Below are 222661 nucleotides of genomic sequence, written 5' to 3'. Positions count from 1 at the left end.
GGGCTCGATCTGCTCCGCGAGGGGCACGACGCCGAGGAGGTCGTCGATCGGCTCACCGCCCCCGACGACGAGGCGCCCTCCAGACAGGTCGGCGCGGTGGGCCTCGAGGGCGAGCCGGCCGCATTCACCGGCGCCGACTGTCACGACTACGCGGGCGACCTGCAGGGCGACGACTACACGGTCCAGGGTAACATCCTGGAGAACGCCGAGACGCTGACCGCGATGGCGGAGGCGTTCGAGGAGACGGCGGGCGGCCTCCCCGAGCGGCTGATCGCCTCGCTCCACGCCGGCAACGAGGCGGGCGGCGACAGGCGCGGCGAGCAGTCGGCCGCGCTGTACGTCGCCAAGCCGGAGGGCGGCTACGACGGCCGCAACGACCGCTGGATCGACGTGCGCGTCGACGATCACGACAGCCCGATCGACGAGCTCGAACGAGTGTTCAAGCTGTACGACGTCACCCTGCTGGAGCGCGAGGCGCCGGACGAGACCCGGGATCTGACCGGCGAGGCGGCCGCGGCGGTCGCGGAAGTCCTCGCCGACCTCGGCTTCCTCGACGAGAGCGACGCGGGCGACGTCGACGCGACCGGGAGCGGGGCGGCCGAGGCCGACGCATTCGGCGAGCCCCACCGCGAGGCGCTGGAGACGTTCCGCGGGATGAACAACTTCGAGAACCACCCCGTTCCGGTGCTGGAGGACGCTATCGCCCGCGGCTGGGACGACGCCGACGGCGAGGGAGAGGACCGCCTCGTCGACGCGGTGTGGCACGGGCTCTCGCGGCTCGACCGGGTATAAGAACGCCGCGGAGCCCGACGGCGCCGCCGACCCGCGGGAGTATTTAAATATCGACCCCCAAGCGGTGGCAATGACCGCGCCGAACCGGAACACGCTGTGGGCGGGGGCGCTCGTTGACGAGCTCGTCGCCGCCGGCGTCGACAGCGTCGTCGTCTCGCCGGGCAGCCGCTCCACGCCGTTGACGATGGCCGCCGCCCGTCACGACGACCTCCGCGTCTTCTCCCAGTTAGACGAGCGCTCCGCCGCCTACTTCGCGCTGGGCCGCGCCCGGCGGACGGGGAGCGTCGCTCCGCTGATCTGCACCTCCGGCACCGCCGCCGCCAACTACCACCCGGCCGTGATGGAGGCGGACCAGGCCCGCGTCCCCCTGCTCGCGCTCACGGCCGACCGCCCGCCGGAGCTGCGCGACTCGGGCGCCAACCAGACCGCCGACCAGGAGAAGCTGTACGGCGACACCGTCCGATTCTACAAGGACCTCCCCGAGCCGGCGCCGAACGACCGCGCGCTCCGGTCGCTGCGGACCACCGTGGGCCGGGCGGTCGCGGCCGCCGAGGGAGCCGATCCCGGTCCGGTTCACCTCAACGTTCCCTTTAAGAAGCCGCTGGAGCCGACGCGGGTGCCCGGCGACGTGCCCGCCGACCTCGACCCGGTCGCCGCGGCCGGCCGCGACGGACCCTACGTCGACGTGACGCCGGGGTCGCCCGAGCCGGGCGACGACGGGCTCCGCGCGCTCGCGAACGAGCTGTCCAGCGCCGACCGCGGGCTGATCGTCGCCGGCCCCGCGGACCCGCCCGGAATCGACGCCGAGTCGGTGACGGCGCTGTCGCACGCGACCGGATTTCCGGTGCTCGCCGATCCGCTCTCGAACGTCCGGTACGGCGGCCACACCCGCGTCGCGCCCGTGATCGGCGCGTACGACGCCTACCTCTCGGCTGGTGTCGCCAGGGACGGTGACATCGGGGAGTCCGATTCGGAAACCGAGTGGACCGACCCCGAGGTCGTCCTCCGGCTCGGCGCGTCGCCCACCTCCAAGAACCTCCGGAAGTACCTCGCCGGGACCGGCGCCGACCAGTACCAGGTCGACCCCGCGGGCCGGTGGCGCGAGGCGGAGTTCGCCGCGACCGACCTCGTCGTCGCCGAGCCGAGCCGCCTCTGCGCGCGCCTCTCGCGGCTCGTCGCCGGCGGCGGTGGAGACCCGGACTGGCGCGCGCAGTGGGAGGAGGCCGACCGCGTCGCCCGGGAGATACACGAGCGAGAGCGGGGCGGAACCGGAGGGGAGGGCGGGGACGCGCTCTCGGCGGACGGCGATCCGGCGGGCTTCCACGAGGGTGACGCGCTCCGCGCCGTGGCCGACTCGCTCCCGGATCCGGCGACGCTGTTCGTCTCCAACTCGATGCCAGTCCGCGACCTCGACCGGTTCGTCGGGCCGACGACGGCGAGCGTCACCGCGCTCGGCAACCGCGGGGTCAGCGGGATCGACGGGATCGTCTCCAGCGCGCTCGGCGCCGGCTCGGCGACGACGGACGACCTCACCCTCGTCGTCGGCGATCTCGCGCTGTACCACGACGCGAACGGCCTGCTCGCGCTCGACCGGTGCGACGTCGACGCGACGGTGGTCCTGATCAACAACGACGGCGGCGGGATCTTCCACGCGCTCCCGATCGAGTCGTTCGAGCCCGAGTTCACGGAGTCGTTCAAGACCCCGCACGGCATCGAGTTCGAGCCGATGGCCGACCTCCACGGGCTGGCGTACGCGCGGGTCGACGCGCGGCCCGAGGCGGTCGGGGACCCGGTCGACGTCGCCGAGGAACTCGAAGCGGCGTGCGCGAAAGCGCGCGACGCCGACGGCTCCCACCTGATCGAGGTGCGGACCGACGCCGAGTCGAGCCACCGGACGCGCGAGCGGCTCGCGGCGGCGGTCGACGAGGCGGTCCACGGCGGCGGCCCGGACTGAGCCCGCGGTGGCGGCTCGAACCGAATCCGCGGGGGCTCACCCGATCGCGACCGTGGCGGTCGCCTCCGCGTCGTGCTCCTCGGCGGTCAGCGTCCCGACGATCAGGTAGACGCCCGGCGGCGGGGTCGGCCACGTCCCCTCGTACGTCGCCGACTCGCCCGGCGCCAGCGTCTCGGTGCCGAGCGCCTGCGTGAACATGCGCCCCTCGCCGTGTCGCCAGACGGGCCCGGCGGTGCTTCGACGGGGGTCGCCCGCCGCGTCGGCGGCGGCGGATTCGAAGGCCGCGAAGTCGGCGCGCTGGCCGGTCCGGAACCGGAGCGTGAGCGGGTCGTCGTCCTCGTTCGTCACGGTGAGGGCGAGGTCGACCCCCTCGTCGCCCTCGTCGGTCGCGAGCGCGGCGTCGAGCATGGGAATGAATCGCACGCGATATTATTTAAAAAATCCGCCCGATCTCTGCGGTCCGTGTGGTTCTACCGAAATCCTCTCTCTCTCGGCAAGCCCCGCCGTCGGGAATCTGAGTCGTGTAAACGCGTGCGCTCCGGGTTCGGGGTCACGGACGCGTCGCGGTACGCCCGACGGCGCTTCGTTCGAACGGACGGAACGCCGCGGGGAATCAGCGGTTCTCGCGGACCCGTCGTGAGAGTTCGTCGGCGGTTAAAAGCGCGTCGCGGACCATCGGTGGAGAGACCGCGAACGGCTGGTTGTGGATCGTCTCCTCGTCGACGCAGGCCGCCTCGGCGACGACGGTGAGGTCGCCGTCCGACGGGTCGTCGAGACCGATATCCGAGAGCGTGACCGGAAGTCCGAGGTCCAGCGAGAACTCGACGTACTCCTCGATGAAGGCGTCGTCACGGCCTTCCAACACGAGCTGTGATATCGTCCCGATGTTGACTTTCTCTCCGTGGGTCGCGCCGTGCGTCGCCTCCAGCTGCGTCAGCCCGTTGTGTATCGAGTGGGCCGCCGCGAGGCCACCGCTCTCGAAACCCAGTCCGCTGAGAAGGGTGTTCGCCTCGGTGACGGCTTCGACGCTCTCGGTGACAGCGCCCCGCTCGACCGCATCGACCGCGGCGAGCCCGTGGTCGCGCAGCGTGTCGTAACAGAGGCGCGCCAGCTGGTGCCCGGCCCGCGTGGGTTTCCCGCCGACGACGTTGTCGCCGTCCGACTGGGAGGCCGCGTCGGCTTCGAACCACGTCGCGAGGCCGTCGGCGATCCCCGACCGGAAGAAGCGGGTCGGCGCGCCGGCGATAACGGCCGTATCCACTAGCACGAGATCTGGGTGGTCCTCGTAGAACCAGTACTCTTGGAACTCGCCGTGTTCGCTGTAGATGACCGAGAGCGCGCTCGTTGGAGCGTCCGTCGAGGCGACCGTCGGCATCGAAACCATCGATTCGTTCAGGTTCGTTCGGACGGCTTTTGCGGTGTCGAGCGCCTTGCCCCCGCCCGCACCGACGACGAGGTCGACCCCCCGATCTTCCGCCAGGTCGGTGATACGTTCGATCTCCGTCTCGGACGCCTCGCCGTTGAACTCCACCGACGTCGCGCCCAGTCCCGCGTCTTCGAGACTCGCCAGTACGCGGTCTTCGAGAATGTCGAGGACTATCTCGTCGGCGATTAGCATCGCCTCCTCGCCCAACTCTGCAGCGTGTGTTCCGATCTCCCCGGCGACACCCCGACCCTGTACGTACGCCGCCGGAGATTTGAATATCTGCGTCATTGTGTGACACTGTCATGATCTTTCAACACGGTAATAACAGTTGCGCCGGGTGATTCCGTTGAGATACCGTTTATTAATAGGGCCGTCCGCGGGCGATTCCGACGCCCGGTCGTTCGGTGCCGGTTCGGTCGGACGACGAGCCGGTACCCGATCGCTTTCCCGACGACGACGCGCATAAGTCGCGGCCCCCCGTACGGGGGCGCGTGCAGGTCGTGGGTTACGAGTCGGGCGAGGGGCTCTACGTCGCCAGCGGCGGCGCGGTCGAGTTCGTCGAGGCGGACGCCGGCACGGAGCTCGCCTACGGGCTCGGCGAGCGGCGCTGCGCGGGAACCGTCCACGACGGCGAGCACGTCGTCTGCGACGCCCCCGAGGCCCCTTACTGCGACGCCCACGGGAGCGTCTGGGTGTGCGCGCGGTGCACGGGGACGTGCCTGAAAGACGAGATGGACTGCCACGAGGAGCACGCGCTGTACCTCGCCGCGTTCGCCCCCGACGTGCTGAAGGTCGGGGTGACGCGCCTGTGGCGGCTGGAGACCCGGCTCCGCGAGCAGGGCGCGGACCGAGCCGCCCACGTTCGGACCTTCCCGGACGGTCGCGTCGCTCGGCGGATCGAGGCCGAACTGGCCGACGCCGACGACCTCGTCGACCGGGTCCGCGTGCCGACGAAGCTCGACGGATTCGGCCGCGAGGTCGACGAATCGGCGTGGGAAGCGCTCCTCGACCGGTTCGACCCGATCGAGCGCTTCGATTTCGACTACGGGCTCGACCTCGCGGAGCGCCCCGTGGCGGAGACGATGGCGGCCGGCACGGTGCGCGGCTGGAAGGGCCGAGTGCTGGTGCTCGACCGCGGCGGTTCGACGTACGCGGTCGACGCCCGCGAGCTGGCCGGCTACGAGCTCACGGACGAGGTTCCCGATCGCGAACTGCAGTCGAGCTTGGGGGCGTTCGGGGAGTGACGGGCGGGCTCGCGGCGACCCTGTTCGGCGACCCGTTCGCCGTCATGAACACGGTCGGACTGGTCGCGTTCGCCCTCGTGGGCTCGACGAAGGCGATCCGCGAGGAGTTCGACCTGTTCGGCGTCGCGGTCGTCGGGCTGGCGATGGCCTTCGCCGGCGGCGTGACCCGCGACCTCCTCGTGAATCGGGTCCCGCTCGCCCTCCAGTCCCCGGTGGAGATCGCGCTCGGACTGGTCGGCGTCGGGCTGGCCGTCGGTCTGAGCGTCGTGCTCGCCGACCCCGACACGCACCCGGTCACGCTCGTCGCGGACGCGATCGGCCTCGCCGCCTTCGCGACGACCGGCGCGATCGTCGCGACCGACGCGGGCGTCTCCGCGTTCGGCGTCGTCGCGGTCGCGACGATCAACGCGGTCGGCGGCGGCGCGGTCGCGGACGTCCTCCTCGACCGCGCGCCGTTCATCCTCTTCGACGACTTCTACGCGAGCTGCGCGGTGTTGGGCGGGACCGCGTACTGGGCCGTCGGCGCGCTCGGTGGGCCGGGCGCGGCGGGCGGGCTCAGCGGAATCGCCGCCGGCTCCTGCGCGGCGGTGACCGCCGGCTCTCGCTTGGTCGCGGTCGCGTACGGCTGGCGGCTTCCGACCGCCGGGTGGGTCGAGCGCCTCGTCGAGCGCGTCACCGGTGAGCGGTGAGGCCGGTTTTTGAAGATTTCAGCCTTCGAACCCGCTCTCGGCGACGATCCGCCGCACGCCGACGTACGCGACCGCCGCGATGCCGGCGTAGGCGACGACGAGGGCGGTCGTCGCCGCGTCCGCGCTGTCGATCGCGAGCCGCGCGACCGCGTTCGCCGGGCCGCCGGCCATCGCCGTGGCGCCGCCGAACAGGACGAGGACGCCGACCGAGTAGAGGAATTGGGCGGCCCGGCGGTCAGGCGCGAGCGCCGAGATCCCGACGGCGAGCGCGACGACGAGCGTCGTCAGCGCGGTCATCAGCGCGAGGATCGACGGGACGTTGGCGACGGGCGTCCCGTTCGCGCGGAGCAGGAGCAGCCATAACAGCGCCTGCCCGGGGGCGATCGCGACCGCCGCCAGCGCCTTGCCGTCGACGATCTCCCCCAACGTGACCGGGGCGACCCGGAGCAGTTCCAGCGTTCCCTCGTCGATCTCCTCGGTGATCGAGTCGACGGCGAGCGACCCGGAGATGAAGACGGGGAGGAAGACGAGCACCGGGATCAACACCGTGTACGTGAACGTGAAGTACGGGCTGGAGCCGGTCCGCTCGGGCAGGGGGAGGGGCGGCTCGCTCAGGTACGCCGCCCGGTCCGCGCGCTCGTTCAGCTCGTACGTCCGGAGCAGCTCCCGGAGCTGGACGACGATCACGGTCGTCTCAACGGTCGCGTCCGGCGCCGTGACGCGCGCGACGATCCGCCCGTCGTCGTTCCGGTCCGCGATCACCACCGCGTCTGCGGCGTTGCGCTCGAAGGCGAGCCGCGCGGCGCCCGCGTCCTCGTAGCGCGTGACGGCGGCCCCGTCGACCTCGCTCGCGGCGCGCTCGAGGTCGCTCACGGCGTCGCCCGCGCCGGCCACCTCGACCTCCGCGCCGCCGAGCGCGCCGGGGTCGTACATCGAGACGAGCCCGACCACGAGGAACGACGAGAACGCGGCGATGAACAGCTGGATCGCGACCGCCAGCAGGATCGTCTTCTCGGCGCGCAGGCCCGCCAGCTCCCGGCCCGCGATCGTCAGCCGCCCGCTCTTTCCGGCGGTCGCTCCCCCGCTCTCCGCGTCACCCATGGACGCTCACCACCCCGAAGTTGTACGCGGCGTGGAGCAGCGTCGCCAGCGCCAGCGTGAGCGCGTAGTACGTCCGGTCCCGGCTCGCGCCGACCGCGGCGACGGTCGTGGCGAAGCCGTGGAGCAGGAGCGGGGCGAACAGCAGCGCCGCGAGGGCGAGTGGGGAGAGCCCCTCGACCCCGGCGACGCTCCCGAACGCGGCCCGGCCGACGTACAGCTCGGTGAGCCCGACCGCCTGCACGACCGCCGTGGCCTTCTCAGCGAGGAAGAAGCCGACCGCGGAGGCGAGACCGACCGCGACGGCGACCCGGTCGGTCCGGGCGAAGACGCCGCGCTCGAAGCCGGCGTAGAGATGGACGCTCTTGGCGACCTCCTCGATGAACGCGATCGTCACGAGGAGGACGGGGATCGACACCGTCACCGGGAGCGCGAACAGCGTCGCGACCGCTAAAAGCTCCGCGACGAAGACGAACGGGATCGCGCAGGCGGTGAGGAACGCGACCGAGCCGAGCGCGCGGAGCCGCCGGCGGTCGACGAGGTCCCCGAACCCGACGTCATCGACCGCCGAGAGCCGGACCGCGAGCGCGTCGAGGAGCTTCCGCGTCACCGGCTTCTGGGTGAACATGTCCTCCTCGCGGTACACCCCGAGCCCGAGCCCGAACAGGAGCGCGGCGCCGAGCGCCATCGGCGCGGTCGAGAACAGCGCCTCGCCGGCCGAGACGGCCTCGCCCTGCAGGTCGAAGACGACGAGCGTCAGCGGCGACACCAGCGCGACCGGCGTCACGTTGGTGAAGACGGCGGGGACGAACGCGTACGTCGTGAGGAGCACGCTGACGCCGACCGTGACGAAGGTGAGCTCCTTGAACGACCGCGCGAACATCGCGCCGACGAACGTGGCCGCGAGGAACGTCAGGGCGACGGGGAGCACGGCGACCACCGAGAGGGCGCCGCCGCCCACGGCGACCGCGATGAGCGTCGTGACGAGGAGCGCGGCCGCGACGTACGGGAGCGTCTTCCCGGCGACGATGTCGGCCGGCGAGAGCGGCGTGACGAGCAGCGGCTCCCCCCGTCGGTTCGTGCGCTCGTCGAGGACCGACGAGCCGTACGCCTGGATGAGGAAGTTCATCGGGACGAGGAAGGCGAAGGCCAAGAGCAGGGAGACGAAGGGGAACGGCGGCGAGATCGACCCCGGCGAGCCGACGGTGTCGGCGCCGAACGTCCCGCCGCCGACCGAGGGGACCGCGAAGCCGTCGCCCGCGGTTCCGCCGTCGGGAGCGGCGTCACCGGTACCACCGTCGCCGGTCCCCCCGCCCACGTCGGCGCGGTCGCCGTCACCGTCGCCCCCGCCCGCACCGCCGCTCCCGTCGCTCGACCCGTCTTCGCCGTCCGAGTCGCCCCCGCCGTCGGACCCCTCCTCCCCGAGCGTAGAGCCGTCGTCGAGCGCGCTCGTCCGCCCGACGTACCGGAGGGTGACGGTGACCGGGAAGGCGGCGGTCGCGTTCTCCTCGGCGGCCATCAGCCGCTCGTTGTGCGCCTCGACGGCCTCGCGGAACTCGGCGGCCGCGGCCTCGCCCTTCCGCGTGTCGCTGGCGCGGACGGCGACGGTCTCGACCGCGCCGGACTCGCTCTTCACGTCGAACACGACGAGGTCGGCCGTGTCGCCGAGTTCGGCCCCCTCGACGGGCACGGGCGTCAGCGCCGGCGCCCCCTCGACCGCGTCCGCGTACGGGGAGTCGCCGTCGACGGCGACGCGGTAGACGTCGCGGTCGACGTCGAGCCCGACCGCGCCGACCGCGAGCCCCCCGCCGAGGACGGCGCCGGCGACGAGCAGGAGCGCGAGCGCCACGGCGAGGGTGCGGCGGTCGACGCCGCCGCCGGCGCGGGCGACCTCCCAGCGCGCGACCCGGAGGACCCTCCGGAGCCGGTCGATCACTCGGCCCCCTCCTCGACGTCTTCGACCCCTCTGCTCCCGCCGCCGTATCGACCGGGCATCGGCCGCCCGACGATGTCGAGGAACACGTCCTCCAGGCTCGGCTCGCGGGTGCGGATGTCGACGACCTCGCCGCCGGCGTCGGCGGCGGCCGCCCGGACCGCCTCGACCGCGTCCATGTCCGGCACCGCGGTGCGGAACCGGTCGCCGACCTCCTCGGTCGCCGCGTCGGGGTCGGCACCGTCGAGGGCCGGCGACAGGCGCTCCGGCGCGGGCGCGACGTCGGTGAACACGTGGTACGTCGTCTCGCCGTGTCGCTCGCGGATCCCGTCGACGCTCCCGCGGGCGACGATGCGGCCCTCGTTCATCACCACGACGCGGTCGCAGACGGACTCGACGTGGTAGAGGTTGTGCGCCGAGAAGACGACGGTCTTCCCGGCCGCGCGCAGTTCCCGAGTGAACTCCAGCACGGAGTTCGTCGTCACCGGGTCGAGCCCGGACGCCGGCTCGTCGTACACGAGCACGTCCGGGTCGTTGACGAGCGACCGCGCGATGGCGACCTTGCGTTTCATCCCCTTCGACATGTCGCCGAGCCGGCGCTCGCGGTGGTCGAGTTCGAGCCGGTCGAGCGCGGCCGCGATGCGCTCGTCGGCGACGTCGCGCGGCACGTCGTACAGGTCGGCGAAGAAGCGGAGGTACGACAGCGGCGTCATCTCCTCGTATAAGGGCGACTCCTCGGGGAGGAAGCCGAGCCGCCGCCGCATCTCGGGGTCGTCCGAGGGGAAGCCGGCGACCTCGACGTCGCCCTCCGTGGGGTCGACGAGCCCGGCGAGCACCTTCAGCGTCGTCGTCTTGCCGGCGCCGTTCGGGCCGACGATCCCGAACACCTCCCCCTCCTCGACGGAGAAGTCGCTGTCGACGACGGCCGCGAAGTCGCCGTACGTCTTCCGCAACCCCGCCACCTCGATCATGGGTTGCGGTCGACCGCGGGCCGGGTTAAACCCACCTCCGCGGCTATCAGCCGCGAGAACGCTGGCGGCAGCCGGTTACCGTGGCGCCACTTCAGTCGTCGGCCCACGCGTCGCCGTGGGCCCGGTAGCCGTCGAAGTCGCCGGCCCGGATCTCGCGTTCGATCTCCGCGCGCGTCTCGCCGTCGAGCCGGACGACGTGACAGAGCGGGTGCCCCGGCGCGGCGACCGGGTTCTCCAGCGAGCCGAGGATCAGCCCGTCGAAGGGGGCCTCGACCGCGTGCTCCTCCGTCTTGAAGTGGTTCGTGATCGTGCAGATCGTCTCGCCCTCGTAGACGAGCGGGTACGGCCCCCACTCCATCTCCACGAGGCCGCCGGTGTCGGCGCGCAGCCAGCGTTTCGTGCTGTCGACCGAGGTGGACTGGAACCAGCCCGGCCAGTGGACCGGCTCGTTCGGGAGGAGCTCGTACTCGGCCATGACGCTCTCGACGCCCTCCAGCGCCTTCTCGACGAGCACGGGCTGGAAGCGGTGGGCGCGCCCCATCTCGACGGTCACCGTCGGGATCCCGTCGGCGGTCGCCGTCGAGCGCAGCGACCCCTGATCGCCGCTGCCGTACAGCACCACGTTCGTCGCGAACGCCCGCGCGAGACGCCTGACGTCGGGATTTTCGAGGTCGGCCCGGGCGTGGTAGATGGTCGTGCGGTTGCGGGTGGAGGTGTGGAAGTCGAGCCCGAGGTCGCACTGGGAGACGAACCGCCGGTAGATCCGGTTCGCCATGCGCTCGGTGGTGTTCGAGCGCTCGTTCCCCGGGAACGAGCGATTCATGTCCTGGTCGTAGATCGGGGTGTCGCGCCGCTGCGCCTCGTAGGCGGGGACGTTGCACACGTGGAGGCAGACGAGCGTGCCGTGGAGGTCGGCGGGCTCGTAGCGGTCGGCGACCTCCTGGACCACCTTGACGCCGTTGAGCTCGTCGCCGTGGATCCCCGCGCTCAGGAAGAGGGCCGGCCCGCCGCCCTCGCCGTTGATTATCGTCACCGGCATCTCGATCGGGTCGCCGAGGTACGTCTCGCCCACCTCGTACCGGACGCGGCGCTTCTCGCCCGGATCGACGACGGCGTCGTACCGGAACGGCTCCGGCTCCGGACTCGGTTCGGATTGCGGCTCGGTCATACCTCGGAGTCCCGGCATCGGACCATAATCCCCCCGGCCGTCGGTAGCCTTACGGCGCCGCTTCGAGAATCACGTCGCATGACCGACCGAGGGGACGCGACCGATCCCCAGAGCAGTCCCGCCGACGTCGACGCCCCCGACGCGGCGGCCCGCGAGCCCGCCGTCGATCCGGCGATCGCGGCGGCGACCCGGGAGGAGCTGCGGACGACGTTCGACTACCAAGTCGAACGCCTCCGCGAGATCGACAACAAGGCGATCGAGATCCTGAAGGCGAACCTGCTGCTCATCGGGATTGTCGTCACCGGCGGCTCCATCGTCGTCCAGACGACGGTCGACCTGGCCGTCTTCCTGAACCCGTTCACAGTGGTCGGCGGCCTCCTCCTGCTCGCGTCGACCGGGCTGGCGGCGGTCACCTACACCGCTTCGGACCTCCGCGGCGGACTGGACCTCAAGGCGGTCGACGCCGTGATAGCGAGCGAGAAGGGCGAGTCGTCGTCGCCGGACGACGTCGAGTTCGACGAGCGACTGCTCCGGAGCTACGCCGAGTGGATCGACTACAACGCCCGCGTCACCGCCGTCAACGACCTGCTGGCGACGGTGACGGTGCTCCTGATCTTCGTCGCCTTCGTCTACGTGATCGCCGGCGTCGTCGTCGGGGCGGCCGCCCTTTCGCCCGCCGAGTCGTGGACCTCCTTCGCAGTGCTCACTCTCCTCTCGGCCGCGTTCACCTGGGTCTCCGCCCACATGGACCACCTCGGTGCCGAGACGACCCACCCGGCGGCGTCGTTCGCCGGGATCCCGCTCTCGAAGGGCGGAGACAGGCGACAGGCGTGGTCGTCGCTCCGCGCCATGCTCGGGCGAGCGCCCACGGAGGAGGAAGAGCTCGGGGTCGAGCCGACCGAGATCGACCTCGAAGAGGCGGAAGCGGAGGTGGACGGGACGGAGAGTTCGGAGCGATAAGAGCGCGAGCCCGTCGGACCGATCGGTACGCGAGCGGGAAAACGGAGAGAAAGCCGCGGTTCGACCGGCGTTACTCCTCTTCTTCCTCTTCCTCGACGGGTCCTCGGCCCCGTTTCCAGACTCCCTTCGCCGAGGTGTCGTGCGGTGCTGTATGCGAGACGTCCTTCATGGTGTCGCGGTCGTCGGCCATGTTGGAATCGAGTTGCGCGGATCTCCGTATTAACCCTTCGTGGAAAGAGATAATGAGACCTGATACCATTTAAGGTATTAATATGCGTCGGCTTAACTGCGACGAGACCGTTGGACGGATCGTGAATTACCGGTCTCGTTCGGGCGACGAATCGAACGTTCGTTGCGATTTCGACGGGTGCGGCGACGCGTCCGCGTCGACGGTCGTCCGGGAGGGGGCGACGCTCGCCGTCGGTCGCGACGTCGCGGTCGCCCCGTCGATCGCCGCCGAGGCCCTCCGCGACACCCGCGCCTGGCCGGACTGGGGGCCGGCGATCGACGCCGTGGAGAGCGACGACCGCTACGTGACTCGCGGGACGACGGGACGGGTCCTGGTGGGCGGCGCGTGGCTCCCGTTCCGCGTGACCGCGTGCAACGGGCGACGCTGGGAGTGGCGTGTCGCCGGGATCCCGGCGACCGGCCACCGCGTCGACAGCTACGCCGGGGAGTCCGACCGAAGCCGGGTCGTCGTCGAGGTACCGATCGTCGCGGCCTGGTACGTCCCCGTCTGCCGGCGGGCGCTCGACCGGTTCGCGGTGCTGGTGGAGAGCGACGGCGAGAGCTAGCGGGAAGCGGCGGGAGTCAGTGGAAGGCGACGCGAGCTACGGCGGGCGCTCCAGCTCGAACCGGTCGTCGGTGCTCGCGTACCAGCCGCCGGCGAGCCGGCCGACCGTGTCGAGTCGGTCCATGTCTATCTCCCCGTCCAGCAGCGCGTCTTCGGCGACGTGGGCGTACACGACCTCGCCGAGCACCAGCGTCGAGGTGCCGATCTCGACCGCGTCGTACAGCTCGCACTCGAGGCTCACGGCCGCCGCGGCCACCCGCGGCGCGTCGACCCGCGCCGACGGCGCGCGGTCGATCCCGACGTGGTCGAACTCGCTCTCGCCCGCGTCGAGCGTCGCGCTCGACGCGTTCATCGCCTCGACGACGTCCTCGGTGACGACGTTGACGACGAACGCCTCCGTCTCGAGAGCGTTCGCGAGCGTGTCCTTCGGGTCCGCCGCGGTCGCCACCGGCGAGAAGGCGACGACCGGCGGGTCGATCGCGACGGTGTTGAAGAAGCTGTACGGCGCGAGGTTCTCGCCGGCCGAGCCCCGCGAAGAGACCCACGCGATGGGGCGCGGTGTCACCGCGGTCGAGAGCAGGCGGTACGGCGACCCGAAGGCGTCCGGTTCGCCGTGTCGGTGAGCCGTCTCGGCTTCGGGTAGGTCGTCGCCGGCGGCGCGCTCGTCCGCCATTCAGTTCTCGTACCCCTCCGCGAACGGGTCGATCTCCTCGCTGCCGGGCTCGTCCTCGTCGCGGGTGAACCCCGGCCCCTCCGTTGCCAGCTCGAAGACGAGCCCGTCGGGGTCGCTGAAGTAGATGCTCTTGAAGTAGGTGCGGTCCTTCACCTCAGAGACCCGGACCCCCTGCTCGCGGAGGTGCGCCTGCCACTCGCGGAGCGTCTCCTCGTCTTCGACGCCGAACGCGAAGTGGTGGCTCGCGCCCGGCCCGGGCGCGCCCTGCGAGTTCGGGTACTCGAAGTAGGTGACGTTAGTCCCCGGCTCCCCCTCCGGCGTGGACGAGAAGTAGTAGTGCGGCGTCCCCGGGTCGTCGTAGTTCTGGGTCCGCTTGACCGTGTACCAGCCGAGCGCGTCCTCGTAGAACGCGACCGTCTCGTCCATGTCGGTGCAGATGTTCGTCACGTGGTGCAGTCCGGTGGTGGGTGGGGCGTCGGTCATAGTCGTGTGTCGGGTGGTCGCGGAGTCAGTTAGTGGTACTGGCGGCTCGGAAAAAGCGGTCTGAAAGCGATGCGATCGGTTCGGAGCGTCGCGTTCAGTTCGGAACGCTCGCGTCCGGCTCAGAACAGGCCGAGGCCCAGCGCGTAGGGCCACGCGGTGCCGCCGACGGCGAGCAGCGCGACCGCGGCACCGGCGCCGTAGACGTTCTTGAGGAAGCTCGTCATCTCGCTCTGCTGCTCCTCGGGATCGTCGACCGACCAGAAGTCGTGCATCGTCACGGCGGAGACGAGCAGGAAGACGGCGAGGCCGCCGGCCGCTATCACGGGGAACGCGCCGACGACGACGCCGAGCCCGCCCAGCACGAGCAGGAGGCCGGAGGCGACCACGGAGAAGCGCGGCGCCGGGAGCCCCTTGAACTCGGCGTAGCCGGCCATGGTGTCGACGTCCATGAAGTGGTTCAGGCCCATGAACGCGAGCGTGGCGCCGAACAGGATCCGGCCGAGCAGGAACAGTTCGCCCGCGAAGGGGGAGTCGAGCTGCAGCGGTAGCGTCGTGAATTCAGCTAACATCGTGTAACTACGTATACGGACGTAACCTATTTATCGCTTCCCGGACAATAGGGTAAGCAGGTAACACCGATGTCATCGCAGGAACTCGCCGGCTCCGACCCGGCGGAAACGACCGATGCGGAGCCCGAAACGGATACGTCCTCGAACCCGGCCTCCGCGTGCCCCGTCGTCGACTCGCTGGAACAGATCGGCTCGCGCTGGCGGCTCGTCGTCCTCCACGAGCTGTTGAACGGCGAGTCGCGGTTTAACGAGCTTAAGCGCGAGACGGACGCGAACGCCCGCACCCTCTCGCGCGTGCTCGACGACCTGCAGGAGACGGGCTTCGTCGACCGGCGGTTAGAGGAGGAGTCGCCGGTGGCGACGTACTACAGCCTCACTGATAAGGGCGAGTCGCTCGCGCCCGTCTTCGAGGAGATCGACGAGTGGGCCCACGAGTGGCTCGCCGAGTGCAGCGGGTAGGAACGCGTCGGCGGGATCGTTGATTTCTCATAACCAAAAGCGGTTCACGGTCATTTAGTTGTAAATCGTTGACGCATCGAACGGTTTCAAAGCCCTAAGTCGCCGCCGGCGCACCCGCCGGCCGCCAGAGGCGCTTCGCGCCTCGCTGCCGCCCGGCTGTACGTTATTGACTCTGTTGAACTCCTCGAAGGATGATAGGTTTCTACAGTTGTGCTGAACACGGCGGGCGTATCTGGCACAGGGTTGAGTTCGAATTGGAGGTGCCGGCTCACTCAATCGGGGAGATACGAATTTTTCAAAAATGGATCGCTGATGAGTTACTTCGGTCGGACCTGTCGCTTCCGGCGGTTTGTCCTGGCCTCACGGTGAAGGGACTCTCGGTGGTCGTCCCAAGTTGCGTACTTCGATTTAGGCGTCGCTCCCACGGGAACTTTGCGTCTGGTAGACATGACATTTACCCACATGCTATAGTACCTGCAAGATGATGAATGTTATTCACAGTACCAATCATATATTTAATCAATAGCGACAGATTAGCGCTGACATTGAACGACTGATACTGAGTGAAAGAAACGATAACGTCGTGTTGGCTTCTCGCTCTGTATTCGGCAGTCAGTTTCTGACACAGGTCAAACGGGGTCACATCAACCGCACCTCACGCCTCTCCAGCCTCGTCGCACGCGCTCTCGCCGGCGGCTTTGCCGCCGGCTGTCAGAGGGACCTCCGGTCCCTCACTACTCGCGGGCCGAAGGCCCGCTCGGCGGCGCGCGCCACCGCCCACGTTTATTCATAAACAATTGTCGCTCCCGCTCGCGCCGATTTATATACTGCGGCGCCAGCGGTCGGCTCCCGCCGCCGAAACGCACACCACCCCTCAGCCCGTACAGACTCGCGTGTACGCCGGACTGAAGAACACCTCCTGTTGCCTCTGCGGTCGCGACGAGACCCACACCCGGATCGCGGTGCCGCCGCGGGCGCTCGGGCTGATGGAGAACGGCGACCCGATTTCGTGGCGCGACGTGGTCGGGGCGGTGACGCTCCGCTTCTGCGCCGACGACTGGGAACTCGTGAGCGACCTCGCCATCGAGATGGACGCCCACCCGCTCTCGCGGTGCAACGCGGCGCACGTCTCGCTCGACCTCCGCGAGGACCACGAGGCGCTGTTGTCGGCGGTGAAGGGCGAAACCGACCAGACGGAGCTTGAATCCCGCCTCGCCGCGGAGGCCGAAGCGACGCTCGACGCGGTCGACGACCCCTATACCGAGGAGCGCGACGTGGTCGAGGCGGTCGTGGTGCTGCGCGCGCTGGAGGCGCTCGGCGTCCGCGACCGGCCGAGCGACCCGGTGGCGCCGTAGCCCGGCGCGCGCCTATCCGTCGGCGGTCACCACCTGACCTCGAACCCGTCTATCCCCTTCGCCTCCTCGTACGTCGCGTCGACGTCGTCGACGTCGGCGGCGCGGCTCCCCGTCTCGCACCACGCGACCATCTCGCGGAGCGCCTCCTCCGGCCCCTCGAAGACGGCCTCGACGCGCCCGTCGTCGAGGTTGCGGACCCAGCCGTCGACCCCCTTCTCGCGGGCGGCGTCGCGGGTCGACGCCCGGTAGTAGACGCCCTGCACTCGCCCCGAGACGTACACGTGCGCTCGCGTGCGGTCGGTCATGGGCGGTGCGTGCGCCCGCCGCGGGCTTAAACGCGACGCCGGGCGGTTGATTGATTAAAAACACCGGCCGGCGACCGCCGACCGGCAACCGACGACTTCTAACGAACGGCCGCCGACACGCCGGGTATGGACTTGTTCGGAACCGCGGGGATCCGCGGGAGCGCGACGGAGCGGGTCACCCCCGAGCTCGCGCTCGCGGTGGGACGCGCCGTCGCGGCGGAGATACGGGAGGACGCCGAGGGCGACGGAGACGGGTCGAGCGCGGGCGACGAGCGCCCCGCCGAGATCGTGCTCGCCCGCGACGGGCGCGTCACCGGGCCCGCGCTCGCGTCGGCGATGGAGTCCGGGCTCGCGTCGGGCGGCGTCCGGGTGCTGCGCGCGGGTCGGCTCCCGACGCCGGCGCTCGCGCACGCCTCTCGGGGTCGGTACGGTGTCATGCTCACGGCCTCGCACAACCCCCCGACCGACAACGGGATCAAGCTGTTCCGCGACGGCAGCGAGTTCGACCGCGACGCCGAGCGCGCCGTCGAGGAGCGCGTGGCGGGCGAGGAGCCGCCGGCGGCGTGGGACGCGTGGACCGAGACGGAACGCGTCGACCCGCTCGCCGGCTACCTCGCCGACGTCCGCGCGTACGCGGAGCGGTTCGGTGCGCCGCTCGACGGGCTTCGGGTCGCGGTCGACTGCGGGAACGGGATGGCCGGCCCCGCGACGCCGACCGTGCTCCGCGAGCTCGGCGCCGCCGTCGTCACGCTCAACGGGAACGTCGACGGCCACTTCCCGGGCCGCGGGAGCAAGCCGACCCCGGAGACGCTCCGCGACCTCCGGGCGTTCGTGGCCGACGCGAACGAGGGCGTCGCGGAGCCGGGCCGACCGAGCGCAAACGGCGAGGGCGACGGGACCGACGGCGACGCCGAGGGGTTCGCCTTCGGGATCGGACACGACGGCGACGCCGACCGGATCGTGATCGTCGACGCCGACGGCGAGGTGGTCCACGAGGACACCGTCCTCGCGATGCTCGCGGAGCGGTACACGCGCGAGAGCGACGCCGCCGACCCCGTGGTCGTCACGACCCCGAACGCCTCCGGACGGATCGACGAGCGCGTCCGCGAGGCGGGCGGGCGCGTCGAGCGCGTGCGGCTCGGCGCGCTCCACGAGGGCATCGCCGCGGTCCGGGAGGACGCCACCGAGGCCGGCGCCCTCGGCGAGGCGGGCGCGGTCGGGGAGGCGGGCACCGCCGGAGAGGTGGGTACCGACACCCGCGTCGTCTTCGCCGCGGAGCCGTGGAAGCACATCCACGTCGCCCACGGCGAGTGGATCGACGGCGTCGCCTCGGCGGCCGTGATCGCCCGGCTCGTCGCCGACGAGGGGCTCGACGGCCTCCGCGAGCCGATCACGGAGCGCCCGTACCGCAAGGTAAGCGTCGGCTGCCCGGACGACGTCAAGGCCGACGCGATGGAGCGGCTGGAGACCGCGCTGCCGGCGGCGTTCCCCGACGCGACGGTGAACACCGACCACGGCGTGCGCCTGGAGTTCCCGGACGCGTCGTGGACCCTCGTCCGCCCCTCCGGCACGGAGCCGTACGTCAGGGTGTACGCCGAGAGCGACGGCGTCGACGACCTGATCGCCGACGTCGAGGACGTCGTCGCCGAGGCGGTGAGCGCGGCCGACGACGCGTAACCCCGACGATCGTTCCTTACATACCGCGGATCTGCACAAAAACGGCTCAGACCGGCCCGAGTGGGCGACGTTTCCTCCGCAGCGTTCCGAAAACGTACACTCTCTGGCGCCGAGAGCGACGAATTTATGCCGCGCTCCCACTCCCTTGTACCTGACATGGTATCCGACCTCGATCGGCGGCGGTTCGTCAAGGCGGCAAGCGCAGCGGGCCTCATCGGCCTCGCGGGCTGTAGCGGCGGCCCGAGCGGCGACGGTTCGGACGGGTCCGACGACGGCTCGGACGGCTCCGACGGCGACGACGGGATGGACGGATCCGACGACGGCTCGGACGGCTCCGACGGCGACGACGGCGGAAACGGTCCGGCGGCGAACGTCGGGATGGTGTACGCGACCGGCGGCCTCGGCGACGGGTCGTTCAACGACCAGGCGCAGGAGGGGGCGATACAGGCGGAAGAGGAACTGAACATCTCCTTCCAGGAGGCCCAGCCCGACGAGGTGTCGCAGTTCAGCACGTTCCAGCAGCAGTTCGCGGAGTCGACCGACCCGAACTACGACCTAGTGTGCTGTATCGGCTTCCTCCAGGCCGACTCCCTCGCGGAGACGTCCGAGTCGTACCCCGACCAGGACTTCATGATCGTCGACTCGCTCGTCGAGGGAGACAACGTCGCGAGCTACACGTTCCGGGAGCACGAGGGGTCGTACCTCGCGGGCCTGATGTCGAGCCTGCTCACCACCCGCGACTTCTCGGCGGGCGCGGGCTCGACCGCGGGCGACTCCACGAACGTCGGGTTCGTCGGCGGCGTCGAGTCCGACCTGATCCAGAAGTTCCAGGCCGGCTTCGAGGCGGGCGTCGCCGCCGGCAGCGACGACGTCGACGTCAGCGTCAACTACACCGGGAGCTTCAATGACCCCGCGGCGGGTCGCGAGGCGGCGACCGCGATGTACAACAGCGGCGCCGACATCGTCTACCACGCGGCTGGCAACACCGGCACCGGCGTCTTCCAGGCCGCGCAGGAGCAGGAGAAGTTCGCGATCGGCGTCGACCGCGACCAGTCGATCACGCGCCCCGACTACGCCGACGTCATCCTCGGGAGCATGGTCAAGCGGGTCGACACCGCGGTCTACAACGCGATCGAGGCGACCGTCGACGAGGAGTTCCCCGGCGGCTCGAACGTCGCGCTCGGCCTCGACAACGAGGGCGTCGCGCTCGTCTACGGCGACCAGCTCGGCTCGGAGATCCCCAGCGACGTCCAAGACGAGGTTGCCACCGCGCGCGAGGACATCATCGCCGGCGACATCGACGTCCCGTCGGAAGTCTGAGGTAGCGGTCCGGCGGACCGACTGAACGGAAAGCTGCACGGACCGACGTCGACGACCGGTTCGCGCGCCGACGATTCGCTCACCGACGCTTCGCCCTCCGGTCGAAGTATCGGCCGTTCGGCGTCCCGCTCGGGCCGAATCATATCCAAACATATTCAGCCGCCCTCAAACCAGTGAGTACCAGACCAATGGCCACAGCCGTCCACCTCGACGGGATCACGAAGCGGTTTCCCGGGGTCGTGGCGAACGACGACGTCGACCTCGAAGTCGAGCGCGGCACCGTCCACGCCCTCCTCGGCGAGAACGGGGCCGGCAAGACGACGCTGATGAACGTGCTCTACGGCCTCTACGAACCGACGTCGGGGGAGGTTCGGCTCGACGGGGAGCCGCACGCGTTCGACTCGCCGCGAGACGCGATCGACGCCGGGATCGGGATGATCCACCAGCACTTCATGCTCGTGGACCCGATGACCGTCACCGAGAACATCACCCTCGGCAACGAGCCGCGGAAGTGGGGCGGGCTCGCCGTCGACCGGGCGGGGTCGCGGGAGGCCGTCGTCGACCTCGCGGACCGCTACGGGTTCGACGTCGACCCGGACGCGCGTATCGAGGACGTCTCCGTCGGCGAGCAACAGCGCGTCGAGATCCTGAAGGCGCTGTACCGCGGCGCCGACACGCTGATCTTAGACGAGCCGACCGCCGTGCTGACGCCCCAGGAGGTCGACGAGCTGTTCGACGTGCTCGACGAGCTCACCGCCCAGGGGAAGACGATCATCTTCATCACCCACAAGCTCGGCGAGGCGATGCGCGCGGCCGACGAGATCTCCGTCCTCCGGGACGGGAAGAAGGTGGGGACCGTCGACGCGGAGACGACCAGCCAGGAGGAGCTCGCGGAGCTGATGGTGGGCCGCGAGGTCCTCTTAGACGTCGACCACGGGACCGCGGAGACGGGCGATGTCGTCGCCTCGGCCTCGGACGTCGTCGTCGAGGACGACCGCGGAGTCCGGGCGGTCGACGGCGTCTCCTTCGAGGTCCGGGCCGGCGAGGTGTTCGGGATCGCGGGCGTGGACGGCAACGGCCAGTCCGAGCTCGTTGAGGCGGTGACCGGTCTCCGGACCCCCGACGCGGGCGAGATCCGGTTCCGCGGCGAGGACGTCACGACCGCCTCGCGGCGCCGGCGGATCGAGGCCGGGATGGCGTACATTCCCGAGGACCGCCAGGACCGCGGCCTGGTGATGGAGTTCGACCTCGTCGAGAACGGCCTCCTCGGCAGCCAACACGGCGACGACCTCGCCGCCAACGGCCGGATCGACTGGTCGAAGACGCGGGGACACGCCGAGGCGATCATCGACGAGTACGACGTCAGACCCCCGGACGCCGACGCCGACGCGGAGTCGCTCTCCGGCGGCAACCAGCAGAAGTTCATCGTCGGCCGCGAGTTCGAGCGCGACCCCGAGCTGGTCGTCGCCTCGCACCCGACCCGGGGCGTCGACGTCGGCTCGATCGAGTTCATCCACGAGCGACTCTTAGAGCTCCGTCGCCAAGGCGTGGCGATCCTCCTCGTCTCCTCGAAGCTGGAGGAGGTACAGGGGCTCTCGGACCGCCTCGCTGTCGCCTACGAGGGCGAGTTCGTCGACGTGGTCGACCCGGACGAGACGACCGAGGAGGAGCTCGGCCTGCTGATGGCCGGCGAGCGCCCGGGAGACGACGACGGGGGCGGAGGGGGACCGGCGGCGTCGGAGAGCGGAGACGCAGACGAGACGGGACGGGACGAACCGGCGGATCCCACGGGCCCCACGGACGCCGCGGACGGTGAGCGCGCGTGAGCGCCGCCGACCGCGCGCGGGACGCGCTCTCCCGGCTCGTCGACGCCTCCGCGACCGAGCGGATCCTGATCAGCACGGCGGCGCTCGTCCTCTCCGTGCTCATCGGTGCGGTTCTGGTGCTCGTGGCCGGGCGGATGACGACGTGTACCGCCGGCGAGGCGGTGTACTACTTCGGCACCGGCTTCTGTTACGACCCAGTCGTCGTCTTCGACCGGCTCTTCCTCGGGGCGCTCGGCGACCCGTTCAGCGGCAGTTGGTCGCCGAACGGCCAGTTCGCGGTCACGCTCCGGGAGTCGACGCTGCTGCTGTTCACCGGGCTCTCGGTCGCGCTGGCGTTCCGCGCCGGGATCTTCAACATCGGGACGCAGGGGCAGATGGTCGTCGGCGCGCTGGCGACCGCGCTCGGCGTCCTCTGGGCGTCGTCGCTCGTGTCGGGCGTCGTCGGGACCGTCGTGCTGATCCCGTTCGGGCTCCTCGTCGGCGCGGTAGGCGGCGGGCTGTACGGCGCGGTGCCGGGCCTGCTGAAGGCGTACGCAGACGCCAACGAGGTGATCACGACGATCATGCTCAACTTCATCGCCACCGGCGTCGCGCTGTACCTGGTCAGCGGGATCTTCAAGGACCCCGACAGCGCCGCCAACCAGACCGTGCCGCTCCCCGACTTCGCGCAGTTCCCGGCGCTGTTCTTCGGCGGCCGGCAGGACTTCTCGATCGTCGCGCTCCTGTTCGGGCTCCTCGCGGTCGGCGCGCTGTACTACGTCCTCGAGCACACCGCCTTCGGGTACGACGTCCGGACGAGCGGCGTCCAGCCCGAGGCGGCCGAGTACGGCGGCGTCGACGCCAAGCGCACCGTCGTCGCGAGCCTGACGCTCTCGGGCGCGCTCGGCGGTATCGCCGGCGCGATGTACGTGATGATGGTGCTCGGGACGTTCCAGACGGGGATCCCCGCCTACGGCTTCGACGGGATCACCGTCTCGATCCTCGCCGGCAACAACCCGCTCGGCGTCGGAATCGCCGCCCTCCTGTTCGGCGTTCTGAAGAGCGGGACCACGGTCGTCCAGTTCGCGACCGACGTCCCGCCCCAGCTCGTCGGCGTCCTCCGCGGGCTCATCATCCTGTTCGTGGCGATGCCGGAGTTCTTCCGCCTGATGGCCCGCGGGCTGCCGGGCGCCGGAACGGAACGGAAGGAGGTCGCGACCGACGGCGGGACCGCTGCCGATCGCGGAGGTGAGACCGATGAGTGACGCGGCCGCGGACGGCACCGGCGGCGCCGACGCCTCGGCCGAGCGCGCCGAGGGAGAGGGATTCCTCGAGCGCTACACGACCCGCGCGCTCGTCGCCGGCGCGACGGTCGCCGCCGTCGTCGCGCTGCTCCTCGCCGGGCTGCTGTTCCCGGACTCGCTCGCCGGGACGCTCGCGGACGCGCTCACGAGCCGGAACACGCTCGCGGCGACGCTGCGCCTCTCCGTCCCGATCGCGTTCGCCGCCCTCGGCGGGATCTTCGCCGAGAAGTCGGGCGTGATAAACATCGGCCTGGAGGGGCTCCTGATCATCTCCGCGTTCAGCGCCATCTACGTCGCCGACCTCACCGGCGGGGTGTGGGTCGGCTTCGCCGGCGGCGTCGTCGCGAGCACGCTGCTCGCGGCGCTGTTCGCCGTCGTGACGATCGGGTTCCGCGCGGACCAGATCATCGCCGGGCTCGCGGTGTGGCTCATCGCGCTCGGGCTCGCGCCGTTCGCCTCACAGGTGATCTACGGCAGCCCGAACACGCCGACCGTCGCGACGTCGCCGTCGATCAACGTACCGGTGCTCGCCGACCTCCCGTTCTTCGGCGCGCTCTTCTCCGCGTCGCCGTCGGTGTACCTGCTGTTCGCCGCCGTCTTCGGCTCGTGGTACGTCTTCGAGCGGACGGCGTTCGGCCGGTGGATCCGCGCCAGCGGCGAGAACCCAAAGGCGCTCGACACCGCCGGCGTGAGCGTCACTCGGGTCCGGTACGCGGCGGTGCTGATCTCGGGCGTGCTCGCGGGGATGGGCGGCGCGGCGCTGTCGCTCGACCTCGGCCAGTTCACCGGCAACGGCCCGACGATGGTCAACGGGAAGGGGTTCATCGCCATCGTGGCGTACCTGTTCGGCAACTACAACCCGGTCGGGGCGTTCCTCTCGACGATGCTGTTCGCGGGGCTGGACGCGGTCCAGACCGTGCTCCAGCTCCAGGGGATCGGGATCCCCCGTCAGCTCATCCGGATCACGCCGTTCGTGGTGGTCATCCTCGTCCTCGCGCTGGTGGGCCGGACGCGGCTTCCGGAGGCGGCCGGGGAGCACTACGAGACCGAGGAGTGACCTCGGAGCCGGCGACGGGGGGCAGCGGTCAGCGGCTCACTCGCCATCCGCGTGGTCGCGGACCACGCTCGCCGCCTCGCTGACGGGCCGCTCCGCGAGCTCGGCGAACGAGACGTCGACCGCGTCGAGGTCGACTCCTTCGAGGCGGGCGATCTCGGCGACGTAGTCGGGGGAGTCGAGCGCCGCAATCGTCTCCTCGACCGATTCGGTCGACCGACCGTACCACGAGGCGAGTTCGCCCGCGCCGATCCCCTTGTCGTACGCGACGGCGAGCATCAGCGCGGCGGTCGTCTCCGCCCCGCGGACCTCCGAGAGCCACTCCCGGAGCCGGTCCGTGTCGACGTGGTCGAGTCCGGCCATGGCCGCACGCACGGCCGCGACTCCGTTAAAAACGGCGCCCGGACGGTGGGGGGTGACCGTTGCCAGCGGTCGTCGATCCGTCGCCGCCCGCTGTCGTCGACACATCGGCGGCGGGCGACGATGACCCGTCGCAGTCGGGCGATCCCCTCTCCTCGTGTCGGTCTACAGGGGACCGAATCGGGAACAAAGAGTTTTGCCACCGGGGGAACGACCCACGTGTCATGAGCATCGACGAGTACGACGTCGTCGTGGCCGGCGCCGGGACCGCCGGCTGTTACGCCGCCGCGACGATCGCGAACGAGGGGCTCGACGTCGTCATCGTCGAGCGGAAAGACGAGACGGAGGCGGGCCACATCGCCTGCGGCGACGCGCTGAAGGGCGCCGACGCATTCCCGGAAGCCATCCCGAAGGAGCGGCTCGAGCCGGCGTTCACGAACACCGGCGTCGACCACGGCCGGTTCGAGATCCCGCAGGAGGACACGGTCCTCGAGATCCCCGTCCCGGGGGAGCTCGCGGTCATCGACCGCTGGGAGTACGGCCGCCGGATCATCGCGGGCGCCGAGGACGCCGGCGTCGACTTCCACTACGACACCGTCATCAACGACGTGATCCAGACCGACGGCGGGCGGGTCACGGGCCTGCGCGCGAAGCGGAAGGGCGACCAGGTCACCTACGAGTCCGACCTCGTCATCGACGGCGCCGGGGCGCTCTCGCTGCTGCAGGACAAGGCGGACTTCGAGGGGACGACGTTCGACACCAACGTGCGCTACTCTCAGTTCTGCTCGGCGTACCGCGAGATCGTCGAGGTCCCGGAGCCGGTCGAGTGGGACGACGCCCTGGTGTTCAAGGCGACCGACCGCGCCGCCGGCTACCTCTGGTACTTCCCGCGGACGAGCACCGAGATCAACGCGGGGCTCGGCTTCCAGATGAACGAGGAGCCGATGCAGCTCGTCGAGGCGCTGAAACGCGATCTGCGGAACCGCCCCGAGTTCGAGGGCGCCGAGGTCCGCGACAAGCTCGGCGCCGCGCTCCCCACCCGCCGGCCGTACGACTCGGCGGTCGCGCCGGGGTACATGGCGGTCGGCGACGCGGCGGGCCACGTCAACCCGACGACCGGCGGCGGCATCGCCGGGGCCGCGTACGCCGGCAAGTACGCGGGCGAGCAGGCGGTGAAGGCGGTCTCCGACGGCGACGTGAGCGAGGAGAACCTCTGGCGGTACAACACCCGCGTGATGGACCACTTCGGCGGGCGCTACGCCGGCCTCGACGTGTACAACGTGCTCTCGACCGCGGTCGACGTGGACGACCTGATGGGGCTGCTCGCCGCGCTTCCCGGCGAGAAGCTCGCGGAGGCCCTGTACGAGGGGTCGACGTCGATGTCGTTCGGGCTGAAGCTGAAGGCGGCGGTCAAGAGCTTCGGCTACTGGGGGACGATCCGCAACTTCTACCAGACGAAGTCGCTCGCCGACGAGCTGCTCACGCACTACGAGTCGTACCCGACCAGCCCGGCCGCGATGGCGAACTGGACCGGCGAGCGCGACGCGATCATGGACCGGATCTACGAGACGACGGGCGCCGACGCGAAGTACTGAGGGGCGGTTTCGACTGTTCGGACGGTGTCAGTCCCACGTCACCCACAGCAGGAACCCGAGCGCGACCGTCTGGAACGCGTGGACGACGACGTTCGCCCGCCACGCCAACGGGGTCATGTCGGTCGCGAACCAGCCGGCCAGCACGGGGTGGTACAGGTAGAAGTACAGCGAGAGCGTGTTCTGCGCTAAGAGTACGGCGCCGAACGCCGCCAGCCCCATCGAGTGTTTCGACCGAAAAGCCAGGTAGTTCCGGGCCCAGACCCACGTGAGCGCGGACAGTATCGCGACGTTCGCGGCGACGCTGACGCGGGCGACGTCTATCCACTCCATCGCTCACACCCCGCGGGCGTCGCCGCAGTCGTACCGAGGGATCGTCGCGGTCACAGCGCCAGCCCCTCGGCGATCTCCTCGACGAGGTCCCAGTGGCGCCGCGTCCCGTCCGTCGGGTAGTACACCGTGCCGTAGCCGTCTCCGGTGCGCTCGACGACGCCGTGGTCGCGGAGCACGTCGAGGTGGTGGCGCACCGTCGTGTAGTCCAGGTCGAGGTGCTCGGCCAGCCGGTTCGCGTTCCGCGGGCGGTCGTCGAGCGCCCTGAGGATCCGGACCCTGTTCGGGCCGCCGCGGGTGCCGGTGAGAACGTACCTGAGGGCGGCCTTCATACCCGAACGGAGGGGTTCGCGGCGCCTAAACCTACCGCCGGGAGAAGCGTTCACACCGTCCGTAGGCGCCTCACCACGAGGGTTCCGGGCGGCTGGATCCCGGCCGACCTGATCGCGGTCGGCGAAAGGCCCTCACGGCCGGCTCTCGGCCGCCCGCAGGATCGCGCCAGAGAGCACGTCGATGCCGACCGCGATGTCGCCCTCGACCACGTCGAAGGTGCTCGTGTGGTGGCCGCCCGGGTGGTCGGTGCCGACGCCTACGTAGCAGGCGAGCCCGCCGTTCTCCTGGACCCGCCGCATCAGGAACGTGGCGTCCTCGGAGCCGCCGAGGTCGGCGCTGTCGACGACGTTCGTGACGCCCGCGACGTCGCCCGCGACCGCGCCGACGATCCCGGCGAGCGCATCGTCGCTGGTGGCGCTCGGGGCCTCGCCCTTCGTCGCCACGTCGACCTCGCAGTCGTGCATCGCGGCGGCCGACTCTAAGATTCGGTCGGCGTGCTCGGACATGTACGCGGCCAGCTCCGTCGTCGCGCCCCGGAGCTCGCCCTCGATGAACGACTCCTCGGGGACGATGTTCGTCGCCGTGCCGCCGCCGACGAGCCCGGCGTTCACCCGCGTCGGGCCGTCGGCGTGGCGCGGGATCGCGTAGAGGTTCTGGACCGCCGCCGCCATCGCCTGCACCGCGTTGCGCCCCTGCTCGGGCCGCGCGCCGGCGTGGGAGGGCTCGCCCGTGAACTCCGCCAGGATGTGCCGGACCGCGAGGAACCCGTCGACCCCGCAGACGACCTCGCCGGAGGGGTGGTCGAGGCCGACGTGGACCGCGTAGAGGTAGTCGACGTCGTCGAGGTGGCCGGACTCGGCCATCGGCTTCCCGCCGGCCACCTGCTCCTCGCCCGGCTGGAAGAACACTTTCAGCGTGCCCGCGAAGTCGGAGTCGAGCACGGCGTCGAGGGTCCCGAGCCCCATCGTCGCGTGGGCGTCGTGGCCGCAGGCGTGCATGAACCCCTCGTGTTCCGAACGGAACCCCTCGGTGACGGGGGCGTGGTCGCCGTCCTCGGATTCGCGGATCGGTAAGGCGTCGATGTCGACGCGGAGTCCGATCACGGGACCGTCGCCGCGCTCAACGACGGCGACGCAGCCGGTGTAGCCGCCGGAGAGCTCGTCGACGACCTCGGGGTCGGCGCCCGCGTCGCGGGCCCGCTGCTCCCACTCGGCGAGCTCTGCGTCGTCGGGGACGTTCATCCGGTCGTCGGTCGCGAGGGCGTCGCGGCCGACGTGGAGCGCGGTGAGATCGCGTTTCCGGAGCTCCTCGACGATCCGGGCGGTGGTGTAGAACTCGCGCCACGCGGGCTCGGGGTGGCGGTGGAGGTCGCGGCGGAACTCGCGGTACGCGTCGGATTCGAGCGCGCTCATAGGCGTGGGTGGCCTCGGGCGGGCTTAAAAGGTCGCGTGGCGGAAGCGGTCGCCTTCGGCCGTCGCGGCCGCGGTCGAGTCCCGCCCTCCGGGGCGTCAGTCAGCCGTCGCCCTCGCCCTCGATCCGGTCGGCCTCACGGACCAGTTCGCTTGCGACCGCGCGGGCCTGTTCCGGCGTGAGGTCCACGCGGTTGGCGTGGAGCGGGAGCCGGTCGAGGTCGACGCCGTCCAGCTCGAACTGCAGCTCGACGCGGTCGGGGTCGTCCGCGTCGCTCTCCCGTCCGCGTCCGGTCCCCGGTCCGTCCTCGTCGCTCGATTCCGGTCCCCGTCCGTCGAGCAGCTCGACGGGTGCGATCGGGGCGTAGCGTCGGATCCGCTCGACGGCGTCGCGGACTCCACGCCGCGTCGCGTACCCCTGGCCGGAATCGAGCAGGATGTTGCCGTTGCGGTGTCGAAGCCGGAACCGGTGTTTCCCGGCTCGGTCCGCGTACAGCTCGAACGCCGCGCGGCCGATGTCGAGGAGGTCGGCGCCCGGGGCGTACTCCCGAGCGCGGTCGAGCGAGTCGCGGGCCGCTCGCTCCCCGCCGAACGACCGAGCGCTCCGCGCGACGGGGCGACCGTTTCCCGCGCGGAGCCGCCACCGGTACGATTCCTCGCCGTCCCACGTCACCTCCGGTTCCGTTTCGTCGTCTGCGAGGCCGTCTCGCGCGCGCTCGGCCCCCTTCGTCGCCCCCGAACGGCCGGAGTACCCCGTCGGCGACTCGGCGAGCGCACGGCCGTTCGGTCCCACTAGCCGCCACCGCCAGGCCTCTCCCTCGTCGCGGTACACCTCGAAACCGGCCGGGTCACACCGGAGGTACACCGCGGGGCCGACCAGCTCCCGGAGCGCGGTTATCGCCCGCCGGACGCCCCGGCGGGAGGCGTATCCCTCCCCGCCGTCGGCGAGGACGTTGCCGTTCTCGTGTCGGAGCCGGAAGCGAGCCTCGCCCGCCCGGTCGGTGTACACCTCGAACCGAGCCCGGGTCCACGGCTCCTCGTCGGACTCGCCCTCACGCAGGGTGGTCGCGCCCGCCGGCGATCGGGGGCCACGCACCGCCGGTCGCCGTATCGCCGCGCTGTCGCCTCGCTTCGGCGTCACGTGCCAGACTCCCGGGGCACCGGCGAGTTGGAGGTACAGCGCGTGTATCTGGATCACCCAGCCGACCGGGATCCAGAGGTACGCGTGACCGAGCATCCGCACCCGCCGGCCGATCCCCCCGGGGAGTTCGACGTCGGGGTCCCGCGTCGTCGCGTAGCCGATGGCGATCCCCCGTGCGGGTAACAGCAGCAACGCCAGCCCGATCGCCACCGCGCCCGGTATCGGCCCCGCGAAGCCGACGAGCGACAGGAGCAACAGCGCCGGGAACACCGTGTAGAAGGGCGCGCTGACCGAGGCGAACAGCAGCCAGCAGATGCCGACCGTGCGCTTGATCCCGAGCGAGCGCCACGACCGCACCACGCTGCCACCGTGGTTCGCCGTCACCTGCGCCCACCCCCGCGCCCAGCGAACGCGCTGGCGGATCAGCGCGGAGACGGTGGCCGGGTTGAACTCGCGTGCGATCATCTCCGGATCGTAGGCCACCCGCCAGTCGGTCTCGACGAGCAGCCGGAGCGTCAGGTCGATGTCCTCCGTGAGTCGGTACGGCGACCAGCCGCCGACCGCCGGCGGCACCTCGCGCCTGAAGATCGCGGCCGATCCGGCGAAGTGGGCGGCGCCGAACACCTCGTCCATGAAGGCGTGTTCGATCCACGTGCTGTGTTGCCGGTCCGCGCTGACGAATCGCGACAGCGCGCTCTGTTCCGGGTATTTCGCGGCCTTCCGGCCCTGAACCACGCCGACCTCCGGGTTCGCCTCCAGCCGCGCCAGCCCCCGGGAGACGAAGTCGGCGTCGACGGTCTCGTCTGCGTCGAGCAGCAGGGCGAACGGCGTCTCGACGAGCTCCCACGCGGCGTTGAGGTCGCCCGCCTTCGAGCCCGTGACGCCCTCCATCACTCGGACCCGATCGGGGTACATCTCTCGGAACTCGAGGGCGACCGCCACGGTGTCGTCTGACGACTTCGCCGCCGGCAACAGCAGAAACCGGAGCCCTGGGAGGGCATCCAGATTATGCGAGAGGCTCTCGGGCAACACCGACCCCTCGTTGGCCGCGGACACCACGACGGTTACGGGGGCGTCCGGGCCGAGCGGATCCAGGTCGATCCGGTCGCGACGGAGCCGCTGTCGGGCCTTGAGGACCATCACGTACTCGAAGGCGACGCCGACGGTCAGCAGCGCGAGGTACCCGCCGAGAAGCGGCAGAAACGTTCGGAGGTCGGCCAGAAGCAGCGCGAGGACCAACGTGTTAAACGCCACGACCGTTGCGAACGCGTGTTGGATCGCGGTCGCGCTCACGCCGATCAGCGCCGCCGGCAGTTCGGGGAGGCGGGGCGCGGGCGCCTGCGCCGCGAGCCCGACCACGAGCCCGATGCCGGCGACGACCGCCGCCGGACGCGCCGCCCACGGCGCGGACACTATCGGGTCGGGTTCCGCGGTAAACGCGACGACCACCGCCGCGAGCGCGCCGCCGCCGATCGCCGTTAGTAGCGCGGTCTCCCAGTATCGCGGATGGCTGTGTGGCCGCGGCGGGGCCACGCCGAGCGCCCGTTGGCGCATCCAGAACACGTGTATCGCCAGCGCACCGAAACCGCTGGCGTACGCCAGCAGCGCCGCCCGCGGAGCGAAAAGTCCGGACTCCAACACCAGCGCCGACCCGAGCAACACCGCGAGGTGGCCGCTGAACGGGACGGCGACCCGTTCGCTACGGGAGGCCCCCGATATACGAACGTCGATCGCGACGAAGAACGCCTGTACGCCGGCCGTCAGCGAGACGACGCGAACCGACGTCGGGAGGTCGACGACGACCTCGCCGGCCAACAGAAGCGCGACGACGAGCGCGGCGGTTCCGAACAGGATCGCCGCTGCGCCGCCGACGGGGCGGGCGGCGCGGGAGCGCGTCAACCGCCACGCGTCCGCGAGCGCGGCGACGGTCAGCACGGTCACGCCGCCCGAGAGGAGCGCCCAGCCGATCGGATGTCGCCAGAGCCCCACAGCGACGACCCCGACGAGCGCGGCTACCACCGAAACGAACCAGAGATATTCATATTTCCGAGAAAGTATCATTGACAGTAATATGCCAGATACGTATATATAGATATCTACAGTTATGTCGAGAGGCGTCGCGTCGCGAACGGCCCTCCCGTTTCAGATCGGTCGACGCCGCGAAAAGTCAGTCCCGGCGGTGGCCGAGCGGCTTCTTCTGGTCGACCTCGACCTCGACGTGGATCGAGTCGGGGAAGTCGCGGCCGACGACCTCGCGAGCGATGTCGTCGGCGCCGTGGATCTCCATCGAGCGCTTGTAGACGGAGTAGCTCCACGGCGAGAACTCGTCGCCCGCGCGGAGCTGTTTATAAAGGGGTACGCGGACGGTCTCGGCGGGCGCGGCGTGCGGGCCCTTACACTCCGCGCCCTTTCGTTCGAGCGTCGACTTGAGCTCCTGGACCGTCTCGGCGAGGACGTCGCGGTCGCCGGAGGCGAAGGAGAGTTTCGTGACGAAGGTCATGGCTGGGGGTCGTCCGCCCATCGTCGGCCGAGGGGTAAAAACGCATCTACCCGCGAGGCCCGCCCGATCGGCGGTCCCACCGCCCGCTACACCGTTCCGAAGTCCGACACGCTCTTTAAGGGTGCTCGCTTACCTAACGACAATGACGGTCGAAGCGACCAGTGCCGGAGCCATCCTCTTCCGCGACACCCGCGGCGAACGGGAGTACCTGCTCCTGAAGAGCCGACCGGGGGACTGGGAGTTCCCCAAAGGCGGGGTCGAGGGGGACGAGGAGCTCCAGCAAACGGCGATCAGGGAGGTGTCGGAGGAGGCCGGAATCGAGGATTTCCGGCTGATCGACGGCTTCCGCAAGGAGTACGACTACGTGTTCGAGGCGAACGGCGACACCATCCACAAGACGGTGCACCTGTTCATCGCGCGCTCGTTCGAGGCGAGCGCCGAGATCTCGAACGAGCACCGCGACCTGCAGTGGCGCGACTACGACCAGGCGCTCAACACGATCACCCAGAACGGGCCCCGCGATATCCTCGAGGACGCCCACGACTACCTCGACGAGCGGAAGGACGAGGAGAGCGGCGACTACGTTTAAAACGTCGCCCGGCGGTTCGTTTTTAACCGGTCCCGCGCTATCGCAGCCGTGACTCCGGACACCGAATTCGGCTACGAGCTCCTCGTCTGTCGGTACGCCGAGCTGGCGTGGCATCCGAGCGACGGCCCGCGCCCCGCGCTCGTCGCCCGCCAGCTCGGCACGCAGGAGCGCCGCTGGGACACGGTCGTGATCGAGGTCGACCCCGCGGCGTTCGCGGCTCGGCGCGCCTTCGGCGAACGGGCCATCGACTCCGACCTCCTCCACGTCGTTCGGCACGCGCCCGCGGAGTGGTCGTGGTACCGCGACGCGCTCCCCCATCCCGGCTACCCGTGGCGCTACGTCCGGCAGGCCGTCCACCGCGCCGCGGGTCGGGACCTGATCGAGAAGCGCCGACGGAACAACCGGATCCAGCTCCGCCGAGTGCGACCGTACCCGGACTGGGTCGAGCGGGTCGTCGCGGTCGAGAACAAGCCGGACCTGGACCGCTCCGCGGCCGACCGGCTCGCCGAGCAGCTGTCCCACGACGTCGAGACCGGCCTCGCCGACGAGGCGTGGCTCGCGACCGAGACGACGGGCGAGCGCGTCGAGCCCGCGCTCCTCCGCGAGATGCCGGTCGAGGCCGGGATCCTCGCGACCGACTTCTCCGAGGGCGTCCGCGCCGACGCGGCGAGCGTGGCGTGGCACCCGAGCGACCTCTCGCCCGGCGGGTCTCCCGGCGGCGACGACCCGGCCGGGCGCGCCGAGTCGCGCGACCCCGAAACGGAGACGCTCCGCTTGGAGATCGCCGAGCGCGCCTACGGGAAGGGGTGGCGCTCCTTCCGCGACACGATGCGACCCGACTGTCGCCACTTCGAACTGCGTCGCGAGGGGTGCGCGCTCGTCCCGTACTGCGTGGCCAAGGAAAAGGTCCCCACCGCGCGGGAGTGTTCCGGCTCCTGCCCATCTTTTTCGCCCGAACCGCCGCAGTGGCGCACGAAGGGCTGGCCGATCGAGGGCGGTCCCGGAAAGGGGGTCGGGCGGGTGTTAGAGCGGCGGCGGGACCGCGAGCGCGATCGGGTCGAGTCGGGTCGCGACGACTGACGGTCCCCCCCGCGCGACCGACCGCTTACGCCAGCGCGGCAGCGAGCTTCTCCACCGGGTGCGGCGGCTCCGACGCGTCGCCGTCGCGGTCCTTCAGCTGCGTCCGGCAGGAGGCGCCCGGGGCGACGACCGCGTCGCCGTCGCTCTCCTCGACCTGATCGAAGAGGATCCGGCCGATCGCCTTGCTCATCGAGTAGTGCTCGGCCTCGTAGCCGAACGAGCCCGCCATCCCGCAACAGGAGGAGTCGAGCGGGTCGACGCCGTAGCCGGCGCGGCGGAGCACCCCGACCGCGTGGTGGTCCTTCTTCGTCGCCTTCTGGTGGCAGTGACCGTGGTAGGTGAGCGACTCCGTGGGGGCGTCGAGGGCGAGCGTCTCGTCGAGCCGGTGGGCGTCGACGTACTCCATGATCCCGTAGGTGTTCCCGGAGACCGCCGCGACGTCGTCGTCGGGCACGTCGCTGGCGTCGCCGTCGAGCAGGTCGTGGTAGTCGCTCTGGAGCATCACGGCGTCGGTCGGCTCGACGACGACCACGTCGCGGCCGTCTCGGACGTCGGGCGCGAGCGTTTCCACGGCGTCTCTCGCCGCCGCGCGCGACTCGTCGAGCATCCCCTTCGAGTGGGGCGGGCGGCCGCTCCCGTCGACGTCGGGGATCTCGACGTGGCAGTTCGCGGCCTCTAACACCCGGACCGCGGCCTTCCCGGCGCCGGGGTTCGTGTAGGTGGTGTACACGTCGGGGAACAGGAGGACCTCGCGGTCGGCCTCGGCGCGGGGGACGCCGGCGCCGCCGCGGGCCTCGAACCAGTCGGTCAGGCTCTCCGAGCGGAAGGTCGGGAGGTCGCGCTCGCTCGCGATTCCGAGCGCCTTCTCCATGACGAGACCGGCGCCGGGGAGCTTCCCCGGGAGGTTCGAGAGCGGCGCGAGCTTCGAGCCGAGCGGCGCGAGCGACTCGAAGTTCCCGAGCAGACGGGTCCGGAGGTCGACCCCGTGCTCCTCGTGATGGGCGTGTTCGACCTCGGCCTTCAGCTTCGCCATGTCGACGCCGCTCGGGCAGTCCACCTTACAGCCCTTACAGCCGACACAGAGGTCCATCACCTCCGTGACGAACTCGTCGTCGGTTGGGTCGTCGGGAAGCTCCCCCGAGATGGCGCCGCGGAGCATGTTCGCCCGGCCGCGGGTCGCCTGGATCTCCTCCTCGGAGGCGCGGTAGGTCGGACACATCACGCTGCCGGTGGTCTCCTGCGGCCCCCGGCAGCCGCCGCAGCCGTGACAGAGCTCGACCATCCCCTGCATCCCGTTGTCGATCGCCCACTCCATCGCGGGGTCGAAGCCGGCGTCGTACTCGTACTCCGAGTCGAACCGGAGGTGCTCGCTCATGTCGTGGTCGCCGCAGACGTTGCCGGGGTTGAGCAGCCAGTCGGGGTCGAACGCGGTCTTCAGGTCCCGGAAGGAGTCCCAGAGCTCGTCGCCGTACAGCTTCCGGTTCCACTGGGTCCGGGCGTGGCCGTCCCCGTGCTCGCCCGACACCGACCCGCCGAGCCGGACCACGGCGTCGGTGACGCGGTCGGCGATGTCGACCATCGCCTCGACGTCGTCGACCTCTTTCGTGTTGATCAGCGGCCGGATGTGGAGCACGCCGGGACCGGCGTGCGCGTAGAACGTCGCGAACGTGCCGTTGTCTTCGAGGATCTGCTGGAACTCGCGGGTGTACTCGGGGAGGTGCTCCGGCGGGATCGCGCAGTCCTCGATGAAGGAGATGTGCTTCTCGTCGGTGGTCCGCGAAAGCAGGATCGGGAGCCCGGCCTTGCGCATCTTCCAGAACCGGTCGCGCTTCTCGGGGTCGTGCGCCTCCATCGCGTGGACGGCGCGGCGCGGCTGGCTCGTCACGTCGGCGGCGCCCTCGCTCGGGTCCGCCTCCGTCTCGGGGCGAGACCGGTCGTCTGTCGCGCCCACCCGGTCGGCGACGAGGTCGGCGACCTTCTGTCGCCCGTCCGCGTCGCCCTCGGCGTAGAACTCGACGAGGAGGACGGAGTTCGTCCCCTCGGGCAGCATGCCGACGACGTCCGCGAACTCCGGCGTGTCGGCGGCGAGCCCGAGGAGGACGTCGTCCATCACCTCGACGGCGGCGGGGTCGTGCTCTAAGATCGGCGCCACGTCCTCCATCGCGTCGAGGAGGTCGTCGTACGTCAGCAGCGCGACCGCCTTCGTGTGCGGGATCTCGACGAGCGAGACGGTCGCCTCGGTGACCGTCGCGAGCGTCCCCTCGCTGCCGGCCATGAGCCGGGCGAGGTTCACCACCCCTTCCTCGCCGTACTCGCCGCGGTGCTCGGCGAGCAGCCGGTCGAGGTTGTAGCCGGAGACGTTCCGCTTCATCTCCGGGTAGCGCTCGTCGATCTCGTCGGCCTCCTCGTCGAGGATCCGGACGACCTCGGCGTGGATCCGCGGGAGCAACTCGTCGGCGTCGGGGTCGGCCGACTCGCGGAGCTCGTCGACGGCGACCTCGCCGAACGTCGTCACCGTCCCGTCCGCGAGCACGACCTCCGCCTCCTCGACGTAGTGGTCCGTCTTCCCGTACTTCAGCGAGTGCGAGCCGGTGGAGTTGTTGCCGATGGCGCCGCCGACCGCGGACTTGTCGCGCCACGCCGGGTCGGGGGCGAACTTCAGTCCGTGGGGCTCGACCGCCGCGTTGAGGTCGCCGACGTAGGCGCCGGCCTCGACCCGAGCAGTCGCCGCGTCCGGGTCGGTCGAGACGATCCCGTCCATCGAGTCGGTCAGATCGAGGACGACCGCCTCGTTCACCGTCTGCCCGGCGAGAGACGTACCGCCGCCCCGCGGCAGCACGGGGATCCCCTCCTCGAAGCAGTACTCTTGGACCGCGGCCACGTCCGCGGTCGACTCCGGCATCACGACGCCGATGGGCGTCACCTCGTACGCCGAGGCGTCGGTCGCGTAGAGTCGCTTCGAGTAGTCGTCGAACCGCACGTCGCCGTCGACGCGGCGCTCGAGCGCGGCCACGAGCTCCGGCCGCTCGGTGTCGCCCCCGGTGTAGTCGAAGTCCCCCCCGTCCCGCGGGTCCGGGTCCGGCGTGTTAGTTGCCATGGCATTCCCTCACGGTCGAACTATGAAAAATCCCCTGACCCCGCCGAGCACTCGGGAATCCGAACCGGTCGAGAGCGCGAACGCCGACCGCGGAGGGCGACGGGGCGAGGGGCGGCGTCGCCGACGCGCGGGAGCCGGCACAACACCCATATATGTCCCCTTGAATGGTGACGTATGTCAGTCGCCGACCGCTCGACGTTCAAGCGTCGCCTCGACTCCCTCGGCGTGACCGTGACCGAGGGGCCCGAGAGCGAGTGCGCGGAACTGATCGACGAGGCCGCCGGCGACCCGGCGGTCGGCGTCGCGCTCGACGCCGGCTCCCTTCCGGACCGCATCGAGACGGACCCGACCACGGCCGAGCTCCGCGCGGCCCACACCGGCGTCACGGACGCGGAGCTCGGCGTCGCCGAGTACGGGAGCGTCGCGATCGAGGCTGACGGCGCCGGCACGGAGCCGGTGAGCCTCTTCGTCGACCGCCACGTCGTCGTCCTCCGCGAGGCCGACCTCGTCCCGGACATGCCCGACGCGTTCGAGTGGCTGGGCCCGAGGGCGCGCGACGAGTCGACCGACGTGGTGTTCGCGACCGGGCCGAGCGCGACCGCCGACATGGGCGGGCTCGTCCACGGTGCGCACGGCCCGAAGGAGGTGCACGTGGTGCTGTTGCGGGAGCCAGGTGAGGACGGGAGCGGCGAAAGCGACGCCACAGACCCGGAGGTGAGCGCCGATGAGTAGCGACGCGACGAAGGGAGACCGGATCCGCGAGCTGATGGCGACCGAGGGCGACGCGGTCGCCGAGAACACGCGTGGGTTCAATCAGGGGCGGTACGAGTCGACGGGGCGGCTCGACGACTACGAGGAGCTGAAGGCGGAGGCCCGCGGGATCAAGGAGGACGCGATCGCTCGGCTCCCGGAGCTGATCGAGGAGGTGAGGAGGACGGTCGAGGCGAACGGCGGCACCGTCTACGTCGCGGACGACGCGGCCGACGCGAACCGGTACATCACCGAGCTGACCGCCGAGGAACGCGACGCCGACCGCCTCGTAAAATCGAAGTCGATGACGAGCGAGGAGATCGAGGTGAACGAGGCGCTGGAGGCCGAGGGCGTGGAGGTGGTCGAGACGGACCTCGGCGAGTGGGTGCTCCAGGTCGCCGACGAGGCGCCCTCGCACATCGTCGCGCCGGCGATCCACAAGTCCCGCGAGGGGATCGCGGAGCTGTTCGCGGAGCGGTTCGACCCCGACGACCCGCCGGAGACCGCCGAGGAGCTCACGATGTTCGCCCGCGAGCGGCTCGGGGAGCTGATCGAGGACGCCGACGTGGGGATGACGGGGGCGAACTTCGTCGCGGCCGACTCCGGCACCATGCTGCTCGTCACCAGCGAGGGCAACGCCCGGAAGACGGTGACCGCGACGGACACCCACGTCGCGGTCGCGGGCGTCGAGAAGCTCGTCCCGACCGTCGAGGACTTTTCCCCCTTCGTCGAGCTGATCGGGCGCTCCGGGACGGGACAGGACGTGACCTCGTACATCTCAACGCTGACCCCGCCCGTCGGCTCGCCGGTACCCGACTTCGAGCACGACGACGGGCCCCTCGCCGACGGCTCGGGCGACGACCGCGACTTCCACCTCGTGCTCATCGACAACGGCCGGATGGAGATGCGCGAGGACGAGCAGCTGAAGGAGACGCTGTACTGCATCCGGTGTTCCGCCTGCTCGAACGCCTGCGGCAACTTCCAGAGCGTCGGCGGCCACGCGTTCGGCGGCGAGACGTACTCCGGCGGCATCGCGACCGGCTGGGAGGCGGGCATCGAGGGGCTCGACGTCGCCGCCGAGTTCAACGACCTCTGTACCGGCTGCTCGCGGTGCGTCCCGGCGTGTCCGGTCGGGATCGACATCCCGTGGATCAACACGGTGGTCCGCGACCGGATCAACCGCGGCGAGGCCGACCCCGGCCAGACGGACTGGATGTTCGAGGAGCTCGTCCCGGACGAGGAGCCCGGCGGGCTCGATCTGTCCACCCGCATCGTCGGCAACTACGAGACGCTGGCGAAGTGGGGGAGCCGGACCGCGCCGATAGCGAACCGGCTCTCGGACGCGGGCCCGGTCCGCGCGCTCGCCGAGCGGGTCGCCGGGATCGACCGCCGTCGCGACCTGCCCGAGTTCGCTGGCGAGCCGCTCGTGGACTGGTTCGAGGCCCGCGGCGGCTCCCGGGTGTCCGCCGACGAGGCCGAGCGCGAGGCCGTGCTCTACGCCGACACGGCGACGAACTACGTCGACGTCGATCGCGGGAAGGCCGCCGTCCGCGCGCTGGAGGCGCTCGACGTTCACGTGCGGGTGCCGGACCTGCCGGGGAGCGGCCGCCCGCCACTCTCGCAGGGGATGATCGCGACGGCGGAGTCGGCCGCCGAGGACGTGTACGCCGGGCTCGCGACCCACGTCGACGCCGGCCGCGACGTGGTCGTGATCGAACCGAGCGACCTCGCGATGTTCCGGAGCGAGTACGAGAAGTTCCTCCCGGAGGCCTCCCACGAGCGCCTCGCCGCGGCCAGCTACGACGTGATGGAGTACGTCTTCGGCCTGCTGGAGAACGGCGCCGACCCGAGCGATCTGCGCGCGCCGGCCGAGGGCACCGGCCCGGTGGCCGCCGGGAAGCGCGTCGCTTACCACCCGCACTGCCAGGCGCGGACGATCGGCGTCGGCGAGCACGCGACCGCCGTGATGGAGGCGCTCGGCTACGACGTGCGCGTCTCCGACACCGAGTGCTGCGGGATGGCCGGCTCGTTCGGCTACAAGCACGACTACTACGAGCTGAGCATGGACGTGGGCGAGCCGATACGGGAGCAGTTCGGCGACACCGACCGCACCGTCGTCGCCGCCGGCACCTCCTGCACCGAGCAGATCGACGCGCTCCTCGGCGACACGCCGATGCATCCCGTCGAGCTGGTCGCGCCGCGGGAGTGAGGCGTGACGGGGAGGGTGGCCTCGGCGATGGGGAGGGTGACCTCGCGAACGCCCGACCCGCGTCTGACGGGCGTCGTTCGACAACGAACGCTTAATAGGCGCGCTCGTGACCGTATCTCATATGAACGCGGCTCCACAGGAGATCACGTCGCTCGTCGGTCGTGAGGTGTACTCGAACAACGGCGTCTTCGTCGGGGAGATCGAGGACGTGCGCCTCGATCTGGACGCGCGGTCGGTGACCGGGCTCGCGCTCGCGGAGCTCAATCACGAGCTGTTCGCCGGGCGCGTCGACGGGAACACGGGCGTCATCGTCCCCTACCGATGGGTCCGCGCCGTCGGCGACGTCGTGCTGATCAACGACGTCATCGAACGGCTCGACACCGGGAGCGAGGAGGACGAGGAAGTCGAGATCGGCCAGTCCGCGTAGCTATTCAAAAGGGGAGCGCGTCGCGGAGGCTGGTGAGGAAGCCGCCGCCCTCCCGGCGCTTGCGGTCGAACACCGGGTAGAGGGCGTCGAGGAATTCGGTCTCGTTCTTGAACTCGGTCTGGGGTACCTGTTCCAGCGCCTCGGAGAGGCGGATCGTCCGTCCCTTGGCGTCGTACGGGATCGCGCCGTCGTCGAGCGCGTCGACGATCTCCTCGCCGGTCGCGGGAAACGAGACGCCGGCCTCCTCGACCCGCTCGTCGAGCACGGCGATGCCGAACTCGATCGCGTCGGGCTCGGAGGAACCGCCGCCGCCGGGTGGGCGTGCTGCCATCGGCGGTGAGTACTCGCTCGGTCCTTTTTAAACCCATGCTCGCGCCGCGTCCGCTCGTCGACCCGCTCCGGAAGCCGCTCCCGGGCGGCTCACTCCGGGATCGACTCCTCGGGCGGCGCCGCGTCGACCACGGCGAGCCCCATCCCGTCGCCCGAGCGGTCGAACGCGGCGACGCTCTCGTCGTCGTACGGGGGGACGGCGACGAGCACGACGGCGGCGAGGTCGTCCGTCTTCGACACGCCGAGGAACCCGTCCGGGTGCGAGAGGAACCGCGCTCCGCCGTGACCCGCCGGGGTGCCGAGGTCGACGCCGAACACCGCGTTCACCGACCCGCCGACGTCCGGCGTGAAATGCGTCAACACGGGCGTCTCCGGGTCGAGACCGGTGTCGGTCTCGAAGTCGCCGGCGCGCGTGGCCGACAGCCTGAGGTTCGTCTCGCCCGGGTCGCGCTCGGCGGCGCGTTCGAGGAGCACCGTCAACAGGTCGCGCGTGACGTGGATCACGCTCAGATCCCGATCGCCGACCGGAGCGTCTTCGCGTAGAGCCCCGGCGCCTTCCCCCGCGAGTTCGAGAGCGCGTCCTCGACCGCGATCGCCGCGCCGTCGAGCACGCCGACGCCGTGCCCGACCAGCACGCGGTCCGGGTCACGGCCCGAGAGCGCAGCCGTCGGCGGCGTCAGCCGGAGCATCGGGTGGACGCCGATCCGCTCGCGGTCGCCGCGGAAGTACGACGAGGTGCCGAGCGACTCCGGGACGATCAGGGTCTCGCCGTCGAAGAACCCGGCCTCCTGCCACGGCGGCAGCGAGGAGTCGCGGACCCGGAACGCCTCGAAGCCGGTGTCGGCCAGCCGATCGCCGAACCGCTCGACCGGCGCGTCGAGGTCGCTCGCGACGCCCGTCATCCACTCGGGGACCCACACCGAGACGCCGTGGCGGGTCGCGATCGCGGCGCTGTCCCGCTTGTGGCGGTCGAGCCCGACGACGACGCCGGCCACATCGCCGAGCTCCGCGAGCAGGTCGTCGAGCTCGGGGGCGTCGACCGGGTCGAACACCCAGACGTCGTCGGCGTCGCTCTCCTCGTTCGGCACCGCGACCGCGTGGCTCGCGCGCTCCATCGCCTCCTCGGGATACGCGATCCAGCCGACGCCGCCGTCGAACCGGTCGATCTCGTGAAGCTCCGCCTCGCCGTCGCCTTTCATTCCCATACGAATCCATTCGGCCCGGATCCCTTTCAACCCCTCTCCGGCGGCGATGCCCTCGGACGCGCTCCCGGCGCGGTCGACGGCGAGCGCTCGGCTTCGGGCGTATAGCGCCGCGCGACCGGCTCCGGGCGGTGCCGACCGAGTCACCGTCGCCCGAACGCCGTCGCGAGCGCGTGCGCCGCGCCGATCGCGGCCAGCCAACAGGCCGCGAACGCGACCGCGGCGGCGACGAGGGGTGCCCAGTTCGGCAGCGCGACCGCGCCGGGCGGGAGCGGATCCGTCCCGGCGGCCGGCGCGACCGGCGCGACCAGCCCGGCAACCGCGGCGAGGACCGCCATCGCCTCGCCGAACGCGGAGACGACCCCGACGATCCCGCCCGCGGCGGGTCGCGGGCCGGACGCGCTCGGTCCGGCGCGTCGTCCCGAGCGCGCCGGCGTTCCGCCACCGCCGCGTTTCGGGCGGTCTTCCGATCCCTCCGGATCGCGGTCGCGGCGGCGCGCCCTCGGCGGTTCCCGCGGTCGTCGCTCGCGAAGTCGCACGGGTGCGCTGGCCGCGTAACCTCGCTTAAACCTCCGGACCGACCGCGGACTGCCGACGACTCAGGGCTTTTGCCCCGAGCCCGCGTAGGAGGGGTATGTCCACCCGCGAGCCGAGCTACCGAACGCTCCGCCTGTTGTGCGCGAACGGCGCCGGCATGGTCGGGTTCCTGCTGGCGTACGCGGTGGGTCGGGAGTTCGCGCTCGCGCTCGTCGCGGGGCTCGTCGTCGCCGCCATCGGCTACGTCGCGTCGAGCGCGGTCGCCGAGTACGCGGGGGCGTGACGGGCCGAAGACGGAACGGTTAACATGTCGGATCAGGTGTACACTTACGAATGACAGGTGGGGACCCGGACGGATCGACGTCGGTCGCGGCCGCGGGAAGCTCTCCGGACCGGATCCGAGTCCTCCTCGTCGACGACGAGCCGGGGTTCGCGGACACCGCGGCGTCGCTCGTCGAGGCGCGCGACGACCGGTTCGACGTGACGCCCGAGACCGATCCGACCGAGGCGCTGACCGCGGTCGAGTCGGGGACGTTCGACTGCGTCGTCAGCGACTACGAGATGTCCGGGGGCGACGGGATCGAACTCCTCAGAACCGTTCGCGAGCGCTGCGGAGACCTCCCGTTCGTGCTGTTCACCGGTCGCGGGTCCGAGCGGGTGGCGAGCGAGGCGGTCGCCGCGGGCGCCGACGCGTACCTCCCGAAGAACGGCGTCGACGAACCCTACGCGACGCTCGCGTCGCGGATCGCGGGCGCCGTGTCGGAGGCGCGAACCGACCGACGGCTCGCGGAGCACCTCGACCGGATGACGGACGCGTTCTGCGGGATCGACGGCGAGTGGCGTCTCACGTACCTCAACGAGCGGGCCAAGGAGATGCTCGAGCGCGACGCCGCCGACCTCCTCGGCGACCCGATCTGGGAGCGGTTCCCCGGCGTCCGCGGGACGGTCCTCGAGGAGGAGCTCCGGACGGCGATGGCGGAGGGTGAGCCCCGCGAGTTCGAGTACCGCTTCGACGCGCTCGGCGCCGACCTCGCTATCAGCGTCTACCCCTCGGCGACGGGACTCTCCGTCTACTTCCGCGACGTGACCGAGGAGAAGGAGCGCGAGCGCGAGCTCCGCGAGCTCTCCGAGCGGCTCCGGCTCGCGGTCGAGGGAGCCGACGTCGGCGTCTGGGACTGGGACCTCCGCACCGACGAGGTCCGGTTCGACGAGCGGTGGGCCGCGATGCTGGGCTACGACCGCTCCGAGATCTCCTTCGAGCTCTCGGAGTGGGAGGACCGCGTCCACCCGGACGACATCGACGGGGCGTGGTCGGCGCTGGAGGCGCACTTCGCCGGCGAGACCGAGCACTACCAGTGCGACCACCGGATGCGATCGAAGTCCGGCGAGTGGCGGTGGATCCGGGACCGGGGCCGCGTCGTCGAGCGCGACGAGGACGGGGAGCCGGTGCGCGCCGTGGGGATCCACATCGACGTGACGGCGGAGAAGGAGCGCGAGCGCGACCTCGAACGCTACCGGCGGCTGGTCGACGACCTCCCCGACTCGGTGGCCGTCTACGACGCCGACGGGCGCTTCGAGCTCGTCAACGACCGCATCGCCGACGTGTACGAGACGTCCCGCGAGGAGTTGGTCGGTCGGCGGAGCCGGCTGATCGACCGGATCCGCGAGACCCGCGACGGCGACCCGTTCGCGGCGCTCGTCGACGGCGACCTCGCGACGCTCACGGGGACGACCGACCTCGACTTCCCCGGTCGACCGGAGACGATCGTCGACTTCGGACTGCGCCGCCTCGTCATCGACGGCGAGTTCGACGGCGTCCTGGGGATCTCGCGGGACGTGACCGAGCAGCGGCGTCGCCAGCGCCGCCTCGAACGCACCTCGGCGCGGCTGGAGGCGCTCTACGACGGCTCCCCCGACATGATCGACATCCACGACGAAACGGGGGAGATACTCGACGTGAACCGAGCGATGACGACGGAGCTCGGCTACGACCGCGAGGCGCTGTCCGGGATGAAGGTGTGGGACGTCGACCGGGAGATGGACCCCGACGAGGCCGTCGAGATGTGGAAGGAGATCGAGATGGACGAGACCATCCGCCTGGAGACGACGTTCGCGCGGGCCGACGGAACGACGTTCCCCGCCGAGGTCCACGTGCGCCGGATAGACGTCCACGGCGAGGATCGGTTCCTCGCCACGAGCCGTGATATCTCGGAACGGAAGGCGTACGAGCGCAGGATCGAGCGCGAGAACGAGCGGCTCGACGAGTTCGCCTCCATCGTCTCGCACGACCTCCGGAACCCCCTCAACGTGCTCTCCGGCTACCTCCGGCTCGCCAGGGAGACGGGCGAGGAGTCCTACTTCGATCGCTGTGATCGGGCGCTCGACGAGATGGAGCGGCTGATCGAGGACGTCCTCACGCTCGCCAGACAGGGCGACGCCGTGGGGCCGGTCGAGCCGGTCGCCGTCGACGAGCTGGCGGACCGGTACGACGCGGGCGAGTTCGAGCCGCTCGGGGGCGCCGCGTCCGGCGGGGACGGGGGCCACGCGAACGCTCTCGACGTCTCCTTCGAGGTTACCGGAGCGGTGCTCGCGGACCGCGACCGCCTGAAGCGACTCCTGGAGAACCTCTTTCGGAACAGCGCGGAACACGGCGGGGGGCGGGTCGTCGTCGGAGACCTCGACGACGGCTTCTACGTCGCCGACGACGGGCCGGGGATCCCCGAGGAGCGCCGCGAGGAGGTGTTCGAGAACGGGCGCACGACCTCCGAGACCGGTACCGGGTTCGGGCTCGCGATCGTGGAGCGCATCGCCGGGGCCCACGGCTGGACGGTCACGCTGACCGAGAGCGAGTCGGGCGGGGCGCGCTTCGAGTTCCGCGGGGTCGATCTCGTCGACGGCGCCGACGAGGTCGGCTCGCCGTAGGCGTTCCTACGAGTGCGGCGAGAAGCGAAAACGGGTCGCGGTCGGCGGTTCCTCAGAACGCGCCGGGGTAGACGCTGATGTCGGCGTGGAGCCCCTCGCGCAGCGCGCTGTGGACGTGACAGATCCCCTCGGCGCGCTCGGCGATCTCGGACGCGGTCTCGTCGTCGAGGTCGGCCTCGACGTGGACGTCGAAGGCGATGGCCTCCAGGTCGTCGTCGTCGTCGAGATCGGCGCTCGCGTCGATCTGGATCTTCCCGAGGTCCTCCTCGCCGCGCTGGCTCCCGCCCACGCGGAATGCGGGGAGGTAACAGGAGGCGTACGTCGCGACGAGCGCGGCGTTCGGGTTCGGTCCCGTCTCGTCGGTCGCGTCGATCTGCAGGTCGAAGTCGCCGACCTGACTCGTGCAGGCGTACCCTTCCTCGGAGACGGTCGACGTCTGGATGTCAGACATACGCGTCGACAGAGGGCTCGCCGCGGCCTAAAGGTTGCCATCAATCACGTTCGCACCGGCGGAATCCTCGAAAAAACGGAACGCGGCCGATCGACCGGCTACGACTCCAGCACGTACGTCTCGTCGCCCTCGAGGACGACGGGCTCGGCGGCGGCGCCCGCGGCCTTCACCTCGTTGACGAACTCCCGCGTCTCGATCTCGATCGGTCCGAACGTGTCGTAATGCATCGGGAACACCACGTCGGCGCCCACCCAGTCGGCGGCGATGCCGGCGCCCGCTGGCCCCATCGTGAAGTGGTCGCCGGCGGGGAGCGCGGCGGCGTCCGGCTCCAGGTACGGGGCGATCACGTCGACCATCTCGGACATCAGCGCGGTGTCGCCCGCGTGGTAGAACGTCGTGCAGTCGGGGTCGGACTCCTGGGTCGGCTTCTTGTCCCCGATGACGAAGCCGGTCGGCATCCCGCCGGAGGTGCCGTACCCGGTGTCGATCCCGTTCGAGTGGTCCGCGCGGACCATCGTCACCCACGCGTCGCCGCACTCGACGGTGCCGCCGATGTTCATCCCGCCGGCGGGGAGCGTGTGCTCGTGGCCGAACGTGTCCTGGACGTAGCCGGTGAGCTCCGGGGTGGCGACGACGGTCGCGCCCTCGAAGCGGTCGGCGTCGGCGATGTGGTCCGTGTGTCCGTGGGTCAAGAGGAGGTAGTCGGGGTCGAGCTCCTCCGGGTCGACGTCGGTCTTCGGGTTGTCGAAGTACGGATCGATCAGGAGCTCCGTGTCGTCGACGACGACGTGCCACGTCGAGTGACCGTGCCAGGTGAGTTCCATGGTTCGTCTGGATCCTCTCGGCGAACAGTAATAAAAGCCGACGCCGCGGAAGACGGGCCTGCGGTCGTGGCGACGCGACGGCGGGCCACCGGCGACGAGACGCGATCGCGGCCCGGGCGAGCGAGACGGCGGCGAAAGCGATTAACCGTCCCGGGCGTCTACGGGATGGAGATGCCCTCCACGACCAGCGGCCCCGCCGACCCGCCGTCGGTCTGTCCGTCGTGCGACGCGTCGCTCCCGTCCGACGCGAGCTTCTGTCCGGACTGCGGCGCCGACGTCGGCGGCCGATCCGCGCACTGCCCGGACTGCGGCGACCGGTTCGAACCGGACGACCGGTTCTGCTCGAACTGCGGCGCGTCCCGCCCCGACGCCGACGGCGAGAGCGAGCGGGCGTTCCGTCGCCGCGTCCGGGACCACCTCGACGCCGGGTGGGAGATCGAGCGCGACGACGGCGACCGCGTCACCGTCGTCGACAGGGAGATCGGCTCGGTGGGCGTCCACGTCCTCCTTTTGCTGTTCACGGGCGGCGTCGGGAACCTGCTGTACGGCTGGTGGCACTACTCGAAGCTGGCCGAGCGGCGCCGGCTGGTTCGGGGCGACTCGACGCGGGTCCGCGCCCCCTCGCGCTCCGAGCGCAGTCGGCGGCTCGGAACGGTCTCCGCGTACCTCCTGAGCGGGCTGCTGCTGGCCGTCGGCGGCTGGATCGGCTTTTTCGCCTTCGAGGTCGCCTCCCTGCCCGTCGCGCTCGTCGGACTGGCGTTCGCCCTCCTCGGCGCGGGCGCGGCGCCGCCGGCCCAAGAGCGCCTACAGCGTCGCCACCGGGTCACCGCGTTCGGCCGACTGAAGACGGTCGACCACCGAGTGGTCCGCCCGCCGGAGTCCGTCGACGACCCGTGCGTCGTCTGCGGCGAGCCCTTCGAGCGCGGAGTCGTCAGTCGACGGCGCGACGAGACGGTCGTGGCGGGCGTGCCGGTCCGTACACACGCGGTCCGTCACAACCACTACTGCGCGGACTGCGCCCGCGAGGAGCTGTTCGGCGGATCCGCCGGGGAGGGGCCCGACCTCGATGCGGTCGGACCGGGCCTCGATGCACCCGACACCGGCTCCGGCGACCGGGAGCACCCCACCGAGCTCTCGGAGTCGGCGGACCGCGAAGGGGAGTGACGCGGCCGGCGCCGTCCGGCAACCCTTTTTAAGACCCCGCCCGATCGCTCGCACATGCACCACGCACGGTTCCGCGATCCGGCCGGCTCGATCCGCGAAGGCACGTACGACCCCGCGACCGACACCGTCGCCTTCGGCGGCGACGAGTACGCGCTCGACGACTCCGCGATCGACGTGCTCCCGCCGACGGACCCCACGAAGATCGTCTGTATCGGACGCAACTACGCCGACCACGCGGCCGAGCTCGGCAACGACGTGCCGGACCGCCCGCTCCTCTTCCTGAAGCCGCCGAACGCGCTGGCGAGCCACGGCGACACGGTCACCGTCCCCGAGGGGAAAGACCGGATCGACTGGGAGGCGGAGCTGGCGGTCGTGATCGGCGAGCAGTGCAAGGCCGTCGACGCCGACGACGCGATGGACGTCGTCGCCGGCTTCACCTGCATGAACGACGTCTCGAACCGCGACGACCAGAACCGCGAGCAGAACTGGGTGCGCGGGAAGGCGTTCGACAACGCCGCGCCGCTCGGGCCCGTGATGGCGACCCCGGACGAGGTCCCCGCGGACGCGAGCGTCGAGCTCCGGGTGAACGGCGAGACGAAGCAGTCGAGCGACCGCGAACACCTCATCTTCGACGTGCCGACCCTGATCGAGGAGATCACGACGTACCTCACGCTGGAGGCCGGCGACGTGATCGCGACCGGGACGCCGGAGGGCGTGGGCGCGCTCTCCGACGGCGACACGGTCGAGGTCGAGATCGAAGGCGTCGGGACCCTCGAACACGACGTGCGCGTCCCCTGACCGGCGGACGGAACTCGCACCGTCCGGCGCTCCCTGCGGCCCGGTCGCACACCGGGTTTCCGGTGAACGCGCGGGCGACGCATCCGGTGAACGCGCGGGCTACGTGCTCGCGGAATCGGTGGCGCGGGGCCGCCGTCGACGCCGTCCCGTTCAACCACCCTTAAGAGCGCCCGTCCCGGACGAACGGGCATGCAACCACGCGATCTCTCGGACCACTCGCCGTACGTCCCGGGCCGGGGCGTCGAGGAGGTCGCCCGCGAGCGCGGGATCGACCCCGACGACCTGATCAAGCTCTCCTCGAACGAGAACCCGCACGGCCCGAGCCCGGCGGCGGTCGAGGCGATCCGCGAGCACGCCGACCGCGTCCACCAGTACCCGAAGTCCTCGCACACCGACCTCACCGCGAAGATCGCCGAGAAGTGGGGCGTGACGACCGAGCAGGTGTGGGTCTCGCCCGGCGCCGACGGCTCGATCGACTACCTCGCGCGGGCCGCGCTGGAACCGGGCGACGAGGTCCTCGTCCCGGCGCCCGGCTTCGCCTACTACGGGATGTCGGCCCGGTACCACCACGGCGAGGTGACGGAGTACGACCTCTCCCCGGCCGACGGCTTCGCGCAGGACGCCGAGACGGTCCTGAGCGCGTACGGCGGCGAACGGATCGTCTACGTCACCTCCCCGCACAACCCCTCGGGGTCGACGATGCCGCTGGACGAGGTCGAGGCGATCGCGGACGCGACCGCCGAGGAGACGCTCGTCGTCGTGGACGAGGCGTACGGCGAGTTCGCCGACGTCGACAGCGCGATCCCCCTCGTCGACGAGCGCGACGACGTAGCGGTGCTCCGGACGTTCTCGAAGGCGTACGGGCTCGCGGGGCTCCGGATCGGGTACAGCGTCGTCCCCGAGGCGTGGGGCGAGGCGTACGCCCGGGTGAACACCCCGTTCGCCGCGAACGAGCTCGCCTGCCGGGCCGCGCTCGCCGCCCTCGACGACGAGGGACACGTCGAGGAGTCGATCGAGACGGCCCGCTGGGCCCGCGAGTACATCGTGGACGAGCTCGACGCACCGACCGTCGAGTCGGCCGGCAACTTCGTGCTCGCCGAGGTCGGCGACGCGGAGCGGGTCGCCGACGCGGCCCAGGAGCGCGGCGTGATCATCCGCGACTGCACCTCGTTCGGGCTGCCGAACCACGTCCGGATCTCGACCGGGACCCGCGAGGAGACCCGAGAGGCGATCGACCGGCTCAACGAGACGCTCGCCGACCTCGGGCTCGGTGTTCGGGCGTGAGCGGGGAGTCGTCGACGGAGGGCGGAGACGCCGCCGCCCACCGGGACGCCGATTCGGACCCCGACCCGACCCGCGTCGCCGTCACCGGCACCCCCGGAACCGGTAAGTCGACCGCGACCGCCTTGCTCGAAGACGAATACGACGTGATCCACCTCAACGACCTGATAAAGGACGACGACGCGCTCTGGACCGAGCGCGACGCCGACCGCGACACCCTCGTCGCCGACCTCGACGCGGTGCGGGAACACCTCGGCGACTGGACCGGCGTCCTCGACTCCCACCTCGCGCACCGGTTCGACGTCGACCGCGTCGTCGTCTTGCGCTGTCACCCGGAGACGGTCGAGACGCGGCTCCGCGAGCGCGGGGAGCCGGACGCGACGGCAGAGGAAAACGCGGAGAGCGAGGCGCTCGACGTGATCCTCTCGGAGGCCGTCGCGGAACACGGGACGGAGAACGTGTACGAGATCGACACGACGGACCGCGACCCTCAAGCCGTGGCCGACGAGATCCGCGCCGCGATCGAGGGCGAGCGCGGCCCGAGCGCCGGCACCGTCGACTTCATCGAATATATATGACCCGCGACGGTCGGGACGGTAGATGACCCTCGACCAGTACCGCTCGGTGGCGGACCGGCTGCTCGGCCCGTGGGTGCGCGCCGCGGCCCGGCTCGGGCTCTCGCCAGACCAGGTGAGCGTCCTCGCGTTCGGCGTGGCGGTCGCGGCCGCGGGCGCGTTCGCGGTCGGCGAGCCGCTGTTTTACGCCGTCGGCGCGGTCTGCGTCCTGCTCAACGGCTGGCTCGACCTCGTCGACGGCGCGCTCGCCCGTCACCTGGCGGTCTCCTCGGACGGCGGCGACCTCCTCGACCACGTGCTCGACCGGTACGCCGACATCGCGATCATCGCGGGGTTCACGGTCGGGATCGAGGCGTACGCCCTCGGCTTCCTCGCCGTCACCGGCGTCCTGATGACTTCGTACATGGGCACCCAGATCCAGGCGGTCGGCATCGGCCGCGAGTACGGGGGACTCCTGGGCCGGGCGGATCGGCTCGCGCTGATGGGAGCCGTCGGCCTCGTCGCCGCCGTCTACGCGGCGCCGGTCGTCGCCGGGCTCAACGTCGTCGGCCTCCTGCTCGCGCTGTTCGCCGCGGTCGGCCACCTCACCGCGGTCCAGCGGTTCCTCGGCGCGTGGTCCGATTTATAAGTCGGATCACGGTGTTGCTGTCAGTGATTTATAAGTCGCCGGCGACGCTGCGGTGAACACGTCCAAAGCCCCAGTCGCGCTCGGCTCCCACAGCTCGCTGCGGTCCTCAGTCGGTCGCTCACGCTCCCTCCTTGCGGTCCTTGCGTCGCTGGGGTTCGCCGAGCGCGACTGCCCCTTTGAGTCCCGCCCCGCACAGCACCGCAACCGAACCCCACGCCTCCCCAGCCTCGTCGCTGGCGGCGACAGCCGCCAGCGACTCCCTCGCACCGTCGGCTCGCGGCCCTCTGGGCCGCTCACCGGGGCGCGCCACCGCAGTGTCATTTATATACGACCACCGCCGTGCCCGTGCCGATCGAGACCAGAAGAGAACGTCTCACCTACGGACACGTACGACAGAAACGAGAAGGGCGATTACGGCCGCGTCGCCTTCGCGAACCACGTCTCCGGGTTCTGTCGCTTGACGCGGAAGCTCGGGAGCGCGTCGGCGTCGACCAGGTCGAGCAGGAATTCCCGGACGGGCGCCGGGTCGCGGTCGCTCACGACGAGACACTCCTCGCCGGCGTCGAGTTCGCGGAACCGCTCTGCGACGCGCTCCTTTCGGGTCCCCGGATCGAGGCCCCGGAGATCGACGGCGTCCTCGGGCGGGTCGACGGTCCAGACCTCTTCGTACCGCTCGTCAACCGCGCCCGCGAGCGCGTCGGCGCCCTCGGGGAGCGCGTCGGTCGACGGAGCCGGCGTCGACTGCATCTCCGGATCGAACGGGAGCTCGGCGAGCACCGGCAGACCGAGCGCCTCGATCGGGTCGTCGCCGCCGAACAGGTCGTGGGGAGTGCCGCACTCGTCGCAGACGAACTCCCCCATGTTCGAGACGACGCCGAGGACGGGCACCTCGTTCTCCTCGAACAGCTCCAGCGCGCGGGCGGTGTCGGAGACCGCCGCGTGGAACGGCGTCGTGACGAGGACGACGCCGTCGACGGGCACCTCCTGGAGGGTGGTCAGCGCCACGTCGCCGGTCCCCGGCGGCATGTCGACGACGACGGTGTCGGGGTCGCTCCAGGCGACCGTCTCGAACAGGTCCGAGAGCGCGTCGTGGGCCATCGCGCCCCGCCACGCGAGCGGGCCGTCGCCGGAGAGCAGCCCCACGCTCATCACTTCCAGCCCGCCGACGTCGATCGGAACGGGGTTCCCGTCGTCGTCGCTGTAGACGGGGCCGCCCGCGTCGACCACTTCGGGGACGTTGGGGCCGTAGATGTCGGCGTCGAACAGCCCGACGGCGGGGTCGACACCTCCCCCGGCGTCGCCGTCTCCGGCCGCCAACGCGCACGCCAGCGTCGTCGCCACCGTCGTCTTGCCGACGCCGCCCTTCGTGCTCGCGACCGCGATCACCCTGTCTGCGGCCCCGATCCCCGACTCCCGGCCGTCGAGGTCCGGGCTCGGATCGACCTGCTCGACCCGAACGTCGGAGACGCCGGAGACGTCGGCGGCGGCCCGCACCATGGCCGCCGACACCCGCTCGGCCGCGTCGGGGGGAAACTCGCGCAGGTCGGCCTCGATCGCGACCGTGCCGTCGTCGATCGAGAGGTCCTCGACGACGCCGGCCTCGAACGCGCTCACCTCCGCGTCGGGGTCGCGGACCTTTCGGAGCGCGGCCTCGACGTCGTCGGTCGAGAGGCCCGAACCGTCGGCGTCCGTACTCTCTCCGTCTTCCGGTCGGTTCTCGGGGGTCGATTCGTCCGCGGTCGGTCGGTCGGTGGTGGAATCGGTCATCTGAGATTTCCTCGGGTATCGGCGCGGGGATGGGGGGTGATCACAGGTCTGGCCGCCGGTTGAGCGTGCTCTCGCCCGGGAGGGCGGCGCTGTCGTTCTCGGTGCCGCCGCTGAACTGGCGCCTGAACTTCCCCGGGTCGGCGTCGAGCGCCCGCGCGGCGGTGCTGCGAACGACCCGTGGCTCCGACTCGTCGGCGGCGACCGTCTCGAGCCGCTCGGTCGCGCGCTCGTCGTCGACGCCGGCGAGCAGGTGGACGGCCCACTCTCGGAGCCGCTCGCTCTCCGCTCGCGAGCGGTCGAGCAACACAGGGAGCAGGGCCTCGCCGCGGAGCTTGAACAGCGACACCATCGCGTTCCTGACGACCGCGTGGTGGCCGTCGTCGAGCGCGGCCTCGATCGCGTCGGCGTTGGCGGCCCGGTCGATCCGGTCGAGCGCGACGACGGCCTCGGCGCGGACCCACGGATCGTCGTCCGCGAGCGTCTCGGTCGCGGCCGCGCTCGCCCGGTCTCCGCCGAGCTGACCGAGCGCCTCGACCGCGAACTGGCGCACGTCGGCGTCCTCGTCCGCGAGACCCCGCTCGACGAGCGCGTCGACGACGGCGTCGCTCCGACGCCCCTCACCGAGCGCCAGCGCCGCCCGGCGCCGCTCGACCGGGTCGCCGTCCGCGAGCGTCGCGATCTTCTCCGCGGCCTCGGTCCCGCGGAGCGGCGCGGTGTCCGTCGCCTGAAGCTCGCGCTGTGAGGCCTCGCCGACGGTGACGTCGCGGTCCACCTCGATGTCCTCGAGCCCGTCCGGGTTGTCGCCGAACCCCGGGCTCTCCTCGGGATGCACGCGGGGGTCGGTGGGGCCGTCGGTCGCCTCGTCCGGGTCTCTCATCGGGAGCTCACCTCCGCGGTCGCGAGCAGGTCAGCCGGGTCGACCGCGACGAGCACGGCGCCGAGAGACGCCGCGAGCGCGGCGGTCGGCGCGGCCGGGACGCCGGCGACGAGCAGCACTCCCGCCCCCAGCGCGAGCGACCGGTCGCCGTCCCGGAGGCCGGCGACCAGGGCCGCGACGCCGCCGAACGCCGCCGTCGCGGCGAGCAGGTGGGGGCTCCCCACGACGCCGAACCCGGCGAGCAGCGCGCTCCCGGTCACGTACGGCGCGGCGGCGCTCGCGGCGGCGACGCAGAGGAAGCCGCCCGCTCCCGCGAGCAGCGCGAGGCGGTCCGTCTCCGCGAGGGCGGCGAGAAGCGTCGCCGCGAGGAGGAACGCGACGGAGCCGGCCTCGCGGACGCCGGCTCCGAGCCCCCACGCCGTTCCGACGAGCGAGAGCCCGATCGCGGCCGGAAACGCCGCGGCGACGACGCGTCGCCGGAGCTCCACGTAGGTCGTCGGCCGCCACAGGGCGTGCGCGAGGGCGACGGCGGCGCCGGCGGGAACCGCGACCGCCGCCGCGACGGCCGCGGCGTCGGAGGCAGTCGCGAGCGCCCCGAACACCGCCGCGAAGAGGAGCCCGACGCGGACGCCGGAGCGGCGCGACGCGAGCGCGAGCGTCCCGAGCGCCGCCCCGACGCCGAGCAGGGCGACCGCGTTCGCGGCCGGTATCGCGCGGGTCGGGACCTCGACCGGAGCGAACGGCGCGTTGTACGCGATCCGGATCGCGGTCGACGCGGCGACGGCGGCCGCCGCCGTCACGAGGACGACGAGGAGTCGCCCGTCGAGCGGGGCGTCCCGCGCTCGGCGCTCGGCCGTCGCGTCCTCGGTCGCGTTCGAGGACGGACCGCTCACGGCCTCGGCGTCGTCGCGGTCGGACTCGACGGCCACGGTCGACGCAGTCACGCGCCCTCACCCCCGTCGCCGTCGGACTCCGCGCCGCTTCCCGCGCCGACGTCGAGCCGGGCCGCAAGGTCCGAGACGTCGGCCGCGACGAACTCCGCGAGGAACGCGGCGAGCCGACCGTACACGCCGGTCCCCGGCTCGGAATCGAGCGCGTCGTCGAGCCCGCCGGCGAGCACCGAGAGGTGGCGGTCGTGGAAGTCGAGCCGCGCGCGGTCGTAGCCGTCCCCGTCGCCTTCGGTCGCCGCGGCGAGCCGGCAGAGGTACCCCGCGAACTCCAGCTCCAGCCGGAGGTTGTCGTGGTGGCGGCGCTCGTCGCCGCCGATCTCGCAGCCGAAGTGCTCGTACGCCCGCGCCAGGTCGAGGTTCACGTCGTTCCACGAGGCGTCGGACCGGTAGGTCGACTCGTACAGCGACGCCGGCGGGCCCTGGTTCTCGACCGTCCCGTCCGTCCCGTCGATCACCTCGGAGTAGCCGACGACGAACAGGTCGTTGTACCGGGCCGCGAGGGTCTCGCGGTCGTCGTCGACCGTCAGGTCCGGGGGGTCGACGTCGAGCCCCGACCGCTCGACGAGCGTCGCCATCGCGCGGTCGACGGAGCCGTCGGCGAACTCCTCGTGCGGCTCCGGCGTCGGCTCGTCGAAGGCGCTCGCGAGGAGCCCGTAGACCGCCCCGCGGGCGCCCGTCTCGGCGTCGACGGCCTCGTCCGGGGCGCGACGGTCGGGGTTCTCCGACCCCTCGAACTCGCCGTCGCGTTCGGCGGTCGATTCGGACACGGTCACTCACCCCTCGTCCGGCGGATCCCCTCGACGGTCACGAGCGTGGTGAACACGACGGCGACCCCCGCGACGGTCCAGAGGAGTATCTCGTAGGGGGCACCGGTGTCGTCGGTGAACGAGAGGTAGAACCACTCGCTCGCGGCCTTCCGCCCGGACCGCTCGCCGTTCGAGCCCTCCCAGACCGCGAACGCCACGTTCGTGTCCGCCTCGGTGGTGAGGTCGGTGACGTTCGCGCGGTCGCTCGGGAGCGGCCGGGAGAACACCACCGTCCACCGACCGTCCTCGTGGGTCGCCGCCGTCCGGACCGCCGACCCGTTCATCTCTGTCGTGCTCCCCGGGCCGCCGGCGAGCAGGGACTCCGACGCGCCGGCGCCGTTCCAGTACCAGACGTTCACCGGGTTCTCCGTCGACCCCATCGCGAGCGGCGGTCGATCCGTCGGCGCAGCCGGGAACTGGACCGCGGCGGCGTCGGCGAACTCACGGATCCCGTCGGTCGAGGCGTTGGCGGTCGGGTCCGACCACGACACCCGGAGGAACAGCCGTTCGTCGGTCCGAACGGCCTTCACGCGAGCGGCCTCGACCGCCGTCTCCGAGCCCTGCGGGACCGCCGCGCCCGCGCTGGTCATCGGCATCTCCACGGTCTCCGCCGATCCCCACGCGGATCCGGTCGGTTCGGCCAGATCGGCCGGGTCTCCCCGCCGGTCGACCGGTATCTCGTAGGCACCCTGCGCGTCGGCGAGCGCCGGGAACGCCGCGGTCGCGGCCACGAGGGCGACCGCGATCGCTGCCGCGAGCGCGAGGTCTCGGGACGTGACGCCTCGGAACACGAGGCGTCGATCACCGGTCCCGTCGGCGTCGTCCTCACGCCGCATCGTCGAACACCTCCAGCCGGTACTGGTCGTCGTTGTTCACGGTCGAGAGGATCTCCATGAGCTCGCTCTCCACGCCGCGCTCCGCCCGCTCCCGCTCGCGGGTGATCGTGTTGAGCGCCTCCTCCACCTGCGGGCCGAACAGCTCCTCGAGGTAGTTCAGCGGGATGCGATCGGCGTCGACCGTCTCGCCGTCATCGCCGGTCTGCGGCGGCGCGTACGGCGGGATGTAGTAAACGTTCGGCTCGGTCCGGTACTCGGGGTGGAGCCGGAGCGCGACCTCGTACTCGTTCACGAGCTTGTGGATCGGCCCGCCCTCGTCGTCGAGGAACCCGACGTGCCGGAGCTGCGGCGGGCAGTCCTCGGCGCAGGACGGGGGACGGACCTCGCCTTCCGGCCCCTCTCCCTCGATCCGGGGGTAACAGAAGATGCACTTCTCGCTCGTCTTCGTCTGCGCGTTGTAGAACACCTTCTTGTAGGGACACCCCTCGACGCAGTAGCGGTAGCCGCGACAGCGGTCCTGGTCGATCAAGACGATCCCGTCCTCCTCGCGCTTGTATATCGCGGAGCGCGGACAGGCCTCGACGCAGGAGGGGTGCGTGCAGTGGTTGCAGATTCGGGGGAGGTAGAAGTAGTAGGAGTTCGGGTACTCGCCGGCCCCCTCGTCCTCGTCCCAGTTCGGCCCCCAGTCGGCGTTCTCCATGGGGCGGAGGGGCTCGTCGCTGCCCTCGTACATGATCGCCTCGTGGTTGAACTCCCACGGGCGGCCGTACGCCTCTTCGTCGGGGAGCTCGCCCGGCGTCCGCTCCTGCCCCTCGTCGTCCCAGCCGCCGCCGAGCTCCTCCCAGTCGCGCGGGTAGCCCGCGCCGGGCTTCGTCTCGACGTTGTTCCAGTACATGTACTCGCGGCCGCCCGACTCGGTCCAGTTGGTCTTGCAGGCGATCGTGCACGTCTGACAGCCGATACACTTGTTCAGGTCCATCACCATCGCGACCTGGTGGTCGACGCCCTCGGCGATCGGGACGTTCCCGTCGTCGGTCTGGGCCGCTCGTCCCTCGTCGCCGACTCGCCCCGTCCCGTCGTCGTCGGTCTTGCTCATCGGTCACCACCCCCGAGCAGGTCGGTCACGCGATCGAGCGGTCCGCGAGCGGTCTCGTCCGCGTCGCCGTCGGAACGCTCGCCGCCGTCGACCGCGCCGCCCGCGACCGATTCGGCTCCTCCCTCGACGGGCTCCACCTCGACGCGCACGTCGCTGTTCACGCCGGTCGGGCCCCAGTAATTCGGGAAGAAGTGGAGGTGCTCGCCCGAGTCCTCCGGGTACTGGACGAGCTGCGTCGGCTTCATGTACATCGGCACGAGCGAGTTGAAGTTGTTCCGGTCGGGGTACTGGAACCGCTCCCAGCTGAAGAAGTGCCTGGCGGTGCCGGGCTCCCCGCTCGGGTAGATCTTCGCCTGCACCTCGACCGAGTCCAGGTCGTTGTACACCCGCACGGTGTCGCCGTCCTCGATGCCGCGCTCCTCGGCGTCGTCGGGGTTGAGGTAGACGGTCGGCTCGCCGCGCTGGAGCCGGAGCATCTTCGTGTCGTCGCGCCACGTCGAGTGGATCGACCACCGGCTGTGCGGCGTGTTGTAGCTGAGCGGGTACTCCGACTTCTCCTGGAGGACCGGCGACTCCTTGTGCGTCGGGAGCTCCTCGCCCAGCTCTAAGAACCAGTCGTGGTCGATGTAGTACTGCTGGCGACCCGTGAACGTCGGCCACGGCTGCTTGTCCTGGACGTAGTCCTTCCACGGCGTGTACGCCTCCCCGTCCTCGATGTCGGAGGTCCAGTGGTCGCCGGCCGCGAGGAGTCGTCGCGGCTGTTCGTCGATGTCGTCGAACTCGATCCGCTCGGTCGTGTCGGACGGATTCGTCTCCTCGGAGTTCTCCAAGATGAACTCCGCGGCCGCCCGGTCCTCGGCGAGCGCGTCCGCCTCGCCGGTCTCCCAGTCGCGGACGTAGTCGTCGTGGACCGACTGGAGGTCGATCCGCCGGTCGAACTTCCGATCGTCGACCGGGCCGGCGTCGCGCGCTTCGGCGACCTCTTGGATCTTCTCGGCGAGCGCCCGGAATATCTCCCAGTCCGTCTTGGCCTCGCCGAGGGGTTCGACGGCCGGCGTGAACGGGTGCACGTACGTGTGCATGTCCGTCTCCGAGAGGTCGTGCTTCTCGTAGTGGCTCGCCGTCGGCAGGACGATGTCGCTGTTGAGCGCGGTCGAGTCCATCCGGAAGTTGACGTCGACGACCAGATCGAGCTTGGGCCACAGCTCCTCTTCGACCGCGACGTTGCCCTTGGCCTGGTTGAAGTAGTTCCCGCGCCAGACGAACATCACCCGCGGGTCCGGTCGCGAGCCGTCGTCGCGCTCGCTGGGGTACAGCGGCATCCACCCCTTCTCGACCGACTCGCGGATCCGCGCGGCGGTGTCCGGGTCCGTGTTCTCCATGATGCCGGCGTGGTAGTACGTCCACAGCGTCGTCGGCACCCCGCGCACGCTTCCGGTCGGGAACGAGAGGGTCTGCCAGCCGTTGTACGTCCAGATCTTCTCCTGGCCGACGTAGTGGTCGAGCCCGGTCCCCTGGCGGCCGAGGTTCCCGGTGAGCGTGACGAGGAGCTGGATCGCGCGGTTCCCGAGGTCGTTGTGGTACCAGTCGTTGACCCCCTTCCCGTGGATGATCTTCGCGCGGTCCGCGTCGGCGAACTCGCGGGCGATCTTCCGGTGAGTGAACTCTCCGACGCCGGTCAGCTCGTGCACCCGTTCGGGAGTGTACGCCGACAGCTCGTCGCGGAGGTTCAGCCAGACCGACCGCGTCTCGACGCTCCCGTCGTCGGTGTCGACCGTTCGTTCGGCAGCCAGCTCCGGATCGAAGTCGAGCGCGATGCTCGCGGACGCGTCGTGCTGGCCGTCGCGCCCGCCGAGCGAGCCGGGCGCCGCCCTGAGCCCGCCGTCGGCGTCCTGCATGACGAACACCTTCTCGGGGCGGTCGGCGTCGACGGAGAGCCCGGCGACCTCGCTCGCGCGGAGGAACTTCCCGGTGTCCTCGCGGACGAGCAGCGGCATGTCGGTCTGCTCTTTCAAGTGTCCCTCGTCGTACAGCCCCTCGTCGACGATGGTCCGAGCCATCCCGAGCGCGAGGGCCGTATCGGAGCCGGGGTCGGGGCCGATCCACTCGTCGCAGTGGATCGCCGTCTGGCTGTAGTCGGTGAAGATCCCGACCCGCTTCGCGCCGTCGTAGCCCGCCTCGAGGAAGTACTTCGCGTCGGGGATCCGCGTGACGTTGATGTTCGAGCCCCACGCGATGATGTAGTCGGCGTTGTACCAGTCCGCGCTCTCAGCGTTCTCAGTCTGGGTCCCCCACGTGATCGGCTGGCCCGGCGGGAGGTCGGAGTACCAGTCGTAAAACGAGTGGCTGACGCCGCCGAGCAGGTTGATAAGGCGGCTCCCGGAGGCGAACGAGACGGGGCTCATCGCGGGGATCGGCGTGAAGCCGCTTATCGCGTCGTACTCTTCGTCTTCGACCGCGTCGACGACCTCTTCGGCGATCTCGGTGAGCGCCTCGTCCCACGAGACCCGCTCCCACTTCCCCTCGCCCCGTTCCCCGGTCCGCCGGAGGGGATGGGTGACGCGGTGGTCAGCGTTCACGTAGTCGGTGAAGCAGGCCCCCTTCTGACACCCGCGGGGGTTCGGGTCGGGCAGCGACTCGTCGAACCGGGGGTAGTCGCCGGCCTGCTCCTCGCGCCACACCTGCCCGTTGCGGGTGTACACCTGCCAGGAGCAGCTCCCCGTGCAGTTCACGCTGTGGGTGGAGCGGGCCGTGTCGTCCCAGTCCCACTCCTCGCGGTAGAGGTCCTCCCAGTCTCGGTACGGGTAGTCGCCGATCGGGTCGTCGACGACCTCCAGCGCGTTCATCTCCGTGAGGTCCTGTGCGCTCCCCAGTCCGGTCGCGCCGACGGCGGCGGCCGCCCCGACTCCCTTCAGGAAGTCGCGACGGGCCGCGGCGACGTCGTCTCGCGTCTGTTCGTCCGTGGCGTCTGTCGTGTCAGTCATTGTTTGTCGATGAGTACGGTCGCGAGCCCGAACGCGGCGCCGAGGGCCGCGAGTGCCAGGCCCGTCGAGGTGCCGCCGCCCGCGTCGAGACCGGCGGCGATCAGCCCGACGCCGGCCAGTTTCGTCAGTCGGTCCGCCCACCGGTACCGGCGAGACGACAGCGAGAGCCTCGCGATGGGGGTCGAGTCAGTCATCGGCGACCCCCTCCGTGTCGCCGGGCGCGTCGCCGGATCCCGTCCCGCCGGAGCCGTCGTCGAACCCGCCGAGGGTCCAGTACGTGACGGTCCCGGCGGCGGCGGGGACGAGGACGAGGGCCGCGGTCAGGTAAGGCCGCAGCACGGCGGTCGACGTCCCGAGGATCTCCGCGAGGATGACGTCCATCCCCGCGACGGAGGCGACCATCACGAGCGTGACGCCGACGATTCCGACCGCGGTCGGGAACGGTCGGTCGAGGTAGTTCCGCGTGAAGTGCTCCGGCTCCTCGGCGCGGTCGACGAACGGCCAGACCACGACGGCGAGGAACACCAGGCTCGGCAGCAGCACGCCGCCCACGAACTCGGAGCTGACGTGGACGCCGAGGACGTCGAAGCTCAGCCACGAGGGGGTGAGCTTCAGGAATCCGTACCCCCACATCAGGAACCAGTCCGGCATGATGAGCGAGGGGGTCGACGCCGGGTCGTTCGGGCCGTACGCGGCGATGTTGTGGACGGGGAGGAACCCCGCGAGCAGCGAGAGCACGGCCATGGTGAGGAAGAAGACCATCGCGCTCACCGCTGTCTGGTTCGGGAACGCGGGGAGCCCGATCACGACGCTGTCGTCGTCGCGGTCGAGCACCGGTCGCCCCCCGTCAGCCGTGCCGGTCGCGTCGCTCGCCGATCCGGCGCCCGCCGGTCCGTCGCCTGCCGGACCGGCGTCCTGCGCCGGACGGGCGCTCTCGGCGGTTTCCCGACTCGCCGGCGCGACGTCGCCGTCGCGCTGGCCCTCGGTGTGTTTCTGCCGGAGCAGGATCGCCATGTGGACGGCGATGAGCCCGGCGATCGCGGCCGGGATGAGGAACACGTGGAGGAAGAACAGCCGGGGGATCGTCGCGCTCGTCGGAAACTGGCCGCCGAACACGATGCTCGCGACCGGGTCGCCCACGACGGGGATCGAGCTGGCGACGTTGTAGCCGATCCCGACCGCCGTGCTCGCGAACTCGTCGTACGGGAGCGAGTACCCCGTGTACGCGGCGAACATCGCCAGTCCGGCGAGCCCCGTCCCGACGACCCAGTTCGGCTCGCGGGGGTTGCGGTACGCGCCGGTGAAGAACACGCGGAGCATGTGGAGCGCGATGGCGGCGACGAACAGGTGCGCCGCCCAGTGGTGCATACGTCGCAGGAACATCCCGAACGGGACGTCGTAGGTGATGTTGAGCACGCTCTTGAACGCGGCCGGGACCTCCTCGCCCTGATAGCGGACGACGCTGCCGGCGTACTCGACGGGCGCCGTGCTCGGCTCGTAGAAGAACGCGAGGAAGGTGCCCGTCGACACGAGGATGACGAAACAGAACAGCGCCACCTCGCCGAGGAGGAACGAGTCCTCCGCCGGGAACGCTTTCCCGAGGAAGTCGCTCGCGTCGTCTACGTCGAGCCGGGAGTCGACCCAGTCGTAGACGTCTCGGGCCCGGTCGGACGCGGCGTCGGTCCGAGACATCACTCACCCCCCGCGCCGACGGGCCCCTGGAAGTCGCCGGTCGCGACGAGGTACCCGTCGCTCGACACCGTGATCGGGAGCTGCGGGAGCGACCGCGGCGGCGGTCCGCCGACGACCCGCGCCCCGGTCGTCGGATCGAAGCGGCCGGAGTGACACGGACAGACGAGCACGGTGCCGTCGCGGCCGTCGACCATGCAGCCGGCGTGGGTGCAGACCTTCGAGAAGGCGGCGTAGCCGCTGACGACGTACTCGTCGCGCACCTCGCTCGCGTACGCTGACTCCTCGAACCGGACCAGGAGGGTCGGCGCGTCCTCGATCCCCGGCCGCGGCTCCGGGAACACGGTGAGCAGTTCGCCCGGGGAGAGGCGGTCCTCTCCGACCCGCTCGCCCGCAGCGTCGACGAGCGGGACCCCGTCGGTGTACACCGGGCCCTGGTACTTGCGGTCGAAGACGCGCGTCAGCCCGGCGACCGGCGCGGCGAGACTGCCGACCGCGGTGATCCCGCCCACGGTCGCGAGCAGCTTCGCGTAGTCGCGCCGCTCGAGCTCGGCCCGCGCGTCCCGCCAGAACGACTCGTAGATGGTGGGGTCGACCGCGATCCCGTCGTCTCCCTCGGGACAGGCGTCACAGCGGTCGCCGCTCTCGGGGAGGGCGCGTCCGTCGGAACCGTCGGAGTCGCCGCCCTCGTGCCCCTCTCGCCCGTCGCGGTCGGGGGCGGTCGCGTCACCGGTCATCCGTGATCCCTCCGCTCGGCGACCTCGACGTGGGGCATGAACCAGGCGTAGTAGGAGACGGTCGAACCGAGGAGGGACATGAACAGCCCGAACGCGTAGAGGCCGAAGTACTGGGTGCGCGCCAGCGTCAGGTACTCGGCGGTGAACAGCGCGGCGAAGACGATGGCGAGGACGGTGAGCCCGCCCATCGCCACGAGCCCCTCGATTGCGTCGCTGGCGTCCTTGTACTCCACGACCCACCGGTCGTCCGTCTCCAGCCACGGGAAGGTGAGCCCGTCCGACCGCTCGGAGGGCCGGGCGCGGGCCGCGCCCCCGTCGGTGGCGGCCGAGTCGGGGGCGCCGCCTCCCTGCTCGTCGGGACGCGCCGCGCGGTTCATGAAGCGGTGGAAGAAGGCCACGGCGCCGAGCAGCGCCAGCAGCGCGACCCAGACGATGACGCCGACTTGGCTCGGCGAGAGCTTCGTCGGCGCGTCGACGATGCCCTCGAGTGGTTGCATCTCGCTGACGCTCTGATCGATCCTGATATCCTCCGACGACGGCTCCCCGTGCATCCCGACGTACCAGGTCGGGAGCAGCACGGCGAGCACGACGAGGAGAACGACGGCCGTTCGTCGGTCCATGGTGTGAAGTGTGGGTGAATCAGTCTCTTGGCGGTCCGGGGAGATCCCGGCGACCGCGACGCCGGTTCTCCCGTGACGGTACCTCGCGGCCGGTCGGGGTCGAGACTCGCGCCCGCCGTTCCGCGCCCGGGGGAGTCCGGGCGGTGTCGCTTCGGCGCGGTTCGAGCGAGGCGACCCCGCCCGTGAAAGAGTCCCGCCCTGGTCGGGGTGTGCGTGTCGGTAATATGTACATATCTCTACGCCGGAAACGGGGAAACGGCTACTCCCGAACTGTTCGGCGGTTTAAATACGGTCGTCGGAGAACACCGCCGGAGCACCGTCTCGGTCGCGACCCGCATCGGCGGCTCGCACGACGAGGTGGCAAAAAGCGTGGACACGGTCGCCGGACCGAACGGTCGGCCCGGCCGAGGGATCAACTTAAAAGCGTCCGGCCGGAACGAGGGGGTATGCCGACCTTCGAACTGAACCTCTCGGACGACGTCTACGCGGAGTTCCAGCAGCTCGCCGACCAGGAGTTCGTCTCCGAGGAACAGGCCGCCGAGGACCTGATCGCCTCCGGCATCGAGGCGTACAACGTGAGCGTCGTCGACGACGAACCGCGCGACGAGATGCTCGACGGCGCGGAGAACAACATGTTCGACACCGCCGAGGACCCCGGTAGCCTCGAAGACGACCGACTGTAGGCGGGCCCGCTTTTCCGCCGCTCACCGCTCCCGTCAGTAGCCTAGTCTCAGCGCCCGGTTCGCGAGCAGCGTGACCAGCCCGAGCGCCATCACGCCCGCGAGCAGGCCGAAGGCTGCCTCCCAGCCCGCGACGTCGGAGACGGTCCCGACGACGACGCTGCCGGACGCCCCGAGCACCATGTACGCGGTCCGGACGAGCCCGAAGCCGGCGCCGCGCTCGGCGTCGGAGAGCAGGTCCATGAACCGCGACTGGACGGGCGCGCCCCACGACATCGCGACGCCGACGAAACAGACGGCGGCGACCGTCGGGGCGAGCCCGAGGCCGAACCGCGCCGTCGCGACGAGGAGCCCGTAGCCGACGATCCCCGCGCTCATCGTTCCCATGGCCGTCACGTCGCGGCCGAACCGATCGGAGAGCGAGCCCGTGACCGGTTGGGTCCCGCCGTGGACGAGGAAGTACAGCGAGAACAGCAGCGCCGACAGCGCCGTCGAGAGGCCGCTCCCGACGTCGAGGAACGTCGGGAGGAACGACGCGGTCGCCTGCCACGTGAACGCTCCCATCGTCGCCAGCGCGGTCGTGTAGAGGATCGGCGGCCGCGAGAGCAGTTCGACGAGAGCCGCGAGCTCGAACCGCTCGCGGATCGCCTGGTCGGGCCGGACCGGCTCCGTGGGCCGCACCCGCCACGCGAACAGGGCGAACACGGGCACCGCGACCGCGGCGCCGAGGAGGATCCCGGCCCGCCAGCCGTACCGGGACCCGACGAGCGCGGCGAGCGGCGGCGCGGCGAGCCCGGCGATCGGCCCGCCGGCGACGTGGACGCCGATGGCGCGACCGATGTCGTCGAACTGCTTGGCGAGGAACGTCGTCGCCACCGAGTAGTGGAGCCCGGCGCCCGCGCCGAGGATCACCGTGAACAGCATGAAGACGGCGATCGACGGGGAGACGGCGATCAGCAGGGAGGCGACCGCGGTGGCCCCGACCGCGGTCAGGATGACGGCGCGCTCCCCGTACCGGTCGCCGAGCACGCCGGAGGGGAACTGTGCGAGCGCGTACGCCAGCCACATCCCCGAGAGCGCGAGGCCGACCGTCGCGTTCGTGACGCCGAACCGCGTCGTGATCTGCGGGACCAGCGGGCTGATGACCAGCCGCGCGACCATCGTCGCGGTGAACGCGAGCGTGCAGAGGGCGAGCGCCGTGTGCCGGTACCGCCAGTTCACGGGCGCCGTTCTCGACCCGGGTCAAAGCGGGTTCCGGTCGCGGCCAGTCGGGCCGAGTGTGGTGTGGCACCGGTCGGCGGGGGCGCCGGCGACCGCGTCGCTCGCGCCCTCGCCGACCGCGACGGCCGAGCCCCGTCAGACCTCGAACGCGATCGGGTACTCGGTGAGGTTCTCGTACCCGTCCTCGGTGACCACCACGAGGTCCTCGATCCGGACGCCGCCGACGTCGGGGTCGTACAGCCCCGGCTCGACGGTGACCACGTGGCCGGGCTCCAGCTCGCCGCCGCCGCTCGCGAGGCGCGGGGACTCGTGGACGTCGAGCCCGATCCCGTGGCCGGTCGAGTGGATGAACCCCGTCTCCGTCTCGGGGTCGGTGCGGAACGTCGGCTCGCCGGCCTCCTCGTACACCTCGCAGGCCGCGGCGTGGACGTCCTCGCCGGTCGCGCCCGGCTCGACCGCGTCGAGCGCGGCCGCCAGCGCGCGTTCGGTGAGGTCGTACCACTCGCGGAGGGCGGCCGGCGGCTCGCCGACGCAGAACGTCCGGGTCATGTCGGCGTTGTACTTCGTCGCCTTCGACCGGGGGAAAATATCGATAATGATCGCCTCGTTCGCCCGGAGCGGGCCGGAGCCGCGGTCGTGGGGGTCGGCCGCCTGCGCGCCGCCGGCCACGATCGTCTCGTCGAGCGCGCAGCCGTGGCGGAGCAGGGTCACCTCGATCTCCTCGGCGACGCGCTCGCTGGTGAGCGGCTCGCCGTCCGCGAGCAGGAGCGTCCCGGGCTCGGCGTCGCCGTCGGCGCCGTCCCCCTCTCCCGCCACGTCCGCGCTCGCGAGCAGCTCCTCGGCGGCGCGCATCGCGGCCTCGTTCGCCCGCTGCGCGTCGCGGATCGCCTCGACCTCCTCGTCGGTCTTCACCGCGCGGACCTCGCGGAGGAGGTCGTCGCCGTCGACCGCGACGTCGACCCCGCGCTCGCGCATCGCGTCGGCGGTGCCCACCGGGCCGCGGGGCGGCATCGACACCGACTCGACGCCCTTGTCGCGGACGAAGTCGGCGTACATGTCGTACCGCTCCTCGCGGCCGCCGTACTCGTAGTCGTAGTCGGCGTGCCGCTCGACGGTGTCGGCGGCGGCCTCCGCCTTCGCTCGCCCGTACTCCAGCCCGGAGACGAGCACGTGGACCTCGCCGTCGGCGTACAGCGTCAGGAACGGGTCCGGGCCGGTGAACCCGGAGAGGTACAGCTGGTTCGCGTCCTCCTGTGACGCGTCGAGCAGGTATCCGTCCGTGTCGACCGCGGAGAGCGTCTCTTCGAGGCGTGTCCGGTTCATACGCGAGGTGCTCGGGCGAGGCCCAAATCGGTTGCCCTCGCGGAACCGTCGCCGGCCCGGCGAGCCGCAGTCTGTCACGAAATATCTATATAGTAGCGATCGCCGACTCGGCGAGCCGAGATCGGCGTCGACGAACGGAGCAGAGATACCGGCTGTTAGCGGCGTAACGACGTTCGTGATCGCCTCTCCCGTTGATTTTCAGAACCGAAACCAACGCGAACATTTAAATTCGTTCGGTCCTTATCCGTTAGTGAGGAAAGCAACCGAGACGCGTCTCTCGGTCCCCTCGTTCCCTCCATTTGAACCAACCAATGAGCGAAAACGTTCGAACGTACACGGCGGAGCACGTCGACGACGAGGAGGAGACCGAGTCGTCCGACGAGGAACTGCGATGTCCCGAATGCGGCGGCCAGCTCGCGACCGACACGGAGCACGGCGAGACGGTCTGTGTCGACTGCGGGCTCGTCGTCGAGGAGGACGAGATCGACCGCGGGCCGGAGTGGCGCGCGTTCGACTCCAAGGAGAAGGACAGCAAGTCCCGGGTGGGCGCCCCGACGACGAACATGATGCACGACAAGGGGCTCTCGACGAACATCGGCTGGCAGGACAAAGACGCCTACGGGAAGTCCCTCTCCAGCCGCCAGCGCGAGAAGATGCAGCGGCTCCGCACCTGGAACGAGCGGTTCCGCACCCGCGACTCCAAGGAGCGCAATCTCAAGCAGGCGCTCGGCGAGATCGACCGGATGGCCTCGGCGCTCGGCCTCCCGGACAACGTCCGCGAGACCGCCTCCGTCATCTACCGCCGCGCGCTCGACGAGGACCTCCTCCCCGGCCGCTCCATCGAGGGCGTCTCGACCGCCTCGCTGTACGCGGCCGCCCGGCAGGCGGGCACGCCGCGCTCGCTCGACGAGATCGCGGCCGTCTCCCGCGTCGAGAAGGACGAGATCGCCCGGACGTATCGCTACGTCGTCCGCGAGCTCAAGCTGGAGATCCAGCCCGCGGACCCCGAGAGCTACGTCCCGCGGTTCGCCTCCGATCTCGGCCTCTCCGACGAGGCCGAGCGCCGCGCCCGGTCGCTGCTCGACACCGCGAAGTCGCAGGGGATCCACTCCGGCAAGTCGCCGGTCGGCCTCGCCGCCGCGGCGGTGTACGCCGCCTCCCTGCTGGTCAACGAGAAGGTGACGCAGAGCGAGGTCAGCGACGTGGCGAACATCAGCGAGGTCACCATCCGGAACCGCTACCACGAGCTGTTGGAGGCCGAGGACGGCGTCGCGCTGAACTGAACCGACCCGTCGACTCCCGCCGTTTTTTCCGAACGCACAAACCCCCGCGGGCCGAGCGGCGCGTATGGAGACCACCCGTCACTTCACCGCGACGACGTACGTCGTCAACGACGGCGCGACCGCGCTCCACGCCCACGATCGGCTCGGGATCCGGCTCCCGCCGGGCGGCCACGTCGACCGCGACGAGCTGCCCCACGAGGCGGCGCTCCGCGAGGTCCGCGAGGAGACCGGCCTGACCGCCGAGCTGGTCGCGACCGAGTCGTCGATCGAGGGGCCGAACACGCGCGGCCTGCCGGAGCCGGCTCACCTCATGCTCCACGACATCAACGTCCACGAGGACGGGTCGGTGGGCCACCAGCACGTCGATCACCTCTACTTCGCCCGCGTCGACTCCCGCGAGATCGCGCCGGGCGGCGACGACGAGGCCGACCCGGACGCGTGGCGCTGGTACACACCGACCGAGCTGGCCGCGAGCGACCTGCAGCCGGACGTGATCGAGCTCGGTCGCGAAGCGATCGCGGCCGTCGACGACGCGTAGTCGGGCGACGGCTCGACGAGCCGCGAGGCCCGACGGGCCCGAGAGACCGCCGGTCCGCGCGGGGGTCGACCGCCGCGGATCCCCGTTCGATCGGCGTCAGACGGTCGTCTCACGGTCCGGAAGGTATTTGGGTCGTTGCAGGCGACATGGACCAAGATGGACGCAGAGCGACGATCGGAGATCACCGGGTGGGACGCCCGCGAGTTCTCGGGCGGGTTCGCCGAGCTCGGGCGCCTCGTCGACCGCGGGTTCTCCGGCGCGGTGACGGACGGCACGGCGTGGCTGTTCGTGTTCGAGGGGCGCGTCGTCGGGGTGGCCGACGGCGACCTGGACGACTTCGCGGAGGCCTCGGGCACCCTGTACGAGGCCCCCGAGGGGGTCCTTCCGGTCCTGTTCGCCATGCAGGAGCGTGGCGGCGAGCCGCGGGCGCAGTACTACACGAACGACACCCCGCTCTCGGAAGCGGACCGCAAGCTCTCGCAGGGCGGGTTCACCGGCTACGTCGAGCTGTCGGAGAACGTGCTCTCGGGCGACTACTACGTCACGTACACGGCGGGCGAGTCGATGGCCGCCGCCTACGTCGGCAACTCCCGGCGGCTGGAGACGGGCGAGAAGGCGTTCTCGCTGGCCGACGACGAGGTCGGCATCTACACCGTCTACGAGGTCGACCTGGACGTCCGCGAGATCCCCACCGACGGCGACGCGGGAGACGCCGCGTCCGAGGGCGCTCCCGCGGGCGGCGCGGCGCCCGGAGCCGTTCCCGCGGACGACGCGGCGCCCGACGCGACGACGACCGAGGACCCGTCGGAGCCGAACGCCGCGGCCCTGGAAGACGAACCGGATCGAGACGGCGTCGCCGCGTCCGAGGAGCCCGCTGACGCCGAAGCGGACGGCCCCGACGGCGGTCCTTCGCCGCCCGATGTCGCCGGAAGCGGGGCGGCGGACGAGAGCCGCGAGAGCCGCGAGAGCCACGACGGCGACCGGCGGGGCCCGAGCGGCGACGCTCGCGCAGAGGAGACGTCGACAGAGAGCGCGGACGAGGCGTCGATCGACGGCGACGACCGCGGGGGCGAGGCGGCGAGCGACTCCGAGGGTACCGGCCCGACGGACGCGTCCGACGACCGCGAGTCCCCCTCCGCGGCCGTCGTCTCGGCCGACTCCGATCGGTCCGAGGACGATCCGCGCCCGAGCGACGACGTGTTCTCCGAGGAGGAGCAGTGGCGCGAACAGAAGTCGATCCCCGCCTTGGACCCGTCGGAGGCCAGCGACCCGCCGGAGGGTCGCAACGGGACCGGAGCAGAGTCCGCTCGCGGCTCCCAGCAGCCCCGCGGATCGAACGGCGCCGCACGCCGGGAGGAACCCGAGCGGGCCGGCCGAACCGCGGACGAGGACTCCCCGGAGCCGCGGTCGACCGGCGAGGCCGGCTCGAACCGGTCCGCCGTGTCGCAGCGCTCGGGGAATTCCGGTGCATCGCGCGGCGACGGACAGCGTCGAGAGCGGCTCCGACAGCTCGAGAGCGCGCTGGAGGAGTCCGAGCGGGAGCGCGAATCGCTGGCGGCGGAGTTGGAGGAGGCCGCCGCGGAGCGGGACGAGTTGGAGGGCGAGCGCGACGAGCTGTCCGCCGAGGTCGACCGCCTGAAGTCGGAGCTCTCGACGCTCCGCGAGGAGCGCGACCGGCTGGCCGACGAGCTCGCCGCGGCGCGCGACCGACTCCCCGAGAGCGACCGGTCGCTCTCGCCCGCGGAGGCGCGGAGCGGGACGAACCTCTTCGTGCGGTACGACTCGAAGGGCGGCGCGACGCTGGAGGACGCCCACGACGGGGCGGTCGACCGCGAGGCGCTCCGCGAGAACCTGCGGATCGAGCACCACACGAGCTTCGAGACGGACGGGCTCGCGGTCGACGGGCGGCCGTACGAGGAGTTCCTGCGAGACACGATCGAGTACGGGTTCACCCGGTGGCTCGTCGAGGACCTCCCGTTCGAGGTGAGCGGGACCGGCAACCAGAGCGTCCTCCGGGACCTGTACGACGCGATCCCCGAGATCGATCGCGCGGAGATCGGCGGGTCGGTGTCGATAGCGATCCGGGAGAACGGCGAGGAGACGCGCGAGCAGCGCACGTTCGACCTCGTGTTGCGCGACCGGATGGGGAACCCCCTGTTCGTCGCCGACCTCAACGACAGTCGCGACCCGACCGCCGAGGGGACGCTGGAGTCGCTCGTGGGCAACGGCCGCGACATCGCCGAGTCGAACGACTCGTTCGCGGCGGCGTTCGCGGTGACGGAGAGCTTCTTCGAGCCGGGCGCGTTAGAGACCGCGAGCGACGCGGTCGGCGGCGGACTGTTCAGCCGGTCGAAGCGCGCCAGCTTCGTGAAGCTCTCGCGCAAGCAGGGGTACCACCTCTGTCTGGTCGAGGCCCGCGACGGCGGCTTCCACATGACCGTCCCCGACCTGTAGCGGAGCGCTGTTCGCGGTCGGAAAACGGTGTCCGGTGGGGCTAGTCAGGTATCGAGAGGAACGGAGAGCGAGAAAGGCGATCGCGGGTGACCGATGGCGGGCGATCGTACTCGCGGCGCGCTACGGTAGTAGCTGCGGTGACCCGAGATCAAAACGCAGACTCGCGGCCGGCGGTGCGTACGAACGGAGGCGCTCAGTTCTCGAGTTCGGCGGCGTCGTCGATCCGCATGGAGCCGAGCTTCTCGACCGTCTCGTCGAGCTTCTCGTCGAGTTCGTCGACGAACTCGTGGGTCCGTTCGGTGGTGATGGCGCCTTGGCTGGACGGCTCGATGAGGTTCTCCTCCTCGAGCACGCGCAGCGAGTAGCGGACCTTGTGGTGGGGGTAGCCGGTCTCGTTCGACATCTTCACGATACCGATCGGCTCGTTCTCGATGACCATCCGCAGGACCTGGAGGTGTCGTTCCAGCATGTCTACCTCCTTCTCTAGTCGATCTATCATGGCACATGTTAACTCGTCATGCCCCGGTTTAAAAGTTGCTGTCGGCGGCCGCCCCCGGGTCGCTCGATCCCACGCTTTGACGTGGGAGTAGTTAACGTGTTCGATCGCTTCGACCCCCGACGACGTCCGCGAATCGGCCGCACACCGCCGTCGGGGCGTCGGTCGCGATCGAGTGACTCGGGTCGCGATCGGGTGAGTTCGGAGATCGACCGCACGAACGGGCATATCTCGCTCGACCGCGATGTCAAGTGATCCACGCCCGTGGGGTGATCGCGTCCACGGACCGTAATCGGTTTTACCCCCCGGCCGGAACCCTCGGGCCGTATGACACTCACCATCGTCGGCTCCCAGCTGGGAGACGAGGGCAAGGGCGCGCTCGTCGACCGGTGGGGAGGGGACGCGGACGTCGTAGTCCGTTATCAGGGCGGCGACAACGCCGGCCACACCGTCGTCGAAGGGGGCGCGGAGTACAAGCTCTCGCTGGTACCGAGCGGGGCCGTCCGGGGCACGGTCGGGATCCTCGGCAACGGCTGCGTCGTCAACCCGCGCACGCTGTTCACCGAGATCGACGACCTGCGCGAGCGAGGGCTCGACCCCGACGTGCGGGTCGCCCGCCGGGCGCACGTGATCATGCCGTATCACCGCGTCCTGGACGGTATCGAGGAGGAAGTCAAGGCCGACGACGACGCCGGCGACGAGGTCGGCACGACCGGTCGCGGCATCGGCCCGACGTACGAGGACAAGGCGGGACGGCGGGGGATCCGGGTCGCCGACCTGCTCGACCCCGACGCGCTCCGCGAGAAGCTCGAGTACGCCGTCCCACAGAAGCGGGCGCTCGTCGAGGACGTGTACGGTCTCGAGATCGACGACGACCGCGCCGAGGCGTTCGACGTCGACGCCCTCCACGAGGAGTTCGCCGCGATCGGCGAGCGCCTCGCCGACGAGGGGATGACCGTCAACTGCTCCGATTACCTCCACCGCCGCCACGAGGCCGGCGACGAGATCCTCTTCGAGGGCGCGCAGGGCACGCACATCGACGTCGACCACGGCAACTACCCGTTCGTCACCTCCTCGAATCCGACCGCAGGCGCCGCCGCGGTGGGGTCGGGGCTCGGCGTCACGAAAGTCGGCTCCGGCGAGGTCGTCGGTATCGTGAAGGCGTACCTCTCGCGCGTCGGCGAGGGGCCGATGCCGACCGAGCTCGACGGCGACGCCGACGAGGAGGCCCTCGCCGACGACATCCGCGAGAAGGGCGGCGAGTTCGGCACGGTGACGGGTCGCCCGCGCCGGATCGGCTGGCTCGACCTCCCGATGCTGCGCCACGCCGCGCGCGTCTCCGGCTTCACGGGGCTCGCGGTCAACCACGTCGACGTGCTCGCCGGGCTCGACGAGCTGAAGGTGTGTACCGGCTACGAACTGGACAGCGAGGCGCAAGGCGCCTCTGGCAGCCGGACGCAGTCCGGCGACGGCGAGGAGATCGACACCGTTCCCACGACGGCCGACCGCTGGGAGCGCTGCGAGCCGGTGTACGAGACGCTCGACACCTGGGACGAGTTCGATTCGTCCGCCGTCGCCGCGGAAGGGTACGACGCGCTGCCCGAGGCCGCGCGCGAGTACCTGGAGCTCGTCGCCGACGAGACCGACACGCCCGTCTACGCGGTCGGCGTCGGTCCCGACCGCGAGGAGACGGTCGAGCTGACGAACCCGTTCGAGGAGTAGGTCTTCGAACGCCCCCGGAGCGTTACTCCTGCAGGTCGATCCCGTTCAGCGCGGCCATGTCCTCGTCGGTGAGCGACAGCTCCGCGGCAGCGACGTTCGACTCCAGGTGCTCGACGCTCGACGTGCCCGGGATCGGGAGCGTCACGTCGGAGTGTTCCAGCAGCCACGCGAGCGCGACCTGTCGGCGGGTGGCGTCGCGCCGGTCGGCCACCTCGCCGAGCACCTCCGCGACGCCCGCCTCGTCGACCGTGTACATCGGCCCCCACGGGATGAACCCGACGCCGTGGTCCTCGCAGGCGCGGAGCACGTCCTCGTCGTCGCGGTGGCCGACGTTGTACCGGTTCTGGACGGTGGCGACGTCGACGATCTCCGTCGAGGTCTCCAGCTGCTCGACGGTGACGTTCGAGAGGCCGACGTGCGATATCTGGCCGGCGTCCTTCATCTCCGCGAACGCGTGGACGGACGCCTCGAAGTCGGTGTTAGGGTCGGGACGATGGTACTGGTAGAGGTCGATCGTGTCGGTCCCGAGCCGGTCGAGGCTACACAGCACCTGGTTCTTCAGGAAGTCGGGGTCGCCGTGGGGGAGCCAGTCGCCCTCGCGGTTGCGGAGCAGCCCCGCCTTCGAGGCGACGACGACATCGTCGGGGTCGCCGAGCGCCTCGCCGATGAGCCGCTCCGAGACGCCCGGCCCGTAGGAGTCGGCGGTGTCGACGAAGTCGACGCCGAGGTCGACAGCGTGCCGGAGCACGTCCTTCGCCGCGTCCTCGTCGTCGGGGCGGCCGATGATGTCCTCGCCCGTGATCCGCATCGCGCCGAAGCCGAGGCGGTTGACGGTCAGTTCGCCGCCGATGTCGAACGTGTCGCTCCCGCTGGTGGTGTTCGAAGCCATGGGCGAACTATCTCGGGCCACCCGGAAAGCCGTGGGGATGCCGGAAGGGGACGTGGAGGCGCGGGAGGAAAAACGCTCAGGGCGGGAGGTGTCGATCGTACACGTTCCTGCGGTGACCGACGGCCTCGACACGAACGATGTCGGCGGCCCGATTCCAGGTGACGATGGCCCGGTAGTCGCCGGCTCGCAGTTTGTGGTACGGGTAGCCGGAGAGCGGTTCCAATCTGTGTTCGGTCCACTCCGTCGCTTCGTCGACCTTGTTCATGACCCGATCGGCGACCTGCGGATCGAGGGATTCGAGATGAGAAAGCGCCTGCTCGGTGTACTCGACCTCAGTCATCCAGACCCAGTCGCTCGCGGGCCTCCTCGGCCGACACCGTCTCGTCGCGTTTCGCCTGCTCCCGGCTTTCCGACAGGTCTGACAGCGTCTCCTCGGACAGCGTCACCGACGGGTCAACCCAGTCACGTAGGGCGTCGCGGATCGCCTCGGACTTGCTCGCGTACCCTCGCCGCTCCCACTCCTCGTCGATCCGGTCTAGGAGGGACTTCGGAACGCGCACGTTGATCTTCTCCATCCGATCGTCGCCGGCGTTCGCGTCGGCGCTCATATAGTGTGATACAGCGGTATCACTGAAAAGGGTTCGGGGCACTCGGCCCTCGCCACGTCGGGTCGTCGTTCGACCGCTCGCCCGTCTTGCGCGCGTCGCTACTCATAAACCGCCCCCGCGTAATCTTACCCTATGGACGCCGAGCGCGAGGTACTCGACGTGTTGGCGCGGAACGCCCGCGAGGACATCGACGACATCGCGGCCCAGACGGGCCTCGACGCGGAAGCGGTAGCGGAGGCCATCGCGGCGCTGGAGGCGGACAACGTGGTTCACGGCTACCAGGCGGTGATCGACTGGGACCGCGTCGACGAGGGGAAGATCCGCGCGGTCGTCGAGATCAACGTCGAACTCGACCGTGAGACGGGCTACGAGGAGGTCGCCGACCGGATCGCGAAGTTCCCGGCCGTCGACGCCCTCCACCTCGTCTCCGGCGACTACGACTTCGCCGTCGAGGTGCTCGGCGAGACGATGCAGGACGTCTCGCGGTTCATCTCCGAGCAGGTCGCGCCCATGCCGGAGGTCACCCAGACGGTGACCCACTACATCATGGAGACGTACAAGGACGGTGGCGTGCGGTTCGAGGACGGCGACGACGACGACCGCCTCTCCGTCTCGCCATGAGGCTCTCGGACCGCGCCAGCGACCTCCCGGAGTCGGGGATCCGGAAGTTCTTCGAGCTCGCGGAGGCGCGCGACGACGTGATCTCCCTCGGGGTCGGCGAGCCGGACTTCTCGGCGCCGTGGGCGGCCCGAACCGCCGCGATCGACTCGCTCGAACGCGGGAAGACCTCCTACACGTCGAACCGCGGGATGGCCGCGCTCCGCGAGCGGATCGCGGCCCACCACGAGCGCTACAACCAGTCGTACGACCCGGCCGAGGAGGTGCTCGTGACCACCGGCGCGAGCGAGGCGGTCGATCTGGCCTTCCGCGCGCTCGTCGACCCCGGCGACACGGTCGCCGTCCACGAGCCGACGTACATCTCGTACGGCCCCGGGATCGAGCTGGCGGGCGGCGAGCGGCTCACGGTCCCCACGCGGGCCGAGGACGACTTCGCGCTCACGCGGAGCGCGCTGGAGGCGTCGGGCGCGGCCGCCGCCGACCTCCTCGTCCTCTGTTACCCGAACAACCCGACGGGCGCGACGATGACCGACGAGGAGTACGCCGAGGTCGCCGCCTTCTGCCGCGAGAACGACCTCCGGGTGATCGCCGACGAGATTTACGCCGCGCTCACCTTCGGGACCAACCACGCCTCGATCGCCACGCGGCCGGGGATGCGCGAGCGGACCGTCGTCGTCAACGGCTTCTCGAAGGCGTACGCCATGACCGGGCTCCGGCTCGGGTACGCCCTGGGACCGAGCGATGCGATCGACGCGATGAACCGGATCCACCAGTACACGATGCTGTCGGCGCCGACGACGCCGCAGTACGCGGCGATCGAAGCGCTCGACCGCTGCGACGACGAGGTCACGGAGATGGTGAACGAGTACAACCGCCGTCGGCGGCTCGTCGTCTCCCGGTTCAACGAGATGGGCCTCGACACGTTCGAGCCCGGCGGCGCGTTCTACGCGTTCCCCGACTGCGGCGGCGACGACGAGGCGTTCGCGGAGGAGCTGCTGGAGGCGCAGGGCGTCGCGGTCGTCCCCGGCTCCGTCTTCGGGGCGGGCGGCGAGGGCCACCTCCGGGTGTCGTACGCGACCTCGATGCACGAGCTGAAGGAGGCGACCGACCGGATCGCGACGTTCGTCGAGAACCGCTGAGGCCGACGTCGACGGGGCGCGCCCGGCGGCCGCCGTCGACGACGGACCGGTAAACGAACAACTCCTCTCGAATTTCTCAACGTTCGCTAACGGTTATCACGGTTTGTTCGGATCTTCCGATATGGATTTCCAGCTAACGGACGAGCAGAAACAGCTGCGCGAGGAGGTACGGAAGTTCGCGGACGAGGAGATTCGACCGGTCGCGACCGAGTACGACGTCGACGAGGCGTACCCGCACGAGGTGATGGAGAAGGCCGCCGAGATGGGGCTGCTCGCGCCGCACGTCCCCGTCGAGTACGGCGGCGTCGGCTACTCCTCGCTGGAGAACGCGATCCTCACCGAGGAGCTGTTCGCGGCCGACCCCGGGATCGGCCTCTGCGTCTCCAGCGCCGGGTTCGGCGCCGAGGCGCTGATGGAGTTCGGCACGGACGAACAGAAGGAGCGCGTGCTCCCCGAGGTGACCGCCGGCGACGCGGTGATGGGGTCGGCGATCTCGGAGCCGCAGGCGGGCTCGGACGTGACGTCGGTCGCGACTAGCGCGGAGAAGGACGGCGACGAGTGGGTGATCAACGGCTCGAAGATGTGGATCACGAACGGCACCGTCGCCGACTACTTCGTCGTCGTCTGCGAGACGGACCCCGAGATCGACGACCGCTACTCGGGCTACTCGCAGATCCTCGTCGAGGGCGACCGCGACGGGCTCACCCGCGACAAGATCACCGGGAAGCTCGGCATCCGCGCGAGCGACACCGCCGAGCTCCGCTTCGACGACGTGCGGGTACCCGAGGAGAACCTCATCGGCCAGCGCGGGATGGGCTTTTTACAGCTCATGCAGTTCTTCGACGAGACCCGGACCGCGGTCGCCGCGCAGGGCGTCGGGATCGCCCGCGGCGCGGCCGAGCGCGCGCTGGAGTACGCGCAGGAGCGCGAGCAGTTCGACCGCCCGATCAGCGACTTCCAGGCGATCAAACACAAGCTCGCGGAGATGCACACGAACACGGAGGCCGCCCGCTGGCTCACCTACCGCTCCGCGTGGGCGGTCGACAACGAGGCCGGAGACCTGACCGCTCTCGCGTCGATGGCCAAGGAGTTCGCGTCGCGGGTCGCCGTCGACGTCGCCGACGAGGCGGTCCAGGTCCACGGCGGCGCCGGCTTCGTCAACGACCACGACGTCGAGCGGCTCTACCGCGACGCGAAGATCACCCAGATCTACGAGGGAACCACCGAGATCCAGAAGAACATCGTCGCCCGCGAGCTGCTCGACGAGGGGTTCTGAGCGCCGGCTCGCCGTCGGCCTACTCCCCGCCGTACTCCATCGCGACCGAGTTGATACAGAACCGCTTGCCAGTCGGCTCGGGGCCGTCGTCGAACACGTGGCCGAGGTGGGAGTCGCAGTTCGCACACCGGACCTCGGTGCGGCGCATCCCGTGGCTCGTGTCGACCGTCGTCGTCACCGACTCCTCCTCCGCGGCGTAGAAGGCGGGCCAGCCGCAGCCGGACTCGTACTTCGTCTCGGCGTCGAAGAGGACGGTCCCGCAGGCCCGACAGCGGTACTCCCCGTCGTCGGGGTGGTGGTCGACGTACTCGCCCGAGAACTTCGCCTCCGTGCCGCTCTCGCGGAGCACGCGGTACTCCTCCTCGGAGAGCCGCTCGCGCCACTCCTCGTCGGTCAGCTCCCGCGGGTCGGGGTCGTCGGTCTCGCTCATACTCCCGGTAGGCGCCCCACGGGCAAGGGGGTTGCGGCGGATCCCGCGTCCGGACGGAGTCAATCGAGCGGAGGCGGGCGGCCACAAGCCGTATCCCGCCGCCATTCCATCCCCGCATATGACGCGCGAAGTGACCCACGAGGAGCGGGGGCCGGCGATACTCGACGAGTCCGACATGGGCGACGACGACCTGATCTACGTCTGTCGGTGCGGCCTCTCCGACTCGAAACCGCTGTGCGACGGCTCTCACAGGGCGACCGAGGACGAGACGGAGGGAGTCGTCTACAAGTACGCGAACGACGACGCCGACGGCGAGCGCCGCGAGATCGACGAGATCGTCTACGCGGAGCGCGCGGAGGAGTGACCGGCGGGGCTCAGATAACGCCCATCGCTCCGAGCCGCTCGGGGAGGTAGGTGTCGGTGACGAAGTCGAGCCCGCGGCTCGCGAGCGACTGCTGTTCGGACTTCTTCCCGATGTCGAGCTGGAGCTCGATCTGTTCTTCCCAGTAGTCCGTCTGGAAGCGCGGGTCTTCCAGCTCGGATTCGAGGGCGTTCACGTCCGAGTCGGAGAGCGGGTCGGCCGGGAGGTCGTACTCGACGATGTCCTCGGGCTGGATCCCGACGAACTGCGCCTCCGGGGTCGCGAGGTACTTCGAGAGGTGCGCGGACTTGATCGAGCCGTACGCCACGGAGCCGTAGATCCGGTAGGACCACGGGTCGCCGTCGGCGAAGACGGCGATGGGGACGTCCAGTTCGTCGTGGACGCGCTTCGTGATCCGGCGGGTCGCCCGCGCTGGCTGGCCCTTCAGGTGGATGACGAGGCAGTCGTACTCCTCGTCGAACCCGTTCTCGACGAGGCGGTCGCGCATCCCGCCGGTCTCCACCGCGAGCGCGAAGTCGATGTCGTCGTCGAGGAACTCGATCATATCCGGGTTGTTCGGGATCTGGTAGCCGCCCTCGCCGACGTCCTCCTGACAGTGGATCTCGCGCTCGCCGCGCCGGGTCTGCTCGCGGATCTCCAGCGGCCCCATCAGGGTGGCACCCGACTCCTCCGGGCGCATGTGGAAGTCTTCGCGGGTGACGCCCGTGACGATCTCTAAGTCCTCCACGAGGTCGTTGGACTCGTCCTGCGACTTGAACTGGGCCTCGTCGTTGTCCCACGACTCGGAGAGGTAGTACAGCTCCCGCAGCGTCGAGGAGCGACCCTCGTCGAGCTGGTTCGCGAGGAACTCGATCGTGTACGCCGCCTTCAGCAGCTTGCGGGCGCCGCGCACTGAGTTGGCGCTCCGGGTCGACGTGCGGTCGCCGTACGTCCACACGCCGCTCTCCGTGTCGTACTCGATGTTGCTCTTCGTCCGCGTCGGCAGCTGAAGCTCCGGGATCTTGCCGCCCGCGAACTGGTCGTAGAAGTCGGCGGCCAGGTCGATCAGCTCGTCTCGTGCGTCTGTGTCTGTCGTCATTTACGCGTTCACCGTGAGTTTCTCCGTCTCGACGCCGCCGACGCTGACCTCGAACTCGGCGTCCTCGTCGACCGCGTACGTCAGTTCCCGCTCGTCGCCCGAGGGGACCTCGGGCTTCCACTGCACGAACCACTCGCCGTCCATGTCGACGACCGTCCCGTCCGAGGGGTCGGTCGGCTCGGTCGAGACGATGTCGGTGATCTCCAGCCGCTCGTTCACGTCGGAGTGGTTCTCGACGACCAGCGTCACGGTGCCGTCGGACACCTCGCGCTCGACGCTAACGTTGTTCATGATCCGCGCCAGCGCGCCGTCGATGTCGGGGCGCGGCCGGCCCGTCACCTCAGAGACCTTGTCGGCCATCTCCGGGAGGATCTTCCCGAGCACGTCCTGCTTCTCGCGGCGCTGCTGCATCGAGCGCCGCTTGTTGAGGAACGACTTCAGCTCCCGGGCGGCCTCGCGCACGGCGAGCTCGATCTCGTCTTCGATCGCGGGGACGTTCGCGAGCGCGTCCTTCGACTCGCTCGTGAACGGGACGTTCGTGGAGGCGACGTGAATGCTGATGACGGCCGGCCCGTTCGGCATCCCCGACCCGCCGGGCTGGTCGAGCCCGTAGTTGCGCCAGCCGATCGACTTGATCACGTCCGTCGTCGCGCAGGCGCCGCGCTGGTAGACGAGCGGGACGCGGTTCGCGAACCGGAGGAGCTCCACCGACCCCTCCGCCGGGATCTCCCCGCCGTAGGCGATGCCGGCCTCGACGATGAACGGGTCGCCGCCGTGGACCTCGGCGTCGCGGGTCGCCGCCGCGTAGAAGTCGGCGTCGTACTCCTTGCGGAGCCCCGCCTCGACCAGCTCGGCCGTGATCGGCGCGAGGCAGTCCGTCGGCGGCGCGAGGATGTCCGTCGTCCGCATCGCCTCGAGCAGGTCGGCCGCGGCGTCGCGGTCGGCGGCGATCGACTTCACCTTCGGCGGGTCGTCGGGCACGGTTCGCGCTCGGGACCAGAACGCCTCGACGACGTTCTCCCGGGCGGTCTCGCCGAACGTGGCGTCGTGCTGCTCGGCGACGAAGTTCGCCGCGTCGGCGACGAGCCGCTCCAAGTCGTCGCGGGCGATCCGGAAGGCGTCGGCGTCGAGGTTCAGGAACCGGCGCGTCAGCGCGTCGGCCATCGCCCGCACCGCGGCGTCGTCCTTCCGCGTCGAGGTCGCCTCGTCGACGAGCGCGTACGCGTCGGCGACGAGGGGGGAGTCGGCCTCTCCCCCGTCGTCCTCGTCGTCGCCGGCCGCGTCTCCCGCGGCGGCCCCGACCGGCTCGCCGTCGGAGTCGACGCCGGTGATCGCCCGCCACGCCGCGTCGACGGCGTTCTCGCGGACGGTCCCGCCGAACGTCTTTCCGGTGTCGTCCTCGACACTGTCGGCGATGTTCCCGACGATCGTCGCGAGCTCGGAGCGCGAGAGGCGGTCGTTGCCCGATACCGTCTCGGCGACGCCCTCGGCGAAGGCGGTCGTCGCCGCCTTCCCCTTGTTGGCGACCGCCTCGCTGACCGCGGTCGCGACGTCGCGGTCAGAGTGCGCGCGCGGCGGCGTCCACGAGAGCTCGCGCCCGAAGTAGACGTCACGGAAGTTGTCGATGACGCTGTCCGCGGTCTTCTTGCCGACCCGCGTGAACTCCTCCTGGAGGAACCCGGAGACGGAGTACGACTCGGTCGCCTCCAGCATCTTGATCAGCGCGCCGAGCTCGACCCCGTGCGGGTGCGGGCGGATCTCCTTCGTCTCCGCCGGCAGCTCGTCGGTCGCGCGCTCGAACTTCATCGGCTCGTCGAGCCCCGGCTCTCGCAGCTCGATCCGGGCGTGGGGGTTGACGACCGCGGTGTGTTTCACGTAGTCGTGGAGCTGGTTGCGCGCGCGCATGTTCGCTTCCATCTCCAACTCGATGCGAGTACCGTGGGGGCGGTCCCACGTCGTCTCCTCGTCCGCCTTGATCTCCGGCTCGTTCGTGTCCGTGTCGATGATGAGCTCGAAGTACTGCGCCCGCGACTGCCCCTTCGGACGCGAGGTGATCTTCGCGGGCTGGCCCGATGTCAGCTGCGAGTACAGCACCGCCGCGGAGATCCCGATCCCCTGCTGTCCCCGATTCTGCTCGCGCTTGTGAAACCGCGACCCGTACAGCAGCTTCCCGAACACCTTCGGGAGCTGCTCTTTCGTGATGCCCGGCCCGTTGTCCTCGATGACGAGCCGGTAGTAGTCGCCCACCTCCTCGATCTCGATGTAGATGTCGGGGAGGACGCCGGCCTCCTCGGTCGCGTCGAGGGCGTTGTCGACCGCCTCCTTGACGGCGGTGACGAGCCCGCGGGCGCCCGAGTCGAACCCGAGCATGTGCTTGTTCTTCTCGAAGAACTCGGCGATGGAGATCTCGCGCTGGCCCTCGGCCAGCTCCTCCGCGATCCCCTCCTCGTCGCCGATCGTCGACTGGAAGGACGTCATTCGGTACCCCTCCCTTCCACCGAGGCACCTAAAAACGCACCGCCGGCGCGGTGAAAGTGGATCCCGGCGTCAGACGCCGTCTCGATGCGGGTTCGGGAGCGTGCGGACCGGCGTGGTGACGGGTCTCCCCGTCAACAGGTTTCTCCCCGTGAGGCCCCTTCCACCGAGCATGTCAGGCTGGACGACCGACGAGATGCCGCGACTGGACGGAAAGAGGGTCGTCGTCACCGGGGCGAACAGCGGGCTCGGCTACGAGGGGACCCGCGCGTTCGCGGAGCGGGGCGCGACCGTCGTGATGGCGTGCCGGAGCGTGGATCGGGGCGAGCGCGCGGCCGCCGAGATCCGCCGCGAGAGCGCCCTCGACCGCGAGGAACTCGACCTCGACGTCCGCGAGTGCGACCTCGCGTCGCTCGACTCGGTGGCGGCCTTCGCCGACGGGCTCGCCGCCGACTACGACGCGGTCGACGCCCTCTGTAACAACGCCGGGGTGATGGCGATCCCCCGCAGCGAGACGGAGGACGGCTTCGAGACGCAGTTCGGCGTCAACCACCTCGGCCACTTCGCGCTCACGGGACGCCTGTTCCCGCTCCTGGAGGCCGCCGAGGGGATCGACGGGGCGGCCCGCGTCGTCACGCAATCGTCGGGCGCCCACGAGCAGGGCGAGATGGACTTCTCGGACCTCAACTGGGAGCGCTCGTACGGGAAGTGGAAGGCGTACGGTCGGAGCAAGCTCGCGAACCTGCTGTTCGCCTACGAGCTCCAGCGGCGCCTCGCCGCGGCCGACGTCTCCGGCGTCCGGAGCGTCGCCTGCCATCCGGGCTACGCGGCGACGAACCTCCAGCACCGCACCGCGGAGGAGAGCGGGAACCCCCTGATGAAGGTCGGGATGAAGGCCGCGAACGCGGTCCTCGGGCAGGACGCCGCGACGGGCGCGCTGCCGATGCTGTACGCCGCGACCGCCGACGTCGACGGCGGCGCCTACGTCGAGCCGGGCGGCCTCATGAACATGCGGGGGACGCCGACCGTGGGACGGTCGAACGACGCCTCCTACGACCGCGCGGACGCGCGCCGCCTCTGGGAGTACTCCGAGGAGGCGACGAGCGTGCAGTTCCCGCTGTAGCCTCGGCCGAAAACCCCCGCCGCTCCGGGCGAATTGAAACCCCGGAGACGCCGCTCGCGGTGTGATATACGCGGAACGCGTTTCGAGAGCTGTCCGCCGTCGCCGGTCGCGGGTACGGCCGAGCGAGCTACAGCCGAGTGAGGTTCGTCGCGCGCGGACCCTTGTCCGCCTCCTCGATCTCGAACTCTACCTCCTGGCCTTCCTCGAGGTCCGGGCCGCCGACGTCTTCCATGTGGAAGAACACGTCTTCGTCAGCGTCGTCAGTCTCGATGAATCCGTAGCCGCCGGTGTCGTTGAAGAAGTCGACCTTGCCTGTCGCCATCGCACCCGAGACCACTCCCGACTCCGTGATAAGTGTTGTGTGCGCGCCGATCCACTCCCATTCGCCGGTCTCCGGGCCGGAAAGCCGCTGATTCCGCTTTTCCGGGTCGGATCTCCGTCGTCTCGCCCGAGAGATGCCGGACCGCTCGAATCGACCTCGGTCACGCGCGGTAATCGACTGTCGCACCGGACCGCGAGCCGCACCGCGGACCGGTTCCCGAAACGTTAGGGCGCGAGCGACCGTTCGATCGGACAGTTCGTGGGAAACGACGACGCTCGGGTCGACATGACGGCGGGAGCGATCTCGCCGAAGCTGTTCGACCTCGCGTGGCCGCTGGTGCTCGGGAACCTCCTCCAGACCCTGTACAACCTCGCGGACATGTTCTGGGTCGGACGGGTGAGCACCGAGGCCGTCGCCGCCGTCTCGCTCATGTTCCCGCTCTCGTGGCTGTTCGTCTCGACCGCGATGGGGCTCACGGCCGCGACGATCGCCTTGGTCTCCCAGCACGTCGGCGCCGGCAACGACCGGCGCGCCGACGAGGTCGTGGGACAGACGGTCCTGCTCGCGGTCGCGGTCTCCGTCGCCCTCGCGGTCGTCGGCTTCGCGGCCCGTCACCGGCTGCTCTACTGGATCGGCGCGCGAGACGCGGTGTTCGTCGAGTCGCTCGCGTACATCGAAGTGATCCTCCTCACGCTCCCGCTCACGTTCCTCTTCTTCGCGTTCCGCGCCTCGCTGCAGGGCGCGGGCGACACGACGACCGCGATGTGGCTGGTCGGGATCTCGGCCGGGATCAACATCGTCATCGACCCCGTCTTCATCCTCGGGTGGGGGCCGGTCCCGGCGCTCGGGACGCGCGGGGCCGCGATCGCGACGCTGATCGCGCGCCTGTTCGCGACCGCGGCGGGCGTCTGGATCCTGCTGCGCGGCGACTGGGGGGTGAAGCTGTACGTCCGCGACCTCGTCCCGAACCCGGAGATCCTCCGGAAGCTGATCGACGTGGGGTATCCGGCGACGCTCGACGGGTGGGCGCGGTCGTTCGCCTCCGTCTTCATGGCGGCGCTCGTCGCGCGGTTCGGCCCGGCCGCGACCGCGGCGTACGGGATCGGCGTCAGGCTCATGTCCGTCTCCTGGTCGGTCGCGGGCGCGGTCGGGCAGGCGACCGCGACCGGCGTCGGACAGAACCTCGGCGCCGACACGCCCGACCGCGCCGTCGCCGTCACCCGCGTCGCCACCCTGGGGACCATGGCCCTCCTCGGCGCCGCCGGCGGCGCCGTCTGGCTGTTCCCGGCGGTCGCGATGCGCGTCTTCATCGACGACCCGGCGACGGTCGCGGAGGGGGTCGTCTTCCTCCGGGTCATCGCGCTGTCGTGGGCCTTCTTCGGCGGGCTCATGGTGATACAGGGGGCGTTCCGCGGGGCGGGACACACCAAGGCCGCGCTGGCGCTCTCTCTCCTCTCCCGGTGGGCCGTCCGGATCCCGCTGGCCGCCCTGCTCGCGTTCGGGGCGGTCGGCGTCACGCTCGGCGGGGTCGCGGTCGGTCCCGTCGACGTCCCCGCGGTCGAGGTCGGCTACGTCGGACTCGACTGGGGCGTCGTCGGGCTGTGGTGGGCGTACGCGACGGCCGCCGTGGCCTCCTTCGCGGTCGGCGCGGCGTGGTTCCTGCGCGGGACGTGGACGGAGGGGGTCGTCGACGACAGCCCGGAGGCGTCCGTCGAGACCGTCGACGATTGAGAAAGCGAGAGACGCGTCTACCGCTGCTCTCTCGCCATCTGCAGTGAGATGAAAAAGCCGAAGTACGCCGGGATGCCGGCGAGCATGAACAGGTACAACACCCACTGCGGGGCGCTCGCGAACGCGAAGTCGTAGAGGAGGGACACGAGCGTCACCCACGCGACCGCGAACACGAGGTCCTGTAGCATACCGGTCCGGTTCTCGCTGACCTGCGACCGGACGCGCTCCGCGAGGCTCTTCTCATTCGGGTCGTCGGTCGCGTCCGTCTCTGGCATAGGTGAGGGTGTCGGTCGGGGTACGTCGGTGTTCCGGAAGCGAGGCGGTTCGGCGGCGAAGCGAGTCGACGCCCCGGGCGGCAGGACCGAGCCCGGAGTCGGGACCGCGACTCAGTCCTCTTCGAGGAAGTCGACGACGAGGACGGGCACGTGCGTCGAGCGCAGCGTGCGCTCGGTGACGCTTCCGAGGAGCGCGCGCCGGACCCCGGCGCGACCGTGGCTCCCCATCACGATCAGGTCCACGTCGTGGTCCTCGGCGTAGTCGGCGATCACCTTGTGCGGGCGGCCGCCGGAGACGTGTTCGACGACGTCGATGTCGCGCTCCGCACCGCGTTCGGCGACGGTGCCGGTCGCCTCGTCGGCCTTCGATTTCAGCTCCTCCATCTCGCCGAACCGGCCCTGCTTGAGCCGGTCGACCTGTTCGGTTCCGAGGCCGAGGTTGACCGAGTCGATGTCGACCACGTATAGCGCGTGGACGTCGGCGTCGTACTTCTCGGCGAGGTCGAGCGCGTGCTCGACTGCGGACTCCGCCACGTCGCTTCCGTCGGTCGGGATCAGGATTCGTTCGTACATGGATCACTCCTCCGTGGCCGCGTCGTCAACTGCGCGCCCACCGTCGGTCGTCGCGTCGTCAACTGCGCGCCCACCGTCGGTCGCCACGTCCTCGCCGCCGTCGGCGACGACGTCCTCGGCGGTCTCCTGCTGCCCCATCGGTTCGGGGCTGTGACACTGCCGGACGATCCGCTTCGTTTCGAGCGACGGCTCGTCGGTGGCCATCGAGACGACGATGGTGACGACGAACACGACCGGGAGCGTGATGAGCGCCGAGCCGATGGCGGGCATCCACTGCGCCAGTCCCGCCGACAGCGGCGCGTCGAGCGAGCCGATGTACGTCGGGACGATCTGGTTGAACATCGGAATGGACCAGAGGGTCAGTCCGGTCGTCATGCCGGCGAGCGCCCCCGGCCGGTTGGCGTTCTCCCACCACATGCCGAGGAAGAACATCGGGAACAGGACGGAGCCGGCGAGCGAGAACGCGTAGCCCACGAGCGCGGCGATCGACGACGCGGGGTTGAGCGCGGCCAGCGTGGTCAGCGCGCCGAGCGCGACGATCGAGAGGCGGCCGACGAGGATCTGCTGGCGCTGCGTCGCGTCCTCGTTGATGATGTTCGTGTAGATGTCGTGGCTGATCGCCGACGAGCCGGCGATGAACAGCCCGGCGACCGTCGCGATGGCCGCGGCGATACCGCCCGCCGCGACGATCCCGACGAACCAGTCCGGGAGCCCGGACAGCTGCGCCGCCAGCACGACGATGACCTCGCTGGCCGCGCCCGTCATCCCGGGGTCACCGTACGTCGCGCCGACGTTCTGCGAGTAGAGATCGGTGCCGAACGCGGCGAACGCCGGGGCGCTCCAGTAGAGGATACAGATGAAGAACAGCCCCCAGACCGTCGACCAGCGGGCCGTCCGCTCGCTCTCGACCGTGTAGAACCGGACGAGCACGTGCGGGAGCCCGCAGGTGCCGACGATCAGCGAGAACGTCGTGGCGACCCAGAGGTAGTAGCTCGACGAGGCGAACGGCTCGGAGAACTCGCTGCCGAGCTCGCTGATCAGCATCCCGTACTCGAGCTGCGGCAACACCGTGGAGTAGCCGTTGGTGTAGCCGACGACGAACAGCCCGACGACGAACGCGAGGATGAGGATGACGTACTGGACCGCCTGGTTCTTCGTGGCGCCCAGCATGCCGGACAGCGTCAGGTAGCCGACGGTGACGACCATCATGGCGACGACCATCACCTGGTACCCGTCGAGGCCGGGGATGAGTCCCCCGTAGTTACCGAAGATGTACAGGCCGACCAGCGCCATCCCCTTCGCCTGTCCGATGGCGTAGACGAAGCCGATGAGGAACGTGGTCACCGCCGCGATGGCGCGCGCGGTGTCGGAGTTGAACCGGTCGCCGACGAAGTCCGGCGCCGTGTACTTCCCGAACCGGCGCAGCTGCGCGGCGAGGAAGATGAGCAGGATGAAGTATCCCGTCGTCCAGCCGACGACGAACACGAGCCCGTAGAAGCCGGCCAGCGCGATGGACGCCGCATCCCGAGATAGGACGCCGCCGACATCCAGTTCGCCCCGATCGCCATCCCGTTCTCGACGTTCCCGATGGACCGGCCGGCGACCCACATGTCGTCGGTGTCGGCCACGCGGAAGACGAAGCCGATCGTGAGGAACAGCCCCAGCATCCCGATCACGAGGATCGCCGGCGCCAGCTTGAACGAGATGTCGAGGGCCTCCGGAAGGAGGTCGCTCTGCAGCAGGACCGATCCCGCCGTCATTCCTCGGCCCCCCCGTCGGCCGCCGCGACATCAGCGCCGCTTCCGGTCTCCGTGACGGTGGCGTGATCGATACCGTACTTGTCGTCGAGCGCGTCACGCTTACGAGAGTACCAGAACGCGAGGATCAGCGCGCTGGTCGGCGCCCCGAAGGCGACGAGGAAGTAGTGGAGAGGGAAGCCTAAGATCGGCATCTGACTCGTCATCGGGCCGGGCGCGAGCCGCGTCAGCGTCACCGGCCCCCATACCGCCAGGACCCAGACGGTGAACCCGGTCCAGACGATGCGGAGGTGGTCCCGCATGTACGGCGTGCTCGGGTTCAGGATGTTCACCTCCGCTCCGAGATAGTCGGTGTCGTTGTGCGTCTGTGCCGCGCCCGTGGCGACGCCGCCGTCGGTGGCCGCGTCGTCAGTTGCGCGTCCACCATCCGTGGCCGCGTCGTTCGGTGCGCGGCCCCCGTCAGTGACCGCGTCGTCAACCGCGGACCCACTATCGGCGGACGCGTCGCCTGAGTCGTGTGTGCTATTATCTGTCATGTATCGCTGTGTGTCGTTGTGGTGTGTCGTCGTGCGTCGTTTATTCGATTCGATCGTGATATTCGTTCGCGCGTCGGCGTCGTCGGATCGTGTGGTCGCGTCGAAAACGGAGCCGCCGTTCGGCTACTCGCGTTTCGCCTTCTGCTGGATCTCCTCGACGATCTCCGGGTTCCGGAGCGTGCTCGTGTTACCGAGCTCCTTGCCGTCGGCGATGTTCTCCAACAGGCGCCGCATGATCTTCCCCGAGCGCGTCTTCGGCAGGTCGGGGGTGAACACGACCTGCTCCGGCCGGGCGATCGGACCGATGGCGTCCTCGACGCCGGCGACGATCGCGTCGCGGAGCTCGTCGGTGCCCTCGTACCCGTCCTCGGTCGTCACGTACGCGTAGACGGCCTCGCCCTTGATCTCGTGGTCGCCGCCGACGACGGCGGCCTCCGCGACCCCCTCGACGCCGACGATCGCGGACTCGATCTCCATCGTCCCCAGCCGGTGGCCGGAGACGTTGAGCACGTCGTCGACGCGACCGAGAACGGTGATGTAGCCGTCCTCGTCGATCTTCGCGCCGTCCTCCGGGAAGTAGACCCAGTCCTCGGGGTCGTCGCTGTCGGTGTCCGAGTACTCGGCCCAGTACTCCTCGATGTAGCGCTCGTCGTTTTTGTACAGGGTCCGAAGCATGCCGGGCCACGGCTTCTGGACCGTGAGGTAGCCGGCCTTTCCGGGCTCGACCTCGTCGCCGAGCGTGTCGAGGATCTGGATGTCGAGCCCCGGGAGCGGCGGCCCCGCGGCGCCCGGCTTCATGTCCTTGGTCCCGGGCAGCGTCGTGATCATCATCCCGCCGGTCTCGGTCTGCCACCACGTGTCGACGATGGGGCACTCCTCGTCGCCGATGTGCTGGTAGTACCACTTCCACGCCCGCGGGTTGATCGGCTCGCCGACCGTGCCGAGCAGCCGCAGGCTGGAGAGGTCGTGGCGGTCGGGGTACTCCGCGCCCCACTTCATGAACGCGCGGATCGCCGTGGGCGCCGTGTACAGCTGGGTCGCCTCGTACTCCTCGACGATCTCCCACAGGCGGTCCTGTTCGGGGTGATCCGGCGTCCCCTCGTACATCATCGTCGTCGTCCCGAGCGCGAGCGGCCCGTAGACGATGTAGGAGTGACCCGTGATCCACCCGATGTCGGCCGAACAGAAGTACGTGTCATCCGGCTTGATGTCGAGGACGGACTGCGAGGTCCACGACACCCACGAGAGGTAGCCGCCGGTCGTGTGTTTCACCCCCTTCGGCTTCCCCGTCGTCCCCGAGGTGTACATTAAGAACAGCATGTCCTCGGCGTCGCGGGTGACCGGCTCGACCTCCGCGCCCTCGTGCTCCGCGACGAGGTCGCCGTAGTCGAGCTGGTCGTCGCCGAGCTCGTGGCCGAAGTCGTCGCCGTTCGGTCCGAGTCGGTCGACGACGACCGTGGTCGTGTCGTGGTCGACCCCGGAGAGCCCCTCGTTCGCCTTGTCGAGGTGGTCGAGGGGGTCGCCGCGCCGGTAGTAGCCGTCGCAGGTGACGAGGTACTCCGACTCCGCGGAGTTCATCCGCGTCGCGAGCGCGTCCGCCGAGAACCCGGCGAAGACGACGCTGTGGGGCGCGCCGATCCGGGCGCACGCCAGCATCGCGATCGGCAGCTCCGGGATCATCGGCATGTACATCGTCACGACGTCGTCCTCCTCGACGCCCTGGGCGCGGAGCGCGGCCGCGAACTCGTTCACCTCGCGGTGGAGCTCGGCGTACGTGTACGTGCGGTCGTCCTCGTCGACCGGCTCGCCGACCCACTCGATCGCGGCCTCGTCGCCGCGCTCGTCGAGGTGTCGGTCGAGGCAGTTCGCCGACGCGTTCAGTTCGCCGCCGGTGAACCACTCGTAGAAGGGCGGGTCGCTGTCGTCCAGCACCTGGTCGTAGTCGGACTCCCAGTCGAGGAGGTCGGCCGCGGCCTGCCAGCACTGCGGCCAGTTCTCCTCGAACTTCTCGTAGATCTCGGGGTCGGAGACGTTCGCCTGCGCCGCGAACGACTCGGGCGGCTCGAACACCTCCTGCTCTTCCAGTCTCGCTTCCAGTTGACCGTCACCCTCTGTCATGGTACGATCGTATCCAACCGATCTCGGCATATAAACGCTGACGCTAAATACGAAAAATCATGAGGAATTCGCGGGTCTCTGCCCGGTCCCTCCCACCCGAGTCGCGCTCCCGGTGCCCGCGAGCGCTCCGCGAGCTCCGTCTCAACGGCGCTCTCGGTGCTCCTCCTCGAAGAGGCCGTCGAGAAGCGCGCGCTGGGCCTTCCGCAGGTGGTTGTGGAACGTCGGCGAGGAGACGTCCATCGCGTCGGCGACCTCCTCGGCGGTGCTCTCCCGCGGCCAGTCGAAGTAGCCGCCGTGGTACGCGGCCGACAGCGCGGCCCACTGCCGATCGGTGAATCGGTCGGCGACGTCCTCGCGGAACGCCGACTCCGAGCGCGACGCGCGGACCGCGGACTCCTTGCTCGCGAGCCGGGCGTCGTCGAATTCGGTGCGGAGCCCGTCGGCCACCGGCCTGACGTCTGCGCCCCCGGGGAGGTCGGCGACGACGCGCACGCGCCCGTCCTCCGCGGTCGCCTCGCGGACCGTCGCGCCGTGCTCGGTGAGCGTCCGAACGGCCGACCCCCCCTCGACGCGCACCGAGGCCGAGCAGCCGTCCTCCCGCGTCTCGGTCACCCGGAGGTCCGTGACGCCGTCTGCGCCGTCGACGACGTCGGCGACGTCTTGGGGCCTCGCGCCCGCGACGGAGAGGTACAGCCGAGAGGCGTCGTCGGTGACGCCGACGGTGGAGTCGAGATCGATCGCACAGCCGAGGGCGGCGCTCGCGCGGGCGAGGAACGCCCCGCCGTCGGCGACGTGGAACTCCACCTCCGTGACCGCGTCCGAGTGGAGGAGGTCGCGCCACCGACCGGCCGTCACCGCCCACCCGAGACAGCGCCCGAGCGCCACCAGCTCCCGCCGTTCGGTCTCCGAGACCGGCGTCCCGTCCCCGGCGACGACGCAGAGCGCTCCGTGCGTCACGCCCCGGTAGCTCGCGGGGACGGCAATCCCGGGGCGCCCGTCGGCGGTCGGTTCGCCGCCGGTCGGCACGGGCTCGCCGTCCTCGACCGCGTCAAGCCACGGCCCCTCCCGCGTGACGCCGCGGTCGACGAGGACCTCCCGGTCGACGCCCGCGGCGCCCACGACCTCCGTCCGGCCGCCGTCGACCGACCCGCGGACCACCCACGCCTCGGTCCACCGTCCGGAGTCGACCAGCCGCTCCGGAACGGTCGCGAGGGGAGACTTCTCCCCCTCACCGTCGGCGAGGGCCTCGAAGCCGCCGAGCGCGGACGGTTCTCGTCCGCCGGCGTCGCCCTCGGTGTCGGCGCCCTCGGCGTCCGCGGCGGCTCCGGCGACCGCGAACGCCTCGGCCACCTCGCGCCCGTCGAGCGGGCCGAGGAACTCGTCGAGCGTCCCCAGCGTCTCCCAGCCGCCGGCCTCCCGCACGGCGTGGGGGTCGACGCCCCGGTCGACGAGGTGCCGGCGCGCGAACGCGTCCCGGAGGTCGCGAGGCGTGACGTCGGCGGGCACCGCGCCGTCGGTCCGCGCCGCCGCCCGCTCGGCGGTCTCGCTCACGATCATCTGGACGCGACGGGGGGAGACGCCGACGAACGGCTCCGCGTCGCCGAGCCCCTCACTCTCGGCGTACCGCCGGAGCTCGGACGCCAGCGAGGCTGGGACGACGGTCTCGCGGTCGATCGGTTCCACCGCGGCGTCGCCGCTCGACGGTTCCTCCTCGCCCTTACCCCGCGCTTCCGCGCCGTCGTCGGGGACGGCGAGGAGGGACGCGCCGGAACCGACGCCCGGATCCCGGAGGTGCCGCGGCGCGACGCGCGTGATCTCGCCGGTCCGGAGCCCGGCCTCACCGGCGAGCCGAACCACGACCGCGGCGCGGTACGTCTCCGCGGCGGTCAGGAGCGCGTCGTACGCCTCGCCGTCGAGCCCGTCGACCATCTGTTTCGTGAATACACAGAAACCCGAATCAAAAATCTTCCCCCGATGGCCGTCTGTCGCGGTTCGCGAGCCGAGTCGCGTCCGACGCGTTCGGCAGACGGGTCCAGTTGCGAAATATCGATGGTCAAAGTTTCGGATGTCAGATCAAACCCGAAACAACGGTCGGTCGCCGGATCGAAGACGGGCCGCTCCGACCGAGCGGTCGGTTCAGGCGGCCTCGGCCCAGACACCGTCAACTCAGGCCCCGTCGGCGACGCCCCACGCGATGTGGTCCCACAGGCGCTCGTAGGCGTAGTAGGTCGCGGTCTTGACGACGTTGGTCACCAGCCCGATGTTCACGGCGTCGCTGACGTCGCCGACGATCGCCCACGCCACGATCACGGTGATCGTGACCATGACCGCGCGGTAACAGAGCGTCTTGGCGACAGCGCGCTTCCGGGCGTGGAGCGCGGACCGAGAGACGAACGTGCCCATACCGGTACGTCGGAGTCCACCTATATGAAACTTTGAGAGATTTCTATCCTCGCTAAAAGTAACTATATATAGTTACTCCTTTCGGACGGAAGACTCGATCTCGCCGACGACCTCCGGGTTCCGGAGCGCGCTGACGTCGCCGAACTCCTCGCCGCGCGCGATGTCTTCCAGCAGGCGGCGCATGATCTTCCCCGAGCGCGTCTTCGGGAGCTCCGGGGTGAACACGATCCGGTCCGCCCGGGCGAGATCGCCAACCTCGCGGGCCAGCTCCTCGCCGATCGCCGTCGTGAGCGACTCGTCGGGCTCGACGTCGCTCCGGGTGGTCACGTAGGCGACGACGTCGCCGTCGCCGTCGCCGACGACCGCGGCCTCGGTGACCCCCTCGACGCCGACGATCGCCGACTCCAGCTCCGCGGTGTTGAACCGCTGCGCCCGCACGTTGATCACGTCGTCGACTCGACCGAGAATGGTTACGTAGCCGTCCTCGTCGACCGTCGCGCCGTCGCCGGTGCGGTACCGCCAGCCGTCCTCGGTCTCGACCCAGTACTCCCGGCGGTAGCGCTCGTCGCCCTCGCGGAGCCCGCGGAGCATGCCGGGCCACGGCGAGGCGACCGTGAGGTACCCCGGCTCGCCCGGGTCCACCGGCTCGCCGTCCTCGTCGACGACGCGCGCGTCGATCCCGGGCAGGGGCGGCCCGACTTTCCCGGGCTTCATGGGCGTGATCCCGGGCAGCGTCGCGAGCGCGATGGCGCCCGTCTCCGTCTGCCACCAGGTGTCGACGACCGGCGCCTCGCCGCCGCCGACGTGCTCGCGGTACCAGTGCCACGCCTTCGGCGTGATCGACTCGCCGACGGTGCCCAGCAGGCGGATCGACGAGAGGTCGTGCCCCTCGGGGTACTCCGCGCCCCACTTCATGAACGACCGGATCGCGGTGGGCGAGGTGTAGAAGACGCTGACCGCGTTGCGCTCGATCAGGTCCCAGACGCGGTCGCGGTCCGGGTAGTCGGGCGACCCCTCGTAGAGGACGGTCGTGGTCCCGACCGAGAGGGGGCCGTACACGCCGTACGAGTGGCCCGTGATCCAGCCGATGTCGGCCGCGCACCAGTAGGTGTCCGACGGGCGGACGTCGAGCACGTTCCGGGTGGTCCAGGCGACGTGCGCGAGGTACCCGCCGGTCGCGTGTTCGACGCCCTTCGGGCGACCGGTCGTCCCGGAGGTGTACATCACGAACAGCAGGTCGGTGGCGTCGCGCGCGACCGGTTCGACCATCTCACCGTCGTGCGCGTCCACGAGCGACTCGTACGCGTGCTCGTCTGCGCCGAGCGACACGTCAAGCGCGTCGCCGAGCCGGTCGACGACGACCGTCGCCGCGAGGTCGCCGTCGGCCCGGAGCCGGGCGTTGTCCGCCTTCGACTTCTGGTTGAACGCGTCCTCCCGCCGGTAGTAGCCGTCGCAGGTGATCAGGTACGAGGAGTCGGCCGCGTCGAGGCGGGTGGCCAGCGCCTCCGCCGAGAGCCCCGCGAAGACGACGTTGTGGGGCGCGCCGATCCGGGCGCACGCCAACATCGCGATCGGCAGCTCCGGGACCATCGGGAGGTAGAGGGTGACGACGTCGTCCTCCTCGACGCCGAGCTCCCGCAGGCCGGCCGCGAGCGCGTTCACCTCGCGGTGGAGGTCGAGGTAGGTGTACGACCGCCGCTCGCCTCGCTTGCCGAACCACCGGATCGCGAGCTGGTTGCGCCGCTCGTCGAGGTGGCGGTCGACGCAGTTGGCGGCGGCGTTGAGCCGCCCGTCCGGGAACCACTCGTAAAACGGCGGATCGCCGTCGTCGAGCACCGTCTCGTACGGCCGATCCCAGTCGAGGAGGTCCGCGGCCCGCCGCCAGGCGTCGGGCCCCTCGGCCGCGAACGCGTCGTACACCCCCGCGTCGCTCGCGACGGCCCGATCGCGGAACCCGGTCGGCGGCTCGATGTCGTCGTCGGCGGCAACGGACCGGTCCCGTTGTCGGCCGTCGACTCCGGCGTCGTCCATGATACCCGTTCGCAAGTGGAGGAATGTATACTTTGTCCGCGGTCCCGGCGGGTGGCGGTGTCCCCCGACGGGGTCGTCGTCGGCGTCGCCTACGTCGACTCCGCCGGCGCGAGCGCGGCCGCCTTCGACCGCGCGCGCGCTACGACCGAGGGCTTGGCCTCGAAGTCGACGGTCACCTGGTCGCTCGCGTACGACTCCTCGTCGACGTGGCCGTGGTCGTGGATCCACGAGACGAGGCTCATCGCCGCGTCGGAGACGGGGAGGACGAGCCGCTCGCGCTCCCAGTCGGGGAGCTCGTCTTCGACGCGGTCGCGGAGCTCCGCGACGCCCGCGCCCGTCTTCGCCGAGACGGCGACCGGGTCGGGCGCGACGCCGGAGAGCGCGCCGCGCTTGTCGGCCAGCTCGCCGGGGGCGAGCCGATCGACCTTGTTGAACACGGTGACCACGGGCGCCTCGTTGCGCTCGTAGAGGGTGTCGTGGCTCGTGACGAGCTTCTCGCGCATCTCCTCGACCGGCTCGCTCGCGTCGACGACGAGCAGGACGAGGTCGGCGCGGTAGACGGAGTCGAGCGTCGACTCGAACGACTCCACGAGCCAGTGCGGGAGGTCCGCGATGAACCCGACCGTGTCCGTGAGGAGCACGTCGCGCTTCTCCATCTCGGCCCGGCGGGTCGTCGTGCCGAGCGTGGTGAACAGCATGTCCTGTGACTCCGCGGTGGTGTCGAGGTCGGGGTGGCGGTCGGCGTTCTCGTCGACGTCGATCTCGGCCGCGAGCCGGCGCATCAGCGTCGACTTGCCGGCGTTCGTGTACCCCGCGAGCGCCACGAGATCGAAGCCGGAGTCGCGGCGCTGCTCGCGCCGGGCCTCCTCCTTCTCCGCGATCGACTCCAGCTCGTCTTGAATCTCGGAGATCTGGCGTTTGATGTCGCGCTCGACGCTCTCGTCGTACTCGCCGAGCCCCATGAAGCCGGGGCGCTCGTCGCGCTTCGCGAGGCTCGCCTTCGCCTCGGCGCGGGGGAGCTCGTACCGGAGCTCCGCGAGCTCGACCTGGAGCTGCGCCTTCCGGGTGTTCGCCCGCTGGCCGAAGATCTCGAGGATGAGCGTGAACCGGTCGATCACCTCGACGCCCTCGGGGAGCTCCCCGCCGATGTTGAACGTCTGGTACGGACCGACGTCGTTGTCGACGATGACCGCCCCGGCGTCGGTCCGGCGGACCAGGTCGCGCAGCTCCGCGACCTTCCCCTCGCCGAACATGAAGGCGGCGTCCTCGGTGCGGGTCTGCGTGAGCTCCCCGACGACCTCGTACCCCGCGGCCGCGGCGAGCTGGCGGATCTCGGTCAGGTCGGCGTCGCCTGAGTCGACCCGCTTGGCGACGACCGCCCGCCGCTCACGGGGGACCGACTCGGCGTCTCTCCCGGCGCTGCCGTCGGCGTCCGCGCCCTCGACGCTCCCGGTCATAAGAGGAGGTCTCGGGCCGCGTACGCGGCGTGGTGTGCTGCCTGCACTGTTTCGCGCTCCCCTACGCTCTCGACGTATTTAAACTCGGGTCGGAAGCTCAGCCCGACCCGCTCCGCGGGCTCCTCGTAGAACTCGCCGTGCTCCGCGACGATCGGTCCGTCCGGCGGCGCTGGCAGATTCCCGACCGCGGTCGCCACGAGCCCGAGCGTCGCGTCGAGCGTGGGGCCCTCGCGCGCGTCGGCGAAGCCCACTCCCTCCACCGACCGAATTCGGGTCGAGTCGATCCGGGCGTGGACCGCGGCCGCCACCATCAGGTACTCGCCCGCCTCCTCGTGGCGGCCGCTGATGTCGACGCCGACGACTTCAGGGACGGGCGCCGGCCACCTCGGTTCGCCCGGGTCGCGAGCGCTTATCGACTGGTGTCAGTTCCATAACTACTCGTTGGTCGCCGGCCGAATTGAAGGTTTCCGTGGTGAGCACCGGATATTCGAACGCGCCGTCTCAGGCCGACAGCGCCGCGACCGCATCGCCGATCCGGTCGACCGCGTCGTCGACGTCGTCCGCGTCGACGTCGAGGTGCGTGGTGAACCGCGTCGTGTACTCGTCGAACTCGACGCAGCCGACGCCCGCCGCCTTGCAGGCCTCCACGAGGTCGGCCGCCGAGATCTCGGCTTCCTCGGTGTGCGCGACGACGATGTTGGTGTCCGGCGCGGGCGCGTCGACCCCGTCCAGCGCGTCGACCCCGTCGGCGAGCCGTGCGGCGTTGGCGTGGTCGTCGGCGAGCCGGTCGACGTTCTCCAAGGCGAGCAGGCCCGGCGCGGCGATCATCCCGGCCTGTCGCATCCCGCCGCCGAACAGCTTCCGGACGCGGCGGGCCTTGTCGATAAAGGCCTCGTCGCCGGCGAGGATCGAGCCGACGGGCGCGCCGAGCCCCTTCGAGAGACAGAACGTGACGCTGTCGACCGGGTCGACGATCTCGCTCGCGTCGACCCCGAGCGCGACGGCGGCGTTGAACACGCGGGCGCCGTCGAGGTGGACCGGCACGCCGGCGTCGCGGGCGACCTCTGCGGCCGCGGCGATCCCCTCGACCGGGACCGCGACCCCGCCGCGGTAGTTGTGGGTGTTCTCCAGCGAGAGGAGGCCGGTTCCGGGGCGGTGGAGGTCCTCGCGCACGAGCCCCTCGCGCACCGCGTCGGGGGTCGGGACGCAGCGCTCGCCGGCGTCGATCGTCCGAGTCTGGACCCCCGAGAGCTTCGACGCGCCCGCGAGCTCCCACCGGTAGACGTGGGACTCGCGCTCCAAGAGGAGCTCCTGTCCGGGCTCCGTGTGGACGTGGACGGCGATCTGGTTGGCCATCGTCCCGGAGGGGACGTAGATCGCCGCTTCGGTGCCGACCGCCTCCGCGGCGCGGCGCTCTAACTCGTTGACGGTCGGGTCGTCGCGGTACACGTCGTCGCCGACCTCGGCGGTCGCGGCCGCCTCGCGCATCTCGGCCGAGGGCCTCGTGACGGTGTCGGACCGCAGGTCGATGGTGTCCTCGTCTGTCTCCATTCGTTGTCGGCGGTTCGACGGCCGACCTGAAATAGGTCGCGCTCGGGGCCGGCTCGTCCGGCTCTCCCGGACGTTCCGCGTTCGGTCCCTTCTTAACCGCCGCGACCGATCCGTGACGTATGGCAACGGAAGCCGCGGCCGACGACGCGAGCGACGCCCCCGAGGCGTACGAGGCCCTCCTTGACCGCGTTCGACGCTGGAACACGGTCGGGAGCGCCGCCGGCGTGCTCGGCTGGGACCAGCAGGTGATGATGCCCCAGGGCGGCACGCCCGCCCGGTCGAAGCAGCTCTCGACGCTCTCGTCGATCAAACACGACATGATCACGGACGACGAGACCGGCGAGCTGCTCGCCGAGCTCGACGACGCCGACCTCACCGACGAACAGCGGGCGGTCGTTCGCGAGGTCCGCCGCGAGTACGAGCGCGCCGACGCCGTCCCCGTCGAGCTCGTCGAGGAGATCTCCGAGACCGGCTCCGAGGCGCTGGGGGCGTGGGAGGAGGCGAAAGCGGAGGACGACTTCGAGGCGTTCGCCCCGTACCTGGAGAAGCACGTCGAGCTCAAGCGGGAGTACGCCGAGCACATCGACCCCGACCGCGACCCTTACGAGGTCCTCTTCGAGGACTACGAGCCGTGCCTCTCGATCGACCGCGCCGAGTCGATCCTCGACGAGCTCCGCGAGACGCTCGTCCCCATGATCGACGCGATCCGCGACTCCGACGCGGACCTCGCCGTCGACACCTTCGAGGGCACCTTCCCCGAGGACGAGCAGGAGGAGCTCGCCCGGGAGGCGCTCGAGCTCGTCGGCTACGACTTCGACCGCGGCCGCCTCGACGTCTCCTCGCACCCGTTCACCTCGGGCAACCAGTTCGACTGCCGCGTGACCACCCGGTTCGACGAGTCCGACCCGCTCGGCGCGATCGGCTCGACGATCCACGAGTACGGCCACGCGCAGTACAACCTCGGGCTCCCGCGGGAGGAGTGGGCCACCCCGCTCGGCGAGTCGCGCGACCTCTCCGTCCACGAGTCGCAGTCGCGGCTCTGGGAGAACCACGTCGGGCGGAGCCGGGCGTTCTGGGAGCTGTTCCTCCCCCGGTTCGAAGCGCAGTTCCCCCAGACCGAGGCGGCCACGGTCGAGGACGCCTACGAGGCGGTCAACCAGGTGCACGAGGACAACCTCATCCGCGTCGAGGCGGACGAGCTCACCTACCACCTCCACATCGTCGTCCGGTTCGAGATCGAGCGCGACCTGATCCGCGGCGACCTCGCGGTCGAGGACGTGCCGGAGGTCTGGAACGACAAGTACGAGGAGTACCTCGGGATCCGCCCGGAGACCGACAGCGAGGGCTGCCTCCAGGACATCCACTGGAGCCACGGCAACTTCGGCTACTTCCCCACCTACTCGCTCGGCTCCGTGATGGCCGCGCAGCTGTTCGCGGCCGCCGAAGAGGAGATCGACGACCTCGACGCGAAGATCGCCGACGGCGACTTCGACGAGCTGCAGTCGTGGCTCGGCGAGAACGTCCACCGACACGGATCGCGATACGAGACGAACGAGCTGGTGAAGCGCGCGACCGGCGACGACTTCTCCGCCGACGCGTTCACCGACTACGTCGAGGAGAAGTACGGCGAGCTGTACGGGATCTAGCTCGCGTACCCGGCAATCGGGATTTTTACCGGTACGCCTCTATTTTCGGCGCATGAACGGCCAGGTTTCTTCCCCGGAATGGGCGGGGGACATCTTCTCGGTGTACGATCAGGTGTTGTCCGAACTGTTCTGGTTTCTCGCGGGGTTCGGAGTTATCTACCTCATCGGCCAGGCGTTCCTCGTTCCCCTCATCACCCATGTCGTCAGATCGCGCAACCGCAACAATCCCACGATCGAGACCGCAGTGAAGACGTATCTCCGGGTGCTCCTGATCGGATTCGCGACCCTCACGGGTATCATCGCCGCCGGCTACGGGCGGGTGCTCTCCGAGTCGGCGGTCATTATCGCGGCGCTCACGTTCGCGTTCGGTATCGCGGGTCAGCAGGTGTTCGGATCGCTTATCAGCGGGATGTTCCTCGTCGCCGACCCGGATTTCAACGTCGGCGACTGGATCGAGTGGCCGGGCGGGAGCGGCACCGTCGAAGCGGTCGACTTCCGCGTCACTCGGGTCCGGACGCCGGACAACGAGACCGTCTCGATCCCCAACACCGAACTCACATCCAACGCCATCACCCGACCCTACGGCCGGAACACGTATCGAATCACGGAACAGGTGTACGTCGCCTACTACGAGGACGCCGAGCGAGCTCTACTGGAGTTACAACAGACCGCCGCGACTCTCGAGTCGGCCCTCGGCGATCCGGCGCCGAACGCGCGCCTCGTCGAACTCGGCGAGAACGCGGTCACGATACAGGCGGAGTTCTGGATCGACGATCCGAGAGACAGGGACATGGTGACGATTCGCTCCGACTTCCGCCGAGCGGTGAAGCGGCGCTTCGACGAGGAGGGGATCACGCTCGCACCCCCGTCCGCGCAGTTGCTCTCGGGTGAACTGACCGTGACCGAACGCCGGACCGAGTCGTCCGCCCCGAGCGGGTGAAACTGATCGCAGGAAAGTGCGAGGGACGTTCCCGTGGACTTCCGTGATCCGGGACGTCGACGGAGCCGTTACGCGCCCAGCCGGAACCCGGTCATCAGGACGACGATCCCGAGCATCACCGCGGCCTCGAACAGGCCGACCACGAGGTTCTTCTTCTCGATCGATTCGAGCCGCGAGGCGTCCGGCTCCGGCGAGAGCGTCTCGTAGTAGGCGCTGAGCTGGAGCCGGTGCGGGACCGCGAGCCCGAACGCGAACAATCCCCAGCCGAGCCCGAGCGCGGCCGACGACCACGTCCCGGCGAACCCGTACCCCAGCCCGAGGCCGGGCGTCAGCAGGACGGTCCCCGAGAGCACGGTCGTGAGCGAGAAGCCGACGAGGAAGAAGACGGCCTTCGGGACGAGCGTCGTCGTCACCGCCGCCGACGCCTCCGCCCCGAGCCCGCCGAGCGTCGGCCCGATGATCGACGGGAAGATGAGCGCGAACCCGAACCAGACCGCGCCCGCGGCGACGTGCGTGTAGAAGAGCAGTTCCGTGCTCGAAAGGAGGAGACTCGCGCCGAAGAAGGCCAGCGGGACGAGGAGGCTCCCGGCCGCGAACGCCGGGTTCGCCGCCGCCGCGAGGTGCTGAACGCGCTCCACTACGCTACCGTCCGCCACGTGACCGTGCTCGTGACTCACAGCCATGAACCGATGAACGTTAATATGTCTGATAATAGTAACGATCGAGGCAGTCCTCTGACAGGAACGCGCCGGCGAGACCTCGCTCCGGTCGGTCCCGTCACTCGCCGGCCGGGGGACCGCTCGTTTTAGTGGCCTCGCACTCGCTCGGCCACTCGGCTCGCGGCTGCACCGCTCGCCTACGGGGCCTCCCCTCGGTCGACCCCGCTACTTCTCGATGATGCTCTCCTCGACCGCCTCGCCGAAGTGCCGCGCCACGTCCTCGTAGTAGACCAGCGCCTCGTCGCCCTCCTCTAAGTCCGTGACCGCCTTCTTGCCGTCCGCGGTCGCGACCTTCACCGTCTCGGCGTTCTGGATCAGCGTCTCGACGCGGTCGACGCCCTCCTCCGTCTCGACTTCCGCCTGAATCCGGAACATCGGGCGCTTCTCGATCTTCACGCGCCCGACGATCGCCTCCCGGGTGTGGCCCGCGGTGTCGACGATCTGCACCTCGTCGCCGCTGGACAGCTCCGCGAGGTAGTTCGTGCCGCCCTCGGCGTTGCGGACGTAGGCGTGGACGGCCCCGGCGTTCACGCGGAACGGGCGCGACTCGACGTACGGCGACTCCGCGGTCTCGGCGTGGACGAAGAACAGCCCGCGCGACATCGACCCCACGAGCATCCCCTCGTCCTCGTCCATCAGCGACCCGGTGTCGATGCAGACGCGGTCGGCCATCCCGGTGCGCTCGACCGCGGTCACCTCGGCGTGCCGGAGGTCCAGCGTCTCGCGGTCGGCGGCGTCGCGGGCGTCGACCGCGCCCCGGATCTCGTCCGGCGAGTCGCTGTCGAGGAGCACGCCGTCGGCGCCGATCTCCAGCGTCTCGAATGCGGTCTGCGCCTCCGCGGCGGTCGTCGCGCCGGCGACGAGGTGCGTCTCCTCGCCGACCCGCGCGATCAGGTTCTCCAGCGGGATGATCGACCAGTCCTCGCCGACGACGATCGTGTACTCGGCGTCCGCGGCCGCCTCCTCGGCGAAGCGCTCGTACTCGGTGCCGAGCACGCGGACGTAGACGCCCTGCGCGCGGTCGTCGCCCCGGCGGACCGTTGTGAGGTCCGCGGAGCCGGAGAAGTCGTTCGGGAGGTCGATCGTCCCGTCGCCCTCGCCGCCCTTGCCGACGAAGTAGGCGTCGGCCTCGGCGGCGCTCTCGGCGTCGTCGATGACGTCCGCCTCCGAGCGGAACGCCGCGACCTTGACGTCGCCGAGTTCGCGGACGCGCCCCACGTCGGCCTCGTCGACGAGCACCCAGTCCGCGCCGGCCTCGATGGCGGCCGTGATCCGTCGCTTCCGCGCCTCCCAGTCGCCGACGCTCCCGTCGGCTTTCACCCAGACCGTGCGTGTCATTGTCGGAACCTCACGGCGGGCGGGCTTGAAAACTGCGGAAGGGTCGTGCGTTGCGGGCGACGGGTCGACCGCCAGCGACGGATCGAACGCCAATTGGTATTAGTCGCCTCGGCCTGTCGGTGGCGGTATGTCCGATCCGCCGCTGGTCGTCGGTATCCCGGGAAGCCTGCGCGAGACGAGCTACACGCGTCTGGGGATCGAGCGCGCGCTCGACGGCGCTCGCAGGGCCGGCGGGCGCGCCGAACTGGTCGACCTCCGCGAGTACGACCTCCCGACGTACGACGCCGACCGCGACGAGGCGGGGGACGCCGACGCGTTCAAAACGCGGCTCCGCGAGGCCGACGCCGTCCTCCTCGGGACGCCGATGTACCACGGCTCGTACTCGTCCACGCTGAAGACGGCGCTCGACTACTGCGGCTTCGAGGAGTTCGAGGACGAGACCGTCGGGCTCCTCGCGGTCGCGGGCGGCGGCTTTCCGGTGACGGCGTTAGAGCACCTCCGCTCCGTCTGCCGGGCGCTGAACGCGTGGGTGATCCCGCATCAGGTGGCGATCCCTCGCGCTCACGCCCAGTTCGAGGACGGCGACCTCGTCGACGAGGGCCTCGACGAGCGGACGCTCACGCTGGGCCGCCGCGCCGTGCAGTACGCCGACATCGAACCCGACCCGGACTCGTTCGAGGGAGACCAGAACGTCGGCGCGAGGTGACCGCGGGTCTCGACCGCGGCCGTGATTCGCCCGCGACCGTGATTCCTCGGCGGTCGTGAACCGACGCTCACCGTGAGCCGACGCCGACGGCCGCGCGCCGCGAAGACGACAAAGCACTTACCACTGAGATCGGTATCGTTCCACGTATACTTCGAATGACGACACTACGCCGGCGGCTCTCGAAGGCGGGTTCCCGATACGCCGCTGCGCGCGAGTCCCTCCGCGGACGCGCAGCCCCGCACCTCGGGATCGATCCGCGAGCGCTCGGCGCGTTCCGGATCGCGCTGGCCCTCCTGCTCCTCGGTGACCTCCTCGTCTATCGGCTTCCGGAAGTGGGCGCGTTCTACGCCGACGACGGCGTCCTGCCGCGCTCGACGCTCGCCGAGGTCTACCCGGCGTTGGAGTCCGTTTCGATCCACGCGGTCTCCGGGTCGGCGCGGGTACAGGCGCTGCTGCTCGCGGCCGCCGCGGTCGCCGCAGTCGCCCTCCTCGTCGGCTACCGGACGCGGGCGTCGACGGGGGTCTCCCTCCTCCTGCTCGCGTCGCTGTACGCCCGGAACCCGTACGTGATCAACGGCGGGAACACGATCCTGGTGGTGTTCCTGTTCCTGGCCCTCTTCCTCCCGTTGGACGCCCGGTGGTCGACGGGCACGGACGGGCGGGTCGGCCGCGCCGACCGCGCCGACCGCGCCGACCGCGCCGACCGCGCCGACCGGAGAAATGTCGTCGAACGAGCGGACGACGAAGGGGCGGAGTCGGCCGACCGCCGGATCTGTTCGCTCGGGACGGCCGTCACCCTCCTGACGCTCCTGTCGATCTACGCGGCGAACGTGGTCTCCAAGTACCGGAGCGACGCGTGGATGTCCGGGACCGCGGTCCCCCGTATCTTCCAGATCGAGGAGTTCGTCGTGGGACTGGGTCCGCTCGTCTCCGAACGCGCCGCGCTCCTCGCGGCGATGAACTGGCTGTGGGTCGCGCTCCTCTCGGCGTCGGTGCTCCTGATCGTCGCGACCGGGCGGCTCCGGGTCGCGGTCGCCCTCGCGTTCGTCTCCGCGCACCTCGGCATGGCCGCGACGATGCGGCTCGGCGTGTTCCCGTTCGTGATGGTCGGCGTGCTGCTCCTCTTCCTCCCGCCGAGGGCGTGGGACGTCATCGAGTCGGTCGCGTCGAAATTTCCCGGGCCCTCTCGGGTGACGGGGCGCGCGTACCGGAGCGACGGCGGATGCACAGAGGAACCCGCGTCCCCGGTCCCGTACGGGGTTCGTCGGGGGATCCGAGTCGGAGCCGCCGTGCTGCTCGTAGGCTTTTTCCTCGCGCTCGTGTGGTGGCAGGCCGCGGGAGTGGGGCTCGTCGACCTCCCGGCGTCGGAGTCGGCCGGTGAGCTCTCCGAGGTCAGCTGGTCGTTCTTCGCGCCGAACCCGCCGGACACCTCCAGCTGGTACGTCGTCCGCGCGACGCTCGAATCCGGCGAGTCGGTCGGCGTCCGGGACGGGGGCGCGGTCTCGTTCGATCGGCCGCCGGACGCGGCGGACACGTACCCGTCGACCCTCTGGCACCAGTTCGGGCACCGGATGCGGTACGCCGGAGAGACGCGGTACCGACCGGTAGCGGAGTACGTCTGTGAGCACGCGGACCCCAGTGTGGAGTCGGTGACCGTCTTCCACGTCGAGCAGGAGGTCGGTCCGAGCGGCCCGGTGGGCGAGCCGGAGCCGCAAGAGCGGATCAGCGTGGCCTGTTGAGTTCCCTGAGATCCCTTCGCGTCGACGACTGAGTCGGCGTCGGCGCGGGGCGAACGGTGCGCCTCGATCGGGTCGTTACGCCTCGACGAACCCGCCCGCGCGGAGCGCCTCGTCGACGCTCGCGTCGTCGTGGACGATCGCCGAGACCGCGCGGGCGATCCCCTCCGGATCCTCGTGCTGGAAGATCGACCGCCCCATCGACACGCCGGCCGCGTCGCCGTCCATCGCGCCGCGCACCATCTCGACGGTCTCGCGGTCGGTCCCCTTCGACCCGCCGGCGATGACGACCGGGAGCCGGGTCGACTCCGTGACGCGGGCGAACGAGTCGCCGTCGCCGGAGTACCCCGTTTTCACCACGTCGGCGCCGAGCTCCTCGGCGAGCCGGACCGCGTGTCCGAGCGACTCGGGGTCGGTCTCGTCGACGCCCTCGCCGCGCGCGTACGCCATCGCGAGCACCGGCAGGCCGAGGCGCTCGGCGTTCGCGGTCAATTCCGCGAGCTCCTCGATCTGGTCCGGCTCGTGCTCCGAGCCGACGTTGATGTGGAAGGAGACGGCGTCGGCGCCCGCGCGCACCGCGTCCTCGGCGGTGGCGGTGACGCGCTTGTCGCTCTCGTCGGGGCCGATCGTCGTCGACCCGTTGACGTGGACGATGTAGCCCGCGTCGTTCTTGTTCGGGTGGACGCGCGGCGCGACGCCGCGCTGGGTGAGGACCGCGTCCGCCCCGCCGCGCGTGACGCCGTCGATCGTCGACTCGATGTCGACGAGGCCATCGACGGCGCCCATCGTGATCCCGTGGTCCATCGGGACGATGAGGTAGCGGTCGTTCGTGGAGATGCGTTCGAGTCGTGCCGAGAGTCCTGCTGTCATGGTGGGTTCGGTCGTTGTGTGAGAGTGTGGCAATCGCAGGTAAGTGGGTTTCGTTCGGGGTCGTATTGGCTCGAATCCGCGGTCACCGCGACTCCGCGGTCCCGACTCGGGCGGCGTAGCCGCGCTCGGCGCCCGCCTTCAGCTCTCGCGAGAGCGCCTCCAGCCGGTCCGCGACCTCGTCGGTCGACAGGTCGTTCTCGACGCCCTCGGCGACGATGTCGACGAGCGCCGAGCCGACGATGATCCCGTCGGCGCCGCCGGCGACGATACGCTCGGCGTGCCCGCCGGCCGAGATACCGAACCCGACGGCCTTCGGCACGTCGTACTCGGCGAGCCGGTCGAGGCTCTCGGTCGTCTGGTCGGAGACGTCGTCGCGCGCGCCGGTCGTCCCGAGCCGCGCCTGCACGTAGACGTACCCCGACACGCGGCTCATGATCCGGTCGAGCCGGTCGCCGACCGTGGTCGGCGCGACGATGAAGACCAGATCGAGCCCGAACTCGTCGCACGCCTCCCGCAGCGGGTCGGCCTCCTCGGCCGGGAGGTCGGGGACGACGAGCCCCTCGATGCCGGCCGCGGCGGCGCGCTCGACGAAGGGACGGGGGCCGGTTTCAGCCCCGTATTGGTAGATCAAATTGTAGTACGTCATGCAGACGAGCGGCGCGTCGACGTCCAGCTCCTCGGCGAACGCGAAGAACCGGTCCGGCGTCATCCCGTCGTCGAGCGAGCGCACGAGGGCGCCCTGGATCGTCGGCCCCTCTGCGATCGGCTCCGAGAACGGGAGCCCGAGTTCGATGACGTCGGCGCCGCCGCGGTCGAGCGCGCGGACGTACTCCAGCGACGCCTCGTAGGAGGGGTCGCCGACGGCGAGGTAAGGGACGTAGGCGGGGCCGTCCGCGAACGCCTCGGCTATCGCGGCCGAGTTGCCCGTCTCCGGCTTCGCCGCCGACTCCGTGTTCCGATCCGCCATTCAGATCCCCCCCGTGAACATCGACATGTCCGGCGCCTCGTCGATGTCGCGCTTGTCCGTCTCCTCGATGGCGGCGTCGAGGTCCTTGTCGCCGCGCCCGGAGACGTTCACCACGACCCGCTCGCCGAGATCCTCGTGATGCTCCTCTAAGAATCCGAACGCGTGGGCCGTCTCCAGCGCGGGGATGATCCCCTCCGTGCGCGAGAGCCGGTGGAACCCCTCAAGGGCGTCGTCGTCGTCGACGGCGACGGGGTTCACGCGCCCCTCGTCGACGAGGTACGCGAGCTCCGGGCCGACGCCGGCGTAGTCGAGCCCGGAGGAGATCGAGTGGCTCTCCATGATCTGTCCGTCGGAGTCCTGCAGGAGCTTGGTGCGCGCGCCGTGGAGCACGCCCTCCTCGCCGGTGTACAGCGACGCGGAGTTCGGGGCGACGCCCGCCTCTTCGTCGACCTCCAGCGTCGAGCCGCCGGCCTCGACCGCGTGGAGCGCGACCTCCTCGTCGTCGACGAACGCCGCGAACGCGCCCATCGTGTTCGACCCGCCGCCCGCGCAGGCGACCACGTCGGTCGGGAGCTCGCCCGTCTTCTCGATCGACTGCGCGCGCGCCTCCTCGGAGATGACCGCCTGGAAGTCGCGGACCATCACGGGGAACGGGTGCGGGCCGACGATCGACCCGATGACGTAGTGGGTGTTCTCGACGGTGGTCGCCCAGTCGCGCATCGTCTCCGAGATGGCCTCCTTCAGGGTGCCCCGGCCCGCGGTCACCGGATTCACCTCGGCGCCGTTGAGCTTCATCCGGAAGACGTTCGGGCGCTGGCGGTTGATGTCGCGCTCGCCCATGTATATCTCGCAGGGCATGTCGAGGTGCGCGGCCGCCATCGCGGTCGCGGTGCCGTGCTGGCCGGCGCCCGTCTCCGCGATGATCCGCTCTTTCCCCATGTACTTCGCCAGCAGGACCTGCCCGAGCGCGTTGTTCAGCTTGTGCGCGCCGCCGTGGAGCAGGTCCTCGCGCTTGAGGAATATCTCCCGGTCGTAGCGCTCGGAGAGCCGGTCGGCGCGCTGGAGGGGAATCGGGCGCCCGCCGAAGTCGGCGAGCCGCTCGCGGAACTCGTCCATGAACCCGTCCTCGTTCTCGAGGACGTACCGCTCGTAGGCGTCGGTCAGCTCCTCGATCGCCGGCATCAGCGCCTCGGGGACGTACTGGCCGCCGTAGCGGCCGAACTTTCCATCCTCGCGGCCGCGCTCGCGGCCCGGGCGTCGCGACAGCTCCGCCCGCGTTGCTCCCGCGCCGGTCGTCTCGCTCGTGGTGGATCCGGTTTCGCTCATGTGGGTGTCTCCGTGGTGTCTGTGGTCTCGTCGTCCGCGGCCGCCTCCTCGTCGTCAGCGCGCCCGCCGCCGTCCGCCTCCGCCCGCGTCAGCGCCCGCGTGTTCGCCTCGACGTCGCCGTCCATGATCGCGCTCCCGACGAGCAGCGCGTCGGCGCCCGCCGCCCGCATCCGGCGGGCGTCCGACGGCGATCCGATCCCGCTCTCGGCGATCAGCGTCGCGTCGTCGGGGACGTGGGGCGCCACGGACTCGAAGGTTCCGAGATCGACGACCAGCTCCGCGAGGTCGCGGTTGTTCACGCCGATCGTCGTCGCGCCCGCGTCGAGCGCGGCGTCCAGCTCCTCGCGGTCGTGGACCTCGACGAGGACTTGGAAGCCGCGCTCGCGGGCGGCGGCGAGCAGGTCCGGGAGGTCGTCGCCGACGAACCGCGCGATCAGCAGGACGACGTCGCTCTCGACGGCGTCGAGCTGCGACTCGGCGACGACGAAGTCCTTGCGGAGGACCGGCACGTCGACCGCCCCTCGCACGCGTTCGAGGACCTCGACGCTCCCGCCGAAGTGCTCCGGCTCCGTGAGCACCGAGAGCGCCGCGGCGCCGCCGGCGACCATCCCCTCGGCGAGCGCGACGGGGTCGCCGTCGCGGGTCCCGTCGGTGGTCGGGCTCGTCGGCTTGACCTCGGCGACGACGGGCACGCGCCCGTCGGCCTCGGCACGGTCGAACGCGGCGCGCAGATCGCGCGGATCGACGTCGACGCGGTCGGTTCGGCCCTCCGCCGCCCGGTCGCGCGCGGCCGAGAGTATCGACCTGACCGCGGGGGCCAGCTCGGTTGGATCCTCCATTAGTGTACACTAATGCACGTATCTGTTCATAAGGCTTGCGGGCGGGATCGCTCGGTGCGGTGTGGAGTTCCCCGGGGGCCCGACCGCCGGCGTCGCCCCCCTCGTTTTAACCGTCGGGGCCGTCGTGTGACGGGTATGAATACGACGGGAACGTCGGGCGTCTTCGCCCGCGAGTTCGAGTCCCTCGACCGCGCCGTGGAGGTCGGGTTCGCCGACGGGCGGGTCATCTCGGTGTCGTTCCCGGCAGAGGTACCGACCGACGCGGAGGCGGACCACGAGCTGCTCGACCGGATCGGCGCGTACGTCCGCGGGGAGCGCGACGAGTTCGCCGAAGTCCCCGTCGGGCTCACGGTGCCGACGGACCGCCGCGACGTCCTCGAGGCGCTCCGGACGGTCCCCTACGGCGAGGAGGTGTCTGTGAGCCGGCTCACGCGGCTGGCCGCGCTCGACGCGGACGACCCCGACGACCTCGGGCTCGTGAAGAGCGCGCTCGACGAGAATCCGATCCCGGTCCTCTTTCCGGACCACCGGGTACAGGGCGGCCCGTACGCCACACCGGCAGACGTGCGGAACGCGCTGCGGCGCGTCGAGGGACTGTAGCCGGGACTGTCCGGGTCGGGATTCGCGACCTACTCGGACGGCCGCTCCCGGCCGTGCTCCTCGATGTTCTCCCAGACGACCGTCATCAGCTCCCCGGTCTTCTCGACGAGGTCCTCGACCGCGCCGCCGGCGTCGGCGGGCGCGCAGCCGAGATCGCGGATCGCCTTCGTCGCCGAGGTGTGGTGGACGTGCACGAGGTCGTCGCCCTCGCGCTCGTACACGATGGTCGTACACGGGAGCATCCCGGCGAGCGTGGGGTCGATCTCGATCGCGTCGAACGCGATCTCGGGGTGACAGACGACGATGAGCGCGGTCCGCTCGACGTCGTCGTGGCCTAACATTCCCTCGATCATCCGATCGAGCCGCGTGACCTGCACCGTCTCGAAGTCGGCGAGCTCGTGTTCGATCTGCACGAAGGGGACCGCGTCGTCGAACGGCATGTCGAGGGTCGTGTGGAGCGCCTCGTCGGCGGTCGGCGCCGGCGACCCGCTCTCGGCGTCGCTCATGGGTGCGACTCCGACCGCGGCGGCAAAACCGTCACCCGGTCCGTCAACGACTGCCGCTACCTGTGACGGAGCGCGGCCCTTGCCGGTCGGGACGGACTTATCGGTCGGAGTCGCCTTCCACCGCCCATGATCGAGCTCTCACGAGCGGTCTACGACGACATCGTGTACCACGCGTACGGCGGCGGCGAAGCGGAGATCTGCGGCGTCCTCGCGGGCGACCACGGCACCGACGGGGAGCCGAGCGTCGTCACCGAGACGTATCAGGCCGAGAACGTCGCCGACACGCCCCAGATCCGCTACCTCATCGACCCCGAGGAGCAGTTCGAGCTCATCGAGACGATCGAGGACGACGGGCTCGACGTGGTCGGGTTCTATCACTCGCACCCCACCGGCCCGACCAACCCGAGCGAGACGGACGCCGCGCGGGCGACCTGGCCCGACCACTCGTACGTGATCTGCGCGCTGGACGGCTACCCGTTCGTCGGCTCGTGGCGCTGGCGGGACGACGAGGACGGATTCGAACAGGAGACGGTCTCGGTGCGGAGCGAGCGCTAGGCCTCTTTTTCGGCATCCCGCCGGTCCCGAACCACGAGGACCGGGCCGACCGAGGCGGCCGCGATCCGCCCGCTCTCGTCGCCGAACACGAGCGACCGAAACGAAGGCGCGCGCTCGCCCATCACGACCGCGTCGTGGCCGGGCACCGCGTCGATCAGCGCGTCGAACGGAGACCCCTCCGTCGCCAGCGTCGTGTCCGCGTCGATGCCCGCCTCGGAAAGCCGATCGGCAGCGGCCGCCAGCCGGGCTGCGTCGTCGTCGCCGGCGTCAGCCGTGGCGCCGTCACCGGCGTCCGCCGCCGCGCCGTCGCTCGGTGCGGTGGGAGGCGCATCCCCGCCCGCGAGGAACAGCGTGACGCCGATGTCCCGACCTCCGACGAGCGCTTCGACGAACGAGAGGAGGCTGTCGACGTCGACGTCGCCGGAGAGCGACACGAGGACCCGGTCGACGTCGCCGGTCGTCCCGGGAACGGCGAACGCGTCCGCCTCGGCCTCGTCGGCGACGCGGTCGAACGTCTGCTCGCGGTCGTGCGTGAACACGAGCCGGTGGTCGGCCGCGCCGCCGGCGGCCCGAAACTCCTGGCTGAGGTCCTCCAGCGCCGACGTCGCGCGCTCCTCGAACTGGAGCCGGGCCTGGTCCGGCGGCGTCTGCTCCGGGAGGACGTGATAGCCGAGCACCGTCACGTCGACGCCCCCGAGCAGCGACATCAGGCCGGGCGAGACGCTCTCTCCCTCCAGCACCGCGACGGGAACGAGTACGCGTGTCATTACAGGGCCCCCTTGAGTTCCACGTCGCGGGCGTAGTAGAAATACCACCCGGCCGTGACGGCGATGACGGCGGTCCCGACCGCGATCGAGAGCCGATTCATGAACGCGATCAGTCCGAAGCTGGCGAGCGCGCCGAGGACGGGAACGACGGGGCCGCCCGGCACCACGAACTCCGGGTCGTACCACTCGGGACGGTCGCGGCGGATGGCAACGAGCGCGACACACATCAGCCCGTACATGACCAGGTGGAGGAAGGACGCGACCTCGGCGAGGAGTTGGACCTGCCTGGTCGCCGCGAGGACGATCACCGGGCCGCCGGCCATGCCGAGCGCGACGTGCGGCGTGCCGTATCGCAGGTTGATCCGACTCGCCCGCCGCGGGAGTAGCGCGTCCTTCGAGACCCCGTAGATCGCCCGCGAGGTGCTGAGTATCGACGCGTTCGCCGACGACATCGTCGCGAGCAGCCCGCCGGCGATTATCACGAGCGCCCCGGCCGGACCGAGGAGCGCCCGGCCCACCTCGACCATCGCGGTCTCGCCGGCCGCCAGCAGCGCGTTTCGCTGGAATACGCTCGTCGCGACGAAGATGGTCAGGACGTACAGCACCGTGACGATCAGAACGGAGCCCACCATCGCCAGCGGGAGGTTCCGGCCCGGGTCCTTCATCTCGCCGGCCACCGTCGCGACCTGCGCGAAGCCGAGGTAGGAGGTGAACACGAGCGCGGCGACCGAGAGTATCGGGACGGCCTCCCAGACGTCGGCCGCTTCCCCGGGCGGGGTGTCGACGGCGACGACCCCGAACGCCTCCAACAGGCCGAACCCGAGGAAGGCGACTAGCATCGAGAGCAGCAGCGCGACGATGCCGTTTTGGAGCTTCGCGGCGTTCTCGGTGCCGGTGACGTTTAACACGGTGAACGCGACTCCGGCGAGGACGGCGATGGCCGAGACGATCCCGCCCGGTTCGGCGCCGACCGTGAGCCCGATCTGCGCGAGCGCGTCGAGCGCGTAGAACCCGAGTCCGACGAGGTAGAACGCGGTCGCGAACACGAGCCCGAGCCACAGCGAGAGCCCGATGACCGTGCCCGCGAGCGTCCCGAGCCCGCGCGAGACGAAGTAGTAGCCGCCGCCGCTCCGCGGCATCGCCGTCGCCAGCTCCGAGGTCGGGAGCGCGACGAGGAGGGCGATCACGCCGCCGACCGCAAAGGAGGCGGCCGCCGCCGTTCCGATCTCCCCGCCGGCGAGTCCCGGGAACACGAAGATTCCGGCGCCGATCATCGTTCCGATACCGATCGCGAGGCCGCCGCTCAGCCCGATGGTGCGCTCCAGTTCCGCGCCCTCCGTGATCGTCGCCTCCTCGGTCTCGACGACGCGTTCGGCGACCGGTGCGTCGCCGTCGAGGTTGCGGCCGCGCGGCTCGTCGGTCATACGTTCTCGAATACGGACAGTCGCCGGATAAGTGTGGAGGCGGGACCGCGGATCGGCCGCGCCGGATCGACCGATTAGTCGTCCGCTTCGATCTCGGGCTCGTCGCCGCCGACGTCGATGGCGCAGGAGGCGTTGTACTCGACGTCCTGCACCGACTCGATGGCGGGGTCGTCGCCGCACACCGGGCAGTCGTCCTGCTTGGGGATCTCGACCTTGTCGAACTCCATCTCGAGCGCGTCGAAGAACAGCATCGAGCCGTCGAGCGACTCGCCCTCGCCGATGACGTGTTTCACCGTCTCGGTCGCCTGCAGGCAGCCGACGGTGCCCGGGAGGACGCCGAGGACGCCCGCGGTCGCGCAGTTCGGGACCATCCCGGCCGGCGGCGCCTCGGGGAACAGACAGCGGTAACACGGCGAGTCGTCGTCGCCCGCGAACGTCGTCACCTGGCCCTCGAACTTGAAGATGGAGCCGTGCGAGAAGGGGATCCCGGCGAGCGTGCAGGCGTCGTTGACGAGGTATCGCGTCGCGAAGTTGTCCGTGCCGTCGACGACGAAGTCGTAGCCGGAGATGAGCTCCTCGATGTTGTCGGGGGTCACCCGAAGCTCGTGTTTCCGGACGTCGATGTCGGGGTTGAGCTGCTCGACGAAGTCGGCGGCGGAGTCGACCTTCTTGCGCCCGACGTCGTCGTTCCCGTGGATCACCTGTCGCTGGAGGTTCGACAGCTCGACCTCGTCGTCGTCGGCGACGCCGAGCGTGCCCACGCCGGCGGCCGCGAGGTACTGGATGATCGGCGCGCCGAGCCCCCCGGCGCCGAGCACGAGCACCTCGGCGTCGAGCAGGGCCTTCTGGCCCTCGGGGCCCACGTCGTCCATGATGATGTGTCTGGAGTAGCGGTCGAGCTGCGTCGGATCGAGGTCGAGGTCACTCATTCGTCGGTCCTTGTCGCTACAAACGCATAAGCCGGCCGCCCACCGGCGCGTGCTGCCGCCATCTCGGAGGTGTGTTCCTCCCGCACGACCGACAGCGAACCCGGAGGCGACCGACGTCGCGCCGGACGACGTCGACCCTCGCACCGACTCGCTCGCGGGACCGACCGCCGAGGGTCGCCGCGAGCGCGCGGACCCGGATCGCCGGTCGTGTTAGACCGTGGCCGACGTTGCCGTCGGCGGGCCCCTTTTTGGACTGGGACGCGAACCTCGGATATGGCCACGATTAAACTGCCGGCCGTCCTCGTCGGCGGGTCCGCGACCTCGGAGGTCGAGGTCGAGGGCGACACCGTCCGCGAACTGTTCGACAACCACGCCGACGAGCACGGCCCGGAGCTCCGGGACAGCGTGCTCGAGGACGGCGAGATCAAGGAGTTCATCAACGTCTACGTCGAGGGGACGCCCGTCGACGGCGTCGACGCCGAGGTCCCGGCCGACGCGCAGGTCCGCGTCATCCCCGCCGCGTCCGGCGGTCGGTAACCGGTCCGCTTCTCGGTTCGAGACGGTGTTCTCGTTATAAGTAGTCCTCCCAGAGCGGGATGTCCGCGTACTTGTCGCCGCGGTCGCACAGCATGAAGACGACCACGTCGTCGTCGTCGAGTTCGCCCGCCGCGTCGAGGTTCGCCACCACGGCCGCGCCGCCGCCCGCGGAGGTGCCCACGACGAACTGGTCGTCGACGCGGAGGTGCTCGCGGACCGTCGCCTCGTCGTGCTGGCCGGGGTCGGCGATCGGGACAGGGTCGTCGAGGTAGCGGTCGCGGAGCGCCCGCGCCCGGTCGTACGCGTCCGAAGTGGTGACGTACTCCGTCCGGTCGAGCACCGACTCGTCGTACGTCTCGGGGTGGTAGTGGTCGCCCGTCTTGAGGTATTTCAGGCCGTCGATGGCGTGGAGCCGCTCGTCGGGCTCGAAGCCGACGACCTCCACCGCGCCGTCGCTCAGGTCGGTCAGGCCGCGGCCGGTCCCCGTGATCGTCCCGCCCGTGCCCACGCCCGCGACGAAGTGCGTCACGTCGCCGTCGGTCGCCTCGTAGATCTCCCGAGCGGTCGTCCGCTCGTGGGTGCCGGGGTTGTCGGGGTTCTCGTACTGGTTCGGGCGGAAGTACGCGTCGGGGTCCGCGGCGATGATCTCCTCGCAGCGCTCGATGACGGCGTCGTAGCCGAGGTTGGCGTCGACGAAGTGGATCTCCGCGCCCGCGTCGCGGACGGCAGCCACCTTCCCGCCGGCCGCGTTGTCGGGCATGACGATCTCCACGTCGTAGCCGCGGGCGGCCGCGAGCCGCGCCACCTCGCTGCCGGTGTTGCCCGATGTCGGCTCGATCACGGTGACGCCGGGCTCGAGCTCGCCGCGCTCCTCGGCGCCGTCTAACATCCCCTTCGCGATCCGGGACTTGATCGACCCGCCGCCGTGCGGGGCCTCGTAGAGGTTGAACCACTCCGCCTTCGCGTACACGTCCGCGTCGGCCTCGAGGTCGAGGTCCAGCTCCACGAGGGGCGTCTCGAAGATCGTCGACTCGTCGACGACGTACTCGCTCATGGGTCCCGTAGATCGCACCCTAATAAGAGTCCGACGGAAACGGTTGTCTCGACGCCTATCGCGGTCGTGCACCGCGATCGCCCGTCCGAGATACGGGAGAAGCCTGCCGCACACGAAAGGGGTTACCGGGGCAGACGCGTACGTCTCCGCATGAGCCAACCATCGTGGGACGACGTCGTCGAGATGCCCGACGAGCTCGACGACGAGACCGCCGAAGCGCTCTTGGAGGACGCGACCGAGGTACAGGACATGACCGGCGAGGTCTGCCCGTACCCGCAGGTCGAGGCGAAGAAGGCCATCGCGGGGCTCGCCCCCGGCGACGTGCTCGTCCAGGAGACCGATCACGTTCCGAGCACGGAGAACGTGCCGAAGGCGGTCGGCGACGACGCGACCGCCAAAGTCTGGAAGTCCGGCGACGGCCGCTACCGCATCTTCATGCGGAAGGAGTAATCATGGTCGAGGAACTCACCCCCGAGGAAGTCAACGAGCGCGTTCGGAAGGGCGACATCCGCGTCATCGACACGCGACCGCCGGCGCAGTACGAGCAAGGTCACATCCCCGGCGCGATCAACGTGCCCCTGGGCGACCTCCCCGCCCGAGTCCCCGACATCGAGTGGGACGACACCGACGTCGTCTGCGCGTGTCCGGTCGGCCAGTCCTCGAAGCAGGCCGCGATGCTGATCAGCAGCTACGAGGGCGTCGAGGAGGACGTCGTCGTCGCCAGCATGTCCGGCGGCTACGAGGAGTGGGACTTCGAGCTGGAGACCGGTTCGCCCGCGGACGCCTAGGCGGCTCCGACCGGTTCCGCCGATTTTGGGGACGCCGACTCGGAGAGCGCCGGCGACGCTCCGTTCGGTTGTCACTGAAGCCGGATGTCACACCGAGTGTCACGTAGGCGTACCTCTTTGTATCGCAGGCCGATTGGCTTCGGGTATGGACGCCGGGACGGCACGCCGGGAGCTCTACGAGGTGATGAACGAGCCTCGCGAGTTCGACGCGAAGGCCGAGCGGGCGCTCGCGCTCGGCAAACGGTACCTCGACGTCGAGAACGCGCACCTGACGGAGATCCATCCCGACACCGATTACTGGGAGACGGTCGCCAGCACTGACCCGCCGGACGGGGCGTTCCCGTCCGGACTCGTTCTCGACCTCGGGACCACGTACTGTCGGCGCGCCGTCGCCGACGGCGGAACGGTCGCGCTCCACGATGCCCCCGAACAGGGGTGGGCCGACGACCCCGCCTTCGAGGCGCACGGGCTCCGGTGTTATCACGGGAGCCCCATCGTCGTCGGCGACGAGCTGTACGGAACGGTCTGTTTCGTCTCCGAGGACGCCCGGTCCCGACCCTTCAGCGACGAGGAGACCCTGTTCGCGGAGCTGATCGCCCGGATGCTCGAACACGAGCTGCAGCGCCGGCGCACCGCGGCCGAGATCGAGCGGTTAGACCAGTTCGCGAGCGTGCTCGCTCACGACCTGCGAAACCCGCTGGGAGTGGCGCAGGGGTACGTCGATCTCGCTCGGAAGTCGACCGGGAATCGGCACCTCGACACCGCGGCGAACGCGCTCGACCGGATGGAGGAGCTCATCGAGGACGTCCTGACGATGGTCCGACAGGGCCGGACCGTCGAGTCGGCCGAAGAGGTCCGACTGGCGTCGGTGGCCGACGGGTGCTGGGAGTCCGTCGTGACCGGGGAGTCGGAGCTCCGCGTCGAGACGGACCTCGCGATCCGGGCGGCGACCGACCGCCTCCGGCGGCTGTTCGAGAACCTCTTTCGGAACAGCGTGGAGCACGGTTCCGCGAGTAGCCGGGCGAAGCCCGGCGACGCGATCGAGCACGGGGGCGGCGGGGTGACCGTCCGCGTCGGCGCGCTCCCCGACGGAGCGGGCTTCTACGTCGAGGACGACGGGCCGGGCATCCCGGCGAGCGAGCGGGACTCCGTCTTCGAGCGGGGGTACTCGTCGGAGTCGCAGGGCAGCGGTCTGGGGCTGGCGATCGTCGCGAGCGTCGTGCAGGCCCACGACTGGCGAATCGAGGTGACCGACTCCCCGACGGGCGGGACCCGATTCGAGATCAGCGACGTCGTCGTCCTCGATCCCGGTTCGGGCTGACTGAGACCGACGGCGCGTCGGTTCCCCCGCCTAAATCGCGCAGCCGACCTCGCGGTACATGTAGTGGGTCATCACGTAGACGCCGAGGATGATCCCCGCGCCGGCCAGGAAGGAGTGGACCGACAGCAGCGCGACCCCCGAGAAGAGGTTCGCGATGTTGCAGCCGGCCGCGAGCCGCGAGCCGACGCCCATCAGGAGGCCCCCCGCGGCGTAGTTGGGGACGCGGTTCAGCTTCGGCTTGCGGATCCGGAAGTCGCCGGAGGCGTACGCGGCGATAAAGGAGCCGACGACGAGCGACGCGATCATCACCATGTCGATGGTCAGCGAGATGTTCCCGTCGCGGAAGAGGATCGAGCCCCAGTACTCGACGCTCGCGACGTCGTACCCCGCCTGCCCGAGCAGGTAGCCGGCCCAGCGCGCCTCGCTGCCGGTGATCGCCCAGTGGCCGTGCACGTAGAACCAGAGGCTCGCGACGAGCGCCATCGCGACGCCGGCGGTCCGCGCGTCCCACGAGTCGCGGAGGCGGACCTTCAGCGGTCGGTCGTCGTCGCGGAGCCCGCGGGCGTATTCCACGGTCCCATCGGCGATGCCGCGCAGGCCGACCGAGACGGCCGAGAACGTCCGGGAGCCGCCGAGCGCGGCCTGCGCGCGGGTGTCGGCCCCCACGCCGGTCCCGCCGGAGGGGTCGTCGGGGAGCCGGCTCTTCCCCTTCACGAACGCGTACGCGAGGGTGCCGAGCGCGACGGCGCCGGCTCCCGTCACGGCCGGCGAGAACGGCAGCGAGAGGTACAGCGTCCGCCCGTCGAACGGGTTCAGCGTCTGGAAGTAGTACGTCTCCGCGACGGGGAACGCGAACGCGAAGAGGACGTAGCCGACGAACATGAAGAGGAGGACGAGCCAGAACTGGAGGTACCCCTGTCCGGCGCGGTAGAGGGTGCCGGACGCGCAGCCGCCGGCGAGCGTCATCCCGAGCCCGAAGACGAAGCCGCCGAACAGCGACCCGAGCCCCCAGGCGGGCGTCCAGAAGCCGCGGAAGTAGCCGAACGTGGCCTGGACGCTCCAGAACACGGTCATCACCGCGATCCCGGCGAGTAACCCCTTCAGCACGCGGGTGTCCTTGAACGCGACGAAGTCCCGGAACGCGCTGACGAAGCAGAACCGCGCCTTCTGTAACAGCACCCCGAACGAGAGCCCGACCGCGATGGATATCCCGACGTAAGCGACGGGCGATAGCATCATTAGCGGAGCCGAGTGCTCCCCGCCCTAAAACGTCGCTGAAGACGGTAACGGTGCGCGCCGGTCAGAGGAACGAACAACATTTGCCGCTATTTGGCACACGGGGCAACGAAGCGCGCCTCCGGGAGCCCTTTAGGCGCGAGACGCGTCGTGAAGGTATGAGCGACGACTGCGGATGTGGAACGAACGACGCGGCGTCGTGCGCCTCGGGCGACGAGACGCCCGGCGCGTCCGACGGCGCGGCAGCCCGCCCCGCGAAGGGGAGCGTGCTGGCGAACGACGACCGCCGCAACCCGTTCGCCGACGGGATCGACCGGCGACGCCTCCTGCAGGCGTCGGGCGCCGTCGGCGCGACGACGGCGCTGGCCGGCTGTTCGGGCGGCGGCGGTGGGGGCGGCGACGAGCCCGCGCCGACGATGTTCGTCTTCAACAACGGCGACCGGACGCTGAGCGTCGTCGACACGGAGAGCGACGAGCTGCTCACCACCGCGTTCCTCGGCACGACCGCCTCCTTCCCGGCCAACCAGTACGCCACGGGGATCGACGACGAACACGACGTGCTCTGGCTGAACGTCTCCGGCGGCGTCCGCGCGCTCGACCAGCGCACCCTCGAGGAGCTCGCCTTCGTCGAGACTGGATACGGTCCGAACTACCCGAACGTGACGCCCGACGGCGAGCACCTCCTGATCGCCTCCGGCGGGACGACCGGCATGGAGCCCGAGGGCGACGCGAACCACGCCATCTTCCGCGTCGACGCGAACCGCGACAGCGACACCTTCGGCGAGGTGACCGCCGAGATCGAGACCGGCTACGTCGGCCCCTGCGACATGACGCTGGGCCCGGACGGCGACTACGCCTTCGTCGTCGACGTCGCCGACGAGGCGATCCGCGTGCTGAGCGTCGACCCGTTCGAGACGGTGAACCGGGTCGACGCCGGCGAGCCGGTCACCGAGGGCAACGTCCTCCCGTTCATGTGTACCGCCTCCTTCGACGGGGAGCTCCTCCTCGTCGAGAACGGCGAGGGGACGCTCGGCGGCGACCCCGAGGTGCCCCGCGAGGGCTCCGAGAGCGTCTGGGACGTCTCCGACCCGGAGAACCCGGAGGAGATCGCGAAGATCACCCGCGACGACGGGCTCCCGGGCGCGCCGATCACGAGCGAGGTCGCCCCCGACAACACCGCCGCGTACCTCTTCATCCCCGGCGAGGGCGTCGGCGTGATCGACCTCGAGGCGAACGAGTACGCGACGACGCTCGACGTCGGCGGCAGCAGCATCGCCGGCGCGTGGGGGCCGAACCGCGAGAAGCTGTACGTCCCGGTGCAGGACGCGAACCAGGTCGCCGTGATCGAACACGCGAGCCGCGAGGTCGTCGCGACGGTCGAGGCCGGCGAGGCGCCCACCGGCGCGGTCGCCGGCACGGTCCGCCCGGAGGGGGACGCGGTGTCGAGCATCCAGGCGTCGCTCGCCTCCCTCGGCGTCACCTTCGGCGAGATGGAGGCGTCGTGGTGCATGGACGACCACTGCTACTGCGGGTAGATGGTCTCCCATAACACGCCGGACGACGGCGCGGTCGACGGGGGCGAGGGAGACGCGACCGGAGCCGACGGGGCGGACGAGTCCGACCCGGCGTCGACCCGCCGCGGGCTCCTCCGGGCCGCGGCCGGGGCGACCGTCGCCGGTGCGGCCGGCACCGCCGGCTGTCTCGGGGTCACCACCCCGGCCGACACCGCCGCGCAGTACGAGCTGACCGGGAACGTCGACCACTTCGTCGGGCCGCGCTGGCTCGCCGACAACCGCGAGGACGTCGTCGTCCTCGACGCCCGGGACTCGGAGAACTTCCGCAAAGAGCGAATCTACGGCGCCAGGCGCGTCCCGTTCGACGCGATCACGAGCCGGGCGTCGACCGACGCCGGCCTGGTCCCGGACGTCGCGGCGATCGCGACCGCGTTCGGCGAGGTCGGCGTGTCGCCCGACGACGACGTGCTCGTCTACGGCGCGAGCGTCGGGTCTCGGGTGACGCGGACCGCGTTCGCGCTCGCGGCGCTGGGCCACGCCGGCTCGGTCCGCGTCCTCAACGGCGGCATCTCCGGCTGGAACGGCCGGCTCGGGACGGGCTCTCGCGATCGGATCGAACCGACCGAGTACGATCCCGACCCCGCCGAGTCGGCGTGGGTCACCCGCGAGTGGCTCGCCGACCGCGTCGGGACGTTCAACGGCGACGGCCCCGGCCTCGTCGACGTGCGCGTCCCCGAGGCGTACCTCGGCGCGCCCGCCGCCGACGCGCTGGACCCCGACAACGACCGCCACGGCCACCTCCCCGGCGCGATCGGCGTCCACTGGGTCGGGAACGTCTCCGGCCGGCGGATGACCGACCCCGGACGACTCGTGCAGCTGTACGAGGGCGAGGCGGAGCTGGACCGCGCGGGCACCGTCGTCGTGTACGGCGACGACAACGTCGACCCCACGTCGACGTGGCTGACGCTGCGGGCGATCGGCTTCGAGGACGTGCGCGTGTACGACGGCGGCTTCGGCGAGTGGGCGAACGTCGAGGGCGACCGCGGGCGGTACCCCGTCGAGACCGCGACGAGCGTCGTGATCGAGACGGAGGGAAGCGTCGGCGGCGGCGACGGCGGCGGCGATTTCTCCTGTACGGGATGACGGGTGGCGGAGCGGCCCACCGCGGCGACGCGGGCGACTCCGATCGCCCGGCCGACCGCCTCGTCGCGGTCCCCTGCGAGGGCGACGACGCCCTCGCGCTGTTCGCGCTTTCCGACGGGGAGCCGCTCGGCGAGGTCCCGGTCGGGAGCCATCCGGTTCACGCGACGACCCACCGAGGGCGTACGTTCGTCGCGACCATGGGCGAGCGGGCGATAACCGCGGTCGACCCGAACGGAGCTGTCTCGCGGATCGAAACCGGCGTGCTCGGCCCCTCTCACTTCGCGGCCGCGAACGGCGAGCTGTTCGTCTCCTGTAGCGCCGGCGACGCGCTCGCCGTCGTCGACCCCGAGTCGCTGACGCTCGTCGCCCGGATCGCGGTCGGCGCCGAGCCCCACGAGGTCGCCGTCTCTCCGGACGAGAGCCGGCTCTACGTCGGGAGCCGCCGGGAGGGCGTCGTCGACGTCGTCGACCCCGCGGCCCGCGAGCGGCTCGGCGCCGTCGACGTCGGCGATGACGCCCGCGTGCAGGGCGTCGCGGTCGGCCCCGAGGGCGACCGCGGCTACGCCGTCGATCAGGCGGGCGCCCGCGTCGTCGCCTTCGATCCTGGGGCGGTCGGCGGGGCGGAGGGGACCGACGAGCCGGGCGACCCCTCCGACGCTCCCGTCCTCGGCGCGGCCGCCGTCGGCGCGGACCCGTACGACCTCGTCGTCACGGACGACCGCGTCTTCGTCCCCGGCCGCGGCGACGGGGTCGTCCACGAGTTCGACCGCGACCTCGGCCTCGCGACGGTCCACGAGGGGTTCGACCGCCCAGTCGACCTGTTCCGGATCGAGGGCGAGTGGTGGGTGCTCGACGCGGCCGCGGACCGGCTCCGGTCGCTCTCGGGAGCGGTCGTCGAAACGCCGGCGCCGGGCCTCGTCGCGACCCGCGTCGGCGACCGGCTGGTCGTCTCGCACTACGACGACGACCGGGTCTCGCTCGTCGACGTCGCGGAGGGCACGATATGGACGGCGGAGACGGGGGCGTACCCCTTCGGCTCCGTCGTGGTCTGAGTTCGGATCCGTTGCTGTCGCAGAGAGCGCCTCCGTCAGAGACAGCGGGGAACGCTGCCGCTGCCCGCGGGCCCATCTCCTGTCCGGTCTACTCCGCGGTATGAAGGTCGCCTACGTCTTCGCGACGGCCGGACAGACCATCGACTACGTGCTCGGGGACATGATCCTCCCGCAGCTGGAGGCCGGAGCGCACGGCGCCGACGTGGTCGGGATGTTCTTTTTCCACGACAACACCTACGCGCTCCGCGAGGACGACCCGCTGGGGCAGCGGCTCGCCGACGTGGCGGCCGAGCGGGAGATCCTCCTCATGCTGTGCGACCAGTGCGCCACCCGCCGCGGGCTCGCCGAGTTCGATCGGACCGACGAGCACGGCCGCGACCGCTACGAACCGACGAACACGGTCGAGGGCGCCGCGGTCGGCTGCTTCCCCGACCTCTACGAGGCGCTCGGCGAGGTCGGCGTCGACCACGTGATCACGCTGTAGCCGGCGGGACCGCGGTTCGCGAAGGCCCTCTAAATCTCGAAATCCGGGGTGTCGAACGCGCCCTCGTCCGCCTCGACGTCGTACCCCTCGATCGCGGTGAGCGCGACGTCGAGCGTCGTCTCCGGGTCCCACCGGCCCGTGTTGATCGCGAGGTCGTAGATGGAGCGGTCGGAGAGGTCGATCCCGTAGTACGACTTGTACCGCTTCTCCTCTATCACCTCGCGGACCTGCATCTCGGAGGTCATCTCCTCGCGGTCGAGCGTCCGGTCGGCGCGCACCTCGTCGGGCGCGTCGAGCCAGATCCGGACGTCGGCGCGGTTCCCGGCGATCCACCCGGCGAGGCGCGACTCCAGCACGAACGCCTTGTTCGCGGTCCCCCACTTCTCGGCGATCCGGCGGAGCCGCCGGTCGAGCGCGCGGTCGATCTCCTCCGACTCGCCGGTCTTCGCGATCAGTTGCGAGAGGCTCATGTCGCGTTCGGCGGCGATCTCGCGGAACAGCTCGCCGCCGGAGACGTAGCCGCAGTCGAGCGCCTCCGCCAGCCCCTCGACCAGCGTCGTCGCCCCGCACCCCGGCGGGCCGGAGACGGTGACGAACAGGTTGCGGTCGATCTCCCGTTCCGCCGCCGGCGAGGTTCCACTCATACGTGCGGCGCCACGGTCGGACTCCGGATAAACGGGCCGGTTCGCGCACCGCGGAGGAGGGGCCGCGGCCCGCCGACGATCTGTCGCCCCACCGACACAACGGATATCCCTCCGCGCGCCCACCTATGTGACAGTGAGCGAACTCACGGAACGCGGCGCGGAGCGCCCCCCTGCGCGGGCGCTCCTCCGCGAGGCCCTCGCCGACGATGATGCCCCCTCCGTCGAGTTCGACCCGGAGACGGTGCCGCTCCCGGACGCCGACGTGCTAGGCCGGCTCTCGCCGCCGGTCCGCCGCTGGTGGGTCTCGGAGTTCGGCGCGTACGTCGGCGAGAACGGCGGCCTCTTCACTCCGCCGCAGCGCGAGGCGATCCCCCACGTCGACGACGGGCGGAACTGCCTCGTCGCCGCGCCGACCGGCAGCGGGAAGACGCTCGCCTCCTTCACCGCCGTGCTCGACGACCTCTTCGCCCGCGAGCGGGCGGGGGAGCTGGACAACTCCGTCTACTGCCTCTACGTCTCCCCGCTGAAGTCGCTCGCGAACGACATCAAGCGGAACCTGGAGGTCCCGATCGAGGGGATCGCGGCGGAGCTGGCGGGGGCGGGGAGCGATGCGGAGGCCGGAAACGACGCGGGAGCCGATGCGGGCGACGACGCGGCCCCCGGCGTCCGCCAGGCGATCCGCCACGGCGACACGAGCGAGGCGGACCGACGGGCGATGCTGGAGGAGACGCCGCACGTGCTCAACACCACGCCGGAGACGCTGGCGATCCTGCTCAACTCGCCGAAGTTCAAGGAGAAGCTCCGGACCGTCGAGTACGTCATCGTCGACGAGATCCACTCGCTGGCGGCGAACAAGCGCGGCACGCACCTCGCCGTCTCGCTGGAGCGCCTCACGGACCTGGCCGACGGCTCCCCGACCCGGATCGGCTGCTCGGCGACGGTCGAGCCGCTGAACGAGGTCGCCGAGTTCCTCGTCGGCCGCGAGCGCGTCGCCGGCGAGGTCGGCGACGAGTCGGGGCTCGAACCGCGCCCGTACGAGCTGGTCGACGCGCGCTTCGTCCGGGAGTTCGACCTGGAGCTCCGCACCCCGGCGGCCGACCTGATCCACACGCCCCGCTCCGTCGTCACCAACCGCTTCTACGACGCGCTCCGCGAGCTGATCGAGTCCCACGAGAACACGCTGGTGTTCACGAACTCCCGGTCGGGGGCGGAGCGCACCCTCCAGGAGCTCCGCGAGCGGTTCGGCTACGACGAGTCGGACTCGGGGTGTCACCACGGGAGCCTCGGCGAGGGCCAGCGCACGCGGATCGAGGAGGGGCTGAAGGCGGGCGAGCTGGACGTGGTCACCACGTCGACGAGCCTGGAGCTCGGCATCGACATGCCCCACCTCGATCTGGTGGTGCAGGTCGGGTCGCCGAAGTCGGTGGCGTCGCTGCTCCAGCGCGTCGGCCGCGCCGGTCACAGCCCGGGCGAGACGGTCGAGGGGCGGGTGTTCGCGCTCGACCGCGACGAGCTGGTCGAGTGCGCGGCGATGCTCGCCCGCGCCGAGGACGGCTTCGTCGACCGCGTCTTCCTCCCGGAGGGTGCCTACGACGTGGCCGCCCAGCACGTGTACGGGATGGCGATAAACCGCGTCCGCCCGGACCGCGAGGTCCGCGAGACGCTCCGGCGCGCCCACCCGTATCGCGACTTCGACGACGCCGACTACGAGCGGCTGATGCGGTACCTCACGGCGGACTACGAGGGGCTCGCGGACAAGAACGTCTACCCGAAGGTGTGGCGCGACGAGAACGACCCGCCGGGCGGCGAGCACCACCACGAGGAGCACCCGGTCGGCGAGCTGCTCGTCGGGAAGCGCGGCCGGCTGGCGCGGGTCATCTACATGACGAACGTCGGCACCATCCCCGACTCGTTCAGCTGTCGGGTGCTCACCCGCGACGGCGAGCCGGTCGGCACGCTCGACGAGAGCTACCTCGACACGCTCGATCCCGGCGACGTGTTCGCGCTGGGCGGCGAGCGGTTCGCCTTCCGGTACCGCCGCGGCTCGAAGGTGTACGTCGACCGGACGAGCGAGCGCCCGACCGTCCCCTCCTGGTACTCCGAGCGGCTCCCGCTCTCCTACGACCTCGCGCGGGAGGTGCTGGCGTTCCAGGGCGAGCTGCTCGACCGGCTCCGAGACGGGGGGCCGCCCGCGGTCCGCGCGTGGCTCCGGGAGTTCCCCCTCGACGGGAACGCGGTCCGAGCGATCACCCGGATGTACGACGAGCAGGTCGCGTACGCCGGCGCCGAGAGCGTCCCGACCCCCTCGCGGCTCGTCGTGGAGGAGGAGCTCGACCGCGCCGCGTACAAGCGACGGTTCTACGTCCACTCGAACTACGGCCGCCGGTTCAACGACGGCCTCTCTCGACTCGTCGCCGCCGCGGTCGCGAACCGCACGGACGCGAACGTCGCCGTCGCGGTCGCGGACCGCGGCTTCTCGCTCGCGCTCCCACTGAACCGCAAGGTCGACGTCGCCGCGATCCTCCGGGATCTGGACCCGGAGACGGTCCGCGAGGACCTCCGCGAGGCGGTGCGAGGGACGGACCTCCACCAGCGCTACTTCCGGATCGACGCGGCCCGCTCGCTGCTCATCCTGAAGCGGTACAAGGGGTACGAGAAGACCGCGGCCGAACAGCAGGTGTCGGCCGAGATGTTGCTCTCGTTCGCGGACGAGCTCGACGAGTTCGCCGTCACCGAGGAGACGTACCGGGAGCTGTTAGAGGACCGGCTCGACCTCCCTGGCATCAGCGAGGTGCTCGGCGAGGTCGCCGACGGCGGCGTCGACGTGATCCACCACACTGTCGACTCGCCGACGCCGCTCTCGTTCGGGCTCGCGACGCTCGTCGACTCCGACACGGTGCTCGCCGACGACGAGTCGGCGGTGCTCCGGGAGTTCCACGCCCGCGTCACGGAGTCGATCGAGGACGGCGACGGCGCGTGAACAGCCGTTCGGGGCGACTCAGTCGCTCTCGACCGCCGGCGTCTCCGAGCGCGACAGCGGTTCGCCGTCGACCGGCTCGTCGGGGTTGGCGTCGACCGCCGCCTGGCTGAGGCCGAGCCGCGCGTCGACGTCGGCGTCCTCGCGCACGTGGACAGTCCCGCGGTGGATCGCGATCGCGTCCGCGAGGTGGAGCCGGACGGCGTCGAGCAGCACGTCGGCCTCGAGGGGCTGCCCGCGACGCTTGATCTCCTCGACGTCGGCGCCGGCAGGCACGTCGAAGGCGCGCTGTGCGATCACCGGACCCTGATCGAGGTCGGTCGTCACGTAGTGGGCGGTGACGCCCGCGATGCGGACGCCGGCGTCCTTCGCCTGCCGGTACGCCTCCGCGCCGGGGAACGCCGGCAACAGGGAGGGGTGGACGTTGACGATCCGGCCCTCGTAGCGGAAGACGACCTCGGGCGAGAGGATGCGCATGTAGCGGGCCAGGGCGATCAGGTCCACATCGTACTCGGCCAGCAGGTCGAGCAGGCGCCCCTCGTCGGTGTTCCCGTTGCCGTCGCCCACGTCGTAGAAGGGCTTGTCGTAGCGCTCCGCCAGCGACCGGAGGTCGCCGCGGTTGCCGATGACGACCGGGATCTCGGCCTCCTCGCCGTCGTCGGCGAGGTCGCCGTTGGCCTCCGACTCCAGCAGGGCCTCGGGCGCGTGAGTCTCCTTGGTGACCAGCAGCGCGATCCGGCGCGCGTCGCGGTCGCTCGGGAACCGCACCTGGATGTCGACGTCGAGCTCGCGGCCGAGCTCGGCGAGCGCGCGCCGGAGCTCGCCGCGCGAGGTCTCCATCTCGGAGGCGTCCACGCGGGTCGTCATCCGGAAGACGCCCTCGCGGACCGCCTGGTCTAAGTCCTCGATGTTGATTCCCCGCTCGAACAGCAGGGAGGTGACCCGCGCGATGAGTCCGGTCTTGTCTCCTCCGACGACCGTGATCTCGGTCAGTTCGCGGGTCATGCGACGATCACCTCCGCGGGTTCGAGCGGCTGCATACACCCGACCCAAGTCGCGGAGGGGTTTGCCCCTTTCGCTCCGCGCGGAGCCTGCCGCCCGCACGATCGACCGAAATATATCCACGAACGTGGATATAAAAGGCGTTCCAAAACGGTTTTTACACACGACTCCGCAGTATCGGCCATGACGGCATACACCGCGACGGTGACGGTCAGGCTGAAGCGGGGCGTCCTCGACCCGGAGGCCGAGACCACCCAGCAGGCGCTCGAACGCCTCGGGTTCGAGCTGTCGGACCTCCGGTCGGCCGACCGCTTCGAGGTGGACTTGGAGGCGGCCGACGCCGACGAGGCCGCCGACCGCGCCGACGAGATGGCCGAGCGGCTCCTCGCGAACCCGACCATCCACGACTACGACGTCGCGGTCGCCGAGCGATGACGGTCGCCGTCGTCCAGTTCGGCGGCTCCAACTGCGACCGCGACGCGGTCCGCGCGCTGGAACACCTCGGAGTCGACGCCGAGCGCGTCTGGCACGAAGACGGCCTCCCGGCCGACGCCGAGGGGATCGTCCTCCCCGGCGGCTTCTCGTACGGCGACTACCTCCGCGCCGGCGCGATGGCCGCCCGGGCGCCGGTCATGGCCGAGGTCCGCGAGGCCGCCGCCGACGGCGTCCCCGTGATCGGGATCTGCAACGGCGCGCAGATCGGCGCGGAGTCCGGGCTCACCCCCGGTGCGTTCACCACCAACGCCTCCGCGCGCTTTCAGTGCGAACCGGTCCACCTGCGCGTCGAGCGCGCGGACACGCCGTGGACCGCCGCCTACGACGAGGGCGACGTGATCGAGGTCCCCATCGCGCACGGCGAGGGGCGCTTCGAGATAAGCGAGGACGCCCATGCCGACCTCGTCGCCGACGACCGCGTGCTGTTCCGCTACTGCGACGCCGACGGGAACGCCACCGACGCGGCCAACCCGAACGGCTCCACCGACAACGCCGCCGGCGTCCTCGGCGAGCGCGAGACGGTCGCCGTCCTCATGCCGCACCCCGAGCGCGCCACGCTTCCGGACCTCGGCCGGAGCACGGACGGGGCGGGGATCCTCGAAGCGTTCGCCTGACGAGCCCCGTCGCTACCGGCTCACTTTTTTGCGGTCGGCGTCCAACCGAACCCCATGCAGGCACGTCATATCGACCACGTCAACCTCCGGATCCCCGAGGACGGCGTCGCCGACGCCCGGGAGTTCTACGGCGAGCGGCTCGGCTTCGGCATCGAGGACGCGCTGTACGCCGCCGACGAGAAGCCCTTCTTCGACGTGCGGCTGTCGGCGACGGCGGTCGTCCACCTCTGGCCGACGGATGAGTTCGAGCCGCCGACCGCGACGAACTACGACCACGTCGCCGTCGTCGTCGAGGAGTCGATCGAGGAGATCGAGGCCGAACTGGACGCGGCGGGCGTCGAGATCGAGAAGACGCTCGACTCGCCGCTCGGAGCGACCGGGGTCGCCGGAGCGGTGTACGTCAGGGACCCGTTCGGGTATCGGGTCGAACTGAAGGCGCGGGTGTGATGGACACGACGAGAACCGAACCCGTTCGCCGACCCGAGCAACCCTCGCCCCGTTGCGGCCGTTTAAGACCCCCGAGCGACAGGGTCAGGTATGAGCGAACAGCAGCCACGATCCGACGAGGGGGAGGCCTCTCGCCGACGCGGAGGCGACGCGGACCGGTTCGCGGGAGAGAAGGACGAGGACCTGCGGAGCAGGGACGTGACCGAGGGCGCCGAGCGCGCCCCCCACCGCTCGATGTTCCGGGCGATGGGGTTCGACGACGAGGACCTCTCCTCGCCGCTCGTCGGGGTGCCGAACCCCGCCGCCGACATCACCCCGTGTAACGTCCACCTCGACGACGTCGCCGACGCGGCGATCGACGGGATCGACGCGGCCGGCGGGATGCCCGTCGAGTTCGGGACGATCACCATCTCGGACGCCATCTCGATGGGGACCGAGGGGATGAAGGCGAGCCTCATCTCCCGCGAGGTCATCGCCGACTCGGTCGAGCTCGTCTCGTTCGGCGAGCGCGTGGACGCGCTGGTGACCGTCGCGGGCTGCGACAAGAACCTCCCCGGCATGCTGATGGCGTCGATCCGCACCGACCTCCCGAGCGTCTTCCTCTACGGCGGCTCGATAATGCCCGGCGAACACGAGGGGCGCGACGTCACCATCGTCCAGGTGTTCGAGGGCGTCGGCGCCTACGCCGAGGGCGACATGAGCGGCGACGAGCTCGACGATCTGGAGCGCCACGCCTGCCCCGGCGCGGGCTCCTGCGGCGGAATGTTCACCGCCAACACGATGGCGTCCATCTCCGAGGCGCTCGGGATGGCGCCGCTCGGCTCGGCCTCCGCGCCCGCCGAGGACAGGGAGCGCTACGAGGTCGCGGAGCGCGCGGGCGAGCTCGTCTTGGATTGCATCGAGAACGACCGCCGCCCCTCCGACATCCTCTCGCGGAAGTCGTTCGAGAACGCGATCGCCTTGCAGACCGCCATCGGCGGCTCGACGAACGGCGTCCTCCACCTGCTCGCGCTGGCCGCCGAGGCCGACGTCGACCTCTCGATCGAGGACTTCGACGAGATTTCGCGGCGCACCCCGAAGATCGCCGACCTCCAGCCCGGCGGGAGCCGCGTGATGAACGACCTCCACGAGATCGGCGGCGTGCCGGTCGTGCTCCGCCGCCTGCTGGAGGCCGACCTGCTCCACGGCGACGCGATGACCGTCACGGGCCGCACCCTCGCCGAGGAGATCGCGGAGCTGGAGGAGCGCGGCGCGCTCCCGGACGACGACGATATCGAGGCCGACTTCCTCTACACCGTCGACGAGCCGAAGGAGGAGGAGGGCGCCATCAAGATCCTCAAGGGGAACCTCGCGCCGGACGGCTCGGTGCTGAAGGTGACCGGCGACGACGAGTTCTACCACGAGGGACCCGCTCGCGTGTTCGAGCACGAGGAGGACGCGATGGAGTACGTCCAATCGGGCGAGGTCGACTCCGGCGACGTGATCGTGATCCGCAACGAGGGGCCGACCGGCGGCCCGGGGATGCGCGAGATGCTCGGCGTCACCGCCGCCGTCGTCGGCGCGGGCCACGAGGACGACGTCGCGCTCCTCACCGACGGGCGCTTCTCCGGCGCCACGCGCGGCCCGATGATCGGCCACGTCGCCCCCGAAGCGGCCGACGGCGGCCCGATCGGTCTCATCGAGGACGGCGACCACGTCACCGTCGACATCCCCGAGCGCGACCTCAGCGTCGACCTCTCCGACGAGGAGTTCGCGGAGCGCCGCGATGCGTGGGAGGCGCCCGCGCCGCAGTACGAGGGCGGCATCCTCGCGAAGTACGCCCGTGACTTCGCCTCCGCGGCCGACGGCGCCGTGACGAATCCGCGGCTGACGGGCGACCGGTAGACGAGAGCGCGGCCGCTCTCGGAGTTAAATACCGAGCGAAAGAAGGACTGTCCCAGGCCCCCGAGAGCGACAGCACGGTCGCCCGCTTTCTCCGACCGTCCCCGCTTACTCGCGCTCCCCGCCGTCCGTGTGCGCGGTCCGGACCGACTCGGCGCGCCAGACGTTGCTGCGGCGGCCGGCGCGCGACAGCTCCATCTTTACTACCGAGCCGACCGGCAGGTCGGCGACCTCCTCGCGCGCGTCGTCGTCGGCGTAGTCGACGACGTGGTACGTCTCGTTGCGGGGATGTGCACGGAGCGTGGTGCATTCGTGATCGTTCTGTTCGGAAATGACGGTGAAGGTGTCGTAGTTCGACATCTTAACTCGCTATTCTTGGACATACTACTTCAATACTCCGTATATTCACTACAGTCGTCGATCAGGTCGTAAAACGAATATAAGGTGTATAACGTGGGGTTCCGGGGCGGGACGCCGCCCGGCGGTCGATGACCGGTCGGGACCAGTACGCATATTTCCGCCCGCCGCCGACCCCGACGCATGGAATCCAGTCGGGAGGACGAGGAGCCGGTCGGCGTGGCGCTGTTCGTCGACGGGCCGAACGTGTTGCGCGAGGAGTTCGACGTCGACCTCGACGACGTGCGGCGGGCGGCCGAGGCCGAGGGACCGCTCGTCACGACGCGGCTCTACCTCGACGAGCACGCGACGCCGGGGCTGATACAGGCCGCGGAGGCGCGGGGGTTCGAGGTCGTGATCACGAGCGGCGACGTCGACGTGAAGCTCGCGGTCGACGCCGCCCGGTTCGCGGCCGAGGGCCGGATGTCGGTCCTCGCGATCGCCTCCCGCGACACCGACTTCAAGCCCGTCGTCGAGACGGCGAACGGCTACGGGATCCGGACCCTCGCGATCGCGCCCGGCGAGTTCGGGCGCTCCGACGCCCTGCGAAACGCCGCGAACGGGTCGGTGACGCTCGACGAGGGAGAGGAGGAACCGAGTGACCGCGATGGCGACGCGGGAGACGCGGACGCCGCGGCCGACCCGGAGGCGACCGCCGACTCACCGCCGGAGTAGCGACCGGCGCAGAGCTACTTCCGGCGCCCGCCGCGACCGCGACCCGCCCACCCGATCAGCACCGCGCCGAAGCCGCCCGCGACCGCCGCGGCCCCGCCGACGCCGACGGCTGTCGGCAGGAGCCCGATCCGGGCGATCGCGGCGTCGACGCCGACCCGGAACCAGCCGAGGTTCGGGACCGACACCAGCGCCTTCGCCGTGACCCACTCCTCCCGGACGACCGTGGCGATCCCCGCGCTCTGGTCGTACTCGCCGTTCGCGTCGCCGAAGGTGATGTAGCCGTCGTGGGGCGCGGGACAGCTCTCGATGTCGTCGCAGTCGCCGTCGAGCAGCGCGGGGTCGGCGCGGTCGGTCCAGTCCTCGCCCGCGCTGACGCGGAACGCGAGCCGGTGGAGGATCGGGTGCTGACCGTCGTCCGGGGGATCGAACACCACCACGTCGCCCGTGCCGCCGAGCCGCGTGGGCGCGTCCGGCTCGGCGTGGCCGGTCAGCCCGCCCCACGGGAACCGCTCCGCCGAGGTGACGACCACGAGGTCACCGCGCTCGACGGTCGGCTCCATGCTCCCGCTCTCGACGGCGACGAACGGGGGCCACGCGCCCGCGGCCGCCGCGACGACGAGCGCCACGAGGAGGACCGCCGCGGCGGGCGCGAGCAGGTCGGAGACGTTCCGCTTCACGTGGGAGAGGGAGGGAGGAAACGGCTTGAGCCTGTCGGCCCCTCCGACGCGCTCATGGGGCGTCCTGGGCGCGAAGGTCGGCCCGCTCCGGCGCCGAGACCGACCCGATGGCAAGACCTTAGGCGCGTCCCGCAGACCGTTCGGCCATGACCGATCGGCTTCCACCTCTCCACGAGACCAACGCGGCGCGCGGCGCGAAGTTCACCGACTTCGGCGGCTGGCAGATGCCGGTCGAGTTCGACTCGATCCGCGAGGAACACACTGCGGTCCGGGAGTCTGTCGGCGTCTTCGACGTCTCGCACATGGGCGAGATCGAGGTGGCCGGCCCCGACGCGACGGCGCTGATGAACCGCCTGACGACCAACGACGTGACCGCGCTCGATCCGGGCGACTCCCAGTACGCGGCGATTACGGACGACGAGGGCGTCATGCTCGACGACACCGTCGTCTACCGGCTCCCGGACGGGATCGAGGCCGGAACGGGCGCCGACGCGCTCGCCGGCATGGACCGCGACCTCGACGCGGGCGCGGGCGACCCCGCGTACCTCTTCGTCCCGAACGCGGGCCACGACGAGCAGATGACCGACCGGTGGACCGACTACCGCGACGAGGTCGGGCTCGACGCGACCGTCGCGAACGCCACCGACGACTGGGCCATGCTCGCCGTGCAGGGGCCCGACGCGGCCGACGCAGTCGACGACGCGACCCCCGCCGACCGCGTGGTCGGCCTCTCGAAGTTCGAAGCGACGGTCGCCGCCGTTGCGGGCGTTGACAGCTGGGTCGCCCGCACGGGCTACACCGGTGAGGACGGGTTCGAGATCATGTGCCCGGCGAGCGACGCCGAGGCGGTCTGGTCGGCGTTCGTCGGGGAGGACGCGACCGGGCCGACCGCACAGCCCTGCGGGCTCGGCGCCCGCGACACCCTCCGGACGGAGATGGGGTACCTCCTCTCCGGACAGGACTTCGACCCCGACGACGAGCCCCGCACCCCCTACGAGGCGCGGATCGGGTTCGTGGTGAAGCTGGACACCGAGTTCGTGGGGCGCGACGCGCTGGAGCGACAGAAGGAGGAGGGGGTCGACGAGCGGTTCGTCGGCGTCCGCCTCCTGGAGCGCGGCGTCCCCCGCGGCGGCTACGCCGTGACCGACGGCGACCTCACTCGGGTCGGCCACCTCACCTCCGGCACGATGAGCCCGACGCTCGACGAGCCGATCGGCCTCGGCTACCTTCACGAGAGCCACGCCGACGCCGGCGCGGAGGTGAGCGTCGTCGTGCGCGGCGACGAGAAGCGCGCCGAGGTCGTGATTCCGCCGTTCCTGGACCGCTAGCCCTCTTCGGCGACATCCGACCTCCGCTCGCTACTCCCCTGCGAACTCCTCCGCGTACACCCGCTGGATCACCATGTACAGGTGCCAGCCGTCGACGTCGAGCCGGTCCGACAGCGTCCGGACCGCGTCGAGGTAGCGGTCGTACGCCCCCAACGTCATCGGGTCGGGGTAGCCCGAGTCGAGGTCGGTGAGCGTCGCGACCACCCGCCACTCGCGGTCGCCGACGACGAGGAACCGATCGGGATCGAGGAACCACAGCAGCGCGGAGGCGACCGCGACGTCGACGCCGGGGAGGTCGGTGAGCGCATCGAGCGCGCGGTGGTGGGCGGGCATCGGCGAGTCGCCGTCTCTGTCTCCTTCGCCGTCGGAGTCGGCCCCCTCGTCGAGCGCGTCGACCGCGTCCCACATCGCCCCGCGGAGCTCGCGGGAGTCCGCGTCCTCGACCGCCTCCTCGACCGCCCGGCGCTCGTCGTGGTCGATCGCGTCGACGCGCCGCCGGAAGTACCAGCGGACGACCCACTCGACGTCCCGCCTGCCGTAGTCCCCGGTGCGGAACGCCTCCGGGAGCGTCTCGATCGACTCCGCCTCGACCGGGTGGAAGGGGGCGGTCTCGCGGTACGTCTCGACGTGCTCCTCCGCGCGCGCCTCGACGTCGGCGATCGTCGGGTCCATACCGGCCGAACGCCCGGCGCCGACTAAACGGTTCGCCGGGCGAGGGGCCGTCGCGGGGACGCCGACGCCGATCGCGACCGTTCGCGGCGTTGAACCGACCGATACACTCATGCGGCCCGCGACACAAATCGTGACACATGATCGCACGTCATGGTGAGTACCATGTCCGCTGAGGAGGACGAGGCGACGAAGACGATATGCCCGTACTGCGGCGTCGGGTGCGGGATCAAGGTGAATCAGGGCGAGGACCCCGGCGACGTGAACTTCATGCCGTGGGGCGAGGCCCCGGTCAACGAGGGGCGCGTCTGCATCAAGGGCGGCGCGGCGACCCAGGTCGTCGACCACGAGGACCGGCTGACCGAGCCGCTCATCAAGGAGGACGGCGAGTTCCGCGAGGCGACGTGGGAGGAGGCGTACGACCGGATCGTCTCGGAGATGGAGCGCATCCGGGACGACTACGGTCCCGACGCGATGGGATTCTTCGGCTCCTCGAAGACGATGAACGAGGAGAACTACCTCCTCCAGAAGCTCGCGCGCCGGTACGGCACCAACAACGTCGACAACTGCACGCGGATGTGCCACGCCTCGACGGTGTGGGCGCTCCGGACCAGCCTCGGCGCGGGCGCGATGACGAACAGCATGGAGGACTTAGAGGAGGCGGCCGACGTGTTCTGGATCCAGGGGGCGAACCCGGGCGAGCAGCACCCGATCGCCAACAGCCAGTACTTCCGGCAGGCCGTCCTGGAGGGCGCGACCGTCATCCAGGTCGACCCGCACGCCAACAAGACCACCCGGTCGTTCGACATCGGGGAGACCGAGCGGCACATGCACCTCCAGCTGAACCCCGGCGCCGACATCCCCCTGCTCAACGTCGTCCTGAAAACGATCCTTGAGCGCCACGAAGCGGAGCCCGACGCGGGCTGGATCGACGAGGAGTTCATCGAGGAGCGCACCGAGGGGTTCGAGCACCTGAAGGAGACCCTCGCGGACTTCGACAAGGAGGTGGCCGCCGAGGAGGCGGGCGTCCCGCTGGAGGACATCGAGCTCGCCGCGGAGAAGTACGCGATGGCGAACAACGCCGCCATCTTCACCGGGATGGGGATGAGCCAGCACACCTGCGGCGTCGACAACGTGCAGAACGAGATCAACCTCGCGCTGATCACGGGGAACCTCGGTCGGCCCGGCACCGGCGTCAACCCCCTCCGCGGGCAGAACAACGTCCAGGGGACCAGCGACGTCGGCGCGATGCCGAACGTGCTCCCCGGCTACCAGCTCGTCGACGACGACGAGGTCCGCGAATCGGTCGAGGACGTGTGGGGCTTCGAGGTGCCCGAGGAGCCGGGGCTCACCAACGTGGAGATCTCCCACGAGGCCGGCCACTCGGTGAAGGGGCTGTACGTGATGGGGGAGAACCCCGTGATGAGCGAGCCCGACGGCAACGAGGTCGAGGAGCGCCTGAAGGCGCTGGAGTTCATGGTCGCGCAGGACATCTTCATGACGGAGACCGCCGAGTTCGCCGACGTCGTGCTCCCGGCGACGACGTGGGCCGAGCGCGGCGGCACCGTCACCAACACCGACCGCCGCGTCCAGCGGATGCGCGGGGTCGACAAGGTCCACGAGAACACGAAGCACGACCTCGACATCCTGATGGAGGTCGGGAGCCGCCTCTTCAGCGAAGAGGAGTTCCGCTTCGAGGACGTGGAGGCCGTCTTCGAGGAACTCCGGGAGGTGTGCCCGATCTACCACGGGATGACGTACGACGGGCTCGGCGAGGAGGGGCTCCACTGGCCCTGCTACGAGGAGGGCGACGAGGGCGACCAGTTCCTCTACGAGGACTCCTTCGACACGGAGAGCGGCCTCGGCCAGATCGAGGGCGTCCGCCACCAGCCGCCGAAGGAGGTGCCCGACGAGGAGTACCCGCTCATCCTCACCACGGCGCGCTTAGAAGAGCACTACAACACGGGGACGATGAGCCGGCGCTCGCCGACGCTGTCGCGGCAGCACCCGGAGAACTTCGTCGACGTCCACCCGAACGACGCCGCGGAGTACGGGATCGAGGACGGCGACATGGTGACGCTCCGCTCCCGACGCGGCGAGATTGAGGTGAAGGCGCAGGTGACAGAAGACATCAAGGAGGGGGTCGTCTGGACGACGCCGCACTTCGCGGCCGCCTCCGCGAACCGCCTCACCAACGACGTGCTCGACGAGCGCGCGAAGATCCCCGAGTACAAGGCCGCGGCCGCGGACATCGAGGTGACGGTCGGGGACGGCGGCGACCCGGGAGACGAGGCGGAGCCGGCTGACGACTGACGGCGACGACCGCGGACGGCTTTTTTACCGGCCGAGAACACCTCCAAGACTGATACCCGCCGCGACGGAAGCGACAGGTATGGTCCACTCGAACCCGGCGGACGACGCGGGCGACGCACCGGTGTCCGACCTCGCGGTCGCGCGCGCCGCGGAACCCCGGCCGATCGAGGCGGTCGCGGCCGATCTGGGGCTGCGTCCCGACGACATCGAGCCGCGCGGCGATGGGATCGCGAAGCTCACCCTCGACGCGGTGCGCTCGGCGACCGCGGACTCCGGCGCCGCCGACGGGACGACCGTGCTCGTGACCGGGATGACGCCGACGCCGAAGGGCGAGGGGAAGACCGTGACGACGGTGGGGCTCGGCCAGGCGCTCGCGGGGCTGGGAGAGTCCGCGGCGGTCGCGGTTCGGGAACCCTCGCTCGGGCCCGTCTTCGGGGTCAAGGGCGGCGCCGCGGGCGGCGGGTACTCGCAGGTGCTCCCGATGGAGGCGATCAACCTCCACTTCACCGGCGACATCCACGCGCTCACGGCCGCGCACAACCTGATCGCCGCGGCGCTCGACAACCACCTGCACCAGGGGAACGACGCGTCGGTCGACGTGCGCCGCGTCGACTGGCCCCGCGCGCTCGACGTCAACGACCGCGCGCTCCGCGAGACCGTCGTGGGGCTCGGCGGCCCCGCCCGCGGCGTCCCGCGGGAGGACGAGTTCGTCATCACCGCCGCCTCGGAGCTGACGGCCGCCCTCGGCCTCGCGGCGGACCTGCCCGATCTGAAGGCCCGGATCGGCCGGATCGTCCTCGCGGAGGACGCCGACGGCGACCCGGTCACCACCGACGACCTCGGCGTCACCGGTGCCGCGACGGCCCTGTTACGCGACGCGTTCCGCCCGAACCTCGTCCAGACCGTCGAGGGCGTCCCCGCCCTGGTCCACGGCGGCCCCTTCGCCAACATCGCGCACGGGACCAACACGCTCGTGGCCGACAGGGTCGGCGCCTCGCTCGCCGACTATCTGGTCACCGAGGCCGGCTTCGGGGCGGACCTCGGCGCGGAGAAGTTCGCGCACATCGTCGCCCGCGAGGGGATCGTCCCCGACGTCGCGGTCGTCGTCGCGACGGTCCGCGGGGCCAAGCGCCACGGGCTGGAGATGTGGCCGACCGATTTCGACGCGCTGGACGCGACCGACCCCGAGGCGGTCCGGGCGGGCGTCGGCAACGTGCGGCGTCACGTCGAGATCGTCGAGTCGTTCGGGATCCCCGCGGTCGTCGCGGTCAACGTCTTCCCGGACGACGCGGAGTCGGAGCTCGCGGCCCTGGAGTCGACGCTGGCCGACGCGGGGGTCCCGGTCGCGCGCTCGACGGCCCACCGAGACGGCGGCGAGGGGGCGTTCGGCCTCGCGGAGCTGGTCCGCGAGCGAGCCGGAACGGGGACGTTCGCGCCGCTGTACGACCTCGACGCGCCGATCCGGGAGAAGATCGAGACGGTCGCCCGCGAGGTGTACGGCGCCGACGGCGTGGAGTACGTCGACGGCGCCGACGAGGACCTCGACCGGGTCGAGGCGTGGGGGTACGGCGACCTCCCCGTCTGCGTCTCGAAGACGCCGTACTCCCTCTCCGACGACGCCTCGCTGACCGGCGTGCCGGAGGGGTGGACGCTCACCGTCCGCGAGGTGTCTCCGTCGGCCGGCGCCGGCTTCGTCGTCGTCAAGACGGCGGACGTGATGACGATGCCGGGGCTCCCCGCCGAGCCGGCCGCGGAGGGGATCGACGTCGATGACGACGGGAACGTGACCGGGCTGTTCTGAGGCGCCGCCGCGTCCGCCGCCCTCTTCCGTCGCCCGCTCGCGGCCTCAGTCGCCGCCGTCGAGCGCCCGCTTCTCTTTCTCGACGACCTCGACGTCCGAGATGCGGGTGTCGGGGTAGCCGCCGTCCGCGTCCTTCTCGGCGGCCTTCACCATGTCCCAGACGACGTTGAGCCCGGTGGTGACGCCCTCCAACGCCTCCATCTCGCAGCCGGTCTTGCCGGTCGTCTCGACGGCGACGGTCAGCTCGATCCGGTCGTCGCCGACGGCGAACTCGGTGTCGACGTTCGTGATCGGGATCTGGTGGCACATCGGGATCGTCTCCCAGGTGTGTTTGACGGCCTGCACGGCGCCGATCCGGGCGGTCGCGAGCACGTCTCCCTTCCCGACCTCGTCGGCCTCGACGGCCGCGATCGTCGAGGGCGTCAGTCGTATCTCGCCGCGCGCGACCGCGCGACGGCTCGTGTCGGGCTTCGCGCCGACGTCGACCATCCGGACCTCGCCGGACGCGTCGGTGTGGGTCAGCTCGTCCGCGGCGTCACCCGCGGTCACGCCGTCCGCCGATTCCGCCGCCTCGCGCTCGTCACTCATCACGCATCGCCTCGGGAAGCCGGTCGGGTAAGTCCGTCGCCGCGAGGCCGTTTCCGAACGCGGCGGCCGCCGCGTCGCCGGCCCGCCCGTTGACGTACGCCCCGATCGCGGCCGCCCGGAACGGGTCGAGGACGGCCGCCAGGGCGCCGACGGCTCCCGCGAGCACGTCGCCGGTCCCGCCGACGGTCATCCCCGGGTTCCCCGTCCGGTTCAGCCGCACCGCGTCGCCGTCGCTGACGACATCGACCGCGCCCTTTACGAGCAGCGTGTGGCCGAGGTCGGCGGCGAACGCGCGCACGAGCGCCGCGCGCTCGTCCGGGTCGCTCGCGGTCTCGCCGCCCATGCCGACGAGCTCGCCCTGGTGCGGCGTGCAGATCAGCGTCGCGTCGGTGTCGACCTCGGGGACGACCCGGAGCGCGTCGGCGTCGACCACGGCCCGGCCGTCGTACGCGGCGAGGAACTCGCGGACGAACTCGCTCGCGCCGTCGCCGCGCCCCAGCCCCGGCCCGAGCACGACGACGTCGTTGCCGTCGGCGAGCGCCGCGACGCGGTCGACGTGGGCCGGGCCGAGTCGGTCGCCGGGGAGCCCGCGGACGATCAGGTCGGCCGAGTACCCCTGCACCTCTCGCGCGACCGTCTCCGGGCAGGCGACGCGCACGAGGTCGGCGCCGGCCCGGAGCGCGGCCCGCGCGGCCAGCGACGGCGCGCCGGTGTAGGGGCCGCCGCCGACGACGAGCACCTCGCCGTTCTCCCCCTTGTGCGAGTCCGGGTCGCGCCCGAGCGCGAGGAGGTCGCCGGGACCGGTGTATCGCTCGGCGGCCGCCGGGATCCCGATGTCCGCGACCGTCACCGCGGCGTCGAGCGCCCCGAGCCCCGGCTTCTCGTCGTGAAAGGTGACGATCCGGTCGGCCTCGACGCGGAGGCCGGCGTCGTCTCGGCCGTCCGAATCGCCTCCGTCCCCCGTCGGCTCCCCGGTGTCGGCGTCGATCCCGGAGGGGACGTCGACGGCGACGACCGTCGCGTCGCTCTCGTTCGCCAGCCGAGCCGCCGTCCGCTCGGGCTCGCGGAGCGCGCCGGTAACCCCCGTGCCGAGCATCGCGTCGACGACCACGTCCGGGTCGCCGAGCGCCAGGTCGGCCGAGTCGGCGACGACCTCGGTCGGAACCTCGGCCGCGCCGAGCGCCTCCCAGTTCTCCCGCGCGATGTCGGTCCGGATCGACTCCGGGCGGCCGAGCAGGTGGACCGTCACGTCGTACGCGGAGAGGAACCGCGCGGCGACGAACGCGTCGCCCCCGTTGTTCCCGCGCCCGCACAGCAGCGCGACGGCGGCCCCCGGGTCGGCGACCGCGCGCACCTCGCGGGCGACGGCGTTGCCGGAGGACTCCATCAGCTGCTTGCGCGGCACGCCGAGGGCGTCGGCGTTGGCGTCGACCGCGGCCATGCGTTCGGTCGGTATCATGTCTCCGGATCCGCGCCCCGTCGGATTAAGCGTGGGGTCGCGGCGAGGGGGACGGTCGGCGGAGGTCCCCCGACACGTCCCCGGCGACCGGGGCGCGCGCCCGGAATGAAAATGTTGAAGCTTTTCGGAGGGGAATCCGGGAGACAGAACCCGTGCGACCCGCTGCACATCCAGACGCGCCGACGCGGCCCAACCGGCTCCCGTCCGCCGCGGACGCGGCGGTCGGCGGATCGGCTCGTCAGAACGTCGTCCGCACCCCTCCCCAGAGCGGTCTCCGGCGGACGACACGCGACCGACGGACCCTCGTATGAACATCGGATTCTTCACAGACAGCTACTTTCCCGGCATCGACGGCGTCACCTACACGATCCGCGCGTGGCGCGATCGCCTGGAGGACCGGGGCCACGACGTGTACGTCGTCTACCCGGCGAGCAGCCACGAGCCGGACGAGCGAGAGATTCCCGTGCGGTCGCTGCCGAACCCCTTCTACCGCCAGTACCGCGTCCCGCTCTACCGTCGGCTCTCCACGCTCCCCGACCTCGACGTGGTCCACTGCCACGGCCCCGCGTCGACCGGACTGATGGGGCGTCGCTACGCGAAGAAGCGCGGCGTGAAGTCCGTCTACACCCATCACACGCCGGTCGAGGACTACTTCGTGCAGGGGCTCAAGCTGGAGTCGCTCTCCGACGTCGCCGGCCGCCTCTACGTCGCCTACGAGAACCGGTTCCTCCGCTCGTTCGACTGCGTCACCGCGTCGACGTCGCGGATCCGCCGCGACGTGGCCCCGCGAAAGCTCCCGGTCGGCATCGAGATGGACACGTTCCGTCCCGTCGAGGGGTCGCGGTTCGAGCGCGACGAGCCGACCGTCGGCTACAGCGGGCGGATGACCCAGAACAAGAACGTCGACGAGGTTCTCCGACTGGCCGAGCGGATGCCGGAGGTGCGATTCGAGCTCGTCGGCGAGGGACCGGTGCGGGGCGACCTCGAGCGCGACGCCCCGGAGAACGTCCGGTTCCGCGACTTCCTCCCGCGGGAGGACCTGCCGGCGTTCTACTCCGCGCTCGACGCCTTCGTCACCGCCTCGACCTGCGACACCCTCGGCCTCTCGACGCTGGAGGCGAACGCCTGCGGGACGCCGGTCGCCGCGGCCGACGTCTCCCCGTTCGACGAGACGATCGGCGAGGCCAACGGGGCCCGCTTCGCGTACGGCGACCTTGACGACATGGAGCGGGCGGTCAGGGACTGCCTCGGCGGCGACCGCCGGACCCGCGAGGCGGTCGAGGCCTTCGCCGTGACACACACGATCGACGAGCTGGAGTCGATCTACGGGGTGTCGTCGTAGATGGGGGCGGACAACGTCGACGTCTTCCAGCGGCTGGTGTTCAGCGTCCCGCCGCTGAAGGCGCAACTCCCGGCGCTCGTCGCGCTCAGCGGCGTCTACAGCCTCCTCGCGTTCGTCGCCTTCTCGGCCTTCACGCCGCTCTCCCCGGAGCCGTCCAGCGTCCTGCCGGTCGCGGTCCTCCTCTTTCTGCTCCCGTTCCTGTTCGCCGGCGAGCTGTTCCACCGGCTGCTTCCAAACTACCCCCGGTCGTGGAGCTTCTTTCTCGCCTTAGTCAACCAGTTCGTCCTGTTCGTCTACTCGCTGGTGCTCTCCGGCGCCAACGACGTCGGGAACGTGTGGAGTATCGTCTGGCTCCTCTTCATCACGATCTACCTGATCAACATCCTCGCGCTCGTCGTCTCGACGGGGATCGACCGCTACAAGCGGATCCTCCTCGTGTCGCTGGCCGAGCCGGCGGCGCTGATCGCGGCCTTCTACGCGTTCGCGGGCGGGAACCTCGGCTTCTCGACGTACCGGCACGTGTTCGCGTTCGCGTCGCTCCTGATCGCGGCCGCGTTCCTCGTGTCGGTGCTCGCGCTGGTCGACTACCTCATCCGGAGCAACACGGACGTCTCCGCGTTCGCGCTCACGTCGGGGATCCTCCGGAACGACCGCGAGTCGCTGGACCTCGGCGTCGAGGCCGAGCCCGCCGTCCAGACCCTCGCGGTCGACAACGGACGCCGGCTGACGCTCGCCGCCCCGTGGGTCCACCCGGGACCGCTGGGCGGGTTCGGCGGCGGCCAGCTCAGCGGGAACCTCATCGACGCGCTGAACGAGGGCGACGACCGCGGCTTCTTTCTCCACGTCCCCTGCACGCACAAGGAGGACCTCTCGAACCCGACCGACGCCGAGAAGATCCTCGACGCGGTCGGCGACCCCGACGGCGCGGGTCGCGCCTCCCGGCTCGTCCACGGGGACTACGGCGAGATCGAGTTCTACGGGCGCCGGATCGGCGACAGGCAGGTCGTCTACCTCCACGGCGAGGGGATCGACGACTACGACACCGGGGTGTTCATGCGCGACGTCGACGAGTCCGACCTCCTCTTGATCGACCTCCACAAACACGACATCCAGGACGGGCCGACGAAGGAGGTGCAGTACGGCTCCAGCGAGGCAGACCGCCTGAAACGCCACTTCGACGACTTCCGCGAGCGGCTCGCCGAGGAGCCGCTCGGCGAGTACGCGGCCGGGTTCTCGGTCGTGCGCGACGACCGGGACATGATCGCTATCGTCGAGTCCGTCGACGGGCAGGACGTGCTCACGATGGGGATCGACACGAACGGCGTCACCCCGGACATCCGGGAGCTGGCGGCGAGCCACCGCGGCGAGTTCGACGAGGTGCTCGTCTTCTCGACCGACACGCACGCGTCCATCCACGAGCTCGCGAACAAGACCCGGTCGAACGTCGAGGCGTTGGAGGCCGGCATCGAACGCGCGGTCGACGACGTCTCGCCGGCGACGATCGGGCTCGAAAGCCGGAAGACGGAGCCGGTCGAGCTCCTCAAGAACGACTACAACGGGCTCGTGTTCAGCGTCAACATCCTCATCCGACTGACGGTGATCGCCCTGTTGGCGCTGTACGTGCTGCTCGTGTTGTGGCTGTTCTTCTGAGCGGGGGCTCCGGGGGTCGGCGTCGCGGCGATCAGTCGTTCGGAGAGCCGAAACAGTAAGGCGGATCGCCGGCGAACGCGGCCGTGTGACAACAGCCACCACGGGGTCGTCGAGACTGTACGTCGTCCGAAACGAGGTCGACGCCGACTGCGAGTACCACTGCGACGCGCTGGCGGCGGCGTTCCCCGCGGCCGAGGAGGTGGACTTCGTCGCGGGCGAGCGAGTCCCCCTCGACGAGGCGGCCGGCGTCGTCCTGACCGGGAGCACGGCCGCCGTCTACGAGGCCGAGAGCCGCCCGTGGATCGCCGAGCAGGAGGCGCTCGTCCGCGAGCTCGTCGATCGGGAGATCCCGACGCTCGGGGTCTGCTTCGGACATCAGGTGGCCAATTCGGCGCTCGGCGGGACCGTCGAGCGCGTCGGGACGACCGCGGGGCTCGTCGAAGCGACGCTCGCCGACGACCCGCTGTTCGACGGCGTCGATCCGGTCGTCGTCTCGTTACACGGCGACGCCGTGACGGAGCTCGGCGAGGAGATGGAGGTGATCGCGTCGGCCGACCACGCCGCCGTGTTCGGCACTCGCCACCGGACGGCGCCGCTGTGGACGGTGCAGTTCCACCCGGAGATCACCGCGGCGCATCGCGACCGCCTCGACGAGGAGTTCGACTGGGACCCCGGTCGACACTCGTTCGACGACGTCGCCGCCGGGCGGATCTTCGAGAACTTCCGATCGATCGTCCGGGGAGCGACGGCGTGAGGGAAGGCCCGACGCCGCGCGGGAAGCCTCGGCTCCTCGCAGACCGCGCTCACTGTACCGCGTCGATCCCGAGCGCCGAGACGGAGAGCCCGCCGATCAGCGTCGGGAGCCAGTAGACGGCGCCGCGGAACACGAGCACGGCGGCGGTGACGGTCGCCGCGGCGACGCCCGTGGTCGGGACGAGCAGCGCGACGAACGCCGCCTCGATCCCGCCGAGCCCGCCGGGGAGGGGCGTGGCGCCCGCGACGTACGCGAGCGGGACCGCGAACAGCGCGACCTCCGGCGCGATCGGGCTGCCGACGGCGGCGAACGCGACCGCGAGCGCGGCCGACTGTAGCGTCCACCCCGCCAGCGAGAGACCGACAGCGGCCGCGAGCCGGCGCGGGCTCGTTCCCACGCGCTCGATGTCCTCGAAGAAGTTCCGCAGGCGAGCCGCGAGCGCCTCCTCGACCGCGGCGGCGTCGAACCGTTTCAGCCGCCCGAGGATCCCCCCCACAGCGGCCGGGAGGCGGTCGGCGATCGCCCGGCGGTAGCGCCAGCCGAGCGCGATCGCGGTCGCGATCGACGCGATCAGCGCGACGGCGACCGCGACGGCGACCTCCAGCCGCTCGCCGACGGCTGCGGTGGCGGCGTAGGCGCCGACCCCGAGAAAGACTAAGGAGATCGAGGGGACGACGTTGAGCACGTCGACGCTGGCGATGCCGACGAGCCCCGTCTCGTAGCGCGACCCGGACACCTTCGCGATGAGCGCCGCCGTGACCGGCTCGCCGCCGGCCTGTCCGAAGGGAGTGACGTTGTTCGCGAAGACGGCGCCCGCGTACACGAGGAACGACGTCGCGATCGAGAGGTCGACGTCGAGCGAGCCGAGGACCGTCCTGAGCATGAGGCTCCACGCGAGGAGCCAGCAGAGCGCGAGCGCGAACGTCACCGCGACCAGCCCGCGGTCGGCCGCGAACAGCGTGTCGACCACCCGGCCGGCCCCGACGACAGCGAACAGCACCGCGAGGATCGCGACCGCCGCGATCCCGCCGATCACCAGCCCGCGTCGACGCTTGCCGTCCATACGCTGCCTGCGTCGCTGGCGAACTTGAAACGTCTGATCGCGGCCGTCGGTCGCGCGTCGCCTCGGTCCGGCGGTCCGCGGAGGACGTCCCGCGAGCGAGCATCAACAGGAATACAACGATCGGTCGGGTACGGTAGCGCAACCTATGGAAGACCAGCGGTTCCTCGAGTCCGAGTGGGATTACTGTCTGGTCCTCGACGCGTGCCGGTACGACGTGTTCGAGGACGTGTACGACGAGTACCTCGACGGCGACCTCGAGAAGCGCTGGAGCGTCGGCTCGTCGACGCCGGAGTGGGCCTACCGGACGTTCACCGGCGACCACGACATCGCCTACTTCTCGGGGAATCCCTTCATCAACGACCTCGGCGTCCCGCTGAACGAGCTGAAGTGGGGCGCGAGCTGCGACTACGAGTGGACCGCCTCCGAGCACATCAGCGACATCCATGACGTCTGGAAGACCGGCTGGGACGACGACCTCGGCACGGTCCCGCCGGAGGGGCTCGCGGAGGCGTTCAGGGACAACCCCGAGGCCGTCGAGCGCGCCGACCGGACGGTGCTCCACTACATGCAGCCGCACGCCCCGTACCTCTCGCGCGGGAAGGGCCAGAAGCTCAAACAGATCCAGAAGGGGATCAAACGGCAGGAGGAAGAGGAGGCCGGCGAGAGCGGCGACGCCGAGGCGGGGGACGACGGCGGGATCCTCTCCTCGCTCACCGACTCGGTCCGGCCGAAGATCGAGAGCCGGTTGGACGACAGCGAGTTCGCACAGAAGGCGGGGCTGTGGCTGGAGCTCGACCCGGCCGATCTCGTGAAGGACGGCACGCGCGTCACCGCGCTCCGTCTCTACGAGGAGAACCTCCGTATCGCCCTCGAATCGGTCGCTGAGCTGGTCGACGAGCTCGACGGAACCGTCGTCGTCACCGCCGACCACGGCGAGGCGTTCGGCGAAGAGGGCGTGTGGGAACACCACATCGAGACGCACATCCCGCCGCTGATGGAGGTCCCGTGGCTGGAAGTGAAGTGAGCGCCGGCCGGACACGCGTCGCCCCGGCGACTCACGCCGCGCCCCCGCGATGAAGGTCAGCCACTACTTCGAGTTCGAAGACCACGTGACGGGCGGCATCAAGGAGTCGGTCGTCCACCAGCGGAAGATGCTCGATCGAGTCGGGATCGAGTACACCACCGAGCCGACCCTCGACGCCGACGTGCTCCACTGCAACCTGATGGGGCCGCGCTCGGCGTGGTACGCGAAGCGGGCGCGCGACCGCGGCGTGCCGGTGGTGGCGCACACCCACGTCACCGCCGAGGACTTCGGCGACAGCTTCCGGTTCACCAACGCGCTCGCGAAGCCGCTCAGGCCCTACCTGCGCCGGGCATACGGGCTCGCCGACGCGCTCGTCTGTCCCTCCGAGTACAACCGCGGCGTGATCGAGGGGTACACCGACGCCCCGACAACCGTCATCTCGAACGGCGTCGACCGCGAGAAGCTGGCGGGGTTCGAGTCGCTGGAAGACGAATACCGCGAGCGGTACGACCTAGAGCCCCCCACCGTCTTCCTCGTCGGCCACGTGATCAAGCGGAAGGGGTTAGAGACGTTCGTGGAGGTCGCCCGCGAACTCCCCGACGTCGACTTCGCGTGGTTCGGCCCGCTCGACCTGTCCCTGAAGGGCCGCGAGACAACCCGACTCATCGAGGAGTCGCCCGACAACTGCACGTTCACAGGCTTCGTCGACGACGTCCGCGGCGCGTTCGCCGCGGGCGACGTGTTCCTGTTCCCGACCCACGAGGAGAACGAGGGGATCGCGCTGCTGGAGGCGATGACCGCCGGAAAGGCGGTCGTCGTCCGCGACATCGAGACGTTCTCGTGGCTCGACGACGGCGAGGACTGCCTCAAGATCGACCCCGCCGACGGCGACGCCGAGACGGAGGCGTTCGCGGACGCGATCCGGCGGCTGGAAGACCCCGCGCTCCGCGAGCGGCTCGGGTCGAACGCGGCCGCCCGCAGCGAGGCGTTCTCGCTCGACGCGATCGCGGAGCGGTACCGGTCGCTGTACGAGCGGCTGGTCTGAGGCCGGCCCGCCGTCAGTCGGGCGTTTTTCTCTCCCGGCGGCAGTCTTGTCCAAACCGCAGTTGGTATGACCCTGAACCTACTCCCTGCAGGTAACATGACACGCGTGAGCGTCATCGGCTGCGGGAACATGGGGGGTGCCCTGTTGCGCGGCCTCGCGAGAACCGGCTCGTATCACCTGACGGCGATCGACCTCGATCCCGACGCGCTCGCCGCCGTCGCGGACGCCGCCGACGAGACGACGGACGACGTCGACGCGGCGAAAGAGGCCGACGTCGTGGTCCTCGCCGTGAAACCGGACGTGGCCGAGCACGTCCTCGCGGACCTCGACCTCTCCGCCGACCAGCAGCTCGTGACGCTCGCCGCGGGGCTCCCCCGCGGGTACGTCGACGAGCGAACGCCCGCCACGGTCGTCCGGATTATGCCCAACCTCGCGGCCGAGACCGGCGACATGGCCGCGGCGGCGACGAACGAGGGTCTCACCGACGAGGTCCGCGCGATGCTCGACGACGCCGGCGAGTTCGTCGAGGTCGACGAGTCGCTGATGGACGTCTCGACCGCGGTCAACGGCAGCGGCCCCGCCTTCGCCTTCTACCTCATCGACGCGGTGAAACGGGCCGGGATCGACGGCGGGCTCGAACCCGAACAGGCGGAGACGCTCGCCGCGCAGACGTTCAAGGGCGCGGCCGAGACGGTGCTCCGCGACGACCGGAGCGTCGACGAGCTGATCGACGCCGTCTGCTCGCCGAACGGGACGACGATCGAGGGGATGGAGGTCCTCTGGGACAGCGACGCCGACGAGGCGGTGATCGACGCCGTCGCGGCGGCCGAGGAGCGCTCGCGGGAGCTCGCCGAGGCGTTCGATGACGAGTGAGGGGACCGCGGTCGGAGCCGTGGACGCCGACGCCGTCGACCGCGCGCGGACCGCGGCCGCCGAGGCCGACCGCGTGGTGGTGAAGGCCGGCACCAACTCCCTGACCGACGAGGACTCGCGGCTCGACCGCGTGAAGCTCGACAAGCTCGTCGCCGACGTGATGGACCTCCGGCGGCGGGGCAAGGAGGTCGTCCTCGTCTCCTCGGGCGCCGTCGGCGCCGGGATCGGTCGGCTCGGAAACGGCGGCTCCGCCGCGGTCGACGTCGACATCGACCGCGGAAGCGACGTGATCGACGAGCGCCAGGCGCTGTCGACGGTCGGCCAGAGCCTCCTGATGCGCCACTACACGCAGAGCTTCGACCGATACGAGCAGCCGGTCGCGCAGATCCTCGTGACCGGCGCCGACCTCGACGCGCCGGAGCGGTTCGACAACTTCACGAACACCGTCGAGACCCTGCTGGACTGGGGCGTCGTCCCCGTCATCAACGAGAACGACGCGGTCGCGACCGACGAGCTGCGGATCGGCGACAACGACATGCTGTCGGCGTCGGCCGCGATGGCGCTCGACGTCGATCTGCTGGTCACGCTCACCGACGTCGACGGTGTGTACACCGGGAACCCGAAGCGCGACCCGGAGGCGACCGTCATCGAGGCGGTCGGAACGAACTACGACGCCGTCCGCGAGCTCGTCGGCGACAGCACCGCCACCGACTTCGGCGGGATCCAGACGAAGGTGGAGGGCGCGCGCGACGTCGCCGAGAGCGGTACCCCCGCCGTCATCGCCGGGTCCGCCACCCGAGACGTGTTAGCGCGGATCGCAGCCGGTAAACCGACGGGCACGCTATTCGTGCCGACATCGGGTGAGACGAATGAGTGAGACCACCGAGATCGAGCGCGACACGGACGAACTGGTCGAACAGAGCGGGCGGGCCGCCCTGCGGCTCGCCAACGCCGACGAGGCGACCCGAGACGCGGCGCTCCGGTCGATCGCCGACGCCCTCCGCGCGAACGAGGCGGAGATCCTCGACGCGAACGCGCGGGACGTCGAGGCGGCCGAGGAGATGCTGGCGGCCGGCGAGTACACGCAGGCGCTCGTCGACCGCCTGAAGCTCGACGCCGCGAAGCTCGAGGACATCGCCGGAATGGTCGAGTCCGTCGCCGGGCAGGACGACCCCCTCGGCCGGACGCTCGCGGCCCGCGAACTCGACGAGGGGCTGGAGCTGTTCCGGGTGTCGGTGCCGATCGGCGTGGTCGCGACCGTCTTCGAGTCGCGGCCGGACGCGCTCGTCCAGATCGCGGCGCTCGCCCTGAAGTCCGGCAACGCCGTCATCCTCAAGGGCGGCAGCGAGGCGAGCGAGTCGAACCGCGTCCTCCACCGCGTGATCCGCGAGGCGACCGCCGACCTCCCCGACGGCTGGGCGGGGCTCGTCGAGGCCCACGAGGAGGTCGACCGCCTCCTCGAGCGCGACGACGCCGTCGACCTGGTGATGCCGCGCGGCTCCTCGGAGTTCGTCTCCTACATCCAGGACAACACGCAGATCCCCGTGCTCGGCCACACGGAGGGGGTCTGTCACGTCTACGTCGACGACGAGGCCGACCTCGAGATGGCCGCCGACGTCGCCTTCGACGCGAAGGTCCAGTACCCGGCGGTGTGTAACGCGGTCGAAACGCTGCTCGTGAACGAGTCCGTCGCGCCGGACCTCCTCCCCGACCTCGTCGAGCGTTACGAGGAGGCCGGCGTCGAGCTCCGCGGCGACGCGGCGACCCGGGAGATCGTCGACGTCGGCGCGGCGACCGACGACGACTGGGACACGGAGTACGGCGACCTCGAACTGTCGATCAAGCTCGTCGACGACGTCTACGAGGCGGTCGAGCACGTCAACGCGCACGGCTCCAAACACACGGAGTCCATCGTCACGGAGGACCGCTCTGCCGCCGACGCGTTCATGACCGGGATCGACGCCGCGAGCGTCTTCCACAACGCCTCCACCCGCTTCGCCGACGGCTACCGCTACGGGCTCGGCGCCGAGGTGGGTATCTCGACCGGAAAGGTCCACGCGCGCGGCCCGGTCGGGTTGGAGGGACTGACGACGTACAAGTACTACCTCGAGGGCGACGGGCACCTCGTCGCGAGCTACAGCGGCGAGGACGCGCTCCCGTTCACCCACCGCGAGCTCGACGCCGAGTGGGAGTTCGGCGGACGCTAGATCTCCGCTCGTCCATTCTCTCGGCTCGTTTTCCTCAGATTCCGGCAGTTCGGATTCTCCGTTTGCGTGGCTCGCTTCGTGCATAACCTTGGAGGATGTGTTTGATGCGTGCCTTCTATTTTCTACTTAAATATATGGAATAATATACACACTCTAGCATCGCTTTCTATTTTTCATTGAATTCGCAGAGCTCGTTCGAGAGATACACCAGACGACACAAATCCGTACGCAACCGAGAACGACTATGATCGAGTCGCTCCTCCGAATTGACGTCGTCCTCTTCGTTCTCATCGGCGTGCTCGGCGGCGCACACTGTATCGGGATGTGTGGGCCGTTAGTGACGATGTACTCGAAACAAATGACGCCGCAGTCCGATGGCGGAACGGTGACAGCCAACGACGGGCGTGCCGGTCATCTCACGACCTACGAGGTTCGCCAGCACTTCCTGTTCAACGTCGGCCGAGCGACGACATACGCAATTCTCGGGACTCTCTTCGGCGCGCTCGGAAGTGTCGTGTTCGTCACCGCTGACCAGCTGACACCGATCGCCGACCTCCTGCGAGGTGTTGTCGGTCTTGCGGTCGGAGGGTTCATTGTGGCGACAGGCGTTCGATATGTGATTGGAGGAAGCGGAGGCGATATTCGAATACCCGGCGTCCAGCGCGTTACGTCGTGGCTCGCAACGAGAGTCCATCGGCACGTCAACAGCCCGAGTATTGTTGGGCTCGGGGCCGTCCACGCGTTTCTTCCCTGCCCGATGCTGTATCCCGCGTATCTGTTCGCCTTCGCGAGCGGCTCCCCGACCACCGGTGGAATCGCTCTCGGTGCCCTCGGTATTGGGACGATTCCGGCCGTCTTCCTCTATGGGACGATTATCCAGTCGATTGACGTTGCCCACCGGCGTCGTGTTCATCGGCTACTCGGCGTGGTGTTCGTCGTGCTGGGGTACGTGCTGCTCGCGCACGGGCTGATGGCGCTCGGTGTTCATCTTCCACACCCGATGTTCCCGCATTACCAGCCCCTCGGGGGCGCGATGGGGCACTGACCGAGCACTGGACCTTTTTTCTGGCTCGATATCGGCGACGGGCCCCCAATCAACAACTACGATGCGGAAAACGACGGTAGCTGGCCTCCCGGAACCCAAGAACTGTCACGCGGTGGCAACTCGTCCGAGGTCGTCGACGAGCCGTTCGATGTCGGTTCGCGGGCCCCGTGGGTACGCCCGCTCGATGATCCCTTGCTTATTGGCGAGGATGATGAGCCCGTAGTGCGGGAAGCGATACTCTAAATTCTCGATGTCATCTGCCGGTTGCTTCTCGATCTTCAGACCGAAGTGCTCGTCGTGTATCTCTTGGGCCCGCTCGTAGGTCTCTGGGCGGAGGAAGTGCCAGTTCCCCGCGTCGAGGTCGACCCCCTGCTGGCCGGCGTACTCGCGGAGGGCCTCGGCGGTGTCGCGCTCGGGATCGAACGTGATGGGGAGAAACGCGACTTGGTCGCCGTATCCCACCTCGGCGGCGGCCTCCTGTCCGCGACGGAGCCGGAGAATGAGTGCGGGACACACCCCGTCCGGACAGTTGGTGTAAAATGACGTCCACAGCACCGCGCGCTCGCCCTCGAACTGGGCCGTCGATATCTCCTCGCCGTGGATCGGGTCGGGGACGGTGAACTCGGGCATGTTGTCACCGTAGCTCGGGAATGATGCCTCGCTGAGGTCTCGCTCCGGCGGTCCGAGAACGGTTCCTTCGGCGCCACTACTGCCAAGGACACCAAGACAACCGGCAGTGCCGGCGGTGACTCCCGCGACGCCGGCCGTTTTACAGAAACTCCGTCGGTCCATACGTTCGCGTATCGGTCCCGCGGTCTTGAGGTATCTGGTGTGACCTTCGAACGCGCCACTTGCGTCCGATCCGGGCGGGTCCAGCCAGTCGGCTCCTTATTCGAAGAGGCTGTCGACGCTTCGAATGAACCGGTCGACGAGCCGGTCTGGCAGCGAGGGCGACACCACCTCAAGCAACTCAGCCGTGCGGTCCGGGCGGGTCAGCGTGATCGTCATCGGGCGGTCGTCGGATTTCGTGACGATTCCAGCGTCGCTGAGGGTCGAGACGTGCCACGAGACCGTGCTCCGCGCGAGGTCCAATTCTGTGGTTAGTGTTTCCGGGCGAAGAGGACCGTCCGCATGGAGCCGCAGTACGATCTCGCGGGCGGTCTCACGTCGAAGGAACGCGAGAGCACGCCGCTCCCACGGGTCGAACGACGGGTCGAAGTAGTGAGTTTGACCAGCGATCCGCTCGACGATCAACTCCTCGTCGTTCACCAGTCGCCGAAGGTGGTACTGCGCCTGTCCGGTGGCGATGTCCAGATCGCGTTCCACCTGGTTGAAGTGGACGCCGGGTGTCTCCCGGACGTGTTGTCGCACCCGATCTCTGGTCGTCGCCATCGTGAGTATTCGCCAGTAATCGGCTGAGAGATAAAACCTGTCGGGGCGTTCTCCTCGCACGGGAACGTTCCGCCCCGTGTCTTCTTATCACTTCGAACGCATACTGACCAGTGTCGTGATCGCATCTCTCACCACTCGGGCCGTCTTCCCGGCGTTCGTGCCACTCACCGTCCAAGGGTCGCCCGTGCTACTGGCCGTCATCGCGTGCGCCGGGATCGGAACCGGTATACTGTTTCTCGTGAGTCTCGTCGCGTATCGACGCCGCCAGACCGGCCAGTACCGACTGATCAGCGCTGCGGTCGGCGTGCTCGTTCTGCGGTCGCTGGTCGGTGCCGGGACCGTGTTGGGGATCGTCCCGATGCCGGTTCATCACTTCGTCGAACACAGCCTCGATTTCCTGATCGCCGCGATGGTTCTCTACGCGGTGTATGCGTACGCGCCGGGCTCACTAAGTGACAGCTCCACTGCGGACTGACTCGACCAGACCCAATCGCAACTGTGCCCGCGCTGTGACAATCGGTGACCGCCTCTCTCCCGATCCGTCCGGTTCGTCCACTCAGTTTTCCGATTGTCGAATCCCTTCGATCAGGGTGCGGTCGATCTCTTCGTAATCAAACATCTGGCCGCTGTGGGTGTCGATGAACGATTGGGCCTCCTCTTGGTCCGAGAACGGGTGGAGCGCCGGGCCCATCCCACCCATCACGTCGCTTTCGGCGACGTAGAGGAGGTCGGTTGCGTCGGCGAACGTCTCCGGTGCCGTCGGCGACGGCATTCGCGGCGCACCGTCACGCTGCCGCACGGTGTACTCGACGCGCGAGAAGTCGGTTACGTAGACGACGACCGGCTCCCAGCCGCGGTCCAGCCGATCGAAGTGGTAGGGAAAGAAGCTGTGGACGAGGGTGTGGAACCACGCCGGATTGCCCTCGTCCCGCGGATCGGCGTCTCGGTAGAAGATCTGCCCGTTTGCGCCCCCGTGAGGGCCGATCGCCATCCCGTGGTCGGTGTCGAACTCTCCCTCAAGATCTGCCGGGTCGGGGAGCGTTTCCTCGGAGGCGCTCCCGCCGAGACAGCCGGCGAGTCCGGTGACCGCACCGCCGATCCCGGTAGCGATGACGCGGCGTCGGTTCATACCCATGCTTACGCTCACCCGATCATATCCGTTCTGGTGGGAACGTCGAATTCGCCTCACACAACGATTGGGTGCGTTGATGCCGCGAAGGGAACGGACGACTCGAATTCCGATACGATCCCGCGACCGGATTCCTCACTCCGCGAACCGGAATCGGCTCCGTTCGATTGCGGTACTCATGCGCTCCCGGAAGACGAGAGTTCCGACCGAAGCGAGGCTTCCGAAGAGCGTCCACCCCGCAAGCGAGCCGACCGCCCGGCCGACGTCGACGACGTTCCCCTCCTGCGCGAACGAAACGCCGATCACGGTCTCGAAGACGAGCCCTCGGAAGGCTCCGTTCGGCATGAGCGCGGCTCGTCCGGCGACTGTCGACGGGTCGGCACCAGCCATCAACGACTGAATGAGCGCTAGGTCGCCGCCGAGCGTACCGACGAGGAACGCGAGGACCGCGAGCGCGGCCGCGCCCCGCCGGCTCGTCGCTGCTGCCGACACCCACATCGACAGGGCGAGGAACGCCGCTCCGAACAGCGTGATCAGTGCGAGAAAACGGACGTACAGCAGCGGCGAGTCGACGCCCGCGTGGGTCGCGAAGATTCCGGTGTCAGGGGCGGCGGTCAGCCAGACGTAGCCGCCGATCACGGCGAATGGGAGGCCGACGACCGCAACCAACGCGACCAGCCGTGCAAGCAGGACGCCGACGACGTAGCCCGCGACGCCAACCGGATACGTCCGGATCACGGCGAACTCGCCGCTGACCGCGTCCGCCAACAGCGCCCGATACCCCAGCACGACCGCGAGCAGCGGCACCAGCAGCTCGGCCGGCAGGAGAAGGTCGACAACCGCCGGAACGAACCCCGTCGCGCCACCGCCACCGACGGCGACCAGAAGCCAGAGCACGGCGAGTAAGCCGACAGCGAGGACGCCGTAGCCGGGCGTGCGCAGGACTCTCGCGAGCTCTCGCCGGAACACGGTCCCCGCGCCGGCAAACGCGTCGGTCACGCCGAGATCCCCGGTCATCGTTCGGATACCCCCGTCACGTGGACATCGCGGTCGCCGTCGTCGCCGGACATGTTTTGCTCGTCTTCGGCCGCCGCACCGCTTCTCGCTGGGTCTGCGTCGTCGGCGGTCCCGGACAGGGCAGCGTCGCGTCCCGCGGCTTCGTACAGCGCCGCGGTCGTGTCGACGCCGTACTCGTTGCGGAGGGCGTCGAGGTCGCCGGCGGCTACGACCCGTCCGCGGGCGAGCATGACGACGCGATCAGCGTGGGCATCAACGAGGTCGAGATTGTGTGTACTCACGACGACCGTCACGTCGTCGGTCGCGTGGGCGGCCGCAGTCCGGAACGCCCGCTCGCGCATTCCGGGGTCGAGCCCGCTGGCCGGCTCGTCGAGCACGACGAGCGGCGGATCGCCCAGCATCGCCTGTGCGATGCCGAGAAGCCGCTGCATCCCACCCGAGAGATCCTCGACCGGTTTGTCGGCGGCGTCCGACAGTCCGACCGACGCGAGCGCGGCGTCGGGATCTCCGTCAACAAGTCGCGCGTAGAACGCGAGCGTTTCCCGAGCGGTGAATCCCTCACGAAACGGGACCTGCTGAGGGAGGTAACCGATGGACTTCCCACTCCCGTCCTCGGCGTTCGGCCGTCGGATCTCCCCGGTGATCGGGGGAACGGTTTCCGCGAGCGCACCAAGCAGCGTCGACTTTCCGGAGCCATTCGGCCCGATCACCGCGGTGAGTCCCGGCCCGAACGCGAGTGACACCGAATCGAGCACCGGCACGCCGCCGTACGTCCGGGTGAGGTCGTCGACGACCACGCGATCGGGTTCAGCGCCGTCGACCGTCGACCCGGCGTCGGGCGTCCCCTCCGTCGACGAGCGCTCGGTCACGGAGACGCCTCCTCGACCGCCGCCTGTTCGTTCGGCTCGATGCCCCAGATCGGTCGCATTTCGTTTCGGTCGTCCGCGGTCATAGGTTGGTCGTCAAGTTGCCGAGCAGCGTGGCCGCGGTCATCGATCTGCGCCCGCCAGTCGGCGTGGACCGCCGTCCCGTTCGGGTCTGCGGCCGCTGCGACCCGATCGGGAGCGTACGGCTCCCGCGCCGGCGCGGGATCGATGATACTCCCAGAACGCGCCCCCGCGACGGTGCCACGGAGCCGTTCGAGAAGTTCGTTCACCGGCGACTCGCGGAGCGCAACGACGGCCGGTTCCCGGTGGAGGGCGGCGTCGATCGGCGACGTCGGGCGGTAGGCGCGCTCGCCCGACTCGTGGAGTCCCGCGTTCGCTCCCTCCCAGTAGGTGCCGCGGTCGCCGTCGGCCCACACGCGTAGCGGCCCTGCTCCCGCCCTAGCGTGATGGTCGTTCCCCACGAAGTCGTTTGCGACCACACGGCTCGCAGGCACGACCGTCGTCGCTCGTGCGCCCACCTCGTTGTCCACGACGACGTTGTGCTCGTATAGCGATCCGCGCGAGCTGGTGGAAAAGCCCAGATCGTTGTGTGCGAGCGTGTTGTATCCGACGTACGTCAGCGTGCCGGACGCCTGTATCCCGGCCGCTGAGCCGCGCACGTCGTTGCCGACGATCGCGTTGCGGGCAGGTCGAGTCATTACGGTGATCCCCGCGAAGATTTCGTCCCGGAACGAGTTGTCCGCGATCAGGGCGTCGCCGGTGTACATGAGATGGACGCCGTAACGGTTCTCTCTGAACGTCGAGTTTCTGACAACCGATCCGTCGGCGCGGTGAAGGTATATCCCGTCACGACCGTTCGTGAACGTCCCGTTGGTGACCGTGACTTGAGACTCCATTCCGGTGATTCCCATGAAGCCGTCGTTCCACTCGGCCGTTCCGTTGACCTCGATATCACGGATCACCGCGTCTGATCTGTCCCGCAGGAGAACGCCGCTCGCGTTCGTGTCGATCATCACGTCGTCAACGAACAACCCCGGCGCGCCGAGTCCGCGGATCCCGGCGTCGCCGTAGCCGTATCCGAGTTGGATGTTCGTGTCCCACGACTCCGTCTTGTTTCCTTGCGCGGCCTCTTCGGCCCGTCGTTGGGCCGCTTCGGGATCCCGAGTCCGATTACCGGTGCCGTCGATCGTCAGTCCCGTGACCGCGACGTTCGGAGCCCGGACGGTGATCACCGAACCGTTTCCGCCGCCGCTGACGTGTGCGCCTTCGCCGGCGATCGTGAGCGGTTTCGTGACATTGACCCGCTCCTCGTAGGATCCTGACGGCACGACGACCGTCGTGTTCGGCGGGGCCGCGTCGACCGCGGCCGAAATCGTCTCGGCATCCTCACCGACGGTGACCGAGACGGGGCGGTCGGCGGTTCGCTCTGCGGCTGTGACCCGTCTGTCCGCCACCTCCCACCGTTCCGGTGCCATCGCCCGCGCGACCGCCCCGGAGTCAACGTCGAACGATCGCGTCCGAAGCTCCGCCCAATCGACGATTTTCCCGCCATGGCTCCCGGTGAACGCTGTTGCCGCGTCCCGAGAGGAAAACGGGATAACCGTCTTGCCAGCCGGTGTCCGAGCCTCACTGCCGACAACGTAGACCGCTTCTTCGGCGGGCGTCCACGACGACGGTCTCGATTCGGCCGCTGTGAACAACCCCGTCTCAGTCGTCCCCGGCTCGGTTCCATCGAAGGTTTCGACGTACGCGACGAGCGGATAGCCGAACCGACGCTCGGTGTAGCCATCGTCGAGTCGATCGACGAAGGACTCGACGCCGTTGTATCCAATGACGTACTGGAGCTGCGAGTAAAACACCTGAACGCGCGGGATTCGGCCGGAGTCGGACATTAGCGAATCCGTTTCCGTAGACAGCCCGAGCTCGACGGTATCATCGTACGCGACGGGGTCAGGGGCGTTCGCCGCAGGGTCGGCAAGAAACGCTCCAGCGACGACGAGCCCGACGATGGCCGCGAATACGACAACCCAGGCAATCACAGCCCGCGATCGGTCGCTGTACGGGTCGAGAATCGCCACGAAACAGGTACACGTCGTCGGGATATATCTGATCTGGTTCGATTTTCGAATACGAACTCCTGTTAGTTGTGAACAAAAGCATCATACATCCTGTTTTTCGAAGGCTAGATCTCGTAACGCCTAGGACCATTCTTGTATGAGTAATTCTAATGAATCTTATTCCACGACGAATTTTCGAATGCGTTCGGTCTGTGAAGCGTATCAGCTAGGGATTTCCATCCGAAATGAACTCAAAGAGACCGATCTCGTTACCGTGTTCGAGAATCTCGGTCACGCGATAGACGCGATCGAAGACGGGTATCCAGCGTGGCATCCCGCCCCACTCTCCTTTCGCGCGATGGTCCTCTCGTTCGTGTTCATGGAGATAACGGGTGACTCGTACGCCGAGTTTTCTCGACGACTCACCCGGCAACCGGAAGTAGCGACTATCCTCGGCTTCAGTCGAATACCCGACGAATCAGCGTTCTCGCGGGCGTGGCGGAACCGGTTTGACGACGCGGTTCACGAGTACGTCCACGCTGCCGCTCACTTCGTTGTCAAAGAAGTCCATGATCGCAACATCTCAGCGCCCGAAGTCCGGCCAAAGGGAGAGATCGCCGACGATACTGGGGAAGCCGCAGACGCAGCAGAAGACGAATCCATCTCACAGGAGAAAATCATCCAGACGACGCGCCTCGCACGTGATCACACCTTCGGACACTTCGACTCTGGTCGGGCGTCGAACGCCTCGTACGAGGACACGCAATTTTTCGAGTTACAGACGTTCATGGGGATGGTTCGGTGCGGAACCGGGCAGGGAGCGACTCGCTTCCAATACCGTCGTGGGGAAGAGTACGGTCTCCACGGTGATACTCATCTCCGCGCAGTCAAGCAGTTCGATCCTGACGAGCTCGTGGACGGCTTCAACGAGACGACGGATCGCTTGCTCTCCGTGATCGCCTCTGAAGTGTCCCTTCGGAGACCAGTTACCGCTGCGATCGATATCACGACTGTCTCCTATTACAGGGATGTCGAAGGGATGCCGATGGTCAGTGGAACGAAGGGCAGAGACGATCGAGCGTTCAAATTCGCGACGCTCTCGATCATTGGACAGAATATTCCGCTCGTTCTCGCTGTTGAGCCAGTCCGGGAGAGTTCTGAATGGGATGAGAACCCATCGAATCAGATCCATCGTACTGTGCGCCGGCTCGTTCGACGAGCGAAAGAGCATGTTCCAATCAAGACAGTACTCTGTGACCGAGAGTTCGAATCGATGCGGGTGTTCCAGACTCTTTCGAACCTCGGTGTGAATTATCACATCCCAAAACGGATCTCCAGCACCGAGCGGGGGGTGTTTGACCAGATGGACGAAGACGGTCAGGCCGTAGCTGTGGAATCGTCTTCTGTCCACGTCGAAACGGGTTCGCACTCAATGCGGTTCCTGTAAACTCCACGGACTCGAATTTTATATAGCGACATACAGTTCATGTGGCGGGTTTCGAACGAGATATCGTTGCTTTCAGAAGGTCGAAATTTGGGAAAACTCCGGAATCATTACCATGCGCGCCCCCGCAGCGTCGGACATGGCCGACTCCGACTGGGGCGACTGGCTGCCGCGCGCGGTCGCGGACGCCGACCCCGACACCGTGTCGCTGTGGTACCTGGGCTGTAACGGCTTCGCGATCAAGGGGAGCGAGGGCACCGTCCTCTGGATCGACCCGTACGTCGGCACGGGCGACCCGCCTCGCACGGTGCGGATGATCCCGGTCCCCTTCGACCCCGCCGACGTCGACGTCGCGGACGCGGTCCTCGCGACCCACGAGCACACCGACCACGTCCACGGCCCCTCGCAGGCGCCGATCCTCGCGAACACCGACGCCGATTTCGTCGCGCCAGACGACTCCCTCGCGGTCGCGCGCGAGGACGAGGAGTGGACCGAGCACTGGGACGTCGACGGGGAGGCGTTCCTCGAGGTGACCGAGGGCGACGAGCTGAAGATCGGTGAGTTCAAGTTTCACGTCGTCGAAACGCACGACTCGGACGCCACGCACCCGGTCGGATACGTGATCGAACACGACGCCGGCACCGTGTTCCACGCCGGGGACAGCAAGCCCTCGGATTCGTTCCCGGGGCTCGCCGAGACGTTCGATATCGATCTCGGAATCTTAGCGTTCGGCTCGGTCGGCACCGTCCCCGACAAGGAGACGGGCGAGCCGGTTCGCACGAAGTGGTACAGCGACGAGAACGAGATCGCGAAGGCCGCCAGCGACCTCGAACTGGACCGACTCGTCCCGACGCACTGGGACATGTGGAAGGGGCTGACCGCGGACCCGACCGCGCTCCACGAGCACGTGCGGAGCTTCGAGCACCCGAACCGGCTGGAGATCGTCGAGATCGGCGACCGGATCGAGCTGTAGGCGGTCCGGTCGAGGGGGGCGAAACTCCCCCGCCACCACGGGGTTATCAACGCCGAAACCCGGCCCGTGGAATTTAAGCCCCTGCTCCGGGAGGGTCTCGGTATGAGCGAACGGACGGCGGAAGCGACGACGACCGTCGACGAGGACGGTATTCGCGTCGAGAAATCCTTCACCGACGACGCGTTCCCCGTGCCCGCGGTGATGTACGAGCTCTCCTCGACCCGCGAGGACCCCGTGCGCGTGCGCATCGTCGACCGGATCCCGGAGTCGTTCCCGATGGACCGCATCGGGTTCCACCCGGAGTATGAGAGCGAGAACTGGACCGCGTACAAGGACCACCGCGTCGAGTTCGAGCGCGTGCTCGACCCGGGCGACGAGATCGAGACCGTGTTCGGCATCCGCGACGACGACCCGGACCTCGACGGGTTCCTCGGTACGCCGGTCATCGAGCATGTCCCGGTCGGCGAGGAGATCGAGGACGTCCTCGGCACCGGCGACACCGACGCCGTCAGGGAGGTCCTCTCCGGCGACCGCGCCACACTCCCCGGCATGGAGGATCCGGTCGGTGACGACGACGGCGCGGAGGCGGACGGGGATGTCGCCGACGCCGAAGCGGACGACGAAACGCCCGAAACGGCGGACGAGGCGGCCGTCTCGGAGGCAGAAGAGTCCGTCGACGAATCCGACGAACGGCCCGACGCGCCCGACCCCCGAGCCGTCTCAGCGGACGGCACCGCGGCGGTCACGGTGCGCGGCGACGAGGGCGGCGACGACACGGCGCCGGCGGACGAGTCGGATCTCTCGCCCGAGACCGACGACGCGGTCGAAGCTGCCGACGCGACCGACGAGTCCGCGGCAACGGACGAGTCCGCCGCCGGTTCCGCTCTGGCTGCGGCCCCGGAGAGCGGTCTCGCGGCCGCGCTGGCCGCCGAGATCCGCGCCGGCGAGGTCGCGGAAGAGGACCTCGACACCCTCGAGGAGGAGCTCGGCGCCAGCGTCCCGCGGAGCGTCGACGTCCGGATCGCCCGGCTCCAGTCGAGCGTCGCCGACATCGAGGCGTACGCCGACGCGCTCGCGGAGTTCATCGACGGCGAGGGGACGGCCCGAGAGATCCTCGACGAGCTCGACCGCAAGGTGGAGGCCGTCGAGTCGGAGATGGACGCGCTCGACGACAGGGTCGACGCGGCCGACGCGGACCGGGAGGACCTTCGCGAGACGGTCGGGCGGGTGGACGACTCCGTCGAGGCGGTGTCGACGGAGGTCGACGGCGTGACCGAGCGCGTAGACGGCGTCAGCGACCGGGTGGACGGCGTCGAAGCTACCGTCGAGACCGTCACGGACGACGTCTCGCGGATCGACGAGGAGACGGCCGCGCTCGACGAGGCGCTCGACGACGTCGGCGACGACGTCGAGACGCTGTACGAGGAGGTCGACACCGCCGCCGCCGCGGCCGAGTCGACGGCGGACCGCGTCGACGACGTGGAGTCCCGGCTGGGCCGCTTCGACGAGGAGTTCGACGACCTGTGGGACGACCTCGCGGAGGTCGACACCAGGCTGACGGAGATCGAGGACCGGCTCGGCGAGGACCTCGACGACGTCGAAGCGGAGATCGAGGCCATCAACGACCACCTGGAGGAGCTCGAAGCGTTCCGCAAGCGGCTCAACGAGGCGTTCGGGCCGTAAGGGCGACGTCTCGATCGAATCCCTTTCCTCCGCTGTCGCTGAGAGCGACCGTCGTTCCCCGCCGACCGAAAGCGCAACCCGTTTTAGCCGCGGCGACGCACCTGGGGTAATGAGCGAACCGGTGCCGGTCGCCGTTCCGCGGAAGGGCCGACCCCTCGAAGCGGTCCTCGAACGGATCGCGAGCGTCGGCCGCGACGACCGGCTGGATCGGCTCGCGGACGGCGTGAGCAACACGCTCCGCTACGAGAAGGCGATCACGAAGGACCGCGTCGAGGCCGACGACGGCCCCTACGAGCGGCTGGCCGAGTACTCCGACCCGGACGCCCCGGCCGAGCCGGAGTTCACGCTGCTGCGCGACGACCGCGACGGGAAGCCCCGTCGGATCGTCTTCGACGCCGCGACCGTCGACCTCGGCGACGTGGAGCTGAAGCTCGTCGGCCGCGAGGAGCCGTTTCGCGCCCTCCGCACCCACGAGTTCGCGCTCGGATTCGACTCGGCGGACCTCGTCTTAGAGGAGGTCGTCGGGATCCGTCCGGAGGGGCTCGGCGAGATCGCCGACGTCAACGAGCGGATCGACCCGGTCGACACCGACGTCCGCGTCGTCAACGGGCTCGGGGACACCGTCTACCACACCCTGATGGCCAGACCGGAGCGGATCGAGCCGGGGGCCGACCTCGATCGCGCGTTCCTCGCCGGCTACGAGGGCCCGCTCTGTATCTCGCCCCGGTACGAGCGGCTCGTCACGGCGGTGTTGGGAACGGACGCCCTCGACGGCGTCGAGTTCGTCTATCCGAACCCCGACGAGGAGGAGGAGGCGGGCATCGCCCGAGCGGGCGTCGGCGTCTACCTCACCGTTACCGGGTCGACCGCCCGCGACCACGGTCTCGTCGTCGGGGAACACCTCTTCCCGAGCGAGACCGTCTTGATGCGGAACGCGGCCGAAAGCGACCCGCGAGTCGAGCGCGCGATAGCCGCCCTCGACGTCGCGGACGCGACCTCCGAGATCCGAATCTGATCCCGGCAGTTTCTATAGCGACATACGATACACTCGTCGCGGACGAACCGTGATAGCGCCGGCAAATCGCCGACTCTACCGGCGAAGTGCCGGGTTCACTGCCACACGAGGCGCCGATAGAGCACCTTAGAGAGAGAAACGGCTTCAGGCCACAGAGGCGTACTAAAACCGAGAGAGACGACTCTGCGCGTCTCTCGGGACCTGGTGGCCGGGACCGGAACGGAAATTCGATAGGGCGAGCGACGGGAACCACCGGCCCGACGGCGACCCGGACGAACGAGACGTTAGTCTCGAGTGAGAGATCGAGCCGAATATTCTGACCGTTGGCGAACAACTGTTTTGAGTGTCACATATCTCGTATTCTAGTATTACCAGACAAGAAATCAGTACTAGATTCCTAGATAACAAAATTATAGCGATCCGGATAGGGACCTACAACCCAGTATAAGGTCACTTATCCGGAATTGTGGGATAGATTAAAGTCGGCGGCCGGAGAAGCCGAATCCGAACGATGAGCGACGATCGCCGCTCGGTAAAGACGTACGTTCCCGCCGAACAAAAGGATCGGTGGCGGAACCACGCGGACGAGCTCGGGATGTCCCAGAGCGAGTTCGTCAGGACGATGGTACAGGCCGGTCGGCGGGGGTTTTCGACGGGAGAATCCGAGAACCCCGCGGAACCCGATCCTTCGGGGGCTGACCCCAGGGGTGACGGCCTCGAAACGCAGGTCGAGACCGCCCTCGCAGATGGGCCGCTCTCGTGGGAGGAACTCGTCGAGTCGGTGGTCGGCGATTTCGAGGATCAACTGGAGGACGCGCTCGACGCGCTACAGGATCGCAACCGCGTCCGGTACAACGGGCGGAAGGGCGGGTACACCCTCACCGATGAGTAGCGCTCGCGCGCCGGAGGAGGTCTCTGACCCGGTGGGGTACTTCATCGAAGACCTCACCTACCACGGGAAGACGGAACGCACTCGGGAGTCGTACGAGCGCGTCCTGCGGCGGTTTGAGGCGTTTCTCGGCCCGGAGACGGCGCCCGCGTCGGCGATGCACCGCGACTGCATGTCGTTCGTCCACTCGCTGCGCGGCGACGTGGCGGACAGCACGGTGGCGACGTACGCCGCCTACCTGCACCGATTTTACGGATATATGACCGAGGTCGGCGTCTTCGAGGGGAACCCGATGACGCTCGTGATGGAGGAGATGGACGAAACGGTCGACAAGGACCCCGCTCGTCGCGACATCCCGATTCCGGCGATGCGCGAGTTCGTCGCCGGGATCCGCCATCCGCTCCATCGGGCCCTCGTCGTGACGCTGCTCAAGACCGGAATGCGGGTCGGAGAGTGCTGTAACCTCGATCTCCGCGATCTCGCCGTCGACGACGCCGAGATTCGGGAGACGTACGACCTCGGAACGCGTCACGTCCTCGCGGATCGCCCGAATTCGCTGTACGTGACGCCCGACGCGACCGTCGGAGAGGAGCTGAACGGCGAGGTTCGGACGGCCTCGAACAAGCGGAAGCGCGGGACGGTGATCCCCGTCGACGACGAGCTGGCACAGACGCTGAAGCGGTGGTTGGCGATCCGGCCCGACAGCCCCTCGCCGGCGGAGCCCCTGTTCGTCGGCACGGCGGAGGGGTGGGGCGAGCGGCTTGACCCGCAGGCGGTGCGACACGTCGTCGAGCGATACGCCCGGGATGCGGGCTGGTACCGGACGGGCGGCGGCGCCGCCGAGAACGTCACGCCGCACTACTTCCGGCACTTCTTCACGACGCATCTGCGCGACAGGACCGGTGACCGCGGCGTGGTCAAATACCTGCGGGGCGACGTCGCCGACGACGTGATCGACACCTACACGCACAACTGGGGGGATCAGGTCCGGGAGACGTACGAGGCGAACGTCTACCGGTTGTTGAGGTAGTTTCAGGGACCGAACCAAGTTTTGTTGTCTTGAAAGCGACGTGATTCGCGTCGTGAGCCAGACGCATAAATCACATACCGCTATACAATTTTTCGCCCTCGTTTGGATTCTCGCTGTCTCCCGAAATCCCCGGAGAGAACCGAGAGAGCTACGCTCCCCGAGACCTCCCGCAGCTCGCCGGTACGCGGTTCTCGGATGAGCGACCGGAGGTGGAGCGAGGCCTAAGCCGCGGTCGGGAGAGGGACTGAACACGTTCGGGGTAGTCCCCAAGGGGGCATGAGTCGTAGCGCGGGACGAGCACATGTTCGACGACCTCGACGTAGACCGGCGTCCCCTCGTCCTGATCTGGGAGGTGACGCAGGCGTGCGGGCTCGCCTGCCGTCACTGCCGGGCCGACGCGAAGCCGGAGCGTCACCCCGACGAGCTGACGACCGCCGAGGGGAAGCGGCTCCTCGACGACGCCGCGGAGTTCGGCGAGGGGCAACTGATCGTCCTCTCGGGAGGCGACCCGCTCGCCCGGGAGGACCTCCTTGAACTGGTGTCGTACGGCGACGACCTCGGCCACCGCATGACGATCACGCCGAGCGGGACGCAATCGCTGACGCCCGACCGCGTCGAGGCGCTCGCGGACGCGGGGATTCGGCGGATGGCGCTCAGCCTCGACGGGGCGACCCGCGAGAGCCACGACCGGTTCCGCGGCGAGGAGAGCTTCGCGGACACGCTGACCGCGGCGCGAGCGGCCCGCGACGCCGGGCTCCCGCTGCAGGTCAACACCACCGTCTGCGCCGATACCGTCGAAGATCTCCCGGCGATCCGCGACCGGGTGCGCGATCTCGGCGCGGTGCTCTGGAGCGTCTTCTTCCTCGTGCCCGTCGGTCGCGGGCGGATTCTAGACCCCATATCCCCTGAGCGCGCCGAGAGGGTGATGGAGTGGCTCCGCGACGTCGCCGAGGCGGAGCGGTTCGGCGTCAAGACCACCGAGGCGCCGTTCTACCGTCGGGTCGGACTCCAGCGCGACGGCGACGACGCCGGGGTCAGCCGTCGCGGCGGCATCACGGCCGGGAGAGGGTTCGCCTTCGTCAGCCACACCGGGGAGACGTACCCGTCGGGGTTCCTCCCGAAGTCCGCGGGCAACGTCCGGGACCGGTCCGTGGTCGACATCTATCGGAACTCGGAGCTGTTCGAGTCGCTTCGGGATCCGGACGAGTTCGCGGGTAAATGCGGCGCCTGCGAGTTCCGACAGGTCTGCGGGGGGAGCCGCTCCCGGGCGTTCGCGGCGACCGGGGACCCGACGGGGAGCGATCCGCTCTGTCCGTACGTGCCGGAGGGGTACGACGGCGAGCTGCCGGCGACGCTGACGGACGACGGAGCGGGCGTTCGCGACGCGGCGGACTGATATCGCGTCGCCGTCGGTGGGAAGCAGAGGGCCGAGTGATCGGATCGAGACCGGCTAACGGTCGTCGGAGTCGAGGACTCGATGCGGGACGTTCCTATCCCGGAGCTTGGACGTGTGACGCGGGATCTCGTCGGTCACCGCGACTAACAGGACGTCGAGGCCGAGCATCCCCGCCTCCGCGACGGCCTCGGCGGTCCCGAACCGGATGTCCGGGGTCGCCGTGCTCCGGGAGACGAGCGCGTACGCCTCGGTGCCGGCGACCGCGAGCAATCCGTCATCCGGGACGTGCGTCGAGATCACGTCCGGGTCGGGCGGGGTCTCGTCGGTGACGGTGGGAACGGGAAGCACGGAGACGGTTCCGGTGTCGTAGTCGACGACCCCCTCGAAGTCGGCGACGCCGACCGCCGCGCCTCGCTCCGCACTCGTGACGGTGACCGCGGTCGCGGTGCCGCCCGCGGGGTTGGCGTGGAGGACGCCGTCGCGCATCACCAGCCCGACCTCGCTCCCCTCTGCCACGTCGTCGAGCGCGATGGCGGCGTCGACCTCGACGCTGCCGAGGACGTCGGAGTTCACCCGTTCGAGGTACGTCTCCAGGTCGTCGGTGCGGGAGATGAGCCAGTCGACCCCCTCCTTCGTCACCTCGTACCGGCCGCGGCCGCCCTTGTCGACGTATCCGGCCTCGACGAGGTCGCGGACGTAGTCGCTGACCGCCTGCGAGGTCACGCCGATCGTGTCGGCTATCTCCCCCTGACTCACCGCCGGCTGGCGGGCCGCGATCTCCACGAGGACCTGATACCGCGTCGCGCTCCGCTTGTTCTCGAGGACGTCCGGCGAGCCCCCGCCGTCGGCGTCGGCCATTATCGGGCGTTCGGCGGCCGCAACTAAAGTAGTGTTGTATACCGAAGCGCGCGTTCGCGCCAGACGCGGTCTCGCGCCGACCGATAGCAAACATCGTTTTCCTCGAACAATTCCAGTTGAGTCGGAGTTTGGTCGGCTTGTGTACCGGAGCGTCGACGCTGAGAGAGAGAGCGGCCGTCACGCCGACCGGTTCCGACCGATCAGCGTTTGGGGGCCTCGACGTCGCTACAGCGGCAGAACGCCGTCGTCACCGCCGTCCGATCCGCCGTCGGTGGTGTTGTCGTCGGTACCGTCGTCGTCGCTGGTGTTACCGCCGGTGGAGTCTCCGTCATCAGTGGTGTCGTCGTCGGTACTGCTCCCGTCGTCGGTCTCGTTCCCGCCGTCCGTGGTGTCGTCGCTCGTGCCGGAACCGTCGCCGTCGGCACCGCTCCCGTCGGCGTCGCCCGCGTCGCGCACGTCGTCGCCCTCGTCGAAGATGTCGGTCTCGATCGTCTCCTCGTAGGTCAGCTCGTCGAGCGGAACGGTGACCTCCTCGCCGCTCGGGAGCTCGATCACGGCGTAGAACTCGATCCGGAGCTGGCTCACCTGATGACCGCGGACCTCCTCGTCGAGGTGCGTGACCCACCACTCGTCGAGGCGGGGGTTCCGGAGCGCGGTCGTGAACTCGATCGTCTCGGAGCTCCGCGAGGGGATCACGTACCCCTCCTCGGTCCGTCCCGTGGCCATCTCGACGTCGTTCATCGTGACGTCGTAGCCGATCTCCGTGATCGCGTACGGTTCGAGGTTCGGGTTGTAGACGGTGAACGCCATGTCTATCGGCGTCTCGGCCTCGCTGACGCTTCCCCACTCGCCCCGCGTCTCGTTGACGTAGAGGATCGGGTCGTCGGTCAGCGGGCTGTCGGCGTTCACCGGTCGGGTCTCGTTCGAGTTGAAGGCGCCGAGCAGGTCGGTCGTGATCTCGCGGCTCCGGCTGAACTCCACGGTCCGGCCGAGCAGGTCCGAGGTGACGCTGGCGTCGATACCGACGTCGGTCCGCTCGCCGTTGCGGACGTGAGTGACCCACCACGGCGGGATCGCGTCGTTCCGCAGGTCCGTTTCGAGGGGTATCGTGGAGTTGCCGGACTCGACGGTCACCCCCTTGCGGCCGCCCTGCGCCATCTCGACGTCGTTCATCGAGACGGTGTAGTTCACGGAGACGCCGTCGAGCCCGATGCCGACCGGGTTCGGGTTCGAGACGACCAGATCCGTCTTCACTTCGGTCGTCTCGTTCGTCACGTTGCCGAAGGTGTTGTCGACCGCCGCGACGCCCGGGACGCCGAGGATCCCGACGGCGAACGCGCCGCCGACCGCGCCCCCGAGGACAACGAGCCCGACGAGAGCGGTCCTGAGCTTCGACCCCGTGAGCGCTCCGAGCGCGTCTCCGAGCTTCATACCCCGGCGGAACCGACCGGGGCGTAAAATCGTACCGCTTCGCGGAGTCGCCCTACAGGACGTCGCCGATCCGCACGGGCTCGCCGTCCAACTCGGGCTCCTCGGCGACGATCTGTAACACCTCGTGGTCGGTGACGTCGCGGAACCCCTTACCGGTCGCCTCCTCGATCAGGTCCTTCTCCAGCTCGAACTCGGTCCCCTCGTAGACGACGTCGACGCCGTCGTCGGTGAAGGTCAGGTCGGTGCTCATGGGGCGTCGTAGGCGTCGACCAGATAAAAGGAGCGTGACACGGCGTGGACGACCGTTCGGACGGCCGCTTACTCCTCGTCGCCGTCGTCGTCTTTCATCTCCGAGAGGCGGCCGACCAGGTCGTCGGTGGACGCGCCGCCCTCGATGGACACCTCGCCGTCGTGGTCGTGCTCGTGGACGTTGACGGCGCCGTCGTCGTCGGTGTCTACGTCCTGGTCCTTCTGCTCGCTCTCGTCGTACGATCCGAATCCCATACCTGACCCTCCCGCGCCGGACTCAAGAGGGTAGTGACCCGGCGGCGGTCCGAGAGGGAGTCGCACGCGCCGTAACGTTCGGATCGCCGTGTCGGGTCGGATCGCTGCGTGCGCGTCAGACGACAGTCAGACGACCCCACACCGTTTATACGCGCGGAGGGAGTTCTCCCGGTGTGTCGCTGCGAGGAGACGGTCCGATAGAGGAGCTCGCGGTCCCGTCCGAGACGACCGTCGAGGAGCACGACCTCGTCGTCGACGGCGACGTGCTCGTCGGCGGCCAGTCGACGGTGGAGTTCGGCCTCCGCGGGCGCAACGTCGCGATCGGCGAGCGGGTGCGCGTCGGCAACGACATCGAGGCCGAGGGCGACTGCCGGCTCGACACGTGGTGTACCGTCGACGGCAACGTGCTCGTCGGTGAGGACGCGTACCTCGGCGAGCGCGTGACGGTCACCGGCCGGCTGATGGTCTCCGGGGACCTCGACATCGGCGACGACGTGTCGATCGAGGAGGGGTTCGAGGCGAACGGCTGGATCGTCATCCGCAACCCCGTCCCCACCATCGTCTTCTACTTCATCGTCCTCTCACAGCTCCTGCGGGTCGGCGAGACCGACGCGGCCGACGAGCTCGCCGAGGCGCTCGCCGACGGCGACGACGTGCGCGACCCCCTGCTGGTCCCGCGCGGCGCCGAGATCTCCGACGACGCGTGGCGCGTCTCGACGCCGGCGACGGTCGGCGACGACTGCCGCATTCACGGGAACCTCCGCGCCGAATCCGTCCGCGTCGGCGAGCGCAACGAGGTGTTCGGCTCCCTCCGCGCCCGCGAGGGCGTCACCGTCGGCGCCGAGACGGTCATCCACGGCGACGTCACCACCCGCGGCGGGACGGTCACCATCGAGGCCGGCGCGCGGGTGCTCGGCGACGTCTCCGCCGGCGACCTCGTGGTCCACGACGGCGCCGAGATCGACGGCTCCCTCCGGGCCCGCGGCGAGATGAAGCTGATCCAGGAGACGGAGAGCGAGACGGACGCCGACGACGGGGAGGACTCCGACGAGCTGGACGCCGACGAACCGACGGAGTCGGCCAACGACGAGGCGGACGCAGAGGGCGAGGACGCCGACGACGAAACGGACACAGAGGACGCCGACGCCGAGGCGGACGCCGAAAGCGACGTGGAGTCGGAGACGGCAGAGACCCAGGTCGACCCCGACGCCGAAGCGACGTAGCGGGCGCCCGTCGGTCGATGTTCGGACCGCTCTATCGCTCGGCAGCGGCGCCGACGAACACGTCCTCGTGGAGCCGCTCGCAGACGAAGTCGGCGAGCGTTCGGAGGTTCTCGGTGTCCTCGCGGTTGTACGAGACGAGCGTGTCGAGCGCGTCGGCGTCGCCGCGCTCGTACTCGCGCCAGAGTCGGACCGCGTCCCGCCCCGAGATGTCCGGGCGGTCGCGGTCGATCCCGATCTCCTTCTCGATGGGCTTCAGCCCCCCGGAGAGCCCGATCCGCTTGCAGGGGTACATCAGGTCGAGGTGGGGCGTGTCCACTTCGATGCCGAAGGAGGTCTCGAGGAAGGGGACGTCGAAGCGCGCGCCGTTGAACGTCGCGAGCAGGCTGGCGTCGGCGAACCGCTCGCGCAGGCGGTCGGCGGTGAGGTCGTCGCCGGCGACCAGCGTCGTCGTCTCCCCGTCCCGGTGGAAGCTCACGGTCGTCACGCGGTCGCGGTGCTCGTCGAGGCCGGTCGTCTCGATGTCAAAGAAGCAGGTCTCCTCGCGGAAGTTCTCGTAGAGCCGCCAGCGCTCCCCGCTCGGGAACGCGCGGTCGAAGTAGGCCGCGTCGCCGTCGTCGAGGCGCGTCAGCGCCTCGGCGATGAACGACTCGATCCGGTCGGCGGTGGTCGAGCCGACGCCCGCGACGTCGACGGCGGGGTCGAAGTCGCGCCAGGTGGTGACGCCCTCGCGCCAGAGCCGGCGCTCCGTCGTCTCGCCCACTCCCTCGACCGGGATGAAGCTGTTCTCGATGCGCATACCCGACCGCGGCGGCGCGCGGGCAAAAACCCGACGGGAGGCGACGGGGCGAGAGGACGGGAGGCGGCGAGGCGGGAGCCGACGGTGCGATCGACCGCTAGTTAAGTATCGGCGGCGCCAACTCCCGCCATCAATGTGCGGCCGCTATACGCTTTTCACACCCGCCGCCGACCTCGAGGCGCGGTTCGGCGCCGACTTCGGCGGCGTCGAGCCCAGCTACAACTGTGCGCCCGGCCAGGAGCTTCCGGTGATCGCCGACGAGGATCCGACCGCCGCGACCCGGATGGAGTGGGGGCTGACGCCCTCGTGGGCCGACGAGTCGTTCGGCCTGATCAACGCCCGCGCCGAGACGGTCCGCGAGAAGCGGAGCTTCGCCGACGCCTTCGAGCGGCGGCGGTGTCTCGTCCCCGCCGACGGCTTCTACGAGTGGGTCGACGGCGGCGGGCCGGACGGCCCCGGCGACCACGGCGGCTCCGGCGACCCCGGGAAGACCCCCTACCGCGTCGCGTTCGAGGACGACCGACCGTTCGCGATGGCGGGCCTCTACGAGCGGTGGGAGCCCCCCGAGCCCGAGACGACGCAGACCGGCCTCGGGGCGTTCGGCGGCGGGTCGGACGACGGCGGCGAGGGCGACGAGTCGGACGGGCCCGTGGAGACGTTCACGATCGTGACCACCGAGCCGAACGACCTCGTCGCCGACCTCCATCATCGGATGGCGGTGATTCTCGATCCGGGCGAGGAGGAGACGTGGCTCCGCGGCGACGCCGACGAGGCCGCCGCGCTGCTGGACCCCTACCCGGCCGACGAGCTGACGGCGTACCCGGTGTCGACGCGGGTGAACTCGCCCGGAGTCGACGCGCCGGAGCTGATCGATCCGGTCGCCGATAAGTAATCTTTTTAGACCTGTTTTCCGGATGAAAAGACGACATGCCCTCCATCCTGCAGATCGGCGTTCCCGTCGGTCCGGAACTGCTCGTCGCGCTCCTCCTCGCCGGGATACTGGTCGTCCCGGCGCTGCTCGCGTCGCTGCTCGTCTACCTGGACGCGACGGACCGGAACAGCCGCCACGCGGTCGCGTGGACGCTCGGCGCGCTCCTCGGCGGCGTCGTCGTCTGGGTCCTCTACGTCGCCGTCCGCGACGAGGTCGGCCCGAGCGGATCGGTCGTGAACGGTCGCGCGTGAACGGTCGCCGGTGAGCGCGGGGTGACGTGCTCCGCGCTCGCCGCCGGCGCGTCGCGACGGGACCGACCGCCCCGTCAGGGCGCGACCAGGTCGACGACCGTCTCGTCGTCGACGACGACGTTGTACGCGCCCTCGTCGTCGTTCCAGAGCACGAGGCCGTTCTCGACGAACACGACCGCGCCGTAGTCGGCCCGCCGGAGGTCCTCGTTGAGCACGGTCTCGCGCGTGCAGACGAGGTAGTGGTCGACCGCCTGCGAGCCGTCGCCGACGCGGTAGAGCGCGTTGTCGCCCGCGCTGAGGTCGTGGCTGAGCTTCACCGCGAGCAGGTTCACGCGGTCGGTGACGTGGTCCTCGGAGTCCGCCATGCGCGCGCAGCGGCCGTCGCTCGCCCGGACGCCGACGCGGCGCTTCCCGTCGGGACGGAGGATCGCGTACGCGAACTGGACGTCGACGTTGACGAACTCGCCCGGCTCGTCGCTCGCGCCGCGCTCGGCCGCCTCGTCGAGCCGCCGCTGGAAGGGGGGCACGTCGAGGTCGTCGGCGACGTCGAACGACCAGCCGCCGTCCGACGGCGTGGCGTCCGGCCAGAGCCGGAGCGTGGGCGAGTACGTCTCGACGCCGCTCGACGGCGTGACGACCGCGCGCTCGATCTCGCGGAGCCCCATCGCGGTGTTGCGGTCGGCGGGCGCGAAGGCGGCGACGCTCCCGTCGTCGGCGAGGCGGTCGAGCGCGGCCTCGACGACCGGGACCGGGTCCGCGAGCTCCGAGAGGACGTTCCCGAAGACGATCAGGTCGAAGGGGTCGTCGGTGGCGTCGGAGCCGCCGGCGTCCACCGAGGACCCGCCGGCGTCCACCGAGGACCCGCCGTCGACCCCGAGGAACGACTCCGCCGTCGTCTCGTGGATCGTCGCGCGGAAGTTGCGACCGGTCTCGTCGAGCAGTCGGTCGAGCACGTCGGCCGCGGCGCTCGGCTCGACGGCGTGGTAGTCGACGACGGCGTCGTCGGGGAGGTAGTCGTGGAGGCCGAGCGCGGGGCCGCCCACGCCAGCGCCCACGTCGAGGACGCGGGGCGTCCGGTCGAGTAGTTCGTTCTCGACGAGGTCGTCGAGGACGTACCCGATCGTTGCGTAGTAGGCGGGGAGGTGGTAGATCGCGTACCCGAGCGCCGCGACGCGGTCGTACTCGACGTCGTTCTCGTAGAGGTAGTCGGTCTTCAGCCGCCGGACCGCCTCGCGGAGCTCCGCTCCCGACTCGCCGCGGTGCCAGTTCGCACCGAACTCGGCGACGAGGAGGTCTTCGAGGGCGAACGCGTAGGACTCCGGGAACGCCGTCGGCGCCCAGCCGGGATCTGGGATCGGCCCCTCGGGGACCGGCTCGAAGCTCCCGTCGTCGCGCTCGCGCAGCCGGAGGTCGAACGCCTCCTCGCGGAGCGTCTCGCGGACGACCGCCGGGTGGGGCACCCCCTCGATGTACTCCGCGATCTCCTCGGGGTCGATCGGTCTGACGTTGCGCAGGTAGTTGGCGTTGTTCCGGACCGCCTCTCTGTCTATCATGGAATCACAGGGGTCGTCGATCGGCTCACTCGTGTCGCTCCCGGCCCTCGCGGTCGCCGCGGGCCGCCTCGTACAGGTCGGCGAACTCGTCCGAGTCGGCGTCGGCGATCTCGCGGGCCGCGTCGGCCACGTCGTCGGCGCCCTCGAAAGCGCGCTGGATCTCGGCGTACACCTCGGGCGCGCCCTCGGTGACGGTGTCGGCGACGTCGTCGAGCGCGGCCGACACGGGCGTGTGGAACTCCTCGCGCACGTCGTCGCCCGCGAGCCGCCACGCGAGGACGGCCGCGTGCGCGCCGGCCTGCACCGTCTCCATCGCCCGGTCGTGCTCCGCGGCCGTCGTCTCGAACACCTCGTTGCCGCCGGCCTCGATCGCGGCCGCGATCCCCTCGACGACCGGGCCGCCCTCGTCGACCACGCAGGCGACGTTGCCCGGGACGCGCGGCGGCGCGAACAGGGGGTGGAAGCTCGCGCGTTCCAGGTCCGACGCGTGCTCGCGCATCGCCGCGATCGCGTCGGTCATCTCGCCGGAGACGTCGAGGATCGCCCGCTCCGCGCGGGGCGCGTACGCCTCGACCGCGGCCGGGACCGCCGACATCGGCACCGCGAGACACACCGCGTCGTGGGCGGTGTCGCCGTCGGCCGGGACCGTCGTCGCCTCGCGCGACGCGGCGGCGTCGCGGGCCACGTCCGGGTCACGGTCGGCGAACGCGACCGTCGGGTCCACCGGCGACTCGTCGGCCGACACCGTGTCGGCGATCCACCGGCCGATCTCGCCCGCGCCCACGACGAGTAGGTCCATCGGTTGCCCGAACGGAGGGCGCGCGAGGCTTAAAAAGGCTCGACTCGGCCGGCGGACGCTACTCCGGGCGAGTGGCTACTCCGAGGCCGACTGATCGGCGCCGCCCCGGAGCCCGAGAAGCCCCTCCCCCGGCGCGAGCGCCCGAACGGCCGGGAACAGCGCCAGCGCGATGGCGAGCTCCAGCCCGCCGACCGCGAGGAACGCCGGCGCGTAGCCGAACGCGCCCGTGGCGCCGCCGCCGACGAGGAAGCCGGCGAGGAAGCCGAGCGAGCCGAACACGTTGAACAGCCCCATCGCCGCGCCGCGGGCCTCGGGCTCGACGAGGTCGGTGACGAGCGCCATCGTCGCCGGCGCCATCAGCGCGCCGCAGACCCCGACGAGGACCATCAGCGCGGCCGCGAGGGGATACGTCGGCGCGACGCCGACCCCGATCGTGACGACTCCGTACGCCACCGAGCCAACCACGACGGGGAGGAACCTGCCCACCCGGTCCGACAGCGACCCGAACGGGGACTGGAGCAGCGCGAACGGGACGAAGAAGAGCGCGAGCGTCGCCCCCGCGCCGGCGGCCGAGAGATCGAAGGTGGCGGGGTCCTGGAAGTAGTAGACGCCGACCAGCGCGAAGAAACCGGCCGTGAGCCGGTCGACGAACCCGAACGCCAGCGGGACGAGGAGCCCGCGCGTCGTCCGCGCCTGCGCGAGCACGTCGCGGAAGCCGGCCTCGTCGCCGGCCTCCGCCGACCCCGTCGCGTTCCCGCGTCCCACCGCTCGGTCGTCGACGGTGGCCGCGAGCAGGCCCGCGCCGGCGAGCACCGCCGCCCCGGCGTACACGGGGTAGAAGGGGTCGAGGTCGGCGAGCGCGCCGCCGACCACGGCGCCGACCGCCGCGCCCAGCCCGATCGCCGTGCCGGCGGCGCCCATGTTGCGTCCGTTGCCGCCGCGGAGGTCCATCAGCGACGTGATCGCGAGCGAGAACGCGCCGATAGTGAGCGCCCCGCCGACGACGCGGACGGCGAGCGCCGCCCGGAAGCCGAGGCCGATCTCGGGCACCGCCGCGAGCGCGACGTACGAGGCGGCCCCGCCGAGCGCGCCGGCGACGATCAGCGGGACCCGCTTTCCGAGCGCGTCGCTGAGGGCGCCCCAGACGACGGCGAAGGAGACGAACGCGCCGAACTCCGCGACGAGGAACCACATCCCGGCGTCGATGCCGGCGGGCGCGCCGAGCGCGACCACGAGGCTCGGGACCCCCGGGTAGAGTAGGACCTGCGATATCAACACCGCGAGCACGACGGCGCCGAGCAGGCGTCGCTCCCCGCGGTCCTCGTCGCTCATTGACTTATAAATGGAGGCGGACGGACAAAAGGCCGACGCACGGGCGGACGGCGGCACCGACCGGGCCTGCGGGCGCGCCGAGGGCCTCCGGTTACAGCGCCGATTCGATCGCGGCCGCGACCGTCTCCGCGCGGTAGTCGTCGGTCGGCTCGCCGTTCACGAAGATTGTCGGCGTCCCCTGAACGCCCATCGACTCGCCCTCGCTCCGGTCGCTCATCGAGGCCTCCTCGTACGCCGCGAACTGCGCGTCGGCGATGGCGGCGCAGGGGTCCGCGCCGGCGGCGTCGGCGGCGGCGCCGATCGCCTCGCCGCTGTAGCTGCCCTGCGACTCGAACGCCGTCGAGGCGAACTCGAAGAACGCCTCCGGACCCTGACGCGCGCCCACGCCGCGGGCGGCGCTGGCGACGGGGACCGCCCACGCCTCGTTGACGGGGATCGGGAAGTCCCAGTGCTCGTAGCGCACCTCCCCGGGAGCGACGTACTCCTCGCGGATCGCCGGGAAGTGCTCCAGCTCGTAGGTGGCGCAGTGACCGCAGGTGAAGTCCACGAACGACTGCACGACGACGTCGGACTCGGGGTCGCCGATGACGGGCCGGAACTCCAGGTCCGGGTCCGACGGCTCCGAGAGGTCGCAGTCGTACTCTCCTGGGTCGATGGTGTTGCCGCCGCTCCCGCCGCCTCCGCCGCCGAGACACCCCGCCGCGCCGACGACGCCGACCGACGCCGCACCCGCGAGCAGGGACCGCCGCGTGCGTTCCATATCGTCTGCTGGGGTCGGCGCGCACTTAACGACTCCGCGACCCGTCCGCGGCGCTCGGCGTCCGACGCTGTCGCACGGGTCCGAACGTTTTTGCCGTCGCCTCGCGACCCTGAGGTATGAGCGACTGGGACCTCGACTTACGCGACGCCGAAGAGCAGATGGACGAGGCGATCGCGGCGGCCGGCGACGTCGTCCTCGGCGTCCTCGACGGCACGACCGACCCGGAGGAGTGGGTCCGCAGCGTCGACTACGGCAACACCCTCGTGCTGTCGATCGACGGCGACCTCAACGAGCTCGCCGCCGGCTTCGCCCGCGAGGTGAAGGACATGGGCGGCGAGCTGATGCACTTCCGCGGGTTCCTCGTGGTCACCCCGCCGGGAGTGGGCATCGACACCGACCGGCTGAGCGAGTAAGTCGCGTCCGCCGCTTCCCACTCGGAATCGACCCCCCGTGTGCCCCTGCCGCGTTTTCGGTGGTTGACAGGAGCAAAAGAAGTATGCCACCGGGGTGAGACGGGGGTGATATGAAAGCCGTCGTACTCGCGGGGGGATACGCGACCAGACTCTGGCCGATCACCGAGCACCGGCCGAAGATGTTCCTGCCGGTCGGCGACAACACCGTCATCGACGAGATCTTCGAGGACTTCGAGGCGGACGACCGCGTCGACGAGGTGTTCGTCTCCACCAACGAGCGCTTCGCCGACACGTTCGACGAGTACCTCGCCGAGAGCCCGTTCGAGAAGCCGACGCTCTCGGTCGAGGAGACCGTCGAGGAGAACGAGAAGTTCGGCGTCGTGGGGGCGCTCGAACAGCTCGTCGACCGCGAAGGGGTCGACGACGACCTCATCGTCGTCGCCGGCGACAACATGATCAGCTTCGACCTGGCCGAGTTCGCCGACTTCTTCGAGTCGAAGGGGACGCCGACGCTGGCCGCCTACGACGTCGAGGACCGCGAGCGCGCCAAGTCGTACGGGCTCGTCGAGCTCGACGGCGACGAGGTCGTGAACTTCCAGGAGAAGCCCGACGACCCGAAGAGCACGCTCGTCTCCATCGCGTGTTACGCGTTCCCGGCGGAGACGCTGCCCGACCTCTCGACGTACCTCGCGGACGGGAACAACCCCGACGAGCCGGGCTGGTTCCTCCAGTGGCTCCAGGGGCGCGGCCCAGTTCACGCGTTCACCTTCGACGGCGCGTGGTTCGACATCGGCACCGCCGACAGCTACCTCGACGCGGTCGAGTACGCCTTGGAAGGCGGCACGCTCGTCGCCGACGACGCGACCGTCGAGGGCTCCGACCTCGGCGACGTGGTCCACGTCATGTCGGGCGCGACCGTCACCGACTCGACGCTCGACCGCTCGGTCGTCTTCCCCGACGCGACGATCACCGACTCGGAGATCCGGAACTCCGTGATCGACGAGGGCGTCACGCTGGAGGGCGTCGACCTGTCCGGCGCGCTGATCGGCTCGTACACTTCGATCACCGACGGCGACGACTTCTAACAGGCGACGGTCTCCGCCGAGAGACTCGTTCGAAACGGTCTGACAGCACTTGCGTGCGGTCGCCTGTCAGAGATGACGCGGCAAAGAAGCTTAGCTGTCGGGTGCCGTGTTGGCAGTGTGAAAGAACTCGAATACAGTGACATCTGTCGAGAGGTAATCGAGAGCGTCGGCGAGGTGACGTCGGACGAAGAGGTCGTCGTCCTCACCGATCCGTTGATGGTGCACGTCGCTCGACCGCTTGCGAGCGCCGCTCGAGCGGCCGGGGCGACGACCTCGCTGCTAGTGAAGCCGCGGCTCACCGGACACAACGTCGAGCAGCCGGCGGTCGTCGCCGGTGCACTCAACGAAGCCGATATCGTATTCGACGTCGGAACGTACGACATCGCTCATACGGACGCGCGAAGGGACGCGTCGGAGGACGGGACGCGTTTCGTTCTCATGCGTGGCGTCACCGAAGACGTCTTGATGAACCAGATGGACACCGACTACGACGCGTTGCGAGACGTGACGAGGGCGGTCGCCGAGATCCAAACCAGCGCCGAGTCCGCACGGATAACGAACGACAGGGGAACGGACTTAACAGTCGGCCTGCACGGTCGCAGCGGATTCCTGATCGACGACGGGTTCGACCGCGGACTCGTCGTCCTGCCCGCCGGGAAGTCCGCAGTCACTCCGGTCGAAGGGAGCGCGCAGGGCACGGTCGTCGTAGATTACTCCATCGACAGTATCGGCCGACTCGACGGCCCGGTGGAACTCGCGATCGAGGACGGGAACGTCGAGAGTATCTCGGGGGGCACACAGGCGGACGAGCTTTCGAAACTCGTCGAATCGACGGGGGACTGCGCCCGCAACATCGCGGAAGCCCCGTCTATCGGTACGAACGCAGACGTCCAACTCACGGGGAACCAAGCCACGGACAAAAAGAAGCGGGGCACGATGCACATCGCGATCGGGGACAACATCACGCTCGGCGGGAGCGTCGAGTGTGATCTCCATCTCGATATGACGCTCACCGAGACGACGGTCGCCTTCGACGGCTTCACCGTTCTCGAAAACGGGGAGTTTCGGGAAGAGGCGGTGCTCGAATACGCTCGAAACCTCTGATAGACGACGCGATCGCCCTCGTCATCGGTGCAGTCTCCATCACCGACCTTGTCGCGATCGTCATCTCGATTTTAAATGCGAACGAGAGTACCTCACGCTACTCGCTCGCCGATCCGTCGGCCTGTTCGTGTGTGTGATGATAACAGTCGAGCGCGGGGTCGTCGCCGTCGCTCGCGGGGTCGAAGCACACCCGCCGGTACCGATCGTTGTCGAGGAGGTTGACGACGAACCCGTCGGCGTGGCGGGACACGGACTCGTAGGGGTCGCCGCAGGCGGGGCAGGTCGCGGGCGGGTCCTCCGGAACGTGCATGGTGGGCGCGGCGCCTCGCGCGTCGGGAGTACGGGGCAGACGAGTAAAACGGATCCGGCGGTCGCGGCCCGACCGGTCGGCGTCGTTCCCGCCGTCGATCCCGCTACGACCCGTTCCCGCCGTCACCGGCCCCGCCCTCGACGCCGAGCGCGTCGAACAGCTTCCGACGGACGGCCTCCTCGGTGAGGTGCAGGAGGGTGTCGCGGTTCTCGCCGCTCGCCTCGATGCCGGTGAAGATGCCGAGGGGGATCGAGAGCGAGCCCTGCGTGGAGTGGCCGGCGGCGTCGCCCATCTCGGAGAACGCCTCGTCGAGGACGTTGCCGATGTTCAGGCGGATGTCCTTCGAGCGCGCGGCGAGGTAGATCGTGTCGTCGGCGATCCCGAGGACGGCGGTCGTCGTGATCCCCTCTAAGTTGAGCAGGTGTTGGGCCGCCTGCGCGAGCGCCTCGCGGTCCCGGATGAAGCCGGCCGTCGAGAAGAGGTGGCTCCCCTGCACCTCGCGGTTCTGGATCGCCTCCGCGAGCACGTCCAGCGTCTCCGGGCTCATCGACGGCGACTCCACCTGTTCGAGCGTGTCGTGGTTCGCGAACGGGTGGAGGTACGCGGCCGCCGTCAGGTCCGCCGGCGTCGTGTCCCGCTTGAAGTCGAGCGTCTCGGCGCGGATCCCGTACAGGAGCGCGGTCGCGACCGCCTCGGTCGGCGACTGGTCGAACTCCTGGAGGTACTTCGTGAGGATCGTCGACGTCGAGGAGACGTTGGTCCGCACGTCGACGAACCGGGCGTCGAACGGGACGTCGGCCTCCAGGTGGTCGATGTACACGTCGATCTCGACGTCGAAGCCGAAGCCGTCGTCGGCCGACTTCGCGAGGTCGACCGCGGCGACCGTCTGGTACTCGGAGAGGTCGGGCGCGTCCGATCGCGCCACGAGGTCGATCCCGAGGAGGTTGACGAACGCCCGGTTCTCCTGGTGGCCCACGTCGCCGGAGTAGAGGATGTCGGCCTCGACGCCGAACGCGTCCGCGATCGCCTGGAGCGCGGTCGCCGACGCGATCGAGTCCGGCTCCGGGTTGTCGTGGGTTAAGATCGCCATCCGGCCGCCGCCCTGCTCGATGATCTCCGCGAGCTGGCGGGCCATGTACTCCAGCTCACCGGTCTCGAGCGACTGCAGGGCGCTGTCGGCGATCACCGTCGAGGGGTTGATCACCACGTCGGCGCCGCGCTCGCGGAGCTCGTCCTCGCTGACGGGGTCGGAGGCGCGGACGACGACGTAGTGGTCGCCGCCGACGTCGCGCACCGCCGAAACGGCGGCCTTATTCGCCTCGACGTCGCTGGCGAGGATCAACACAATGTCGCGGTCGTCGAGCTCGTCGACGACGTCGGGCTCGGCGATGTCCTGCACGCGGGCGTTGAGGTCCTGGTCGCGGAGCGCCTCGACGCGGCTCTCGTCGCGGTCGAGGATGAGGACGTCCTTGCCGCGGCTCGTCAGCTCCTCCGCGACCGCGTGTCCGACGCTGCCACAGCCGAGGATCGCGTATCGCGTCCGCGCCGATCCGGATGCCCCACTACTCATTGCACGTGATTTCCGCGGGACGACACTTAACGAGTGCGCTCTCCGCGTGGGACGGTCAAGGCGGGAACACGGGAACGAGACGAGCGGACGGGACGCGTGCCGTCGCGCCGCCTACTGCGCCGCGACGTCCGACGATTCCTCGACCGGTTCCGGATCGGCCGATTCGCGGCCCGCGCGCCGCCGGTTCCGGATGAGTCCGCCGACGAGCATCGCCGCGCCGACGCCGCGAGCGATCAGCTCGTTCGTGACCGAGTAGAGGGCGACGTCGACGCCCGCGAGCCCCAGGGCGGCGCTGGCCGGGAGCAACACCATGCCGGGCACCGACAGCAACACCGCGGCGGCGACGAGCGAGACGCGCGAACCCGAGCGCACGTCCGTGTGGTAGTACCCGATGATCGCGACGCCGAGCGCGTAGACGCCGGCGAACACCGCGAGGATCGGCGCCGCGACCTCCGGCAGGAAGAAGCCGAGGTCCCCAACGTCTGCGCCCGTCAGGATCGACCCCTGTCCGTCGGTCGTGCGGAGGAGGAGGATCCCCGGAGAGAACACGAAGGCGAAGGGGACGAGGATCTTGTTCAGCGACAGCAGGAACGCCTGCTTGCCGGTGTCGAAGGGGTCGGACTTCGCGATCCCGGCCGCGGCGTAGGCGGCGACCATCACCGGGGGCGTCACGTCGGCCATCAGCCCGAGGTAGAGGACGAACAGGTGGACCGCCAGGATCGCGATCCCGAACTCGGGGAGGACCGGCCCCAGCAGCACGACGATGATGATGTACATCACCGTCGTCGGCATCCCCATCCCGACGATCACGGCCGCGAGGCCGGCGAGGATCAACAGGAGGACGAGTGACCCGCCGCTCACGCTGATGATGAGCGCCCGGAGGCTCCCCCCGAGTCCGGTGATGCCGATGACGCCGGGAATGACGCCCGCGGCGGCCACCGCGACGACGACGATGGTCGCGGTCTTCGCGCCGGAGTCCATCGCCTTCAGCACGAACGCCCCGAACTGGCCGGCCCGCGAGCCCGCGATCTCCAGACCGGTCCGCTCGTCGAACCACGTCGCGGCGCCGACCACGTCGTCGTCGAGGTCGAGCAGCGGCGCGTCCCCGCTCGGGTCCGCCAGGAGGAACGCGAGGCTGATCGCGGTGACGACGGTCGGGAGCGCCGCGGCCGCCGCCCCGAGCGCGGCGGTGACTCCGAGATCGACCGGCTCGGCGCCGTACAGCATGCCGACCGGCGTCCGCCCCGCGTAGAACAGCGAGACGGCGAACAGCGCGTAGCCGGCGGCGATGCCGCCGACGAGGTACGTCCCGGTCCGCTCGTTGTAGGCCGCGACCATCGCGATGAGCGCCACGGTCGCGACGATCGTGAGCCATCCGGCACGCCCCACCGAGAGCCGGGCGATCACGAGGTAGTGGAGGAGGAGCGCGAGCGGGACGAGGTAGAACCACCCGCGACGCATGTGCGGGCCCATGTCCAGCAGCTCGGACCGCTCCAGTCCGCCGATCCCGCGCTTGGCGGCCTCGAAGTGTACCATCACCCACATGCCGAAGAAGAAGGCGATGGCGGGCAGCGTCGCGGCGATGACGACGTCGCGGAACGGCGTCCCGGTGTACTCGACGATGAGGAACGCGGCCGCGCCCATCACCGGCGGCAGGATCTGACCGCCGGAGGAGACCGACGACTCGACGGCGCCGGAGAACTCCGGCGAGTAGCCGGAGCGTTTCATCAGGGGGATCGTCAGCGCGCCCGTCGTCACGGTGTTCGCGACCGACGACCCGGAGAGCATCCCCATGAAGCCGGAGGCAACGACGCTCGCCTTGGCCGGGCCGCCCTTGCGCGTGCCCGTGATCGAGTACGCCAGGTCGATGAACCACTTCCCGGCCCCGGACATCTCCAGGAACGCGCCGAACAGGATGAAAATGTAGATGAACCGAACGGAGACGCCCACCGGGACGCCCAAGATTCCCTCGACCGTGTACCAGAGGTTCTGGACGATCTGGTTCCAGCGGAGCTGCGAGGTGGCGAACGTCCGCGCCACCGGCAGGTCCCGCGGGAGCAGGTAGCCGTACTTGGCGTACAGCAGGAAGAGGCTCACGAGCAGCGTGAGCAGCAGGCCGAGCGCCCGCCGCGTCGCCTCCAACACCAGGAGGATCGCGAGCACGCCCATCAGATACGCGAGGCTGTAGTCGGCGAGAAAGCCGAGCTCCAGCGCCGCGAGCCGCGGAACGACCTCGCCGAGCGTCCCCGCGCCCCCGAGTCCCCGCACGCGGATGACGTCCGTGATCTCGTCGTACTGCGTGACGTAGTAGATCGTCGGGAACGTCGAGAGGAGGATTAACACGAGGTCCGACGGGGTGATCCGCGTCGACTCCTCGTCGACGAAGGCCCACCAGACGGCCCCGCGGACCGCCTCTGCGACCCGAGTCACCGGCGAGTCGCCGACGCGGTTTCGGACCGCCGCCGGAAGCGCCCCGATCCGACGAGTGACTGCACCGGATCCCATCGATCCGGGGAACAGGAGAAACGCCATCACCAGCGCGAAGTTCACGTGGATCGCCCGGATCTGCAGCGAGGCGAGCGAGGCGATCTCGACGACGCCGAATCCGGGAATCGTGAACTCGAAGACGAACCCGCGCGCGCCCAGCCACAGCTGGAACGACGAGAAGAGGATCCCGACGACCGCCACGGCGATCAACGGGATCCCCGTCAGCGACCGCCGGTTGTCGATCTCCTCGAAGACTTGGTCCGCCTCGTCGCTCTCATCCGGATCCGGTTCGACCGCGTCAGATGTGTTCGTCGTCACAGTTGTGGTGTCCTCCGGTGTGTGTCGCGTCCGCCGCGCCGTGCGTCCGCCGCGCGGCAAGGGGTCGCCCTCGCGACCCGTTTCAGCGTCGTTCGACAGTCAGTTCGACCGCGCCGTCGTCGCTCATGGCCGCGATGTCGTACCGCTCGCCGCCGACGATCAGGTCGTGGTCGGCGACCGCTCCCGTCTTGAGATGAAGCGTTTCGTACGTCGTCGACGGCGGGTCGTACACGTACCGCCCGTCGCGCTCCGTCACGTCGGCCTGCGACGGGAGCCCGGCGCCGAACGAACTGAACTCCATCCGCGTCATGACGAGCCCGTCGTCCGACGCGACGTACACGTCGCGAACGAGCGTCTTCTCCACGCTGTGGGTGTACTCGATCACAATCTCAGTCTCGTCGCCGACGGGGGTGGCGAGCAGTTCCGCGCCGTCGTCGTCGGTCACGACCAGGGTCCGTTCCCCGGTTACGGGGTCGGCGCCGCCGAGGGCGACGCCGGCGAGGATCGCGAGCAGTGCGAGGACCGCGGCGCCCGCGACGAGGAGCGACCCGCCGCCGATCGCCGTCGCCCGCGATCCGAGAGTCACGCTACTCGAAGTAGCGGGCCGCGCCCTCGTGCAGTTCGATCGACATGCCGTCCTGCGCCGAGTCGACGGAGATGAAGTCCGTCTTGATCGACAGCTGGTCGAGGTTCTCGAAGATGGCCTCGGTGACCGCCTCGACGGTGTCCGCGGAGAACTCCGAGCGGGTCGCGATCATCGCCTGGACGGAGACGGTGTCGACGTCCTCGTCGATGCCCTCGTAGGTGCCGGCGGGGATGGTGTCGTCTGCGAACCAGGAGGCGTCGTCACGGGCCGCCTGTCGCTCCTCGTCGGACATGTTGAGGATCTGTACGTCGGTCGTCGTCGCGAGCTCCTCGACCGCGCCGACGGGCCAGCCGCCGACGACGAACGCGGCGTCGACGTCGCCGTCGCGGAGCTGGTTGGCCGCCTGCGTGAAGTCGGTGTTCTGCTCGTCGAAGTCGTCGGTGGTGAGCCCGCCCGCCGACTCGAGGATCTGGAGCGCGTTCACCTGCGTCCCGCTGCCGAGGTCGCCGGTGTTGACGCGCATCCCCTCCAGGTCGGAGAGCGAGCTGACGTCGGCGTCGGGGTTGAGCAGGACGTGGATGGTCTCCGGGTACAGCGTCGCGACGCCGCGGAGGTTCTCCACCGGGGAGCCGTCGAACGCGTCGAGCCCCTCGCCGTTGCGGGCGAAGTAGGCGATGTCGTTCTGGATCAGCGCGAAGTCGGCGTCGCCGTTGCCGAGGCTGCCGACGTTCTCGACGGACGCGCCCGTCGAGGAGACCTCGACCGGGAAGTCGGTCTGGTCTTCGATGACCCCCTCGAACTCGCCGGACAGCGGGAAGTACGTCCCGCCGGTGCCGCCGGCGTGCCAGCGGATGACGTCGCCGCCGTCGCTCCCGTCACTGCCGTCGCTTCCATCGCCGCCGTCGCCGCCGTCGCCGCCGTCGCCGGAACAGCCGGCGATTCCCACGACGCCCGCCGCGGCCGCGCCTCGGAGGAGTGTCCGCCGGTCGATCCGGTCGTCGGTTTGATTGTCTAACATACGACAGTTGATACACAACAGGAGTTGATAACGGTTTCCCATGAGACCGTCGTGGTCGCACGTGACCGCCGCTCGGTCCCGTCGGTTCGCGGTGTGACCGACGTCTCGGGCGGCGTCGAATGAAAAGGCCTTTTACCTCGTCAGGGGTAGAATTCGGTGAGGGCCGGTAGCTCAGTTAGGGAGAGCGACGGACTCTTAATCCGTCGGTCGCGTGTTCAAATCGCGCCCGGCCCGCTTCTTCACCGAACGATTCCGAGTCGCGCGGATCGCATGACGGCACCCTGACCGATTCAGGTCCGTCGCATTTGCGGGTGGATTTCGTTCGGTGACCGAACGGTGCCCCCTCACGTGTGACATCTACGGTCATAGCCCGCTCCCACTTCGGTGTAACGTTGTTTCAGATTCAACATACTGCGTAGGGGACCACTCGGTGATTTTGAACCGACGACGATCGGTCTGATCCCGGTTTCTATTCGACTGTGACAGTCGGCGACTAGTTGTGAGTCTCTGTTGAAACCCTCGGTAGACGGTGTATTCTACCGCGGTCGCGTTCCTTGAGCTCGGTCGAGCAATGGTCGATAACGTTTTATAGTGATCATCTGTTCCACGCCATGTGCCACCGATACGCCCGCTCAATGATATCACTGTTGTCGAACTCGGCCAGGTTGTCGCAGGCCCCTTTGCGACGATGACGCTCGGCGATCTCGGTGCCGAGGTGATCAAGATCGAACCGCCGGGACGCGGTGATCTTGCCCGGAGCGTCGAGCCGGCACCGGAGTATTTCGATACCGTCAATCGCAACAAGCGAAGCGTCGCCCTCGATCTCAAATCCGAGTCGGGACAGGCCGTCGCGCTCGATTTGCTGGCGGAGGCGGACGCATTCGTTGAAAACACCAAGCCGGGGCGTATCGACACGTTCGGGCTCGATCTCGAGTCGGTACGTGCGGTCAACCCCGAAATCGTCTACTGCACCATCACTGGGTTCGGCGCGGAGAGCCCATACGAGAACGTTCCGGCCTTCGATATGATCATCCAAGCGATGAGCGGGATCATGGCGCTGACCGGACGCGAGGGCGAAGCGCCCCTGTGGTCGGGGCTCCCGAGCGGCGACCTCGCGGCGTCGATGTACGCAATTCAGAGCGTTATCGCGGCCCTCTACGCACGGGAGGCCGGCGAGATCGACGGCGAGTACGTCGAAGTGCCGATGCTCGACGCGGCGATCTCCTGGTTATGCTCACGGGCGGCGTACACCTTTCGCCACGACGAGCCCCGCCCCCGAACGGAGCGACATACCGGAATGGCGCCGTTTGGCCCCTTCGAGTGTGCCGACGGGCGGATCGTCGTCGCCGCGGGCACCGACCCGCTCTGGCAGGAGCTCTGTACAGTGATCGATCGCCCCGACCTCGCGGCGGACGACCGCTTCGGATCGATCGCCGATCGGCTTGAGAGCCGCCCGGCGCTGATCGACGAACTCGACGCGACGTTCGCCGAGGCGTCCCGCGAGCGGTGGCTCGATCGACTCCATGATCGACAGGTTCCCGCTGCACCGATCTACGATACGAAGGAGGTCTGGGAGGACGAACACGTCCTACAGCGGGGACTGCGAACGGCCATGTCTCGGACTGACGCTCCCGACGCCGACGTTATCGCCTCGCCCGCGCGCTTCGAGCGACTCACTTCGGATTGTCGCGACCCACCGCCGGAGCTCGGCGGCGACACCGACGCTGTCCTGACCGATCTCGGATACGACGAAGCGGCGATCGACCGCCTCCGGTCCGAGGGGGCTGTCGAGTGACCGCCGGCGAGGAACGAGCGGTGGCGCGTCGTGTTACGGCTTCTCCGTTTCGTTCATCCACTTGATGGCCGCTCCTACCCCTTCCTCCTCGCGGATCTCGAAGAATTTCCGTCCGGGACCGGTCTGGTGGGAAAGCGTCGCGAGGTAACCGCTGTTTCTGACCGCCGGTCGGTACCCCTGCGTCTCGACCACGTCGTTGAGCATGTGCTTCGTGATTTGGACGGTCGCTCCGGGCGTCTTCTTTATCGCCTCGACCTCGGCCAGCGCCTCGTCCATCAGTTCGTCGTGCGGGACCGTTCGGTTCACCATCCCGATGCGTTCGGCCTCCTCGGCGTCGATCGTCTTGCCGGTGTACATCAGCTCACGGGCGTGCTTGATTCCGATGACGAAGGGATAGATCAGGGACAGCGACAACCCGCCCATCCGGACGCCCGGGTAGCCGAACGTCGCCCGATCGCTCCCGATCGTGAGGTCGCAGGTCAACGCCAGATCGCTCCCCCCGGCGAGCGCCGCACCGTTGACGGCCGCGATTACCGGAACCGTGAGTTCGTGGATCGTCGTGAAGAGCGGCAGGATCCGCTGTTGGCGCTCCAGGCCGTCCTCGACGGTCGGCACGCCTTCCTCGTTTGTACCGCCGGATTCCGAGAGGTCGTATCCGGAGGAGAAGGCGTCGCCGTTGCCCGTGATCACGACCGCTCGAACCCCGTCGGCCTCCTCGGCGGCCTCCACCGCGTCCGCGAGTTCGACGACCAAGGCCTCACTCAGCGCGTTTTTCTTTTCCGGGCGGTTCAGACGGAGTATCGCCGCGCCGTCGGTGATCTCGTATTCGACGAGCCTGTCATCGGACATTCCCGGAAGATCGCTGGGTCACCTAATCAAAACAGCGGTGTCTGTTACGCTTACGGGGTTCGCCATCACGGCCGTCGGTGAGCCGCCCGTCCGGACGGCGGGAGGCCTCACCGGCGGTCCGAGCGACTCCGGTCACTCCAAGAACCGCGACTCGACATCTCCGGACGGCATCATGCACCGGTCCTTCTTACCGAACCACCGGTATCGGTGGTCGGCGACGAAGTCGTAGATCCGGTCGCGGAGCGATCGGGGAACGTACCGGAACGGCGAGAGGAGCCGATACGCACCGCCCAACCCCGTCGCGATCTGGATGATCGCCGACGACTTCACGTAGCTCTCTCCGTCTTCGATCAGGACGACCGACTCGAGTTCGTCGCTCGGGAGGTCGTGTTCGGCAAGCAGCGCCTGCCCGACGTCGGACTGGAGGGAGGCGAAGCGGTACTTCGCCTCGTCGTCGCGGGGGAGGATGAACTGCACGAATCCGCTACAGAGGTTACAGACGCCGTCGAAGAGGACGATCGCGTCGGCGTCCGGGGGCTCTGCGGCCATGGCGACAACGTACGCGGCCGCCCCAGTTCACGCTTCCGATCGACGGGAGCCCGGACGGCGCTCCCGTCCGTGGGTATCCCGACGAGGGTGAAATGAACGTTTCAATTTACAACAAGCTTATGCCGACTGAACTGAGATTCCTCCTGAACTCTCCGCTACGAAATTATGGAACGAACGCCCTCCACCGACACCGCTCGGTCGCGACTCTCGAACGCCCTCAGTCGGCTCTCCGCGGCGCTCGCCGCGCGCGTCGCGGTCGACCTGCGCGCGCTCGCCGCCTTCCGGATCGGGCTCGGGGCGCTGTTGCTCGCCGACCTCGCCCGGCGCTCGCGGTGGCTGACCGCCTTCTACACGGACTACGGCGTGCTCCCCCGACGAGCGCTCTTCGCGGACTACTCGACGACCCCGTTGCCGCACACGCTCTCGGGCGAGCCGTGGGCCGCGGCGTTGCTGTTCGCCGTCGCCGGCGCGTTCGCCCTCGCGCTGCTCGTCGGGTACCGAACGCGACTCATGGCGGTCGTCTCGTGGCTGCTGCTGCTCTCGCTGCACGCCCGGAACCCGATGGTGTTGAACGCGGGCGACAGCCTGCTGCGCATGCTGCTCTTCTGGAGCGTCTTCCTCCCGCTCGGCGCGCGCTGGTCGGTCGACGCCGCCCGGCGGGCGGACGCGCGGGTCGGTACGGGATCGGACGCCGATTCCGCGGCGGAAAGCGGCGTCGGGCCTCGGGCGGAGAGCGACGCCGGGTCCGAGACGCCGGGTCCGAGCGGTCCCGCCGTGGCGAGCGTCGCCACGATGGCGGTCCTGCTGCAGATGCTACTGATGTACGTGACGAACGCCGTCCACAAGCGGGAGGGCGACCTCTGGATGAGCGGCGAGGCCGTCGCGTACGTCATGCAGGCCGACCACTTCACCTATCTGCTCGGCAACCACGTCGCCGATTTCCCCGGCCTGCTGCGCGCGCTCACGTTTCTGTGGATCGGGCTGCTGTTCGCGTCGCCGCTGCTGCTCCTGCTCACCGGGATTCCGCGCGCTGCGATCGCCTCGCTGTTCGTCGGGATGCACCTCGGGATGGCGGTCACGATGCGGATCGACCTGTTTCCGATCGTCGTCGTCGTCGGCTTCATTCCGTTCTTCCAGACGCCCGCGTGGGACGCCGCCGAGCGCGCGGTCGACCGTCTGGGGTGGTCGAAACCGCTCGTGCGCTGGCGCTCCCGCCTCGAATCCCGGGCGAGAGACGTTCCGTCGCTTCCCCGACGCCCGTCGCTCCCTCGACGCGGATCGTTCGCCCGCCCGACCGCGCCGGAGCCCCTCGACGGCCTTCGCAGCGCGGACCTCACCGCGGGCCTCGCCCGCGGACGCGTCCTCTTCTCGACGGTCCTCCCGTACGTCTTCCTCGTGTTGATCCTCCTCTCGGGCGCGCAGGCGGTCGACTACGCCGAGGTCCCCGACCCCGGCGAGGACGTCTTGGACGCCGTCGAGATGGACCAGTCGTGGCGGATGTTCGCGCCCGACCCCACCCACACGACGCGGTGGTTCGTCGCGCCCGGGACCCTCGAGAACGGAACCGAACGGGACGTGCTCAGAGACGCGACGGTCGATTTCGACCGCCCGGCGCGCGCGGAGGCCACCTATCCGACCTCGCGCTGGCGGAAGTACCTCACGAACGTCTACTCCGCCGACAACGAGAACCACCGCTCGTACCTCGCGAACCACCTCTGTGAGGAGTGGAACCGGACCCACGAGACGGGCGTCGAGAACGTGACCGTCTACCAGCTGTACGAGCGGACCGACCCCTACAACGGAACCGTCGAGGCCGGGGGCAGGGTCGAGCTGATCGAGTACGACTGCTCGGGCGAGTTCGTCCAGAACGAGTGAGGTCGGACCGTCTGGACGGGCGCGGAGGCGATCGCTCGCGTCCGCTGACCATTGGTAATCCCCCACGTCACGCGATTGGCGGCCAGAGAGGGCGCTGCGATGCTAGTACTGATAATTGGGATTGTAGATTTTTATTCTTCACCGCAGTTGCCCGGGTATGGAGCCCCGAACGGAATCGGTTCGGACGGTCGTTCACGTCGGCCCCGCCGTGGACCGGGTCCGGGAAGCGGCCGCGAAATCGACGATCGTAGACGGACCGGACCGCGTCGTCACTGTCGATCCCGAGGCCATCGAAGACGCCTCGGCGGTCCCGGCCGACGTACGGCTGATCGTCTGCGAGTTGACCCCGGCGTCGGGCGTCGATCCCCTCGTCGCGATCTGCGAGGAGTTTCCCAACGTCCCGTCGCTCGCGATCACCGGCGACGACACCGCTGTCGACGACGCGCTCGCGGCCGGGGCGACCGACGTGCTGGTCCGCCGGGACGGCGTCGACGAACCGACGCTGCTCGCTCGACGGATGGACACAGTCTCGACCACGCCGACGCGGCCGCCGCTAGCCGCCGAACCGACCGAACGTCTCCTCGACACGATCGACGACGCGTTCTACACGCTCGACACGGACGGCGCGCTCATGCGGTGGAACGACCGCCTCCGAGAGATCACGGGATACGGCGACCGCGAGTTGGAGCGGAAGAACGCGCTGGAGCTCTTCGCCGGCACCGACAGAGACCGGATCGGAGACGCCATCGAGACCGTGTTGGAGACCGGTACGGCCGCCGTCGAGGCGGAGCTGATCGCGAAGGACGGCACGGCGACTCCGATAGAGTTTACCGGCGCCATCGTGACCGACGCCGACGGGACGCCGCGGGGCATCGTCGGCATCGGTCGGGACGTGACCGATCGCCGGGAACGCGAGGACCAGCTGTTGCGGCTCCGACAGGCCGTCGAGACTGTCGTCGACAGCGCGCCCCTGACGCTTTTCGAGGTCGAGCCCGACGGGACGGTCTCGACGGTCCGTGGCGAGACCCTGTCGCGGCGGCTCCGCCATCGGGTCTCACCCGGAGACGACGTGGCGGAGGTCTTCGGCGACCAACCGCGGATCCGCCGCGCGGTCGACGCCGCGTTCGCGGGCGAGTCCAGCCACGATCTCGTCGAACTGCCCGACGCGACGCTCGAAACGTGGCTCCAGCCGTCACTGGACGAGACCGGCGCCGTCAGTCGCGTGATCGGCATGACCCTCGACGTGACGGAGCGGGAGGAACGAGCCGGCATGCTCGATCAGATCCAAGCGAACGCCGGCGAGGTCATCTGGATGACCTCTCCGAGCAAGGAATCGATTGACTTCGTCACCGATTCCTACGAGACCGTCTGGGGGCGCTCGCCCGAGACGCTCGTCGAGGACGCCACGTCGTTCGTGCAGGCGATCCATCCCGACGACCGCGAGCGGGTCGAGACGGCGTTGGCCGAACAGTGCGAGGACCCGGACGCGTACGAGGAGACGTATCGGGTGACCCGACCGGACGGCGAGGTCCGGTGGGTCCACGACCAGTCGTCGGGCGTCTACGAGGACGGTGATCTGTCGCGTATCGTCGGCATCGCGACGGACATCACGGTCCGGAAACGCCGCGAGCGGGAGCTCCGGTTGAAAAACCGCGCCATCGAGACCGCGCCGGTCGGGATCGCGATACACGAGGTGACCGGATCGAAGGGCCCGATAACGTACGTGAACGAGGCGTTCAACGCGACGACGGGACACGATCACGACTCGATCGCCGGCGAGAGCCTCTCGGTGCTCGTGGGCGGCGGGACGGACGGCGATCGCATACGGGAGCTTGAGACGGCGCTCGAGGCGGGCGAACACCGGTCGGTGACCGCCGTGCTCCACCGCGCGGACGGGACCCCCTTCTGAGGCCGGGTCGCCGTCGCTCCCGTCGTCGAGACGGACGGCGACGTGACGCACGCGGTCACGTTCATCCGGGACGTGACGGAGTCGAAGGAGCACGAGCAGTCGGTCGAACGGCACCTGTCGGAGTTCGGCGAAGTGCTCTCGGAGGATCTCGGAGTCCCGTTGCGGGAGGCGAAGAGACACCTAGACGCGGCGGTCGACGACGGAACGGACGAGGAGCTCCGACGGGCGACGCGGTCGATCGAGACCGCGATCTCGCTCGTCGACGACCTCGCGACCGTCCACTCGTTCTCGGTCGAACCGCGACACCTCTCGGAGTCGATGCAGGGGTCGGCGCCGGGGTCCACCGCGGGGGACGAGTGAGATGAACGACAGCCGAGGTCGCTCGGCCGCTCGATCGCCGGCCGGTCGGTGATCCCCGTGAGGCTCCCGGCACCGGCGATCGTCGTCTGCGAATCGAACAGGACGAGAGCGGACCTCTACGGTCTCTGGCTCGACGACCGCGAGGTCCGACAGGCGCTGACGCGGTCGCAGTTCGTCGAGACGTTCGACGCCGATACCGCGGTCGTCGTGTTGGAGCACTCGTTCGGCGACGAGGGGGCGGATCCGATACTCGAGCGAGTCGGAACACAGGCGCCTCACTGCCGCGTGGTCGGGATCCGAGACCGGTCGAATGCGACGCCGGAACCGGGGTACGACCGCGAGATCGAACGACCGGTGTTCGAGGCGGAGCTCACCGAGTCCGTCGAGGCGCTGTTCAACCGCGCGAACTATCACGTACTGCTCGGCCTGTACTACAGGACCACGGTCATGATCTCGACGTACGAGTGGCGGGCCGACGGCGACCTGTCGGACGACGAGCGGTACGGGCGGCTCCTAAACCGGGCCGATCGCATCCAGAACTACTTGAACGGGCTCCGGCCGCGGATGAGCGACGAGGACGTCCGCGCCGTCGCGCGGGGGATCACGATCGCCGGCGTCGACGCCGTCGACGCCGTCGACGCTGACGCGACGATCGAGAGCAAGTACCGGCCCGACGACTGCTCGCGGTGCGGACAGGACTGGAACAAACCGATAGACGGCGGCGATTCGGCCGCGCGACTGGCAGCGTACGTATGGCGCTGCGTCAACTGCGGGCACGTCGACATGCGCGCGGACCCGAACCACCAGCACGTCAGCTCGTTCAGACGCTGAACCGGGAGAGGCGGCCGATCCGACGGTCTGCGGCCCGACGAACGACCATCGAGTTCACCGCGACGCGATCTTTTATCAGCGATGTCGCCGACAGCGTACCCATGGTGACACTCGACGACGCGACGGTGCTGGTGACCGGCGCGAGCTCCGGAATCGGCGAGGCGACGGCACACGCGTTGGCGGCGCGGGGCGCGGACGTCGCCCTGCTGGCCCGCCGACGCGAGGCGCTGGAGTCGCTGGCGACGGATCTTGAGGCCGACCACGGCGGCAGCGCGCTGGTCGTGGACGGCGACGTGCGCGAGCGAGCGACGAGCGAGGCCGCGGTCGAGGCGGTCGTCGACCGGTTCGGCGGGCTCGACGCCGTCGTCTCCAACGCGGGGATCGGCCGCGGCAGCGACGTGGCGACGATGACCGACGAGGAGTACTTCGCCATGCAGGAGACGAACGTCGACGGGACCTTCTTCCTCGCGCGGGAGGCGATCCCGCATCTGAAGGAGAGCCAGGGGACGCTCGTCGTGGTCGGGAGCTTCGCGGGCCAGTACCCCCGCTCGTTCAACCCGGTGTACGCCGCGACGAAGTGGTGGGTTCGGGGCTTCGCGCACAGCGTCGCGGCGCAGGTCGGCGAGGACGGGGTCGCCGTCTCCGTCGTCAACCCCTCCGAGGTCCGCACGGAGTTCGGCAGCGAGGACGGCGAGCCGTTCGAGGAGCGGTTCGAGCCCGGGACGGTGACCGAGCCAGAGGAGGTCGCCGAGGCGATCGCCTTCGCGGTCACCCGCGAGGGGTCGTCCGCACAGGAGATCGACCTCTTCCGCCGGGACAAGTTCGGCGACACGCTGTCGTAGGGGGACGCGAACGCCGACGGCGGCGGTCGGAGCCTCACTCGTCGACGGCGACGATCCGATTCATTCGTCGTCGGCGTCGATCGGCGCGCCGCACTCCGGACAGACGTCGTCGGCCCGCGTGACGGCGAGGTCGCACTCGGAGCAGAACCGACGGTCACAGGCGGGGTCGCCCATGCCCGAGAGACGTCGCTCACTCCGCATAAACCCGGCGGGGGCCGTCGGGAGCCGATCACCGAACGGGGCGCGTCCGGCCGCCGGAGAGTCGCTCGGCCGGGGAAGGACGCGCTTTTATCCGCGCCACGTGTAGCGTCGCGCATGGCGAAAGTGAGCGTCGGCCTCCGCGGATGGCGGTTCGACGAGGAGGAGATATTCACCGGCGACGGCGAGCTCAAGCCGCTCGACGAGATTCCCGAGGGGCCGCGCGAGCGGCTCTTCAGACTCGTCGGTCTGGTCGAGGAGCCGTGCGACGTCTGTTACCTCGAACACGGCGAGAGCGAGGTCCACCGCTGTAACCAGGCCGAGATCGTCTACGGGGAGCCCAACGGCGAGGTGCTGCTCTGCCCCGAACACGAGCCCGAGTTGATCTACTGGTACCGCGAGGAGGGCGGCAGCGAGCACGCCGGCGGCCTGGAGTTCGGCGACCGCTTCCACGAGTGGGTCGCGGCCGGCAACGAGGCCCCGGAGGGGTACGGCTCCGTCGAGCACGTCGAGGAGGACCCCGACGGGCTCCCGGACCTGCCGGACCAACAGGAGATCCAAGAGCGCGTCGAGCAGGACTTCGAGGGCGACCGGATCGACATCCTCGAACTCGCCGGCGAGGGAGGCGACGGGAGTTCCGAAGACGACAGACTGAGCGAGGACGACCTCGACGACGTCGACCTCTCGACCGACTACCCGTCGAACCGATGAGCGGAGCGGACGAGGGCGAGATCGCCGACGGGGACTCGGCGGCCGGTGAGGACGACGACGCGACCGGCGATGGCGACGACGCGACCGGCGATGGCGACGACGCGACCCTCGAGAGCGACGGCGACGACGTCGCCCGTGAGACCCGCCGCGAGCCGGTCGTGGTCGTCGTCGAGCCGGAGACGCCCGGTAACGTCGGCACGATCGCCCGGGCGATGAAGAACTTCGGCCTCTCCGACCTCAAACTGGTCGACCCGCCGGAGCTCACGGAGGACGGCGAGGCGTACGGCTTCGCCGGCCACGCCCGCGAGGACGTCCTCCCGAACGCCGACGAGGTGACGTTCGACGAGGTTGTCGAGAACTACCACACGGTCGGCACCACCGCCATCACCGGCGAGGACGACCGGAGCCACGAGCGGTTCCCGTTCAAGACCCCGGCCGAGCTCCGGGAGTCGCTGAAGGCCGTCGACGCGCCCACCGCGATCGTGTTCGGTCGGGAGGGCCGCGGGCTCAACAACGAGGAGCTCTCGCGGCTCGACGAGGTGTGTTCGATCCCCGCGGACGACGACTACCCCGTCCTGAACCTCGGGCAGGCCGCGACCGTCCTGCTGTACGAGCTCCGCGAGCTCACCGTCGACGAGACGCAGCTCCCGGACACCGCGGTCACGCGGGCCCCCGAGGGCGACGTGGAGCGCTTCCACGAGTTCTTCGGCGACTTCCTCGAAGCGACCGGCCAGCGCGAGCACGTCCGCGAGAAGAACGCGCTCCTGATGCGCCGGCTGCTCGGGCGCGCGCATCCGACCGAACGGGAGGTACACTCCCTCTTGGGGACGTTCCGGAAGGCGAACGCGAAGCTGGAGCACGCGGAGCACCTCGCCGCGAAGTACGACGAGCCGGTGTACCCGCGGGAGCGATAGCCGTGAGCGACTCGCTCCGCGACGGTGACCTCTGGGCGGGCGTGCGCGACGTGTCGCCGCTGATGCTCGGGATCGTCCCGTTCGCGCTCGTCGCCGGCATCGCCGCGGTCGACGCCGGCCTCGGGCTGGCGGAGGCGGTCGGGATGTCGGTGATCGTGTTCGCCGGCGCCTCCCAGCTCGCCGCGCTCGACCTGCTCGGGTCGAACGCCCCGCTGGCGGTCGTCGTCGGCACGGCGGTCGTGATCAACGTCCGGATGGTGATGTACTCGGCCTCCATCGCGCCGTACTTCGCAGACTACGGCCGGCGGCTCCGAGCGGGCCTCGCGTACGTGCTCACCGACCAGGCGTACGCCATCTCCGTCGCGGAGTTCGAGGAGAACCCCGGGCGGAGCCACTGGCGGTACTACCTCGGCGCGGGGGCGTCGCTGTGGGTGGTCTGGCAGATCGGGACGGTCGTCGGCGTCGTGGTCGGCGCCGGCGTCCCGGACGCGTGGGGACTCACGTTCGCGGTGCCGCTCGTCTTCCTCGCGCTGCTCGTCCCCGCGATGAAGGACCGGCCGACCACCGCGGCCGGCGTCGCAGCCGGCGCGGTCGCGGTCGTCGCGGCCGGGCTCCCGCTGAACCTCGGGCTGCTCGTCGGGGCGGTCACCGGCATCCTCGTCGGCCTCGTGACGGAGGCGCGAGAGCGATGACGGGCGCACCCCTCGGCGCGCTCACGCTCGGCCAGTCGGGCGGCCTCGGCGCCTCCGCGCGCGTCTGGATCGCCATCCTCCTCATCGGGGTCGCGACCTACGGGTTCCGGCTCTCGTTCATCCACCTGTTCGGCCGGATCGACGAGGTGCCCGCGCGGATAACACGCCCCCTGCGGTACGTGCCGCCCGCGGTGCTCGCCGCGCTCGTGCTCCCCGACCTCGTGACGCTGCGCCCCTCGGTCGCCGCGACGCTCCTCGACGACCGTCTGATCGCGGGCGCCGTCGCCGGCGTCGTCGCGTGGCGGACAGAGAACGTGTTCGCGACGATCGCGGTGGGGATGGCGACGCTGTGGCTGTTCAGGTTCGTCGTCTTCGCGTGAGGCGTTCGGTCCGGCCGCCGCAGGACGCTTTTACTCGATCCGCACCGAGTAGCGCCGCGCGAGGAGGGCGACCGCGACGGCGCAGACCGCGGCGAACGGGACCGCGGTCGCGACGCTCACGAACCCGCGGGCGGGCGGCACGGCGTACGACACGGCGGCGACGGCGAGGAGCGCGTAGCCGAACGCGGCGATCCCGAGCAGGGTCGGCCGGGCCCGGGGCGAGCGCCAGAGCCGCGTCCGCGTCGCGACCCCGGTGACGATCCCGGCCGCGAGGCCGACCGGCAGCCCGACGATCGCCGAAAATGCGATCCGGGCAGCGAGCGCCTCGGTGAGGACGGCGGCGACGACGAGGAACGTCGTGAGCGCGACGCCGAGCGCCGCGAAGGGGCGGAGGTTCATAGAGCACGGATCGGTGGCTCACGGCTTAAATGACGCACCTGATTCTCAGTTCGGGGACCGATCTATCGCTCGCGCTCCGTGAGCCGGTCCGTCGAGGCCGCTTCGCGGTCGGCGGGCCGGTCCCCGGCCGATCCCGCTCCCCCGGCCGCGGAACCGAACCGGGACTCCCGCTCGGCCTCGCGCTCGCGAACCGCGGCGATCCGCTGGGCCGCGTCGGCGAGCGCGTCGAGCGCGGCGAACGCGCGGTACCCGAGGTAGAGGCCGACCGGGAGGAAGACGCCGACGATGGCCCCGAGCAGAATCTGTGCGACGATCAACGCGGAGTAGACGAACGTCAGGAGGGCCACGGCCGCGACGACGATTCCGGTCCGCGTGCGGAGGGCCTCGGAGGGAGAGAGCGGGTCGTGCGCCATGGGCGTCGCTACCGACCCGAGTCACTTAAAAATAAACGCGGAGCGGACCGTCGCGCCGCGGTGCGGTCGCGTTCAGTCGTCGGCCGGGGCGGCGGAGTCGCCGGCGGAGACGCCTGTTCCCGGGCCGATGTCGATGCCGAGCGCGTCGAGCTTCTCGTCGGGGACGACGCCGTCGACCCAGCCGCGGGTCTCGTAGTACTCGGCCTTCATCTCGTCGAGCTCGCAGAGCTCGCCCTCGCTGGCGCCCGTGCCGGGGATGGCGTCCGGGTGCCCGTCGATGAAGCGGTTCGGCAGCGTGTCGTCCGCGCCGTCGAAGCCGGCGAGGTTGTTGAAGTAGCGCTCGAGGTTGTAGACGCGCTCGCCCGCCTCGAACAGCTCGTCCTCGCTCACGTCGCGGCCGGTCATGCCGTTGTACTGGAGGACGTACTCCTCGATCCCTTCGGCGAACGCGCTGAACTTGCAGATGTCGAACGAGTCCGACACGGCGTGTAAGTCCTGGAAGGTGGCGGTGAGCTCTCCCTTACCCTCCCACTCGTACGGGTCGACTTTCTCCGGGATGCCGAGGATCTCCGCGGCCGGCGTGTAGCCGCGCAGGTGGCACGCGCCGCGGTTGGAGGTCGCGTACGCGATCCCCATCCCCTTCATGCACCGCGGGTCGTAGGCGGCCATCGTCTGGCCCTTCACGGAGAGCTTGTTGCCGTGGGCGTCCTTCGCGTCGGCGACGCGCTCGGGCCCCTCCGCGAGGAGGTCGCCGAGGTCCGAGGAGCGGTGGCCGATCTCGTCGAGGAGGTCGATCATCGTCTCGGAGTCGCCCCAGTCGAGGTGTCCGACGCCGTCGAGCTTCCCCTCCTCGCTCATCTCCATCGCCATCGCCATCATGTTGCCGGACTCGATGGTGTCGATGCCGAGGTCGTTACAGCGCTCCAGCATCAGCGCGATCTCGTCGCGGTCGGTGTGGCCGGAGTTCGGGCCGAGCGCCCACGCGGACTCGTACTCGTACGACTCCGTGCGGACGTTCATTTCCTGGCCCTTGTGCGTGACGTTGACCTCGACCTCCTTCTTGCACGCGACAGGACAGGAGTGACACGTCGGCTCGTCCACGAGGATGTTCTCGCGGACGTTCTCGCCGGAGACGCGCTCGGCGTCGACGTCGACGCCCTCCGCGTCGTTGTACGCCTCCGTCGAGGTGTACTTCGCGTTCTTCGAGGGGAGGCCGTCCATCTCCTCGGTCGCGTTCATCAGGACGTTGGTGCCGTACATCGAGAGCCCGCCCTCGTTGGGCGCGGTGACGTCGGATTCGCGGATGACCTCCATCGCCTGCTGGTAGCCCTCCTGGAACGTCTCGGGGTCGGCCGGTTTCGGCATGTCGGTGCCCGATTTCACGACGACCGCTTTGACGTTCTTCGCGCCCATGACGGCGCCCGTGCCGCCGCGGCCGGACGCCCGGTCGTCCTCGTTCAACACGCAGGCGTAGCGGACGCCGTTCTCGCCGCCCTGTCCGATCGCCATCACGGAGAGGTTCTTCCCGACGGAGCCGTCGACCTCCTCCCCGAGCGCGTCGATCGTGTCGTGGACGCCCTGGCCCCAGAGGTGAGAGGCGTCGCGTACCTCGACCTCGCCGTCCTCGACGAGCAGGTAAACGGGGTCGTCGCTCTCGCCGTCGAGCAGGATCCCGTCGAGCCCGGCCCACTTGAGCCGGGCACCGGACCAGCCGCCGTGGTGCGAGTCGGTGACCGTCCCCGTCAGCGGGGACTTCGTCACCAGCGCGATCCGGCCGCTCATCACGGTCTGCGTCCCCGTGAGGGGGCCCGTCATGAACGCCAGCCGGTTGTCCGGTCCCAGCGGGTCCACGTCCGGACCGGCGTCGAAGACGTACTTGACGCCCAGCCCGCGCGCGCCGATGTACTTCTCCGCGTCCTCGTCGTCGATTCCCTCGTAGCTGACGTCGCCCTCGCCGAGATCGACCTGTGCCACTCTGTCTCTGTAGCCGCCCATTTCAGTCATGTAATGCTCGTTCATTATAGACGGACCGTAGCGGGTTAGTTGTTCACCTCTCGGGGTAGCCGATACCGGTTACGTTGCGTCGGACGACGGCGGGTCAGGTTATATAAACAACTCGCGCTCGGGACGGCGTCGAGATACGAGGACGACGGCGCGATCGGGGAGTCGGCGCTCGACGGCGCGGGCGCCGTACGAGCGAGCGGTTTCGGCGGGGCGCTCGCGGCGACGGCGGTCACCGACAGGCGTGAACCCTAACTTCCCGCGAGGCGAACAGCGTTCGTGACGCGTTCCGACCGCGACCGCCCGGTCGACTCCGACCGTCCGAACGCGGCCGCCGAGCGGACCGCGGATCGCTCGCGACGCGTCGCGGTCGCGTTCGCGGTCGTCGTGTTCGCCGGATCGGTGGTTCCGATCCCCGCGGCAGCCTCGGGAGGGGGCACGGACGCCGTCGGCGTCCTCGGCGCAATCGTCGGTGCACTCCCGAGCGAGGTCGGACTCACCGCACCGTTTCACTTCCTCGGCTACGCGGCGCTCGCGGCCCTGCTCGTCCGCGCGGCGGAACGGGAGCCGCGGGTCGTGGCGCCGCGAGTCGGCGCGATCGCGCTCGCAGCGACCGCGGCGACGGCGTTCGGGTTCGGGATCGAACTCGTACAGGCGCCGATCCCGTGGCGGTCGTTCGCGTGGAGCGACGCCGCCCTCAACGCGGCCGGTGCGACCGTCGGCGCCGGCGGGTACGCGCTTCGTCGCGTTCGGTCGGACGAGCGAAGCGACCGCTGACGGCGCGGGCGGCCTCGGGCTGCGGGTCGGCGATGACGACACGGCTTTACGCGCTCGCCCGCTTCCTCCGGTAATGAGCAAGCCGAGCCCCGACGCGTACGAGCAGGGGCGCGGGATGGACGCGCACAACGCCGTGATGCGCGACATCCGCGCCGAGCGCTCGGAGACGTACGACCCGACGCAGCCGACCCGCGTGTGGATCGACGAGGACAACACCCCCGACGGGGTGGTGAACTCCCTCACGATCATCCTGAACACCGGCGGCTGCCGATGGGCCCGCGCCGGCGGCTGCACCATGTGCGGCTACGTCGCCGAGTCGGTCGAGGGCGGGAGCGTGGCCCACGAGGCCCTGATGAACCAGATCGAGGTTTGTCTCGACCACGAACGCGAGGAGGCGGACGCGCCCGCCGAACTGATCAAGATCTACACCTCCGGCTCGTTCCTCGACGAGCGCGAGGTGCCCGCGGAGACCCGCCGGGCCATCGCCGAGACGTTCGCGGACCGCGACCGGATCGTGGTGGAGTCGCTGCCGGACTTCGTGAGCCGGGAGAAGATCGGCGACTTCGCCGACCACGGGATCGCGACCGACGTCGCCGTCGGGCTGGAGACGGCCACCGACCGGGTGCGCCACGACTGCGTGAACAAGTACTTCGACTTCGCCGACTTCGAGGACGCCTGCGCCGAGGCCGCCGCGGCGGACGCCGAGTTCGCCGCCGATGTGGGGATCAAGGCGTACCTCCTCATGAAGCCGCCCTTCCTCGCGGAGCCGGAGGCCGCCGCCGACATGATCGACTCGATCCGGCGCTGCGCCGACGTCGACGGCTGCCACACCGTCTCGATGAACCCGACGAACGTCCAGCGCTACACGATGGTCGACGAGCTGTTCTTCGAGGGCGGCTACCGGCCACCGTGGCTCTGGTCGGTCGCGCACGTCCTCGAGGAGACCGCCGACGTCGACGCGATCGTCGTCTCCGATCCCGTCGGGCACGGCTCCGACCGCGGCGCGCACAACTGCGGCGAGTGCGACGACCGCGTCCAGACCGCGATCAAGGACTTCGACAAGCGGCAGGACCCGAGCGTCTTCGAACAGGTCGCGTGCGACTGCGAGGCGACGTGGGAGCACGTGATGGCGGCGGAGACGAGCTACAACATGCCGCTGGCGCGGTAAGGCCGGTCGATCGGAACGGACGGTGACGGACGCGGGTCGTGTTTATTCAACTTTCAGAAACGATCGTAACGCTTCGAGCCGAATATTGGCGTATTTTTGATTCACAGATCGGAATATACCGAATGATCGGGTCGAACAAGACCCATATACGTCCGGATACTACGGGGAGACATGAACGCAGTCGCTAGCGGCCCCCGGTCGTCCCGCCGGAAGTCGGTCCTCTTCTGTGCGGAGTGCAGCTTCCAGAACCCCGTCTCGGAGGGGTGGCTCGTCGTCAGCGACGGCGACGAGCGCACCATCGTCTGCCCCGAGTGCGGTCACGTCGCCGACCACCGCACGGAGCGGTCCGCGCCGTCGCCGAAGCGCGCGGACTGAGGAATCCGAACTGAGCGGTCCGCGGTCGGCCGACCGAGTCCCTCCTATTTTCGCTCCGGTGCCCGCTCCGCGAGCGCCGGGATCTCGTCCAGTCGCTCCGAGTCGAGCGCGTCCCAGTCGATCCCCGACGGGCGCTCGTAGGGCGTCTCGGTCCGGACCGTGCGCTCCGGCGTGACGATCAGGTCGAGCGGGACGTCGTGAGCGTCCGGCTCGGGGAGCGCGGGCGTCGAGACGCCGTCCTCTCCGTCGCCCGCGTCGCCGAGCGCCGACTCCGGCCCGTCGATCACGGACAGCTCGTGGACCGTGGTCGCGACTATCGTTTCGTCGTCGCCGGACTGCGTCCGGCTGCTAGAGGCGCTTTGCGCCTCTCTGTCGACCGCGTCGAGCTCGCTGAGCACGCCCCACTCGAGGTCGCTGTACCCCTCGCCCTTTCCGATCCGCGCCCCGTCGGTCGCGACGGCGACGGAGCCGGCGACCACGAGGTCGACGTGCGGGACGTCCTCGGGGGCGACCGGCGTGCCGTGCGTCGAGATCCCGGAGACGGTAGTGGCGTCGACGATCGTCGGGCGGTCCGCGTCGCCGTCGTCGGACGTCTCGTCGTCCGGACCCGCGAGGTCGCCCGGGTCGAGCCGGAGGAACGGGTCCGGGTCGCGCAGCCGCGGCTGCGCGACGTACACCGTCTTGCCGGCGCGGAGAGCGGCGCGCCTGACCGGGAGCTGCGGCGCGTCGGGGTTGCACTTGAGCGTCTCGGCCGCGGCCCACTCGTCGGTCTCGGTCAGTCGCTCGCACGCCGCGTCCGCGCCCGCAAAGTTCGGGATCCGGTCGTGCGGCGGGAACGGGAACCGCGCCTGGTCGCCCGCCTCGAACGCGTCCCAGACGGCCTCCCGGACGGCCTGTTTGTCCATGCGGGAGGGAGCGCGCCCGGCGACAAGTACTCCCCGAACGCGGCCCGACCCGGCGGGCGTCGCCGGTCGCGGCTCGGGCCGACCCGCGACCGATCGACCGACCGGGCGACAGTTACCGCCGCGCTTATGTATCAGATCGGTGTTGATTCGGCGTATGTTGGAAGACGGACTCTCGTATCCGATACGCGGCGACTGGATCGGCCGAATCGTCATCGGCGGCGTGCTGGGGTTCCTCTCGGTGCTCGTCGTCCCGGCGTTCCTCATCGTCGGTTACCTGGTGCGCGTGCTGGAGAAGACGATCGGCGGCGACGAGGTGCCGCCGGAGTTCACCGACTGGGGCGACCTGCTGATGACGGGCGTGATCGGGACGATCATCACCCTCGCGTACACGGTGGTCCCGGCGGTCGCGTACGGCGTCATCGTCGCGGTTGTGGCCGGGACGAGCGGTGCGATCGGCGGAGATCTCGGCGCGCTCGTCGGCGTGGTCGGCGTGCTGCTGGCGCTGGCGTTTATTCCGGTGTTGTTCCTCGTCTACTACGCCGTCCCCGCCGCGCTGTCGGCGTACGCGGCCCGCGGCGAGCTGGGCGCCGCCTTCGACCTCGACCTCCTGAAGCCGGCGCTTTTCAGCACCGAGTACCTCGTCGCGGTGCTCTCGCCCATCGTCGTGGCCGTGGTCGTCTGGATCGCCACCGCGGTGCTGGCCGTCACCGTCGTCGGCCTGGTGCTCGTCCCGTTCGTCCAGTTCTACGGGCAGGTCGCCGTCTTCCGGATGTTCGGCTCGGCGTTCGCGGCCGTGAACGACAGGATCGAGAGCGGCTCGGTCGGCGGGGAGACGGTGACGGTCGACGACGACGCCGGCGCCACGGCCTGATCGGGTGGTCGGAGAGCAGCGACCGCGGCCCGGCGGTCGTGACAATCTCGATCCGGCGGGCGCGACGATGTTTTTTGAATCGGTCAGCCCTCCAGAGGCGGTCAGAAACCGGCCAGTCGTCCACGCGGGGCGTAGAAAAAGTCGCGGTCGGCCGCGCGGTCAGGTCGGCCGCGCGGTCGGATCGACCGCGGGTTAGTCGTCGTCGGTGGCCGACCGACCGCCGGCTCGAACCGTGCGGGTCGCCGCCACGTCCTTCCGGTTCGCGTCGAACTCGGAGAGCGCGTACACCAGACCGACGAGCGTGGCCACGCCGATCGGGAGCAGCACCAGCGGCGTGATCCGGGTGGCGCCCCACACCGTCAGCAGCGACGCGGCCACGATCAGCACCGTCGTGGCGTAGTAGATCTGGGTGCGGACGTGATCGATGTGGTCGGCGCCGGTGAACGTCGACGAGAGGATCGTCGTGTCGGAGATGGGCGAGCAGTGGTCCCCGAAGATGGCGCCGCTGAACACGGTCCCGATCGCGACGGGGAGCAGCGCCGGCGTGGCGCCGCCGACGCTCCACGCCAGCGGGACCGCGATCGGCGTGACGATCGCCATCGTTCCCCACGAGGTGCCCGTCGAAAACGCGATGAACGCGGACGCCAGGAGCACGACGACGGGGAGCAGCGTCGGGGTCACGAAGTTCTCCGCGATGTTCGTGACGTAGATCCCCGTGCCGAGCGCGGTGGTGACCGTCCCGATCGTCCACGCCATCACGAGGATCGTGAGCGCGGTCAGCATCATGCCGAAGCCGTCGATCACGGTCTCCATCGCCTCGTCGAGGTTGGCGAGGCCGCTCCCGACGCCCATGACGAGCGCGACGGCGACCAGCGTGAACGTTCCCCACAGGAGCGCGTCGACGAACGCCGCGTTGCCGGCGATCTCGAACACCGACGCGCCGGGCTCCGAGGCCCCGAGCCCGGTGTAAGCCGCGCCGCCGATCACGACCGCCATCAGCGAGAGCGTCGGGACGGCGAAGAACCGGAGCTGCGGCGACTCGGTGAGCACGTCTCCGAGACTGTCTTCGGCGCTCTGCATCGGGATCGCCCCGTCTCGCAGGAGCTTCCCCTCGGTCGCCGAGCGGTGCTCGGCGTCGAGCATCTCGCCGAAGTCGCGACCGGTGAAGACGACGATCCCGACCATCACGACGGCGAACAGGCAGTACATGTTGAACGGGATGCTCTGTAAGAACAGCGCGAACGCGTTGGGGACCTCGCCGGCCTCGACGGAGACGCCCGCGGCGCTGTACCCCTCGCGGATCATGCTCAGTTGGTACGCGACCCAACTCGAGATCCCGAACGTCGCGACGGGCGCGGCCGTCGAGTCGATGATGTACGCGAGCTTCTCGCGGGATATCTGCACCTCGTCGGATATCTCTCGCATCGTGGTGCCGACGATCGCCGTGTTCGAGTAGTCGTCGAAGAACCACAGCATGCCGAACAGCCACGTCGCCCCGCCGACCTTCCGTTGGCTGTCGAGCCTGGCGGTCACCGCGTCGGCGATGGCGTTCGCCCCGCCGAGTCGCCAGATGAGCGCGACGCCGGCGCCGAGGAACAACACGATCAGTATGATCTTCGCGTTGAACGCGCTCTCGCCGATCGAGGAGACGAGCCAGTCCAGCGTCTGCGCCACGCCGTGGCTCGTCGTGAAGATCACGCCGCCGGACCAGATCCCCAGGAACAGCGAGAGGACCGGCTTCCGCGTCACGATCGCGAGCACGATCGCCAGGAGCGGCGGCACCAGCGAGATGGCACCGAACGTCTCGGCGCCCGTCATGCGCCTCCCCCCGAGCGATCCGGTCCGAGCGAGGGAGACGACCGGCCCTCGACGGACGATCGCGACCCTCGTCGCACGCGTTCCGGCGCGTTGACGCGGGGTTGCTCCGGCTTCGTCGGACCGATACGACGGTTACGAGCCCTCGTCGAGAGCACCATGTTACTATGACCCACACCGAGTCGAAGGTTATAAATATATTGGAAGTTTCACAATAAATATTATATGGGATGTGACATTATTCGGCTCCGGTCGACGTGACGTCCGGTTCTCGGCCGACGACGCGCCTTTTAAACCGCTCAGTCGCTCATAAGCGCGTATGTTCGAAGACCGGCCGGACCGCGACGCCGAGGTCGTCCTCGTGGGGCGCTCGAACGTCGGCAAGTCCACGCTGATGCGCGAGCTGACGGGTCACGACTTCTCGACCGGCGGCAAGCCGGGAGTCACCCGTCAGCCGAACCACTTCGACTGGGCCAGCGAGGGATTCATGTTCACCGACCTGCCCGGGTTCGGCTTCATGTCCGGTGTCGAGGAGGAGCACCGCGAGGCGATTAAGACGAACATCGTTCGCTACCTGGAGGAGAACGCCGACTCGATCCTCGCGGGCGTCGTGGTGATGGACGGGAAGGCCGCCGTCGACATCATCGACCGCCACGCCGAGCGCGGGAACATCCCCCACGACGTGGAGATGTACGGCTTCCTGGAGGACGTCGGCGTCGAGCCCATCGTCGCCGTCAACAAGACCGACAAGATCGACGACCTCGACGAGCGGCTCGACGAGATCTGCGACCGGCTGGGGCTGTACCCGCCGTGGCAGCAGTGGTCCGACCGGATCGCGCCGATGTGTGCGAAACGCGGCGACATCGAAGCGTTAGAGGAGTGCCTGCGAACGCGCTTCCACGAACACAACCGCGACGACCTGCTGAAGTTCGTCTCGTAATCGATCGTCTCGGGTGGGGCCGCGAGTTCGGCTCTGAAGGTTGCAGGCGTTCGGTTATCTATTGTTGCTGATGGATCGATGGCGAACACCTCCAAAGCCCCAGCCGCTCGGATATACCTGAGTGACTGTAGATCGATGGCGAACACCTCCAAAGCCCCAGCCGCGAGGACTCGATGGGCTCGCTGCGGTCCTCGTCGCCGGCGGCAACGCCGCCGGCTGCCAGAGGCGCGAAGCGCCTCGCTGTCGCTCACTTCGTTCGCTCCTGCGGTCCTTGCGTCTTCGCCCTCGCGGCTGCCCCTTTGAATCCCGCCCCGCACAGCCCCGCACCTCACACCTCCCCAGCCTCGTCGCTGGCGCGTTCCGCGCCAGCGACTCCCTCGCGCGTGCTCCTCGCGCCCTGCGGGCGCTCGGAGGCACGCACCACCGCACCACCACAGCCGATTTATAAAGAGATAGGGTCGATACCCGAATCCGACCGTCTCAGAACTCGAAGCCGACCGCAGCGCGGTCAGGCCGGATCGGGCTCTTCGGGTACGGCGGCGACGCCTCGGGGTCGTTGAAGGGGCGGGGGGCCACGTCGTTGGGGGCGTCGGGGTAGAAGAGCGCGGCGAGCGTCTGGATCGCGGTCCGCCCGCTGGCCAGTTCGAACTGGCCGCCGCCGTAGCAGTCGATCCCTTCCTCCCGACAGTACGCGATCGTCTCGAACAGCGATTCGAGGGTGCCGAACCGGGAGGGTTTGATGTTGCAGTAGCCAGGGTCGACCGGAAGCGATTCGAGGCTCTCGACGCCGTCGATCGGGTAGTCGAAGGAGAGCCGATCGGCCTGCGGCTCGACGAGCGGGCTGGTCTGGGGCGTGAACGCCGGGTCCTCCACGATCGCGGCGGGGAACGCGGCGAACACGTCGCGGTACAACTCGGGGTCGGGCTCGGCGTCGACGTCGGTGCCCTCGTACCACCCCTTCAGATCGAGGATCCGGACGGCGTCGGTCTCCCGGAGCGTCACGAACGCCTCCTCCGGCCAGTCGGGGGTCGGGTCGAGCTTGAACTCCAGTTCGTCGTCAAGCGCGAGCAGCTCCTCGACGCGGTCGGTCGTCGGCGGCTCGCCGAGCCGGGTAGAGACGACGAATCGGACCGGGTCCGGCTCGATCCCGAGGAACTCGCCGAGCGACTCGTCGCGCTGTCTGAGCCCCAGGTCGAGGGCGGCGCTCTCCACGGCCCACCGGCGGTAGTTCCGAAAGTACTCCCGCGTGGGGGGTTCGTGCGCGAACAGGTCCTCGTCGTCGAGGCGAGCGGAGAGCTCGTCGATCGTCCACTCGCCCTCGATGTCGATCGGGTCGGTCCCGACGAGGGCGGCATGGTCCTCGGTCTCGTAGGTCACGTCCTCGCCGCGGCCGACGACGCCGTCGCCGGCGAGCCGGAACTCGGTCGTGGTGCGCTCGAACCCGCTGGTGGTCTCGCCGGTGTATCGGCGCCGGTCCACCGACTCGATCGTCACGGACAGCTCGGCGATCTCTTCGTAGGCGCTCATGAGTCGTCAGACGCCCTCGGAGGACTTAAATCAGGGATGCGGGCTGTCGCCGCCGGGAGTCTCCGCGTCATCGTCGCGTCCGTACCGCGACCGGAGCGACTCGACGTGCGTCCCGAGCGTCCAGAACAGCGGGACGACGGTGAGCGCGACCGCGCCGGCGGCCGCGACCTGCAGCACCGTGGTGGTGAACCACGGCGTGGCGTCGGCGTACGGCAGCGAGGTGTGGGTCACGCCGCCGGTGACGGGGACGAAGTAGTCCATCAGGAGGTCGACGGTGTACCACGCGGTCGCGACCGCGACCGCCTTCGGCGGAAAGTCCGTGATCCGGTGGAGGACGAACGCCTGCACCACCATCCCGAGGTGGCTCACGAGGAGGAACGCGTACAGCGGCGGCCCCGACGTCTCGACGAACCGCGGCGCGAAGACGACGAGCACGTAGGGGGTCCACAGCCCGAGCTTGATATTGCCGAAAAAGGCGAGCGTCGCGAGGGTGTCGCTCGACCGGCCGACCGCCCACGCCGCCAGCGCGAGCGCGATGAGCAGCGTCGCGCCCGGGCTGTCCGGGACGAACGCCCACATCTCGACGGGCACCTCTTGGAACTGGAATCGGTAGTACCAGAAGCCGAACGCGGTGCCGACGAGGTTGATCGCGACGATGACCCACGCGAACCGGAAGGCGACGTCCTCCAGCGCCTTCGGCAGCGGCGCGACCCACCGCGGCAGCGACTCGCGCTCCGGGGGGTCGCGTCCGAGCGCGCCGACGATGTCCATACGCTCGGGTCGGCCCCGCCTGTCAAAGCCGTGGCGGTCGCGGATCGGCCCGCCGCGTGGCTGGTCCGTCGGCCCTCGGCCGGACGAAAAGGGCTATGAGTCCCCGGCCGGAACGCTCGTGGTATGCGCCCGCGCACGCTGCTCGCGCTGCTGCTCGTCGTCCCCCTCGTGGACGCGCTGTTCCTGATCGTGGTCGCGACGCGGCTCGGGTGGGCGGTCACGGTCGCGCTGGTCGTGCTGACCGCCGTGCTCGGCATGCTCCTCTTGCGCGCCGAAGGCCGGGCGACGCTCGCGCGCGTCCAACGCAAGCTCGCCCGCGGCGAACCCCCGACCGACGAGCTGCTCGACGGCGGCCTGCTGATCGCCGCCGGCGCGTTCCTGCTCACGCCCGGGCTCGTCACGGACGCGGTCGGCTTCCTGCTCGCGCTCCCGCTCTCTCGGGTCCCGATCCGGATGGCGCTCAAGAGGTACGTCGTGGTGCCGTACCTCGACAGCGAAACCGGTGGCTTCGCCTCCGGCAACGTGTTCATCGGCGGGTTCCCCGGCGACGGGGACGGAGCCGGTGCGGGCGGCTTCACGATGGGGAGCGGGTTCGGCGGCGACGGGTTCGGCGACGCCGCCGGCGACGACCCCGACGACTTCCCCGGCGCGGACGGCGCCGGCGGACGCGGCGGCAGCGGAAACGGCGGGAGCGACGACGGCGGCGACCGCTTCGACGACCCGGACCACGCCGACGACGTGGTCGACGTCGATTTCACGGTCGAAGACGAGGAGTCCGAGCGAACCGACTGACCGCGAGACGGTCGCGACGAGGGGCGTCGAAACCGCGAGACGGCGGGGGAGTGTCGAAAGGAAACCCTTAAAATCCTACCCGCGCAACCACTGAATGCGCTCACCTGGGCCAATAGCTCAGTCAGGTTGAGCGCTCGGCTGATAACCGGGAGGTCCACGGTTCAAATCCGTGTTGGCCCACCTACTGCGCGCGGTCTTCGACCGTGCGGGATTGGTGGGCTGGGACTCCCCAGCCACCCAATTTCGTCGTTCTAACTCACCAGAGGTGTCGCTATCGATGTCAGTCGCTCGCCTCGGCTACTCGTCGGTCGTGCGATCGTCGACGCCTCTCTCAGTGGCCGCCTCGTAGCGACGCACCAGAGCGCCGACGTACCAGAACTTCAGTCCCATGGAGACCGCACCGGCGAGCGCCGTCCGCGCGGGCTCTTCGCGGGACGCGGCGAGGAACGCGTACGCCGTTATCGGGACGTTGAGGAGGTTGAGAAAGCCGGGGTACGAGAGGGTGAGAGTACCGTTCCCCCGTTCGGTCCACCAGCGTTCGGCGAGGACGACCCGGGTCATCCACGCGTCGTCGTCTTCGACGGGGGAGAACAGCACCGGGTTAATCACGGTGAAGACGACGGCGACGGCCGCGAGCCGCCCGTTCCGGTGATACACGGCCGCGAGGAGGGCGGGAAGCACGAGGACGCGGCTCCAGCCGCTCTTGGGGTTCGAGTGCCGTTTCCAGAAGGCGTCCCTGAGCGAGTCGATGCGAGGCATACGCGCAGAGTCGTCGGCGATCGATAAGTAGGTCCGCTCTCTCACGGGACCTCACGGACCGATCGCGGAGGCCCGGACGGTCCGATCGGAGAGAATCGCTCACTCCCCCGACCGAATACCTCCCAGCGAGATCCTCTCGGGCGCCTCGGGGAGGAGCCACGCCGGCACGACTCGCGTGAGCGCGACCATTCCCGCCAGCTCTACGAGCGTCTGCGTCACGACGACGGCGGGCGCCAGCTCGTAGCCCGCGGGAAGCGCTAACGCGAGCGGGAGCACGACCAGCGAGTTCCGCGTGACGGACGTGAACGCGAGCGCCCGGCTCGCCCCGACGTCGAGCCCGACCAGCCCGGCCGCGACCCGCGCGAGGAGCGGCATGACCGCGAGGAAAGCGACGTACACGGGGACGACCGCCGCGATCTGTCCGATCGACTCGCTCACCCGCGGGAACTGCGAGGCGACGACGACGAACAGCGTCGCGCCCATCGCCGGCACGGGGAGCCACCCCATCGCGTCCTGCCACGCCGCGCCGCGCCCGGACCGCTCCGCCCACGCCTCGGTGAGCCACGCCAGCGCCAGCGGCAGCGCGATGATCGTCAGGAACGCCTCCACGAACGGTCTCGCCTCGATGACGGCGGCGACCTCCCGCCCCATGAACAGCCAGAGGTACGCCGGCAGCAGCGCGAGCTGGACCAGCATGAGCGCCGGCGTGATCGCCGTGATCCGCTCCGCGTCCCCGCCCGCGAGCTCCGTGAAGGTGATCACGTAGTCGATACACGGCGTCAGCAACACCATGAACGCGCCGACGAGGATCGCGGGGTTCGCGGGGAGCGCCCGCGTCAGGATCCAGACGACGGCGGGGACGACGAGGAAGTTGGTCGCGAGCGCCGCCGCGAGGAACCGCCCGTCGGTGAACGCGCGCCGCAGGCGCACGAAGGGGATCTCGAGGAACGTCGCGTAGAGGAGAACGACCAGCACGGGGTCGATGAGCCGCTCGACGAGCGGCGCCGCGCCCGGCCGGCCGACGGCGACCGCCAGGGCGAGCGCGACGGCGACCGCGTAGACGGCGACCTGCCGGCGGCGCAGCGCCCGTTTGAGATCCATCTGCGGGCCCTTCGATGTTCGCGGACAAACGGCCTTCGTTTCGGGTCGCGTTTTCGACGACGACCGGGGGATCGACCCGCCGACGGCGACGACCGAACACTGAGTTCCCGAAAAGAGCGACGCAGAGCGTCCGAGGCGCCACTATCTTTAACAGATCGCGGAGTGTCATTGAGATTGATTATGAAGAAACTGATCAACGAACCGGACGACGTCGTCGACGAGATGCTCGACGGGATGACCGCGGCGTACCCGGACCGGCTCCGCCGGCTCCCGGACACGCAGGTGCTCGTCCGGGACGACGCGCCGGTCGAGGGGAAGGTGGCGCTGGTGACGGGCGGCGGGAGCGGCCACGAGCCGACGCACGCGGGGTACGTCGGCGACGGAATGCTCGACGGGGCGGCCGCGGGCGACGTGTTCTCCTCGCCGACCGCCGACGAGTTCGAGGCGCTCATCGACGCCTGCGACGCCGGCGACGGCGTCCTCGCGATCATCAAGAACTACGAGGGCGACGTGATGAACTTCGAGACCGCCATCGAGCTGGCCGAGATGGAGGGGGTCGAGGTCGAGAGCGTCGTGGTGAACGACGACGTCGCCGTCGAGGACTCGCTGTACACTTCCGGGCGCCGCGGCGTCTGCGGGACGATCCTCGTCCACAAGGCCGCCGGCGCGAAGGCCGCGGCGGGCGCCGACCTCTCGGAGGTCAAGCGCGTCGCCGAGAAGGTGATCGACAACGTCGGCACCATGGGCACCGCGCTCACCTCCTGCGTCACCCCGGAGAAGGGCGAGCCCACCTTCGACCTGGGTGACGACGAGATCGAGCTCGGGATCGGTATCCACGGCGAGCCTGGCACCGAGCGCACCGAGCTGATGCCCGCCGACGAGATCACCGACGCGCTGACGGAGGCGGTCCTCGACGACCTCGACCTCGACGACGGCCGGGAGGTGCTCACGATCGTCAACGGGATGGGCGGCACCCCGCAGATGGAGCTGTTCGTCGTCAACCGCCGGCTCCAGGAGCTGCTCGGCGAGCGCGGCCTGGAGACGTGGGACGCGTGGGTCGGCGACTACATGACCTCGCTCGACATGATGGGCGCCTCCGTCACCGTCTGCGCCGTCGACGACGAGCTGAAGGAACTACTGGGCGCGCCGGCAGACACCCCCGCGCTCACTCGGACCCAATGAGCGGGGAGGAAGACGGGGAGGCGGCGTCGGCGGGTGAGGCGACCGACGGCGCCGCCGTCGTCGCCGCGGTCGAGGCGGTCGCCGATCGCTTCGAGTCGGAGCGCGACCACCTCACCGAGCTCGACTCCGCCATCGGCGACGCCGACCACGGCGGGAACATGGCCCGCGGCTGGGCGGCGGCCGCCGAGGCCGCTCGGGACCTCGACGACCCCGATCCTCAGGCCGTCTGCAGGACGGTCGGGAAGACGCTCATGGCCGAGGTCGGCGGGGCCTCCGGCCCGCTGTTCGGGGGCTCGTTCGTGTTCGCGAGCGCCGAGCTCGACGACGGCGTCACCGCCGAGAGCGCCGTGGCGTTCGCCGAGACCTACCTGGAGAAGGTCGAGGACCGCGGCGACGCCCGGGTGGGCGACCAAACGGTGGTCGACGCGCTCACGCCCGCGGTCCACACGTTCAAGAAGTCGGTCGAGACGGACGACCTCCCGCCGCTCGAAGCGCTCGCGAAGGCGGTCGACGCGGCCGAGCGCGGCGTCGCGTTCACCGTTCCGATCCGGGCGCGGAAGGGGCGCGCCTCCTACCTCGGCTGGCGCTCGGTCGGCCATCAGGACCCCGGCGCGACGAGCGCGCTGTTCATCCTCGAGGAGCTGCTCGCGACCGCCGCCGACGCGCTCGACAGCGAGGTTCCGGACGTCGACGCGACCTCGCCGACGATCCCGGACGAGGCGCCCGAAGAGACGGCGGGCGACGGAGACGGCGACGCAACCCCGGAGGACGAGGACTGATGGTCGGTCTCGTCGTCGTCTCCCACAGCGAGCGCGCGGCCGAGGGGATCGCCGAAGTGGCCGCAGAGATGGCCGGCGACACCCGGATCGAACCGGTCGGCGGCGACGGGCGGGGCGGGATCGGCACCGTCCCCGACGCGATCGAGGCCGCCATCGACGACGCCGACGACGGCGACGGGGTCGTCGTCCTCGTCGACCTGGGCAGCGCCGTGATGAACGCCGACGTCGCCGTCGAGCTGAGCGACGCGGAGGCCGTCATCGCCGACGCGCCGGTGCTGGAGGGCGCGGTCAACGCGGCCGTCGCCGCCACCGACCCGTCCGCCACGCTCGACTCGGTCCGGGAGCAGGCCGAGGCGGCCCGGGGGATGGAGAAGCTCTAGCTCACCCTCGGTCGAGCCCGAGGACGTCCAGCACCTCGCTCCGGGTCTCGCAGGCGAGCGCCTCGTCGGCGAGCGCCCTCGCCTCCGCCGAGTCGATCTCGGTCACCCGCTCTTTCACCGCCGGGACGGTCACTGCACTCATGCTGAGCTCGTCGAGCCCGAGCCCGACCAGCAGCTCCGTGAGCGCCGGGTCGCCGGCCATCTCGCCGCACATGCCGACCCACGCGTCGGTCCCTGCGGCGGCCGACGTCGCGTGGTCGATCGCCCGCAACACCGCCGGGTGGAGGGGGTCGTGGTAGTCGGCGACACCGTCGTTCTCGCGGTCGGCCGCCATCACGTACTGCGCGAGGTCGTTCGTGCCGACGCTCAGGAAGTCGAGCCGCTCGGCGAGCGCGTCGGCGAGGAAGACCCCCGCCGGCGTCTCGATCATCGCGCCCAGCTCGGGAACCGCGTGGTCGACGCCCTCGGCGGCGAGGTCGGCGGCGACCGACTCGACCGCTTCCGCGGCCGCCTCGACCTCCTCGATCCGGGAGACGAGCGGGACCATCACGGCGAGCCCCTCGCCGTCGCCCTCGCTCGCGGCCGCCCGCAACAGCGCCCGGAGCTGCGTCTCGAACAGGTCGCGGTGCTCGTCGAGCGAGAGCCGGATCCCCCGTCGCCCGAGGAACGGGTTCGGCTCGGTCGGCAGGTCGAGGTACGGCACCCGCTTGTCGCCGCCGACGTCGAGCGTCCTGACGACCACCCGGTCGTCGGGAAACGCCGAGAGCGCAGTGTTCACTGCCTCGTACTGCTCGTCCTCGGTCGGCGGCGCCTCGCGGTCGAGGAAGAGGAACTCCGTCCGGAACAGCCCGATCCCGTCGGCTCCGCGGTCGGCGGCGGGCGCCAGTTCCGCCTCGCTCCCGACGTTGGCGGCCACCTCGACCGACCTGCCGTCGGCGGTCGCGACGCGCTCGGCGATCACCGGCGCCTCGTTCCCGCCGGCCCCCTCCCGCGTCTCCGCGTCGGGGTCGACGACGACTCGGCCGGCCTCGCCGTCGACGAGCAGGTCGTCCCCGTCTTCCACGTCGCGCAGCGACTCGCCGACGCCGACGACCGCCGGAATCGACAGCGACCGCGCGATGATCGCCGCGTGCGCGGTTCGCCCGCCCGCGACGGTCGCGATCCCGGCGACCGCGTCGGGGTCCAGCGCCGCGGTGTCGCTCGGGGTGAGCCGCTCGGCCAGCAGCACGGTCCCGTCCGGGAGGTCGCCGAGGTCGACGAGGGCGTCGGCGTCGAGCAGGACGCGCAGCAGGCGGTCGCGGACGTCCCGGAGGTCGTCGGCGCGCTCGGCCATCCGTCCGTCGAGGTCCTCGAACTGCTCGATCGCGGCCGCGAACCGGTCGCGGACGGCGTGTTCGGCGGGCGTCCCGTCGCGGATCGCCTCCTCGACGTCCCCGACGAGCTCCGGGTCGTCGAGGAACCCCTCGTGCGCGTCGAACACCGCGGCCTCCTCCTCGCCGACGCGCTCGGCGGCCCGGTCGCGCGCGTTCCGGATCGCCTCGCGGGCCTCGTCGCGGGCGTCCTCGAAGCGGGCCAGTTCGGCGTCGGCGTCGACTGCGGAGGGGTCGGGTCGGTCGGGGAGCGTCAGGTCGGCCTCGGGCCGGTACCAGCGCGCCGTCCCGACGCCCGCGAGCGGCGTGCTCCCCACGCCGGTGAGCGTCCTCACTCCGGGTCACCGCCGTCGGTCCCGTCCCGACCGCTCTCGGCGTCTCCGTTCCCCTCGACCTCGCTCGTGAGCAGGTCACAGACCGCGTCGAGGGCGTCGGCCGCGTCCGGGCCCTCGGTGACGACGCGGACCGACTCGCCGTGGCCGACGTTCAGTCCGCTCACCGAGAGCATGCTGTCGGCGCGGACCAGCCCGTCGTCGCCGTCCTCCGCGCGACCGATCGACACGTCGGCGTCGAAGCGGTTCACCGCCTGCACCAGCTTCGAGGCCGGTCGCGCGTGGAGGCCCGCCTCGGGGACCACCGTCACGGTTCGTTCCATGGGAACGGGTAGGCGAGGCTCGGCCTTATAAGTGCGTTCGGCCGACCGCCCCGTGTCGCGAGACCGCCCGAGTTCGGCCGGCGGAACCGACCGGATTCAGTCGACGACGTCCACGACCTCGCCCGCGATCATCCGCGCGAGCACGACCCGGGGCACGTCGGCGCGCTCGTGAACGACGCGAGCGATCTCCCGCGCGGTCTCCCCGTCTGCGTCGTCGTCGACCGCGTTTATCATGGGAATCGGTGTCGCCTCCGGCGGCACGTCCTTCAGTCCGCCCGCCTCGTGAGCGAGCACGCGCCCGACCAGTTCGGGGGTGATCTCGTCGCCGACCTCGGCGTCGGTGATCGCGGCCACGCGCTCGGGCCGGTGGACCGCCTCCGCGGTCAGCGGCTCGCCGACCGCCCCGACGCTCGCCACCGGAATCACGCGGTCCGCGCCCGATGGGACCTGCGGCTCGCGCTCGTTCGGCGCCTTGAGCAGTCGCGTCCGGGCGCCGTCCGCCTTCACGAGCACCGGACCGTCGTGAGCGACCGCGATCTCGTCGACGACGGCGGGGTCGTACCCCCGGTAGCGGTCGTCTCGCTCGCGCTCCGGTACGAGGCCGAGCGGGAACGCAGTCCCTTCGGTCGCCGCAGCCTCGACCGCGCCGACCGGGTCGTCGCTCACGCGGACCTCGGCGACCTCGCGGTCGAAGATCGGGATCCGAACCGTCGCCGTGAGCACCGCCCGGTCGAGCCGGTCGGCGAGCGCGTAGAGGGTGGTCTTCTTCCCGCCGGCGCCGACGAGACAGGTCGTTCCCGCGGCCGCGTCGAGCGCGTCGACGACGTCGTCCATACTCGCCCAATCGGGCGCCCGGGGCGAAAACGCGTCGGTCGCGGCGGTCGGACCGTCCGCGGCGGCGGACCGTCCGCGGCGGCGTGTGGTTTAATCCCGTGCGGGCGCGACGGTGGTCACGATGAGCGTCCCCGACCGGATCCTCCGCGTCGACCTCTCCGCCGGCCGGGTGCGCAGCGAGCGCGTCCCGGCGGCGTGGCGCGAGCGGTACGTGGGAGGAAAGGGGCTCGGCGCGCGCTACCTCTACGAGACGGATCCCGGCGTCGACCCGGAGGCGCCGGCGAACCGGCTCGCGTTCCTCGTCGGCCCGCTGACGAGCCACCTCCCCGGCGAGCCGCGCTACGCCGCCGTCACGAAGTCGCCGCTCACCGGTGCGTTTCTCGACTCCTACGGCGGCGGGTCGTTCGCGAGCCGGCTGGCGGGGTCGCTCGGGGACCACCTCGGTGTCGTGATCGAGGGCGCCGCGGCCGAGCCGGTGGCGCTCTCGATCGGCGGCGGCGAGGCGACGATCGAGCCCGCGGGCGACATCGAGGGGCTCGACGCGGCCGAGACCGACGCAGCGTTTCCCGACGCCGCGGTCGCCTGTATCGGCCCCGCGGGCGAGGCCGGGGTGCGCTACGCGACGATCGCCTCCGACGGCGGCGACCACCACGCCGGCCGGGGCGGCGCGGGCGCCGTGATGGGATCGAAGCGTCTGAAGGCGGTCGTCGCCCGCGACCCGCCGCCCGAGACGCCGCCGGCGCTCCGCGACCTCCGCGACCGCGACGCGGAGCGGTTCGCCGACAGCGACGCGGGCCGGTGGCTCGCCGCGGGCGACACCCTCGAGACGGTCTCGTTCGCGGACGAGACCGGCGTGCTCCCGACGCGGGGCTGGCAGGCGCGGCGGTTCGAGGGGGCCGACGGCCTCGGCGTCGAGCGCGCGAGCGAGCGCGCCGCGGGCCGCGAGCGCCCGGACGAAGCGGTCCCCGGCGGGTTCCGGATCCCCGCGGGCGACGGGGAGCGATCGGGCGCTGACGGCGGCTCCGACCCCGCGGAGACCGTCCCTCGCGGCGGCACTCCGATCGCCCTCGGCTCGGGGCTCGGGATCGACGACTTCGACGCCGCCGCGGCGCTCGGGGGCGTCTGCGACCGGCTGGGGGTCGACGTGATCTCCGCGGGCAACGCGGTCGCGTGGGCGGTCCGCGCGAGCGATGCGGGCCTGATCGACGCCGCCGACCACGGCGTCGAGGGGGATCTCGCGTTCGGCGACGAGGCGGCGGCGCGGGCGCTGATCGAGGAGATCGCGTCGCGGGGGACGCCGCTCGGCGACGCGCTCGCCGACGGTGTCGAGGCCGCGGCCGAGCGGTTCGGCGGCGCGGACCTCGTCCCGACGGTGAAGGGGATGGAGCTGGCGTCGTACGACCCGCGGGGCGCCGCGACGATGGCGCTCGCGTTCGCGACGAGCGACCGCGGCGGGTGCCACCGGCGCGCCCGCCCGGTCGAGACCGAGGCGGTGGCGGATCCGGGATGGAGCCCGGCCGAGCGCGCCGCGACCGTCGCCGACGAGCAGGACCGCCGCGCCGCATTGTGGTGTCTCGTCGCCGACGACTTCCTCGCGGACGCCTTCGGTCCCGAGGTCGCCGCCGAGTGGTTCGCGGCGCTCGGCGACGAGCGCGACCCCGAGGACCTCAGACTCCTCGGCGAGCGCGTGTGGACGCTCGCGCGGCTGTTCAACCTCCGGGAGGGGTTCACCAGGGATGACGACGCGCTCCCCGAGGCGCTGACGAGGGACACCGAAGGCGGGCCGGGACGCGAGCGCGACGGTGATTCGGACACCGAACGCGACGGGCTCGATCCCGAGGCGTTCGAGCGGCTGCTCGACCGGTACTACGCGTACCGAGACTGGGACCGCGAGGGCCGGCCGACGGCTCGGCTGCTCGACCGGCTCGGGCTGGCCGACCTGCCGGACGCGGCGACGCCGGTCGGCTCGGCCGAGCGCGTGCCGGATCCCGACGGCGACCGTTAAAAAGACGGTTAAAAGCGCTTTTCGCCGACTACGGCGCGGCCTGCTTCGTCGAAACCAGCTCGATCACGTCGCGGTGGTCGAGCTCGTGGCCGGTCCCGACCTGGCGCCCGCTCCGGCAGTCGGTGCCGTGGAGGAGCCCCTCCCCGATGTCCGAGTGGATGTGGAACGCGAAGTCCTCGGTCGTCGACCCCTCGGGGAGGAGGAAGCAGTCCCGGAAGACACCCTTCTCGTCTTTGCTCCCGTTCGCGGTGCCGGGGAAGACCGCGATGCACCCGAGCACGTCGAAGACGGCCGCCTCCAGCGCGCCCTGGACCCCGGTCCCGTCGTAGTCGGCGACGAACTCGCCGATCCGGTCGAGGCCGGCCGCCTGCTCGCCGGAGACGTCGCCGACGACGTCGAACGCGCTGTCGCCGGGCGTGTAGTCGACGACGCCGGACTCGTTCGCGTTCTTGAGGGCCTTCTCGGCGTGAGCGCTCGCGGGGACGAAAGAGAGGTGATCGTAGTCGGGGTCGGTCGTGATCTCTTTCCAATTCGCCTGCGCTTCGGGCGTGTCCATCTTGTTCGCGGCGACGACCATCGGCTTCGTGCGCTTGCGGATCTCGCGGGCGAGCGACGCCTCGTCGGCGTCGTCCCACGTCTCGGGGTCGAGTTCGAGCCCCTCCGCGAGGATGACGCGTTTCATCCGGTCCTTGTCGATGCCGAACGCCGACATCTGCTCGGCGAGTTCCCTCTCGATGGCGGCCTCGGAGCCGTGGTAGCGCGTCTCGAACTTCTCGAGCCCTTTCCGGAGCACGTCGAGGTACCACTCGTCGAGCTCCTCCTCGAGGAAGTCGATGTCTTCGCGCGGGTCGTGGCCCTCGGTAGCCTCGCCTTCGATGTCCGTCTTCCCCGAGAAGTCGACGACGTGGATCAGCACGTCGGTCTCGTTCAGGTCGGTGAGGAACTGGTTGCCGAGCCCGCGCCCCTCGTGGGCGCCCGGGACGAGCCCGGCGACGTCAACGAGCTTCACGGGGACGTACCGGGTCCCCTCTCGGCAGACGCCGACGTTCGGCGTGCAGCTCTCGTCGAACTCGGGGGCGGCGCAGTCGACGCGGACGTACGCCTCGCCGACGGTCGGGTCGATCGTGGTGAACGGGTACGCGCCCTCGGGCACGTCGTTCATCGTCGCGGCGTTGAAAAACGTCGACTTCCCCACGGAGGGCTTGCCGACGAGGCCGATCCGATAGCTCATTACCATCAGTGCGCGACCCGCGGTGAAAAGCGATGCGAGACGCGCCGTGGCGTGCGTACGGGTGACGAGGGCCCGGTTCGGCTCAGGCGTCGCCGTCGGACTGGCCCGGCTCGCCGACCGCCTCGATCGGCAGGACGTTCTGGAGCGCGGCGAAGGCGTCCTCGGGGCTCTCGAACCGCTCCTGTTCGATCTCGGCGAGCAGCTCGCCAAGGTCGGCGTCGCCGTCGGCGAACAGCACGGTGGTCCCCGCGCACGACTCGGCGAGGTCGCTCCGGGCCGCCGGGAAGGAGTGATCTTGGAACTCGTCTTGGACGTGCGAGAGATGTACTTCGGATGGCATAGTGGTATATCGTCGTCCGGGAGCTTAAACGCGTGCCATGGTCCAGCGACGGGCCGGCGAGGAGCCGAACCGCCGCAAAGAACCGGCAAAGCCTGCAAAGAGTTATGCGATCGCAGGTTCATGCTATATGTGAACAGATGTCACTTTACGACCGGATCCTGGTCCCGACCGACGGCTCGGCCGAGGGGGAGCGCGCGGTCGCGCACGCGTTGGACCTCGCCGCGGTCCACGGCGCCGCCGTCCACGCGATCCACGTGGTCGACGCGGCGAGGTACGCGGGCATGCCGATGGAGGCGTCGTGGGAGGGGGTCGGCGACCTCCTCCGAGGCGACGCCGACGAGGCCGTGGACGCGGTCGAGGAGCTGTCCGACGGGACCGGCGTCGACGTGGAGACGGCGGTCGTCGAGGGGTCGCCCAGCCGCGAGATCATCCGGTACGCCGAGGGCAACGGCTGCGACCTCGTCGTGATGGGGACCCACGGCCGCGGCGGGATCGATCGGCTCCTGCTCGGGAGCGTGGCCGAGAAGGTCGTACGCGGGTCCGCCGTCCCGGTCCTAACGGTCCGGATCGACGGCGACGTGCCGGCGGAGCCGAGCGTCGCGGAGGCCGCCGGCGAGGACGCGACCGCGAGCGACGGGCCGACCGACGGGCCGACCGACGACGCCGAGTCGGAGGCGACCGGCCGGACGTGAGGTAGACGGAGCGCGTCGGTCCCGGCGTCCCGCCGCGGTCAGCCGTCGGCGTCGCGGAGGTGCTCGCAGTCCCCGGCGTGGACGCGCTGCGTCCCGTCGTCGGTGTCGATCACGAGCGCGCCCGGCGACTCCACGTCGACCGCGGTCCCCTCGACGGCCCCCGTCGGAGTCTCCACCCGGACGCGCCGCCCGAGCGTGCTCGCCCGGTCGCGCCACGCCGCGAGGATCCGGTCGGAGCGGTCCGCGGTCTCCGCGAGCGCCGCGAACCGTTCGAGCAGCGTCGCCGCGAAGCGCCGCCGGTCGACGTCGCCGCCGGCCTCGGCGCGCAGCGAGGTCGCGTCGGCGGGGAGCACCTCGGGGTCGAGATTCGCGTTGACGCCGACACCGACGACGAGCCACGACACTCGGTCCGCCTCGCCCTCCATCTCGGTGAGGACCCCGGCGAGCTTGCGACCGCCGCGTCCGGGGCGCTCGACCGCGTCCCCGTCCCCTTTCTCGGTTCCCTCGTCGCCCCCGACGAGCACGTCGTTCGGCCACTTGATGTGCGCGTCGACGCTGACGTCGCTGCAGGCGTCGACCGTCGCGACCGCCGCGGCGAGGGTGAAAAGCGGCGCGCGTGCGGGCGGGACCGTCGGCCGCGTGACGAGCGAGAGCCAGACGCCGCCGCTCGGGGCGACCCACTCGCGGTCCAGCCGCCCCCGACCGCCGGTCTGCTCGTCGGCGACGACGGCGACGTCGGCGGCGCCCTCGCTCGCCAGCTCGCGGGCGCGGTCGTTCGTCGACGGGAGGCTGTCGTGGTACTCGACCGAGTACGGCGCGTCGATCCCGAACTCGATCCCGGCCGCGCAGTATGCGGGGTCCGTGGGGGCGACGTAGCCCTCCGGCGTCGACTCGACGGCGAACCCCTCCCCGCGGAGCGTTTCGACCGCCTTCCACACCGCCGCCCGCGAGACGCCGAGCTCCGCGGCGAGCGCCGGTCCCGAGACCGGGGCGTCTGCCAGGGCGTCGAGCAGCGCGCGACGCGTGTCCATGTCGACGCGGTCGGCGCGGCCGTG

At 70.1% G+C, this 222661-nt stretch carries 213 protein-coding genes, 2 tRNA genes and 3 pseudogenes (1 of these 218 cut by a window edge); 106 read left to right on the top strand and 112 right to left on the bottom strand.

Going from position 1 to position 222661, the window contains the following annotated elements:
• A protein-coding gene (locus FGM06_RS08875; protein WP_144798906.1) for a DUF1028 domain-containing protein crosses the window boundary here: on the top strand, positions 1–792 show its 3' portion. Its footprint begins 174 nt before the window's first position; 792 of the gene's 966 nt are visible here — the last part of the coding sequence; the start codon falls outside the window, past its left edge; it ends in the stop codon at positions 790–792.
• 70 nt (positions 793–862) lie between these two features.
• Positions 863–2746 (top strand): 2-succinyl-5-enolpyruvyl-6-hydroxy-3-cyclohexene-1-carboxylic-acid synthase, encoded by a 1884-nt coding sequence (gene menD / locus FGM06_RS08870; protein WP_144798905.1) that lies wholly within the window; start codon positions 863–865, stop codon positions 2744–2746.
• A 36-nt stretch (positions 2747–2782) separates the two neighbouring features.
• On the opposite strand, the gene FGM06_RS08865 is transcribed toward menD, so the two are convergent.
• A complete protein-coding gene (locus FGM06_RS08865) occupies positions 2783–3154 on the bottom strand; it encodes a BsuPI-related putative proteinase inhibitor (protein WP_144798904.1) in 372 nt (123 codons plus the stop codon).
• A gap of 205 nt (positions 3155–3359) precedes the next feature.
• The gene (locus tag FGM06_RS08860) at positions 3360–4460 is read right to left on the bottom strand and encodes a glycerol dehydrogenase (RefSeq protein WP_144798903.1); all 1101 of its coding nucleotides are present in this window, start codon (positions 4458–4460) and stop codon (positions 3360–3362) included.
• 203 nt (positions 4461–4663) lie between these two features.
• Between FGM06_RS08860 and FGM06_RS08855 the strand changes: the two genes are divergently transcribed.
• The gene (locus FGM06_RS08855) at positions 4664–5416 is read left to right on the top strand and encodes a DUF2797 domain-containing protein (protein WP_144798902.1); all 753 of its coding nucleotides are present in this window, start codon (positions 4664–4666) and stop codon (positions 5414–5416) included.
• Positions 5413–6105, top strand: coding sequence for a trimeric intracellular cation channel family protein (locus FGM06_RS08850; protein ID WP_144798901.1), 693 nt, complete (start codon positions 5413–5415; stop codon positions 6103–6105). Before FGM06_RS08855 ends, FGM06_RS08850 begins: the two co-directional genes overlap by 4 nt.
• An 18-nt stretch (positions 6106–6123) precedes the next feature.
• Here FGM06_RS08850 and FGM06_RS08845 read toward each other — a convergent pair whose 3' ends face one another.
• The 4 genes from FGM06_RS08845 to FGM06_RS08830 all read right to left on the bottom strand — a co-directional run bounded on the left by FGM06_RS08845 (position 6124) and on the right by FGM06_RS08830 (position 11275).
• Positions 6124–7206, bottom strand: coding sequence for an ABC transporter permease subunit (locus tag FGM06_RS08845; protein ID WP_144798900.1), 1083 nt, complete (start codon positions 7204–7206; stop codon positions 6124–6126).
• The gene (locus FGM06_RS08840) at positions 7199–9139 is read right to left on the bottom strand and encodes an ABC transporter permease family protein (RefSeq protein ID WP_144798899.1); all 1941 of its coding nucleotides are present in this window, start codon (positions 9137–9139) and stop codon (positions 7199–7201) included. The genes FGM06_RS08845 and FGM06_RS08840 overlap by 8 nt, the downstream gene beginning before the upstream one ends.
• Positions 9136–10107, bottom strand: coding sequence for an ABC transporter ATP-binding protein (locus tag FGM06_RS08835; protein WP_144798898.1), 972 nt, complete (start codon positions 10105–10107; stop codon positions 9136–9138). The genes FGM06_RS08840 and FGM06_RS08835 overlap by 4 nt, the downstream gene beginning before the upstream one ends.
• Before the next feature lie 91 nt (positions 10108–10198).
• Positions 10199–11275, bottom strand: a complete 1077-nt coding sequence (locus FGM06_RS08830) for a succinylglutamate desuccinylase/aspartoacylase family protein (RefSeq protein ID WP_144798897.1) — start codon at positions 11273–11275, stop codon at positions 10199–10201.
• Between the two features lie 78 nt (positions 11276–11353).
• Here FGM06_RS08830 and FGM06_RS08825 point away from each other — a divergent pair, with 78 nt between their 5' ends.
• Entirely contained in the window at positions 11354–12235 is an 882-nt protein-coding gene (locus FGM06_RS08825; protein WP_144798896.1) for a hypothetical protein, read from the top strand.
• Positions 12236–12546: 311 nt separating this feature from the next.
• A complete protein-coding gene (locus tag FGM06_RS08820) occupies positions 12547–13029 on the top strand; it encodes a hypothetical protein (protein ID WP_144798895.1) in 483 nt (160 codons plus the stop codon).
• Positions 13030–13065: 36 nt separating this feature from the next.
• Here the strand turns inward: FGM06_RS08820 and FGM06_RS08815 are convergent, their stop codons facing one another.
• From FGM06_RS08815 to FGM06_RS08805, 3 genes are all read right to left on the bottom strand, one after another.
• Positions 13066–13701, bottom strand: coding sequence for a flavin reductase family protein (locus FGM06_RS08815; protein WP_144798894.1), 636 nt, complete (start codon positions 13699–13701; stop codon positions 13066–13068).
• On the bottom strand, positions 13702–14184 hold the full coding sequence (locus tag FGM06_RS08810) for a VOC family protein (protein WP_144798893.1): 483 nt from the start codon (positions 14182–14184) through the stop codon (positions 13702–13704). It abuts the gene before it with no gap.
• Between the two features lie 119 nt (positions 14185–14303).
• Positions 14304–14753 (bottom strand): DoxX family protein, encoded by a 450-nt coding sequence (locus FGM06_RS08805; RefSeq protein WP_144798892.1) that lies wholly within the window; start codon positions 14751–14753, stop codon positions 14304–14306.
• 69 nt (positions 14754–14822) lie between these two features.
• Between FGM06_RS08805 and FGM06_RS08800 the strand changes: the two genes are divergently transcribed.
• The gene (locus FGM06_RS08800) at positions 14823–15212 is read left to right on the top strand and encodes a winged helix-turn-helix transcriptional regulator (protein WP_144798891.1); all 390 of its coding nucleotides are present in this window, start codon (positions 14823–14825) and stop codon (positions 15210–15212) included.
• A gap of 893 nt (positions 15213–16105) precedes the next feature.
• A complete protein-coding gene (locus FGM06_RS08795; protein WP_144798890.1) occupies positions 16106–16567 on the top strand; it encodes a hypothetical protein in 462 nt (153 codons plus the stop codon).
• Positions 16568–16593: 26 nt separating this feature from the next.
• Here the strand turns inward: FGM06_RS08795 and FGM06_RS08790 are convergent, their stop codons facing one another.
• Complete coding sequence (locus tag FGM06_RS08790) at positions 16594–16872, bottom strand: acylphosphatase (protein WP_144798889.1); 279 nt, start codon at positions 16870–16872, stop codon at positions 16594–16596.
• Positions 16873–16998: 126 nt separating this feature from the next.
• Between FGM06_RS08790 and FGM06_RS08785 the strand changes: the two genes are divergently transcribed.
• The 5 genes from FGM06_RS08785 (at position 16999) to FGM06_RS08765 (ending at position 24035) form a co-directional block, all read left to right on the top strand.
• Positions 16999–18549, top strand: a complete 1551-nt coding sequence (locus FGM06_RS08785) for a phosphohexomutase domain-containing protein (RefSeq protein ID WP_144798888.1) — start codon at positions 16999–17001, stop codon at positions 18547–18549.
• A gap of 156 nt (positions 18550–18705) precedes the next feature.
• On the top strand, positions 18706–19869 hold the full coding sequence (locus FGM06_RS08780) for a BMP family lipoprotein (RefSeq protein ID WP_144798887.1): 1164 nt from the start codon (positions 18706–18708) through the stop codon (positions 19867–19869).
• Positions 19870–20057: 188 nt separating this feature from the next.
• Entirely contained in the window at positions 20058–21695 is a 1638-nt protein-coding gene (locus tag FGM06_RS08775) for an ABC transporter ATP-binding protein (protein ID WP_144798886.1), read from the top strand.
• Positions 21692–22939 carry an ABC transporter permease gene (locus FGM06_RS08770; RefSeq protein WP_144798885.1) on the top strand — a complete coding sequence of 416 codons (1248 nt, stop codon included), beginning with the start codon at positions 21692–21694 and terminating at the stop codon, positions 22937–22939. Before FGM06_RS08775 ends, FGM06_RS08770 begins: the two co-directional genes overlap by 4 nt.
• On the top strand, positions 22932–24035 hold the full coding sequence (locus FGM06_RS08765; RefSeq protein ID WP_144798884.1) for an ABC transporter permease: 1104 nt from the start codon (positions 22932–22934) through the stop codon (positions 24033–24035). Before FGM06_RS08770 ends, FGM06_RS08765 begins: the two co-directional genes overlap by 8 nt.
• 36 nt (positions 24036–24071) lie before the next feature.
• Here the strand turns inward: FGM06_RS08765 and FGM06_RS08760 are convergent, their stop codons facing one another.
• Positions 24072–24395 carry a hypothetical protein gene (locus tag FGM06_RS08760; protein WP_144798883.1) on the bottom strand — a complete coding sequence of 108 codons (324 nt, stop codon included), beginning with the start codon at positions 24393–24395 and terminating at the stop codon, positions 24072–24074.
• A 221-nt stretch (positions 24396–24616) separates the two neighbouring features.
• Between FGM06_RS08760 and FGM06_RS08755 the strand changes: the two genes are divergently transcribed.
• Positions 24617–25987 (top strand): geranylgeranyl reductase family protein, encoded by a 1371-nt coding sequence (locus tag FGM06_RS08755; protein WP_144798882.1) that lies wholly within the window; start codon positions 24617–24619, stop codon positions 25985–25987.
• 27 nt (positions 25988–26014) lie between these two features.
• On the opposite strand, the gene FGM06_RS08750 is transcribed toward FGM06_RS08755, so the two are convergent.
• From FGM06_RS08750 to FGM06_RS08730, 5 genes are all read right to left on the bottom strand, one after another.
• Positions 26015–26317: a hypothetical protein gene (locus FGM06_RS08750; protein WP_144798881.1), complete on the bottom strand. Its 303-nt coding sequence runs from the start codon at positions 26315–26317 to the stop codon at positions 26015–26017.
• A 50-nt stretch (positions 26318–26367) separates the two neighbouring features.
• Complete coding sequence (locus FGM06_RS08745; protein WP_144798880.1) at positions 26368–26646, bottom strand: winged helix-turn-helix domain-containing protein; 279 nt, start codon at positions 26644–26646, stop codon at positions 26368–26370.
• Between the two features lie 132 nt (positions 26647–26778).
• Positions 26779–28059: an amidohydrolase gene (locus FGM06_RS08740; protein WP_144798879.1), complete on the bottom strand. Its 1281-nt coding sequence runs from the start codon at positions 28057–28059 to the stop codon at positions 26779–26781.
• A 100-nt stretch (positions 28060–28159) separates the two neighbouring features.
• Positions 28160–31258, bottom strand: coding sequence for a DUF6360 family protein (locus FGM06_RS08735; protein WP_144798878.1), 3099 nt, complete (start codon positions 31256–31258; stop codon positions 28160–28162).
• Between the two features lie 106 nt (positions 31259–31364).
• Entirely contained in the window at positions 31365–31697 is a 333-nt protein-coding gene (locus tag FGM06_RS08730; protein ID WP_123112142.1) for an uS10/mL48 family ribosomal protein, read from the bottom strand.
• A gap of 142 nt (positions 31698–31839) precedes the next feature.
• Between FGM06_RS08730 and FGM06_RS08725 the strand changes: the two genes are divergently transcribed.
• A complete protein-coding gene (locus FGM06_RS08725; protein ID WP_144798877.1) occupies positions 31840–32286 on the top strand; it encodes a bis(5'-nucleosyl)-tetraphosphatase in 447 nt (148 codons plus the stop codon).
• Between the two features lie 48 nt (positions 32287–32334).
• Complete coding sequence (locus FGM06_RS08720) at positions 32335–33366, top strand: DUF5787 family protein (protein ID WP_144798876.1); 1032 nt, start codon at positions 32335–32337, stop codon at positions 33364–33366.
• 25 nt (positions 33367–33391) lie between these two features.
• On the opposite strand, the gene FGM06_RS08715 is transcribed toward FGM06_RS08720, so the two are convergent.
• On the bottom strand, positions 33392–36463 hold the full coding sequence (locus tag FGM06_RS08715; RefSeq protein WP_144798875.1) for an FAD-binding and (Fe-S)-binding domain-containing protein: 3072 nt from the start codon (positions 36461–36463) through the stop codon (positions 33392–33394).
• A gap of 174 nt (positions 36464–36637) precedes the next feature.
• On the opposite strand from FGM06_RS08715, the gene FGM06_RS08710 reads away from it, so the two are divergent.
• From FGM06_RS08710 to FGM06_RS08700, 3 genes are all read left to right on the top strand, one after another.
• The gene (locus tag FGM06_RS08710; RefSeq protein WP_144798874.1) at positions 36638–37195 is read left to right on the top strand and encodes an LUD domain-containing protein; all 558 of its coding nucleotides are present in this window, start codon (positions 36638–36640) and stop codon (positions 37193–37195) included.
• Positions 37188–39422, top strand: coding sequence for an LUD domain-containing protein (locus FGM06_RS08705; protein ID WP_144798873.1), 2235 nt, complete (start codon positions 37188–37190; stop codon positions 39420–39422). Before FGM06_RS08710 ends, FGM06_RS08705 begins: the two co-directional genes overlap by 8 nt.
• A 121-nt stretch (positions 39423–39543) precedes the next feature.
• Positions 39544–39849, top strand: coding sequence for a PRC-barrel domain-containing protein (locus FGM06_RS08700; RefSeq protein WP_144798872.1), 306 nt, complete (start codon positions 39544–39546; stop codon positions 39847–39849).
• Between the two features lie 4 nt (positions 39850–39853).
• Here the strand turns inward: FGM06_RS08700 and FGM06_RS08695 are convergent, their stop codons facing one another.
• The 4 genes from FGM06_RS08695 to FGM06_RS08680 all read right to left on the bottom strand — a co-directional run bounded on the left by FGM06_RS08695 (position 39854) and on the right by FGM06_RS08680 (position 41920).
• Positions 39854–40180, bottom strand: coding sequence for a DUF5789 family protein (locus FGM06_RS08695; protein WP_144798871.1), 327 nt, complete (start codon positions 40178–40180; stop codon positions 39854–39856).
• A gap of 89 nt (positions 40181–40269) precedes the next feature.
• Complete coding sequence (locus FGM06_RS08690; RefSeq protein WP_144798870.1) at positions 40270–40683, bottom strand: MPN domain-containing protein; 414 nt, start codon at positions 40681–40683, stop codon at positions 40270–40272.
• Positions 40684–40685: 2 nt separating this feature from the next.
• Positions 40686–41378, bottom strand: a complete 693-nt coding sequence (locus FGM06_RS08685) for a hypothetical protein (protein ID WP_144799926.1) — start codon at positions 41376–41378, stop codon at positions 40686–40688.
• 146 nt (positions 41379–41524) lie between these two features.
• Positions 41525–41920 carry a hypothetical protein gene (locus FGM06_RS08680; RefSeq protein WP_144798869.1) on the bottom strand — a complete coding sequence of 132 codons (396 nt, stop codon included), beginning with the start codon at positions 41918–41920 and terminating at the stop codon, positions 41525–41527.
• Positions 41921–42015: 95 nt separating this feature from the next.
• Between FGM06_RS08680 and FGM06_RS08675 the strand changes: the two genes are divergently transcribed.
• Together FGM06_RS08675 and FGM06_RS08670 are read left to right on the top strand one after the other, a co-directional pair.
• A complete protein-coding gene (locus tag FGM06_RS08675; protein WP_144798868.1) occupies positions 42016–42201 on the top strand; it encodes a hypothetical protein in 186 nt (61 codons plus the stop codon).
• Positions 42202–42251: 50 nt separating this feature from the next.
• Positions 42252–44840, top strand: a complete 2589-nt coding sequence (locus FGM06_RS08670) for a PAS domain S-box protein (protein ID WP_144798867.1) — start codon at positions 42252–42254, stop codon at positions 44838–44840.
• A gap of 52 nt (positions 44841–44892) precedes the next feature.
• Here FGM06_RS08670 and FGM06_RS08665 read toward each other — a convergent pair whose 3' ends face one another.
• Entirely contained in the window at positions 44893–45291 is a 399-nt protein-coding gene (locus tag FGM06_RS08665) for an OsmC family protein (RefSeq protein ID WP_144798866.1), read from the bottom strand.
• Between the two features lie 98 nt (positions 45292–45389).
• Positions 45390–46115, bottom strand: coding sequence for a metal-dependent hydrolase (locus FGM06_RS08660; protein WP_144798865.1), 726 nt, complete (start codon positions 46113–46115; stop codon positions 45390–45392).
• Between the two features lie 171 nt (positions 46116–46286).
• Here FGM06_RS08660 and FGM06_RS08655 point away from each other — a divergent pair, with 171 nt between their 5' ends.
• The 5 genes from FGM06_RS08655 to FGM06_RS08635 all read left to right on the top strand — a co-directional run bounded on the left by FGM06_RS08655 (position 46287) and on the right by FGM06_RS08635 (position 50561).
• Positions 46287–47279: a zinc ribbon domain-containing protein gene (locus FGM06_RS08655; protein WP_144798864.1), complete on the top strand. Its 993-nt coding sequence runs from the start codon at positions 46287–46289 to the stop codon at positions 47277–47279.
• 54 nt (positions 47280–47333) lie between these two features.
• Positions 47334–48077 carry a fumarylacetoacetate hydrolase family protein gene (locus tag FGM06_RS08650; RefSeq protein ID WP_144798863.1) on the top strand — a complete coding sequence of 248 codons (744 nt, stop codon included), beginning with the start codon at positions 47334–47336 and terminating at the stop codon, positions 48075–48077.
• Between the two features lie 189 nt (positions 48078–48266).
• Positions 48267–49361 (top strand): histidinol-phosphate transaminase, encoded by a 1095-nt coding sequence (gene hisC, locus FGM06_RS08645; protein ID WP_144798862.1) that lies wholly within the window; start codon positions 48267–48269, stop codon positions 49359–49361.
• Complete coding sequence (locus FGM06_RS08640; RefSeq protein WP_144798861.1) at positions 49358–49936, top strand: adenylate kinase family protein; 579 nt, start codon at positions 49358–49360, stop codon at positions 49934–49936. The genes hisC and FGM06_RS08640 overlap by 4 nt, the downstream gene beginning before the upstream one ends.
• 22 nt (positions 49937–49958) lie before the next feature.
• A complete protein-coding gene (locus FGM06_RS08635; RefSeq protein ID WP_144798860.1) occupies positions 49959–50561 on the top strand; it encodes a CDP-alcohol phosphatidyltransferase family protein in 603 nt (200 codons plus the stop codon).
• A 411-nt stretch (positions 50562–50972) separates the two neighbouring features.
• Here the strand turns inward: FGM06_RS08635 and FGM06_RS08630 are convergent, their stop codons facing one another.
• From FGM06_RS08630 to FGM06_RS08580, 11 genes are read right to left on the bottom strand one after another with little or no spacing between them, the layout of a single operon-like run.
• Positions 50973–52328 (bottom strand): P-loop NTPase, encoded by a 1356-nt coding sequence (locus FGM06_RS08630; RefSeq protein ID WP_144798859.1) that lies wholly within the window; start codon positions 52326–52328, stop codon positions 50973–50975.
• Between the two features lie 40 nt (positions 52329–52368).
• Entirely contained in the window at positions 52369–53205 is an 837-nt protein-coding gene (locus tag FGM06_RS08625; protein ID WP_144798858.1) for a HEAT repeat domain-containing protein, read from the bottom strand.
• Complete coding sequence (locus tag FGM06_RS08620; RefSeq protein ID WP_144798857.1) at positions 53202–54149, bottom strand: phosphate ABC transporter permease; 948 nt, start codon at positions 54147–54149, stop codon at positions 53202–53204. Before FGM06_RS08620 ends, FGM06_RS08625 begins: the two co-directional genes overlap by 4 nt.
• Positions 54146–54928: a molecular chaperone TorD family protein gene (locus tag FGM06_RS08615; RefSeq protein ID WP_394348617.1), complete on the bottom strand. Its 783-nt coding sequence runs from the start codon at positions 54926–54928 to the stop codon at positions 54146–54148. Before FGM06_RS08615 ends, FGM06_RS08620 begins: the two co-directional genes overlap by 4 nt.
• Positions 54925–55797, bottom strand: coding sequence for an ethylbenzene dehydrogenase-related protein (locus tag FGM06_RS08610; protein ID WP_144798856.1), 873 nt, complete (start codon positions 55795–55797; stop codon positions 54925–54927). The genes FGM06_RS08615 and FGM06_RS08610 overlap by 4 nt, the downstream gene beginning before the upstream one ends.
• A complete protein-coding gene (gene narH, locus FGM06_RS08605) occupies positions 55787–56893 on the bottom strand; it encodes a nitrate reductase subunit beta (RefSeq protein ID WP_241662554.1) in 1107 nt (368 codons plus the stop codon). The genes FGM06_RS08610 and narH overlap by 11 nt, the downstream gene beginning before the upstream one ends.
• The gene (locus FGM06_RS08600; RefSeq protein ID WP_144798855.1) at positions 56890–59877 is read right to left on the bottom strand and encodes a nitrate reductase subunit alpha; all 2988 of its coding nucleotides are present in this window, start codon (positions 59875–59877) and stop codon (positions 56890–56892) included. Before FGM06_RS08600 ends, narH begins: the two co-directional genes overlap by 4 nt.
• Complete coding sequence (locus tag FGM06_RS08595) at positions 59874–60071, bottom strand: hypothetical protein (protein ID WP_144798854.1); 198 nt, start codon at positions 60069–60071, stop codon at positions 59874–59876. The genes FGM06_RS08600 and FGM06_RS08595 overlap by 4 nt, the downstream gene beginning before the upstream one ends.
• On the bottom strand, positions 60064–61569 hold the full coding sequence (locus tag FGM06_RS08590) for a cytochrome b (protein ID WP_144798851.1): 1506 nt from the start codon (positions 61567–61569) through the stop codon (positions 60064–60066). The genes FGM06_RS08595 and FGM06_RS08590 overlap by 8 nt, the downstream gene beginning before the upstream one ends.
• Positions 61569–62303 (bottom strand): QcrA and Rieske domain-containing protein, encoded by a 735-nt coding sequence (locus FGM06_RS08585; protein WP_144798849.1) that lies wholly within the window; start codon positions 62301–62303, stop codon positions 61569–61571. The genes FGM06_RS08590 and FGM06_RS08585 overlap by 1 nt, the downstream gene beginning before the upstream one ends.
• Positions 62300–62923 (bottom strand): hypothetical protein, encoded by a 624-nt coding sequence (locus tag FGM06_RS08580; RefSeq protein ID WP_144798847.1) that lies wholly within the window; start codon positions 62921–62923, stop codon positions 62300–62302. Before FGM06_RS08580 ends, FGM06_RS08585 begins: the two co-directional genes overlap by 4 nt.
• 446 nt (positions 62924–63369) lie before the next feature.
• Between FGM06_RS08580 and FGM06_RS08575 the strand changes: the two genes are divergently transcribed.
• Entirely contained in the window at positions 63370–63606 is a 237-nt protein-coding gene (locus FGM06_RS08575; RefSeq protein WP_092566076.1) for a hypothetical protein, read from the top strand.
• Positions 63607–63639: 33 nt separating this feature from the next.
• Here FGM06_RS08575 and FGM06_RS08570 read toward each other — a convergent pair whose 3' ends face one another.
• Positions 63640–64824 carry an MFS transporter gene (locus FGM06_RS08570; protein ID WP_144798845.1) on the bottom strand — a complete coding sequence of 395 codons (1185 nt, stop codon included), beginning with the start codon at positions 64822–64824 and terminating at the stop codon, positions 63640–63642.
• Between the two features lie 135 nt (positions 64825–64959).
• A complete protein-coding gene (locus FGM06_RS08565; RefSeq protein ID WP_144798843.1) occupies positions 64960–66147 on the bottom strand; it encodes a M24 family metallopeptidase in 1188 nt (395 codons plus the stop codon).
• A 311-nt stretch (positions 66148–66458) separates the two neighbouring features.
• Here FGM06_RS08565 and FGM06_RS08560 point away from each other — a divergent pair, with 311 nt between their 5' ends.
• The 3 genes from FGM06_RS08560 to FGM06_RS08550 all read left to right on the top strand — a co-directional run bounded on the left by FGM06_RS08560 (position 66459) and on the right by FGM06_RS08550 (position 70422).
• Entirely contained in the window at positions 66459–67430 is a 972-nt protein-coding gene (locus FGM06_RS08560; RefSeq protein ID WP_144798841.1) for a transcription initiation factor IIB, read from the top strand.
• Between the two features lie 64 nt (positions 67431–67494).
• Complete coding sequence (locus FGM06_RS08555; RefSeq protein WP_144798838.1) at positions 67495–67968, top strand: NUDIX hydrolase; 474 nt, start codon at positions 67495–67497, stop codon at positions 67966–67968.
• 156 nt (positions 67969–68124) lie between these two features.
• Entirely contained in the window at positions 68125–70422 is a 2298-nt protein-coding gene (locus FGM06_RS08550; RefSeq protein ID WP_144798836.1) for a DUF7527 domain-containing protein, read from the top strand.
• A 193-nt stretch (positions 70423–70615) separates the two neighbouring features.
• Here FGM06_RS08550 and FGM06_RS08545 read toward each other — a convergent pair whose 3' ends face one another.
• Positions 70616–70921 carry a hypothetical protein gene (locus tag FGM06_RS08545; protein ID WP_004595838.1) on the bottom strand — a complete coding sequence of 102 codons (306 nt, stop codon included), beginning with the start codon at positions 70919–70921 and terminating at the stop codon, positions 70616–70618.
• 324 nt (positions 70922–71245) lie between these two features.
• On the opposite strand from FGM06_RS08545, the gene FGM06_RS08540 reads away from it, so the two are divergent.
• The gene (locus FGM06_RS08540) at positions 71246–72640 is read left to right on the top strand and encodes an adenylosuccinate synthase (protein ID WP_144798834.1); all 1395 of its coding nucleotides are present in this window, start codon (positions 71246–71248) and stop codon (positions 72638–72640) included.
• Between the two features lie 22 nt (positions 72641–72662).
• Here the strand turns inward: FGM06_RS08540 and FGM06_RS08535 are convergent, their stop codons facing one another.
• The 3 genes from FGM06_RS08535 to FGM06_RS08525 all read right to left on the bottom strand — a co-directional run bounded on the left by FGM06_RS08535 (position 72663) and on the right by FGM06_RS08525 (position 74137).
• Complete coding sequence (locus FGM06_RS08535; RefSeq protein WP_144798832.1) at positions 72663–73529, bottom strand: aldo/keto reductase; 867 nt, start codon at positions 73527–73529, stop codon at positions 72663–72665.
• A 76-nt stretch (positions 73530–73605) separates the two neighbouring features.
• A complete protein-coding gene (locus FGM06_RS08530; RefSeq protein ID WP_144798830.1) occupies positions 73606–73869 on the bottom strand; it encodes a type II toxin-antitoxin system RelE family toxin in 264 nt (87 codons plus the stop codon).
• Positions 73862–74137, bottom strand: a complete 276-nt coding sequence (locus FGM06_RS08525) for a ribbon-helix-helix domain-containing protein (protein WP_144798828.1) — start codon at positions 74135–74137, stop codon at positions 73862–73864. Before FGM06_RS08525 ends, FGM06_RS08530 begins: the two co-directional genes overlap by 8 nt.
• 132 nt (positions 74138–74269) lie before the next feature.
• On the opposite strand from FGM06_RS08525, the gene FGM06_RS08520 reads away from it, so the two are divergent.
• The 3 genes from FGM06_RS08520 to FGM06_RS08510 all read left to right on the top strand — a co-directional run bounded on the left by FGM06_RS08520 (position 74270) and on the right by FGM06_RS08510 (position 77170).
• Entirely contained in the window at positions 74270–74758 is a 489-nt protein-coding gene (locus tag FGM06_RS08520) for an Lrp/AsnC family transcriptional regulator (RefSeq protein WP_144798826.1), read from the top strand.
• A complete protein-coding gene (locus FGM06_RS08515; protein ID WP_144798824.1) occupies positions 74755–75894 on the top strand; it encodes a pyridoxal phosphate-dependent aminotransferase in 1140 nt (379 codons plus the stop codon). Before FGM06_RS08520 ends, FGM06_RS08515 begins: the two co-directional genes overlap by 4 nt.
• 121 nt (positions 75895–76015) lie before the next feature.
• Positions 76016–77170, top strand: a complete 1155-nt coding sequence (locus FGM06_RS08510; RefSeq protein WP_144798822.1) for an acyl-CoA dehydrogenase family protein — start codon at positions 76016–76018, stop codon at positions 77168–77170.
• A 19-nt stretch (positions 77171–77189) separates the two neighbouring features.
• Here the strand turns inward: FGM06_RS08510 and msrB are convergent, their stop codons facing one another.
• The gene (gene msrB / locus FGM06_RS08505; RefSeq protein ID WP_144798820.1) at positions 77190–77600 is read right to left on the bottom strand and encodes a peptide-methionine (R)-S-oxide reductase MsrB; all 411 of its coding nucleotides are present in this window, start codon (positions 77598–77600) and stop codon (positions 77190–77192) included.
• Positions 77601–77718: 118 nt separating this feature from the next.
• Here msrB and FGM06_RS08500 point away from each other — a divergent pair, with 118 nt between their 5' ends.
• Positions 77719–77964, top strand: coding sequence for a CDGSH iron-sulfur domain-containing protein (locus FGM06_RS08500; protein WP_144798818.1), 246 nt, complete (start codon positions 77719–77721; stop codon positions 77962–77964).
• Between the two features lie 10 nt (positions 77965–77974).
• Here the strand turns inward: FGM06_RS08500 and FGM06_RS08495 are convergent, their stop codons facing one another.
• Together FGM06_RS08495 and FGM06_RS08490 are read right to left on the bottom strand one after the other, a co-directional pair.
• Positions 77975–79060, bottom strand: coding sequence for a DNA topoisomerase IV subunit A (locus tag FGM06_RS08495; protein ID WP_144798816.1), 1086 nt, complete (start codon positions 79058–79060; stop codon positions 77975–77977).
• Complete coding sequence (locus FGM06_RS08490; protein ID WP_144798814.1) at positions 79061–81538, bottom strand: DNA topoisomerase VI subunit B; 2478 nt, start codon at positions 81536–81538, stop codon at positions 79061–79063.
• Between the two features lie 169 nt (positions 81539–81707).
• Here FGM06_RS08490 and FGM06_RS08485 point away from each other — a divergent pair, with 169 nt between their 5' ends.
• Positions 81708–82658, top strand: a complete 951-nt coding sequence (locus FGM06_RS08485; RefSeq protein WP_144798812.1) for an oxidoreductase — start codon at positions 81708–81710, stop codon at positions 82656–82658.
• Between the two features lie 127 nt (positions 82659–82785).
• Here the strand turns inward: FGM06_RS08485 and FGM06_RS08480 are convergent, their stop codons facing one another.
• Entirely contained in the window at positions 82786–82980 is a 195-nt protein-coding gene (locus tag FGM06_RS08480; RefSeq protein ID WP_004045866.1) for a cold-shock protein, read from the bottom strand.
• Between the two features lie 285 nt (positions 82981–83265).
• Here FGM06_RS08480 and FGM06_RS08475 point away from each other — a divergent pair, with 285 nt between their 5' ends.
• The gene (locus FGM06_RS08475) at positions 83266–84711 is read left to right on the top strand and encodes an MATE family efflux transporter (protein ID WP_144799923.1); all 1446 of its coding nucleotides are present in this window, start codon (positions 83266–83268) and stop codon (positions 84709–84711) included.
• Between the two features lie 17 nt (positions 84712–84728).
• Here the strand turns inward: FGM06_RS08475 and FGM06_RS08470 are convergent, their stop codons facing one another.
• From FGM06_RS08470 to FGM06_RS08420, 11 genes and pseudogenes are all read right to left on the bottom strand, one after another.
• On the bottom strand, positions 84729–84986 hold the full coding sequence (locus FGM06_RS08470; RefSeq protein ID WP_144798810.1) for a hypothetical protein: 258 nt from the start codon (positions 84984–84986) through the stop codon (positions 84729–84731).
• A gap of 111 nt (positions 84987–85097) precedes the next feature.
• Positions 85098–85559 carry a universal stress protein gene (locus tag FGM06_RS08465; protein WP_144798808.1) on the bottom strand — a complete coding sequence of 154 codons (462 nt, stop codon included), beginning with the start codon at positions 85557–85559 and terminating at the stop codon, positions 85098–85100.
• A 3-nt stretch (positions 85560–85562) separates the two neighbouring features.
• A pseudogene (locus FGM06_RS08460) lies at positions 85563–87319 on the bottom strand (VC_2705 family sodium/solute symporter).
• Complete coding sequence (locus tag FGM06_RS08455; RefSeq protein WP_144798806.1) at positions 87316–87852, bottom strand: DUF4212 domain-containing protein; 537 nt, start codon at positions 87850–87852, stop codon at positions 87316–87318. Before FGM06_RS08455 ends, FGM06_RS08460 begins: the two are co-directional and overlap by 4 nt.
• Positions 87853–87975: 123 nt before the next feature.
• The gene (gene acs / locus FGM06_RS08450; RefSeq protein WP_144798804.1) at positions 87976–89970 is read right to left on the bottom strand and encodes an acetate--CoA ligase; all 1995 of its coding nucleotides are present in this window, start codon (positions 89968–89970) and stop codon (positions 87976–87978) included.
• Positions 89971–90111: 141 nt separating this feature from the next.
• Positions 90112–91899 (bottom strand): bacterio-opsin activator domain-containing protein, encoded by a 1788-nt coding sequence (locus FGM06_RS08445; RefSeq protein WP_144798802.1) that lies wholly within the window; start codon positions 91897–91899, stop codon positions 90112–90114.
• Between the two features lie 237 nt (positions 91900–92136).
• Positions 92137–92373 carry a DUF2061 domain-containing protein gene (locus FGM06_RS08440; protein WP_144798800.1) on the bottom strand — a complete coding sequence of 79 codons (237 nt, stop codon included), beginning with the start codon at positions 92371–92373 and terminating at the stop codon, positions 92137–92139.
• Between the two features lie 72 nt (positions 92374–92445).
• Complete coding sequence (gene acs, locus FGM06_RS08435; protein ID WP_144798798.1) at positions 92446–94404, bottom strand: acetate--CoA ligase; 1959 nt, start codon at positions 94402–94404, stop codon at positions 92446–92448.
• An 89-nt stretch (positions 94405–94493) separates the two neighbouring features.
• Positions 94494–95861, bottom strand: coding sequence for a GTPase HflX (gene hflX / locus FGM06_RS08430; protein WP_144798796.1), 1368 nt, complete (start codon positions 95859–95861; stop codon positions 94494–94496).
• Positions 95858–96208, bottom strand: coding sequence for a DUF2209 family protein (locus FGM06_RS08425; RefSeq protein ID WP_144798794.1), 351 nt, complete (start codon positions 96206–96208; stop codon positions 95858–95860). Before FGM06_RS08425 ends, hflX begins: the two co-directional genes overlap by 4 nt.
• A gap of 154 nt (positions 96209–96362) precedes the next feature.
• Entirely contained in the window at positions 96363–97412 is a 1050-nt protein-coding gene (locus FGM06_RS08420) for a threonine aldolase family protein (protein WP_144798792.1), read from the bottom strand.
• A gap of 119 nt (positions 97413–97531) precedes the next feature.
• Between FGM06_RS08420 and FGM06_RS08415 the strand changes: the two genes are divergently transcribed.
• Positions 97532–99058: a carboxypeptidase M32 gene (locus FGM06_RS08415; RefSeq protein ID WP_144798790.1), complete on the top strand. Its 1527-nt coding sequence runs from the start codon at positions 97532–97534 to the stop codon at positions 99056–99058.
• A gap of 52 nt (positions 99059–99110) precedes the next feature.
• On the top strand, positions 99111–99998 hold the full coding sequence (locus FGM06_RS08410) for a mechanosensitive ion channel family protein (protein ID WP_144798788.1): 888 nt from the start codon (positions 99111–99113) through the stop codon (positions 99996–99998).
• A 68-nt stretch (positions 99999–100066) separates the two neighbouring features.
• On the opposite strand, the gene FGM06_RS08405 is transcribed toward FGM06_RS08410, so the two are convergent.
• Positions 100067–100681, bottom strand: a complete 615-nt coding sequence (locus tag FGM06_RS08405) for a hypothetical protein (RefSeq protein ID WP_144798786.1) — start codon at positions 100679–100681, stop codon at positions 100067–100069.
• Positions 100682–100882: 201 nt separating this feature from the next.
• Positions 100883–102055 (bottom strand): 3-dehydroquinate synthase II, encoded by a 1173-nt coding sequence (locus FGM06_RS08400; RefSeq protein ID WP_144798784.1) that lies wholly within the window; start codon positions 102053–102055, stop codon positions 100883–100885.
• Positions 102056–102182: 127 nt separating this feature from the next.
• On the opposite strand from FGM06_RS08400, the gene FGM06_RS08395 reads away from it, so the two are divergent.
• Complete coding sequence (locus tag FGM06_RS08395) at positions 102183–102761, top strand: NADPH-dependent FMN reductase (RefSeq protein WP_144798782.1); 579 nt, start codon at positions 102183–102185, stop codon at positions 102759–102761.
• A gap of 155 nt (positions 102762–102916) precedes the next feature.
• Positions 102917–104500 (top strand): HTTM domain-containing protein, encoded by a 1584-nt coding sequence (locus FGM06_RS08390; protein WP_144798780.1) that lies wholly within the window; start codon positions 102917–102919, stop codon positions 104498–104500.
• A gap of 75 nt (positions 104501–104575) precedes the next feature.
• On the opposite strand, the gene FGM06_RS08385 is transcribed toward FGM06_RS08390, so the two are convergent.
• The 4 genes from FGM06_RS08385 to trpC all read right to left on the bottom strand — a co-directional run bounded on the left by FGM06_RS08385 (position 104576) and on the right by trpC (position 108499).
• Positions 104576–105367, bottom strand: a complete 792-nt coding sequence (locus FGM06_RS08385) for a 2-amino-3,7-dideoxy-D-threo-hept-6-ulosonate synthase (RefSeq protein WP_144798778.1) — start codon at positions 105365–105367, stop codon at positions 104576–104578.
• 82 nt (positions 105368–105449) lie between these two features.
• Positions 105450–106334 (bottom strand): tryptophan synthase subunit alpha, encoded by an 885-nt coding sequence (gene trpA, locus FGM06_RS08380; protein ID WP_144798776.1) that lies wholly within the window; start codon positions 106332–106334, stop codon positions 105450–105452.
• Positions 106335–107660: a tryptophan synthase subunit beta gene (gene trpB, locus FGM06_RS08375; protein WP_144798774.1), complete on the bottom strand. Its 1326-nt coding sequence runs from the start codon at positions 107658–107660 to the stop codon at positions 106335–106337.
• Positions 107657–108499: an indole-3-glycerol phosphate synthase gene (gene trpC / locus FGM06_RS08370; protein ID WP_144798772.1), complete on the bottom strand. Its 843-nt coding sequence runs from the start codon at positions 108497–108499 to the stop codon at positions 107657–107659. The genes trpB and trpC overlap by 4 nt, the downstream gene beginning before the upstream one ends.
• A 135-nt stretch (positions 108500–108634) precedes the next feature.
• Here trpC and FGM06_RS08365 point away from each other — a divergent pair, with 135 nt between their 5' ends.
• A complete protein-coding gene (locus tag FGM06_RS08365) occupies positions 108635–109099 on the top strand; it encodes an MGMT family protein (protein ID WP_144798770.1) in 465 nt (154 codons plus the stop codon).
• A 29-nt stretch (positions 109100–109128) separates the two neighbouring features.
• Here FGM06_RS08365 and FGM06_RS08360 read toward each other — a convergent pair whose 3' ends face one another.
• Positions 109129–109605 carry a DUF302 domain-containing protein gene (locus FGM06_RS08360; protein ID WP_144798768.1) on the bottom strand — a complete coding sequence of 159 codons (477 nt, stop codon included), beginning with the start codon at positions 109603–109605 and terminating at the stop codon, positions 109129–109131.
• Positions 109606–109731: 126 nt separating this feature from the next.
• Between FGM06_RS08360 and FGM06_RS08355 the strand changes: the two genes are divergently transcribed.
• Positions 109732–110160, top strand: coding sequence for a desampylase (locus FGM06_RS08355; RefSeq protein ID WP_144798766.1), 429 nt, complete (start codon positions 109732–109734; stop codon positions 110158–110160).
• Here FGM06_RS08355 and FGM06_RS08350 read toward each other — a convergent pair.
• From FGM06_RS08350 to ubaA, 3 genes are all read right to left on the bottom strand, one after another.
• Positions 110157–110927: a universal stress protein gene (locus FGM06_RS08350; RefSeq protein WP_144798765.1), complete on the bottom strand. Its 771-nt coding sequence runs from the start codon at positions 110925–110927 to the stop codon at positions 110157–110159. The genes FGM06_RS08355 and FGM06_RS08350 overlap by 4 nt on opposite strands.
• Positions 110927–112351 (bottom strand): APC family permease, encoded by a 1425-nt coding sequence (locus tag FGM06_RS08345; RefSeq protein ID WP_144798763.1) that lies wholly within the window; start codon positions 112349–112351, stop codon positions 110927–110929. Before FGM06_RS08345 ends, FGM06_RS08350 begins: the two co-directional genes overlap by 1 nt.
• 74 nt (positions 112352–112425) lie before the next feature.
• Positions 112426–113280 (bottom strand): SAMP-activating enzyme E1, encoded by an 855-nt coding sequence (gene ubaA / locus FGM06_RS08340; protein WP_144798761.1) that lies wholly within the window; start codon positions 113278–113280, stop codon positions 112426–112428.
• Between the two features lie 273 nt (positions 113281–113553).
• On the opposite strand from ubaA, the gene FGM06_RS08335 reads away from it, so the two are divergent.
• Positions 113554–113817: a MoaD/ThiS family protein gene (locus FGM06_RS08335; RefSeq protein WP_144798759.1), complete on the top strand. Its 264-nt coding sequence runs from the start codon at positions 113554–113556 to the stop codon at positions 113815–113817.
• Positions 113818–113851: 34 nt separating this feature from the next.
• Here FGM06_RS08335 and FGM06_RS08330 read toward each other — a convergent pair whose 3' ends face one another.
• Entirely contained in the window at positions 113852–114871 is a 1020-nt protein-coding gene (locus tag FGM06_RS08330) for a PLP-dependent cysteine synthase family protein (RefSeq protein WP_144798757.1), read from the bottom strand.
• Between the two features lie 150 nt (positions 114872–115021).
• On the opposite strand from FGM06_RS08330, the gene FGM06_RS08325 reads away from it, so the two are divergent.
• From FGM06_RS08325 to FGM06_RS08315, 3 genes are all read left to right on the top strand, one after another.
• Positions 115022–115321: a sulfurtransferase TusA family protein gene (locus FGM06_RS08325; protein ID WP_144798755.1), complete on the top strand. Its 300-nt coding sequence runs from the start codon at positions 115022–115024 to the stop codon at positions 115319–115321.
• Between the two features lie 2 nt (positions 115322–115323).
• Positions 115324–115659 carry a rhodanese-like domain-containing protein gene (locus tag FGM06_RS08320; protein WP_144798753.1) on the top strand — a complete coding sequence of 112 codons (336 nt, stop codon included), beginning with the start codon at positions 115324–115326 and terminating at the stop codon, positions 115657–115659.
• Between the two features lie 145 nt (positions 115660–115804).
• Complete coding sequence (locus tag FGM06_RS08315; RefSeq protein ID WP_144798751.1) at positions 115805–116980, top strand: sensor histidine kinase; 1176 nt, start codon at positions 115805–115807, stop codon at positions 116978–116980.
• Positions 116981–117010: 30 nt separating this feature from the next.
• On the opposite strand, the gene FGM06_RS08310 is transcribed toward FGM06_RS08315, so the two are convergent.
• A complete protein-coding gene (locus FGM06_RS08310; RefSeq protein WP_144798749.1) occupies positions 117011–118219 on the bottom strand; it encodes a YeeE/YedE family protein in 1209 nt (402 codons plus the stop codon).
• A 155-nt stretch (positions 118220–118374) separates the two neighbouring features.
• On the opposite strand from FGM06_RS08310, the gene FGM06_RS08305 reads away from it, so the two are divergent.
• The 4 genes from FGM06_RS08305 (at position 118375) to FGM06_RS08290 (ending at position 122409) form a co-directional block, all read left to right on the top strand.
• Positions 118375–119751, top strand: coding sequence for a twin-arginine translocation signal domain-containing protein (locus tag FGM06_RS08305; protein WP_144798746.1), 1377 nt, complete (start codon positions 118375–118377; stop codon positions 119749–119751).
• The gene (locus FGM06_RS08300; protein WP_144798744.1) at positions 119752–120873 is read left to right on the top strand and encodes a sulfurtransferase; all 1122 of its coding nucleotides are present in this window, start codon (positions 119752–119754) and stop codon (positions 120871–120873) included.
• The gene (locus FGM06_RS08295) at positions 120870–121925 is read left to right on the top strand and encodes a YncE family protein (RefSeq protein WP_144798742.1); all 1056 of its coding nucleotides are present in this window, start codon (positions 120870–120872) and stop codon (positions 121923–121925) included. The genes FGM06_RS08300 and FGM06_RS08295 overlap by 4 nt, the downstream gene beginning before the upstream one ends.
• A gap of 100 nt (positions 121926–122025) precedes the next feature.
• On the top strand, positions 122026–122409 hold the full coding sequence (locus FGM06_RS08290; protein WP_144798740.1) for a SaoD/DsrE family protein: 384 nt from the start codon (positions 122026–122028) through the stop codon (positions 122407–122409).
• 29 nt (positions 122410–122438) lie between these two features.
• Here the strand turns inward: FGM06_RS08290 and cmk are convergent, their stop codons facing one another.
• Positions 122439–123053: a (d)CMP kinase gene (cmk, locus tag FGM06_RS08285; RefSeq protein WP_144798738.1), complete on the bottom strand. Its 615-nt coding sequence runs from the start codon at positions 123051–123053 to the stop codon at positions 122439–122441.
• Positions 123054–123186: 133 nt separating this feature from the next.
• Between cmk and FGM06_RS08280 the strand changes: the two genes are divergently transcribed.
• A complete protein-coding gene (locus tag FGM06_RS08280; RefSeq protein ID WP_144798736.1) occupies positions 123187–126033 on the top strand; it encodes an ATP-dependent helicase in 2847 nt (948 codons plus the stop codon).
• Positions 126034–126051: 18 nt separating this feature from the next.
• On the opposite strand, the gene FGM06_RS08275 is transcribed toward FGM06_RS08280, so the two are convergent.
• Positions 126052–127035, bottom strand: a complete 984-nt coding sequence (locus FGM06_RS08275) for a formyltetrahydrofolate deformylase (RefSeq protein WP_144798734.1) — start codon at positions 127033–127035, stop codon at positions 126052–126054.
• 180 nt (positions 127036–127215) lie between these two features.
• Here FGM06_RS08275 and purS point away from each other — a divergent pair, with 180 nt between their 5' ends.
• From purS to ilvD, 4 genes are all read left to right on the top strand, one after another.
• Positions 127216–127467 (top strand): phosphoribosylformylglycinamidine synthase subunit PurS, encoded by a 252-nt coding sequence (purS, locus tag FGM06_RS08270; protein ID WP_123112050.1) that lies wholly within the window; start codon positions 127216–127218, stop codon positions 127465–127467.
• Positions 127464–128141, top strand: a complete 678-nt coding sequence (purQ, locus tag FGM06_RS08265) for a phosphoribosylformylglycinamidine synthase I (RefSeq protein WP_144798732.1) — start codon at positions 127464–127466, stop codon at positions 128139–128141. The genes purS and purQ overlap by 4 nt, the downstream gene beginning before the upstream one ends.
• A 54-nt stretch (positions 128142–128195) precedes the next feature.
• Entirely contained in the window at positions 128196–128588 is a 393-nt protein-coding gene (locus FGM06_RS08260; RefSeq protein WP_144798730.1) for a VOC family protein, read from the top strand.
• Between the two features lie 90 nt (positions 128589–128678).
• The gene (gene ilvD, locus FGM06_RS08255; protein ID WP_144798728.1) at positions 128679–130472 is read left to right on the top strand and encodes a dihydroxy-acid dehydratase; all 1794 of its coding nucleotides are present in this window, start codon (positions 128679–128681) and stop codon (positions 130470–130472) included.
• Positions 130473–130577: 105 nt separating this feature from the next.
• Here ilvD and FGM06_RS08250 read toward each other — a convergent pair whose 3' ends face one another.
• Positions 130578–130829 (bottom strand): hypothetical protein, encoded by a 252-nt coding sequence (locus tag FGM06_RS08250; protein ID WP_144798726.1) that lies wholly within the window; start codon positions 130827–130829, stop codon positions 130578–130580.
• A 180-nt stretch (positions 130830–131009) separates the two neighbouring features.
• Between FGM06_RS08250 and FGM06_RS08245 the strand changes: the two genes are divergently transcribed.
• A complete protein-coding gene (locus FGM06_RS08245; protein ID WP_144798723.1) occupies positions 131010–131540 on the top strand; it encodes an NYN domain-containing protein in 531 nt (176 codons plus the stop codon).
• Positions 131541–131554: 14 nt separating this feature from the next.
• Here FGM06_RS08245 and FGM06_RS08240 read toward each other — a convergent pair whose 3' ends face one another.
• A complete protein-coding gene (locus tag FGM06_RS08240; protein WP_144798721.1) occupies positions 131555–132217 on the bottom strand; it encodes a S26 family signal peptidase in 663 nt (220 codons plus the stop codon).
• Between the two features lie 146 nt (positions 132218–132363).
• Between FGM06_RS08240 and gcvT the strand changes: the two genes are divergently transcribed.
• Positions 132364–133545, top strand: a complete 1182-nt coding sequence (gene gcvT, locus FGM06_RS08235; protein ID WP_144798719.1) for a glycine cleavage system aminomethyltransferase GcvT — start codon at positions 132364–132366, stop codon at positions 133543–133545.
• A 30-nt stretch (positions 133546–133575) separates the two neighbouring features.
• Here the strand turns inward: gcvT and FGM06_RS08230 are convergent, their stop codons facing one another.
• On the bottom strand, positions 133576–134217 hold the full coding sequence (locus FGM06_RS08230; RefSeq protein ID WP_144798717.1) for a hypothetical protein: 642 nt from the start codon (positions 134215–134217) through the stop codon (positions 133576–133578).
• A gap of 162 nt (positions 134218–134379) precedes the next feature.
• Between FGM06_RS08230 and fdhF the strand changes: the two genes are divergently transcribed.
• Together fdhF and FGM06_RS08220 are read left to right on the top strand one after the other, a co-directional pair.
• Complete coding sequence (fdhF, locus tag FGM06_RS08225; RefSeq protein WP_144798715.1) at positions 134380–136527, top strand: formate dehydrogenase subunit alpha; 2148 nt, start codon at positions 134380–134382, stop codon at positions 136525–136527.
• Positions 136528–136606: 79 nt separating this feature from the next.
• On the top strand, positions 136607–138328 hold the full coding sequence (locus FGM06_RS08220; RefSeq protein ID WP_144798713.1) for a formate--tetrahydrofolate ligase: 1722 nt from the start codon (positions 136607–136609) through the stop codon (positions 138326–138328).
• Between the two features lie 45 nt (positions 138329–138373).
• Here FGM06_RS08220 and moaC read toward each other — a convergent pair whose 3' ends face one another.
• Positions 138374–138916 carry a cyclic pyranopterin monophosphate synthase MoaC gene (gene moaC / locus FGM06_RS08215; protein WP_144798711.1) on the bottom strand — a complete coding sequence of 181 codons (543 nt, stop codon included), beginning with the start codon at positions 138914–138916 and terminating at the stop codon, positions 138374–138376.
• Positions 138909–140375 (bottom strand): NAD(P)H-hydrate dehydratase, encoded by a 1467-nt coding sequence (locus tag FGM06_RS08210; RefSeq protein WP_144798708.1) that lies wholly within the window; start codon positions 140373–140375, stop codon positions 138909–138911. The genes moaC and FGM06_RS08210 overlap by 8 nt, the downstream gene beginning before the upstream one ends.
• A 307-nt stretch (positions 140376–140682) precedes the next feature.
• Between FGM06_RS08210 and FGM06_RS08205 the strand changes: the two genes are divergently transcribed.
• From FGM06_RS08205 to FGM06_RS08195, 3 genes are all read left to right on the top strand, one after another.
• Positions 140683–141717 carry a glycosyltransferase gene (locus tag FGM06_RS08205; RefSeq protein ID WP_144798707.1) on the top strand — a complete coding sequence of 345 codons (1035 nt, stop codon included), beginning with the start codon at positions 140683–140685 and terminating at the stop codon, positions 141715–141717.
• On the top strand, positions 141718–143367 hold the full coding sequence (locus FGM06_RS08200) for a DUF2070 family protein (RefSeq protein WP_144798705.1): 1650 nt from the start codon (positions 141718–141720) through the stop codon (positions 143365–143367).
• A gap of 85 nt (positions 143368–143452) precedes the next feature.
• On the top strand, positions 143453–144121 hold the full coding sequence (locus FGM06_RS08195) for a type 1 glutamine amidotransferase (protein ID WP_144798703.1): 669 nt from the start codon (positions 143453–143455) through the stop codon (positions 144119–144121).
• Positions 144122–144170: 49 nt separating this feature from the next.
• Here the strand turns inward: FGM06_RS08195 and FGM06_RS08190 are convergent, their stop codons facing one another.
• On the bottom strand, positions 144171–145184 hold the full coding sequence (locus tag FGM06_RS08190; RefSeq protein ID WP_144798701.1) for a lysylphosphatidylglycerol synthase transmembrane domain-containing protein: 1014 nt from the start codon (positions 145182–145184) through the stop codon (positions 144171–144173).
• Positions 145185–145329: 145 nt separating this feature from the next.
• Here FGM06_RS08190 and FGM06_RS08185 point away from each other — a divergent pair, with 145 nt between their 5' ends.
• From FGM06_RS08185 to FGM06_RS08160, 6 genes are all read left to right on the top strand, one after another.
• Positions 145330–146208, top strand: a complete 879-nt coding sequence (locus FGM06_RS08185) for a hypothetical protein (protein WP_144798699.1) — start codon at positions 145330–145332, stop codon at positions 146206–146208.
• A gap of 49 nt (positions 146209–146257) precedes the next feature.
• Entirely contained in the window at positions 146258–147253 is a 996-nt protein-coding gene (locus FGM06_RS08180; protein WP_144798697.1) for a glycosyltransferase family 4 protein, read from the top strand.
• 96 nt (positions 147254–147349) lie between these two features.
• A complete protein-coding gene (proC, locus tag FGM06_RS08175; RefSeq protein WP_144799922.1) occupies positions 147350–148126 on the top strand; it encodes a pyrroline-5-carboxylate reductase in 777 nt (258 codons plus the stop codon).
• Positions 148116–149003: a glutamate 5-kinase gene (proB, locus tag FGM06_RS08170; protein ID WP_144798694.1), complete on the top strand. Its 888-nt coding sequence runs from the start codon at positions 148116–148118 to the stop codon at positions 149001–149003. Before proC ends, proB begins: the two co-directional genes overlap by 11 nt.
• Positions 148996–150333 carry a glutamate-5-semialdehyde dehydrogenase gene (locus FGM06_RS08165; RefSeq protein ID WP_144798692.1) on the top strand — a complete coding sequence of 446 codons (1338 nt, stop codon included), beginning with the start codon at positions 148996–148998 and terminating at the stop codon, positions 150331–150333. The genes proB and FGM06_RS08165 overlap by 8 nt, the downstream gene beginning before the upstream one ends.
• A gap of 244 nt (positions 150334–150577) precedes the next feature.
• Positions 150578–151378, top strand: coding sequence for a sulfite exporter TauE/SafE family protein (locus FGM06_RS08160; protein ID WP_144798690.1), 801 nt, complete (start codon positions 150578–150580; stop codon positions 151376–151378).
• 105 nt (positions 151379–151483) lie between these two features.
• Here FGM06_RS08160 and FGM06_RS08155 read toward each other — a convergent pair whose 3' ends face one another.
• Positions 151484–152170 carry an SCO family protein gene (locus tag FGM06_RS08155; protein ID WP_144798687.1) on the bottom strand — a complete coding sequence of 229 codons (687 nt, stop codon included), beginning with the start codon at positions 152168–152170 and terminating at the stop codon, positions 151484–151486.
• 96 nt (positions 152171–152266) lie between these two features.
• On the bottom strand, positions 152267–152770 hold the full coding sequence (locus tag FGM06_RS08150) for a winged helix-turn-helix transcriptional regulator (protein WP_144799921.1): 504 nt from the start codon (positions 152768–152770) through the stop codon (positions 152267–152269).
• Between the two features lie 115 nt (positions 152771–152885).
• Here FGM06_RS08150 and FGM06_RS08145 point away from each other — a divergent pair, with 115 nt between their 5' ends.
• Positions 152886–153245, top strand: coding sequence for a DUF7471 family protein (locus FGM06_RS08145; protein WP_186310991.1), 360 nt, complete (start codon positions 152886–152888; stop codon positions 153243–153245).
• Positions 153246–153326: 81 nt separating this feature from the next.
• Here the strand turns inward: FGM06_RS08145 and FGM06_RS08140 are convergent, their stop codons facing one another.
• The 4 genes from FGM06_RS08140 to FGM06_RS08125 all read right to left on the bottom strand — a co-directional run bounded on the left by FGM06_RS08140 (position 153327) and on the right by FGM06_RS08125 (position 157881).
• A complete protein-coding gene (locus FGM06_RS08140) occupies positions 153327–153899 on the bottom strand; it encodes a nitrous oxide reductase accessory protein NosL (RefSeq protein ID WP_144798683.1) in 573 nt (190 codons plus the stop codon).
• A 135-nt stretch (positions 153900–154034) separates the two neighbouring features.
• Positions 154035–154916 carry a copper ABC transporter permease gene (locus FGM06_RS08135; protein WP_186310990.1) on the bottom strand — a complete coding sequence of 294 codons (882 nt, stop codon included), beginning with the start codon at positions 154914–154916 and terminating at the stop codon, positions 154035–154037.
• The gene (locus FGM06_RS08130) at positions 154913–155713 is read right to left on the bottom strand and encodes an ABC transporter ATP-binding protein (protein WP_186311031.1); all 801 of its coding nucleotides are present in this window, start codon (positions 155711–155713) and stop codon (positions 154913–154915) included. Before FGM06_RS08130 ends, FGM06_RS08135 begins: the two co-directional genes overlap by 4 nt.
• Positions 155714–155781: 68 nt before the next feature.
• Positions 155782–157881, bottom strand: a complete 2100-nt coding sequence (locus FGM06_RS08125; protein ID WP_144798679.1) for a NosD domain-containing protein — start codon at positions 157879–157881, stop codon at positions 155782–155784.
• Positions 157882–158059: 178 nt separating this feature from the next.
• On the opposite strand from FGM06_RS08125, the pseudogene FGM06_RS08120 reads away from it, so the two are divergent.
• From FGM06_RS08120 to FGM06_RS08090, 7 genes and pseudogenes are all read left to right on the top strand, one after another.
• Positions 158060–159304 (top strand): annotated as a pseudogene (locus FGM06_RS08120) (transposase); the annotation flags it as partial.
• A gap of 139 nt (positions 159305–159443) precedes the next feature.
• The gene (locus FGM06_RS08115; RefSeq protein WP_144798677.1) at positions 159444–160277 is read left to right on the top strand and encodes an MBL fold metallo-hydrolase; all 834 of its coding nucleotides are present in this window, start codon (positions 159444–159446) and stop codon (positions 160275–160277) included.
• A 102-nt stretch (positions 160278–160379) separates the two neighbouring features.
• A complete protein-coding gene (locus FGM06_RS08110; protein WP_144798675.1) occupies positions 160380–161960 on the top strand; it encodes a hypothetical protein in 1581 nt (526 codons plus the stop codon).
• Between the two features lie 109 nt (positions 161961–162069).
• The gene (locus tag FGM06_RS08105; RefSeq protein ID WP_144798673.1) at positions 162070–162975 is read left to right on the top strand and encodes a hypothetical protein; all 906 of its coding nucleotides are present in this window, start codon (positions 162070–162072) and stop codon (positions 162973–162975) included.
• Positions 162976–163486: 511 nt separating this feature from the next.
• Entirely contained in the window at positions 163487–163867 is a 381-nt protein-coding gene (locus FGM06_RS08100; RefSeq protein WP_144798671.1) for a DUF5805 domain-containing protein, read from the top strand.
• Positions 163860–164894 carry a tyrosine-type recombinase/integrase gene (locus FGM06_RS08095; protein ID WP_144798669.1) on the top strand — a complete coding sequence of 345 codons (1035 nt, stop codon included), beginning with the start codon at positions 163860–163862 and terminating at the stop codon, positions 164892–164894. The genes FGM06_RS08100 and FGM06_RS08095 overlap by 8 nt, the downstream gene beginning before the upstream one ends.
• A gap of 301 nt (positions 164895–165195) precedes the next feature.
• On the top strand, positions 165196–166290 hold the full coding sequence (locus FGM06_RS08090; protein ID WP_144798667.1) for a radical SAM protein: 1095 nt from the start codon (positions 165196–165198) through the stop codon (positions 166288–166290).
• A 54-nt stretch (positions 166291–166344) separates the two neighbouring features.
• Here FGM06_RS08090 and FGM06_RS08085 read toward each other — a convergent pair whose 3' ends face one another.
• The 4 genes from FGM06_RS08085 to FGM06_RS08070 form a co-directional block, all read right to left on the bottom strand.
• Positions 166345–167148: a DUF7839 domain-containing protein gene (locus tag FGM06_RS08085; RefSeq protein WP_144798665.1), complete on the bottom strand. Its 804-nt coding sequence runs from the start codon at positions 167146–167148 to the stop codon at positions 166345–166347.
• Between the two features lie 225 nt (positions 167149–167373).
• A complete protein-coding gene (locus FGM06_RS08080) occupies positions 167374–168579 on the bottom strand; it encodes an LEA type 2 family protein (protein WP_144798663.1) in 1206 nt (401 codons plus the stop codon).
• Positions 168580–168631: 52 nt separating this feature from the next.
• Positions 168632–168829: a DUF5800 family protein gene (locus tag FGM06_RS08075; RefSeq protein WP_144798661.1), complete on the bottom strand. Its 198-nt coding sequence runs from the start codon at positions 168827–168829 to the stop codon at positions 168632–168634.
• A 68-nt stretch (positions 168830–168897) separates the two neighbouring features.
• A complete protein-coding gene (locus FGM06_RS08070) occupies positions 168898–169083 on the bottom strand; it encodes a DUF5786 family protein (protein WP_144798660.1) in 186 nt (61 codons plus the stop codon).
• Between the two features lie 173 nt (positions 169084–169256).
• On the opposite strand from FGM06_RS08070, the gene FGM06_RS08065 reads away from it, so the two are divergent.
• Positions 169257–170306 (top strand): polymer-forming cytoskeletal protein, encoded by a 1050-nt coding sequence (locus FGM06_RS08065; RefSeq protein WP_144798658.1) that lies wholly within the window; start codon positions 169257–169259, stop codon positions 170304–170306.
• A 31-nt stretch (positions 170307–170337) separates the two neighbouring features.
• On the opposite strand, the gene FGM06_RS08060 is transcribed toward FGM06_RS08065, so the two are convergent.
• The gene (locus FGM06_RS08060; protein WP_144798656.1) at positions 170338–171102 is read right to left on the bottom strand and encodes a ribonuclease H-like domain-containing protein; all 765 of its coding nucleotides are present in this window, start codon (positions 171100–171102) and stop codon (positions 170338–170340) included.
• A gap of 133 nt (positions 171103–171235) precedes the next feature.
• Here FGM06_RS08060 and FGM06_RS08055 point away from each other — a divergent pair, with 133 nt between their 5' ends.
• Positions 171236–171994 (top strand): SOS response-associated peptidase, encoded by a 759-nt coding sequence (locus tag FGM06_RS08055; protein ID WP_144798654.1) that lies wholly within the window; start codon positions 171236–171238, stop codon positions 171992–171994.
• A gap of 35 nt (positions 171995–172029) precedes the next feature.
• Positions 172030–172284, top strand: a complete 255-nt coding sequence (locus FGM06_RS08050) for a hypothetical protein (protein WP_144798652.1) — start codon at positions 172030–172032, stop codon at positions 172282–172284.
• 74 nt (positions 172285–172358) lie between these two features.
• On the opposite strand, the gene FGM06_RS08045 is transcribed toward FGM06_RS08050, so the two are convergent.
• The 4 genes from FGM06_RS08045 to FGM06_RS08030 form a co-directional block, all read right to left on the bottom strand.
• Positions 172359–173837: a small ribosomal subunit Rsm22 family protein gene (locus tag FGM06_RS08045; RefSeq protein ID WP_144798650.1), complete on the bottom strand. Its 1479-nt coding sequence runs from the start codon at positions 173835–173837 to the stop codon at positions 172359–172361.
• Between the two features lie 25 nt (positions 173838–173862).
• Positions 173863–174636, bottom strand: a complete 774-nt coding sequence (locus FGM06_RS08040) for a prephenate dehydrogenase (protein WP_144798648.1) — start codon at positions 174634–174636, stop codon at positions 173863–173865.
• A 75-nt stretch (positions 174637–174711) separates the two neighbouring features.
• On the bottom strand, positions 174712–175968 hold the full coding sequence (locus FGM06_RS08035) for an MFS transporter (protein WP_144798647.1): 1257 nt from the start codon (positions 175966–175968) through the stop codon (positions 174712–174714).
• Positions 175969–176059: 91 nt separating this feature from the next.
• Positions 176060–176728 (bottom strand): thioredoxin domain-containing protein, encoded by a 669-nt coding sequence (locus FGM06_RS08030; RefSeq protein WP_144798645.1) that lies wholly within the window; start codon positions 176726–176728, stop codon positions 176060–176062.
• Positions 176729–176844: 116 nt separating this feature from the next.
• Between FGM06_RS08030 and FGM06_RS08025 the strand changes: the two are divergent.
• The 3 genes and pseudogenes from FGM06_RS08025 to FGM06_RS08015 all read left to right on the top strand — a co-directional run.
• Positions 176845–177138 (top strand): annotated as a pseudogene (locus tag FGM06_RS08025) (DUF5779 family protein); the annotation flags it as partial.
• A 113-nt stretch (positions 177139–177251) separates the two neighbouring features.
• A complete protein-coding gene (locus FGM06_RS08020; RefSeq protein WP_144798640.1) occupies positions 177252–178226 on the top strand; it encodes a sugar phosphate nucleotidyltransferase in 975 nt (324 codons plus the stop codon).
• A 117-nt stretch (positions 178227–178343) separates the two neighbouring features.
• Positions 178344–179330 (top strand): aminopeptidase, encoded by a 987-nt coding sequence (locus FGM06_RS08015; RefSeq protein WP_186310989.1) that lies wholly within the window; start codon positions 178344–178346, stop codon positions 179328–179330.
• 97 nt (positions 179331–179427) lie between these two features.
• On the opposite strand, the gene FGM06_RS08010 is transcribed toward FGM06_RS08015, so the two are convergent.
• The 5 genes from FGM06_RS08010 to FGM06_RS07990 all read right to left on the bottom strand — a co-directional run bounded on the left by FGM06_RS08010 (position 179428) and on the right by FGM06_RS07990 (position 185619).
• Positions 179428–179640: a hypothetical protein gene (locus tag FGM06_RS08010; RefSeq protein ID WP_144798636.1), complete on the bottom strand. Its 213-nt coding sequence runs from the start codon at positions 179638–179640 to the stop codon at positions 179428–179430.
• Between the two features lie 103 nt (positions 179641–179743).
• Positions 179744–181210 (bottom strand): DHH family phosphoesterase, encoded by a 1467-nt coding sequence (locus tag FGM06_RS08005; protein ID WP_144798634.1) that lies wholly within the window; start codon positions 181208–181210, stop codon positions 179744–179746.
• Between the two features lie 111 nt (positions 181211–181321).
• Complete coding sequence (locus FGM06_RS08000) at positions 181322–184015, bottom strand: TRAP transporter permease (RefSeq protein WP_144798632.1); 2694 nt, start codon at positions 184013–184015, stop codon at positions 181322–181324.
• 82 nt (positions 184016–184097) lie between these two features.
• Positions 184098–184601: a DUF1850 domain-containing protein gene (locus FGM06_RS07995; protein WP_144798631.1), complete on the bottom strand. Its 504-nt coding sequence runs from the start codon at positions 184599–184601 to the stop codon at positions 184098–184100.
• A 1-nt stretch (position 184602) separates the two neighbouring features.
• On the bottom strand, positions 184603–185619 hold the full coding sequence (locus tag FGM06_RS07990) for a TAXI family TRAP transporter solute-binding subunit (RefSeq protein WP_144798630.1): 1017 nt from the start codon (positions 185617–185619) through the stop codon (positions 184603–184605).
• A 160-nt stretch (positions 185620–185779) separates the two neighbouring features.
• On the opposite strand from FGM06_RS07990, the gene FGM06_RS07985 reads away from it, so the two are divergent.
• Positions 185780–185853: transfer RNA gene (locus FGM06_RS07985), tRNA-Lys, on the top strand.
• 379 nt (positions 185854–186232) lie between these two features.
• A complete protein-coding gene (locus FGM06_RS07980) occupies positions 186233–187414 on the top strand; it encodes a CaiB/BaiF CoA transferase family protein (protein WP_144798629.1) in 1182 nt (393 codons plus the stop codon).
• Positions 187415–187447: 33 nt separating this feature from the next.
• Here FGM06_RS07980 and FGM06_RS07975 read toward each other — a convergent pair whose 3' ends face one another.
• Positions 187448–188263: an enoyl-CoA hydratase/isomerase family protein gene (locus tag FGM06_RS07975; RefSeq protein WP_144798628.1), complete on the bottom strand. Its 816-nt coding sequence runs from the start codon at positions 188261–188263 to the stop codon at positions 187448–187450.
• Between the two features lie 132 nt (positions 188264–188395).
• Entirely contained in the window at positions 188396–188812 is a 417-nt protein-coding gene (locus FGM06_RS07970) for a thiol-disulfide oxidoreductase DCC family protein (RefSeq protein ID WP_144798627.1), read from the bottom strand.
• 165 nt (positions 188813–188977) lie between these two features.
• Between FGM06_RS07970 and FGM06_RS07965 the strand changes: the two genes are divergently transcribed.
• The 9 genes from FGM06_RS07965 (at position 188978) to FGM06_RS07930 (ending at position 197524) form a co-directional block, all read left to right on the top strand.
• The gene (locus FGM06_RS07965) at positions 188978–190687 is read left to right on the top strand and encodes an HTTM domain-containing protein (RefSeq protein ID WP_144798626.1); all 1710 of its coding nucleotides are present in this window, start codon (positions 188978–188980) and stop codon (positions 190685–190687) included.
• A 157-nt stretch (positions 190688–190844) separates the two neighbouring features.
• The gene (locus tag FGM06_RS07960) at positions 190845–192596 is read left to right on the top strand and encodes a PAS domain S-box protein (RefSeq protein ID WP_241662552.1); all 1752 of its coding nucleotides are present in this window, start codon (positions 190845–190847) and stop codon (positions 192594–192596) included.
• Between the two features lie 42 nt (positions 192597–192638).
• Positions 192639–192956, top strand: a complete 318-nt coding sequence (locus FGM06_RS16255) for a hypothetical protein (protein WP_241662551.1) — start codon at positions 192639–192641, stop codon at positions 192954–192956.
• Positions 192957–193013: 57 nt separating this feature from the next.
• Entirely contained in the window at positions 193014–193787 is a 774-nt protein-coding gene (locus FGM06_RS07955) for a response regulator receiver protein (protein WP_241662550.1), read from the top strand.
• Positions 193788–193888: 101 nt separating this feature from the next.
• Positions 193889–194629 (top strand): SDR family oxidoreductase, encoded by a 741-nt coding sequence (locus FGM06_RS07950; RefSeq protein ID WP_144798624.1) that lies wholly within the window; start codon positions 193889–193891, stop codon positions 194627–194629.
• A gap of 315 nt (positions 194630–194944) precedes the next feature.
• A complete protein-coding gene (locus FGM06_RS07945) occupies positions 194945–195538 on the top strand; it encodes a hypothetical protein (protein WP_144798623.1) in 594 nt (197 codons plus the stop codon).
• A complete protein-coding gene (locus FGM06_RS07940) occupies positions 195535–196452 on the top strand; it encodes an RNA methyltransferase (RefSeq protein WP_144798622.1) in 918 nt (305 codons plus the stop codon). Before FGM06_RS07945 ends, FGM06_RS07940 begins: the two co-directional genes overlap by 4 nt.
• 62 nt (positions 196453–196514) lie before the next feature.
• Positions 196515–197144: an AzlC family ABC transporter permease gene (locus FGM06_RS07935; RefSeq protein WP_144799919.1), complete on the top strand. Its 630-nt coding sequence runs from the start codon at positions 196515–196517 to the stop codon at positions 197142–197144.
• Positions 197141–197524: an AzlD domain-containing protein gene (locus tag FGM06_RS07930; RefSeq protein WP_144798621.1), complete on the top strand. Its 384-nt coding sequence runs from the start codon at positions 197141–197143 to the stop codon at positions 197522–197524. The genes FGM06_RS07935 and FGM06_RS07930 overlap by 4 nt, the downstream gene beginning before the upstream one ends.
• A gap of 30 nt (positions 197525–197554) precedes the next feature.
• Here FGM06_RS07930 and FGM06_RS07925 read toward each other — a convergent pair whose 3' ends face one another.
• The 3 genes from FGM06_RS07925 to FGM06_RS07915 form a co-directional block, all read right to left on the bottom strand.
• Positions 197555–197923, bottom strand: coding sequence for a hypothetical protein (locus FGM06_RS07925; protein ID WP_144798620.1), 369 nt, complete (start codon positions 197921–197923; stop codon positions 197555–197557).
• Positions 197924–197985: 62 nt separating this feature from the next.
• Positions 197986–198336 (bottom strand): hypothetical protein, encoded by a 351-nt coding sequence (locus tag FGM06_RS07920; RefSeq protein WP_144798619.1) that lies wholly within the window; start codon positions 198334–198336, stop codon positions 197986–197988.
• A gap of 72 nt (positions 198337–198408) precedes the next feature.
• The gene (locus tag FGM06_RS07915; RefSeq protein ID WP_144799918.1) at positions 198409–200340 is read right to left on the bottom strand and encodes an aldehyde ferredoxin oxidoreductase family protein; all 1932 of its coding nucleotides are present in this window, start codon (positions 200338–200340) and stop codon (positions 198409–198411) included.
• A gap of 276 nt (positions 200341–200616) precedes the next feature.
• On the opposite strand from FGM06_RS07915, the gene FGM06_RS07910 reads away from it, so the two are divergent.
• The 3 genes from FGM06_RS07910 (at position 200617) to FGM06_RS07900 (ending at position 202657) form a co-directional block, all read left to right on the top strand.
• A complete protein-coding gene (locus tag FGM06_RS07910; RefSeq protein WP_144798618.1) occupies positions 200617–201114 on the top strand; it encodes a hypothetical protein in 498 nt (165 codons plus the stop codon).
• Between the two features lie 73 nt (positions 201115–201187).
• A complete protein-coding gene (locus FGM06_RS07905) occupies positions 201188–202282 on the top strand; it encodes an archaeosine biosynthesis radical SAM protein RaSEA (RefSeq protein ID WP_144798617.1) in 1095 nt (364 codons plus the stop codon).
• 171 nt (positions 202283–202453) lie between these two features.
• Positions 202454–202657 (top strand): hypothetical protein, encoded by a 204-nt coding sequence (locus tag FGM06_RS07900; protein WP_094522190.1) that lies wholly within the window; start codon positions 202454–202456, stop codon positions 202655–202657.
• Positions 202658–202701: 44 nt separating this feature from the next.
• On the opposite strand, the gene FGM06_RS07895 is transcribed toward FGM06_RS07900, so the two are convergent.
• A complete protein-coding gene (locus tag FGM06_RS07895) occupies positions 202702–203562 on the bottom strand; it encodes a 5-formyltetrahydrofolate cyclo-ligase (protein ID WP_144798616.1) in 861 nt (286 codons plus the stop codon).
• 154 nt (positions 203563–203716) lie between these two features.
• Here FGM06_RS07895 and FGM06_RS07890 point away from each other — a divergent pair, with 154 nt between their 5' ends.
• The gene (locus FGM06_RS07890; protein WP_144798615.1) at positions 203717–204433 is read left to right on the top strand and encodes a DUF4013 domain-containing protein; all 717 of its coding nucleotides are present in this window, start codon (positions 203717–203719) and stop codon (positions 204431–204433) included.
• A 192-nt stretch (positions 204434–204625) separates the two neighbouring features.
• Here the strand turns inward: FGM06_RS07890 and FGM06_RS07885 are convergent, their stop codons facing one another.
• Entirely contained in the window at positions 204626–206251 is a 1626-nt protein-coding gene (locus FGM06_RS07885) for a Na+/H+ antiporter NhaC family protein (protein WP_144798614.1), read from the bottom strand.
• A 316-nt stretch (positions 206252–206567) separates the two neighbouring features.
• Between FGM06_RS07885 and engB the strand changes: the two genes are divergently transcribed.
• Positions 206568–207188 (top strand): GTP-binding protein EngB, encoded by a 621-nt coding sequence (engB, locus tag FGM06_RS07880; RefSeq protein WP_094527126.1) that lies wholly within the window; start codon positions 206568–206570, stop codon positions 207186–207188.
• A gap of 480 nt (positions 207189–207668) precedes the next feature.
• Here the strand turns inward: engB and FGM06_RS07875 are convergent, their stop codons facing one another.
• A complete protein-coding gene (locus FGM06_RS07875) occupies positions 207669–208715 on the bottom strand; it encodes a hypothetical protein (protein ID WP_144798613.1) in 1047 nt (348 codons plus the stop codon).
• A 30-nt stretch (positions 208716–208745) separates the two neighbouring features.
• On the bottom strand, positions 208746–209486 hold the full coding sequence (locus tag FGM06_RS07870) for a DUF1405 domain-containing protein (RefSeq protein WP_144798612.1): 741 nt from the start codon (positions 209484–209486) through the stop codon (positions 208746–208748).
• A 123-nt stretch (positions 209487–209609) separates the two neighbouring features.
• Here FGM06_RS07870 and FGM06_RS07865 point away from each other — a divergent pair, with 123 nt between their 5' ends.
• Together FGM06_RS07865 and FGM06_RS07860 are read left to right on the top strand one after the other, a co-directional pair.
• The gene (locus FGM06_RS07865; RefSeq protein WP_144798611.1) at positions 209610–210278 is read left to right on the top strand and encodes an FxsA family protein; all 669 of its coding nucleotides are present in this window, start codon (positions 209610–209612) and stop codon (positions 210276–210278) included.
• Between the two features lie 106 nt (positions 210279–210384).
• Positions 210385–210458, top strand: a tRNA-Ile gene (locus FGM06_RS07860).
• 117 nt (positions 210459–210575) lie between these two features.
• Here FGM06_RS07860 and FGM06_RS07855 read toward each other — a convergent pair.
• Both FGM06_RS07855 and FGM06_RS07850 read right to left on the bottom strand, forming a co-directional pair.
• Complete coding sequence (locus FGM06_RS07855; protein WP_144798610.1) at positions 210576–211037, bottom strand: DUF6653 family protein; 462 nt, start codon at positions 211035–211037, stop codon at positions 210576–210578.
• A 99-nt stretch (positions 211038–211136) separates the two neighbouring features.
• A complete protein-coding gene (locus tag FGM06_RS07850) occupies positions 211137–212138 on the bottom strand; it encodes an arsenic resistance protein (RefSeq protein ID WP_144798609.1) in 1002 nt (333 codons plus the stop codon).
• Between the two features lie 180 nt (positions 212139–212318).
• On the opposite strand from FGM06_RS07850, the gene dhaK reads away from it, so the two are divergent.
• From dhaK to dhaM, 3 genes are read left to right on the top strand one after another with little or no spacing between them, the layout of a single operon-like run.
• Positions 212319–213320, top strand: coding sequence for a dihydroxyacetone kinase subunit DhaK (gene dhaK, locus FGM06_RS07845; RefSeq protein WP_144798608.1), 1002 nt, complete (start codon positions 212319–212321; stop codon positions 213318–213320).
• Positions 213317–214099 carry a dihydroxyacetone kinase subunit DhaL gene (gene dhaL / locus FGM06_RS07840; RefSeq protein ID WP_144798607.1) on the top strand — a complete coding sequence of 261 codons (783 nt, stop codon included), beginning with the start codon at positions 213317–213319 and terminating at the stop codon, positions 214097–214099. Before dhaK ends, dhaL begins: the two co-directional genes overlap by 4 nt.
• Positions 214099–214479, top strand: a complete 381-nt coding sequence (dhaM, locus tag FGM06_RS07835) for a dihydroxyacetone kinase phosphoryl donor subunit DhaM (protein ID WP_144798606.1) — start codon at positions 214099–214101, stop codon at positions 214477–214479. Before dhaL ends, dhaM begins: the two co-directional genes overlap by 1 nt.
• A 1-nt stretch (position 214480) precedes the next feature.
• On the opposite strand, the gene ptsP is transcribed toward dhaM, so the two are convergent.
• From ptsP to yqeC, 3 genes are all read right to left on the bottom strand, one after another.
• Positions 214481–216184 (bottom strand): phosphoenolpyruvate--protein phosphotransferase, encoded by a 1704-nt coding sequence (ptsP, locus tag FGM06_RS07830; RefSeq protein ID WP_144798605.1) that lies wholly within the window; start codon positions 216182–216184, stop codon positions 214481–214483.
• The gene (locus FGM06_RS07825; RefSeq protein ID WP_144798604.1) at positions 216181–216504 is read right to left on the bottom strand and encodes an HPr family phosphocarrier protein; all 324 of its coding nucleotides are present in this window, start codon (positions 216502–216504) and stop codon (positions 216181–216183) included. Before FGM06_RS07825 ends, ptsP begins: the two co-directional genes overlap by 4 nt.
• Before the next feature lie 96 nt (positions 216505–216600).
• Entirely contained in the window at positions 216601–217338 is a 738-nt protein-coding gene (gene yqeC, locus FGM06_RS07820; protein WP_144798603.1) for a selenium cofactor biosynthesis protein YqeC, read from the bottom strand.
• 121 nt (positions 217339–217459) lie between these two features.
• Between yqeC and FGM06_RS07815 the strand changes: the two genes are divergently transcribed.
• On the top strand, positions 217460–219343 hold the full coding sequence (locus tag FGM06_RS07815) for an aldehyde ferredoxin oxidoreductase family protein (RefSeq protein ID WP_144798602.1): 1884 nt from the start codon (positions 217460–217462) through the stop codon (positions 219341–219343).
• Between the two features lie 28 nt (positions 219344–219371).
• Here the strand turns inward: FGM06_RS07815 and FGM06_RS07810 are convergent, their stop codons facing one another.
• Positions 219372–220574: a redox-regulated ATPase YchF gene (locus tag FGM06_RS07810; protein WP_144798601.1), complete on the bottom strand. Its 1203-nt coding sequence runs from the start codon at positions 220572–220574 to the stop codon at positions 219372–219374.
• 82 nt (positions 220575–220656) lie between these two features.
• Complete coding sequence (locus FGM06_RS07805; RefSeq protein ID WP_144798600.1) at positions 220657–220914, bottom strand: DUF5789 family protein; 258 nt, start codon at positions 220912–220914, stop codon at positions 220657–220659.
• A 137-nt stretch (positions 220915–221051) separates the two neighbouring features.
• Between FGM06_RS07805 and FGM06_RS07800 the strand changes: the two genes are divergently transcribed.
• Positions 221052–221606 carry a universal stress protein gene (locus FGM06_RS07800; protein WP_144798599.1) on the top strand — a complete coding sequence of 185 codons (555 nt, stop codon included), beginning with the start codon at positions 221052–221054 and terminating at the stop codon, positions 221604–221606.
• Between the two features lie 38 nt (positions 221607–221644).
• Here FGM06_RS07800 and FGM06_RS07795 read toward each other — a convergent pair whose 3' ends face one another.
• Positions 221645–222637: a biotin--[acetyl-CoA-carboxylase] ligase gene (locus tag FGM06_RS07795; protein WP_144798598.1), complete on the bottom strand. Its 993-nt coding sequence runs from the start codon at positions 222635–222637 to the stop codon at positions 221645–221647.
• Positions 222638–222661 lie beyond the last annotated feature (24 nt).

This window comes from Halorubrum depositum, from assembly GCF_007671725.1.
GTDB lineage: Archaea > Halobacteriota > Halobacteria > Halobacteriales > Haloferacaceae > Halorubrum > Halorubrum depositum.
Note: the sequence above shows the minus strand (reverse complement) of the source record. Positions and strands in the feature narration are given on the sequence as shown.

Excerpts from the sequence above, each read along its gene's own strand:
- purQ (WP_144798732.1), top strand. The coding sequence starts at position 127,464 with ATGACGGTCGCCGTCGTCCAGTTCGGCGGCTCCAACTGCGACCGCGAC.
- FGM06_RS07885 (WP_144798614.1), bottom strand. The coding sequence starts at position 206,251 with ATGACGGGCGCCGAGACGTTCGGTGCCATCTCGCTGGTGCCGCCGCTC.
- FGM06_RS07825 (WP_144798604.1), bottom strand. The coding sequence starts at position 216,504 with ATGGAACGAACCGTGACGGTGGTCCCCGAGGCGGGCCTCCACGCGCGA.
- FGM06_RS08190 (WP_144798701.1), bottom strand. The coding sequence starts at position 145,184 with ATGGACGGCAAGCGTCGACGCGGGCTGGTGATCGGCGGGATCGCGGCG.
- FGM06_RS08290 (WP_144798740.1), top strand. The coding sequence starts at position 122,026 with ATGAAGGTCGCCTACGTCTTCGCGACGGCCGGACAGACCATCGACTAC.
- FGM06_RS08005 (WP_144798634.1), bottom strand. The coding sequence starts at position 181,210 with ATGAGTAGTGGGGCATCCGGATCGGCGCGGACGCGATACGCGATCCTC.
- FGM06_RS08385 (WP_144798778.1), bottom strand. The coding sequence starts at position 105,367 with ATGACAGCAGGACTCTCGGCACGACTCGAACGCATCTCCACGAACGAC.
- trpC (WP_144798772.1), bottom strand. The coding sequence starts at position 108,499 with ATGGAGGATCCAACCGAGCTGGCCCCCGCGGTCAGGTCGATACTCTCG.
- FGM06_RS08630 (WP_144798859.1), bottom strand. The coding sequence starts at position 52,328 with ATGACCGATTCCACCACCGACCGACCGACCGCGGACGAATCGACCCCC.
- FGM06_RS08050 (WP_144798652.1), top strand. The coding sequence starts at position 172,030 with ATGCCCTCCATCCTGCAGATCGGCGTTCCCGTCGGTCCGGAACTGCTC.
- FGM06_RS08030 (WP_144798645.1), bottom strand. The coding sequence starts at position 176,728 with ATGGAACGCACGCGGCGGTCCCTGCTCGCGGGTGCGGCGTCGGTCGGC.
- FGM06_RS08355 (WP_144798766.1), top strand. The coding sequence starts at position 109,732 with ATGATCGAGCTCTCACGAGCGGTCTACGACGACATCGTGTACCACGCG.
- FGM06_RS08205 (WP_144798707.1), top strand. The coding sequence starts at position 140,683 with ATGAACATCGGATTCTTCACAGACAGCTACTTTCCCGGCATCGACGGC.
- FGM06_RS08790 (WP_144798889.1), bottom strand. The coding sequence starts at position 16,872 with ATGACCGACCGCACGCGAGCGCACGTGTACGTCTCGGGGCGAGTGCAG.
- FGM06_RS08500 (WP_144798818.1), top strand. The coding sequence starts at position 77,719 with ATGACGCGCGAAGTGACCCACGAGGAGCGGGGGCCGGCGATACTCGAC.
- FGM06_RS07800 (WP_144798599.1), top strand. The coding sequence starts at position 221,052 with ATGTCACTTTACGACCGGATCCTGGTCCCGACCGACGGCTCGGCCGAG.
- FGM06_RS08535 (WP_144798832.1), bottom strand. The coding sequence starts at position 73,529 with ATGGCTTCGAACACCACCAGCGGGAGCGACACGTTCGACATCGGCGGC.
- FGM06_RS08110 (WP_144798675.1), top strand. The coding sequence starts at position 160,380 with ATGAGCGAACGGACGGCGGAAGCGACGACGACCGTCGACGAGGACGGT.
- FGM06_RS08245 (WP_144798723.1), top strand. The coding sequence starts at position 131,010 with ATGGAATCCAGTCGGGAGGACGAGGAGCCGGTCGGCGTGGCGCTGTTC.
- FGM06_RS08305 (WP_144798746.1), top strand. The coding sequence starts at position 118,375 with ATGAGCGACGACTGCGGATGTGGAACGAACGACGCGGCGTCGTGCGCC.
- FGM06_RS07805 (WP_144798600.1), bottom strand. The coding sequence starts at position 220,914 with ATGCCATCCGAAGTACATCTCTCGCACGTCCAAGACGAGTTCCAAGAT.
- FGM06_RS08865 (WP_144798904.1), bottom strand. The coding sequence starts at position 3,154 with ATGCTCGACGCCGCGCTCGCGACCGACGAGGGCGACGAGGGGGTCGAC.
- FGM06_RS08230 (WP_144798717.1), bottom strand. The coding sequence starts at position 134,217 with ATGGACCCGACGATCGCCGACGTCGAGGCGCGCGCGGAGGAGCACGTC.
- FGM06_RS07810 (WP_144798601.1), bottom strand. The coding sequence starts at position 220,574 with ATGAGCTATCGGATCGGCCTCGTCGGCAAGCCCTCCGTGGGGAAGTCG.
- FGM06_RS08470 (WP_144798810.1), bottom strand. The coding sequence starts at position 84,986 with ATGCCAGAGACGGACGCGACCGACGACCCGAATGAGAAGAGCCTCGCG.
- FGM06_RS08350 (WP_144798765.1), bottom strand. The coding sequence starts at position 110,927 with ATGACACGCGTACTCGTTCCCGTCGCGGTGCTGGAGGGAGAGAGCGTC.
- proC (WP_144799922.1), top strand. The coding sequence starts at position 147,350 with ATGACACGCGTGAGCGTCATCGGCTGCGGGAACATGGGGGGTGCCCTG.
- FGM06_RS08655 (WP_144798864.1), top strand. The coding sequence starts at position 46,287 with ATGCCCTCCACGACCAGCGGCCCCGCCGACCCGCCGTCGGTCTGTCCG.
- FGM06_RS08560 (WP_144798841.1), top strand. The coding sequence starts at position 66,459 with ATGAGCGAAAACGTTCGAACGTACACGGCGGAGCACGTCGACGACGAG.
- FGM06_RS07935 (WP_144799919.1), top strand. The coding sequence starts at position 196,515 with ATGCTCGGGATCGTCCCGTTCGCGCTCGTCGCCGGCATCGCCGCGGTC.
- FGM06_RS08275 (WP_144798734.1), bottom strand. The coding sequence starts at position 127,035 with ATGACCCGCGAACTGACCGAGATCACGGTCGTCGGAGGAGACAAGACC.
- FGM06_RS07855 (WP_144798610.1), bottom strand. The coding sequence starts at position 211,037 with ATGCCTCGCATCGACTCGCTCAGGGACGCCTTCTGGAAACGGCACTCG.
- dhaK (WP_144798608.1), top strand. The coding sequence starts at position 212,319 with ATGAAGAAACTGATCAACGAACCGGACGACGTCGTCGACGAGATGCTC.
- FGM06_RS08360 (WP_144798768.1), bottom strand. The coding sequence starts at position 109,605 with ATGAGCGACGCCGAGAGCGGGTCGCCGGCGCCGACCGCCGACGAGGCG.
- FGM06_RS08295 (WP_144798742.1), top strand. The coding sequence starts at position 120,870 with ATGACGGGTGGCGGAGCGGCCCACCGCGGCGACGCGGGCGACTCCGAT.
- FGM06_RS08725 (WP_144798877.1), top strand. The coding sequence starts at position 31,840 with ATGACGGTCGAAGCGACCAGTGCCGGAGCCATCCTCTTCCGCGACACC.
- FGM06_RS08310 (WP_144798749.1), bottom strand. The coding sequence starts at position 118,219 with ATGATGCTATCGCCCGTCGCTTACGTCGGGATATCCATCGCGGTCGGG.
- FGM06_RS08420 (WP_144798792.1), bottom strand. The coding sequence starts at position 97,412 with ATGGAGACAGACGAGGACACCATCGACCTGCGGTCCGACACCGTCACG.
- FGM06_RS08830 (WP_144798897.1), bottom strand. The coding sequence starts at position 11,275 with ATGACCGAGCCGCAATCCGAACCGAGTCCGGAGCCGGAGCCGTTCCGG.
- FGM06_RS07925 (WP_144798620.1), bottom strand. The coding sequence starts at position 197,923 with ATGAACCTCCGCCCCTTCGCGGCGCTCGGCGTCGCGCTCACGACGTTC.
- FGM06_RS08185 (WP_144798699.1), top strand. The coding sequence starts at position 145,330 with ATGGAAGACCAGCGGTTCCTCGAGTCCGAGTGGGATTACTGTCTGGTC.
- FGM06_RS08705 (WP_144798873.1), top strand. The coding sequence starts at position 37,188 with ATGAGTAGCGACGCGACGAAGGGAGACCGGATCCGCGAGCTGATGGCG.
- FGM06_RS08090 (WP_144798667.1), top strand. The coding sequence starts at position 165,196 with ATGTTCGACGACCTCGACGTAGACCGGCGTCCCCTCGTCCTGATCTGG.
- FGM06_RS08860 (WP_144798903.1), bottom strand. The coding sequence starts at position 4,460 with ATGACGCAGATATTCAAATCTCCGGCGGCGTACGTACAGGGTCGGGGT.
- FGM06_RS08740 (WP_144798879.1), bottom strand. The coding sequence starts at position 28,059 with ATGAGCGCGCTCGAATCCGACGCGTACCGCGAGTTCCGCCGCGACCTC.
- FGM06_RS08650 (WP_144798863.1), top strand. The coding sequence starts at position 47,334 with ATGCACCACGCACGGTTCCGCGATCCGGCCGGCTCGATCCGCGAAGGC.
- FGM06_RS08315 (WP_144798751.1), top strand. The coding sequence starts at position 115,805 with ATGGACGCCGGGACGGCACGCCGGGAGCTCTACGAGGTGATGAACGAG.
- FGM06_RS08445 (WP_144798802.1), bottom strand. The coding sequence starts at position 91,899 with ATGGTCGACGGGCTCGACGGCGAGGCGTACGACGCGCTCCTGACCGCC.
- FGM06_RS08530 (WP_144798830.1), bottom strand. The coding sequence starts at position 73,869 with ATGACTGAGGTCGAGTACACCGAGCAGGCGCTTTCTCATCTCGAATCC.
- FGM06_RS07870 (WP_144798612.1), bottom strand. The coding sequence starts at position 209,486 with ATGGACATCGTCGGCGCGCTCGGACGCGACCCCCCGGAGCGCGAGTCG.
- FGM06_RS07865 (WP_144798611.1), top strand. The coding sequence starts at position 209,610 with ATGCGCCCGCGCACGCTGCTCGCGCTGCTGCTCGTCGTCCCCCTCGTG.
- FGM06_RS07900 (WP_094522190.1), top strand. The coding sequence starts at position 202,454 with ATGAACGCAGTCGCTAGCGGCCCCCGGTCGTCCCGCCGGAAGTCGGTC.
- moaC (WP_144798711.1), bottom strand. The coding sequence starts at position 138,916 with ATGAGTGACGAGCGCGAGGCGGCGGAATCGGCGGACGGCGTGACCGCG.
- FGM06_RS08465 (WP_144798808.1), bottom strand. The coding sequence starts at position 85,559 with ATGTACGAACGAATCCTGATCCCGACCGACGGAAGCGACGTGGCGGAG.
- FGM06_RS08040 (WP_144798648.1), bottom strand. The coding sequence starts at position 174,636 with ATGGACCTACTCGTCGTGGGCGCGGGCGAGATCGGCCGGTGGATCGCC.
- FGM06_RS07975 (WP_144798628.1), bottom strand. The coding sequence starts at position 188,263 with ATGTCCGATGACAGGCTCGTCGAATACGAGATCACCGACGGCGCGGCG.
- FGM06_RS08165 (WP_144798692.1), top strand. The coding sequence starts at position 148,996 with ATGAGTGAGACCACCGAGATCGAGCGCGACACGGACGAACTGGTCGAA.
- msrB (WP_144798820.1), bottom strand. The coding sequence starts at position 77,600 with ATGAGCGAGACCGACGACCCCGACCCGCGGGAGCTGACCGACGAGGAG.
- FGM06_RS08115 (WP_144798677.1), top strand. The coding sequence starts at position 159,444 with ATGGCCGACTCCGACTGGGGCGACTGGCTGCCGCGCGCGGTCGCGGAC.
- FGM06_RS07990 (WP_144798630.1), bottom strand. The coding sequence starts at position 185,619 with ATGTTAGACAATCAAACCGACGACCGGATCGACCGGCGGACACTCCTC.
- cmk (WP_144798738.1), bottom strand. The coding sequence starts at position 123,053 with ATGAGTGGAACCTCGCCGGCGGCGGAACGGGAGATCGACCGCAACCTG.
- FGM06_RS08060 (WP_144798656.1), bottom strand. The coding sequence starts at position 171,102 with ATGCGCATCGAGAACAGCTTCATCCCGGTCGAGGGAGTGGGCGAGACG.
- FGM06_RS08180 (WP_144798697.1), top strand. The coding sequence starts at position 146,258 with ATGAAGGTCAGCCACTACTTCGAGTTCGAAGACCACGTGACGGGCGGC.
- FGM06_RS08455 (WP_144798806.1), bottom strand. The coding sequence starts at position 87,852 with ATGACAGATAATAGCACACACGACTCAGGCGACGCGTCCGCCGATAGT.
- FGM06_RS08085 (WP_144798665.1), bottom strand. The coding sequence starts at position 167,148 with ATGGCCGACGCCGACGGCGGGGGCTCGCCGGACGTCCTCGAGAACAAG.
- FGM06_RS08100 (WP_144798671.1), top strand. The coding sequence starts at position 163,487 with ATGAGCGACGATCGCCGCTCGGTAAAGACGTACGTTCCCGCCGAACAA.
- FGM06_RS08710 (WP_144798874.1), top strand. The coding sequence starts at position 36,638 with ATGTCAGTCGCCGACCGCTCGACGTTCAAGCGTCGCCTCGACTCCCTC.
- FGM06_RS07960 (WP_241662552.1), top strand. The coding sequence starts at position 190,845 with ATGGAGCCCCGAACGGAATCGGTTCGGACGGTCGTTCACGTCGGCCCC.
- FGM06_RS08105 (WP_144798673.1), top strand. The coding sequence starts at position 162,070 with ATGAGCGAACCGGTGCCGGTCGCCGTTCCGCGGAAGGGCCGACCCCTC.
- purS (WP_123112050.1), top strand. The coding sequence starts at position 127,216 with ATGACGGCATACACCGCGACGGTGACGGTCAGGCTGAAGCGGGGCGTC.
- FGM06_RS08695 (WP_144798871.1), bottom strand. The coding sequence starts at position 40,180 with ATGGCAGCACGCCCACCCGGCGGCGGCGGTTCCTCCGAGCCCGACGCG.
- FGM06_RS08260 (WP_144798730.1), top strand. The coding sequence starts at position 128,196 with ATGCAGGCACGTCATATCGACCACGTCAACCTCCGGATCCCCGAGGAC.
- FGM06_RS07905 (WP_144798617.1), top strand. The coding sequence starts at position 201,188 with ATGAGCAAGCCGAGCCCCGACGCGTACGAGCAGGGGCGCGGGATGGAC.
- FGM06_RS08785 (WP_144798888.1), top strand. The coding sequence starts at position 16,999 with ATGGACTTGTTCGGAACCGCGGGGATCCGCGGGAGCGCGACGGAGCGG.
- FGM06_RS08580 (WP_144798847.1), bottom strand. The coding sequence starts at position 62,923 with ATGGACCGACGAACGGCCGTCGTTCTCCTCGTCGTGCTCGCCGTGCTG.
- FGM06_RS07945 (WP_144798623.1), top strand. The coding sequence starts at position 194,945 with ATGGCGAAAGTGAGCGTCGGCCTCCGCGGATGGCGGTTCGACGAGGAG.
- FGM06_RS08735 (WP_144798878.1), bottom strand. The coding sequence starts at position 31,258 with ATGATACTTTCTCGGAAATATGAATATCTCTGGTTCGTTTCGGTGGTA.
- FGM06_RS08055 (WP_144798654.1), top strand. The coding sequence starts at position 171,236 with ATGTGCGGCCGCTATACGCTTTTCACACCCGCCGCCGACCTCGAGGCG.
- FGM06_RS08550 (WP_144798836.1), top strand. The coding sequence starts at position 68,125 with ATGGACGCAGAGCGACGATCGGAGATCACCGGGTGGGACGCCCGCGAG.
- FGM06_RS08845 (WP_144798900.1), bottom strand. The coding sequence starts at position 7,206 with ATGGGTGACGCGGAGAGCGGGGGAGCGACCGCCGGAAAGAGCGGGCGG.
- FGM06_RS07890 (WP_144798615.1), top strand. The coding sequence starts at position 203,717 with ATGTTGGAAGACGGACTCTCGTATCCGATACGCGGCGACTGGATCGGC.
- FGM06_RS08150 (WP_144799921.1), bottom strand. The coding sequence starts at position 152,770 with ATGGCGACGACCAGAGATCGGGTGCGACAACACGTCCGGGAGACACCC.
- FGM06_RS08365 (WP_144798770.1), top strand. The coding sequence starts at position 108,635 with ATGAATACGACGGGAACGTCGGGCGTCTTCGCCCGCGAGTTCGAGTCC.
- FGM06_RS08810 (WP_144798893.1), bottom strand. The coding sequence starts at position 14,184 with ATGACCGACGCCCCACCCACCACCGGACTGCACCACGTGACGAACATC.
- FGM06_RS08320 (WP_144798753.1), top strand. The coding sequence starts at position 115,324 with ATGGTCGAGGAACTCACCCCCGAGGAAGTCAACGAGCGCGTTCGGAAG.
- hflX (WP_144798796.1), bottom strand. The coding sequence starts at position 95,861 with ATGACCGGGAGCGTCGAGGGCGCGGACGCCGACGGCAGCGCCGGGAGA.
- FGM06_RS08750 (WP_144798881.1), bottom strand. The coding sequence starts at position 26,317 with ATGGAGTGGATAGACGTCGCCCGCGTCAGCGTCGCCGCGAACGTCGCG.
- FGM06_RS08675 (WP_144798868.1), top strand. The coding sequence starts at position 42,016 with ATGTCCACCCGCGAGCCGAGCTACCGAACGCTCCGCCTGTTGTGCGCG.
- FGM06_RS08590 (WP_144798851.1), bottom strand. The coding sequence starts at position 61,569 with ATGTCTCGGACCGACGCCGCGTCCGACCGGGCCCGAGACGTCTACGAC.
- FGM06_RS08825 (WP_144798896.1), top strand. The coding sequence starts at position 11,354 with ATGACCGACCGAGGGGACGCGACCGATCCCCAGAGCAGTCCCGCCGAC.
- engB (WP_094527126.1), top strand. The coding sequence starts at position 206,568 with ATGTTCGAAGACCGGCCGGACCGCGACGCCGAGGTCGTCCTCGTGGGG.
- FGM06_RS08475 (WP_144799923.1), top strand. The coding sequence starts at position 83,266 with ATGACGGCGGGAGCGATCTCGCCGAAGCTGTTCGACCTCGCGTGGCCG.
- FGM06_RS07850 (WP_144798609.1), bottom strand. The coding sequence starts at position 212,138 with ATGGATCTCAAACGGGCGCTGCGCCGCCGGCAGGTCGCCGTCTACGCG.
- FGM06_RS08410 (WP_144798788.1), top strand. The coding sequence starts at position 99,111 with ATGAACGGCCAGGTTTCTTCCCCGGAATGGGCGGGGGACATCTTCTCG.
- FGM06_RS07795 (WP_144798598.1), bottom strand. The coding sequence starts at position 222,637 with ATGGACACGCGTCGCGCGCTGCTCGACGCCCTGGCAGACGCCCCGGTC.
- FGM06_RS07920 (WP_144798619.1), bottom strand. The coding sequence starts at position 198,336 with ATGGCGCACGACCCGCTCTCTCCCTCCGAGGCCCTCCGCACGCGGACC.
- FGM06_RS08525 (WP_144798828.1), bottom strand. The coding sequence starts at position 74,137 with ATGAGCGCCGACGCGAACGCCGGCGACGATCGGATGGAGAAGATCAAC.
- FGM06_RS07965 (WP_144798626.1), top strand. The coding sequence starts at position 188,978 with ATGGAACGAACGCCCTCCACCGACACCGCTCGGTCGCGACTCTCGAAC.
- FGM06_RS07915 (WP_144799918.1), bottom strand. The coding sequence starts at position 200,340 with ATGACTGAAATGGGCGGCTACAGAGACAGAGTGGCACAGGTCGATCTC.
- FGM06_RS08510 (WP_144798822.1), top strand. The coding sequence starts at position 76,016 with ATGGATTTCCAGCTAACGGACGAGCAGAAACAGCTGCGCGAGGAGGTA.
- FGM06_RS07875 (WP_144798613.1), bottom strand. The coding sequence starts at position 208,715 with ATGAGCGCCTACGAAGAGATCGCCGAGCTGTCCGTGACGATCGAGTCG.
- FGM06_RS08520 (WP_144798826.1), top strand. The coding sequence starts at position 74,270 with ATGGACGCCGAGCGCGAGGTACTCGACGTGTTGGCGCGGAACGCCCGC.
- FGM06_RS08485 (WP_144798812.1), top strand. The coding sequence starts at position 81,708 with ATGTCAGGCTGGACGACCGACGAGATGCCGCGACTGGACGGAAAGAGG.
- FGM06_RS07930 (WP_144798621.1), top strand. The coding sequence starts at position 197,141 with ATGACGGGCGCACCCCTCGGCGCGCTCACGCTCGGCCAGTCGGGCGGC.
- trpB (WP_144798774.1), bottom strand. The coding sequence starts at position 107,660 with ATGAGCGAAACCGGATCCACCACGAGCGAGACGACCGGCGCGGGAGCA.
- FGM06_RS08325 (WP_144798755.1), top strand. The coding sequence starts at position 115,022 with ATGAGCCAACCATCGTGGGACGACGTCGTCGAGATGCCCGACGAGCTC.
- FGM06_RS08140 (WP_144798683.1), bottom strand. The coding sequence starts at position 153,899 with ATGAACCGACGCCGCGTCATCGCTACCGGGATCGGCGGTGCGGTCACC.
- FGM06_RS08035 (WP_144798647.1), bottom strand. The coding sequence starts at position 175,968 with ATGAGCGACGAGGACCGCGGGGAGCGACGCCTGCTCGGCGCCGTCGTG.
- FGM06_RS08010 (WP_144798636.1), bottom strand. The coding sequence starts at position 179,640 with ATGCACGTTCCGGAGGACCCGCCCGCGACCTGCCCCGCCTGCGGCGAC.
- FGM06_RS08415 (WP_144798790.1), top strand. The coding sequence starts at position 97,532 with ATGGCAACGGAAGCCGCGGCCGACGACGCGAGCGACGCCCCCGAGGCG.
- FGM06_RS07940 (WP_144798622.1), top strand. The coding sequence starts at position 195,535 with ATGAGCGGAGCGGACGAGGGCGAGATCGCCGACGGGGACTCGGCGGCC.
- FGM06_RS08330 (WP_144798757.1), bottom strand. The coding sequence starts at position 114,871 with ATGAGCGAGTACGTCGTCGACGAGTCGACGATCTTCGAGACGCCCCTC.
- FGM06_RS07895 (WP_144798616.1), bottom strand. The coding sequence starts at position 203,562 with ATGGACAAACAGGCCGTCCGGGAGGCCGTCTGGGACGCGTTCGAGGCG.
- FGM06_RS08070 (WP_144798660.1), bottom strand. The coding sequence starts at position 169,083 with ATGGGATTCGGATCGTACGACGAGAGCGAGCAGAAGGACCAGGACGTA.
- FGM06_RS08700 (WP_144798872.1), top strand. The coding sequence starts at position 39,544 with ATGAACGCGGCTCCACAGGAGATCACGTCGCTCGTCGGTCGTGAGGTG.
- FGM06_RS08160 (WP_144798690.1), top strand. The coding sequence starts at position 150,578 with ATGATCGAGTCGCTCCTCCGAATTGACGTCGTCCTCTTCGTTCTCATC.
- dhaM (WP_144798606.1), top strand. The coding sequence starts at position 214,099 with ATGGTCGGTCTCGTCGTCGTCTCCCACAGCGAGCGCGCGGCCGAGGGG.
- FGM06_RS08080 (WP_144798663.1), bottom strand. The coding sequence starts at position 168,579 with ATGAAGCTCGGAGACGCGCTCGGAGCGCTCACGGGGTCGAAGCTCAGG.
- FGM06_RS08395 (WP_144798782.1), top strand. The coding sequence starts at position 102,183 with ATGTCCGATCCGCCGCTGGTCGTCGGTATCCCGGGAAGCCTGCGCGAG.
- fdhF (WP_144798715.1), top strand. The coding sequence starts at position 134,380 with ATGTCCGCTGAGGAGGACGAGGCGACGAAGACGATATGCCCGTACTGC.
- FGM06_RS08400 (WP_144798784.1), bottom strand. The coding sequence starts at position 102,055 with ATGACACGCACGGTCTGGGTGAAAGCCGACGGGAGCGTCGGCGACTGG.
- FGM06_RS08780 (WP_144798887.1), top strand. The coding sequence starts at position 18,706 with ATGGTATCCGACCTCGATCGGCGGCGGTTCGTCAAGGCGGCAAGCGCA.
- FGM06_RS08775 (WP_144798886.1), top strand. The coding sequence starts at position 20,058 with ATGGCCACAGCCGTCCACCTCGACGGGATCACGAAGCGGTTTCCCGGG.
- FGM06_RS08200 (WP_144798705.1), top strand. The coding sequence starts at position 141,718 with ATGGGGGCGGACAACGTCGACGTCTTCCAGCGGCTGGTGTTCAGCGTC.
- FGM06_RS08565 (WP_144798843.1), bottom strand. The coding sequence starts at position 66,147 with ATGAACCGGACACGCCTCGAAGAGACGCTCTCCGCGGTCGACACGGAC.
- acs (WP_144798804.1), bottom strand. The coding sequence starts at position 89,970 with ATGACAGAGGGTGACGGTCAACTGGAAGCGAGACTGGAAGAGCAGGAG.
- FGM06_RS08540 (WP_144798834.1), top strand. The coding sequence starts at position 71,246 with ATGACACTCACCATCGTCGGCTCCCAGCTGGGAGACGAGGGCAAGGGC.
- FGM06_RS07815 (WP_144798602.1), top strand. The coding sequence starts at position 217,460 with ATGAGCGTCCCCGACCGGATCCTCCGCGTCGACCTCTCCGCCGGCCGG.
- FGM06_RS08490 (WP_144798814.1), bottom strand. The coding sequence starts at position 81,538 with ATGACGTCCTTCCAGTCGACGATCGGCGACGAGGAGGGGATCGCGGAG.
- dhaL (WP_144798607.1), top strand. The coding sequence starts at position 213,317 with ATGAGCGGGGAGGAAGACGGGGAGGCGGCGTCGGCGGGTGAGGCGACC.
- proB (WP_144798694.1), top strand. The coding sequence starts at position 148,116 with ATGACGAGTGAGGGGACCGCGGTCGGAGCCGTGGACGCCGACGCCGTC.
- FGM06_RS08345 (WP_144798763.1), bottom strand. The coding sequence starts at position 112,351 with ATGACCGACGAGCCGCGCGGCCGCAACCTCGACGGCGACGCACCGGTC.
- acs (WP_144798798.1), bottom strand. The coding sequence starts at position 94,404 with ATGGACGACGCCGGAGTCGACGGCCGACAACGGGACCGGTCCGTTGCC.
- FGM06_RS08335 (WP_144798759.1), top strand. The coding sequence starts at position 113,554 with ATGGCCACGATTAAACTGCCGGCCGTCCTCGTCGGCGGGTCCGCGACC.
- FGM06_RS08715 (WP_144798875.1), bottom strand. The coding sequence starts at position 36,463 with ATGGCAACTAACACGCCGGACCCGGACCCGCGGGACGGGGGGGACTTC.
- FGM06_RS08575 (WP_092566076.1), top strand. The coding sequence starts at position 63,370 with ATGCCGACCTTCGAACTGAACCTCTCGGACGACGTCTACGCGGAGTTC.
- ubaA (WP_144798761.1), bottom strand. The coding sequence starts at position 113,280 with ATGAGTGACCTCGACCTCGATCCGACGCAGCTCGACCGCTACTCCAGA.
- FGM06_RS08495 (WP_144798816.1), bottom strand. The coding sequence starts at position 79,060 with ATGACGACAGACACAGACGCACGAGACGAGCTGATCGACCTGGCCGCC.
- yqeC (WP_144798603.1), bottom strand. The coding sequence starts at position 217,338 with ATGGACGACGTCGTCGACGCGCTCGACGCGGCCGCGGGAACGACCTGT.
- menD (WP_144798905.1), top strand. The coding sequence starts at position 863 with ATGACCGCGCCGAACCGGAACACGCTGTGGGCGGGGGCGCTCGTTGAC.
- FGM06_RS08635 (WP_144798860.1), top strand. The coding sequence starts at position 49,959 with ATGACCCTCGACCAGTACCGCTCGGTGGCGGACCGGCTGCTCGGCCCG.
- FGM06_RS08405 (WP_144798786.1), bottom strand. The coding sequence starts at position 100,681 with ATGGCTGTGAGTCACGAGCACGGTCACGTGGCGGACGGTAGCGTAGTG.
- FGM06_RS08210 (WP_144798708.1), bottom strand. The coding sequence starts at position 140,375 with ATGATACCGACCGAACGCATGGCCGCGGTCGACGCCAACGCCGACGCC.
- FGM06_RS08730 (WP_123112142.1), bottom strand. The coding sequence starts at position 31,697 with ATGACCTTCGTCACGAAACTCTCCTTCGCCTCCGGCGACCGCGACGTC.
- FGM06_RS08555 (WP_144798838.1), top strand. The coding sequence starts at position 67,495 with ATGGAGACCACCCGTCACTTCACCGCGACGACGTACGTCGTCAACGAC.
- trpA (WP_144798776.1), bottom strand. The coding sequence starts at position 106,334 with ATGGCGGATCGGAACACGGAGTCGGCGGCGAAGCCGGAGACGGGCAAC.
- FGM06_RS08685 (WP_144799926.1), bottom strand. The coding sequence starts at position 41,378 with ATGAAAGGCGACGGCGAGGCGGAGCTTCACGAGATCGACCGGTTCGAC.
- FGM06_RS08835 (WP_144798898.1), bottom strand. The coding sequence starts at position 10,107 with ATGATCGAGGTGGCGGGGTTGCGGAAGACGTACGGCGACTTCGCGGCC.
- FGM06_RS08250 (WP_144798726.1), bottom strand. The coding sequence starts at position 130,829 with ATGTCGAACTACGACACCTTCACCGTCATTTCCGAACAGAACGATCAC.
- gcvT (WP_144798719.1), top strand. The coding sequence starts at position 132,364 with ATGACCGATCGGCTTCCACCTCTCCACGAGACCAACGCGGCGCGCGGC.
- ilvD (WP_144798728.1), top strand. The coding sequence starts at position 128,679 with ATGAGCGAACAGCAGCCACGATCCGACGAGGGGGAGGCCTCTCGCCGA.
- FGM06_RS08095 (WP_144798669.1), top strand. The coding sequence starts at position 163,860 with ATGAGTAGCGCTCGCGCGCCGGAGGAGGTCTCTGACCCGGTGGGGTAC.
- FGM06_RS08765 (WP_144798884.1), top strand. The coding sequence starts at position 22,932 with ATGAGTGACGCGGCCGCGGACGGCACCGGCGGCGCCGACGCCTCGGCC.
- FGM06_RS08600 (WP_144798855.1), bottom strand. The coding sequence starts at position 59,877 with ATGACTGACACGACAGACGCCACGGACGAACAGACGCGAGACGACGTC.
- FGM06_RS08020 (WP_144798640.1), top strand. The coding sequence starts at position 177,252 with ATGAAAGCCGTCGTACTCGCGGGGGGATACGCGACCAGACTCTGGCCG.
- FGM06_RS08045 (WP_144798650.1), bottom strand. The coding sequence starts at position 173,837 with ATGATAGACAGAGAGGCGGTCCGGAACAACGCCAACTACCTGCGCAAC.
- FGM06_RS08515 (WP_144798824.1), top strand. The coding sequence starts at position 74,755 with ATGAGGCTCTCGGACCGCGCCAGCGACCTCCCGGAGTCGGGGATCCGG.
- FGM06_RS08760 (WP_144798883.1), bottom strand. The coding sequence starts at position 24,395 with ATGGCCGGACTCGACCACGTCGACACGGACCGGCTCCGGGAGTGGCTC.
- FGM06_RS08660 (WP_144798865.1), bottom strand. The coding sequence starts at position 46,115 with ATGGAACTCACCTGGCACGGTCACTCGACGTGGCACGTCGTCGTCGAC.
- FGM06_RS07970 (WP_144798627.1), bottom strand. The coding sequence starts at position 188,812 with ATGGCCGCAGAGCCCCCGGACGCCGACGCGATCGTCCTCTTCGACGGC.
- FGM06_RS08545 (WP_004595838.1), bottom strand. The coding sequence starts at position 70,921 with ATGATAGATCGACTAGAGAAGGAGGTAGACATGCTGGAACGACACCTC.
- FGM06_RS08440 (WP_144798800.1), bottom strand. The coding sequence starts at position 92,373 with ATGGGCACGTTCGTCTCTCGGTCCGCGCTCCACGCCCGGAAGCGCGCT.
- FGM06_RS08755 (WP_144798882.1), top strand. The coding sequence starts at position 24,617 with ATGAGCATCGACGAGTACGACGTCGTCGTGGCCGGCGCCGGGACCGCC.
- FGM06_RS08665 (WP_144798866.1), bottom strand. The coding sequence starts at position 45,291 with ATGTCTGACATCCAGACGTCGACCGTCTCCGAGGAAGGGTACGCCTGC.
- FGM06_RS08585 (WP_144798849.1), bottom strand. The coding sequence starts at position 62,303 with ATGACCGGTGACGCGACCGCCCCCGACCGCGACGGGCGAGAGGGGCAC.
- FGM06_RS08480 (WP_004045866.1), bottom strand. The coding sequence starts at position 82,980 with ATGGCGACAGGCAAGGTCGACTTCTTCAACGACACCGGCGGCTACGGA.
- FGM06_RS08300 (WP_144798744.1), top strand. The coding sequence starts at position 119,752 with ATGGTCTCCCATAACACGCCGGACGACGGCGCGGTCGACGGGGGCGAG.
- narH (WP_241662554.1), bottom strand. The coding sequence starts at position 56,893 with ATGAGCAAGACCGACGACGACGGGACGGGGCGAGTCGGCGACGAGGGA.
- FGM06_RS08610 (WP_144798856.1), bottom strand. The coding sequence starts at position 55,797 with ATGCGGCGTGAGGACGACGCCGACGGGACCGGTGATCGACGCCTCGTG.
- FGM06_RS08800 (WP_144798891.1), top strand. The coding sequence starts at position 14,823 with ATGTCATCGCAGGAACTCGCCGGCTCCGACCCGGCGGAAACGACCGAT.
- FGM06_RS08135 (WP_186310990.1), bottom strand. The coding sequence starts at position 154,916 with ATGACCGGGGATCTCGGCGTGACCGACGCGTTTGCCGGCGCGGGGACC.
- FGM06_RS07950 (WP_144798624.1), top strand. The coding sequence starts at position 193,889 with ATGGTGACACTCGACGACGCGACGGTGCTGGTGACCGGCGCGAGCTCC.
- FGM06_RS08815 (WP_144798894.1), bottom strand. The coding sequence starts at position 13,701 with ATGGCGGACGAGCGCGCCGCCGGCGACGACCTACCCGAAGCCGAGACG.
- FGM06_RS08595 (WP_144798854.1), bottom strand. The coding sequence starts at position 60,071 with ATGACTGACTCGACCCCCATCGCGAGGCTCTCGCTGTCGTCTCGCCGG.
- FGM06_RS08155 (WP_144798687.1), bottom strand. The coding sequence starts at position 152,170 with ATGGACCGACGGAGTTTCTGTAAAACGGCCGGCGTCGCGGGAGTCACC.
- FGM06_RS08745 (WP_144798880.1), bottom strand. The coding sequence starts at position 26,646 with ATGAAGGCCGCCCTCAGGTACGTTCTCACCGGCACCCGCGGCGGCCCG.
- FGM06_RS08075 (WP_144798661.1), bottom strand. The coding sequence starts at position 168,829 with ATGAGCACCGACCTGACCTTCACCGACGACGGCGTCGACGTCGTCTAC.
- hisC (WP_144798862.1), top strand. The coding sequence starts at position 48,267 with ATGCAACCACGCGATCTCTCGGACCACTCGCCGTACGTCCCGGGCCGG.
- FGM06_RS08625 (WP_144798858.1), bottom strand. The coding sequence starts at position 53,205 with ATGAGAGACCCGGACGAGGCGACCGACGGCCCCACCGACCCCCGCGTG.
- FGM06_RS08390 (WP_144798780.1), top strand. The coding sequence starts at position 102,917 with ATGACGACACTACGCCGGCGGCTCTCGAAGGCGGGTTCCCGATACGCC.
- FGM06_RS08220 (WP_144798713.1), top strand. The coding sequence starts at position 136,607 with ATGGTCCACTCGAACCCGGCGGACGACGCGGGCGACGCACCGGTGTCC.
- FGM06_RS08670 (WP_144798867.1), top strand. The coding sequence starts at position 42,252 with ATGACAGGTGGGGACCCGGACGGATCGACGTCGGTCGCGGCCGCGGGA.
- FGM06_RS08805 (WP_144798892.1), bottom strand. The coding sequence starts at position 14,753 with ATGTTAGCTGAATTCACGACGCTACCGCTGCAGCTCGACTCCCCCTTC.